The sequence below is a fragment of the Bacillus sp. 5w2 genome, assembly GCF_054353775.1.
On record NZ_JBTIWT010000001.1, the window covers coordinates 173,015 to 357,133 of the forward strand.

A 184,119-nucleotide genomic window follows, 5' to 3' on the forward strand; every position below is an offset into this window, starting at 1 on the left:
GTTAAAACGATATAACGATTTTCAGTTTTTAAAGACTTCCCAATAACGCCACCTAACATCCCTTTTGCATTTTCCATTCCTTTATTCCAAATTGTTTCTTGTTTATGTAAAAAATACTTTTCTTTTTCCACCTTTACATCACATATAGCAACTCTAACGAATGATCCTTCTGTAACAACGTCTTTCAAAGGCGTATCAGTAATATCATACAACGTTTGAAATAGTTCAATTTCACATGAAAGAAACGTATCCTCTTGATTACTATTTACATAAATGGTATCGTGAGCACCATTCATAAATGATTGATACGCACCCCTATCATTCCATAAAGTAAATACACACGCCTCATTTTCATTCCATCCACCGAATTGTCCATGAAAACCATCTAGGTGCTGTATATCACGCCATTTTTCTTGCGCACTTGAAAACAATTCCTTTTTCTCTTCTTCCACCTTACAGTAGATTGTTTTTAGTAGCATTTCTAATTCCCCCTTATGATATAATTTATCTTACTCTTACACCCTTTTGTTTACATAATATTTTTATAATCACCTAAATACTCTTTATACACATATAGAATTAATCATATTTATCCCTAAATCCATCAAACCATTTATCTGATTTTATTTCAAATAATTCAGAATACAAAAAGTTGTAATCCTTACCGAATTACAACTTTAGCTAATCTCCCTTATTCATCTTTTGCTCAAATAAATAATACGTAATTTCTCCCGGATAATGTAATACAGTTACCTTACGCTCCCCTTTTTTAAAAGTAACAGTATGCCCGTTTTCCCCTAAGTCTTCCCATCCACTTACCTTTTTAATAGGCATTACACTTATATATTTATAATCCTCTTCCTTATTATCGTTAATATGGATTGCTGACATTGGTACTGGAAAATCTTCAATTTTAGATTCTTTGTCCAGATATATGAGTACAAATAAGCCAACTAATAACATAGTCATTGAAATATTTGAAACTAGCTTTCTTCTATTCATTTTTACTAAAAACCCTCTTTTCTCACATATTACTTTCATCATTTTACTAATCTTAGTTATTTATGTATATAAAAAATATAATTAAAATTAATTACATACTATATTCTCTACCAACAATAATATTATTATTGTATATTATAATTAAAAGATATTTATTTTTGGAGGTATTACCCATTGAAAAAATTATTTTTTAATAAATGGACAATAGTTATTTCTATTTTTATTATTACCAGTACGATTTTCTACACAACTAAAGATAAAAATAATAACGAAAAAACTATCGCAGAAACAATTGATACAAAAACTTTTAAATCTAAATTACAACCAAAAATTGATGAATTAACTACAAATTATAATGAAATCATCGAAAAAAATTGGTTGCCTGCCTGGGAAGAGATTAACACGAACGGAGATTCAGTAGACAGAGATAAACTATTAGTTACAATGACTGCTGTTTCCAAGCAATATGAAAAAATTATACATGAAATAGATACTTTGAAAATTAATGAAAATATATCGGAAGTACAAATACAAGAACAACTAGTTTATTTCACAACAGAATTTAAGACTGCTTCTACATTTATGAAAAACGCAGCAGATTTAATTATAGACAGCGCAAATAACTCAACTCCATCCAATGAAACAATTGAAAATACTAAACATGTTTTAGGACTTGCAGATCAACACATTGTTCTCGCTTTATCTACTTTAAATGAAGTTGAAGATAAATTAGGACTTTCGAAAAAATAGAATTCTTTACTATTTTAAAATAAAAAATGATTGCATTTCACTAAATGTATATCTATAATGTTTTTATTGATTCTATACGCAATCAATGCGTATAAGTTATTAATTTTATAATTCGGATGAACCATTCAGGAGAAGATCTATTGATCTACCGACGGGGCAAAAAGTTGCTGAATCAACTTTGAAACTCTCAGGTCTTGGTTACAAGTAGAACTGCATGGGGACGAATCTCTGGAGAGACTCCCTCTCGCTTTCATATAGCGCGGAGGAAAACGAGCGCCGAAGGAGCAAATCCGCTATTTTAGCGGATAATCTCTCAGGTAAAAAGGACAGAGACAAGCGAAAGAAAATGCCGATTTGTATCGGTTTATTTTTCTATCCCTTGTTTCTCCAGAGACCATTTCATTTACTTGAAGTGGTTTTTATTTTTTCTAAATAAAGGAGAATACAGATGGAGACAGTAAGTAAAGTATTAGAACAAATCAATCACTATGTGTGGGGATTACCAACGTTGTTGTTACTCGTTGGTACTGGTATCATTCTCACAGTGCGTTTAAAAGGTTTACAGTTTAGTAAACTATTATACGCTCACAAACTAGCTTTTAAAAAATCAGAAGATACATCTTCCTCTGGAGATATTAGCCACTTCCAAGCACTTATGACAGCTATGGCGGCAACGATTGGTATGGGAAATATAGCTGGTGTTGCAACTGCTGTGACAATCGGTGGACCCGGTGCGATCTTTTGGATGTGGATTACTGCGTTGTTCGGGATGGCAACAAAGTATGCCGAAGCAATTCTTGCAGTGAAATACCGTGTTAGCAATGAAAATGGTGAATATTCAGGTGGACCAATGTACTATTTAGAACGTGGTTTAGGTAAGAAATGGCTTGCTGTTTTGTTTGCTATATTCGGTACAACCGCTTCTTTCGGTATCGGTAATATGGTGCAATCTAACTCAGTTGCAGAGGCAATGCGAATTAATTTCTCTTTCCCCCCTGCTTTAACTGGTATAGTAATGTCGTTTTTAATCGCCATTGTTATTTTAGGCGGTGTTAAAAAAATCGGGAAAGTGACAGGATATATCGTTCCTATTAAAGCTTTCTTTTATATCATTGCTGGTCTTATTATTATTTTCTATCACTACGATCAAATTCCAGAAGCATTTTCACTTATTTTTTCTGGTGCATTTAATGGTACTGCAGCTGCTGGTGGTTTTATCGGTGCAACAGTTGCATCAGCTATTCAAATTGGAATGGCGCGCGGTGTATTTGCGAACGAAGCTGGTTTAGGGAGTGCACCAATTGCCGCGGCGGCTGCAAAAACAGATTCACCTGCAAAGCAAGCTTTAGTTTCAATGACTGGTACTTTTCTAGATACGTTTATTGTATGTACCATTACAGGACTAGTATTAATTACTACAGGTGCATGGAAATCTGGTAAAACTGGCGTTGAAGCTACCACACTTGCGTTCCAATCTGTATTCGGTACTGCAGGTAGTATGATTCTCGGTATCGCGATTATATTATTCGCCTACTCTACTATTTTAGGGTGGTCGTATTACGGAGAGAAATGCGTGGCTTATTTATTTGGAGAAAGTGCTGTTAAATATTATAAAGCAATCTTTATCGTCATGATTGCTATTGGTGCGAATTTAAAATTAGGCATCGTATGGACATTCGCTGATATTGCAAATGGACTTATGGCGATTCCAAACTTAATTGGTCTAATTGGATTAAGCGGTATTGTTGTTGCTGAAACGAATCGCTTTTTACAAGCAGAGAAATTGAAAGAAAGTCATAAAAAACAGGCAAGTTAATCACTTTAAAAAGGAATGGCTCATTTAAAATAAGCCATTCTTTTTTTTCTCTATTTCAATTCCTTTCCCTTCTGAACCATATGTAAATACAGTACAAAATCCATCATAGTCGACGAATGACCAAGTTGACGAATCATTGCTGTTATATTTCCTCTATGATATGTACCATGATTTACGACGTGTTGCACTAATTCTAAAATTGAAGTATCTAGTGTCCCTGCATATGGATTCTTGATAACAAATACAGCATTCACGTCTTGTATTGTAATTAAAAAGTCTCTATATTGATTTGCCATGTTTTCAAACATTTTTTCTAATTCATGTAACGATTTAGTTTCGATTTGTTTTCGTAAATTTTCTCGGTCTTGTATTGCTTCATTCATACTTTTACCATGTAATATGTGTAGCCACACTTGATCTGTAATATAAATATGCGCAAAAGTATCCTTAATTGATGGAAATACACTCTGTATCTGTTCATTAAAAATAGTCTCATAGTTTGGTAATTCTTTTAGTCGATTGAATAAACGTATATTAGCCCAAGCATGATAATCCACCTGTTTTAACATGTACTCTTTCAATCGAAATCGCCTCCTTATTGTATGAAACGTATGGCTTGTTTCTTCATTTCCGATTCTCTATCAGCTTTTGCAATTCCTTTTTCTTCAATTTCACGTTTATTTATAGTTTTATACTTTACATAAGTAAAGAATTCTTTTCTAAATGGAAACGGTGTAATCCGAATTGTTTCCTCGTCCACCCATTCAGCTTGAATAGGTTTCTCCTCCTTACTATTAAACATTTCTGTTCCCTCAAAACCATCTTTAAACAAATCAATTTCATCTTTCTTTTCTACACCTGGTTTATTCATACAGACATATAAAGAAAGTTCATCGCAAAACTTTAATAATCTATAATGTTTATCGAACATCGTAAATTGTTCTTTTGTTAGCGTTGTCAATATTCTTTTTTGTCTTTCCAATTCCCCTGTATAAAATGACATCATCTCTTCATCTTCCTCATTTAATGGAAATGATAAAAAATGCTTACTACAAAGTAATGCTCCGTATGGATTTGAATCTTCAATTTCATTCAAACCAATCGTATAAAAGACAAAGCGTAATGAACTTGGACAATCCATAAATGTATATGGGACATTTTTAGCATCATTCAAAATTGGTACTTTATCAAGTTCTATCCAGCCTCTATCATGCTCATATATTGCATCAATTGTCTCTTTTAAGTATGTGTTATCTTCAAAAAAATCTTCTTTTATATGCTTCGAAATCTCTCCAGCTAAAAAACCATGATCATGTTGACGAATTAATATACTTTCTTTCTCATCCTTTTCACGAAAAATCATCCGTATACTCCCCCTCATCCTCATATTACAGCGTTTTCTATGCATCAATTCTTAATTAATCCCTAATTATTAGCAGGGATTCAGTTTCCTGCAACGAAATTAACATAACTATATAGCATTCTTTCTAACAATATAAATAGTTTTATCTTTACTATCCATTATACTAAATCATTCATTCCAAAAAAATTTTTTATGAGGTGAAAACATGAACAAAACAGAATTAATTAAAAATGTCGCACAATCAGCTGATATTTCTCAAAAAGATGCTTCTGCGGCTGTACAATCCGTTTTTGACACAATTGCTACTGCATTACAATCTGGCGATAAAGTTCAATTAATCGGATTTGGAACTTTTGAAGTGCGCGAAAGATCTGCTCGTACAGGGCGTAATCCCCAAACTGGCGAAGAAATCCAAATCGCTGCTGGTAAAGTTCCTGCATTTAAAGCAGGTAAAGAGTTAAAAGAAGCTGTGAAATAAACAAGAAACCAGCCATTTTAAAGGCTGGTTTCTTGTTTTAATTTAGTAATTCCTTTATATTCTCTGCATGATACACTTCACAAATATAAAATATACATTTGCAGTTACTTACAATTTGATATTTTCTTGTTGGATACACATTCGCCGAAACAGAGCATCCATCAAATAATTCAATAATATTTCCAGAAGGCTGATACCCTTCGTATAATACGTTTCTTCTTACTTCCATCTTTTCTATAAGTGTTTCAACTGGAATGTTTCCATTCTCTAATTCACTCTTAATTGTATTGGGTAAAAACGAAGTGTCCGCAAAAATTAGATTTTCAGATAACACTTTTCCTTTATAACTAACATGCGATACACGGTAAAGAAATGTTCCGTTTTTATCAAAGAAATTCTTTGCTTCTTTCGGGATGTACTGTCTATCAAGTACCTCTTGTTCGAGAACATCAAACTGAACTGTATCATTTAAAAGCTTTTCTAAAGCATGAATAGATGATGTATCTCCAGAAAATAAAATATTTTTAATTGCTTGTACATTATAAGTGAATTCATTTGTTCTATTTTCCGCCACTAACATGAGGAACACCTCTTCTATAAGATATTTTATTAAACTTATTTATAATTTAAAAGCGCTACTGCGTCTAACTGTGTGATTTCAGTTACTTCTTTACTAAATATTGCAATTGAAGCCATATAATCTACACTTGGCCTTATATCTTCCATCATTGTATTTTCTACTAATTCATGTCTATCCTTAAAAACCAACAAATTTGGAGGATCATTTGGAGCTGATACAGTAATATGCACTGGCGGAATCATTAATCCTTCACCTGTCGCTTTTAGTACTGCTTCTTTTCGAGTCCAATATGTTAAAAAACCTTCTATTCGCTTTTCATTAGATAATTTCATAACTTGTGCTATTTCAATCTCTTTTAATACGCCTTCTGCCATTTTCAGAACATCTACATTTGGATTCATTTGTTCCACATCAACACCAACAAGTGCTGACTTTGTAAATGCAACAACTACCCAATCCCCAGAATGTGAAACAGATAACTGCGGCATTCCTTCTGGTAGTTGTGGTCTGCCATGTTGCAACTTACATACTGGGCACATTCGATTAATCGGTACTTGAACTGGTGACATAGAAAGTATCTTTCCAAGAACTAATCTACTAATTACGCAGCCTATTATAAAACGGGCACGATCTGCCGAGTGGTGGTATGAATTTGCTTTCTCTCGTTCAACATCATTTAGTAAATTGTAATGCCATGATTGTAAATCCGAAATTCTTCCCCACCATATTTGACAATCATTCTCATTCAAAGTTGGTATAGAATCTACAACTTTCCTTTCAATCATGTATATTCTCCTTTATTCAACGAATATCAGTTGTTATTCATTGACAATTGCTTTCTGTTTTTTTGATACGGAAAACATTTTTTCTTTCTTTTTTGACATTACCTCTTTATCAGAAATACGTAAAGAAAATAATAATGCTACGAGTAAAAACATTGCTGATCCAATTAATGCCGCTTGATATGGTAAGAAATCTGACTGTGCATGATACTGTATTTCATTACTTCCAACCCCTGATAATATGCTAGCTAAAACAGCAACTCCTATCGCTGAGCCTAATCGATTTTGCACATTAAATATAGTAGTTGCTCTCCCCATAGAAGGTGGTGCAATATTGTTAAATGCAGAAAATTGAACTGCACCGACCGACTGACCTAAGAAAATACCGATGCCAAACAATAATGCCCGTATTTGCCAAGGGTTCGTATCGTGATTTACAAAACTTAATAAAACAAAGATAATCGCCGTACAAATTAACCCTATAGAAATTACCTTGCGAGCTCCTAATTTCTTATATGACCATGGCACAATCTGTGACGATATCATTAATCCAATTGCCTCCGGGAATGTCGTAAGACCTGATTCCAGTGCGGATACTCCTATTACATTTTGATACATAAGTGGAAAAACAAATAACATTCCTAGTAAACCAGCTGATGAAAACAATGAAATAAGACTCATTTTTCTAAAGACTGGTTCTTTTAATAAGCGTAAATCTAACATCGGTTGCTTTACTTTAAGTTCTACAATGATGAACAATGTAATGAATACAATCCCAGCTATCCCAGTACTTATAATCTCTGGAGAAATCCAACCTTTTGATGGACCTTGGCTAAGTGCATAGATCAGCATCGCAAATCCTGGTGCTGAAAGAACAAAACCGAGAGAATCAAAGCGACCAGCCGATTTTTCAATATGTTCTTTTAAAAATAGAAGACCGAATAGTAACGCTACAATTCCAAACGGTAAATTAATATAAAATGCCCAGCGCCAAGACATTTGATCTACAAAGAAACCTCCAATAATCGGTCCTACTGCCGGTGCGACAGCAATTGGCAACACAATAAACCGTGAAATTTTCGGCCTTTCCTCTGGTGAAAATGTTCGGAATAACATCGCCATCCCGACTGGTGTTAAAAGTCCCCCGCCAGCACCTTGAATGATACGAAAAATATTCAATGAAGTAATATCGTTCGCTATTCCACATAATGCAGACGCAGTTGTAAATACGAAAAGAGCGGTTAGAAATACTCTTTTCGTACCGAAGCGATCTCCTAACCAACCAGAAATCGGAAGGAAAACAGCTAAGCTAACTAAATAGCCAACATTAACCGTCCCCATTGCAGATGGAGGCACTTGTAATTCTTTACTTATCGTTTGTAGTGCTACATTCACAATTGTTGCATCCATCGCAGCCATAAACATCGCTGTTATATATACGATACTTACAACTACTTTTGGATTTATCTTTGCCTTCATTATCGTTTTCCTACTAATATTTTTTCGCCAGCTTGATTACTTTTTGGATTCAAATCTTTCCAGTTATTCTCAACATATTGTAAACAATCGTGCCTGCTAGCTTCTCCATGTACGACTTTCCAACCAATAGGTACATCAAGAAAGACAGGCCAGAGAGAATACTGGCCCTCCTCATTTTTTAATACTTTATATGTGCAATTATCATTTTCAAACGGATTTGTCATACTGTTCTTACCCCTTTCTTATTCTGCAAATATTTCGCTAATACTTGTCCAATTTCTGTAAGTGGTCCTGGTTGACATAAATCTTTATGTCTACAATCAATATCGTGTTGCACAATTTCCCCGTCTAAATAATTTAGCCATGTATTTGGAGAGATAGGATCAAACCAGTCTGGTATAACAGTAGATCTAAAGAATAAAATATCTCCGTTATAAACTTTCGGCACATATTTCCCTAACAACCCTACCGAATTTACATATGTTTCTTTTAAGTTCAAAATAGTCTCTTCTTCAAGACTTGCTAATGCACTTCCATCTTTACGAAGTATTTCTACTGCACTTTCCATCGTAAGTGGTTTACCATCCATGTTATCTGGATCGTATCCACCTAAAGCAAGTAATGCAATTAACGCTTCTTCTTCAGTAGGTGCTTCCGTATTCGGTAAAAAGTGCCCTGGATAAGAATCTAGCATAACGAGTAATTCTACTTCTTCCCCTTCATTTTGTAGTTGCGCTGCCATTGCATGCACAACATTTCCTCCAAGCGACCAACCGAGTAAACGATATGGTCCGTGAGGCTGTACTTCACGAACGTGTTTTAAATAATCCGCCGCCATCTCCTCTAAACTTTTTGGAAGTTCTTCATTTTTAGCGATACCACGTGCTTGTATACCGTAGATTGGATAATCTGTTCCTAAAGATTTCATAAGTCCTGCATAGCACCAACTTAACCCACCTGCTGGGTGTACACAAAATAGTGGTAATTGGTCTCCGCTTGTTCGTAATGGAAGCAACACATCAAGTGCACTTTGTCCATTTCCCACTTCAAGTCTTTCAGCAAGACCTGCAACAGTAGGTGCTGCAAATAAAGTTCCGATATTTAGTTCCACCCCAAGTGCTTCTTTCATGCGGCTCATAAGCTGCACTGCAAGAAGTGAATGGCCACCTAAATCAAAGAATCCATCATCAATTCCAATTTGCGGCACACTTAAAACTTCTGTAAACAAGTCACATAACATTTCTTCTTGCGGTGTTCTTGGTCCACGACTAGATGATGATGCGATAAATTCTGGAGCTGGCAATGCCTTTCTATCTAATTTACCGTTTGGAGTTAAAGGTAACTCATTTACTACTACAAAAGCATATGGAACCATGTAATCTGGTAAACTCCCCCCAGCATACCTACGCATTTCATTCGTATCAATCATTTCATTATTTGATGCGACGATATAAGAAACTAACCGTTTATCCCCTGGTTGATCTTCCCGTACAATAACAGCTACTTGTTCAACTTTAGGGTGTTTCATTATTACCGCTTCTATTTCCCCTAATTCAATTCGGAATCCACGAATTTTTATTTGGTGATCTGCACGTCCTATATAATCTAGCGTCCCATCTTTACGCCAGCGAGCTAAGTCTCCTGTACGATACATTCTTGTACCTGGCTTGCCAAATGGATCTGCGATAAATCGTTCAGCAGTTAAACCTGCTCTTCCTAAATATCCACGAGCAAGCCCTGCACCTGCAACATACATTTCTCCAACTACTCCAGGTGGCACCGGTTGTAAATAATTGTCTAACACATACACTTTAAGGTCAGGTATACTGCACCCAATTAAACTATTTGCCCGTAAAGAAACTATATTCTCGTCTAACTCAATATAACTAACATGTACTGTCGTCTCAGTAATACCATACATATTAATAAGCTTCGGTGCGTTATGAGGATGTCGACTATACCAATCTTCTAATCGACTTAGCTCAAGTGCTTCTCCTCCAAAAACAACATATCGTAAAGATAATTTTTGGCCAATCTCTTCATTTTCACGATCTGCTTGCATCAATTGATAGAACGCTGATGGAGTTTGGTTTAAAACAGTTACCTTTTCTGTAACAAGAAGTTGTAAAAATTCTTTCGGCGAGCGACTTACAGTATGTGGTACTACGACTAGACGACCTCCATATAATAAAGGCCCCCAAATTTCCCAAACCGAGAAATCAAATGCGTATGAATGGAACATCGTCCAAACATCGTCTGCGTCAAATTGGAACCAATGATCAGTTGCACCTAAAAGTCTTACTACGTTTTGATGAGGTATCATAACGCCTTTCGGTCTACCTGTTGAGCCTGACGTATAAATAACATACGCAATGTGTGAAGGCGATAATTGCCTCATGCGCTCCATTTCATCAATATTATCTTCACTATATTTCTCTATTTCTTTTATTACTTTCACATCATCAACTAAAATTTTCAGTTCCTCATTACATTCAATTTCCACATCTGAATTTGTTAAAACACATGATGGTTTCGCATCGTGGAGCATAAATGAAATACGCTCTGACGGGTAATCTGGATCTAACGGAAGGTATCCCGCACCAGCTTTTAGAACAGCTAGTAAGCTTACAACCATATTTAAAGATCTCGGCATCGCTAAAGCAACGAGTTGATCAGGACCGATTCCTTTTGCTATTAGCAATCGAGCTATTTTATTCGCTTTTTTATTCAACTCTTCATATGTTAACTTTTCATCTTCAAAGACGACAGCAATAGCATTTGAATTTATATGAGCCTGCTTTTCAAATAATTGTGATAATGTCATTTCTGGTGCAATTTGAAAACCACCATTCCACTTCTCTAACACTGTATTTCTCTCTGCTAAAGTTAATATTTCTAATCTACCAATTGATTGATCAGGATTTTCCGCTGCATCATCTAATAACAGAATGTATCGTTCTATTAATTTTTGCACCGTTTCCCGTTTATATAAATCAGTACTAAACTCTAACAATCCGTGTAAGCCGTCTGGAGTACCATCAACTCCGTTACTCTCGCTAATTTCAAATGTTAAATCAAATTTCGCAGAGCCAACGCTTTGAATTTCAAGATTCGCTTCTAGGTCTGGAACATCAAATGTCGCTTCAGGCGTATTTTGGAAAGCTAACATAACTTGAAACAGCGGATGACTATTTCGGGTACGTACTGGATTTAACACTTCAACGAGTCGTTCAAATGGAACATCTTGATTTTCGTAAGCTGCCAGATTTAACTGCTTCACTCTATTTAGTAATTCTTTAAAACTTGGATCTCCTGATGTATTTGTACGTAACACTAATGTATTTACAAATAAGCCAACTATATTTGATAGTGCATCATCGTTTCTTCCAGCAATCGGGCTCCCGATTGGTATATCAGTACCGGCACCTAATCTTGTAAATAGCGCACTAAGTCCTGCTTGCAACACCATAAACAAACTAACTCCGTTTTTCCGTGCAAGCTCTACTAACCTACTATGCATACCTGCATCTATATGAAAATGAATTGTTTCTCCGCGGTAACTCGTTTCAATTGGACGCTGGTAATCTGTAGGTAACTCCAGCTGATCTGGTAAACCTTCTAGCTCTTTCTTCCAAAAATCTAATTGTGTTGAAATGAGGCTCTCTTGTGTAGTTTCATCACCAAGCAATTGTTGTTGCCAAAGGGCATAATCTGCGTATTGAACTGGAAGTGTCTCCAGCTGAACTCTGTTACCTTGACATCGTGCTTTATACGCCGCTGCAAAATCTCTCGTTAACGGTTGTAACGACCAGCCATCCCCTACAATATGGTGTAATAGAATTAGTATTACATGTTCGTTTTCACTCACTGTAAAAAGTTGCAAACGAACTGCTGGTTCAACATCGAGGTTAAAGTTATATCTTACCGCCTCTACAAGTACAGTTTCTAATTGCGCTTTACTTGTATTTGTTATAATCATTTCTAAATTTAAATTTTCCATATCTAAAATTTTCTGATAGGAACTACCTAATACGTTAGGGAAAATTGTTCTAAGTGTTTCATGTTTCTCAACTACATCATAAAAGGCACCTTGCAATGCTTCCTCGTTCAAAATTCCATTCATACGAATAACTAGCGGAATATTATAAGTAGGGCTCGGACCTTCTAAGCAATTTAAGAACCATAACCTACGCTGTGCAAATGAAAGTGGAATCTCATTTGGTCTACTTACTTTCTTAATAGCTGGTCTTACACTTTTTGCTTGATCCAATTGTTTCGCTAGTTCAGCAACAGTTGGCAATTCGAATAGTTTTCCAATCCCTAATTCCACACTTAACGTTTCACGAATTCTTGCCATTAAACGAGATGCAAGAAGCGAATGACCACCCATTTCAAAGAAATTATCATCGATGCTAATGCGAGAAACACCAAGTATTTCTGCAAATAAATCACATAATATTTCTTCTTTCGGATTTCTAGCAACTCTATCCTTGTTCATTTCATTAAAATCAGGAGCAGGCAATTTCTTTCTATCAACCTTACCATTTGGCGTTAATTGTAATTCTTCTAGCACAACAAATGCTGATGGCACCATATAATTCGCTAAACTTTCTGAAACATAAGAACGAATTTCTGCAAGATCAATTTGTTCCTTTCCTTCGGCAACGATATACGCAATGATTCGTTTATCATTTGGGCGATCTTCTCGTACCATCACTACTGCTTGCTTAACATTTTCATGTCGTTGTAATACCATTTCAATTTCAGCTAATTCAATTCGGAAACCGCGAATTTTAATTTGATGATCTGCGCGGCTCACGTATTCTAGCACACCATCGTTACGCCATTTCACCAGATCACCTGTGCGGTACATACGCTTCCCTGGTTCTCCATATGGATTTGCAACAAACCGTTCAGCCGTTAACTCTGGTTTTCCTAAATATCCGTTCGCAAGCCCCTCCCCCGCAATATATAGTTCCCCAATCACTCCAGGTGGAACTGGTTGTAAACCTGCATCTAATACATACACGTCTGTATTCCAAATTGGTTTTCCAATAGGAGGTATACCACTTTCATCAATGTTCATGAAAGTAGACCAAATAGTCGTCTCGGTTGGTCCATATAAGTTTGTAATAGAGCAACCTAATTCTTTTAATGTATTTGCTAAATGGGCCGGAAGAGCTTCACCACCAACGAGCACATTTAGCCCTTGTAGCCGCTCTGGATATTCAGTTACTAACGCCTGCCAAAGCGTCGGTGTAGCTTGCATGATTGTCACTCTTTCTTCTTGTAACAATGCCGTTAAAGCAGAAGGTTCTTGAATTACCTCTTTTTGTGCAATTGTTAAACTTGAACCACTAATAAGAGGTAAATAAATTTCTAGAGCAGAAATATCAAACGCAAACGTTGTAACTGCTAATAAATGATCATTTTCATGTAATGAAAACATATCTTCCATGGCCAATAAAAAGTTACTTAAAGCTTTCATAGGAACAATTACACCTTTTGGATTTCCGGTTGATCCTGAAGTATAAATTGTATACGCAGGCTTTAAAAGTGATTCATCATTTCTAAATGGTAGATTCATATGAGAATATGCTTTTAACGCTAGTTCTGTTTCTTCACTATCTAATTCGATTTTTTTCATATCATTTTCTATAACTAAGGTTGATGAAACAGATGAATGTGTGATGATACAAACTGGTTTTGCATCATTTACTATATAATTTATTCGCTCCGCTGGATATTCTGGATCTATTGGTAAATACGCTGCACCTGCCTTTAAGACTGCTAGCATACTGACTACCATTTCTATTGACCTTGGAAATACTAAAGCTACAAACTGATTTGATCCTATTCCTTCTTCTACTAAATAGTGCGCCAGTTCATTCGCTCGTTCATTTAGCTCTTTATACGTAAGATCTTCACCGTTACAAGTAACCGCTATTTTATTTGGAGTCTTTTGTACTTGTTTTTCAAATAATATAGGTAGAGAGATGAATTTATCAGCTTCCTTCGTTTCATTCCATTCCAATAAAACTTTATGATTTTCTTCAGGAAGAGTAATGTTTATGCTTCCAATCGACGCGTCTTTTTGATAAACATTTATCATTAATTCTAATAAATTCATAAATCTCTCTTTATGCAACGCTAGTTCCGCGCCATTATATACTTCTGGATTCGCATCAAAATGAATCATTAGCTCATTTTGATCAAAACGTTTATATATATTTATTGATAAATCATCGACAGGTCCTGCTGATAAATTATGTGTAATACCACGATTTCCAGCAAAGTTAAGCCCATAATCAAAAGGCATAACATTCACTAACGGTCCAAATAATCTTTGGTTTTCACCTAATAACTTTAAGTCTCTTCTTAATTCCTCATGACGGTATTTATGATGACGACGTACATCTTGGATTTCTTTAGAAACTTGCTGTATTAATTCTGCAAGAGTTATATTTGGAGTTATAGTGAGACGAAGTGGTACTAAATTCATTACCATACTCGGTGTATGAATAGATACAGAACCTAGACGCCCCATCATCGGTAAACCTAAAACAATATCATTTGCACCTGTTAACTTATGCATATAAATACTTGTTACAGCTATAATAAATTCCGGCCAACTTGTTAACGAAATATTGATATCTTCTAGTAAATTTTTCGTACTAGAATTTGATAAATAAGCCGTTTCTCGTAAAAATCCATTTGATGTTCTCGGCGCTCGTTCTGCTAAACTTACAACTTCCGGTTCATCTGCAAACTTCTCTAACCAAAAAGTACAATCTTCCTGAAATTGTTTAGACTCACGATACTCCATATCTTCTTGTACAATTTTCGCAAGAGAACCAAATGGCTTTTCATTCTTTTTTGTCTCTTCTATAAGTGATGTATACTCATTGGCTACCTTTTGGCTAAGAAGTGAAAATCCATAGCCATCCATCACAATGTGATGGATGCGCTGATACCAAAAGAAACGATTATTTTCAATTTGAATAAGTGCTTCAGTAAATAATGTATCTTTTTTCAAATCGATTGGTATAGATAAATCATTTTTCATCCATACCTTAGCAGCTTCTTCAGGATTTTCTTCTTTACGAACGTCAATAAAATGCATATGAAACTTTGACGATTCCTCAATAACTTGCCATGGGCCAATTTCATCCTCTTCAAAACGAACATGTAGTGCTTCTGCTTCTGTTACAACATTTCGTACTGCTAATTCGAAAATTTCTTGATTAATATTTCCGCTTATTTCAACATATTCCCCAGTATTATAAATCGGATTCAGCGGATCTAATTGCTGTGCAAACCACATACCAGTTTGCGCAGATGATAACGAATGGCGAACCTTTTGACTATTAGGCATTCTTTACTACCCCTTTATTATGTAGTCTATATTAAAGTACATGCTCTGTTTGCGGAGATAATAAGCGGTACCAATCAACAACCGTTGGGCTCTCTGCTAAATCCGCAAAAGTGATTTCTTTTCCTTCGCGGCGCCATTTCTCTACTAAACTCATAATTCTGACCGAATCAAGTCCTCTATTTAATAAATCTTCATCAGTCTCAACACTCTCTACTGGTTCACGAAGTAATTGTGCAACTAGTTCATGTATTTGCTGTAAAGTGATTTCATCATTATCTTTTAAACTTTGTAACTCTGTTAACAAAATGTTAGTTGATGTCGTTACTGCACATCTATTAGATGCATACTCCAACGCTTGTTTATGATGTTCTAGTGAAAAATCAGCAACTGCATCTGCTACAAAGAACGGCTCTATACCATCCATAAACGCTTCACAAGCTGTTAATAGGCAGCCAATATGTGCATAAATACCGCAAATGATGAGTTGATCTCGTCCTTGTTCATTTAATATTTCTAGTAAATTTGTCTTTTTAAATGCACTATATCTCCATTTTGTTAAGAATATATCATCCTCATCTGGAGTAAGTTCATCAACAATTTTCTTTTTATCTGGTCCAGCAGGAATACCGTCACCCCAGAAGTCTTGCAATAACCCTCGCTGTTCTAACGTTTGTCCACCAGGTTGTGCTGTATAAACAACTGGAATACCAAGTTCCTTACATTTTTCTCTTATCACCTTAATATTTGAAATGAGTTCTACTTTCGGTGATTCTGTATCGCTGTATGCATCAAGAAAATATTCTTGCATGTCATGGATTAGAAGAACCGCACGTTTCGGATCTGGCGTCCAGTTCACTTTATTTTTTGGTAGTTCTGATTCAACTGGCATTTTGTATACTGAAATAGATGGAATAGCCATCTAATCACTTCCTTCCAATTTTTATATTATTTATCGTTTTACCGTAATAAGTTTTTCAGCAATAGCTTTACGTAATTCTTTTTTGCTTACCTTTCCAACACCTGTTTGTGGGAATGATTCAATAAATTCAATTCGATCTGGAATCTTATAAGCTGCTATACCACGTTCTCTTAAAAACATTTTCAATTCACTTACAGTTGGAGCTTGTCCGCGAGCTATTACAAATGCACAAGTACGTTCTCCTAAATAATCATCAGGCATTGATACAATTGCTACATCATGTACTGCATCATGTGCTAATAGATGATTTTCAACCTCTTCCGCAGCAACTTTCTCACCACCACGGTTAATTTGATCTTTATCTCTTCCTTCTACAATGATGTAACCTTGTTCATTTACTTTTACAAGATCACCTGTGCGATAAAATCCATCCTTTGTAAAGGATCTTGCATTATGCTCTTCTACTTTATAATAACCACGAATTGTATATGGCCCTCTTGTTAATAAACTACCTACTTCTCCAGGTTTTACATCGTTATCATTTTCATCAACGACCCTTACTTCATCAAATGTAGACATCGGTCTCCCTTGTGTATGAATAATAATTTCTTCAGGATCATTTAATCTTGTGTAATTTACTAATCCTTCTGCCATACCAAACACTTGTTGTAACGTACATCCAAATGTAGGTCGTATACGTTTTGCAACTTCAGCACTAAACTTCGCACCACCTACTTGAATCACTTCTAGGCTCGATAAATCGTTATTACGTGAAGAGGCAGCATCAAGCCATATCATTGCTAATGGCGGAACGAGGGCAGTAATCGTAACTTTTTCTTTTTCTATAAGTGCAAATGCCTCATCTGGACTACCGCCAGTTGCTAACACTACTTTTCCACCCGCATAGAAAGTTCCAAATGTCCCAGGAGAACTCATCGGGTAATTATGCGCTACTGGAAGAACGGCCATATAGACGCTATCTGTATTCAAATGACAAATTTCAGCGCTAACACGTAAACTATAAATATAGTCATCATGCGTTCTAGGAATTAATTTAGAAAGTCCTGTTGTCCCTCCTGATAATTGGAGAAACGCAACATCACTTGGCTGGACTTCTGGTAATGGAACGGGATCTATATACAGATCATTTATGTTCACAAACTCTTCTTCTTCTCCCACTACAATTACATGTTGTAAAGTTGGCACTTGCTCTTTCACTTCTCTTGCTAGTTTTCGATAATCAAAGCCGAGAGCCTTATCTGAAATAACGTAAGCACTCGCCTCACCAAACTCACAAAAATAACTAATTTCACTGCTTCGATGTGAAGGTAGCGCAAAAATAGGAAGTGCTCCAATTCGAAATAGCGCAAAACATATTTCGAAAAACTCGATAATGTTAGGTAACTGGATTACAACTCGATCTTCTTGCTTTATTCCTAAATTCAGTAAACCTGCAGCTAAACGATCTACCTTTTTATCAAGCTCACTATACGTTATTTGCGAATTACCGCTTACAACCGCGATTTGATCTCTATATTTTTCAGCACGCTCTTTTAACATCGAACCAAATGTTTCTCCAAGCCAACATCCTTCTTCTCGGTAACGATTTGCAAATTCTTTTGGCCATTCCGTATAACCTTCTAACATTCTTTCTTCCCCCTACTTTTCATTAAGTGAACTATCCTTTAACCCTAAAGCTTTCAACATTGTTTGAAATTTAGCAGAGGTTTCTGCTAACTCATCTTCAGGATTAGACTCAGCAACAACTCCAGCGCCTGCATATAAACGAAGTGTATGTTCTTGTACTTCAGCACAACGAATTGTAACAATCCATTCACCATCTCCATTTAAATCGCTCCATCCTAACATTCCTGTAAAGAATTCACGGTCAAATGGCTCAATTTTTTGAATAGCTTCTCTCGCTTCTTCCATCGGCGTTCCGCAAACTGCTGGCGTAGGATGAAGAGCAATTGCTAATTCCAAAGAAGTAGTATTTGGATCCTTTAGTTCACCTTTCACTTCAGTAGACAAATGCCACATCGCTTCACTATGAATAACGGATGGTTTTTCCGGAACATGTAATGTATGACAATACGGACGAAGCGCAGCAGCAACCGCTTCCACTACTACCGCATGTTCGTGTAAATCTTTTGGAGAAGAAAGTAATTCCTCTGCTCTTCTTTTATCTTCCACTGGATCATCACTACGAGGTCTTGAACCAGCTAACGGATTAGAAGTAACTTGCATACCATTACGTGAAACGAGTAATTCAGGGCTTGCTCCAATTAATGTCTTATTATTCTCATTTTCATCTTTCGGTAAATTCACAGCAAATGTATAACCATGCTTATTATGTTCTGCTAATTCTCGAAGAAGTTTTTGCTTATTAATCTGTTCAGAAGATTCAACATCTAACAATCTGGATAGAACGATTTTCTTTAAATCGCCGTCCTGGATTTTTTCAATTCCTTGCTTCACACCGTTCATATACACTTCAGGCTCTGGGACTGGCGTCATTTCGAATGTTAAGTTCTCATTTGTTTCAAGCTGATTTGTTGTATCCAATTGTAAATGCTCAGAAATTCTACTATATTCTGGGACGATAAGTTGAACTTCTTTTCTACGATCAAATGGCAAGGCACCTACAACGATAGGATTCGGATTTCCTGCTTGTTTTGCATTACGTAATACGGCTTGCACAAGCTCTGGAAAACTTTCAATTTCACGATGCTTTACTGTAGCAAACCCTCCTTCTGTCAATATCGTTCGAGTTGGTGAAGCGAAAAAGAAAGAAGATTCAGTCTTATAATCTTCTAATAATTTTTCTGACAGTTCCTTTACAGCCGTAAATTCATTCATAGTATAGTAGCCCCCTAAATTTTTTATTAAATTCCTAATGTAGCTCCGCCATCGACACATAAATTGTGCATGGTAATGTGGCTTGCTTTATCTGAAGCTAAAAACAATACCGCTTCGGCAACTTCTGAAGGCTGTGCAATTTTTTGTAACGGTATACCGAGTCTATATGTGCTTTGAGAACCAGCAATTATATTTTTTGCCCCATTCTCATCAGCCCATAGTAACCTTTGCATTTCAGTTTCAGTAGAACCTGGAGAAACTAAGTTACAGCGAATGTTGTACGCTGCAAGTTCTAATCCTAAACACTTCATAAACATCGTCGTTGCAGCTTTTGATGCAGCATACGCAGCCATCTCCATTCTCGGGGTATTTGCTGCATTTGACCCAACTGTAACAATTGCCCCTGACTTTCTTTGCATCATCTGTTTACTTACTGCTCGGGACATATAGAAAACTCCTGTAGAGTTTACCGAGAATGTTTTATTCCAATCTTCATCACTTAAAGAGTGAATCGCTCCCATACGTAAAACCCCTGCAACATTTACTAATATATCTATTGGTGCTATATCATTTTCAATGCGCTTTACTATATCTTCAACAGCAGCACTATCACTTACATCTAAACGAAATGTTTTCATACGTGTTTTATTTATTTCATTTTGTTTTAAGAGTACTTTTAACCCTTCTTCATTTTGATCAACCGCAATAACTGTAGCTCCTCTTTCTAAAAACATTTTTGCTACAACACTACCTATACCTTGGGCTGCACCTGTTACTAAAACCGTTTTCCCATCAAATTCCCCTAAGTTCATTTCCTCTATCCTTTCATTTGAAAATTAATCTAATTAAACAAATAATGATAATGATTATCATTATTGATGTAAAAAATAATACACTTACTAAACTAATTGGTCAAGTGTACTTTTCATCAAAATATTATTCATTGATAATGTTTTTCATTTAATATTCTTACACCGAAATGATAATCTTTCTCAATGAACTTGTCAACCTATTTTTATTTTTCAGATAAAATATTTTAATACTTCTTAATAAAATCACATTTAAACGCATTAAAAGTACTTACTTTATAAATAGAATTCAAAACCCTCTTTTTAATATTGCAGACGATAAACTGTAGATATCTTTATTTACAATGCTTTTTCAAAAATTCGAGTATATATTTTCTCAATATTTTTCTGAAAATATATCTTGCAAATACAAATGAATGTCTTCCTTATAATTTAAGATTTAATAAATGTTTCGAATATGATGTATCAATTCATTATATTCCAATATAATCCAAACGGATATTCTACTCTTTTTTTTCTCAAGAAGCTGCCAAAGGTTAAATAGTCTCGTTAACATAATTCAAAAAAGCACCCTATTTAACAGGATGCTTTTTCATAATCATAGTGTTATAGAAGATTTATATACTTATGCTACGCTGTGATACTCTTCTTCTTGTTCTATTTTCTGCTTAGGTGCTTGAATTAAAATTGCGATAATAAATGACACGACACATAATACGCCGATCACCATAAAGGTTGGTTTGAATCCACCTAGAAGTGCACCGATAAAGGAACCTGCAAGTGCTCCAAATCCAAATCCTTGATACACAATTCCGTAGTTCTTACTATGGTTTTTCATACCGAAGAAATCACCAACAATAGCTGGGAAAATAGTGATATTTCCACCAAAGCAAAACGCTACACTTGCTACACATACGAAGTAGATACCATAATTTAAATCTACGAAACTTAAAACCAAGACTGAAGTCGCCATAACAACAAAAGTACCAGTAACGATTTTTAAACGGCCGATTTTATCTGATAACGGTCCTAGAATAATACGACCTAATGTATTGAAGATTGCAACCATAGCCACCGCATTAGCTGCTGTCGCTGCGCTAAGCCCTACAAGTTGAACACCAATGTCTTTTACCATACCAATTAAGTATAAGCCACTCATACATGATGTAAATAACATAATAAATAATAAATATACTTGTTTTGTGCCTAACATTTCTTTCGTTGTATATTCTTGAGTTTTTGTTTCATGAACTGCTCCTTGATCTGCAGCTTGATGGATTAAACAAGCGCCAATTACAATCATAGCTGTAACAATTAAACCCCAGTATATAAATGCTTGCGATACACCAACTGATTCAATCAACTGTGCGTTTACGTATTTGAAGATTAAGCTACCCGAACCATATGCAGAGACAGAAATACCAGCAATTAAACCTTTACGCTCTGGAAACCACTTGATTAAATTTGATAGTGAAGTGATATATGCTGTACCATCTGCATACCCTACAACAACTCCTGCTAGTACATAAAGCAATAGTAATGAGGAAGCTTGTGAACTAAGAATTAATCCTAGTCCTAATGCTAGTCCAGCTATCATAATAAGTTTACGAAGTCCCCATTTTTCTTGTAATTTACTCGCAAATAAAGTTGAAAATGCTAAGGAAAGACTAGTAATTGAGAAAGTTATAGCAACTGCATTAAGACTCCAACCGTATTTACTAACTAAAGGCTGATTGAATAAACTCCATGTATATATCGTTCCAAGCCCCATTTGTACTATAACTGTGCCAAGGACAACAAGCCATGGATTAACATTTGATTTTTTCATACCTTTCCGCCTCCTCTTTCTATTTCAATGCTATTCGCTAAATTTTCTTTTTTTATGTTCATATTGACCACCTCTTTTGATTTAACACCTTCATTGTATAAGATGTTCCCGCTTATGTAAGCACTTACAAGGCAGAGCGTCAAAAACATGGAATCAGTTACAGAAAACGAAGGACGAAATACAAAAAGCTACTTATTAAATACATAAGTAGCTATTATAATGTTTTGCATCAATAGGACTTACAACTGTTTTATCATCTTCTTTTATAAAAATTATGTCTCATTCTATAGAATTTATAAATTGAGATATTTTAATTTTTTAGATACAAACAGAAAAATTTTTTGATAAATAAAACTAAATATTCACTAATATACCTATACGTGGTTTAATATATATAATAAAAAAACATTTCTATCTTTAATGAGGAGGTACTATGAAAGCAAACGTAGGGGATACTATACTTTTTCAACGAAATAATTTAAAGATTACGGGATCTGTACTAAAACTTTATACTGAATCGGTCTTAGTTGAAATTACAAATGTAAGCGGTGGTACTTTTGAATTTGATCGAACAATTGTAAATCATAAAAACTATAAAATTATGAATACGAATACATAAAGTTAAGTTTTAATCAGTCGCACCAACCGGGCGTTTACGGAATGCTCATGCGGAATAACACAACAAAAATAGCCCCTGCTCACCAGCAGCGGCTATTTTATATGAAAATACTTCATTAGTTTATATATCCTAAAACACTTACAATCTTACTCGCTTTTAAATTATTAATATGATAATAAATTTCTAAACCTCTTCTCTCAGCTCGTAACACTTTACCTTTCATTTTTGATAAATGTTGCGAAACAGTCGATTGTGGAATGTTTAGTAATTCTGTTAATTGTGTTACATTACAAGTTTTTCTCGTACTTAATTCATTTACAATTTGTAATCGAATTGGGTGCGCCATAATTTTTAAAATATCTACATCTTCTTCTGAAACTAAACTTTTTCTCATTTCACTCGTATATGTTGTCATAAGACATTCCCCTTTTATATGAATTCCTCTTATTTAGATCTATTTCCAAAATATTTAAAACTCCGATGTGAAACCTTTATATAAAAATAATAGAATTTTAAATTTTTAAAAACAGAACGAAATACAATTCACTTTATTTATTTGGTACATATACATAATACAATGTTAATATGTGCTCTATGTGAAGTTAGCATATATTTATAATGAAGATTTTTCAAACAATTCACATCTAACTATATACTTCCTCATAACACTATCCAGTGATTTTAACATATTTTAGGCGTTTGTATATACTATCTACAAAATAAATGTTGTTTAGGGGGATTTCAAATGCCAACAATGTTACAAGAAGAAGTTGAAGAAGCGCGCGAAACATATGTCAGTCGTATCATATTGGTCGGTGGATCAGCTTTATTTTTAGTAGGTGGTGTTATATCGGCCATTTCAGCCTTTAAAACTTATAATCGCTTGGAAAATACACCGCCTTCTACAGATAACTCATAGGTGAATTATCTAATTGCGAATAACAAATAAATGCCGCCTCTATAAAGAGGTGGCATTTATTTTACCTTAGGTTCTATACTAAAAAATCGCAAACAATGCTTTAAGTATGAATGACAATGGAACTTACTTCACCACAAACCGCGTCTGACTACACCCATCCTTCTGCTTCGTTACTTCTAATACAGCTGGCATTGCGTTTTTCAGCTCTTGAACGTGTGAAATGACACCGATAAAGCGGCCTGATTTTTGTAAGTCTATTAAGGCATCTACGGCTTTCGTTAATGATTCTTCATCTAATGAACCGAATCCTTCATCGATAAACATCGTTTCAATCGAAATACCGCCTTCATATGCTTGAATGACGTCTGCCATTCCAAGCGCTAAGCAAAGTGAGGCATTAAATTTCTCACCGCCAGATAATGTTTTTACATCGCGTGTTTGGCCAGTATATGCGTCGTATACATCTAATCCTAATCCACTTTGACGATTTCTCTTTTCTACTCGTTCACTTCGTTTTAAATAAAATTGTCCATTTGATAATTTACGTAATCGTTCGTTTGCAATTTGAACAATTTGTTCTAAATACTCAATTAGGATGTAACGTTCAAATGATATACGGCTTTCGTTATCACCTTTCATTACTTCATATAAGTCAACAAGTTCTTGGAAAGCTTTTTCTTCCTCATGAATTTGCTCATCAATACGTCTAATATTTTCATGTAAATCAGAAATATATGTTACAGCGTTTTGCGCACGTTGACGTTTTTCTTTAATGATATCGAGATTAATTTGTAATTCTGTTATGTGTTCACCTAACGCTGTAATATCCATATACTCTTTATCTTTTAATTCAGCATGTAACTCTTCAATTTGTTTTGCAAGTACTTCAAGAGATGAATAATAACTTTGAATTTCTTTTTGTAACATCTCCATCTCAGCATCATTTAATTTTGCTTCTTTATACGTGATTTGATCTGTAAATCCGCTTTGTTCAAGTTCTTTCATAAAGCGCGCAAAAGTATCTTCTTTCTTCAATTTTGCACTTTCAAATTGATTAAAAGCACCTTCCTGTTCTGCTTGAATACGTATATTTTCGTTTTGCCAATGTTGATACGCTTCCTGCACTTTCTTCCATTCGTCCTCCATTAATCTAAGTTCATGCATAGCTTGGTCAAATTGAACTTTCCAAGCTTGGACTGTTTGTAAGTTTTCAGGAATGTTTTTCTTATCATGTTCATATGACGTACGAAGCTGCATACACTCCATTTCTGTACGGTGCTGCTCTGTTTCTACCTCACGCTTCTTTTTCTGCAGTGCATCTACTTTTTCTTCTATGCTTTTTATTTTCACAGCTGTTTGCTTACGCGTTTCTTCACTTGCTTTTAACGTATTCACTTCAGTTGCTAATTGTTTTCCCTTTTGAACAAGCGCACTGTATGTTTCAACTAATTCTTCAGAGTGATAGCCTCGCTTCTTAACTTCTTCTATTACCTGTTCATATTGAAGATGATAGAAATTCCATTTCTCCTCTAATTGAACATGTAATTTTTCAGCAATATTCTTCTTGTCTCTTAAATCATTTAACTCTTTTTCATCAATCGCATCACTTTGCTCTGTAGCTTTTTTCGGATGGTTCGTGCTGCCACATACTGGACAAGATTCACCATCATGTAGATGAAGAGCTAATATACCAGCTTGTTCACTTAACCAGCGACGTTCCATACTTTCATATGCATTAACTGCCAATTGCATCTTATTATATGCTGCTTCTTTTTCTTGCTCGAATTTTTGTTTTTCTTGCCATACATCATATGCTTGCTTTAAAACTTTTGCATCTTCTCGCATATTCGTTAGTTCTTCTACTTTATCTACATATTGCTCAAGTGCTCGCTCTAATTGCTGTAATTCACCTGACATTAACTGTTTTTGGTTTGTATGCTCATCTAATTGTCGATCTAAGTTTTGCATACTTTCTTTTAATTTTCCTATTTGAATTTCTGCATTTTGTAAATTCAACTGTTTCTCAGCTAATGATGCAATAATCGGTTGTAACTCTTCTAATCTTTGAACAAGTTTTTTTGCATTTTCTCTCTCAGGTTCTTTATTCTTTACTGCTTCATATTTCTCCTGAGCAAGTTCAAAGTTATTCGTTATATTTTCTTTTTTGGCGATAATTTGTTTTAACAAACTTTCAGCTTTTTGCTCATTTTGCATTGCTTCTTCGTACCATTGTTCAAATGGTAATAAGCGCTTCGCTTGTTCCGCTCGTTTAAAAGATGTTTCTTTCATTTCAATAACTGTACGATTTTCTTGTAAAGTATTATATTTCTCATTCTTTTGTTGTAAATCTATAAATTTCTCATTTACAGACTTCGCTGCGTGAAAACGTGTTTCAGCATCCTTTAATTGCTTCGTTTGAACATCTTGTTCTACTTGTAATTGCTCAACCTCTGCCTTATACACAGCTGTTTCTTGTTCTAATGCTTCTACTACTTGATGCGTATTTACATGCTCTTGTTCCACTAATGTCTCTAATAATGCTCCATCTCGGATTGGTAATTTAAAAACATTACGAAAATATAGCTCTCGCTCTTTCTGTTTTTCTTGTAAGACGTCTTTCCATTGTTTTCGTTTTTGATCAAGTAACTCACGCATTAACTTATAACGATCTGTTTTAAAAATACGACGCAAAATTTCTTCTTTGTTTTCTGTCTCAGATGTTAATAGTTTTCGGAATTCCCCTTGTGGTAACATAACAATTTGGCTAAATTGATGTTTACTTAAACCAATTAAATCTTCTACTTTTTTATTTACATCCGTTACATGGAAACGATCAACAGCTGGAACCTTCTCTTCATCATTCACTTCATATAATTCTACAGCATGTCCCGTAATCGTCTTATTCCCTTGTTTTTTATGCCCAAGTTGTCGTTTTATTTCATAACGTTTCCCTTTTAACTGAAAGGTTAGTTCTACACTTGTATACGTATTATCATCAGCAAATTGACTGCGAAGCATGCTCGTGTCACTACGTTCTTCTCCGCTTGCCTCACCATATAACACATAACAAATCGCATCAAAAATCGTTGTCTTTCCAGCTCCAGTATTTCCAGAAATGGCGAAAATACGATGCTCTCCAAGATCATCAAAATCGATTACTTCTTTCTGTTTATACGGCCCAAATGCTGTCATTATTAGCTGAATCGGTCTCATCCTCGTTCACCTTCCCGTTCTTGCACTGCTTGTAATACTTCTACAAATAGACGTTCTTTCTCTTCTGATAAATCTAAGCCTTTCATCTCTTTATAAAAAGCTTTTAATAGTGATAAATCATCCGTTTTATGTCTTGAAACAGTTACTTCATTTGACTCCGTGAACTCTCGTCTTTGAATGGACCTTTCAACATGCATTGCATTTGGATATACAGAGCGTATTTTTTCCATTGGCTGCAAGACAGGATTTTCATCTAATAATTTTACAAACACGTAATCTTCACTTACTGGATGGTGTAATAATTCATCTATTTTCGCTTCTACTGTTCGCATTTTACGGCGTGGTGTAAGTAACCTTTTTTCAATTGTTACTTCTCCTTGCTCGTCCAGTTCTACAATATAATATCCTTTTTTATGTTTTTCTTCAGAAATAGAATAGGCAAGTGGTGAACCTGAATATCGAATTGTCTCATTACGTACGAAATGCGCTTGATGTAAATGTCCAAGCGCTGTGTAATGAAACTTATCAAAATAATGACTATTTACATATTCAGCACCACCAATTGAAAGTGGTCGTTCTGCATCACTTGTATTCTCCTCCGCTTCTCCCGCAGAAGTTACAAATGCATGACCAACAAATACATGTCTAGCTTCTTTATCCATCTTTTCAGAAAGCTCATTCATAAAAATACGCATCGCATCATCATGAGAACGTACGTCTTCGTTTTTCAATACATGTCTAACTATGCTTGGATCCGCATATGGAACGAGATGGAAGTGAACCTCGCCATATTCATCATTTAATATAATGGGCTCATATGGAAATTGAAACTGTCCCACAATAAATAATCCTTGTTTCTTCATTAAACTACTACCAAAATGAATACGATCAGGACTATCATGGTTACCTGCAACCGCAATAACTGGTGTTTGTAAATCAATCACTATTTTTTGCAGCACTTCATTTAATAAGTCTACTGCTTCCGTAGGTGGAATTGCTCGGTCGTATAAATCCCCTGCAATAATTACGGCATCTGGTTTTTCTTCTTCAACAGCTTGTACAAACTGATCTAATACAATCTTTTGATCTTCAGTCATATACACGCCATGAACAAGCTTTCCTAAATGCCAATCCGCTGTATGAAATAACTTCATGGTTTCCTGCTCCTTTTAATTTACTGATTTTAGTGATACGAGTTGATAGTTTATTGTAGTTTTTCCGTTTTCCCACTCTAACTTTTGTATCATTGCACTACCAATTCTTTCTTCATTTGATTTATATAAAGGTAATATTTCTTGAACTGTAAATAAGTGATAACCATCCAATTTTAATTGAAATATGTTTTCTTCTATATGTAATCTTACTTCTTTTTCATTTGAAATAATTTTTGTGTGCATCTCAAATTTCATGATAGATACAACCCCTTTTTCTAGTCTCTCTCTACATTATTAATAGTATATTGGCTATGCAAGATTGACAAGTAAATACACGGCAAAGTACATACTTTTCTATTTCTAAATGTTTTTATTTTTACATATAATACGGTATGTGAAATTTTATTCGTTACAAAAATAAAAATGCCTACTGCGACATCTTTATTTTTGTATAAAGTCTTTCATTACATAATATAAAACTGTAATGAAAACGATTGCTACAAAAAAGGAAAATACTGCGACAATGTACCCATCCTTATTTAATAGAATGCAAAAAGAAATAGATATGATAAAAATCGGAAATACAAGCCGTACTTTATCCTTCACTTCCTCTGTCGTATCTGTATGATGAAAATACTGAGTTATCCCTATCATTAAAGAAGACAAAATAATCACCGCCAATAGTAAAGGTCCTGTCATTCCGATTTCTCCTTTCTCTATTTCTAATGAAAAGCAATTTTTCTTTCATTATACTCACTTCAAATACTCTTTTCGAAGTGAGTATATACAATTTACACATATATAATAGCGTGTTTATCATGAAAAATTCAAATAATTACAATTACAGTAATGTTGTAATATTCATTTTCAACCTCAGAAATCCTGCAAATATAACTCGTCAAAATATGCATTGGGTAAATTAACATGTATCGCCAACTTTAGACAAAGTTTATAAAGGACATTTCAGTACGTATAAAGAATTAAGAATAAGAAGATATGTAAGGGAGGATGAATCATGACTGAACACGTTTTATTTTCTGTTAGTGAAAACGGCGTTGCATCAATTACTTTAAACCGTCCAAAAGCACTTAATTCTTTATCTTATGACATGTTACAACCAATTGGGCAAAAACTGAAAGAGTGGGAACATGATGAACGTATTGCGCTTATCGTATTAAAAGGAGCTGGTACAAAAGGTTTTTGTGCAGGCGGTGATATTAAAACACTTTATGAAGCACGTTCAAATGAAGTTGCATTGCAGCATGCGGAACGTTTTTTTGAAGAAGAGTATGAAATTGATACATATATTTATCAATATAAAAAACCGATTATCGCTTGTTTAGATGGAATTGTAATGGGTGGTGGTGTCGGTCTTACAAATGGTGCGAAATATCGAATTGTAACTGAGCGTACGAAATGGGCAATGCCAGAGATGAATATCGGCTTTTTCCCAGACGTCGGTGCTGCTTATTTCTTAAATAAAGCTCCAGGGTTTGCTGGCCGATATGTTGCTTTAACAGCAGCTATTTTAAAAGCTTCTGACGTATTATTTATAAACGCTGCTGATTACTTTATGACATCTGATTCATTACCAAATTTCCTTACTGAACTGGAAAGTATAAATTGGCATAAAGAAGATGATGTACATACTAATTTAAAAGAAGTCATTGGTACATTTGCAACTACTTCAAAATTAGAAAGCGAGCTTGCTCCTTCATTAGAAGAAATCAATTCACATTTTGCTTACGATTCAATTGAAGAAATCATCCATTCATTGGAGAAAGATCAAAGCTCCTTTGCTTTAAAAACGAAAGAAACACTATTATCAAAATCCCCTATTTCACTAAAAGTAACACTAAAACAGTTTATTGATGGACACGATAAGTCCGTTGAAGAATGTTTCGCTACCGACCTTGTACTTGCTAAGAATTTCATGAGACATGAGGATTTCTTTGAAGGCGTACGATCCGTTGTCGTTGATAAAGATCAAAATCCGAATTATAAATATAAGCAGTTAAGTGATGTTTCAGAAGAAGATGTAAATCGGTTCTTTAACTTACTTAACGCATAAAGTGAAACTTTAATAAGTGGGGGTTCATCGCACGCTTATTTTTATCCCTCACCAATCGCCCGTTCATACGGGATAAAATCTAGGCTATATAGTCGTGTAATTACACGACTATATAGCCTCTTTCCTATTTAATAATTTTTAATAAAATTTAATTTTATTAAATCGAAATATGTGCTACACTATTTTTAATAAAATATTCTAAAAATTAAAAAGGAGGAGCGACTATGATTGAAAATTTTTTTCTTTTCATCATTATGTCTATTTGTCTTATTATTTTACCCGGTCCTGATACTGCAATGGCCACGAAAAACACATTAGTTGCTGGTAAGATGGGTGGAGTGAAAACAGTATTCGGTACATGTGTTGCACTTTTAATTCATACTTTAGCAGCAGTGATCGGCCTTTCCGCACTTATTGTAAAGTCAGCTGTTTTATTTTCTATTTTCAAGTACGTTGGAGCCCTATATTTAATTTATATTGGTATTAAAGCCCTTTTAGCGGTGAGAAATAAAGAAGGCGTTGATACGAACGATATATCTTTGAATCATGAAAACGAGCATACTTCTTGTTTTCGCCAAGGGTTTCTTACGAATTTATTAAACCCTAAGATTGCAGTGTTCTTTTTAACTTTTTTACCGCAATTTTTAAACCCAAACCATAATACGTTTATCCAACTTCTCGTAATGGGCCTTACTTACCTCGTTTTAACAGTTATTTGGTTCGCTTTTTATATATTTTTAATTGATAAAATTAGTGCTTTTATGAAAAAACCGAAGACGCAACGTTATATTCAAGGGTTAACAGGAATCGTCTTAATTGGTTTTGGCATTAAACTAGCTTTTGAAAAAAGTAATTAACAAGAAGAAAAACACCACATCTTTAGAGTGGTGTTTTTCATTTAACAACTGATTTGTCTATCTACTCTTTATTAAAACCAGCGCTCAGTTACAACTTTTTTACGTGTATAGAATTGAACGCCATCTGTACCATTTGTACCTAAATCACCAAAGAATGAAGCTTTGTTTCCTGCAAATGCGAAGAATGCCATTGGTGCTGGAACGTTTACGTTTACACCGATCATACCAGCATCGATGTTATCACGGAATGTTTGTGCATGTTTACCATTTGACGTATAAATAACCGCACCATTTGCAAATTTAGATTGATTTGTTAGTTTAATACCTTCTTCTAGATCTTTAACTCTTACAATGCTTAATACTGGAGCAAAAATTTCATCTTGCCAAATTTTCATCTCCTGATTTACACCATCAAAGATTGTTGCCCCTACAAAGTAACCTTCTCCAACTTCTTCCTTAATTTTGCGGCCATCTACTAATAAAGTTGCTCCATCGGCTACACCGCTATTAATATAGCCTAATACACGCTCTTTATGAGATTCACGAATTAATGGTCCAACATAATTATCTTCGTGGAAACCGTCACCTACTTTTAGCTTCTTCGTCTCTGCTACTAGTACGTCGATGAATTCATCAGCAATTTCATCAACTACTGCTACTACTGAACATGCCATGCAGCGCTCTCCACTACTCGCAAATGCAGATCCAATTACACCTTGCACCGTTTTCTCAAGGTTGCAATCTGGCATAACAATCGCATGGTTTTTCGCACCAGCTAACGCTTGTACACGTTTCCCATGTTTCGTACCTGTTTCATATACATAACGAGCTACTGGCTCAGATCCAACGAACGAAACAGCTTGAATATCTTTACTTTCTAAAATGCTATTTACAACATCTTTTCCGCCTTGTACTAAATTTAATACCCCTTTTGGAAAACCAGCTTCATAGAATAACTCTACAAGTCGCTCTGCTAAAAGTGGCGTTCTTTCAGATGTTTTTAATACGAATGTATTACCACAAGCAATTGCAAGTGGGAACATCCATAATGGAATCATCATTGGGAAGTTAAACGGTGTAATACCAGCAACAACTCCAATTGGATAGCGCCAAATCGATCCATCGATGCCGCTAGCAATATTCGGTAGAGCTTGTCCCATCATTAAATTTGGTGCTGATGTTGCAAGTTCTACTGCTTCAATACCACGCTGCACTTCACCAGTTGCATCCGTTAATGTTTTACCATTTTCTAGCGTAATGATTTTTGCAAGCTCTTCTTTGTTTTCTTGTAAGAGCTGTAAATATTTATACAATTGTCTTGAACGATTCGGAACTGGTACTTTAGACCATGTTTCGTATGCTGCTTTTGCCGCTTCAACAGCTTTTTCAACATCTTCTTTCGGAGATAATGGAACGTAAGCGATAATTTTTCCAGTCGCCGGATTTGGAACTGCTTCTACTTCTGTACCAGTAGATTCTACCCACTCACCATTAATATGATTTTTCACTCGTTTAATTTCAGTTGTAATCATTATATTCTCTCCTTTTTTTATGGTGTATATAAGTCTATTATTTTTGATTAGAAATTAATTGTTCACTAACTTTCTTATATAAAGCAGCCATATCGTTTTCACCATATCCAGCTTCACTTGCTTCTTCATATACGTTTAATAGCATTTCACTTACTGGTAAGTGAAGTTCGCTTTCTTTAGCTAAATCAACTGCAAATCCTAAATCTTTCTTTAATAAATTCACCGTAAAGCCTGGGTCGTAGTTTTCAGATGCAATAAAACTTTTGTAATTGCGCTCATAAATTCTACTTTGACCGTAACTTACATTTAAAATATCAAACATTTTATCTAAATCCATATTGTTCTTTTTCGCTAATGTTAAAGCTTCACTCACACCAGCTGTATAGAAACCAATTAATAGATTGTTAATTAATTTAACAGTCGTACCACTATCAATTTGTTCACTAACGTGGAAAATATTCGCGCCTAACACTTCCATGATAGATTCAGTTTTATCATATACCTCTTTTGATCCACCAACCATAAACGTTAATGTACGGTTTTCGGCTCCAATTACCCCACCACTAACAGGTGCTGCTAAAAAGTCTACTTTCTTTTCCTTTGCAGCTTCCTCTAACTGTTTGTTTAACTGAGGAGATACAGTACTTGTATCAATTAACACTACATTCGAGTGACTATTTTCAAATAATCCGTCTTCCCCAAAATATACAGCTTCAACAGCGCGAGGTGAAGGTAAACTTGTAAAAATCACATCGCATGTTTCTGCTAGTTTTGAGATTGATAAGCCGATAATTCCTCCTTCTTTTTCAAAGGAAGCTTCAACCTCTTTGTTTAAGTCCACTCCATATACTGTGTAACTTGATTTAACTAAATTTTTAGACATCGGAAGACCCATGTTACCTAAACCGATAAAACCAATCTTTTTCATATCGCTTTCCTCCTATTTACACAATATACTTTCCGCGATTTATAATAGCTTTCGCAATTTCTCTCTTTTTTGTAAATACGTTCGTGTATAAAGGTACTAATAATTGACGAATTTCTGCTAAAATTACGTGTCTATCTTGTTCTTTTGTAACAGCCGCTGAAAGTATAGAAATCGCTGCATCTTCTACTTTACGGTAGCCTTCTTCACAAATAACGTCAGTTATCATTTGTTTCGTACGCTCTTTCTCTTCACCATTTTTACTAATTGCTTTACTCGTACGTAAAAATGCTGATTCCATGACGTACACGTCCGTTAACATATTTGATAATACACGTGAATATTCTTGCTCTTGGTCAATTTTTAACTCTGGAGTTTTAGAGAGCGTTTTCAAAGATTGTTTCAACAATTTTTTCGCTAATAAAATGTAACGTTGGTTTCTTTCTACATTTGCTACATCAACTTCTACTTCTACTTCAGTATCTTCTATTTGTTCCATTTGCTTTATTAACATTTTAGCAACTGTTAATCTATTAATTTCATTCGTACCTTCAAAAATACGACTAATTCTTGCATCACGATATAATCGTTCTACCTCGTACTCTTGCATATAACCGTAACCACCATGAATTTGTACAGCTTCATCTACGATATAACCAAGTGTTTCAGAAGCATTTACTTTATTCAGTGCACATTCAATTGCAAATTGAGACATTTTCTTCATAAGATCCTCATCACTCTCATGAATTGCTTCATCGATGACACCTGCTGTACGATAGGCTGCACTTTCTGCACCATATGTAGCAATAATCATATTTGCAATTTTCTCTTGAATCATCGTAAAGTCTACTAATTCTGTTTGGAACTGTTTTCGTTCTTTTCCATATTGAACCGACAAACCAATGGCTTGTTTTGCTGTTCCAATATTTCCAAAAGCAAGCTTTAGTCTAGCGAAGTTTAGAATATTAAGAGCTACATGATGCCCTTTTCCAACTTCCCCTAATACATTTTCAGCAGGGATGACAACATCTTCTAAAATAAGGGTAGCCGTTGAAGAACCTTTAATCCCCATTTTCTTTTCTTCTAGTCCAATGGATACACCTTCACATGTTCTTTCGACAATAAACGCTGTCATTCCTTTATTTGTCTTCGCAAAAACAACGTATACATCTGCCATATGAGCATTTGTAATCCACTGCTTCTCACCATTCAACTTCCAAGCAGTACCATCTTCATTTAATACTGCACTCGTTTTTGCACTTAAAGCATCAGAACCAGCATTTGGCTCAGTTAAAGCATAAGCCCCAATCCATTCTCCAGACGCAATTTTCGGCAAATATTTTTCTTTTTGTTCTTTCGTTCCGTAATATATGTAAGGCAATGTACCTACACCAGCGTGTATATTAAATGAAACGCTAAATGCACCAGCATATCCCATTTTTTCTGCTACAAGCCCTGAAACTGCCTTTCCTAACTCAAAACCACCGTACTCTTCTGGGACCTCGATACTTAATAATCCAAGTTCCCCAGCTTTCTCAAATAATTGACGAGAAACTTTATAGTTATGTTGTTCAATATTCTCCATTTGTGGAACAATTTCTTGTTTAACGAATTGTTCTGTCATTTTTGCGATTAAATCTTCATCTCCTGAAAAATCTTCTGGCGTAAAGAAAGTATGATTCACATCTTTATTAAGTGAAAAAAATTCATCCCATGGTAACTTCGTTTTCTCCATCTGAATCCCCCTATCATTTCGGCCTAACTTCCTACTACATATGCTCGTCTACGATGAGTGGAATATCTTATTTTTGAAAACAGAAGGCGATGAATTTTCACATCAAGCAGTTCGTTTTGCCAAAGATGTATTCTCATCGCCTTAGTTGTTTTATCTATTGATCCTCTGATAATACTGTTTTTGCAATTCCAGTATCTAATTCTTCAAAGTCATGATATGAAATTGTTTCATATAACTCACTTCTCGTTTGCATACTTGAAAGTGCATCTTTTTGAGAACCTGTTTCCTTAATTAAAGTAAACACATTCTCATATGCTTTCGCTGCAACACGAAGTGAAGTTACAGGATAAATAACCATTTGGAAGCCCATATTTGCAAATTCCTCTGCACTATAATACGGCGTTTTCCCAAACTCAGTCATATTCGCAAGTAAAGGCGCATTTACTTTACTATTAAATAGACGGAACTCTTCTTCTGATTGAAGCGCTTCAGGGAATATCGCATCTGCACCTGCTTTTACATAGGCGTTTGCTCTTTCGATCGCTTCATCTAAGCCTTCTACACCGCGAGCATCTGTACGTGCCACAATATATAAGCTTGGTGCAACTTCTTTAATCGCTTTAATCTTTTGAACTAATTCTTCTGTAGTAACAAGTTTCTTACCATTCAAATGTCCACATTTCTTTGGTAATTGCTGATCTTCAATTTGAACAGCTGCTACTTTCGCTTCCATCATTTCTACTGCAGTTCTCGCTACGTTTAGTACACCGCCAAATCCCGTATCAATATCAACAAGAACTGGTAAATCTGTAGCTCTTACTAGATCCCTTGCTCTCTCTGCTACTTCAGTAGACGTCACGATGCCTAAATCAGGTAGACCTTTACTTGCAGTATAAGCAGCTCCTGATAAATAAAGAGCTGAAAACCCTGTATTTCTCGCAACTAAAGCTGCCATTGCATCATGAGCACCTGGAATTTGCAAAATTTCATTTGCTTCTACTAAAACTCGGAAGCGATTCGCAAGCTCTTCTTGTGTTGACTGTTTATTCACAACCCAAGCCATTTTAAATTCCCCCTATTAGTTAATTAAGAATAGATCTACAAATTCGTTTACATTCATATTTTCTAGTTTTTCTTCATTTAAACAAACTTCATGAATTTGTTCTTGTTGCTTACTAGAATAATGACCTGCCATATTTGCAGTGAATTTTTGAACAACTTTTGGAATTGCTTCGTCTCTACGGAAACGGTGACCAAGTGGATATTCACATTCCACGTTTTCTGTTACAGTGCCATCTTTGAAATGAACTTGAACAGCGTTGGCGATTGAGCGCTTGTTCGGGTCAAGGTAATCTAAACTGTACTGTTTGTTTTCAACAACAACCATCTTATTACGTAATTCATCTACACGTGGATCATTTGCTACTGTATCCTCATAATCATCCGCAACGATATCTCCTTTTAATAAACCAATTGCCGTAATATATTGTAAGCAATGATCACGATCAGCTGGGTTATTTAATGGACCTTCTTTATCAATAATACGAATTGCTGATTCATGAGTTGTAATTGTAATACGATCAATTTCATCTAATCTTTCTTTAATTTCCGGATGTAATTTCACAGCACATTCTGCAGCTGTTTGCGCATGGAATTCTGCTGGATATGAAACTTTAAATAATACATTTTCCATTACATAAGACTCTAACGGTCTTGCTAACTTTAATTCTTGTTTATTGAATAATACATCTTGGAATCCCCAGCCTGGTGCAGATAATGCTGTTGGATAACCCATTTCACCTTTTAGAGCAGTCATTGCAAGATGAACACCGCGGCTTGTTGCATCACCTGCTGCCCATGATTTACGTGACCCAGTATTTGGAGCATGACGATATGTACGAAGACTAGAATTATCAATCCACGCATGTGATAATGCATTAAAGATTTCTTCACGTGTTCCGCCAAGCATTTTTGCAACTACAGCAGTTGTTGCTACTTTTACGTATAATACGTGATCAAGACCAACACGGTTCAAACTATTTTCTAAAGCAAGTACACCTTGAATTTCGTGTGCTTTAATCATCATTTCTAATACTTCACGTACTTTTAATGGTTCTTTTCCTTCTGAAATACGAACACGGCTAATATAATCTGCAACAGCTAAAATTCCGCCTAAGTTATCAGATGGATGTCCCCACTCTGCTGCAAGCCAAGTATCGTTATAGTCTAACCAACGGATCATACATCCGATATTAAATGCACCTTTCACTGGATCAAGTACATATGACGTACCTGGTACACGTGTACCATTTGGCACGATTGTTCCTGGTACAACTGGTCCTAGTAATTTCGTACACTCTGGATATTGAAGTGCTAAAATACCGCATCCAAGAGTATCAAGTAATACGTAACGAGCAGTACTGAATGCTTCTGCACTTGTTACCTCTTTATTTAATACATAATCCGTAATTTCTTCTAATAATGCATCTTTTTGTTTAATTTCATTTGTTTTAATCATGCTATTCTTCCCTTTCTGTCGAAAATTCGTTATTATTAATGATGGGTGTCGGTCAAACACCCATCTGGCGGGCGGCGCTAACAACTCCCCAGTTGTTCTTATTTACTAAGCACATGTCGCTCGCCAATATAATTTACACGTGGACGGAACAATCGATTGTTCGCATGTTGCTCAATTACGTGCGCACATAGTCCCACTGTTCTAGAGCTAAAGAAGATTGGTGTGTAAAGTTGAATTGGGATACCAAGCATCCAATATACTGGAGCTGCATAATAATCAAGGTTCGGATAAATTCCTTTTTCCTTCTCCATAATCTTTTCTCCAGCTTCACACATTTCATATAGTGTATAATCACCTTTTACATCACATAACTGCTTTAAAGCTTCCTTCATCATCAGTGCTCTTGGATCCATCTTCTTCATATACACTCGATGTCCAAACCCCATAATTTTTTCTTTGTTAAATAGTTTCTTCTGTAATAACTCTTCAAACTTCTCAACATTACCAGCTTCTAAAAGCATGTACATAACCGCTTCGTTTGCACCGCCGTGTAAGCTACCTTTTAAAGATGCAACTGCACCTGTTAAAGCACCATATAAGTCGGATTGCGTTGATGCAATAACGCGCGCTGTAAATGTAGAGTTTGGCATTTCATGCTCACTATATAATACAAGGGAACGATCAAAGATCTTCTCCTCAAGTTCAGTCGGTTTTTTACCTGTTAACATATAGAAGAAATTCGCACTATATGATAATTCCTTAAGAGGCTCGATTGGGTCTTCATTATTTAAAATATGATAGCTATTCGCTACAATATTTGGTACTTTACTCAATAATTTGTACCCGCGGCTTTTGTTTACTTCTAACGAGCGGTTTTCGATATCATTATCGTAACCAGCTAATGCAGACACACCTGTACGCAATCCATCCATCGGGTGCGTTTCTTTCGGTAATGCCTTTAATACGTTGAATACACCTTCTGGTACCGCGTATTCCTCTTTTAATTTCTTTTCAAGTGTTGCTTTTTCATCCTCATTCGGTAGATGTTCTTCCAATAAAAGGTGCACAATGTCTAAATACTCTTTTGTTTTTGAGAGTTCGATTAAATCATACCCTTGAATTACAATTTCACCTTTCACCGTGTCAAGAAACGAGATCTTCGTCTCCGCTGCCACTATACCATCTAATCCCGGGGAAAATTTTTCTTCAGCTTTCATCATTATTTCCTCCAATCCTAATAGATCTTCGTGCACATAACTGTAAGCCTTTACAATATTGTGAAACTACATTTCTATTTCAATGTATCAGAGTTTTTAGAAGATTTCAATTTATTTTATAATGATAAGTTTCCTATACTTTTACCGATGTAACAATACAATTTTTCAAAAATAACTTTCATATTTTATAAAGAAAGGACAGACTTCTTTTCGTTTTTATTAAAACAAAATATAAGGATACTCCAACAAATCCCGCAGAATATATCATTCTCCCTATTCTATTAAAAAAATAAAAAAAACGAGCTGTACACATGCACAACTCGTTTCTACATAATATTTATTTCACTATCTCATCAATATAATTCTTATATAAAACTTATTTATTTTCAAAAAAGTTATTATTTTACATAATTAAATTAAATTTCTTACGTTTCCTCGTGATAACCTACAACTAAATGATAGTTTTGAAAGTGCTAAAGATCATCAACATTCACAAAAAAATAGAATGTCTTCTTCCTCAACTGACACAATTTCCCCATCTGGTTTCCTAGAAACTATCACTAAAGAATATCCAGGCTGAATTGGACTATTATCATGCTATATTCGTAATTCTTCCTTAAACCATTGTAAATCGTCATGTTCAATTAAAATTTTCATCTTTGTTCCTCTTGTTTACCCAAATTCTTTTTTACCTAATCGCTGTTTTACAAAAATGACAAAAATAATGAAAGCGATTAGTCCTGAAATTGCACTACCTGCAAATAAAATACGGTAACCGAACATTTGCGAAACAACTCCAAGTAAAATCGCACCCAATCCAATCCCTAAATCAAATGCGGTAAAGAATGAAGCGTTAGCAACTCCTCTTTTACTCGGGTCAACAATTGTAAGCATCGCTGCTTGCAAAGCTGGTTGTGCTGAGCCAAATCCAATACCGTATAATATCGCCGCAATCATTACACCCGTCAAACCATTTGAAAGAGTTAATACAACGATAGCTAAAATAGTAATGCATAATGCTGGGAGTATGATGAATACTTCTCCAAATTTATCTAATAATTTCCCTGAAATTGGTCTTACAATTGTTAAAGCAACCGCATATACAAGAAAGAATGTCCCCGGATTCACATCAATTGACGATGCAAATAGCGGTAAAAACGTCGTAATCCCTCCATATGCAAATGATAAAAAGAAAACAACAATTGTAATGGATAATACGGATTTTTCAAACAGTTGCATTTTCCCTTTTTCTTTTTGTGGTGTGAATGACATTTTCGTCATGAACGATAATAGGACTGCCATAAAGGATAAAAGAGTTGCTAACAAGAATAGACCATGAAATGAATAATTTTGTACCACCGATAATCCAATCATCGGGCCGATTGCCATCGCAATTGTCATAGCCATCCCATACCATCCCATACCTTCGCCGCGGCGTGAATCTGGAATAATATCAGTAATCGCTGTTCCAACAGCTGTTGTAGAAACAGCCCATGTTACTCCGTGAATAACACGTAAAACAGCTAAAAGTATAATAGTAGATGCTAAATTATAAGCATACATCGTTAGCCCAAAAAAGATGAGTCCGAAAATAATAAAAGATCTTCTACCATATTGATCTAACATTCCTCCGATAATTGGTCGTATTACAACTGCTGCTATTGTAAACATCCCCATCATAAGTCCAACTTGTGATTCATTGCCACCTATCTCTTTAATAAAGAGCGGGAGTGTTGGAACAAGTAAATAAAATCCTGTAAATAAAAATAACATTGCGAAAGTCATTTGAATAAATGATTTCGTCCATAATCGTTCCATTAAAATTCCTCCATAAACACGTAAGTTATTGCAATTAACACTTCCATTTTACATTTTCCCGGTCACTTTTCCCTCCGTAAATAGACGTATCTTTTTATAATAAATGGTCTACAATCAATTTAAATTGGTCTTACAACTTTATACGTATACCTTAGCCTAAAGTCCTATCTATATGTACCTTTATCTGTGTGAAAAGAATATACTACTGTTATTATCACAACTTAGGAGTGATTATGTTATGTGGGTATCTTCAAGAGTAACTGCCGTAGTTCCTTCGACTCCTGGGATACACGTTCCCGCCACTCATACAGCTAGTTCCGATGTCGGTATTGAACTTCCCGCAACTTGGCAACAATATCAAATTCCCGGTCAAGTTACCCCCTCATTTTGGCATCATGGCGCACATCCAAGTAGTACTACCTTTTACAACCCCAGTTATACTCCATTGCCTCCGACTCAAGTCTTTTATCATTTTCCATCAATTTATTTTCAAAATTTCTATGGTACTTTTAACATTTAAATTTAAACGATAAAAAAGCACTTAAGATTGTAATGTTTACAAATCTTAAGTGCTTTTTTGTACTTTTTATAAAATTTTCTTATTGCCCATTATTAGCAGGGGCCTCTCCTGCATTCCCGCCAGTATCTGGTTGTGTCGTCGCTGGTGGAGTTGTATTACCTTGCCCCCCTCCATTATTTGCTGGAGGTGTCGTATTTCCTTGACCTCCTCCGTTATTTGCTGGAGGTGTCGTTCCTTGACCTCCTCCGTTATTTGCTGGAGGTGTCGTTCCTTGGCCTCCTCCGTTATTTGCTGGAGGTGTCGTTCCTTGGCCATTTCCGTTATTTTGTTCATTTTGTTTCTTTTGTTCTTCTTGTTTCTTTTGCTCTTCTAGTTTCTTTTGTTCTTCTTGCTTCTTAAGTTCATCTTGTTGCTTTTGTTCTTCTTGTTTTTTCAGTTCTTCTTGTTTCTTTAATTCTTCTTGCTTTTTCTCTTCTTCAGTTTTTTGCTGTTGATCTTGTTTTGGTTGTTCCGTTGTATCCGGTACGCTCGTATTTGGAGAAGAATCACGTTTTTCACCTTTTATACGTAACTCACTACCTTCTTGAATAACAGTACTTGGCATTTTAAAGCGTGATTTATCTGTAGCCATTTCACTCATCATTTCTTTAAAGATCAATTGTGCAATTTTCGTATTTTTACTACTAATATACTCGTCTTTACCATCTTTCATATACCCAGTCCATACTGCCATCGTATATTGTGGCGTATAACCTGCAAACCAACTATCACGAGTTGCACTTTCTGGAATATTAAATTTCGCTAATTGTTTTGAATCATAGTTTGTTGTACCCGTTTTACCAGCTACATCTAAAGAACTAATATTTGCCGCTGTACCAGTACCTGATGTCACCACTGAGCGAAGCATATCAGTAATCATATATGCTGTAGAGTCAGCTATAACTTGTTTTGGTTTTTGTCCAAAACTTTGTGACTTGCCGTCTGGATAAACTACTTTCTTAACAAAATGCGGTTTCGTATACTTTCCACTATTACCAAATGTCGCATAAGCACCCGCTATTTCAGTTGGTGATACTTCGTTTGTACCAATAGCTGTAGATTCTGCCGGCGCTTTATTAAATGTAATACCTAATTTCTCAGAGAATTCCTTCGATTTATTAAGTCCTACTTCTTTTGCAGTTTTAACTGCTGGAACGTTACGTGACATTTTTAACGCTTCACGCATAGTAATTGGACCTAAATGACTTCTGTCCGCATTTCGAAGTTCTTGTCCAGTTGAATATTTAAATGGAGAATCATCAATTTGATGATAAGTAGCCCATTTTAAGTATTCAATTGCAGGACCGTAATCAAAGATTGGCTTCATAGTTGAACCGGCTGCACGATCTAATTCAATCGCCATATTATGCCCTTTAAATACTGCTTTATTTTCACCACGACCACTGCCTATAGCACGAACCTCACCTGTTTTCGTATCCATAAATGTGAAAGCACCTTGGAATTTCTCATTTGGATAATCAATAATATTTGTATTTAAAATATTATCAGCCAACTTCTGTGCTTTTGGATCCAATGTTGTATGAATTTCTAAACCGTCAGATCCAATATTTACATCTGGTATTTCCTTTTCTACTTCTTTCACTACTGCATCCATAAATGCAGGATATGGCATCGCTTGTAGCTCAGCTGCACTCTTAATATTTTTATCCACTGGTACTTTCGATGCTTCTTCCATTTCTGCCTTTGTAATATAACCATGTCGGTTCATTAATTTTAGTACAACATCTCTTCTTTCTGTTGCCCTTTGAACATTTTCTGGTTTCGATGGATCATAGTTATTTGGTGCTTTCGGTAAACCTGCAAGCATCGCAACTTCTGGTAATGTTAAATCTTTCAATTCTTTACCATAGTAGTTTTGTGCTGCTGTTGCAATTCCATATGAACGATTTCCTAAATTAATTTTATTTAAATACATTTCTAAAATTTCATGTTTTGAATATTGTTGTTCTAGCTTATAAGCTAAATATATTTCCTGAACCTTACGTTTTGATGTTTTTTCCATCGATAAGAAGTAGTTTTTAATAACCTGCTGTGTTATCGTACTTCCACCTTGTGAACCGTAATCTCCTTTAAGACTTACCAAAACAGCACGGGCAGTACCTTTAAAGTCTACTCCGCTATGTTCGTAAAAACGTGCATCTTCTGTTGCTAAAAATGCATTTTCTACTAATTTAGGAATTTGATCATACGTAACATTCGTCCGTTTTTCTTTCCCGTATTCATATACCAAATCGCCATTTTTATCATAAATTTTTGAGGATAACGGATTAACAAGTTTTGCTTTCTCAAGTTTTGGTGCATCCTTAATCATTACGAAAAAGGTAGCAACCCCCCCCACTAAACCAATAATACCAAGTAATAAACAAGTAATTAAAAACTTGCGAAAGAATGATGTTTTACCTTTTGGTTTTTGTGTTTTAGAAGCTGGCTGTTTTTTCTTTTTAACTTGTCGTCGCTCCTCTCGAGAACGATAATTTTCTGACATGTTACTTTCTCCTGCCTTTCAATTCTCCCGTTGATTTACTTCAAAATATTGAGGTCACTTTCTAAAATAAATTTAATTCAGAAAGTATATTGACCTGGAGCATTCAATATTTTCCCAATTCACAGATTATAAATTTTAGAATACTTCTTATACAAAGTATTTTCACTTTTATTTTCCCTAATAATGCTGCCCCTTTAAGCATAGAATGTAAAAAGTGAATTTTTAATACCTCGTATAAATAATATACCTTTTTTTCAAATGGTCAATATTTTCTTATTTATAAATCAAAGGTGAAATAAAAATAGCACAACGATATGTACTTCGTGTGAACTTCCTTATAATTACGTATAACGAACATTTAATATATTGCATATAAGTATAATACCTCTTTAATTATAAGGATTTCAACACCACAACCTCAACATCTACAAGAAATTATTAAAAATGAAAAGTGAGGAGTTGCGCAATGATGGAACTATCTCCCGTGATTTCAAAAAATATAGTTGCTGTTGGCTATAATCCTTTTTCTATGATTTTACGCATCCAATTAAAGAATGGAATGTATGATTTCTTTGACGTGCCTGAAAACATTTACACCAGTCTATTAAACGCATACTCTAAAACTAATTATCACAATACTTATATTAAAAATTCTTTCCGCTACACTAAAATTTAAACTTCAACAGCATAAAAAAGAAAGGAGGTAGTCCCCCCTTTCTTTTTAAAATAAATTCACGACTCAGCTATCTTCTATTCCTCTTATTAATTTCATCATATGCTTGAATTTGTTTTTTTAAACGCCGATCTGCTTTTTTATCATGTACAACTAATATCGCATGTATAACCCCTGGAACCCAAAATATTAATGTTAATATGAAATTAATTATTGCTTGAACTAGTTTTCCACAAAATAATACGGCTACAGGTGGTAGAAGAATTGCCAATACATACATCATCTCTTGAAAACTCCTTTTTTGTATTTTTTATCTCTCTTCTTTTCATACACTAACAAAACCAATTATTTTTTGTCTTTCATAAATTTCAATTAAGCATGAAAAACTTTTCTACTCTTATATATATTCTATTCATATACCCAAAAACCTACTACTTCAATCTTACCACTTATGTAAAATTGAAATTTCCCTACCTTTATTAAACGAGCATTTTCATATTTTTATTTTTTCTAATCTTTCTTCTTTCTCTATTATAGTTAATCCAATCGCAGAAATAATAGTTCCTATTGCTTGTATCCAAATACCAATGAGAGCTATTATCCTCTCGTTCTTTTTATTAATCATATGATCTTCATTTTCTATTCCATTCTTCGATACATTAACAATACCTTGATACGCTTGAAGTCCAGCGCCTAAACTTTGCAGAGAATTGCCTAGTATTATAATTCTCTGTATTGCTTTCATCTCCAGCAAAGCTGCTTCTACTCCTAAAAAAGCTCCAATTGATTGTAAACTGTTTCCGACAATTATGAGAAAATCATTCTCTTTCAATTGTTCATTTATATTAAAATATGTTCCTATTACATTTGATATATTCCCTAATGCTAATAACTCAATGCCCATTTTATCAAGCATTTCACTTTTATTCTCCAAACAAATATTTTGATTTTCTTTTTCACCTTCATCTTCGGTATTATTACTCGCTATAATTTGTAATATATACCCGAGGGCTTGTAATGAGCTTCCTACAATTACAAGATCCGATTCAACTTTCTCTTCTCCGATAAACCCTCTTGTCGTCCCAATAGCCGCTGTAAGATTTCCTCCTACTTGAAACCATGCTCCTGTCACCTTTAAACCGCTTGGATTCATTCTGATCACCTATTTAGAAATTTTCTAGTGCTTTCGAAATACACAAATGGTATCCTTTATCCCATATTTATTTTCTATATGTAATTTTGTGCATTCTATAATGTATTAATCATATAAAAAAGCACCTTTAAGGTACTTTTTTATATATGGTGTGTGCACTAAAAATTTGCTAATTAAAAGATACTTATACAATTCAATATATATTTACATACAATCTGGACATGTCAATGAAGCTCCATTTTTATCTATTGTTATATTCAATATATATTGAATCGCATGATGTGACCAAATTTCAGGTGTGGGTGATTCTTTTACATACTGTGGTGCACATGAATACAGCATTGGGGTGCTAATACTTCCGCCCGGATCTAAAGCCACAACAGCCATACCATAGGGCAATTCAAGTGCCATAGATTTCGTGATACCTTCAATTGCAAACTTTGAGGCACAATATGGCGCAAGCTCAGCTTCCCCCTCTCTCCCCCAACTAGAACTCATATTAATAATAATTCCTTCTTTCCTAGCTACCATCGCTGGGACAAACGCTCTTATTACATTTACTACACCGTTTACGTTTACATTCATTATATTTTCGAATTCTCGAGCGGTTATTTTCCACAATTGTGCATTTTTATTAACAATCGATGCATTATTTATTAACAAATCAGGTGCTCTATGTCTGTTGAGTATATAATTTGCCCAACTACTTACTTGTTGAGAATCTGAAACATCAATTATTTGAAAATCATGTGTATTACCGTAATATTTTTTCAGTTCTTCAATTTTATCTTTTGAACGTCCACAGCCATATATATTCCATCCCAATTCATGAAATCGATCAACCATTGCACGGCCTAATCCTTGTGTCACTCCTGTAATAATTACAATCTTTCTAATGTCGTTTCGCGTCACGTACCTCTCCTCCTTTACAACATTGTACACTCTTCCTTTTCATTCAGCCATTTACTAAAGTATCAACTCATTTCATACTTTAGTAATAGTTTTTATATAAACAAAAAGAGTAACCATAACAGTTACTCTTTCTTATATATCAAAAAAATCATTATTTATTTCGTTATTGCTTTTAAATTTTAGCTTCTCTTTTCTGCATTTTAATAAAACTATATTTATGTTTACAGTGGGATTCATTCGAAAAAATTTCATACCATTTTTTCAACATAGAACAGTTCACCTCTATGTAAGAATCTTCATCTAGTCTTATTACATACTTTTATATAAATTCTCAATCTCATGTTGCAACTTTTGGAATTGTTCAAAATGCATAGTGATAGATTGACTGTTACCATAATCAACACTATGCTTCACAAATAAAACACCAGTATCATGAAAAATTGCTTCCAGTTCTTTTCTGATGGATACTTTCATTATATGTGCTGTTTTAATAGCCGATATAATTGCAATTTCATTAAACTTTAATTTTATTTCATTTGGACAAAATGCTTCTTCAATCAATATAACTTCATTGCTATAAATAAGTGCAACAAGATTACTTGATTTTGCATCTGTTAAATCTACTTTTTTTATAACATTATTCATTACATTTTGCCTCCTCTGATTTCGTATATATTAATTATACAATTGTTATTTTTAATTACTCAGCCTTACATAAATTTTAACATACTTTTATTGTGGGATTAAGCTACACTTCAAACGTTTTACTATTCCACAATTTTTGTTACATGAACCCTTTGGACTATAAGGCCATATAGTAGTGTTAACAAATGATTGTAAAGCGGGTGAAAACTATGCCCTCAATTGTAGGGAATTTAGTTGTACAAAATAGTAACGGTTCATTTAACTTAGGTGATTTCTACAACGTTTCTCCGAAAGAAAATACGAAGGCTTATAATGGATCCGGTGCTTCAAACGTTGGTTTTGTTGTTAACACTTTTAATGGCGTGAGCGCGACTAATACGTTTGATTCTGACCTTGCAGATCAAAACCAAGTGGGTACAGCCTAGTCTTATTTTTTCATCGTTCTGTTTAAGAATTTTAAATTTGTCCATACTATAATCAGGCTGTTACACAGCTATAGTACCCTATCTTTTTCTCCCTTTCCCTGGGGCTTAGCAGCTAGTATGAAGCTAGCTGCTTTTTCGTTTCATTTTTCTATTCCTCATCTAACATAACATAAAGGAAGCTAAAATTTAAATTTCAGCTTCCTTTATGTTATTTCAATAATATCCGAAGTATTAAATACGTAAGTTTTATAAAATGCGTCAGTACATATTACACTGTGCTTTAGCGGGTTTATATGCACAACTGTCATATAACTTGTAAGGATGTAGCCATCTTCAAAATATGTCACCAATATTTCTTTCTCAGACAATAATGACGTTAATAATTTATCAGAAATTCCCTCTTTTGCTTCGTTTGTTAAGAGCGGTTTTTGTACTTTAAATTTCTCTCCAATAACCTTTTGTATACTTAACAACTGTTCCGACATTACTGTAAATGGAACCCATTCTCTTTTTTCTTTTTGCACCTTTACATCATTCATTTCTGTATCTCCTTGATCATTTATCCACTCTATTTCACACACATTGTTCCTCAATTATTCATTATTAATTGCTAGGCTCATATTTTATCCCGCATTAACAGGTAGTGAAGCCCTTACCTCAAAATTCGCTATATGCGAGGACGGTAAGACGAAAATCAATTGCCCGTAAACGCTTAATTGGTGAAAACTAATAATTAGCGGAGGATGAACACCCTGCTAATTAAAGTTTCATTTTATTTCTAACTCTTATACTATCTATACCCACAGGAACATTCGTTCTAATTATACACGAACCTACGTTCTTTTGAAATGATTTATCCATCATTTATTTTTTCTTCATCGAATAAGCTTTTCACTTCTTATTTAATAGGACGTTCACCTATCAACTAAAAAAGCGACTTCATACAAAGTAAAGTCGCTTTTTCTAATATCGTATATTTCTATATTTATTTTTCTATCCTGACAAGTGTTCTTTCCGGAATACAAATTTCATCTATATTAATATGATTTATTTTTAATTTTAATTCTCCCACTCGTTCTTTATGTTCATCACCAACCCAACAACTGAATAATTCAAAATAATCCCCATCATTTAAATATCCTTCCATAATCGAGCATAAAGCTAATAGCTTTTTTTTAGCTTCTTTCTTCTCCCTTTCATTTTGCCACTCAACAAGTTCAATGCCCCAACTCGTTGAAACTTCATACGTGTAATTTGTTTGAAATTGAAACTCTTGTACAATTTCAAGCATACTTTCATCTGAAAAGCACGGTCCAAAAACAATTACATCATTAGAATCTGGATCCGTTAACGGAATTTCTACATTGCATCCTATATAACTTGCTAAACTCATTTTTACTCCTCCATATTCGTATAAAAAATACTTTATATAAACATTTATCTACTTAAATATAAAATTTCTGCCTAAACTAAAAGGTTTTAAATTTTTGATTTTATTAACCCATCTATAAATGAAAGCATACATTATGAAGAACGAACTCACAAAATTTCTATGAAAAGAGAGCAATTTAAACACTCTCTTTTCGTACATACTATATAAAACTGTTTAAAAATACATAATTGCCTCTTATTATTACATATATTTTGGTTGTACTATTATATGTAATTCCCTCTCTGTCACTGTTTTTTTGGGGTTACGAAAATACTCTAATTCATATTTTAATACTTCATACTCAACCATCCCGATCTTAATCCCTTTCGTTTCTTTTAAAATAACTAATAGGTTACTTATATCTTCATCATACGATTCAAAAATCTTCCCTCCACCTTCTCTTTGAAAAATTACTTTCACATTTTCTCCCCCTATATGAATTATTTATCAATTCAATAATTCATTTAAAAGTATTCATTCTTTCCCATGAAAATTCCATACTAAAAAGAACATCCATCTTAATAGAATGCTCTGCTTTTCACTTCCTATAGCGTCAATATATTCTCAATACTATTGTATGTATCACCGATGATTTTATGAGTATTTTAGATTAGTTTGTTCCAATTTGTTTATGGCTATTTCAGAATGAAATACCAGCCCTTTTCATTTGTATGAACAATGTTCTTGTTGCACATTCTTTCATGTACTTTCTATACTCTTTTATTTTCTCCATGACGCTCAGTATCATGCCATGGCTCCGATGTTTCTTTGATTTTTTATATTCGCTACGCCCTAATCCTTCTTCTTTTAAATCAATTACATACAATTGAGCATAATCCGGATTTACTAACGATAATGAAGCAAATATATTTTTAAAGAAGACCCTATTTCCTCCCTATTCAAATAGTGTTTTCACTTCCATTGCTCTTGCAATGTGATACATAATTTTTTCGACATTTTTCTACACAAATAGACATTTTTAGTGTATTCTATAGTAGAAGAATAATTAAAAGACTTATTCTTTGCTATTGAGAGAAGAGCCTGAGAGCCATATCAGGCTCTTCTTTGCTTATACACCATGTATCATTCTTCAAACTATGTTTATCCACTTCAATCAAATTAATCAATTAAAACATTATAATATCAACATTCTATGAAGTACTTATTATCCGCCTTAAAAAAACCATAATTTCCCATTGTAATTCTTAATATTTAAATGTAATATTGTATTGTCTTACTATCTATTTATAACTCACACACTAATTAGAAAAGGGAACCTATATAGGTTCCCTTTTCTAATTATAATTACAGTCATTATTTCTTTTCTAGAAATTCAAATGTATCTTTAAATTCTTTATCGTTAACCTTAATATTAGCATCTTTCAATAAATCATTGACTATTTGTTGTTTCCATTTACCTGTCGTATCTTGTAGTCTTTGCTGTTCTAAATCTTTACGAATTTTATCTTTCACTTCATCAAATGGCTTCAATTCTTTTTTATCCGTCACTTTAATAATATGGTAACCATAAGTTGTTTTTACCGGATCGCTTACTTGTCCTGCATCTAATTTATACACAGCTTCCTCAAATTCTTTCGCCGTTTGCCCTGGAGCAAAACCAGTTATTTCTCCGCCTTGTTCCTTTGAACCAGTATCCTCTGAGTATTGCTTCACTAAAGCCGCAAAATCTTCACCATTATTTACTTTCTCTTTCACTTCTTTAGCAGTCTTTTCATCTTTCACTAAAATGTGACTTACCTTCATTTCTGGTTTATAGTTATCTTTTACATCTTTTTCTGTGACAGTCGCTTTAATCGCTTTCTCAAATGCAATTTCTGGCTTCATTTTTTCTTTTAATTCATCTTCATTTTTTAACCCAACTCGCTCTAAAGTCGATTTGAAGTTGTCACCCATTTTATCTTTTGCTTCTTCTACTTGTTTTTTTGCTTCTTCATCTGAAACTTTATATTTATCTAGCAACGCCTTACTTAACACCATTTGATATAAAGTACTTTCCCCATATTTTTGTCTTAATTCTTTACTTAACTCTTTCTCTGTAACATTTCCTACTTTTGATGTTACTACGTTGTCTGAGGAACCACATGCAGATAATGCCAGTACTACGCATGAAATAATTGTTCCTAAAAATAGTTTTTTCTTTTTCAATTCAAAATACCTCACTTTTATTATTATACAAGAATAACTATACGATACACTTGTGTAAACAATGTGTTTTCCACATGTAATTCATTTCATTTGAAAAAACTATGTATCATGCTCTTTTTGTTCAAATATTAAAGGTCATCTTACTATGTATCAGTAATATGACCCTTTGCGTATTCCTAAAAACATTTTAGCTACTTATACATACTTAATCGTTACATGTTCTTCCAGTATCCAATTATTTTTTCCGATATCTACCGCATTCTTGGCTCTTCCCCACACACGAAAAGATTTTGATCCATCAATATTACCTTTATAATTTATACATTCAGGCTCTGCATAGTAATTTACTTCGTACCCAACAGGATATTTTGAGGATGCATAAAACCATTTCACATCAAAATATTTTTCATATACCCACTGCTTATCGTTCCCCAAGCAAATCATATCTTTATCGGCACCTCCCCAATAACCATGTAAGACTAAATATGGCGTTTTTTGAGTGATTGTACCTGTAAACTGCGGATTCGCAGGATTTTCATATAAGTTTATGCCATATCCATCTGGATATTTTGAAATCGCAATACCAATACCATTTGATTGCTGTGTATTCTCTTTGTTAGATTGAATAGATTGATTTACTTGATCTGAATCTATAAACCAAGAAAGCGACTTATTTCCTATTAATTGATTCAAATCACATTTCCCAATACCAGGAACATTTCCCGAATCAGTATATTGCCAAATATCGCACGGATATGCTGGCTTATTCCCTCCATAACGAGGTATCCATACAAAATCAGCTTCAATATTACGTGCTCCAAATGATACATACGTGTGATGCCCCACATATAGCCCTACTTTTTTTGCACCTAAACGGCGTAATTCATCTATAAAAGCTTGTGTCCCCCCTTGCATATCCATCATCGTTTGAACTTCTACGTCCACCACCCAAAATTTAGCAGATTTATCGCCACGACTCCAAAAATCTTGTGCCTCTTTCCTGGCATCAGCAATAGATATAAAACGGCAAAATGCATAATTACCAAATGGAATACTGCGTTTCTTCATTTCATTCACATAATTTTGATACATAAAATCTACCGTATTCGAGCCATCTTGAACTCTAGCAATAACTAAATCTAGCCAAGATGCTGCAATATCCCAATTAATAGTTCCATTCCATTTTGAAATATCTATAATATACCCCATTACAATTCCACTCCTTTTTATTATCATATTCAAAGATTGTTTTATTGAAAGCCCCTTATGCCTAATACTAGCTATCTATAATATAAATAAAGAAAATCTATATTGTTTTTCAAAATATACAGTCTTTTAATTAAGTTTCTACTAATTTTCCACATTCTGATCACACTATAAAACTCCATATCATTATCAACTCAACTAAATTTTCATATTATATTAATACGCCTTTATAATCTAAACGAAAAATCGCAGTATACAATACTGCATCTTAGGAGCTGATTTCATGAAAAAAAAACCTATCTTGTTCAAAGTTCCACCAAATTCAAAACTAAAAGTTACATTTTTCGGTCCTTGTAACGAGGTAATTACAAATGTGTCTATAATTAATCAACTTTCCACACCTAAATGTCAAACTATTACGCAATATCCAAACTATAAGAAATACGAAACTGAAGTGCGATCATTATCCAATTGTTAATCCGTTCCTATTCACAATCCTTACAATTTGGTTAGCTAAACGACTTCAATAATAGATTAAAATTACTCATTTCATGATATTCCATTGATAATCTATTGATTTTTTACACGTTTTTATGAACCGAGCATATATTAATGTATGGAGATTATCCACTCATAAAACCTATCTTTCTTTAGAGCGTACTTTTTATGTATGCTCTTTTTTTATTTATCCCTCATTCTATACATGTAAACCTGTTCACTTTTATATTTCATGAGTGGTAAACCCACCCACTGTTTATAAACAATCTAATCAATGTGTACTCAACAATACTTATTTATTTATTTATTTATTATACGTTCACTATAATCCTTGCATTTTCTTTCGATTTTTGAGAAATTGAAATGAGTTAATTTATTTTATTTTAATATCTTGATAAAAAGGTGAAATGTATGACTGTTGTACATATTAGGTGGTCTAAACTTTATAATTTATCTGAAATCAATCATTATGAAGAAGCTTTTTCAAAGGGGATATATGCAATTTATAGAGTGTATCGTGGAAAAGAAAAATTACTATACATTGGAAAAACAAAAAGAAGTTTTTCGAAGCGATTAAATGAACATTACAAAGATTGGATTCATGGAGCAAGAGGAATCCATGTAAGGTTAGGGATTTTAGAATTTCCTAATGGCGGTAAATATTCTGAACAAAAATTATCAGATGTAGAAGCACTTTTAATTTCTTGGCATACTCCACTAGAAAACACCCAATGTACGAATTACTATATAGGAAGAGAAAATTTAGAAGTTATCAGCTTTGGACAAAGGGGATTAATTGATAAAAAAATAACTACTCAGAACTATGAATGGGTATGAACTCAGATTATAAATTAGTTTAAAAGAGTTTGACGCTCCTACCCCTAAAGTCCGCTGTGGTTTTTGACGTATAACAAGGCAACATAAAGATCTATTCTTCGCCATTGAGAAAAGCGCTTGATCGCCATGTCATGCTCTTTTTCATTTAAACTGACCTCTGTTACATTTGTATATTGATTCAATCATCATCTAGCTACTAAATTGACCAACAATATATTAAAATTCTTTATATACTTAAGGAGGTCCATTTACCCATATATTTTAGAAAAACAATAATAATCCCCCACCATTTGGTGAAGGGGATTAACTAAAACTACAAAAAATGTTTTATTATCTTCATTATTCAGTTGGAGAAGGGAATCTTGCCGCTTCAAAGTGAACAGTATTCAAACCATTAACATTTTGTACAATTACGCCAGCAACACTACTCTCAGCAAAAACTTCAACTGAATCCCCTGCTTCTAATTGAAGAATAGAAGTTACTGAAACATCATTATTAAAAAATACCCCTGTCCCAAAGAAATCATTATCTATCGCTATTGCTGGATTTCCATTCACACGAATTTCAACTCTAGCTCTGTAATTTACATTAAAATCATTTGGAGAGAATGTTATATTTCCTAGTACACTATATACTCCTCTAGTCTTCGGAATAAAAATAGATGTTGCTGGATTATATTCGTTCGCTAGATCAAACTGTTCATTTTGAAATAATACTTTAACAGAAGTATTTTCCGGAACAAGTTGATTCATTGTATTAACAGCTCTAAATGCAGACGCTCTTACAAGCTTTTCTTTCTTATCATCACAACAATTCACTTTTACATACTTTCTATCACATTGACTATTTTTTCTAAAACAATCATGACTTTTCTTTTTATAACCTTGACAATACTTACAGTAATAGTATGGCGTAGTAAATCCCCCCTTAAATTTATGATTACATAATATGTAACATAGATTAGAATCGTTTGGACAAACTGATACTATTTTTAATAGAATAAAAAAACCCCTACCATTTCGGCAGGGATTATCCTTTATCTTCTGTATACTCGACTTTATTTAATTGGTGAAGGGAATCTTGCCGCTTCAAAATGTGAGCCGTCTTCCGAAGTGCTTAAAACTCCGTCTATGCTACTTTGTGCATACACCTCAACTTGGTCTCCTTCATCCAATTGAATGATCGTCGAAACACTTACTACATTTCCAAAGCTTATTGGACCGAAAAAGTCATTATCTATAGCTATTGCTGCGTTTCCATTCACACGAATTTCTACACGAGCTCTATAATTTAAACTAGAATTGTTTGGAAAAAAACCAATCGTTCCAATAATAGAGTAAACCCCTCTAGTCTTCGGAATAAAAATAGACGTTGCTGGATTATACTCATTTGCTAAATCAAATTGTTCATTTTGGAACAATACCTTTACAAAAGTATTGGCAGGAACCGTTTGATCCACCGTATTTCTAGCTCTAAATGCTGATGCCCTAATAAGCTTATCCTTGTTGTCATTACACTTACTAGTGTTCTTACAACAGCCATGCAGTTTCTTTTTATACTCTTTACAAGACATACTAGTTCCCCTTTCATGCTTATTACTACATATTATGTAAGAGGTATTCGTAATGTTTGGACGAGCTATTGCTTAAGCCCTATACTTACGCCCTATTTATATACACGTGAGCGAAAAACTTATCAACAACACCACAGCCTAGATGCATATTGCTCTCTATTCAAATTTGATAGGTTCTTCTCTTATCTATTTTACTTACTATACAAAAAAAAGAGCGAATCTACATCCGCTCCTTCCCTCATATTTACGGCGCAAAGCTTATCATCCAACCTAGCATAAATCCAAATACAGCAAATAGTAGCATAAAAACAAATAAACTACATGCCCACAATGCATATTTTCGACTTTTTCTTTTTGTGATCATGCCTACGACTGAACATAACAATCCAACTCCAACTATTTGCCGAAAACCTTCGTCTATAAATGTTTCTTGCATAAGCAATATAATGTTTAAATACAATAACGCTAGAAATGCAATAATTAATGAAATAATCCCCATCCACGTTTCCTTTTTATAACTATGATTCTTTCTTTTTTTTAAGAATGCCAATTCCATAATCTCGCTTCACCTACTTTCAAGTTTCTAACTTTTTCATGACTCATTAATTTTTCAACTTCTCCTTTAGGTCCAGTTACAACTGCTCCGTATGTTTTTACCCCATTTTTTTCAAGGAAAGAAATACGCTTTGACAACTCTAAAGTTTTCGCTCTAGATAGCTTCACCGCTAAATCTTCATGCTTCTGTAATGACTTTAACACATCAATAAATTGTTCTTCATGAGGTGAATCACTTGAAAAAGGACCACCTAGACTTGAAATTATATCTGCCGGAAAACCAATCGGTGCAACATACATACCCTCATCATTCTTTTGCTTCTCCTCTAGTCCTGTATTCACGGCATACCAAACAATATCAATAGTTGGAAACATGTTCGTTACCTCTTGTATACTTAATAATTCTCTAAAAGATACAAATGCTTCTACAACAGATTCTTGCGGAAGACCTTTTAATACCTGCGCTTCTTCGCTACTACTATAAGACACATTATAATTATTAGGGTGAGACAATACCTCGTTATCTACGTATGAGATTTCTGGAATTTTTTCATCTGTTGTATATTCACGGCTTACTTTCGTTGCTCTACTTAATAAATAATCTGTTTTCTCTTCTCCTATTCGAATATCTTTCTTTCCTACCCTTTTATACAAATCAAAATGCAATTGTAAACTAAGCGGTAACAACGTTTGCTCCATGTCCCTTTCTTTCATAAATACATTTGGTTCTGTTACACTTAACGTTTGATTTACTACATTCCGTATCTCCATCGCGTTTGTAGGTGCCAATGTATAATAAAAGAGTGTAGATATATATAAAATAGGTTGAATAAGTAATAACAAAGTAAATACAATCAAAACATTCGTAATACGCGCTCTTTTTTTACCTATTTTCAACACTTGCTCCTGTTTTCCATCAGGAAGAGAGGCTGGCCTTTGATGAAGAGCTTCTTGTAACAATTCTTTATAATCATCTTGTTCAGAATGAGGTTTATCATTTGTCATTTTGACTCTTTTCCTCCTTTAACAATTCTTTTAATCTCTTTCTCCCACGAAATATATGACTTTTATAAGTGTTTAACTTTAAATCTAATACAGAAGCACCCTCTTCGTACGTTAATTGATGTACGTCACATAATAAAATAGCTTGTGCCTCTATCACCGGTAAAGTATGAATAATCTGAATTAATTTTTCGTAACTATTTTTTGCGACTACATACTCTTCTGTAGATTCCCCTGCTTGTATTGTCTCTAATTCCTCCGTTCCTACAAACGTTACTTTTTTCTCTTTCCTTACAAAATCAATAAACGTATGATATGCCACTTTAAAAAGCCATGATTTTACCTTTTGGTTTTCATAGTCTTCTAGATAAAGATACGCCCGATAAAAAGTCTCCTGCATCAAGTCCTCCGCTACGTGATGACTGCGAGAAAGGGAAAATAAATACCGGTACACATCGTTTATATAAACTTTATATATTTCTTCAATCTCCATCCCCCTCCTCCTTTCATATATAACACGAATAAACAAATTAAAAAGTTGCATTATTTTCCCTTTTTATTTTTAAAAATATTTATACATTTTAATAACTATTTACAATTATAAACAAAATATAAGATGTTATGGCTGTAAATATCCTTCAAAATGGGAAAAATCGGTTAGGATGTTCTTAGTAAGTTAATAGTTATAAGACATTCGTCCTGTACGATATAACCGCAGATAGGACTTCATTGTTGCATCTAGGCCTGGTTCGCCTAAGTAAATGTTTATGTATCCTTTCATACAAAACAACTAACCATCATTTGTTATGATAAGATAATTCCTATTCTTTCTTTAATCGGTTTCTTCTCACAAAAAACTCAACTTGTAGTATGTACGGGGATTATCTCATGGATTATTTACAAATTATATGTGGGGACTATTTGACGCTTACATAAACACAATTTCATCCCCCTCAATTGTACCCGCCATTTGTAAGCAATAAGACTCACACCTCAAAATTCGGCACAGTTAGGTGGGAGCCGTGTTGCCCGATTGGTAAGAGCTAATAATCAGTTTGGAACCTGCTCCCAACTAATAAAAATTTTTCTTTATAGATTAAATACAGTTCCATATGGGATAGTAAGAAAAGAACTTCCATACGGTGTGATTTGATGTACTGGGTAAAAATACTCCATGGATGAATAATACGGCTGTATACCTTGTTGCTGCATTTGCATTTGTTGTTGCATTTGTAACGCTTGTTGAACAGCTTGAACTGTACTTTGTGCTCCGCTAAACGTTATTGATGTACCATATGCTGGTCGAATATCTGCTTGAGAAGCAAAATATGAATAAAACATTATTTTCAACCCACTTCCATATAAGTTATTACAAAATATATTATGATTCTTTATTTTAGGAAGTGCTAAAACCTAGTACATTAGCTTTTAGTAAGTTTTTCATTATAATTATTTCTTTTAATATCTTCAATTATTAAACGTAAATGAATTATTAAAGGAGATTATATAAAATTACAAAATGAATAATCTTAAATAAAATTCTATATGGAGCTGCATTAGATCTTAACTTAATTAAACTTAAAATTATCACCTTATCCACCCTTTACAATAATACTAGTCTCATAAGGACACATCCATTTTGTTGACATATACTTTTAAAAAACATTCCTGGATATTTCACATATAACTTATGCTCATAAACACTTAAATCTAGAAACAAATATTAATTATCAAAACATACTTACTATTTTCTTTTTTTAAAGGAGGTAATTATAAAATATAATAAAAACTCAAACGATCCGTGCGAAAAGTTCCAATTCCTCTGTTTTATTTCTATATCCCCTTGTGATCAAACTAATTGTTGTACACCTGTTTTTTTCTCATTTTCTCAGCAACAAGAATTATTGTCCCTAATTAACCAATTAAATCAAGCTATCTTTTCTTTTTTCACTACACCAAACCCAACAACGATACAAATACTCCAATCATCATTACAGGCGTTAAATGATTTATTAATTGCAGTACAACCAAATACTCCAAATAAAAGTTTAGTTATACGAACTATAACTCAATTAATCAATTCCTTGCCTACTGCATCACTTACTCAAATTTCTGCATTGTTTCAATTTTTATTCCAAAACTTATCTTCACTTATTAGTTGTTCAAATATATCAGACCCTCTTCTGCAGCAAACGTTCAACTTAATTTTGCAAGGAATATTGAATAGTTCGCTATTAAATATTATTGGAACACCGGGACCGACTGGACCTAGAGGAGCTCAAGGATCTCAAGGTGTGCAAGGGATTCAAGGACCAGAAGGGCTCGCAGGTGCAACTGGACCTCAAGGCGTGGAAGGAATTCAAAGGCCGGAGGGACCACCAGGACCGGAAGGACTCGAAGGGCCGACGGGACCGACGCGGCCAACCGGACCTGCATGTAATTTCCTTGTTTATGTTACAAACGCAGGAGTTATAGATGATCCTACCGATGATACAGTATCTGTAATTAACACCGGAACAAATACAGTTGTAGCTACAATTACTGTAGATAATGCACCTCTCGAAGTAACCGTTTCTCCAAATGGAACTCGCGCTTATGTTACTAATATTTTTTCTGATACCGTCTCCGTTATTGATACTTCTACAAATTCGGTTATCGCTACCATTCCTGTTGGAAGCGACCCGATTGGTGTAGCTGTTTCTCCAAATAACACAACTGTTTATGTTGGAAATCACGGTAATAATACGGTTTCTGTTATTAATGCTGCTACTAACACCGTCATTGATACAATTCCTGTTGGTAACGCTCCGCAAGGAATCACTATTTCTCCAAATGGAGCTTTTGCATATGTTGCAAACGAATTAAGCAACACAATTTCTGTTATTAATACTGCTACAAATACAGTTAGCGCTACGATTCCTGTTGGTATTCGCCCTAGGATAATCGTCTTTACACTAGATGGCACTCGTGCCTATGTCACAAATCAAAATAGCAATACGGTTTCTGTTATTGACACCGCTACTAATTCCGTTATTAATACAATTAACGTAGGTACTGAACCGGTCGGTATAGATATTACACCAGATGGCACTCGTATTTATGTTGTAAATAAAGTTAGCGATAATGTATCGGTAATAAACGTAGCAACAAATGCAGTAATCGATACAATTCCTGTTGCTTTATCCCCGGATCAAGTAACCATCATACCAGATGGCACTCGTGCCTATGTTACAAACCAAGCTAGTAATACTGTTTCTGTTATCAATACTGCTACAAATACGGTTATAGATACGGTACCAGTAGGTGTTGCTCCAACTGGTATAGCAACCGGAACTATTTTTTGTGCTCCTTAAAAACTTCATATTCATAGCAGACCCCTGTACGTGCTTCGTGTTAATCGCAATATACATATGGAGGGGATATTATTCGACTCATTACATTTTTCTTATGTATACTTCTATACATTTGTTTGTAAAATCCATTGTATTAAAAGAAGTAACCCAGTATCTTTACGAGCTTAAATAGAGTCACAAATTATCTATATCACGCTCTAATCTTATTTTCCTAACCTCCTATTCATCACCCCCTAAAATTTCACAAAATAAAAAAGCAGCTGTTAAGCTACTTTACATTCATTTTATCCCCAAGAGAAATGATAAATATATTCTCCCGCTACACTTTGATTAATCCCAATAATTCTAGCAAACCTCATTAAGTCCGCACCCTGAAGAAAATACATCGCAAGCATTACTGGTACTTGCGACCACATAAATTGATAAAACTCCTCGACTCTCTGGTTTGTTGAAACAATTAAATCATTTACAGGCCCTTGATTCCATACAGAAGTACTAACTGAACGAAACGGAAGATCTTTCCCATTAACCACTATTCGCGCTATACTTTGAGTTATGTCCACATCAATTCCCTCCATCATTACAAAAATCGGACCTGTGCATTTACTCCTTTCTTTATAAATATTCTTAACCTTCATAAATGTCTAAGGCAAACCTCTATTTTTGCTTATATTCAAATGAATTTATTTCACACAGTAAAATTTCAGTATTACTCTCCTCAACTTCCGTATCATTTAGATCATGTACACCCTTATTCAACTTTACAATTCGGTATACAAAATTACATATCTTATTATCTCAATATCACTTTATTTACTACAAGTTGATAAAAAAACATTCTAACCAATTGATAAATCAACGTTTGTAATTTAATTCCTTATTTTAAATCCCACCTTTTTATTTTTAAACACTATATCCGAATAATTACATTGGGATTTCTTGTTGTATACACATCTATCTTTTTCAGGTATTATATACGAGAAGAGTAAGGTAAGAGTTACTCTTTGCCATTTTAGGAAAGGTCCTGTTGGAAACAACAGGACCTTTTTTCGTGTTAGCAATACGCAATAAGAAACACAAAAGCCACGACACTCACGCACCTTGGCTAAATATATAAAATTAATTGGTATTTCCGGATCAACGTTACAGTAGCCTTTGTACATGAACATTGGTTTTTCTAGCATCTAGTGCACCTCCTTAAAAATGCAGGATTTCCCTTTTCAATATCGAATTAGTAATGTTTGGAAAGGGGGTGTAACATGGCGGAAATTAAGGTGGGACTTACACAATTTTTAGACTTCACACTGAAAAGTAGTGCAGCAAAAACAAATTTTGTAAAGAATCTAAAATCTCAACCTGAATATCACCCAGTTTTTGATTACTGGAAACAATTACGAGAAACTGTTATTAAATTTCATAAAAACGAACTACCTTTTGAATGTTTTGAAACATTAATACAAACTGTTGACCAGAAGAAAAAGCAAAACTATATTGATGTTATAAAGCAGTACAAAAAATTTATTAAAAACAAAGACGTCTCTTGGTTTGATCCAGGTAAATCACATTGGTTATCAGATAATTTAATCGTCCGCTCATCACCTGAACTTGGTTTGCTCATTAATGATGAGCCGCATCTTATTAAACTGTTTTTCAAAGGAAAAAAAGAACGAATTGATAAATATAATATCAACTCAACACTGACATTATTAAATGAATCAACATTTTCAAATGAATATAACGATGTGAATTATACAGTCCTTAACATCCAAAAGAACAGAATGTATACGAATAACTCTATTAATAATGATCATTTAATAGCTCTTGAATCAGAAGCTCACCAGCTTTGTTATTTATGGAATAAGATGTAAAGGGTATAGGCCTCTCTTTCAATGTCTTGTTCATGCGTAATTTGGGCACATTTTTCACAAACCCAATTCGTTTCGTTTAATTGAAGCTCACCTTCTTGTTTCTCAGAAACAATGCAGGGTGGGCGTTTTTTGAAAATAGTTTCTTTACCCATTTCAACATCCTAATTCCCCTCTCTGAAAAAATAATATAATGATTTCTTTCTACCACATCTACATTAACCGCCTGACTTCTTAACCACTGAATAATTCCTCAGATGTTCTTACAATCTCTTTCGCGTTCCACATCGTGTTTTTCTTTCACTCTATACAGTGCATCTTGTTACTCGCACTTCTTTCGCCCACATTACTTTATTTGATTGTGATTGTTGCTGGAACTCAGCTAACCCCGCCCTAATCTCTTCTCTCACAACTTCACGAATAAGTTCTTATAACGATTCCTCTAAATTCATACCTGCATCTCCTACATCATTTTTTAAATTTCCTGCTTGTTGTTCAATTCACTCATAAAATTTATGAGTAATGATCATCCACCGTTTACTTTCTCTAAGTGCCGGAAAGAGATTGCTTGTTTTATCCGACATTACATTACTGGCGCTTCATAAACATCTCCTACAAATATCTGAGGAAAAGAACGTTATAGCAATGGCTAACATGAATACAATTTGATTTACCCTACTTATAATAGTAAACTTACAATTTCAGAAGTTTGACACAGCTCATGAAAAAGCTTATAAAGAAAAGTGAGGTTCCTAATATTCGTTTCTAGGATTTAAGGTGTATATCCAAAAATCGCAAATGAATGATCAGGACATAAAAGAGTAGGATCACATTTGATACCTACTCACATGTTCTACCAAACCTACAAAAAAACAGTCGAAGATTTTGCAAACAATTTATTTCAAAAAACTAATGTTTGCAATTACGGATTTTGCATAAAAATACTAGCATATCCGTGTGACATTGAGAGGAGTCAAAAACATGAAAGAAATCAAATCTGAACAGGAATTCAAAGACATCATCGCAAGCGAGGAGCCAGTAGTTGTTAAGTTCTTTACTACATGGTGCCCAGATTGCGTGCGCATGGACAACTTTATCGGCGATGTAATGGAAGAGTTCAATAAGTTTGAATGGTATTCTATTAATAAAGATGAGTTCCCAAGTATCGCTGAAGAGTATCAAGTAATGGGTATTCCAAGCCTGCTTGTATATCAAAATGGCGAGAAGCTAGGCCACTTACATAGTGCTAACGCAAAAACTGAAGAGCAAGTTACTGAGTTTTTAGAAGCATACTAAGATAAAAACCCTCTGAAAAATATTTTTCAGAGGGTTTTTATCTTTTTTCACAATTATCTTTCGTAGTTGTTTCGTCATTTCTTCAGAAGTGTAGTATACAGTTTCTTCATGACCAATGTACATAATTACACTCCTTTTCCCTTCATCTCTGAGGTATAAATGTATACCTTTCGTATCACTATTTCCATATGTAATTAGTATATCGTATTGTGGTATTTCACCTCTTCTCTTTTGTTTTTTCATTTCATTTAACAGATTATTTGTTTGTCATCTATATTCATAAAATATTTGTCATTCAATCCACCATAGCCTTTTTAAAAGTAGCTATTGATAATTTTAAAATATGATACTCCTGCCTATTTTCATTGTTTGATGAATTGCATCCTGTAATTATAAGAATAATACATAGTAAGAAAAGTAAACGCTTCTTCATCCATCTAACCTCCTACCCTTACATTGTAAATAAACTCCAATTAAGTTCACACCTTAACTTTGCACTTTACAACATATTTTTCCTTCGCGAAACTTTGTTATCCACTTCTTAAAAAGCTATAAAACGTCAACAATGTTTGTATAGACCCACACGAGTTTCGTTTGGTACTCTATTTATAGAAAGAAATTCCTTGTAGAAAGGTGAGTGATTAAAATGGATACTCTTTCTCATAAAGAAGCTGATAAAGGTGCTATTGTCAGCATTATGGCCTACATATTTTTATCCTCTATGAAAATCATCATCAGTTATATTACCCTCTCTAGCGCATTACGTGCTGACGGTTTAAATAACTTAACGGATATCGGTGCTTCTTTAGCGATATTAATTGGTCTAAAAATCTCTCGTAAACCTCGTGACCCAGATCATCCATATGGACATTCACGTGCAGAACAAATTGCATCACTTGTTGCTTCTTTTATTATGGCAACGGTCGGATTAGAAGTTGTTATTAGTGCCATTCAATCTTTTTTTAATCCGAAACAAGCAGCGCCTAATGTTCTTGCAGCATGGGTAGCCTTATTTTCTGCTGTCGTTATGTACTGTGTGTATTTGTATACGAAAAAGATTGCAGCACGGACAAAAAGCAAATCATTAGAAGCCGCTGCAAAGGATAATTTATCAGATGCTCTCGTAAGTATTGGTACAGTAGTAGGTATTGTTGGTTCACAGTTCCAAATGCCTATTTTAGATCCTATAGCCGCTTTAGTTGTCGGCCTTATTATTTGTAAAACTGCATGGGAGATTTTCGTAGAAGCTTCTCATATGCTAACGGATGGAATTGATCCAGATAAGATGGAAGAGTATGCTGATGCTATTGAACATATTGGTGGCGTGGAAAACATCGTAGATATTCGCGCTCGTATGTATGGGAATCAAACGTACGTTGATATTACGATCGAGGTTGATGCTCGTATGGATGTTGGTGAAAGTCATTGTATTACTGACAACATCGAGGCTATGCTTCGGAAAAATTTTGGCATTTACCATGCACACATTCATGTTGAACCAATGGAAAAAGAACCTATTATGACATAGGTTCTTTTTTAATGAACGTTTTATGAAATATAACACATAAAACGAGCCAGCTACCGCCCGCTGCCCATCCCGCTAATATGTCAGATGGATAGTGAACGCCAAGATATATTCGGCTAACTGAAATAGATAATACAACAAAGCTCGCTATAAAAATAATCAACAATTTTTTATGCAATGTAATACGCTCTTCTGTAATCGTGACGTATGCAATAAAACCTAAAAAAGCAGTAGCATTCATCGTATGGCCGCTCGGAAAACTATATCCAGTTGCAGTAACAAGCTGCGTTACATCAGGTCTTGCTCGTTCGTACCATAGTTTAAGCATACTGTTTAAATAACGAGATCCATAATAATTAATTGTTAGAAGTAATGCACTAAGCAACTTTTTTCTAACGAGAAAATACATTACAAGAATAATGAGTAACGGAAAATATATTCTTTTGGAACCGATAAAAGACACCCAAGTAAAGTAGGCTGTCAAGTAGTCGTTTCGAAAACCTTGAATAAAATGCGCTACTATATTGTCAAATTTCTCAATACAAGCGGTATGATACGAAAGTGATAATACGACAAAACAAATGAGTAGCGTAAAACTTAACAAGTATAAATGTCGATATCGTTTCACATACATAACCTCACTATGCAAAAAAATGGAGCGGTTGTTTTAGTTTTCCTCTCAATTTCTTTTTTATGCATAGTTTATTAAAAAATATAATTGTTAATTTTTTCTTTCATCATTGGAATATCTTCATTCATTACTGTAAAGCGAATCACTTTCTCGTCAAGATCAAGCGCTTCTGCAAATAAACCTGCTAATCCACGAGATTTTCTGTCAACTTCCATAATAATCTCTAGGCGATCATATGCGCTTGGCAAGATTAATAATTCTAGTTCGTCTAATTTCCCATAATACTCTCCCGAAACAGGAACAAACTCAAATTCTTGTGCGAATGGAACTTGCTTACGTAATCGATACGGTAATTCTTCACATTCTATATGACGCGCTTTAAAACCTAATTGATTTACACTCTCTAACACACTATTTAATAGTGCATTTGGCAACACTTGAATGTAATCACGATCACTTGGATCTATACTGCGTTTAATATCAAGGCCTGTATGCACCCAAACTGTTTTCATTCCAAGTGTAAGCGGTGTTTCAACTGGCATTTTAAATGAAAATGGAATTTCTTTTTTTTCATTCGGCTCAACAGAAAAAGGTTCTGTTAAACGAACTCGCTCTAAATCATATGTTGCTGTTACTTTTTTATCATCCACTTCTCGTACATACGCTGTTGATAACGTTAAGTAAATGCTTTCAATTTGTTGGTTAACTGAACCACCAGTTATATGAACCTTCCCTTGTATCTCTTCTCCAACAATATACTCATCTTTTTCAAGAACTGTATCTACTTTTGTACTACCAATACCAACGCTTGCTAAAAACTTTTGAAACATGGAGCCTCCATCCTTTCTAAAGCAAAAGCTACATCTTTTTTTAAATCTTGTACATTCTCATAGTACGGTGTTTTTATTTGTAACATTCGCATAAGCATTTCACGGTTATAATTTTCCAAAGTTAATTCGTCATACCATGGTTTTTCATGTTTTTCATTAGATTCATAGCCTGCATATAATAAAAATAACGAGAAATGACCAAGCGCATAAAAATCGCTACGAAAGTGAACTTCTCGCATCAAAGCTTGTTCACCTTCATAAGTTGTAGCTCGTTCATCACCCTCACCCTTCAATTTAGCCAATCCAAAATCAATAATACTAATTTGGTTTTCTTTCATTAATATGTTTGGAATGCGTAAATCTCGGTGAATAATGCCTTCACTATGAAACACCGACACAATTTGTAATATTTTATATAAAACCAAAAAAACTTCACGTTCTGTATACACATGCCCATCTAAGAAAATATAATCTTCGAAATTTTTACCCGGCATATATTCCATCACAAAAAAGCTTTTTTTCTCCCATACAAAATGATCATATAACCTAGGAATTGCATGATGATTTAATGTTTGTAAAATCATTTTCTCTTGTTCAAATGATTTTCTACCAGACTCATATCTTTGTTTACTTTGTCTTAATTGTTTTAAGACTTTATATCTATTTATTTGTAAATCATTAACGACATATGTAACCCCATAACTACCCATTCCAATTACTGATTCAATTTTATAACGTTCTGCAACAATTGTATTTTTTCGCAGTGGTCTATCAAATAAAGCTAGTATACGACGCCATTTCATCAGCTACTTGAAAAGAAGCTACGGCTTTTACGTTTTCTTTTATAATGTTGATGCCCATAACCCGATGAACGTCGTTTATAATCGCTACTTGAATAAGAGCGCCCTCTATGGCGATAGTCACTACTCGAATACGAACGATATTTTTTCTTTCCTAATAAAGAATCAATAATTTTTTTGAACATCCCTTCACCTCTTGAGTAAAATTTTCTTTTAATTATACCAATAATTTCTGCCTATATTTGTGACAAGTTTGTAAAGAGTAAAAAACGACGAGTTAAGCCCGTCGTTACTTTCACTCATCTTCTTCATCAAAAACTTCATCAATCATACATTTCTCTAATAAATACTCGAATGTAATATCTGCGAGATCTTCAATTTCCTCTCGTTTTGGAACGTATCCTCTTTCAATTAGTTGCTCATAAAAAAACTCCGCAATCTCTTCCGTATCAATTACGACTTCAATTTCCTTCATGAGCATCACTCCTTTATTTCTGTTTTATGAAAAAATCTCAAAATTATGTATATGAGATTAGAAAAATAGTTTTTATTTTTTATAGGTCATATCATTTGGACGAGATGCATACGATGGTAGTACAAGCTATCAAAAAGGGGGAAATAATTATGGAATACCAATATGAGGTAGAACAAGAAGTAGGGCAAACAAAAGAAGAGTTCATGCATGAAGATCAATGGGCAGACTCTCTTATTAAATGGCTTTTTATTTTTTTAATAATTGTAGGCATACCTTATACTGCATATGTTGTTGTTCAATTCATTCTCTCTTTCTAGTTAACTATTTTTTCTCTGTCAATTTAACTAAATAATTATGAACAACATCCATAACAATTTTGTACTCTTCATCTTTAAATGTATCGAATAACAATTGATAATCGTTATAAATATCAAGTAATCCATCAATGATTTCTTGACGATTTGTCTTAACACTCACTTTTTTTGAGTTATTAATTGACTTTAATTTTCCTAAATCTAATTTATTCATGCCAGCTTTATCTTGTTTCATTTTCTTCAAAATTGCATTTGCCGTCTGAGCATTGGCAAGTAACGTTAAATCTGATTCATCCGCTTCTAACCATTCACCATCCGTAATTCGTGACAATTCATATATTGTATCTTCCCATGCGTCATTTTTATATCTCCATACTTCTGTACGAAAACCAACAATTCGAAAAACATCTTTATCATAACCTGTTACTTGCACGAGATCACCAAATGTGAAATTATAGTTTAATTCAATCCACTCAGTTTCACCTTTTTTCATATCTTGCTCTGAAACGTGCTGCAATGTTTGCTCTACGTAAAATCCATCGTGATTATTGACTTCGTATACGTAAACTCCATCTAAAACCTTCATATTTGTGATTTTACCAACGGTTCCATATAGCGTAATCACGACTATGTCCCCTACGTTGTATTTAGGTTGCTTTTTTCTTGCCATCTATATCTCTCCTTTTTTTGACGTCGTGATTTTGATAACAGTATATGCAACCTACATAAAAACGCTTATCACAGAAGCGTATATTCATAAATTTTTTCAATAAAAAATATCACCACATGAAAATTTATTTACAACGTAAAAAAAGCTAGCAAATAGACTAGCTTCACGTCAAAAATTTCATATAGTTTTTATCTCTCTTGTATGTATAAATCCCAAGCTTCATCAAATATAGACATACTTTCTAGCATTCCACTTAACTCTAAGTATGAACTAATTTCATCATAATCTTCAGATTGCTTCGGAAAGCTTAAATCATCATACATTGCCTCTGCTAAATTCGATATTTCATTACTAAATAAAGCTGCACGATGCTTCATCATATAGTGGTAAAATGTCTTTTTCAAAAATATTCCCTACCTTTCTAACTTGGGTACATTATACAAGGCACAAAAGAAAAAAACCAGCATAAAAGCTGGTTAAAAGTCGAAATAATTTCTTTTTAATAGACGTGGTCTTCCCATTAATTCTTCATATGTTAGTTGTTTTGGCAAGTCTTTCGTATAAATTAGAAACAATTGATCTTCTATTTCTTTTACTGTGTGGTCTGATTGATAATCCATACCACATGAGGAACAAGTAATGCATGGTGTCTCTTGGATTTCAATGGCTTTTGTACCATCTGGTAATTCCCAATATACAGTATTCAAGCTTTCTTTCGCTTCTGTACTGTCACACCACATACAATTCATACTGCATCACCCTCAGTTTTTTTGTCGTTTTCTTCTAATTTAGCCATTTGTGCTTGATATTTTTTATCTTTTAATTGGTCGCGCTTATCACGTTTATCTTTTAGTGATGCATGAGTGTCATTATCTTCATAGTCTTTACGACGGCTCATACGCTGTAAATCGTCTGGAACAAGGTTAAATTTCTTATCACTCATAAGACCTGCGATACCAACATCTGAACGTTTTTCTTCGTAGTTTGGATAGATTTCTTTAAAGTACCCTTCTGCTCTTCCTGGAATATAGCTCTCTGGCTCTGGATACGTTGTAATAACACCTTCAAAGTTACGAAGCACAACTTTATCTGCACTTTGTGAGATTAAATAGTTTGGCTGAAGCGCAATTTTGCCGCCTCCTCCTGGTGCATCTACAACGAATGTTGGAACCGCATAACCAGATGTATGACCGCGTAAACCTTCAATAATTTCAAGACCTTTAGATACTGGTGCACGGAAATGACCAATACCTTCAGATAAGTCACATTGATAAATGTAGTATGGACGTACACGGATTTTTACTAAGTCATGCATAAGTTTTTTCATAATCGGAACGCTGTCATTAATACCAGCTAAAATTACTGCTTGGTTTCCGATTGGAACACCAGCATTCGCTAGCATTTCACATGCTAGTTTCGATTCTTCTGTAATCTCAATAGAAGTGTTAAAGTGTGTATTCAACCATACTGGATGGTATTTTTTAATAATGTTACATAAGTTTTCTGTAATACGCTGCGGGAATACTACCGGTGCTCTCGTTCCGATACGAATAATCTCAACATGCGGAATCTCTCGTAAATTTTTTAATACATATTCTAAAATTTTATCGTTAATTAGAAGACCGTCACCACCAGAAATTAACACATCTCGTACTTGCGGTGTATCACGAATGTAACCAATTGCATCATCTAATTGTTTCTTTGGCACACCCATTCCAATTTGTCCACTAAAACGACGGCGTGTACAATAACGACAATACATAGAACATTGATTCGTTACTAAGAATAATACGCGGTCAGGATAACGATGTGTTAGCCCTGGAACTGGTGAATCTTCATCTTCATGAAGCGGATCTTCTAAATCATATTTTGTTTTATATAACTCTTCCGAGATCGGTACAGATTGCATCCGAATCGGACAGCGTGGGTCATCAGGATTCATTAGCCAAGCATAGTACGGTGTAATGTTTAACGGGATCGTTTTTGTTGAAATTTTAACGCCTTCTTCTTCTTCAGGTGTTAAATTAATCACTTTCTTTAAATCATCTAACGTTTTGATCGTATTCGTTAATTGCCAAACCCAATCATTCCATTGCTCTTCAGTAACATCCTTCCACAACTCGATATCCTTCCAGTGACGATTTGGTTTGTATACATCATGTAACATTGCTATTCCCCCTTTTTATACGCTCATCCTTTATATAAGCAATAGTTATGCCAACTTTACTTTTTTGATAAGTAAATGTACGGAGAACCCTATTATATAAGCGAAAAAATATTTTTAAGCACTTTATGAAATCCATACATACTATCATATTCATTACTTTTTATATATGTAAACGCTCTTTTATTGGTGCAAACACACAAAAACCGCCAATTATTCGGCGGTTTTGTCGTACTTACTCAGTTTATATTGAAGCGTTTGACGAGGGATACCTAACATTTTTGCAGCTTGTAATATATTCCCTTCCGTTTCAATTAACGCTTGATCTATTAATTCCTTTTCCGTTTGATGAAGTGCTTCTCTAAGTGGCAATATGCTCTTCTTCTTTGGAAGATTCTCTTTCCGAAATGTACGCGGTAAACAATTGGCTGTTAATGTATCCCCTTCTGCAATAATGACAGCATGTTCAATCGTATGTTTTAGCTCCCGAACATTTCCAGGCCATTGGTAAGCTTGTAGTCTTTCTTTCGCTTCCTGATCCATTTGAAGTACACCTTTTTTATAACTTTTATTATATTCTTTCAAAAAATAAGACGCTAATAATAGTACATCTTCAGTTCTTTCACGTAGCGGCGGAATATATAATGAAAAGACATTTAATCGATAATATAAATCAGTGCGAATTTTATTCTCTCTTAAACATATTTCTGGTGGCTGATTCATTGCGGTAATAACGCGAACGTCTACTTTTCTCGTCTTATTATCACCAATTCGACGAATAACACCATCCTCTAATACACGTAGCATTTTCGCTTGTAAATCGAGAGGCATTGAATTCAGTTCATCTAAAAACAATGTCCCACCATCTACAAGTTCAAATAATCCCGCTCGTTCAATTGCCCCAGTATAGCTACCTTTCGTCGTTCCGAACAATAAACTTTCTAATAGCGACTCTGGTAAAGCTGCGCAGTTTTGCGCAATAAATGGCTTATTCTTCCGTTTAGAAGCTTCATGAATCGCTTGTACAAATAACTCTTTCCCTGTTCCAGTTTCCCCATATATTAAAACATTTGCATCCGTTGGCGCTACTTTTTGTGCTAATTCTTTCGTCTGTTTAAACCGAGCATCATTCGTCACTATCGTCTCAAATGCAACATGTTTTTTGATTGCTTTTTTTCTAGATGATCGCTTTATTTTTGACTGCAAATCTACAATTGTATCTGTGAGTTTTTGAACTGTGGAATAATCCTTTGCAATTTCAACAGCACCAGCAATATTCCCATCTATAATAATAGGTAATGTCGTATTTACTGTACAAATGTCTTCCCCATTTAAATTTTGATAATGCTGAACTTGATGAACGATTGGTTTTTTTGTATCTAACACTTTCATTAACGTACTTGTTTCCCTAGATAAAGAAGGAAACGCTTCTAACAAATGTTTACCTAACACTTTTTCAATTTTTGATCCATCGTGTTTTGCAGCTACAGTATTATAGAAAATTGTAATACCATTTTCATCTACTGCGTGTATAGCCTCATCAATACTGCCCAAAATCGCTTCAATGACTTCTTGTGTCGAAACTGCTAGCAATGTCATCCCCCCTCTTGCCGAAAATCCAGCAATAACATGCCGGATTTTCAGCATACCTATGTGCGATTATAAGCATGACGATTCTGTTCTATTTTTATACCGTTCTATTTAGACAAATCTTTTGCCCATATATTCATATCTTCCAACTTATCAAAAATGTAGCAATTGTTCGCCAACCTTCCTGTATACGTATAACCTAACTGATGAAAGGCCGCATTCATTCCGAAAGAAAGCGATCGAGCAATTGTATAGGAGCAAAAAATGGATTTTTCTTGAAGTTCTTCTTCTAACTTGATGAGTAAACTTTTCATAAACCCATGTTTACGATATTCGGGTAAAGTAGCACAATTCGTTAATTCTGCATTTCCTTCCTTAATATTCATTTCTGCAGACGCTGTACTAATTATTTTCCCTTCAAATTCATATACGTAGTAAATGGTATCGTCTTCTTTCATCGTTTGTAATACATAACTCGCCTCATTTAAAGGAGTCGGATACACTTCAAATACTTTTCCAAAGACAGCTGCTAATTCGTACGCATCCTCTTCTGTCGCTTTTCTTAATAGAAATTTCTCTGGGACTATTTTTTCCTTTACTTCTTTTGCTCTTACACCGCTAAAAATGGTATCTTCCTCAGCCCAATGAATACTGTTTCGTCTTTCATCATTATTAAATTTTACGAAGAAGTATGCATCATGGCCTTGAAAATAATGTGGTATTGTTGCTTCTAATAAAAAACCGAAAGAGAGCCATGTTGAAACATGCTCTCCCTTTCCTTTAATAATACATTTAGTGAAAGAATGTTTCTCTGCTAATTCGTCAATTGTTTGGATAATCCTCTCAATATTTCCTGTGTAGTGGTCTACTCGAATACGTTTATTAAAATAGTCCAAAACGCCTTCTATTGTATAACCATTCGTCTGTTCTCTAAAAGATTCATAGTATTTCATTTTTTCACCTCACACCAATCTAGTAATGTACATGCAATAATTTTTGCGGCAGCTATCATTTTATCAACTTCTATATATTCATTTGGATAATGTGCTACTTTCGTCTCTCCTGGACCAAATACTATCGTTGGTACATTGGCGATTTGTGTAAATAAACCTCCATCAGTCCCCCACGGAGATGCTTCAATAATTGGTTTGTTCCCTTCGATTTCAACAAAGTTATGCTCGAGTGTTGTAATTAACTCATGATTTTCTTCTAGTTCTCCAGGAACCCATCTCGCTCCAAACCATTCTACTTCTACGGGATTTTCAACAAACCAATTGTCCACATCATTTAATTCAGCGATCCAATTCTCGAACTCTTCTTTTGCTGCCTCTATAGTCTCATTCGGCGCAATACCACATCTTCCTTCTAAAATTAATGAATCAGGAACAGAACTTGGCCAGCTCCCACCTTCAATTTTCCCAATATTAATTGGAATCGGAATCGGGATTTCTTTAAATAACGGGTCTGTAATTCGGTCATTTCTCTTCTCTTCCAATTTTCTCAAATGCTCTACAACAAACATGCTTTTTTCAATTGCACTTACTCCTTCATAACGTGTTCCACCGTGTGCTGCTTTCCCTTTCACATGTAGACGAAACCACATGGACCCTTGTTGTTTCGGGAAAAACTTCATATTTGTTGGTTCTGGAATAATGACACCATCTGCTTTATATCCTCGTAATATAGTCGCTAATGTTCCTGCCCCGCCGCTTTCTTCTTCAATTACACTTTGAAAATAGATATCTCCATTTAATTCAATACCAGATTCAATAATGGCTTCCATCGCAAGCATAAGTGCAACATTGCCACCTTTCATATCCGTTGTTCCACGACCATATATACGATTCCCTATCTTCTCACCACTATAAGGATGATGGTCCCACTGATTCACATCTCCTTCTGGTACAACATCAATATGCCCATTTAATATCATAGATTTTCCATCGCCGCTTCCTTTAAGGGTTGCCACAATATTCGGGCTATCTGAAAAACTTGTACGCGGTGATACAAAATAAGGATGATCTTTCATTTTAGAAAATGAAGGTTCCCAAATATCAAGATCTAAACCTAACTCACGTAATTTTTCAATCACAATTGCCTGCGCACCACTCTCATCACCAGATACGCTCTTTTCTTGAATTAATCGCTTTAAAAATTTTACGCTTTCCTCTTCATGACTCTCAATATAATCACAAACTTGTTTTTTTAATTGCTCCATATATTACATCTCCCCTCATTCAATTACTAGTAAGTTAGAGCCAATTTTAAAATCAGCTTCTGTATGTTGTTTTATATCTTCCACTGTGTATGGACTCATCAACTCTTGTAAAATGAGTCCACCCTGCGTCACTTCCATAACTGCCATATCGGTAATAATTAAATCTACACATCTCTTTGAAGTTAATGGTAATGTACACTCCGAAACAATTTTTGCATTTCCATATTTATCGACATGATTCATCACAACAACGACCCGCTTCGCTTTTTGTGCCAAATCCATTGCTCCCCCAATACCTGGAACGCGTTTTCCTGGAACAATCCAGTTTGCTAAATCACCATTCTCACTTACTTGTAATGAACCAAGAATCGTTATATCTAGTAAACCTTTTCGAATCATCCCAAACGCCATGCAACTATCAAAATAACTCGCTCCTGTAATAAGAGAAGTCGGTAAACCTGCTGCGTTACATAAGTTTTCGTCTTCATTCCCTTTACTTGGCGTTGGTCCCATACCTACAATTCCATTTTCCGCATGAAACATAACGTTTATATCGTCAGGCAAATGATTTGGTACAAGCGATGGTATACCAATACCTAAATTTACAATCATGCCATTTTGTATTTCTTTCGCCGCACGTCTAGCAATTTTATCTCTCACTTCTACGCCCATACCCATTTCCAATTCACTCCTTCCGACGGTACGATATAATTTACAAATACTCCTGGGACAACAATTTCTTCTGGATCTAAACTTCCAAGCGGAACGATTTCTTCTGCTTCTACAATCGTTATATCCCCGGCCATAGCAACGTGAGGATTCATGTTACGAGCACTCTTATCAAACACAAGGTTACCGAACGGATCCGCTTTCTTCGCATATACAATCGCAACCTCAGCCGTTAATGCTGTTTCAACTAAATATGTCTTACCATTCATTTCAACTGTACGTTTTCCCTCTTCTACAATCGTATCAACACCAACATCAACTAATACGCCACCAAGTCCTACACCACCAGCACGAATACGCTCTGCTAATGTTCCTTGGGGAGAAAACTCGATTTGTAACCTTCCTTCGTTTAGTTGTCTTCCTGCATTTGGATTTGAACCAATATGAGAAGTAATTAATGATTTTACTCTTTCATTCGTAACGAGACGACCGATTCCTACATCAGGAAATCCAGTGTCATTTCCTATTAAATTTAAATTTGTAACTCCTTTTTCTAATATCGCCTGTATTAAAGATGGAGGGGATCCAATCCCCCCAAACCCTCCAAACATTAATGTCATATCATCGTGGAACAAAGAAATTACTTCCTCTATCTCTTTTAATTTATCGAATGTATTCGTAATAGTTGTCATGCGATACTATGCCCTCCTTTTTGCATCATTTCTTCTACACTTTTTGCAAAAATTGAAAGTAATTCATCTAACTCGGAATATGTAGTTGTCATTGGCGGTGCCACAAGCAGTGCACTATCTTCTTTTCCTGCTTGCCCTGAAACAGCTTGGTATAAAAGAAGACCATTTTTAGCTGCAACCGAAATAAGTTCTGACGCCTTTGTAAACGGTTGCAACTCTACTCCGATCAGCAACCCTTTTCCGCGCACATCAGCAATGATTGTCGATTGTTGCTGAACTTTCTGTAATCCTTTTATTAAATACTCTCCCTTTTCTGCTGTTTTTTCAGGTAGATTATGTTTCTCCATATATTCAATAACAGCTAGAGCTGTTGCTGCAGATAATGGATTTGCACTTAACGTATGCCCACTCATAACAGAACGTGATCCGCGTAAAATCGGTTCCATAACACGGTCACTTACAATCGTCGCTGCCATCGGTGTATACCCAGCCCCTAAACCTTTACCAAGGGTCATAATATCCGGTTCTACACCCCAATGCTCCATCGCAAACCATGCGCCAGTACGACCAAGCCCAGTCATTACTTCATCAGCAATAAATAAAATATCGTAATGACTACAAATATCTTTAATGACTTTATAATATTCTTTCGGCGGAACGACTGCGCCTCCAGCTGCTCCAATAATCGGTTCAGCGATAAAAGCTGCAATATGTTCTGCACCAATTCTTTCAATTGATCTTTCTAGTTCAGTCGCACAAGCAAGCTGACAAGTTGGATATACCTTTTGCACCGGACATCTAAAACAATATGGAGCTGGAATAGTTGGATAATCTTCTAAAATTGACACGAAACGTTGTCTGCGCAGTGGATGCCCAGACATTGATAAGGCTCCCATCGTAATACCGTGATAACTCATCCATCGTGACATAATTTTATGCTTCCCTTGAATACCTCGCTCTTGAAAATGCTGAATTGCAATTTTCATAGCTGTTTCATTTGCTTCCGTACCACTATTCACAAAAAAGCTCCAGTTCAAATCTCCTACACTTAAATCACTTAATTTCTTCGCTAATTTTTCAGCTGGTTCACTCGTAAACTGTGATCTATAAACGAAAGCAATCTCCTCTGCTTGCTTTCTTATAACATCTGCAATCTCCTTTACGCCATGCCCAATACCTGCCGTAATTGCTCCTGACGAGCCATCAAAATATTTATTTCCGTTTTGATCATACAAATACACACCTTTTCCATGTGAAATCATTGGATACGGCTGACCAACAAGTGGTTTAATTAAGTAATCGCGCATAGCGCTCCCCCATTTCTCCAATTTGTATATATATATGAAGAAAATTGACGTTTCTTTCATAAAAAAGAACCCTCTGCGAAAGCAGTGAATTTATCAAAAAACTATTATAAAATATACAAATGAGTGCTAAATATAGTTTTGAAAACAGAAAATTCAGAACTTAAAACGAAGTCCAACCCTTATCTATACGCTCAAATAACCCTCCTTTATATAAAATAAACGCTTCACTAAATATTTTCCTAACATAATGCCAGCTTCCCTCAAATGCCGACATTGTGTAAACTTCGACGAAACTCCCTTTAAACTCCTTCCTATTATCTTACTTTACATTGCATATTTTCAAACAAATTTCGACAAGCGATTTTACTAAATGGATAACAATTATTTTTATAAACAAAAACATCTAACATATAGTTCCCTCCATTTCATGCAATAAAAAAAGAACCGATTAACCACATTAATCAGTTCGGCACGACGCTCTTTTATCGGTAAATACCGTCACTTGCTAACGTAAATAGTAAAAATAATATTACAAATGCAAAATTCATCCTACAGCCTATAGCACAAAATCGTCCATAACTTCATTCATAATTCCTTTCGGGATATCCCCATCCCAAGATTTCATTCCTTTCCTCATATTCAAACTACCTTTCCTTTATAATTTATGTAGGACAATTATCACTTTGTATGTGTATTTGCCCATAATTTAAAAAATCCCTAGTTTCCTAAGGATTTTGGGACATGTTTTCGATATGTCAATTGATGCGCTCTTAAGGTTTTTTATTTCAAAATACACATTGCCGATACATCATCACCCAATATAGTTGATATATTGCTGTGTCCTCTAGAAATTTATAACTCTCATTCACCTAAACTATACTTATCCATAAGCAATATTTTTTATTGATTTTCAACTTTTCTCCTTTAGAAAAACAATTTTTTGCGCATAACCTCTTTCTTGCTAAGCATATAGTTTTAATGATGACAAAGGAGGAATGTTCATGTCTCAATCTGAAATCGAAAAATATGGACAAGAAGCTGCACGTTACGAACAGCTCGCTCGTTACTATCAATTTAATAATCCAAAAAAATATGTAGACCTATATATGAAATATTACGATGCGCTTACGAAACTAGTACAGGCATATGAAAAAAGAGATTCACAAGAAGCTGCTTTACCGTCACACATAAGGTTTTTTCACTCTGCTTCAAATACACCTGCGGTTGACATTTTAGTAAACGGACAAAAGGTTATTAAAAATATTTCATTTAAACAATTCAGTCCCTATTTAACATTAGTACAAGGTAAATATCGTATAGATATCGTTCCTGTCGGAAAGGAAACTCCTATCTTTTCAGCTTTAGTACCGATAATGGGAAATCACACTTATACTTTTGCCGCAATAAATAGTGATAATCATCTACAATTACAACCTATGCTTGATAATACACATTTACCAGCTGGTCAAGCAAAAATACGCTTTGCACATTTTTCTCCAGATACCCCTGTTGTAAATGTAGATTTAAAAGGTGGAGATCATTTATTTGAAAATGTACTCTTTAAACAAATAACAGATTTTTTAGAAGTTAGCCCTGGTACTGCAGATATTGAGGTTTCACTTGCAGATAATCCAAGCATTTTGTTAACTATACCGAATTTCAAAGTCGAACCGAACATTATTTATACCATTACCATAGTAGGTTATTCGACTAAAGATCCTAAATTAGAAACCGTTATACTTACAAATTAAAACAGTCTACACCATTCATTTGGTGTAGACTGTTTATTTTTGAAATTCAATTTGAAATTCTGTCCACTCGTTATCTGAACGGCACATGATGGACCCATTATGTTTTTCTACAATTTGTTTACATACAAATAACCCAATACCAGTTCCTAACTTTTTAGTAGTTACAAATGGTTCAAAAATTGTTTCTACATTTTCAGCTGGAATCATTGGCCCATTATTTTTTATCACAATTCGGATCGATTGATCTTCTTCAAATACATCAATGACAATTTTTCGTTCTTCTTTCATTGATTCAAGAGCGTCAATTGAGTTCATTAATATATTTAAAACTACTTGTCTCACTTCACTCCGATAACCAACAAGCGGAATTGGATACGGCAAATTCTTTTCAATCGAAACATTTGCATTGACCAAACTCGGATATAAGAACTGTATAATATCTTGAAACAAGTCATTAAGCCAAAATCGTTCTGATTCATTCCACATTTCTTTTTTCGATACGAGTAAAAATTGCGAAATACGAAAATTTAATTGGTCTAATTCATGCGAAATAATATCTAAATACGATAAACTAGGATGATCTGCCTTTAATAATTTGACAAATCCCATAATGGAAGTAAGTGGGTTACGAAATTCATGTACAAAACTAGCTGACATTTGCCCTAAAATCGTCAGCCTTTCTTTATGTGTTTCGTTAATATATTGCTGTTTTTCCTCTAAATTTTTTGATATAATTTCCGAGTATTTTAAAACAGTATAATAAATTAATTTGTCAAAACAAGTATGTATTTGAGCCATAATTGGTTTCAATTCACGTGCGCTAACATCTAATTCACACATCGCTTCGAAAAGCTCATTTCTTCCCACATTTGCATTATAAACAAAATCACCAATATTCGCATCTGCTCCTGCACGTTCAATAGCAATTTTCTCGCATAATGGCTGAAGATAATCTATATCTTTTTCTTCCATAGTAAGTTCGATAATTAACTCTAATAAATCCTCTCCATTTTGAACTGCTTCTAGTTTAAATGGATCTTTATCGGAAATTATCATTTTGTTTTTCCAGTTCTCAACGAATTGGTGCCTGTTGTTTTTCAAGTGCGAGCAAAATACTTCTTTAATATCCTTATCGATTGGAAAAACCCCCATTCCCTCCATTTCCATGCGACGAACACCCTTTATATTTTGAATATTAACACAAAAAACGCGATTCGTTAATAGATTATTGTCACATTTTGTTAATATGTGTTGATAAAATTTTTATGACTTTATTATTTGTTTAGATTGATACTTACCATTTTCCTTCCTTTCATTCAAAGTTTTTTACATTTGATGAGACTTTTTTTGCATCCTGCTTCATTCTTTCGTACAATAGAAAATGAAAGGTGTGAAAAATATGGTAAATAAAAATGTGGAAGATTATCTCCAAGAAGGCATTTACGGCCAAAAGCAGAACAAACCAGAAGAACGTAATATGTATTTAACTACATTACGTGAGCGTGTAGAAATCGCTTTAACTATCGGTCAAGTAATGCAAAGTAATGTATATTCTGAAGTAGCTAGTAGCATGCGCTCTTCTCAATCATTACAAATATTCCTAAATGGTGGCATTGCTTACCCACATTTATCAAAATACATTAAATTAGCGAATGAAAAAAATGTTCCTTTCACAATTGTTCAAAATAAAGGTACAGAAACACCAATCGGTTTAGTATTATCTCATAGCACTGCTGTTGACAAAGAACAAATTTATGTAGAAGATGCTATTTTCAAACAAGAAATGAAGTAAAAGGTACACTTGATTAAATGAAATCGTTCTGAGAAACGTAAAACAATCAATAAAAAACGAGTATGGAATCGTAAACATTTCCTACTCGTTTTTTATTACAATGTTTAAGTTCTTTATACTTTATTTTTTAATACATACTAATTTCATTTCTGTCATTTCTTCTATTGCATATTTAATACCTTCACGTCCCGTTCCACTTTCTTTCACACCACCATAAGGCATATGATCTACCCTGAACGTTGGAATATCATTTATCATGACACCACCAACTTCTAACTCATCAATCGCACGCATTGCTTTGAACAAATTATTTGTAAATACTCCTGCTTGTAGACCGTAACGCGAATGATTTACTTTCTCTATTGCTTCATCAAATTCTTTAAATGTATTTACAGTCATGAGTGGACCAAATACTTCTTGGCACTGAACAGATACATGCTCTGGAACATTTGTTAATACAGTTGGTTCAAAAATCCTTGCATCACGTTTCTTACCACCGTATAAAACAGCTGCACCTTCCTTAATAGCTTCTTGCACCCACATTTCAATTCGCTCTACATCTTTTTTCGAAATTAAAGCCGATACATCCGTTTCTTCAAACAGTGGATCCCCAACAACAACTGTTTCCATCGCTTTCTTTAGCTTTGAAAGAAATTCATCCATTCTCTTTTCATGTACAAAAACACGCTGCACCGAAATGCAAACTTGTCCATTATTAACAAATGCTCCCCATTTTACACGCTCAATTATTTCATCTGTTAATTCTACATCTTCATCAATAATAACAGCAGCATTTGACCCTAGTTCTAACGTAACTCGCTTTAACCCAGCCTTTGCCTTAATTCCAATTCCAACTTTCGGACTTCCCGTAAAAGTAATGGAAGCAACATCATCATTTGTAACTATCGCCTCACCTACAGTTGAACCAGGACCAGAAATAATATTTAGAGCTCCTTTTGGTAATCCTGCCTCTTCAAACAATTCAACTAATGCATAAGACGATAATGGCGTTTGATCAGCTGGTTTTAACACAACTGTATTTCCGGCAGCAATTGCAGGGCCGACTTTATGTGCCACTAAATTTAATGGGAAATTAAATGGTGTAATTGCTCCTATAACCCCAATCGGTTTTCGTATTGTATACGCAATACGCCCATCTGCACCAGGTGCTGCATCGAGCGGTAGTGTCTCGCCGTATATACGCTTCGCTTCTTCCGCTGCAAATTTGTATGTCTGAACGGTACGATCTACTTCTCCCCTTGCAGCACGAATTGGTTTTGCAGCTTCTCTTGCAATAAGCTCTGCAAATTCTTCTCTTCTTTCATCCATTTTTTGTGCAACCTTCTCTAAAATAGTCGCACGATCATATGCAGATAATGTATTCATTTTTTTCATTGCATTTTTTGCAGCAGTAACAGCCTCTTGTACATCTGCTTCCGTTCCTTGTGCAATTTCCGCTAACGTTTCTTCAGAATATGGTGCGTATAATGGTTTATACGTATTTACAGACTTCCAATCTCCATTTATATATAAATGCTTTTTCATAATTCTTCTCCTTCCAAATATATGTATACAACAATACTTAACCTAGTGAAAGGTCCGACTTATGTCATTGTATCATAGCCCTTATGCTGCCAAAAACATTATGCTCAAAAAAACTCTGCCATCTAGCAGAGTCTATGAACTAATTTGTTCTTGTAATGAAATTTGTTTTTCGTCTTCTAATATAACAATTGATTCTACAGTTTTTGTAACTTCTAATCTCTTAATATAGTGTCCATCTAATTCTTTCACACAAAACGTATAATTTTCAATTTCAATGAAATCCTCTTCAGCAATTTCTATATTCTTCGTTAAAATCCAACCACCGATTGTATCCACACCATTATCATCAATCGTTAAACCTAATAACGTATTCACTTCACTAACAAGCACTTTTCCCTCTAGTATTGTTTTCGTTTCACTCACTTGTTGAATTTCTGGTTGTTCATCTGTATCAAACTCATCTTGAATATCTCCAACTATTTCTTCTAAAATGTCTTCAACAGTAACAAGTCCAGACGTACCACCATATTCATCAATCAATATAGCAATATGTGTTCTTTCTTTTTGCATTTTTAAAAATAAGTCGTGTATTGGGATAGAGTCGATAACTAAAATGATCGGCCTAATATATTGCTCTACTTTCTTGTTGCTAACCGCCTTATGCTGCACAAAATCTGTGAAAATATCCTTAAAGTTTACAAACCCTATTACGTGATCTTTGTCACCATCAACAACTGGATATCTCGTATATTTTTCTCGAGACATTTTTTGCAAAGCCTCTTCAGCAGGCATTTCTTTATTTATAATATGCATCTCAGTTCGGGGTACCATTATTTCTTTTGCTATACGATCATCAAATTCAAAGATTTTGTTTACATATTTATATTCAGACTGATTAATCTCTCCATTTTTGTAACTTTCAGAAACCAATAGCCGTAATTCTTCTTCTGAATGAACCTCATCGTGCCCTTTCGGTGGTTTCAGCCCTAGCAACTTCGTAATAATTCGGGCTGATCCATTTAGGATCCAAATAAATGGAAACGCCATACGATAAAAGAAAATTAACGGTTTAGCAACAAATAAACTCACTTGTTCAGCTTTTTGAATCGCGAATGTTTTTGGGGCCAATTCCCCTATTACAACATGTAAAAATGTAATAAACAAAAACACTAAAATTACAGCAAAAATATCTGCTAGTCGAGTAGAAATGTTCAAATTTACAAAAAGCGTGTCAAACATTTGCTTTAACGCAGGTTTACCAAACCACCCAATCCCCAGAGCTGTAACTGTTATTCCTAGCTGACAAGCAGATAAATATTCGTCTAAGTTTGTAATGACTGTTTTGACAGATGTTGCGCGATTATTTCCTTCCGCAATTAAATAGTCAATTCGTGAACTTCGCACTTTAACAATTGCAAATTCTGCTGCAACGAAAAATGCCGTCAAGGCAATTAAAACAATCACTATACTTATACTATATATGTCCAAATACTTTTCCTTACTTACATTGTAAGCAAGGAAGCCACCTCCTACTTAATTTTATTCAAGTGAAGTAAGCATTCTAATACTCTAACAAAATTCTACATTAGCAACCACCTTTTTATATATTATATGCATACATAAAAAAGATATTTATCATTATGATAATCTAATTCATTTCCTTCAGTCAAATAATTCTAAATCTTAAGATAAAACATTTTTATATACACGATATATTCTTCATAGCTTCATTTCGTGAAAAAACACTTTCTTTGCCGATTCCACACTTCTTTTGTCACACTAGAAGGGAACTTACTTCATAGATCGAAATCATTCAACAGGATATATATAGGAGGGATTATTTTGGAATATAAAACACCATTTATCGCAAAAAAATTAGGTGTTAGCCCAAAGGCTGTTGTCCGGATTGCACAACAATTAAATCTTACGATAGAAAAAAATAAATATGGTCACTTTATTTTTACACAAGATAATTTAGACCAAATGTTAGAATACCATCTTTCACAAATAGAGCAGTCTCAAAATTCTCACCCTACTCAAAAAACATCATCAAACGATGTTGAAGAATTAAAAACTCAAGTAAATACAATTGTTCAAAACATATCATCGCATGATTTTGAGCAATTAGTCGCTCAATTAAACACAATTACGAGAAGGTTAGATCGAATGGAAGAACAAATGCAAGACAAGGCAAATGATGTAGTTACGTACCAACTTTTACAACATCGCCGTGAAATGGAGGAAATGTTAGAGCGAATTCAAAAGCTAGAAGCTGATCTCAAGAAAGAAGAACCACTATATATTACTCCCGATACAAAACCAACATATGAACGTGAAAAGAAACCGAAGCGCCGCAAAATGATTTTTAGTATATTTGGATTATAATTTTTAGACCCTTATTAAAATAATAAGGGTCTTTTTCATGAAGAATGATTTCATTTTAAATTAGTATCGTCTTTATTATACATATTCATTTCGGTTTATTTGGTTAACATAATATTTTTACTGTATTCTGCGATTAATGCCTGTGCATGAGCATTCCCTTGAATTACATCTCGAAACTCTTTTAAAGAATACAAATGCGTAGCCCCTTTTCGAGCATGAATTCGTACTGGTACACCTTGTAAAGTATCATGAAACTGAAATGGATTATCTATCGGTTCAATTGGGAAACCGAGTGTTAACAAATACATATACATTCTTTTTGTAACTGCTGCAATATACCATTCTGCTTTCGTTTCTAATGCATGCATAAATAAAATAGCGGTTAGTCTTTTGAAGTGTCCTCTCCCACGAGACGTTTTCGCAATACTTAACTTGCCTATTTCATACACATTTTTCAAATCTTTCACTAAATCATTTTTAGAAAACGGATAGAAAAACTCAGAATTTGATTGTTCAGGTACCGTATACTTAATACATTCTACTGTACCAATATGATGTTCATCTTCTATTAATAAAAATCTTGATGGATTTAAATTACGTTCTACGAACATTAAGTTTCTTTCTTCACAAAAATCTCCCCATAGTTGCTCGAACCAAAAATGTTCTTCCTTTGTTTGAACACGCTGGAACATATTTACCCGCCTTTCACATCGCCGCTCTGTTTTTGATAACGCTTTCACTATCTATCATATAAGAACAAATCTTCGTATGCAACTAAAAATATTTACGACTTATTATATTCTGCAAAATGAATTAAATTCCACCTTAATCGCCTTTTATCCCTCATGTACCGTTCTTCTAACAACATATTTATATTACTTTCAAATTCAAATCGTATGAAGCTTCTTTCCATACTGCATATAATTCTTCTTAATCTAAAAGAAATCCTTTAGGAAAAGGATTTCTTTTACTTCTTCATGCTTTTTAACCACTTCCCAAAAATTTGTACCATTCCATTTTTTCCAGCTAATTTCGCTTCCCCTTGTTTCGTTTTATAAGGATATAATTGCAAGAACACACCACATCCAGACTCAATCTTTTTACTATGCATATGACTTCCTGGATATACACAAATGACTTCATAAATGGCCCTTCGATAATAGACTCGCTTTCCATCTTGTTCTTCTACATATTTTATAGACCAGTACTTATACATTTGCTCAGTTGCTTTCGTATTTCCAACGTGCTGAAAGATATTGTACATTGGGCTATACTTCACTTCAATAATAATAGAAGATTGATATACGTATTTCCCTTCTTCCTTTACATAACAGTCTAAGCGAATATCCGGCTTCTTCGTATCTTCTCCATTATAAAAATTACTCCCTTTACTTAATGCAATAAGAGGATGTGTTTCAATTAAATCATTAAATGCGACATGTATTCTAATATCATCTCGATGTAACACCACTGTCGTTCCATCTTGTAATCCATCTACATAAAAATGTTCTTGTATTTGTTCACGAATGGAATTTCTAGCCTCGAAACCAATTTGCTCTAACATTGAAATAACGATAAAAAAAGCGTAATATTCATACACTAAAAATGTTGGTTTATAAACAAATAGTAAAGATGGAGATTGATCTATAGATTGTGGAAGTAAATCTAAATGCTGTAGTAATTGTTGATGTGGTATCGGTAAATTATGTGAGTTCATGTTACCCGTTTCAGAAATTTCTCTCCAAAATGGCGAATGCATTAAAGTTTGAAAGTATTGTACACTTCCATGTACAAAATGTGATAATATTTTATATTCTTGTATCTTCATAGAACTCTTTCGTAAATCCGCCTCTTTTAGTAAATGTATATTTTTATATTTTTGTTTCTCTCTATCGGTCACTGATCCATTACGCTCAATTGTTTGTATAATCGTTTTTACAGCTTGAAATTCTTCTGATTTCTTCTTTTTTGCTCTTTCTAATATTTCAATTGTTTGACGCAAAAAACTTTCAGCTTCAAGTAAATAGTGATAAAATTGCATCGCTTTAAATTTAAGAAATGCATTTTCCTTACTATTTTTTTGCTCTATAAACTTACGATTATAATATTTTGCATACGATTTTCTTTCCGCCACTATGGTTCCTTTTCTCGTTGCCTTTCGCTCCTTTTCTTCCCATTTATATTCATGTATAAATTTTGAACTTGATTCTATTTTCTTAAAAATTTGCTTTATCTTTTTCATTTTTTGTGGCAATTTTCTAAGTAACACTAAATAAGAAGAATCTTCAATATCACTAAGTGCAGAGAAAGTCTTTTTATAATACCCTCTATCTAAAATCAACTCATTCAAAATTGACTTCACATAGTTTTGAATCATTTCAAATTGATCATCAAAAAAATTTTTTGGCACGACTTGAAAAGCCCCATAATACGTTGTATCTTCTATACGCACTTCAAAATGATATAGACCACAACGCCATGGATAAAAGAATTCCGTTTTTCCATGTTCATATATTAATACCTTTTGTTTTTTTTCATTTATTTCATATTTTGACTCTTTTATATTTTTCTGTCCCTCATATACTTTATTCCATATAAAAGTAATATCCATAGGACTTTCGTAATGGTAATGTAATCTGAGTGGTTTTAATTCTTGTACTTTATAAATACATTGAACTAATGCTGTAGTAGATGTACAAAGACGATTTAACAAAATATATTCCCCTTTTGCCTCTGTTCCAATGATTAACTTTAATACAAAAGGGAGCGTTTCTTTCGTATCAACGATTTCTGTTTCACATCGCCATTCATTTTGCATATCCATACAACTCCAGTTCTCTACGCTTTTCTCTTATACATGCTAAAGAATGTTCAAATGTAGATACTCTGTTTGCAAGTGGAGATTGCAAAAGAGGTACTAATGTCGCCCCCCTTTTTACCTCTTCAGAAAGTAAAGAGCCAATCATCATTTCAGTCCCTCTTATTTTCGTCAATACACGTTGCTTTATTTGTAAATCAAATCCTTCTTCTCTACTGATCATATAGGAATGATTATTTTGGAACGGTATATTTTGTAAGTAAGTAGCTATTGCGTTTGCACATCGAAAAGAAATTCCCTTTGACATATCGTGTGATGACAATAGAACATGCAGCTTATCTAATAGTTCTAACTCTTCTTCAGAAAACACCTCAATCATCGTTTTATTCCTGACCCAATTTATGCGAAATTCTCCTGCAGTTACTTTCAGAGGTGGTTGTAATACAACTTTCTCTTGTTCCATATACATCTCACAAAACGGAATCTTTTGTAAAGTAATTAAATTTGTCCGATCTAATAATCGATCTGAGAGCTCTTTCGTTGTTTCATCAAAATTTACAGTACCTACAAATATAATATTTTCTCCAATTTCAATTGTTGATGGAATTGGATTTTCTTTTTCTTGTACACCTTCATACAAATTTAAAATACGATTTTGCTTTTCAAGTTGAAGAACAGATAGAAATGGAGTAAACCAATGCTCAATATATGACATATTCATTTCATCAAAAACGATTATATACAGCTGATTTTGATTTTCTTTTGCCTTCATTAACGCCCTAACTAATTTTGTTTCACTTTCAATAAAAGTACCATTTGGGTGAAGGTAACCAAGTAAATCATGTGGTTCTTGGTACGATGGTGAAATCGGGATCCAAACCAATTCTTCCCCATACTGTAATCCAAGTGCTTCCGCATAAGCTTGCACAAAACGGGATTTCCCAGCGCCCGGTATACCCCCAAGAATCGTTAACATATTTGTTTTCGTGCTTATGTGAAAATTATAAATGTCCGTTTCATCCAAATATAGCCCTTTATTACGCACAAAACTTTTTACATACTGTAAAAATACGGATTCACGTTCATCCCACTCCCATTCATCCTTTTGCACTTTTATTTCCTCTACTTCTACAAGCTTACCTTCCTCAGTCATTCGTTTTTTTAATTGCTCATACACATGATTACTTACAAAATACAATTGATCTTCTACCGCTATTTCTACATGCTTCAACCAGTCATTAAGGTCTATATACTTACATTCCCGCTGCTGTTCAACATATGCGATTGAACTAATTGATGATGACTTTAAAGAAATATTTCCATATAACCTTCCATCATGCCACAATAATTCTGGAGGCTCAAAGTCTTTCGGATATTTTGGCATTAGAAATGACAAATAACCATTACTAAGTTTTCTTTCTAAAGCCTCTCCTTTTCTGTAATCGGAAACTTTAGGTACTGGAATCATTTTATAGCCATTTGCCATTTCTCGCGGTTCTTCTGTACAAATTAACTCCGCGTATATATGTCCTCTTTCATAATAAAGACGAAACATAACCAATTGCTTTTCTAATTTTCTTTTCTTTAATTCCGAAAAAATTTTTTCATTCTTTTTATTGCTACATAAACCTTCAAATACGTATGGTTCATTTTTTAATTGCTCTTGTAACGTGAATGGTATTGGCGATAGGCATTGTACAAAGAAATTCTCCCCATTCTTCTCTCTCTCTGCTTTTGTAAACTTTCCGATAAACCTCATATAGTACATTCGTTTTATAAAACTTGGCTGAAGAGCTTTATGTAATTTCACCTTCGTCACCTTCTTTTTTTCATACTATTCTTAGTGTATGAACGAAACGAAAAACTAGAAACAAAAAACCTGACGTTATCCGCCAGGTTCAAAATGAAAACGTATATTAATGAGATGGAAAAGCTTTTTTCTCTTGTAAAATGGCATTATGAGCAATTTTCATTTTAGCAAGTACATATCGTAATCGATCTTCAGCGTTTTCATCTTTATTTTGCTGTAATTCCGCCAAATTCTCTACAGCACTCGCTAAATTTTCAATCACTCCTCGTAGTTCAGGATGATGATTAAAAAAGGATTCTTGCACTAATACTTTCCTTACTTCACTCGCTAAATCAACAATTCTGGTTAACTGTTCTTTTTCTTCCATTTTCATCCCTCCTGAATATCTTATGTATTAAATATTCTCTAGACAAAGAAAAAAGCCCTTTATTTAAAAGGACTTTTACATTTTTATATTTCCAGTTAATAGCATATAAAGTGATGTGATAGCTGCGATAACAATTGCCCACATTACATATCTCTCAATACCTTTAAAACAACGATTTCCTTTTTCTTTTCTTGCATACATGTAAACAATAATCCCGATTCCATACACGATTGAAACAAGTAATAAATTTTTCAAACCTGCTGCATATAGAAGCCATACAGAATAAATAGAAGCAATTAAAGCTAACGAGCCGTTTTTTACTTTTGCATCTTTTAGTTCGTTTGTAATAACTAATTTGAATTGGAATAACGCTGATAATAAATATGGTACTAAAATTGATGTTGAAGCTATGAAATACATAATTTGATATGTTGATTCTGAAAACAGAACGATTATAAATATAATTTGGGCAACGCAATTTGAAATCCATAATGCCATATGTGGTGTTTGTTTTTTATTTGTTTTCGTAAAGACTTTCGGAAACACGCCATCTTTTCCTGCTACGTGGGAAATTTCAGAAACAAGTAAAAACCAGCCTATTAATGTACCTACAAGTGAAGCAACTAACCCAATGTTAATCGCAACTGCGCCCCATGTCCCAACAACATGTTCTAATACATGTCCCATTGATGGGGTTTCTAACACGGAAAGCTCTCCTCTTGTCATCGCTCCCATAGACAAGACAGAAATTAAAATATAAATAGACATTACTAAAATAAGTCCAAGTACTGTCGCTTTACCAACATCTCGGCTATTTTTCGCTCTACCAGATAATACAACCGCTCCTTCAACCCCAATGAAAACCCAAAGAGTTACAAGCATTGTATTTTTCACTTGACCAAGTATAGAGGAAACTGATATAGTTCCTTCTCCCCAAAAATCATGTGTAAACGTATCCCAGCGAAACGCTGTTACCATTACAACAATAAATAATACGATTGGAACTAATTTCCCTATCGTTGCAATCACATTCATAATAGATGCTTCACGAATTCCAAATAAAATTAGAAAATGAAGTGTCCATAATAAAAGTGACGCTCCAACAATAGACGCAACATTATTTCCACCTTTAAAAATGGGGAAGAAATAACCTAATGTACTAAACAGTAACATGATTGTTGCAACGTTTCCTAAAATTCCTGCTAGCCAATATCCCCAAGCACTGTTAAATCCGATATATTCTCCGAAACCAGCACGTGCATAACTATAAATTCCGCCCTCAAGCTCCGGTTTTTGTCTTGCTAACGTTTGATAAACGAGCGCGAGTGGAATCATTCCCATCGCTGTAATACACCAACCAATTATTATAGAGCCGCTATTCGCTCCTACTGCTAAATCATGCGGTAAACTAAAAACACCGCCACCAACCATCGTTCCGACTACTAATGCAATTAATGGAAAAAACCCTAACTTCTTTTCTATTTGTACCACCCCATCTGTCATTCTAGGTGTTATGTTCGTTCAACTATTAAAGTCACCTTTTTCTCTAATAGACGTTTCTCTTATATTTTTTCAGGAAAACATTACTTATTCTAAAAGAAAATGAAGAAAAATGGAATACTTTTTTGAAAAAATGTATAAGTATGCACAAAAAAACCGTTCATTTTGTAATGAACGGTCATTTCATACATATAAATTTGTATATTTCTTGTAAAATTAACGAAGTAAATTCTCTTTTTGTAAAAATTGTTTCGCAACTTCTTCACTACTTTTTCCATTCACATTTACTTCATAATTCATTTTTCGCATTTCTTCATCTGTAATCTTCCCAGATAATGTATTTAATACTTTTTCAAGTTCAGGATATTTCTGTAACGTCTCTTTTCTTAATAATGGTGCTCCTTGATAAGGCGGGAATAGTCCTTTATCATCTTTTAGTACTTTAAGCCCATACTGCTCAAGTTCACTATCAGTTGAATATGCATCGATTACGTTAACATCCCCTGATTGAATTGCACTATAACGTAGTTTCGGTTCCATCGTTTTCACATTTAAAAACTTATAGTTATATAATTTTTGCATTCCTTTATAACCGTCTTCACGATCAGCAAATTCTAATGTGAATCCTACTTTCGCATCCTGTGCAATTTTTCCTAAATCAGAAATTGTATTTATATTATTTTGATCTGCTATTTTTTTCGGCATAGCTAGTGCATATGTATTGTTATACTCCATCGGCTTCAACATAACCATATTATATTTCTTTTCCATTCCAATGCGAGCCTGCTCATATACTTCATCCCGATTTGTGCTTTTTGGCTCTTCTTTCACGAAAGTAGATAAAGCTGTTCCCGAAAACTCAGGGTATATATCTACTTCTCCTGATTTCAACGCTTCAAATACAAACGCTGTTTTTCCAAGACCTGGTTTTAATTCTACGTGTAAATCGGTATCTTGTTCAATAAGCTGCTTATACATTTGAATTAAAATTTCAGGTTCTGATCCAAGTTTTCCGGCAATAACAATATCTTTCTTTTGTGTATTCCAAAGAAATGGAGCGGCGACCATTACAAGAGCGATGCATATCGTCAATATAACACGCTTAGAAGAGCGTTTTGGTTGTTCAAGTATGCGAAGTACTACATCAAAGAATAAAGCGAGTAACGCGGCTGGTACGGCCCCTAAAATGATAAGCGCATGATCATTTCGATCGATACCAAGTAATATGAGTTTTCCGAGCCCACCAGCACCTATAAGAGCTGCTAATGTAGCTGTTCCAACAATTAATACCATCGCCGTACGAATACCGGCCATAATAATTGGTAAAGCAAGAGGAAGTTCTACCTTCCACAGTCTTCTCCAGCTATTCATCCCCATAGCTCTCGCTGCTTCGATTAAAGATTCATCTAACTCCCTTATTCCTGTATATGTGTTTCGTAAAATAGGTAATAGTGCATACACAACTAATGCAATAATGGCCGGAAGTTTTCCAATTCCTACTAACGGAATTAAAAGTCCGAGTAATGCAAGTGATGGGACAGTCTGCATAACTGCAGAAGTTCCTATTATAAACTCAGCCAGTCGTTCTTTTCTCGTTAATAAAATGCCAAGTGGCACCGCAATCATTACTGCAAAAAATAATGAAATAAGCGATATTTGTAAATGCTCACTTAATGCAGTTAGTAATTCTATTTTTCGTTCTTGGAACGTTTGTATAAAATCAGTCACTGTTTAGCCTCTTTCCTTCATTTGTTCAACAATGTAATTGACAATATGACGACTTGTTAAAGCTCCAACATATTGACCATTTTCTTCAACTGGAACGACTTCGTTAGCTCGTACACGAACTAATGCTTCTTGTAAAGAAGAATGTAATGAAAGTGCATCCCCTTCTACCCGCATACTTTCATCAAGTGGCAATACATCTTCTATACTTTTCCCCTCATACCAAGGTCGTCCACGATTTCCAATGAACTCTTCTACAAACTCATTTTTCGGATTGTGTATAATTCCTTCTGGTGTATCTAATTGAACAACTTTTCCTTCTTTCATAATACAAATGCGATCTCCGAGTGATAATGCTTCTTGCATATCGTGTGTTACGAATACAATTGTTTTTTGAATCTTCTTTTGTAATTGTACAATATCCTTCTGAAGCTGCTCTCTACTTAATGGATCTAACGCACTAAATGGTTCGTCCATAAGAACGATTTTCGGATTTGCGGCTAATGCCCGTACGACACCAATACGCTGCTTTTGCCCTCCTGATAATTCATCAGGCATACGATCGCGATATACGTCTGGAGCTAGCCCGACCATCTGTAGCAACTCATCGACACGCGCTTTTATTTTTTCTTTGCTCCACTTTCTCATTTCAGGAACAACTGCAATATTTTCAGCAATTGTCATATGTGGAAACAAAGCGATTTGCTGCAATACGTATCCTATATTCCAACGCAATTCGTTTATATTATATTGTTGAATATCTTTTCCATCGATTAAAATAGATCCCTCAGTCGTTTCAATTAAACGGTTAATCATTTTCATTGTCGTTGTTTTCCCGCAACCACTCGGACCAATGAGAACAAAAAATTCTCCCTTTTTAATTTCTAAATGCAATGAATCCACTGCTTTTGTGCCATCTTCATATGATTTTGACACTTGATTAAACTGAATCACAAATACAACTCCTTTATCATAGTTTCCTTTATTTTGATGGAATACGGCATTCATTTCAAATGATACGCTTTATAATTAAAAAAGAGCTCAAATTTGAGCTCTAACGGTCTAACAATATTGTTTTCATTATAGCGGCATATTCACGCACATACATTTTTCTCTTAGAGCGCATTGGTGTTTCAGCAGCTAGTGCCTCCATCTTTATTCCTAAACGCTTTGCAATTATTTTCGTTCTATATAAATGATACGTATTACTTACAATTACCGCATGTTTCACATCATATAAATCCTTACTAAACTTTAAATTTTCATACGTATTTGTAGATCGATCTTCTATTAAAATACGACTCTCATCTATACCATGTACCATTAAATAGTTTCTCATACTATGAGCTTCCGGTATATCTTCATCTTCTCCTTGGCCACCTGAAACAATTACTTTCGCTTCAGGATGGGAAACTAAATATTCCAACGCTACATCCAAACGGTTTTGAAGAGATAACGACGGTCTATCTCCAAATAACTTTGCGCCTAATATAAGAACGTATGGAGAGTGATTACTCAATTTTTCACGAGCAACTTTCTTCATTCGAAACGTCATATAAAGAATGTATAGTGGTGGTAATAATAAGATTATAAGCAAGATCCATTTGTTCATAAATAAATTTGCACTCCCTTTCTTTTTATTATATAGAAAAATAAAGGGAGACAGAAGTGTTTTTTAAACGATTGATTTATTAGAAACGTTCGTCCCTACTTTACGTTGTGAAAGTACATAATAAATAGCGATTCCTAATGAAAAGATCAATATACAGCTTAATACGTAAAAAGGAAGCATTACCCCAGCTTTAGATACACCAGCTGTAAACAGCATTAATAATACAATTCGTATTCCTGTACCAATTAATCGAAATAAGCTGTCTACACGTCCCATTACTTCGTTTGGAATTTCCTCCATCATCAATACATTTCTCGCCACTCTTGTACCCGCATTTCCAATCGCATGAAAAATCGCAAGTCCATATAACAACATTACGGAAGGTTCAATAATCATTACGGTAATTGAAATTACATAAATGAACATCGTCATAACAATTGAAACTTCTGTTTTCACATATTTCATTATGAGTGGAATACAGATCCCTGCAACAACCGCTCCGACACCGTACATCATGCCCTCTATTGCATATACAGAGGCATTGGCTTTGAGTATATCCGAAATATAAACTGGTATTAAATAATTTGCCATCATGACACCGATAAACGGCATATAAGTAGCAAGTAAGAACCAAAAGAGCTTAGAACGTTTTTTCATAAAGTGAATTCCTTCGAACAATTGCTTCTTAAATGCTACTTTCTTTTTTACTTCCTTTTTCTTTACGTATGGTATACATAAGAACAGGAAAAATGCTCCTACAAAAGTTAACATATCTACTAACAAAATCCACTTCAAAGACACAATTTCAATTAGGAAGCTCGCTGCTGCTCCTGAAATAACTTGTGTTAACTGTCCTTGTATTTCCATTGTCCCACTTAAACTTTTATAATGTTCAGCTTGAAAAATTTCTTGGTTAAATGCAAAAATTGTAGGATAAAATAACAGATAGTAAAAAGATCCTGCTATATAAATAAGAATATAGTGAATAGAATGATAGGATTGCCCAGCAAATCCCCATATAACCATTATTCCAATTACGGCTATCCCAATTCCTTCGTTACATAACAATAAAGATTTTCTTGAGAAGCGATCAATACTTTGCCCGATAAACGGCGTTAATAAAAACATAATTAGAGTTGAGATGATGGAAACATAGCCAAACGTTGTCTCCCCTCCACTTTCTTTAATTAACAACCATGGAATCGTTATCATTACAATTCCGGAACCAATAGCTGATAGACTATTGGCTCCCAGAATGAAATACAAGCGTGAATCTCTATACAGAGATGGCATATCACTCAACTCCTAGTTGTTTTTTCACCTCTTTATATACGCTCATATATGCTTTTAATTCTTTAACTAAATCATGAATTAATGGTTTTGCATCTTCTCCCAGTTCACCGTCTTGTACATGAAGTCCATCAAGCACAACTTGTTTTGGGATTGCATTTGCATATACCCCTCTAGCAACAGTGCGCATACTGTTTAATGCGTTAATTCCGCCTTTACCGCCACCAGCAACCGCAAGTAATGCGACCGGTTTATGAACAAATTCACTGCTACTTAAGTAATCTAACGAATTTTTCAATGCCCCACTCATTGCATTATGATATTCAGGTGTACATAATACTACCCCATCAGCAGCTTTCACTAACGCCTTTAATTTTTTTACCGCTTCTAATTCACGTTGTGATTCTTCTCCGTTATATAATGGTAACTCTTCTATCGCTAAATCATATAATTCCCCTTCAAATTGATCTGCAATATATTTTGCCACTACGCGAGTTCTACCGAATTTTCTTGGTGTACCGTTAATAACAACTAGTTTCATTATTATTTCTCCCCTTTGTTTTCAAGTTACATTTATATATTATCAGAAATTTCTATACAAAACACGATATAAAGAGGGAACTAGCTTGATAAAATAGTATGATAGACGAAAAAAAGAACTCATACGAAAGTATGAGTTCTTCACAATTACTTTTTCTCTCCTTTTGGACTCAGTATGCCTATACTACCTTTAGCTTCAAAATGGGTATACGCTTTTTCTGCTAATTTGATACGTTCTTCGGGTAAGGCTACATATTTCATTATATTGTCTATTATTTTTTCGTACGAAGTAAATACAATTCCTGGCCACTCTATCTCGTCTTCGGGATTACTATTTTCCGAAATAATAAACTTCTTATTTGCCACTGCATAAGAAACACGAGGTGTTTCAAGAATTCCTGATAAGTAAAAATGAATATTTAAAATAATTTTAGACCTAGCAATTAGCTCATTTCTAGCAATTCCCCAAGCATTATTTTTAAAAACAATATTTAAATTGGGTGCAACTGCTTTTAATTGATCCAAAATAGCTTGCCGCCTCGGATTAAGAGCACCTATAAACAGTATATCAATGTCTTCAGTAATCTCATCTTCAAATGCATCTTTTTTTATTTCTAAAGTTGGTGCATAGTTCATTCCTACATGTTTTATTTCTTTTCCTACTCCTTTTTGTTTTAACCATTCTATATTTTGTTTACTATAATCCCAAATTTCCTTATCTTTTAATAATATTAAATAAAGTGGGTGCACATAAGGGCTTCCTTCATATAGCTGTTCTAAGTTATAAATAATTGCATTTTTCGGAAGTAGATTCGGGTTATGTGCATACGTATGCGCTCCAAAAACAATTGTATTTTTTACATTTTCTAGTACTGTTTCTGATATGATTGCTGTATTTCCCTCCTGCTCTAATCGCCATTTCAAAGCTCGCGCGACATCTATGAAACTCCCATACGTCTTTGGGCATATAAACAGACAATAATCATATTCTTTATTCAAATATGCTTCCATTAATCTTAAATTATTTTTATATAAATCCACATCCGGATATTTAAGTAAAAGCTCATTTGCATGTTTTTTTGCTACTTTATATAATCCAGCATAATAAGCAGCAATGCACCTTCTTAATTCAATTTTTTGCCGATGCTCATCTGCTACGTCCATGTCTAAAAGAAGATTTGCGATACAATACGCTTTTAAATGATCACGATCATAATAGTAATCTAGTAGTGGCATCAATTCTTCATACGTATTTCCATGCACAGATTCACCTAGTTCAAGCGCCCATCGTATTAATTCCATGATTACTCCACTACTCCTTTAGCCGAAATTGTATTTAATAAAATTTCGCATTACTTTCTACCATATTTGCTATATGAAACGGTAACTCTTCTTTTTTCGATTCCAAATATTTTTGTGACACTGCACCTAAATGTTTTTTATGCGGTATATAAAAAGCACTTATAGAAATCTCATAGTCAAATAAGTAATCATACACATGATAATCTACAAATAGAAGATCATCTTTTGGAAAAGGAACTTCCTTCCCCTGCAAGGCATACATCAAAGCAATATTATTTTCGGATTTTAATCGATACATTCTTGCAAGTTGGTATAATGGCTCAGCCCTAGTTGGTCTATACTCCCACGCTTTTTGAAAATAAAGAACAGCTAATGCTGTATATTCCTCTTCTTGTTTCTTAGCATTTTCTTTTTCATCCGCTTCTGTTACTTCATATTGTTTATTTGCTGAACGGTTTGCTAATTGTTCATAACAAAATCCTATTCGCAATAACGAATAGAACACCTCTTCAACCCATCCCCCTGCTTCCACTCGTTTTTTATACCATTTAATAGAATCTTCAAATTGACTTAAATGAAAATAAGTTTGGGCTAAATAAAATAAATATCTTATATGCAAATCTGGCGTTGTTTCTGGATCATTTAATCCTTGTAACAACAGCCTCTCATCTCTCTCAAACTTATCAGCTTTACTACCACCATCCCCAGGATCGTTAACGACAAGCGTCTCTAGCCTTGCTACTCTTGCAATGTAGTTCGCATCAACTTTGGAACGATCTATATCCCAATACTCATGAGTAACACCTACTGATTTCCATGGTAAAGAAGCTTTTAAAAGGCGTGTAAGCCAATACTTAATATGAATATCATATTGCAATGTAAGATAATGGTCTTCCGTTAAACTACTCTTATCAAAATCAGGATCAACTTCTAATATCATATCCGCATCTAATATTAATAAATAATCTGCTTCTGGATATGTTTTTTGTGCCAATGAAACAGCTAAACTTCTGTTATAACCAAAGTTTTGAAATGGTTCATGATGAACTGTTCCAGGGATTTCATTTTCTTTACACCAATTTTCAATAATTTCAGGTGTATTATCAGTTGATCCAGTATCACAAATAGAAACAAAATCTACAATTGATTTTGTAGCATTTAAACACCTTTCCATAATTCTAGACTCGTTTTTAACAATCATACAAAGACATAACTTTTTTTCTTTCCCTACATTCTTCACTTGCTCATTTCCCATTTAACCACCTCATATTTTATTAACACGCTCTTTTCATATGTAACATCTTTTCTTAGCTACATTGATGACATAATCATCCTTTTACTATTTATGAAAACTTCATTTTATTTATTCTTATTTTTATGTTGGGACATCTTTCATGCCTCCCTTTATATTTGATACAATCAGCACAAATAAAAAATGATTGATTGCTATTTTTACACTATAAAAAAAAAAGAAACTTGCGTTTATACACAAGTTTCTTTTCAAAAATCATTTCCTATTTTTTCACAACTTCATGTCCACCGAACTGATTACGAAGAGCTGAAACTACTTTTCCGTGGAATGTATCATCTTCTTGAGAACGGTAACGCATAAATAATGACATCGCGATTACTGGTGCCGCCGCTTGAAGTTCAAGTGCCGTTTCAACAGTCCATTTCCCTTCTCCTGAAGAGTTCATTACCCCTTTAATGCCATCTAGTTTTGGATCATCTGCAAATGCCTTTTCAGTTAAGTCCATTAACCAACCGCGGATAACCGATCCGTTTGCCCATACTTTTGCAACATCTTCATAATTGAAGTCAAAATCACTTTTATCTAACACTTCAAAACCTTCAGCGATTGCTTGCATCATACCGTATTCAATACCGTTATGAACCATTTTTAAGAAATGACCACTTCCGACGCGGCCTGCATAAGAATATCCATTCTCTACTGCTAAATCTTTAAATAAAGGTTCTAATTGATCATAAATTTCTTTTTCTCCACCAACCATTAAGCAAGCACCGTATCTAGCTCCTTCTACACCGCCTGATGTACCGATATCTACGTAATGTAAACCAAAGCTTTTCGCTTCTTCAGCACGACGTAACGTATCTTTATAGAATGAATTTCCGCCTTCAATAACGATATCGCCTTCCTCTAATAATGGATATACATCTTTTAATACTGACTCAACAACTTCTCCCGCAGGTACCATTACCCAAATTGTACGAGGAGCTTCTAGTGCAGCAATCATTTCTTTTAATGTGTGACGAGCAGTAATCCCTAAAGCCCCTGCTTTTTCAACAAGTTCTTTATTTACGTCATATACAACTACTTCATGCTTGTCCTCATGTAAATGTTCTGCTAACGGGAATCCCATTTTTCCTAATCCAATTAAACCTAGTTTCATATTAATCAATCTCCCATTCTATACAAATATATTTAATAACGAAATTAGTCCAAGTGCTACAACAGATAATATTGTCTCCATTGCAGTCCATGTTAATAATGTTTCTTTCACAGTCATTCCGAAATATTCTTTAATCATCCAAAATCCAGAATCGTTTACATGTGATAAAATTAATGACCCTGCACCTGTTGCAAGTGCTAATAGTTCAACGTTTACACCTGGTGTACTTGCTGCAATTGGTGCTACAATACCAGCTGCTGTCATCATAGAAACTGTAGCAGATCCAGTCGCGACTCGGATAAGTGCCGCAATTCCCCAACCTAATAATATCGGTGAAATATGAGATTCTTTCGCCATTTCTGCGATTGTCGTTCCAATTCCAGAATCTAACAATACTTTATTGAATGCGCCGCCTGCACCAATAACTAACAGTATGTTCGCAATAGGTCCTAAGCAATCATTTGTAAATTGTAATACTTTATCTTTTGAAAAACCTTTTGCATAACCAAGACTAAAGAAAGAATATATCGTTGCAATTAATAATGCGACTATTGGATCTCCAATAAAGTGCAATACTTGTGCAAGTTGACTCGTTTTGCTTAACGCTACTTCCGCAATCGATGCACCTAGCATAAGAAATACTGGAAGTAAAATAGTAAACAATGTATTTCCGAAACTAGGCAGTTCCTTCTTCTTATCTCTTTCAATAAATTGTTCTGCTATATCTAACGGTACTTCTTTATGTATACGAGCACCGATCCATTTCCCATAAAGCGGACCTGAAATGATTGCAGTTGGAAGTCCGACAATTAATGCGTATAAAATTGTCTTCCCTACATCTGCTTTAAAAATACCTACCGCTGCCATCGCTGCTGGATGCGGTGGCACGAGTCCGTGTACAACGGATAGTCCTGCTACTAGCGGAATACCGATTGTAATAAGTGATACCCCAGTTTCTAACGCAATTGTAAATACTAATGGAATTAGTAGTACAAATCCAACTTGGAAAAACACCGGAATTCCTACTAAAAATGCAACGAACATCATTGCCCAGTGAACACGTTTCTTCCCAAAACGACCAATTAATGTGTTAGCAATTCGTTCAGCACCGCCAGATTCGGCCATCATTTTTCCAAGCATCGTTCCTAATGCTAAAACTATCGCTAAAAACCCCAACGTATTACCAAGCCCTAATTTAATAGAATCGATAATCCCTGGATCTTTTGGTGAAGTTCCAATCAATGGCATTCCCATTGCTAACCCTACACCAATTGCTGTTAAAATTAACGCGACAAATGGATGCCATTTTACTACCGTAATAAGTAAAAGTAGTATGACAACTGCCGCTAGTACGATTCCAACTACCATTTCTCCCAATCCCCCTATTGTTTACGTTGGAAAGCAGCTATACAATCAAATTCTTCTTTCAAGCGATTGTAAAGTCGTTCATACATATAAAACATTTCTAAATATATAGCCGTATTTTCTTTATTCGGTACATGATGATGAACAATATCAATCCAATCCTTTACCTCTTCAAGAGAATCAATTTTTCCTACAGCATATAAAGCAACTGCCGCTGCCCCAAGCGCAGATGCTTCATGGCTTTCAGGAACAAGCAATTCTTTACCCATCATATCGGATAACATTTGTCTCCAAAATGCAGATTTCGCAAACCCTCCTGAAACACGTATTTCAGTAAGTGGTCCTGTACAATCTCTGATTGCGAGCGCTACTGAATATACACTCATACAAACACCTTCCATGACTGCACGTATAAAATGTTCTCGTTTATGCTGAAGGTTTATTCCGAAGAATGTACCACGAGCATTTGCATTCCAGTAAGGTGCGCGTTCTCCAGATAGAAACGGTAAAAATAGCAATCCACCCGCTCCAGCCGGTACACTTTCCGCATACTTAATTAATAAATCATACGGATCAATTCCAAGCTTCCTTGCTACTTCTTGCTCTGGACTACCAAATTCATCACGTAACCATCTCAGTAAAATTCCGCCGTTATTCGTTGGTCCGCCGATCACCCAGTGCTCGTCTGTTAATGCATAACAAAATGTTCTTCCTTTTTCATCCGTATTAACACTTGATGAAATTGTTCGAACTGCACCACTTGTTCCAATCGTAATTGCAGCTGAGCCAGGCGATATTGCACCAACGCCTACATTTGCAAGAACACCATCACTTGCACCAATAACAACTGGCGTATCTTCACAAATACCCATATTTTGTGCTAATTCCGACTTCATACCCGATAAAATATATGTAGTTGGCACAGGTGTTGATAATTGTTCTGGTGACATATGTAACATCGTTAAAACATCTTCATCCCAGTTTAATGTTTCTAAATTAAATAACCCAGTTGCAGATGCTATCGAATAATCCACTACGTAACGTGAAAACAATTGATAAATAACATACTCTTTAATGGAAATAAATTTATAAGCGCTCGCATATAATTCTGGCTCTTCCTCTTTCATCCACAATAATTTAGAAAGCGGCGACATCGGATGAATTGGTGTACCCGTTCGTCTATATATTTCATGCCCATTCATATGTTGTAATAATTTTTCTGATTGTTTCGTACTTCGATTATCTGCCCAAATGATAGAACGCGTTAATGGTGCACCATTTTCATCTACAGCAATTAATGCGTGCATTGCAGTACTAATACCGATTGAAGAAATATCTTCAGGTGACACATTACCCTTTTTCATGGCAACGCTTACAGTTTTATATACAGCAGCACATATTACATCAGGATCTTGCTCAGCCCATCCGACATTCGGTTGAATAATTGGATAATCAACTGCATGTGACGCAACGACTTTTCCTTTTTCTGTGAACACAACCGTTTTTGTACTTGTGGTACCGATATCAATCCCGATTACTCTCCCCCTTGTTTCCATGCGAATCTTCCCTTCGTTTCTAGCAAAATATGATCTAGTAAACCGTTTACATGAATTAGTATATAAAATATTTTTTCTTTAATCAAGTTTTAAAAAGAAAATTTTTTTCATAACAAAAAATATATACCCTCATTCCATTTCACTTACATACTACATTTAACTTTTCCGTGTGGTAAAGTTGCGTTATATTCGTTACGCAACATACTCTTTTTCTTCCATTAACAATACATACCTAGTCCTTCCATACGTTCTACTCATTTGCATGAAAGAGCACTTAACATCACTATCAAGCTAAGAAAAATAACTACCTCCACAATGGGAATCTGTACATTTTGCTCTTTTTCTATTGTTTTAGGTTCACTCATTCTTTTATCTTGATGGACATAGAGCACAGGTCCCTAATATCAGTTTATTAACTTGTAAATATATGTTCCATACTATAAAATCTAATAGTATTTATATTTTTCAGAAAAATAAAACAAAATTTTAGACTTTATTGTATAATGTTGTAAAAAGATGTCGGAGGGATTTAATGTTACATAAAATATCTCAATTCACAATTAAGCTTTCATCAATTCTTTTATCACTCTTACTATTATTAAATTTACCTTATTTATTTATCACTCAACAAGGATTCACCTTTCAACCAATTTATTTTTTTAACCAGATCGTTACTATGTTAAAACAGGTTTTCTCACCTGAATCATTGTTGGTTATAGGATCAGACCCAAAGTTTGGTCACTTAAAAACAACACCATTATTTCCAACTGTTTTAGAACCTTATCTATATTCATTTACTGTATTATTTTTAGCCTTTTTGCTTGCGCTCTTTTTATCATCTAGCATGGCATTTTTTTATTTTTTAGCAAAAGATTATATAAAAAAATGGATAAACCGAATTGTGTTCATATTAGAAGCTGTCCCTGATATGATGATGATGATTTGTTTGCAAATATTTTTCATATGGGTACTTAAGAAATTCGGGGAAGCTCCTTTCACCATTATTTCTTTTAATGAAAATCGCGCTTATTTACTCCCTATTTTATCTTTAGCCGTCTTACCTACATTACAAATGTTTCGGATGATGGTGTTATACATAAAGGAAGAACATGGAAAACATTACGTAGAGGTTGCATATGGAAAAGGCCTTTCATCAAGTTATATACTATGCATTCATTTATTCAAAAATATATCTATCCACTTCTTCCACCATTTAAAAACGATTTTTGTTTTCTTACTTTCTAACTTATTCATTTTAGAATTTGTTTTTAATATGCAAGGTATTATTCAATTTTTATTTAAGAAGGCGTTTATTTCACCTCCCGCTGCATTTATCATACTTGTCATGATTATTTTACCGTTTTATGCTATTTTTCAAATGATCTCTCTCATGATGAATAGATGGCAAAAACAATTGAAAGGAGCAGCTTTATGAAATCTATTTGGAAATCAAAACGCTTTTTAATCGGCTTTACTTATTTATTCATACTTGTTTCAGCTAGTTTTATTTATAGTTGGTTCTTTAAAGATAACATCCCAAAACCTCCTCAGTTACTTTACAATGACAATAACGAATTACTTGGAAAGGCCCCCTTTCCACCATCGTTAATACCGCCTTTTGGATCTGATCGTTTTGGAGAGTCTGTTTTCTTACAAATTATAGAAGGAGCAAAATTCACTATCTTATTAGCTGTGGCAATTAGCTTCTTTCGAATTTTATTCGGAACATGTATAGGAATCCTCTTAAGTTTATATGCTCCAAAATTCAAGAGATTTTTCCAGGCATGCTCAGAAGTTTTTTACTATATTCCTACTTTATTTATCGCATTTATACTCATCACGCCCGTTAATATTGTAATCATATCAAATGCTGATAGATTAGATCCAAATATTTCATTTGCGTTTTATCAAGTACTCGTACTTATTTTCGTCGCTCTGCCTACACTTTCTTTATATATATCCTCAGAGGTTGATGAATTTATGAAACAAGATTATATTTTAAGTTCACAATTACTGGGTGCTAGCCGTTTTCATATTATCAAAAAACACTTACGAGTCTTATTACTTGACCGCTTATTTGTGTTATTTATGGAACATATCGTCCAAACTCTCATACTCGTTATCCATTTAGCGTTGCTTGATATTGTAATTGGTGGGATACAAATGCGTGAACTCTATGACGGAGTACTCAAACCTGTTTCTCTATCGAATGATTGGGCAGGCCTTATTGGATTAAATCGTTATGAAATGAATCTTTCATGGTGGATTATTTTTTATACTCTCGTTTCATTCTTTATTACGATTCTATTTATTAAGCTTATGACAATCGGGATTCAAGATGCACTGAAAGCAAGAGATTTGCAAACTGTAGCAATTCAATCCGTTCCAGATCAAAAGAAATTTGTTAAACATAAAGATTCTTTTTCGTTTGCAAATAAAATGAACCTTTAATCATGTCTCATTAATTAAGTATGAATTGGCATTGATATTTGTAGCATATAAAAAAGATGATCCCTATTGAATACAGGGATCATCTTTTTTATGGGGTCTAACTTTTTTACATGTACTTTGTTAGACTCATACTTTTTATATTTAAAATGAATTATTTGCAATCACAATTATGCTGTTTAAAATCAATTACCATACGTCCTTGAATTCTACCTTGTTCCATTTCTTCGAATACATTTTGTACTTTATCTAAAGAACAAGTTTGAACAACCGGCACTACTTTCCCTTCTGCACCGAACATAAATGCCTCTTCTAGATCCTTACGAGTACCGACTAGAGAACCAACCACTTCAATTCCGTCTAGTACAAGTCGCGGTATGTTTAAGTCCATAGTTTCTACTGGTAAACCTACTGCAACGACTTTACCACAAGCACGTACTGCATCAACTGCTGAGTTGAATGCTACTTTAGAAACAGCTGTTACTACAGCAGCATACGCACCACCAAACTCATCTTGAACAATCTTATCAGCAGGACCTTGAGAAATTGGATTGATAGTCATATCAGCACCAACCTCTTTTGCTAAGGCTAATTTGTCGTCATTAATATCTACTGCAATTACCTTTGCACCAAATACGTTTTTAGCATATTGGATAGCTAAGTTACCTAATCCACCACAACCATATATGACGATAGGTTGACCAGGTTTAATATCTGATACTTTTATTGCTTTATATGTAGTTACGCCCGCACATGTGATTGATGATGCTTGAGCAGGATCTAATCCTTCGGGTACTTTCACCGCATAGTCAGCTGTAACAATACATTGTTCAGCCATACCACCATCTACTGAATAACCAGCATTCTTAACTTCACGGCAAAATGTTTCTCTACCAGTTACGCAATATTCACAACGTCCACAAGATTGAAACATCCATGCAATACTTACACGGTCACCTATCTTTAGTGAAGTAACATCATCAGCAATTTTCGTCACAATACCTACACCCTCATGACCAAGAATACGGCCATCTGTGTTCCCAAAATCATGATTTGCAACGTGTAAATCAGTATGACAGACCCCACAATACTCTACATCTACTATCGCTTCTCCTGAGTGTAACGGACGTAATTCCTTTTCAATAACTTCAATGTTTGCTTTACTATTTTTATTTACTACTACTGCTTTCATATGTGATCTCCCCTTTAGTGTTTTAGAATTTTAATGAGTTCATCTCACAACTTCTACCTGCACTGTTTCGGCCAATTATTGCACCGAATTTAAGTGTTCAATCATCATTACATGTTCATCATAACATGTAATTTTAAAAGTCTATTGTTAAATATTGAACAATATTTGAATTATTAACCAAATATTCTCTTACTATATTTGAAGGGAAAACTGAAATTCCATCCATGTAAAGTATATATCATTAGACTATTGACCAATAAAAAAAGCCCTTCATTTGAAGAACTTTTCTTATATTCGCTTCATCGAAATCGTTTCACGTATACTTTGTAAATTTTTTAATGTTTCCTCCTGTCGTTGCAACGACAATCCTACATACAAAGTATCTAACAAACTTAACTGTGCTAATCTTGATGAACTTGCTTCTGTGCGGAATTCCGTCTCACGTGTTGAAGTATATAATGTAATATCAGCAAGTTGACTTAGTGCTGATTTTTGATAGCTCGTAATCGCAATAATGCGAACTCCCCTTGCTTTTGCTACTTCTAACGCTTCCAGTAATCCTTTATTGCTACCAGAATGAGAAATTGCAATAACCACTGCTTCTTTCGTAAGTAAACCCGCACCCATAATTTGAAAATGTGAATCTGTATGAGCGATACAAGAAATACCCGTTCTCATAAATTTATGATATGCATCCATCGCAATAATACCAGACCCACCATTTCCATAAAACTCAATACGGCTTGCATCTTGCAAGGCTTTTACAGCTTGCTCTAGTGCTGTATCATTTAACAAATGTAATGTATCTTGCAGTCCTGTAATATGCGAATGAAAAACTTTTTTAGCAACAGTTACCATACTATCTTCTGCAGATACTTCTTCATGAATATTTTGCATAGGAGTATGTACAATTTCACGAGCTAATGTAATCTTTAAATCTTGAAACCCTTGAAAACCAAGGTGCTTACATAAGCGGAATATCGTAGCTTCAGAACTATTCGTAACTTCAGCTAATTCTGTAATCGATTTATGTACAACATCTTGTGGATGTTTCAATATATGTTCAGCAATACTTCGCAATTTCGGTGATAAACCGTTTAACGAAGCTTGAATCTTTCCAATCCCACTTCTTGTACCTGGCATAACATATCTTCCCCTTCCATCGTAGTTTTATTGTACCTAATTATCGAAAGAAGAAAAACCTTTATTTGGCACTACTATAAATTGAAACTTTAATCAGTGAAAGTATTGTACATCTCCCACTAATTATAAGCCCGCAAATAGCTGGATACATTTTAAATACTCCTATGTATTTTGTCGTAACATGGTACATAATTATTCATACTTATTATTTCCCCCCATGTTTCACCGCATATAATGCAGCTTGCGTACGATCATCTACTTCCAATTTAGCTAAAACATTTGAAACATGTGTTTTTACAGTTTGTTCTGTAATATGAAGCTCTGCTGCAATTTCCTTATTACTTCGCCCTTTCGCAATTTCTCGAAGTACTTCTTGCTCTCTTTTCGTTAACATGGAAAAAGGGTTTTCTTTTTCTTTCTTGACTGCTGACCGTCCTAATAGTGCTGGTGTTACTTTCGGATGAAAATTCGCATTTCCTTGATGTACTGCAATGATAGACGCTACAAGTTGCTCAGGTTGTACTTCTTTTAATTGATAACCATCTGCACCAGCTTCCAGTGCTGGTAAAACATAATCTTGCTCTGAAAAACTGCTTAATATTAGTATCTTTATTGTTTCATCATATTGTTTTATCCGTTTTGTTGCTTCAATACCATCCATCTTCGGCATTGATAGATCCATTAATACTACATCTGGCCTTTCCGTTCGGACGAACGTTAATGCCTCTTCACCATTTTCTGCTTCCCCAACAATTTCAAATTCTTCTCTCGTTTTCAAAAAGAATACAAGTCCTCTTCGAACGATATGATGATCCTCAACTAGTAGTAATTTAACCTTCACCCTTCTTCTCCCCTTCAAACCGGCAATTGAATTTCTATTTTGGTCCCCTTTTTCGGCTTTGTTTTTATTTGAAACGATCCACCCATTAACTGAATACGTTCCTTCATATTTTTTAAGCCAAGCGCGGACTCTCTTACTTGCTCTTGTATAAATCCTATACCGTTATCCTCTATGTAAAAATACAATTGGTTATTTTCTATTTTTAAAAGAACATTTACCTTTTCACATGAAGCATGTTTTTTACAATTATGTATTGCTTCTTGACTAATACGCCATAATACTTCTTCTATTTCATCTCCAATTGAAACCATTCCATCAATTCGAACTTCCACGTGAATCCCTAACAACTTTCCGTAATTTTTAATTGCTTCTGCTAAACCTTTCTCTAATCCTTCCGGCCTTAATTGCCAAATCAAAAGTGTCATCTCTTGTAATGCTTCCTGTGATAATTCTCCAATATAACTTAACATTTCTTGCAAATCTTTATCTTTCGTCATATTTAGAGTACCTTTTGCTGTTAACATAATAGAAAATAACAATTGTTTTACTGAATCATGTAAATCACGAGCTAATCGATTTCGTTCTGCTACAACTACGTATTTACGTTCTTTTTCCACTAACTGAATACGTTGGATTGTCGTTCCTATTTGAAATGCAATTGATTCTAATAATGCTAATTCTTCCTCCGAAAAATATGTTTTTTGAGGCGAGGCCACATTTAAGAGACCAAACTTCTCCGATCCAGACCTAAGGGGAATTGTCGCATGATGCGTAACATCTTCAGTCTCCCCCCAATTACATTCAATCGCATCCTCTATTCGCTTACATTCAATAATATTCGTCGCTTTTTCCAATCTCCCATTCACAAAACGCTCTACACACCAGCAGTCTCCTTCACACATCGGCTTCTTCTCTTGCCACGTAAGAGCTGGTGGTAAGTTTTCGTCTACAAGCATACGGTGCTTTCCGCTTTCATCTATAAAAAAGATCCACCCTGTTTGTAAATTCATAACTTGTAACAATGTATGTAACACTTTTTCTAACATGTCTTGTAAGTCTGTTGCTTCATTTAATAATTCAGCAATTGCTTTTAATGCTTCTAAACGATGCATCTCTTTTTCTTCAAAGTTCATTTTCATCACCAACTATCATTATAACATTAAGAAATTTCTAAATTCTACAAATTAAAAAGAACTGAATTCCTTCAGCTCTTTTTTTCTATCAATCATTTTATTATTATGTTGAAAGCAGAATTTTCGTTAACCAACGGTTCTACTTTAGCTATCCGATAAAGATTGTCCACTATGGATATGCTGTAAACTTTCAGTAGTAACGACCATATTTGCTGCTGGCATTTGCACTTGATTCTTATGGAACATAGACATTAATTCAAACCTTACTTGTCTAGAAGTTTCAAAATAATCTTCTGGCTTTATCAAACCTGTAATACAAAATTCGTATCCAACATATTTTAGATTCGGGTTTAAGTCTGTAACACCAACATATTTAAACGGTTCAACAGCTTCATCATCTACTTTATAAAGACACTGAGCCAATTCTTCATTACAATTCACACAAACTTCTTCTAACAATTCCTTAACTCTTGTAGGATCTTCTTGATAACTTACCGTAATCCGTTCAATTACGCGCATCCATCCTTTATTAAAATTTTGTATCGTTCTAATCTCTCCATGTGGTATCGTAAGAAGTTTTCCTGACCATTCACGAATTTGCATAAAGCGAATACTAATTTCCTCAATCGTTCCTGAGTTTGTTCCGTTAAAAGTAACAAAATCGCCAACACGAAACTCTTTGTCCGCTAATCGCGCAAATCCCAATATAACATCTTTTAGCATTTGTTGTGCAGCAAAACCGATAACAACCCCCGCTATCCCTGCACCTGCAATGATACTTTTTATATCTACAAACTGGCTAATTAAATATATGATTAGACTGATGATAATGATATATCTAAAAATAGATCGAATCACACTTTGAATCGTTTGCTCTACCTCTTCATCAAAAAAGCTTGATTTCCTAAAAAACCAATCAATAATGCGGTTTATTACAAAAGAAATAATGATCAGAACTAAAGCAAATAGTAAAAATCTTAAAAGCAAAAACTCCCGTACATAATTAAAAAATTCTTCAGTATACGTTAATAAACTCATCTAACCACTTCCTTAACTAATGAAAATTTCATGCAAAACTGATTTATTGTATTATTTTTTGATTTCCTTAAAACTTGTTACACTTTCTTCTATAAATATACCCTTTTTCATTATTTAAAGGGAGCTGACAATTGAAAATTTATTAAATAAATTTATTTTAAGACCGCAATACTCACCTAAACAAAAAGGGAAATATTAACCCAACACCGAATAGTTCATTTGAAAATATTTTGACTCGCGGAGGTTACAAATAATGGGCTATATCGAAGAGCTAAGAGAAGTAATTGGATCAAGACCACTCAATTTAGCAGGAGTCGCTGTAGCTGTTTTCAATGAACAAGGACAAATATTACTACAACAAAGACGAAATGGGATTTGGGGTGTTCCTGGTGGTTTCGTTGAACTTGGCGAATCAACAGAAGAAGCTGGAAGACGAGAAGTACTTGAAGAAACAGGGATTGAAATAGGAACTTTACAATTAATAAACGTATTTTCTGGAAAAGAATTTTTTGTGAAATTACCGAACGGGGATGAATTTTACCCCATAACGATCGCATATCTTTGTAAAAACATTACAGGCGGTACATTAAAAGCCGATGGATTTGAATCATTACATGTACAATTTTTTAATTTAAATGGGTTACCAGAAAAAATTAGTCCGTTCCTAAAAAAACTAATCGAGCAAAACGTCGTCACAATTTAAACGTAAAAAGAGACCTTTTTAAAGGTCTCTTTTTTCACTTCACTTCTGCATGTAAGCATGACTTAAAATGTCCCAGTGCAAATTCATGTCCTTGCTCATTAAAAGAGGCAACTGCCTTTTCATAAACTACAATTTTAAATCCTTTATTATAAGCGTCTACTGCTGTGTGAAGAACACAAATATCAGTACAAACACCTACAAGATGAACTTCTTCTATTCTTCTTTCTCTTAACTTCATCTCTAAGTCTGTTCCTGCAAATGCACTATATCGTGTTTTATCCATATAATATACATTCTCAGCATTCTTATATGTTTCGTACACATCTTGTAATTCACCAAACAAATCTCTTCCATTTGTACCAGCTAAGTTATGAGGCGGGAATAACTTTGATTCTGGATGATATACATCGTTTTCTTCATGTTTATCGATCGCAAAGACAACGTAATCTCCATTCTTAATATATTGCTTCGTTATATCTACAATTTCCTTCTCAATTTCTTGTCCTGGTTTCCCGCATGTTAAAGCACCTTTTTCATCTACAAAATCATATGTATAATCAATATTAATAAGAGCTCGTTTCATAACTTCTATCTCCCCTTTTTCTGTTTCACAGTAAACAATAGAAAATTTGTTATTACGACATCGTATGTACTATTCGACATTTCAAATAAAATACCTACATTTTTCTTGTAAAACTTACCTTAATCCGAGTTTATCATATAATAGATATACAATGGTAAAACAAATAGCTCCTATTAACAATTCATGAATTAATTAAGCGTAATTTGAATGACTTCTTGGATCGTAAACCAAATTTTTTACAGTATTATACTAATTATGTAGAAACGAACACACCAATTCAAATCTTCAACCTCTTTCTCTGTCATAGTAGAAACAAATGATTTCTTCCTACTTAATCGTATTAGAAAACGAAACAAGTTATTCACTGTTACATCCTCTAGTCTAAACAAAAAAGCACACTACTTTTTGAGTAGTGTACTTTTTATTCTTCTTAAGACGCAGGTTTTGTTTCAAATGTTGCTTGATTAAAACTAATAACCTTTCCTTTCGGGTCATTATTTTCATACTGAACTGCAGTAATCGTATGACTACCTGTCTCAAGTGTCTTTTCTTTTAATTGTACTGTTGTCTGTGTTGTACTAGTGACTTGATGTTTATCTGCATACACTTGGTCTACAAATATAAATGTTTCTTTATCGTTCTGAAAATTAGAAAGCTCTAATTCAACTTGCTGAATTAAAGTATCTTTTTTGATGAATACAGCCGGTATATTACCATTCTCAGAAGTGCCATCTGGTGTAATGACTTTTACTTTTCCTTCTCCGACTGGCACTGCTCCTTCTGGAAATACAACTATATTCTCATTACTTGCGTTTACAACTTTTTCTTCCTGCTTTGGTTGTGTACCCTCTTTTTCCTGCGGAGCACCGCAACCAACTAATAACAATACAGACAATCCAGTGATTATGAATTTTTTCAAAATTCATCCCCCCTGTCATTTCATTATAATTTATTATACAAAAATAACTTTTAAATTTTAAGACAACTATTAACACTTTCATGAACAAATAGAATCTTGCTCACGATTAATGTATCATACTTTCCTTAATAGAACATTAATTTTTTTTATGAAATAAATAGTAATTCCCTCTTATCTATCATTTTAGCCCAACAGATGAATTACATACCTGTCCAAAATAAAAAGACATTGTTCATTCAATGTCTTTTTATTTTGGGCTTTAAAAAACAAATGTTGTAATCTCATCTACTTCTTTTCTTGGAAGTTTCTTGGGCTTATCTTTCGGAAAACCGAGTGAAATAACCATATTTATTTGTTTTTCAGGCTCAATTTGTAAATATTGTCGTAGTTCATCTTGAGCTAGCAATACCGGTCCTGTCATCGGACAAGTACCAAGCCCCTTCGCATGTGCAGCCAACATTAAGTTTTGTGCCGCTAAACAGCTACTCTTAATCCCTTCCTCTTCCCAAACTGAATCTGGAACAAAAGCAATTGGATCAAATATCTTTTCGCGAAACTTTGATTCATATGGTGTTGCCAAACATACGATTAATACTGGCGCCTCCGAGAAAGCTGTTGCATATGGTCCGAAAGAACGTGTAAGTAATTTCCCTGCTTTCTCTTCTCCATTTTCTGCCGCTTTTGCCGCAAATTTATGTAATGCATCCCATGTCATTTGTTCAATTTCTTTAATTTTCTCTCGATTCATAATGACTAAGAACTCCCATGTTTGTGAGTTCGTATCACTCGGTGCATAACGAGCACAATCAATAATTTCTTTTATATCACTAGTGGATACTTCTTGTTCTGTGAACTTTCTAACACTTCGTCTACCGTGAATTACTTCTTTAAAATCTTCATAATTCATACATTAAATCCCCTTTTTACAGCGTTTTCAAATCTTGTCCTATGCTTGAATTATATCATGAAAAAAAGCTGGAGGAATACCAGCTTTTTTCTTCAATATTAGTTCGTAACTTTAAACAAACTAATACTTTCTTCATATGCAACTTGAAGTTTCTTTGTAATCGGTCCTCTTTCGCCATTTCCAAATTGCTCGTCACCAATTTGAACGACTGGGAATATTTCAAGTGGTGTCGCTGTAAAGAAGCACTCATCAGCCTCATATACTTCTTGTAGTGAAAATTCTCGTTCTTCTACATCAATATGTAATTCATTCGCTAATGTAATAACGTAGTGACGTGTAATGCCGTGTAGAATGAAATTGTCAGCCGGATGTGTAGTCAATTTATTATTTTTCACCATAAAGAAATTTGAATGACACCCCTCAGTTACAATTCCATCTCGTACTAATATCGCTTCTTGATAACCTTGTTCGTTTATTTTATTTTTAATCATAATATTAGGTAGCAGGTTTAAAGATTTTATATGACAGAACTTCCAGCGTATATCCTCTTCAACAGTAACTTTGATTCCTTGTTCCATAGCAGCAATTGGTCTTGGAAACGAAACAATATTTGCAAAATATGTTGGTTGCATATTTGACTCATATACATGATTACGCGCTTGCGCACCTCTTGATATTTGCAAATATACATTCCCGTCTTCTTGAAATTGATTTTTTTCAATCATTTCATGTAACTCTTCCACTAACTCTTCCTTAGTAAACGGTGGAATTAGTTTTATTTCTTCCATAGAATTAAAGAATCGTTCTAAATGTAAATCTAATAAATGTGGTTTCCCATCATATAGTCTAAATACCTCGTATATACCATCACCAAATTGAAAGCCTCTCTCCTCTAATGGAATCATCGGCTGTTCTTCCTTCGTATTTACAATACTTCCGTTAAACAATATCCAATCCTTATGAATAGCTTTCATTGATTCCCACTCCTTTATTCCATGATTGATTTAATTGTACAACTTATCCACACTCAAAAGAAGGAATTTTCTGTATTTTAACAAATATAAAAGTGCACCACCTATTTAAAGTGATACACTCAGTTATTTATTTACTTCAGAAAATATTTTTCAATATCATCTAACATAAGGTTTGCAGCTACAATACCACCTGCTGTATTCCAAATCACTTCATCTACTTGGAATACTTTATTATCTTTAGAAGCCTGTAACTGCTTAAAGAGTGGATCTTCTGTCCATTCTTTCGCTAATGTATTTCCTTCATTATTCTTATCCGCATCTTTATCAGATGTGAAATAGAATAAATAATCCCCGTCCATATTTGGAATTTGCTCTTTTGTAATTCCTTTTATCGCAAATTCATCTTTATCTTGTAGTGGTGGTCGTTTAAATCCAATGTCATTTAATACAACGCCTGAGAATGAATTTTTTTGATAAATCCGAACATCACCTGGAACGAAGCGAATAATTGAAACTTTCGAGTTAACTTTATCACCTAATTGTTCTCTTATTCCTGCAATACGCTTTTTATAATCATTAAGAGCATTTTGCCCTTCTTTTTCTTTATTCAAAGCTTTTGTATACAGCGTAAAGTTTTCTTTCCAATCACCACGCAATGTTTCAGCATATACAGTTGGTGCGATTTCTTTTAATTGCTCGTATATTTTTTCGTGACGCATTTTATTTCCGATAATTAAATCTGGCTTAAGCTTCATTACTGCCTCTAAATTAATGTCACGCTCAGTTCCTACTACTTTCGTATTTTTTAACTCTTTCGCTAAATGAGGATACCATTCATCACCAGCTCGTGGTTTTGTAGTTCCAACTGGCGTTACTCCAACACTTAAAAGTGCCTCAGCACCCTCATTTGTTAAAACAACAACTCTTTTTGGCGTACCATTTACTGTCGTTTCTCCCATTGCATGTTTTATCGTATACGAATCTTTTGCCTTCGCCGATGTATCATTTTCTTTTTTCTCTTCTTTACTACACCCTGCAATTACAACCATAAGTATCATAATGCAAAACATAAATAGTTTTTTAGTATGTCCCATATGTCCTCCATAGATGAAATTGATTATCATTAACAAATAAAGATTAATGTATATCTCATACATTGTCAATATATATATCAGAAAACTTTTTCAATATATATAATTTATATCTCATCTTCATTCAAATTTTCACTGTACGTATCTGTCATCCTCATCTTTCTAATCGTAATATTCGAAAAATAAATGGACATAAGAAAGTAATTGTAATTCCAGTCAATACATAACGTAAATAATGCATATCAGGTATTACTTTTTTTAGTATAAACTGCATTATTAGCATGACACTAAGGCCTAATACTGTTTTTATCACTTGCATTTTTAAATTATTATTTTCATTAATTTTAATAAAATGATTTTCTAACATTATACCAATCGTAGAACCTGTTAAAACCCCTAGCAATTTAAAATTATCTATTTGGTCTGTCATAAAATACATAATGAGTGAAAATACCAATACTATTCGTTGTAACAATATAAATTTCCTATCACTTAATTTCACCGTTACTTTCGTATATAAATAAACAACTATGACACTAATTAAAACGGCACCTATTATATCACTGAGCCAATGTACACGTAAATACAGACGAGACGTAGTAACCAATATAATAAAAATAATTCCAATGATCCAAATGATTCTCTTTTTACATAAAATCATGAATGAGCCCCAAAATGTTGTCGCTAACTGGACGTGAGTACTTGGAAAAGAATAACCTGCGGCTGATTTTTCATATAAAGCTTGAATTCCGTCGTATGTATACGGTCGTGGGATTTTCATGAACTCTTTTACCACTAACCCCATATAGCCAGAGAAACAAAGCATAACAATCATATGAAATGCTTTTCTTTTAGAGACGCACCAATATAAAATCGAAATAATAATTAAATATAATGTCTCATTTGCAATACTAGATACAAGTTTAAAAAATGTTGTAAGTACACTTCCCTCCAAACTTGTCATCCATTCAAGAAATAACATATCAATATTAAACATACAAAAACGATACCTCCTAAAAAATTTCCTTCTGCTATTTGTCAGCACTTAATATAAACTAGTTGATTAACATTTCAAATTTATACACCCACTTACGTTACAGATTAAGAATATATAGTACCACATACTAAAAACAGATAATATGTTAAATCCTCTAATCATTTTTATAAATTTCAATGAAATTTTGAGCTTTATATACAAAGCCATTACAATTACAAACAAAAAACCGCCTTATGTAAGGCGGTTTTTATCATTTTGCTTTAACCAATTTAAAAGAAATATATACGATTGATAGTGAATATAACGTATGCAAAATAAAAGAAATAAAAGGGCTATTCCAGTGGTACTATACAGCAAACCAAACTTTAAGAAAATATTTAAAAGCGGAGGAAAGTTCGTTATGTTTTGTAATGTAATAAACATACAAAACAATAGGAAAAACACAGGAGCATATTGTAATTCATACGGCTTTCTCTTCTTATTCATTCTTTTTCGAATGAACATATGGATTAGCTCTGCTACTATAAAACATCCGCCAATTAATACAAGACCAGAAGTCATTGTCATACATCCACCTGCCTTATATTTATCTCGCATAACTACTCATCGTTATATTTTCTTCACATATATTCCGTCTTCCTCATTAAACCCAAAGCTCTCAATGAAAGATTTTGCTTGTTCTGTTAATTCCGTTTGTAATACCTTTATTTCTTTCACATTTCTTTCTTTCATCATCGTTTCAAATGTAAAATACGTATTTGTTCCATAACCATAACTTTGATAATCAAAGTGAATAATTAGCTGAGATAAAATCGCACTCTCCTCTTGAACACGATAATCTATTACACCAATATATGTATCATCGACTTTCACACAATACTGTACCTGTTCCTCACTTAAACTATGTGAGCGAAACATTTCTTTAACAACGCTTTCATTTTCTACAGTAACTTTCTCAAACGTAATCATATGTTGTCCATCCTTTTACTATTATTGTATCAATAATGCGTTCCATTTATGAAAAAAACCTTAAGACCATATGCGATCTTAAGGTTTTTCTTATTAAACTAAGCTATACGCACGTTTCGTTTCTTCGTGGAACTTATTCGTATCGTATTTATGCTCAACATAAATTTGATGCCATACCATAAACGCAAGTACAGTCCAAATTTTACGGCTATAATCGCCTTTATCTGCACAATGTGCTTCCAGTAAGTTTAATACATACTGTTTGTCGATTAAATGCTCTGTTTTACTCTCGTTTATAATATTGATAGCCCAATCATGCATTTCGTCTTTTAACCAGTGACGAATTGGTACTGGGAATCCAAGTTTTTTACGATCTAATACGTGATCCGGAACGATTCCGCGTGCTGCTTCACGTAAAATAGCTTTCGTAGTTCCGTTAGCAATCTTAAATTCAGTTGGAATTTTAGATGCAACATCGAATACTTCTTTATCTAAGAACGGTACACGAAGTTCTAATGAGTTTGCCATTGTCATTTTATCAGCTTTTAATAAAATGTCACCGCGTAACCATGTGAACATGTCAATGTACTGCATTTTACTTACATCATCATAATCTTTAATTTCGTTATACAATGGTTTCGTGATATCCATATAGTTAACACTTTCATTGTAATACTTCATTAATTCTGCTTTCTCTTCTTCACGGAAGATTTTCGCGTTTCCATAGTAACGCTCTTCAATTGGCGTACATCCACGCTCTAGGAAGCTCTTTCCTTTAAAGCCTTCTTTAAGAGCACCACTTAATGCTTTTAGAACGCTCTTACCTGGGCTAGGAATGTAAGAGAACATTTTTAGTGAGTTTGGCTCACGGTAAATGTTATAACCACCAAATAGCTCGTCTGCACCTTCACCTGAAAGAACAACTGTTACATGCTTACGTGCTTCTTTTGCAACGAAGTACAATGGTACAGCTGCTGGATCTGCTAAAGGATCATCCATATGCCAAATGATTTTTGGGAACTCATCCATAAACTCTTTCGCTGAAATGAATACGTTATGGTTTTTAACGCCTAATTTCTCAGCAGTTTCTTTCGCAACATCGACTTCACTGAAACCACGTTGCTCAAAACCAACAGAGAATGTTAAAAGATTTGGATTCATTTCTCTTGCGATAGAAGCGATGATAGATGAATCGATACCACCAGATAAGAATGAACCTACTGGTACATCACTGCGCATATGCACTTTTACTGAATCATATAACACATCACGAATTGCTTGGATATGCTCCTCTTTCGTTGCGCTTGAAGCATTGAAATAAGGTTTCCAGTAGCGATGAATTTCCATCTCTTTACCGATTTCTTTTACGAAATAATGACCTGGCTCGATTTTATTAACATCAATTGTTAATGTTTCTGGCTCTGGACCATATTGGTAAGTAAAGTAATGTTGTAGTGACGTTGGGTTAACGCCTTTATCTTCCATCACATGCATAATACTTTTCTTCTCAGATGCGAAGAATGTAGTATCACCTTGTTGTGCGATGTATAAAGGTTTAATACCGAAGTGGTCACGTGCACCGAAAAGTTTCTTCTCTTCACGATCCCAAATCATAAATGCAAACATACCACGAAGATAGTCTACACATTTTTCTTTCATATGTGCATATAAAGCAATGATAACTTCTGTATCAGATTGCGTTGCAAACGTTGCACCTTTTTCAAGTAACATTTCACGTAATTCTACATAGTTGTAAATTTCACCATTAAAAATAATTACATATCGATCATTTTCATAAGTTAGCGGCTGATGTCCTGCCTCTAAGTCAATGATACTTAAACGGCGGAAGCCAAATTGTACATGTTCATCACGAAAATATCCTTCGTCATCTGGACCTCTGTGGAAAATCATCGTGTTCATATTTTCAAATTGATGTTTTTCTGTTTCTGAAAACTCTCTAGGGTTTTCACATAAACATCCTACAAAACCACACATACTTCTTACCCTCTTTCAGTTTTCATTCTGTCTCTATACTACTATATCAACCCTATTTATACTAGCATAATCAACTGAATATGGCGACCAAAAACTATAAAAAAATCACTCCATTTCACATTTTTAACATTTTTTTATGAAAACATGAAAACTAGGCACTCACCTTTCTCCGCTTTTGTCATATGATATTGCAAATTGATTTCTAGGAGGGAATACCATGAGTGAAGAAAAAAAAGATTCTTCTCGCCCACCGGTTCGTAATTACTTAAAGCAAATTGATGATTTCTTCGAGCAAACACCACTTCGCAATGTAATCGCTGATTTAAATCATTTTTTCCAAAAAGGAAACCGTTTATTAACATTCCCTGTAGATTTATATGAAGTTGGTGAAGAACTCGTTGTTACAGCTGAACTACCAGGTATACAAAAAGAACAAATCCAAATTGAAATACAAAGTGAATACTTAAAAGTCTCTGTAAAAGAAGAGATACTTGAAGAGGAAGAAGAACAAACATCCCATAACTATTATCGCCGAGAACGTTCCATTTCAGAAGCATCAAGATTAATTAAGTTACCGTATTCAATTAATAAAAAAGCAGCGAAAGCTTCTTATCAAAACGGTGTATTAGAAATTCGCGCACCAAAACTTCCACAACAACATGACATTTTATCCATAGACTAATGCAAAAAAAATAAGGGTGCTATGCACCCTTATTTTTAATCCACTAATCGCTTCATATCACGTATAATATCTTCGTATGGCGTATTACTAATGCCGCTATACTTTTTCATTACTTTTCCGTTTTGATCAATTAAATAAAATGATGTACCATGCATAACTTGACCATTCTCAGGTTTATCTACAAGTGATTGGAAATTATCTTTTGAAAACTTTGTAATATCTTCTAACGAATAACCCGTTAATAAATTCCAGTTACTAGTATCCTCTGTGAACTTTTGAATGAAAGCCTTCAGATTTTCTGGCTTATCAAGGTCTGGATCTACACTAAAAGAAACAAACTGAACATCTAATTTCTCTTCTTTTGCCATCTTTTGCAGTTTTGCCATATTAGCAGTCATTGGCGGACAAACGGTTTGGCAATTTGTGAACATAAAATCTGCAACCCAAACTTTCCCTTTTAAATCTTTTGTACCAAATTGCTTTCCATCTTGATTTGTAAATTGGAAAGTTTCTAAATCCCAATTTAATGGTTTACGAAGCTTTGAACCTGATTCACTACATCCAGCAAGTACAAAGAGACAAAATACAACCATAAGACCAATTATTTTTTGATAACGCTTCATTTATAAACCTCTTTTCTCTATCCTAAATTTAAATAGGTTACGTTTATCATAACAAAAGTTAACACTACGAGAAAATTGTTTACTACATTTGTTCACGAAATCGTACGAATTTACGTATGTAACTTCTTTATTTCAAGCCAATTACTAGACAAAATATATTTTTTTACTATTATTTCTCTAAATAGAAGTTGCGAAACTAATTTTATTGTTACTTTTGTAAATACATCCCCCTGTTTTTTAACAATTCCTTAAACATTCATCCATGTTATACACTGTATTCCTTAACAACATTTCGGTACAATACAATTACAACGATTTTAAATGAGGTGATGTTCATGACAAAACGTTATGAAAACATGGATAATGTGAGCACAAAAAAATCAATTCGTTCCTTTTTACGTTGGCGTAAAGAACGAAAACAAAATAAAAAGGATTTTTCTTTTTTAGTAGAACAATCACCTGTTAAACAAAGTAAATTCCTACAAAACAACTTTGAAAAGACGACTGTAACTTGGATTGGTCATTCCACATTCCTTATCCAAACGAATGGGCTAAATATATTAACAGATCCAGTATGGGCTACTAAATTAAAATTAGTTCCAAGACTTACTGAACCAGGTCTTTCTATACAAGAATTACCTAAAATTGATATTGTCCTCATTTCACACGGTCATTATGATCATTTAGATTTTTCAACGCTTCGCCAGCTACATGATGATGTTCTATACCTTGTACCTATTGGACTAAAAAAATTATTTACTCGCAAAAAATTTACTCACGTAGAAGAGTATAATTGGTGGGGAAATACAACAATTAATGATGTTTCCTTTCACTTCGTACCTGCCCAGCACTGGACGAGAAGATCCTTATTTGATATGAATACATCTCACTGGGGTGGATGGATTATTCATAATGAAACGACTTCGGAAACTACTTATTTTTGTGGTGACAGTGGCTACTTCCAAGGTTTCAAAGAAATTGGCAAACGCTTTTCAATTGATATTGCTCTTATGCCAATTGGCGCTTATGAACCAGAATGGTTTATGAAAATATCTCACGTTTCACCTGAAGAAGCAGTGCAAGCATATTTAGATTTAAACGCTACGCATTTTATACCAATGCATTACGGGGCTTTTGCACTCGCCGATGAAACACCTCGCGAGGCAGTAACAAGGCTTCGAAATAATTGGAATTTACGTATGTTACCGTGGGAACAACTGCATGTACTCTTTTTAGGTCAAACTTTCACTTATAATAGCGTAACAAATGATAAGCAATTGAATAAAAAAATTGAAAGTTTACATGTATAACGTAACTACTTATTTTCTATATCTAACATATAATATAGAAAATCATAAAGTGAAACTTTAATCAGTGGGTGTTTTCTATGAATGAATATTTACAGACTCGCTATATCATTAGCGGGAGTGCCTGTATAGCCCTTCTTATTTCTTACTTTCTCTTCACATAAAGTGAAACTTTAATCAGTGGTGGCTTCATCCTCCACTGATTATTAGCCCACAAATAGAGTAATAAAAAAGCTACTTGAAATAAATTCCAAGTAGCTTTTTTATTACTCTGCTAAATACATAAATCCAATTGCACCCGGACCTGTATGAGTACTAATAATAGGCGTTGTATAGAAAATTTCTGATTGAGCAAACCCACTCACTTTTTCAACCGCCGCTTTTACACTTTCAGCTAAAGGAATTGCTTTCGCATGTGGAATTGCCACAGCTTTTACAACTTTTCCAGCTGTATCTTCCTCAAATAACTTAGCTAACGTTTTTACAATTTGGCCTTGGCTACGCACTTTCGTTACAGGGTTATAAACACCATCTTCAAGGCTAGCAATTGGCTTTATATTAAGCAGCGAACCGATAAACGCTTTTCCTTTACCAATACGCCCACCCTTCACTAAGTTTTCTAATGTATCTACGACTACATATAAACGAGTATTCTTTCTCACTTCATCTACACGTTTTAAAATTTCTTCTAGTGAGCGTCCTTCATTTGCCATTTTCGCAGCTTCAATTACTTGATAAGCTAAAGCATGTGTAATAAATTGAGAATCAACAACTGTTACTTTTGTATCGGTCATCGATGCAGCACTATTGGCGGTTGCCACAGTACCACTCATTCCACTTGTCATATGAATAGAAAGCACTTCACTTCCATCTTCGCCTAACTTGTCATACATTTCTACAAATGTACCCATTGCTGGTTGTGATGTTTTTGGTAGTTCCTCTGATTTAATCATTTCTTCAATAAATTCATCAGGTTGTAGATCAACGCGATCTAAATATGTTTGTCCATTTACAGAGATTGATAATGGTAGAACATGAATGTCATACTTCTCAATTACCTCTTGTGATAAATCTGCCGTTGAATCTGTTACAATTTTAATTTTTTGCATATTATATTCTTCCCTTTCCAATACGCTCTCCTTGTTATTATACTAGCATTCCCTGTGCTTTCAACAATTTCGAACAAATTTCACCAAATTAATTATATTTTTATACCTAAAATGAAAAAGACAGAGATCCTAACCCTGTCTCTACTCTATATCATGCATTTTTTTCAAGAGTATTTGTTTTATATACATTTAGATAATCATTCCACTTCAAACAATTTTGTAAATATTCACGGAAAGAATATGAAAATCTTGGGTGTTTTTGTTTTTGAATTTTTGCAATAAATAATTGAAGACGAGACTGAATTAGAAACGATAATGGATGCTGCGCCTGTAGGACAGGGATTTCAAATATTTTAATACAATCCCCTGTTGAATGAGTGAAATAAAAACTTTTCGTAATCACAATATCAATCCTCTTTTTCATTGGATTTTGAACTTTCTCTACTTTACGCTGTAACACGTGTTTAAAGTGGAGACTCCTATGAATACAACAGTAGTATCCTTAGACAATCCCTTTAATCCTTATAGTTAGAAGATGTATCTTCAATTCATCTCCACCTAATCCATCCCCCATCTTAAATATCCGTTAAGACAGGAATCTCGTTATCCGTAAATTACTTAATACATTCAGTATAAACTTATAAAAGCGCAAAGTTTGTCTAAATTTTGGAGATTCTATAATTTTTTTCTTCTATATATTGTATACGTTTATAGCTAGAGTATAACAAATAAATAAAAAAAGTGCCTTTATAACGAGGCACTTTTCGACTGAATTTCTTCTCTTTTCTTTTTGCGCTTACTAACAACCTTTGATAGAGCGATACTAATTTCATAAATACAAATAAGTGGTACAGCTACTAAACTGTGTGATAAAAAATCAGGCGGTGATATACACGATGCGATGATAATTAATGCTACATAAGCATATCTTCTTATTTTTATTAGAAATCCCGCCGTCAACAATCCAATACTTGTTAAAAACATTACAACTACAGGTAATTCAAAAATCACAGCAAATGGAACTGTTAAATTAAGAACAAAATGAAAATACTTTTCTGTCGTAAACATCGTATTAAACATTTCGTTACCTATCGTAGTTAAAAAATGAAATAAAAACGGCATTACAACGAAATATCCAAAACATAAACCAGCAATAAATAATATGGACAATACCGGTATATACATCACTGTCATCTTTTGTTCATTTGGATGTAAGCCCGGTTTTACAAATAACCAAATTTGTATAGCAGCAAAAGGAATTGTACAAACGATAGCAAATACTGTAGCAATCGAGAAAAAAATCCACAATACATCACTAGGTCCCAGAACTGTTAACTTCATCGGCAAATCTTTTACGAGCCAAAAATATATATCCTTCGTAAAAGTAAATCCAATAATTAAAAATAGTACAAATGATAAGACTGTATATATTACTCGTTTACGAAGCTCAACAATATGTTCTACTACGCTCATTTCTTGGTCTTCCATCTCGTTCACCACACTTTATTTATCCATTACAAGGAAAATCCATTACATTTTTTCCTTCTTTTCCTTCTCTTGAAATGCGTCATCTGTCAATTCTTTCGTTGATTTTTTAAACTCTTTTAACGTTTCCCCTAAAGCCTTTCCGATCTCCGGTAATTTTTTAGGCCCAAATAAAATGAGTACAGCTACTAAAATTAAAATTAACCCTGGAAAGCCAATATTTGAAAACATTTCTCCATCCCCTTTATTAGTAGATTCCTTGTCCTACTATTACATAATTTTATTTTGTCAAAAAAGTTTGAAAACGTCAACAAATCCATTGCCTTTTGTCAAAAAAATTAAAAAATATAATCAATTATACAAATTTCATTTTCTATTGCCCTTGTGTATGATATGGTAAGGGAAACGACATATTATTTTATCCCGTTTTAACGGGCAGTAAGAACCACCACCTCAAAATTCAGTGCAAGCAAAGAAGTTACGTGGGGGCTCAACTAATAATCAGTCGAGGATGAACCCGCCACTGATTAAAGTTTCACTTTATGATAGTAGAAAGGATTTGCATTATGACTAAAAAAATGACACGAATGACGCAATTTGTAAAAGAAGAAATTGCAAATGCAATTACACATGGTATCGGTGCCATTTTAAGCATCCCTGCCTTAATTATATTGATTATTCACGCCTCTAAGCATGGTACCGCATCTGCTGTAGTTGCATTTACGGTTTATGGTGTAAGCATGTTCTTACTGTACTTGTTTTCAACATTGCTACATAGCATTCACCATCCAAAAGTAGAAAAATTATTTACTATACTAGATCACTCAGCTATTTATTTATTAATCGCTGGCACATATACTCCTTTTTTACTTATTACGCTTCGTGGACCATTAGGCTGGACGTTACTCGCAATTATATGGACACTAGCAATCGGGGGGATCATCTTCAAAATTTTCTTTGTACGTCGTTTTATCAAGGCATCAACGTTATGTTATATCATAATGGGATGGCTCATTATCGTTGCTATTAAACCACTTTATGAAAACCTAACTGGACATGGTTTTTCACTACTTTTAGCAGGCGGAATTTTATATTCTGTAGGGGCTATATTCTTCCTTTGGGAAAAGTTACCTTTCAATCATGCCATTTGGCATCTTTTCGTATTAGGTGGTAGTGCGATGATGTTCTTCTGCGTACTCTTTTACGTCTTACCTACGGCATAATAAAAAAGGTTTCAGCTTAATGTAAGCTGAAACCTTTTTTTATTACTTATGTAATTGCGATGCGATAACATCCTGTGTATGCTTCGTTAATTCTTTAATATCCATATTCGCATACTCTTCAGGTGTAATCGGTTTAGAAATTATTACTGTTGCACGAGCTGGCTTCATACGGTTTCCATTCGCTTCAAACATTTTATATGTCCCATCTAATGTTACAGGTAAGATTGCTACACCAGATTTTACAGCAAGGTGAAAACTCCCAGCCTTAAACTCTCCAATTTCGCCACCCTTACTTCTCGTTCCTTCAGGGAAAATTACGATAGAATGCCCATTCTTCAATAGTTCAATACCATCTTTAATCGCTTGAAGTGATTGACGACGATCGCTACGATCCATAAATACACAATTCATAAGTTCCATCCAAGTTGGTACAACCGGGAACTTTTTAATCTCTGCCTTTGAAACGAATCCAATTGGTTTATTTAAATAACCTAGTAAAACAGGGATATCCATATTACTTTGATGATTACTTACAACTAGTACTGGCTTGTCTTTCGGAACATTTTCAAGTCCCTTTACCTCTACTGTGGAACCAGCTACACGTACCATTTTCTTACCAAACCAATTTGTCGTTTTATACACAGCATTATCTTTCTCTTGTGGCGACATCGTATTTACTTGTTTTTTCAGACGCCACATTCTCGGTGTAATCGCAATTACGATTAAAATTAAATAAAAGATTTTAAAAAACGTTTGAATCATACAGAACCCCCACCTATTATCATTCCGACCTTCATTATACTAGACAAACGAAGGAAAAAGAAGAAAAAATGTCCAAACAGCAAGTGTTTGGACATTTTTAAGTATTCTATATTAGAAACGTTTTGCTAATTCACGAGCATTAGCAATTGCTGCTTCTTTAATTTCTTGTGCTTTTTCAGGGTTTGCATTCATACCTTCAACTGCAATATATTCAGTATCATTTACACCGACAAATCCTAATACAGTTTTTAAGTGATTGCGTCCGAAGTCTACAGCTGCGTATGCTCCTTCAGAATATACGCCACCTGTTGCTTGAATGTGAAGTGCTTTTTTACCTTCTAATAAGCCAACTGGACCATTTTCAGTGTATTTGAATGTTTTACCTGCGATTGCTACGTTATCTAAGTATGCTTTTACTACTGGTGGGTAGCTAAAATTCCACATTGGAGTTACGAATACATAACGATCTGCATGCATAAATGTTTCTAAGTTTGTGTTCATTGCTGCAACTTTTTGTTGTTGAGCTTCAGTTAAAGTTTCAAAGCCTTCACCTGCTGCAAATTTACCCCAAGCAGCGAATACATCTGCATCGATTGCTGGTACTGTAGTGTTGAATAAATCAATTGTTACAACTTCGTCTTGTGGATGTTCGTTTTTATAAGCTTCGATGAAAGCTTCCCCTACTGCCATTCCGAAAGAACCTTCTGCTGAATTTGGATTTGCTGTAATAAATAGTACTTTTGTCATTGTATTCTCTCCCTTTTCTACACTTTATCTTTAATTTGAGATTTATAATTTGAAAGTAAATAACTTACCTTATGTAAGTATAATACAAAAAGTTGTGTTCGATGTCAATAAAAAATAGCTACTTTTTTTTCGTAAGTTAATGATTTATTTTGTTTCCTTAAAATTTAGTATACAGATATTAAGAATTCTTTCGTATAAAAAGGCTAGCTCTACAAATTATAGAGCTAGCCTTTTATTACATATTATTTTTGAAATACATGTTTTACTTTTTCAGCTGGAATATTACTTCCGCCTCTACCTTTTACATCTTCAATCATCATTGTAATGACCATATTTGGTGAATTTAAATCAAATGCAGCGAACCAGCCTAGTTCTTTTCCTTCGGCCTCTTTGGATACTTTTAATTCCGCTGTACCTGTTTTTCCAGCAAGTGTCATGCCATCAATTTTAGCAATTTTCCCAGTACCATCTGGATCATTAATTACTTTCGTCATAGCAGTTTTCAATATATCTTGATTTCCTTTAGAAATCACATTCTCTTTCCAAGCTTTTGGTTGTTTATCTGTTTTAATGATATACGGTGATGGAATCGTTCCATCGTTTACAATCGGCGCATACGTTAACGCTAAATGAAGAGGTGTCATTAACACTTGGCCTTGTCCGTATCCTGTATCTGCCATTTGAATATCATTTTTAATACCATCATTTGCGATTTTAGAAGCAGGGAATCCATATTCAATTGGCAGTTTCTCATCGAATCCGAATTTTTTCGCTTCACTCATAAATTTATCTTTCCCTATTTTCAAAGCTTCTTGTGCGAAATAAATATTATCCGAGTATTTCATTGCCTTATCAAAATCAATCGGGTTTGCATCTTTTACACGCGTTACATAATAATTACCCCAAGAAGAATCTTTCGTCCATTTCAATCCTTCAATTTTCAACTCTTCTTTCGGATCAATTGTTTTCGTTTCAAGACCGATTGCAGCTGTAATTGGTTTAAATACAGAACCTGGAACCGATAATTGTGTAAAACGATTCGTCATTGGTTTTTTTGGATCATTATTTACCGCATCACGTTGCGCTTTTGACGCTCCTCTTGTGAGAGTATTTGGGTTATAAGCTGGCGTGCTTACAAGTGCAAGTGTTTCTCCTGTCTTTGGATTGATTGCTGCACTTGAGCCTACCTCATTTTTCATTTCATTATAAATTTCGTCTTGAACAGCACTATCAATTGTTAAAGTTACATTTTCCCCATCAACAGCATCTGTTTTTGCTAAATTTTTAATTTCTTTTCCTTGTGCATCTTCTAAAAAGACACGGCCACCTTTTTTACCGCGCAGCTTTTCTTCCAGTACTTGCTCCAAACCTGCTTTACCTACTGGATCATCCGCTTGATAGCCTTTCTTTTGTAGCGTTTTTAAATCTTCAGCATTCACTTTTCCGATATAACCAGTAAGATGTGCTGCTGCTTCTCCTAATGGATATGAACGAACATTTACTGGTTTTGTTGCAACACCCGGTAAATCAATGTACGTATTTTGCGTTGCCCCTTCAGGCAATATTCCCATTGGTACAAGGTAATTTGGTTTTACCCATTTAGCTGCTAGTTTTTGATCAATTTCCTCAACAGACATATTTAGCAACTTCGCAACCGTTTCTTTCGTTTGCGGAGCTGTATCCCCTAGTTCTTCAGGAATCAATCCAATTTCAGAAGCTTTACCATTTACCGCAAGATATTTACCGTTACGGTCATATATTTCACCACGTTTTGGTTGCGTCGTTTGCATACGCACTTTACTATCTTTCGTCATACCTGGGAATATAAAATCAGGAGTCCAATCTATTTTCCAAGATTCTTTATCTCCATCTTTTTCTTTCACCATTTTTGCTTCATGGCCAAAAGTAATTTTACCACCAACTGTATCCATGCTTACTTTAAAAGGAACAGGACCTTCATCTTTTTTATCTTCTTTTACTTCCCCTGTTTCTACTTTTAAATCTTTCACTTCAATACCAGAATAAATCTTTTCATATTTCTCAGTGAATTCTTTCTTTGAAATATCTTTTTTTGCCTTTTCTGATAATTGATCATACATATCTGCAAATTTTTGTTTATTCCATGCTTTTGTATATGTATCAAACGCTTCTTGTGGTTTTTCTTCTTTACCGCATCCAACTAACATGAACGTTAAGCAAAGAAAAAGAATCCCCCATATCTTTCTCAATCGATTCTCCTCCTCTTTCTATAGGAATACTTTTGAAAATTTTAGCATTTTTACATGCTAGATTTCATTATAGCACTATTGAACATCATCTATAAACTTATATTAATGAATACAAATAAAAAGATTGATGTGAATACCACATCAATCCTTATTATTATTGTTGCTTCTCATATACATGATAATAGTACGTATACGGATTCTTTTCATCCGTTAAACCTTTTTCAACAAAAACTTCTTTCCAATTTGTCATATCCATTTCTGGGAAGAATGTATCTCCTTCAAATGCATGATGGATTTTTGTTATATATAACTTGTCTACATAAGGTAAAAAGAGATCATAAATTTGCGCCCCGCCAAAAATAAAGATCTCTTCTTCATTTTTGCATAGCTCAAACACTTCTTCTACAGAATGAGCAACTTCACAACCTTCAACTTGATACCCTTCATTGCGAGTTACAATAATATTACGTCTTCCAGGCAGTGGTCTACCAATCGCTTCATAGTTCTTTCTTCCCATAATAAGCGGATGACCCATCGTTGTTTTCTTTACGTATTGTAATTCACTTGGTAAACGCCAAGGTAAATTATTATCTTTACCAATTACTCTATTCTCGTCCATTGCGACCATAAATGAAACTATCATCTTTTCATCTCCTCTACAATTACACTGCAACTGGTGCTTTAATTGCTGGGTGTGGATCATATCCTTCAATCGTTAAATCTTCCATTTCAAAATCAAACACAGATTTCACATCTGGATTTAATGTAAGTTTCGGGAATGGACGTGGTTCACGTGCCAATTGCTTTTCTACTTGCTCAAAATGATTCGTATAAATGTGTGCATCTCCAATTGTATGAACAAATTCTCCCACTTCAAGTCCGCATTCATGTGCAATTAAATGTGTTAGTAGTGAGTAACTTGCAATGTTAAATGGAATTCCAAGGAATATATCTCCACTTCTTTGATATAGCTGACAAGAAAGTTTGCCATCCGCTACATAAAATTGGAATAGCGTATGACAAGGTGGTAATGCCATACTTGGTACATCTTCAGGGTTCCAAGCAGAAACAATTAGGCGACGTGAATCTGGCGTTTTCTTAATCATTTCAATTACATCTGTTAATTGATCAAGTGTCTCACCAGCTGTCGTTTTCCAAGCACGCCACTGCTTACCGTATACGTCTCCTAAATAACCATATTTATTTGAGAAATCATCATCTTCTAGAACGCTCTTTTTAAATAATTCCATTTGCTCATCGTACTGTACTTTAAATTCCTCATCTTGTTGTGAGCGAAGACCGAAATCTGTCATGTCAGGACCAGTATACTCGTCACTTTCTACCCAGCTCTTAAATGCCCATTCATTCCAAATGTTATTATTATGCTGCAATAAATAACGAATATTTGTATCACCTTTCATAAACCAAAGCAGTTCACTTGCTACAAGACGAAACGGCACTCTCTTTGTCGTTAATAAAGGAAAACCTTTACTTAGATCAAAACGCATTTGATATCCAAATACAGATACAGTGCCTGTCCCTGTACGATCTTCTTTCTTCGTACCGTGCTCCATTACGTGACGGCATAAATTTAAGTATTCATTTTCAGCATGTTTCATATGTAGTAAAACCTTCTTTCAATCGTGTATGAAATTTATCATAACATGAAAAATAGTAAATTTAATCATCCTAATCAATAAAAAATATTTCTATATTAACAGAATTCTACCCCTTTATATTTTTACAAAAGGTAAATTTATAATCGCCTGATCCTAAATCCTTTTCAATGTTATGTTCTGCTTTCCAATTCGTTTCGTCTATCCGCAATGTAGCGCTTGTATTTGGTGGTACAGAAATCTGTAGAAAGGCTTGTTCATTTTCTACACACCACTCAATCTTAATTTCTCCATAAGCTGTCTCACGTTTTACTCTAATCCATTCTAAATTCGAATCAAAATGCGGTTGTACATAAGAATGTTTATATGCAGGCTTTGTTTCATCCACTTCTAATCCAACAATATAACGATATATCCAGTCAACGATAGAGCCATATGCGTAATGATTGTAAGAATTCATACTATCATTCCAAAGTGTTCCATCCTCTTTCACGCCATCCCAGTGTTCCCAAATCGTTGTGGCCCCTTTTTTCACTTGGTATAACCATGATGGATAATCTTCATGAAATAGAAGCTTACAAGCAAGGTCATGGCGGTTAAACTTGCTTAATATTAAATTTAAATACGGTGTTCCTATAAAACCAGTAGTTAAATGATTTTTACTTTCTTTTAAAAGCTCAATTAACCGATTAAATACTTTCTCCTTCACATTATCTTTCACTAGTTCAAAAAGCAGTACTAAAATATGGGCTGTTTGGGTATTTGAAATTAACCTTCCATTCGGTGTAACGAATTCATTTTGAAACGCTTGAACAATATTTCCATGTAACTCTGCATAAAACTTAGCATCTGTATTTTCACCTAAAATCTCAGCAATTCTTCGTAAAAGCGATGTAGAATACGCATAAAAAGCCGTCGCAATAAAATATTTGTCTGTTCCGCCTTCAAATACATCTGGTTTCGTATCTAATGCAAGCCAATCTCCTAAATGGTAACCTGTATCCCATATATACTCATTCTCACCTTGTGAACGTATGTAATCTATATATTTTTTCATGCTTTCATATTGTTCTTTTAAAATCGATACATCTCCATAATGCAGATAGTGAACCCATGGACAAATAATTGTTGCATCACCCCAGCCTCCAGAAGTATCCAGATCAAAATCCACTCTTTTCCCAAACGCATCTGGTATAACTAAAGGCACAGCTCCGTTTTTATTTTGGTCTAGCGATAAATCTTGAAGCCATTTTTTAAAGAACAATTGGACATTCATAATTTGTGTAGCGGTCCCAATAAACATTTGTGCATCTCCGGTCCAACCAAGTCTATCATCTCGCTGCGGACAATCTGTTGGCACATCAAAGAAGTTCCCTCTTTGAGACCATTCTACATTATGGTGAAGTTGATTGATTAATGGATTGGACGTTTCAAATTCAGTTACTTTTTCCATATCCGTATGTAATACAATCCCTTCAAAATCTGCTATTTGAGGTGACTGAGTTAATCCACTTATTTTCACATATCTAAAACCTTGATAGGTAAAATGAGGTTCAAACGTTTCCTCCTCTTCTCCTTTTGCTATATACACTATTTTTTGTTTTGCCTTTCGGAGATTTCCATTATAAAAACTACCGTCTTTATTTAATATTTCAGCATGATGTAATTCTATTTTTTGTCCAATATAAACATGACGGACTGTAAAACGCACCCAGCCTACCATATTTTGTCCCATATCAATGAGCCATTCGTGATTAGGTAGGTTTGAAATAGAGATAGGTTTTATAATTTTCATTTTACGAATCGATTCGTTTTCTTGCGCAACAATTATTTGTTTAGAGTGCTCAATTACTTCAACATCTTCTAGCTCTTGACCACTTTTTTCTAGCCTAGCGTCATAAACTTCTCCTCCATAAATTTCCGAATACAATATGGGGCTTGGGGTTACCTTCCATGTTTCATCTGTTACAATTTTTTCTTTCGTTCCATCTTCATACGTTACATGTAATTGAGCAATTATTGCTCGCCTTCTCCCGTAATAATTACGTACATGATGCATTGTAATCGGCCCTTTATACCAGCCATTTCCTACCATTGCAGAAATATCATTTTGCCCAATCTTTAATACATGCGTTATATCATACGTTTGATACAATACCCTCTTATCATAACTTGTCCATCCCGGGGTAAAATAACAATCTCCAATACGCTCTCCATTTATAGAAGCCTCGTATAATCCTAAACTTGTGATATATAAACGTGCTTTTTTAACTAATTTTTTAATAGAAAAGCTTTTATGAAAAGACATAACCTGCGTTCGCTCTTTTTTCGCAGCAATCCAGTTTCCACACCAATTGTCTTTCCCTTGTAATCCAGTCTCCCAAAATGCTACTTCTGACCATGGCGACTCTTCTTCATGATTATCCCATGCCTTCACTCGGTAAAAATAGCGTGTTTCCTTACTATATGAAAACGAATTGATTGGTATATATAAACTTTGATCTGTTTCTACTTTCTGCGAATCAAATACTATAGTTTTAAACTCTCTATCCTTCGCAACCTGCAATTGATACGCAAGTTGTTTTACATTTCGGTTACCCGACTCGAGTTGCCAACTAATTTTAACAACTTTCGAATCTATACCTATCGGATTATTTTTATTATCACAAAGCAATTTCTTTATTGTTAGCACACTGCTTCACCATCTTTTCTAAATCTTAATTTAAATTAATTATAATGAAAATAAAATTCTAAATAAATAATAATTTCATTCATCCTTACAAAATTATTAACTTTCCATAATTAAAAAGGGTTTCATTTTCTATTACCGAAAGTATAGTGCGGTAGAACAAAAATTATATTTGGAGGTTAGAAGTATGTCTAAAATTGAAACTCCTGTTATGGCTTCTTTACAAACAACGGTTGAAAAAATGATGAAAGATTTAAATGTTCCCGGTGCTGCTGTGGCTGTTATAAAAGACGGCGAAGTTATTATTTCAGAAGGATTTGGCTATCGCAATCTAGAGACGAAAGAGGCTGTTACACCGAGTACTCGGTTTGCAATCGGTTCCTCAACGAAAGCTTTTGGCACACTTTCATTAAGTTTGTTAGCACAGCAAAAAAAGTTTAATTGGGATACTCCAGTCCAGTCTTATATACCTAACTTCGCTTTATCTGAACTACTTGCTTCTTCACAAACTACAGGACGAGATTTAGCTTCTCACCGTACTGGGGTCAGTCGCCATGATGCTCTTTGGTACAGCTCTTCTTTAACCCGAAAAGATATAGTAGAAAAAATAAAACATTTATCACTTGATGCACCGTTCCGCACAGCATTTCTATATAACAACTTAATGTATGCAACAATTAGCTATATTGTAGAAAACATTACAAATCAAACATGGGAGCAATACGCTACAGAACATATTTTAGAACCTTTAAATATGAGACATACAAACTTCTCTGTTACAGATTCACAAAATACAGATGATTATGCTTTACCTTACATCGAAAATGACGGTGAAATAAAAGAAGTTCCATTCCGTAACATCGATACAGTCGGCGCTGCTGGTTGTATTAATTCTACAATTGAAGATATGGCCAATTGGGTCCTTCTTCACTTAAACAAAGGAAAGTTTGGAGATCATGAATTAATTTCTCCTGAATTATTACAACAAATGTATACACCGCACAATTCAATTCCAGATCAACCAGTTTTATCACTTCCTGAATCTCCATTAAATAGTTACGGTCTTGGTTGGTTTATTAGCGCTTATCGTGGTAATAAGGTGATTCATCATGGCGGTAATATTGATGGATTTTCAGCGCTTGTTTCATTCATACCAACAGAAAACATAGGCCTTGTCATTTTAACGAATGCTGGAGGCACATTACTGCCTACTTATCTCGCTAATCAAATTTATGATGAACTACTTGAATTAGAATCTATTGATTGGCATAAACGTGCTGTAGAAGATACCGAAAAAATGAAAGAAATGATGAAAGAAGCAACTCAATCCATTCCTGAAAAAATTAAGGGGACCACACCTTCTCACCAATTAGAGGATTATACTGGTACTTTCGAACATCCTGCATACGGAACATTACAAGTATACAAGCGAGATGATTTATTATTTGTACAATTTATGGAGATGGACATTCCATTAGCGCATCATCATTACGATGTCTTCTCTGCAAAAGTTGACTTATTTCAAATGAAAATGAGTTTATTATTCGCTTATGAAATGAGTGTGAGTGGTGAATTTCCATTCCTTCAGTTACATGTGCCAGCTACGCTAAGTACTCAGCCACTTGCATTTAAAAAAATGAAATAAATTTTTAATAGAGGGATGATAACACTTCCCTCTATTTTTCATTAAAATTCACATCCAAATAAAGGATAATACGTAAAAGATACAGAATTCTATTATTCAACTAATTAAATTATTAGGAGGAAAAGCCTTGTACGCAGAAATTTTTAAAGAAGTTGTTTCAATTACTCATCACGATTATTCAGGTTGTATAGATAAGAAAGGATGGGACGATCCTACTACAGGGCTTTCTATTATAGATAAAGGCGAAGGAATGTCCGGAATTGGTATACAACCGCATATACATATCCCGTGGACTCCGAGACATATACAAGAAGATGTAGATTTAAATTTAGCATTACAACTGCTTCAAAAAGAAGAATGGTAAAAAATAAAGGTAGGTGCGAACCACACCTACCTTTTCTATTTCATATTAATCTTTTCTGGTTGAAACCAAATTGGCTTTAATAGCTCAAAATCTTTATGATCCTCTAAAACTATAGTAAGACGCTCTAACGTATCATCTAACATATGCGGTGCTGCTCGTAAAGACCAAACAACTGAAGAGAAAACTGTCATTCCAACGTATACTGCATATAGTTTCCAAAACTCCTCTGGTATTCTCCCATTAAAGTATCCTTCTATTTGTCCGATTGAATACGGAATACTAATGTCCCTTGCAAATAGCGCAATTTTTACGAAATCATGAAGTGGATCGCCCCAATCGTAGCCATTAAAATCAACCACTCCTACATATTTTCCATCCCGTACAATTATATTTTCTAAATGAAAATCATCGTGTTGAAATCGATTTGGGCGGTTTTGTAAATATATTTCATTTTCATCTATAAACTTAATGATTTTATCATCATTTTTTATTTTTATTTTTATTCCGCATGTTTTGTATGCCTCTACATATTTTTGATGTTTTTTCATGGCTCTTTCATACCATGGAAGTATAACATTAGGAGCTTCATATGTATGCATTTTTGCTAAATCTTTTCCTGCCTCTATACCAATTTCATATTGTTCTTTTGGTGAATACGTAGGCAATAGCTTCTTCGCATCTTCCCCTTCTAAATATGAAAAAATGCCATAGCATAAACCTTCTTCTACCAACAAACCCATTTCAATTGGTTTTTGTGCTTGCACACTACGTTTTTGCATTTCATTTAAAATTTGAAACTCTATTTTCTTTCTTTCATACTCTTTTATATCGCCTGTCCGCAATAAATATTTTTCATTATTCGCATTCGTAATTACATACTTCTTATCAGGTGAGAACCCTTTGGAAATTTCTTCAATATTCACTGCATCTTTTACTATTTGTATATTGTTTTGCCCTGCTGTAATTGTCTCCATGTATATTCCCCTTACATTTCTACATTTGGTGTATACGCTACTTCTATAATAAACCCATTCGGATCATAAAAATCAATCGTATAGTACTCATCTGAATAATGATTCATTTCAATCGGACCACGTATTACTTTCACTTTCGCACTAGAAAGAAACTCCGCTACCTCATCCACCACTTCTCTTTTAATAGCTTGGTAACAAATATGTCTAGGCCCTAACGTCCTTACGATTTCCTCGTCTACTTCTTTAAAATATATTTCGCTTTCTCCTGTACTATATGATACTTCATTCAACTTTCTCCATCCAATTATGGAAAACAACATATCGTAAAAAGAAATGGATGCCTCTAAATTTGCTACCCAAAATTCAATATGATGAATACCTGCTCGAAGTGTCTTCATATTAAGAATACGCCCCTTGTACTACTTGCACAATTTCCATCGGCGTATGAACCATAAAATCAGGTGCATCTTTTTTCACTGTTTCAATGACATCATATCCCCAAGATACCCAAATTACGTTCACCCCTGCCTTTTTACACGCTGCTACGTCTCGCTGTTCATCACCGACATATAACATATCTTTCTCTGTTATTTTTTTCGATTTTAAAAACCTTTTTATCATTTTATCTTTACCGAACAAATTTTTAGAACAATACACTTCTTGTATATTTTCTATATCATTATTGTGTAAAAATGCCCGAATATGCTCTTCCGAGTTTGATGAAATAACTGCAATTCCATAGCCTTTTTTATGCAGTTCATCTAATACTTCCTTCATCCCATGGAACAATATAAGATCTTTTATGGCGGGTTGATACAATTTATAAAACTCCAGCGCTAATATCGGTAATTTATACAGTGGTACATCGAGTTGTTTACATCTCTCTGGCATCGTTAATTTACGTAAATACTCAATTTCTTCATCCCTTACCATTTTATATCCGTGCTTTTCAGCAAGTTGATTATAAATTGGTACAAATATATTTTGTGAATCTACTAATGTGCCATCAAAGTCAAAAACAATATATTTTTGCATTCCCATACTCCCTTTGCTTCTTTTTCCTAAACCTATTTTATTCAACAACATATTCGTCTTACCCTTCTATCAACATAAAAAAAGAACAAGATTTTCTCTTGTTCTTTTTAAGAAAGCCATTTCGGCGGCACATTCGTATTCCAATAAATATTTCCTAATTCATGATGCCCATTGTATCCATCATCAAAACGATGATAATGGAAATTAAAATAATAACCATCTTGCGGTGGATGATCTCTTCTTACATGAAATCGAAGTAAATCATTTCCTGATTTCGTATCATAAACGTGAAAAATCTTTTCATTATTTCCACCAGCCGGTCTTTGAGAAATCGCTAATGATTGTAACGACTCCTCTGGTACATCATTTGCCAGTTCAGCAATTGCCTCTTCGATTTTCGGTAATATTACATCTTTAAACTCATCTTCAATTACTGGACCAATTTTAGTACCAAACTTTTGCATTGACTGCTTCTCTGCTTCCTGCATTGCATAAGTAATAAAAGTATCGGTGGTTAACCTGTCATTCGTTTCTTCATATGTATAGGACGTACTCTCCAAATTTTGTTGCCCAGCTGTGCTCGTAGGCTTGTCCGCAGCTTTGGCATTATCAAGCAATATGGAAGGAGGCGTCACTAAACCAAATGTAAATACGGTAATTAATGCGACTAAGGTTTTTCTAAACCAATTTGGCATTTATGTTCCCTCCCCTTTCACTCATTATATTTTATATAACGGTTGTTTCTTCTATTATACAAAATGATTGTAATTTTTGCACTTTACAATTTTGTTAACGTTCACATATTTTTCACTTGAATATGAAATTGTAAGATTTCATACAATATAAATACAACCACAATGAGGAGGCAACCAGATGACTTTAGATTTCATGTATTCCGCCGCAAGCATACTCGTTTTAGTATATTTTATTTATCAATGTGTGACAGATTAGAAAAAGAGCAGTTTTTCGGCTCTTTTTCTATGGTAAAAATACAATCCAACCAATCCATACTATAAAAATAATCCCGGCAATTACAGCTGGTAATAAATAAAAATGAGAAAATATAACTATTCCATATAAAAGTAGTACCGGAAATAATAAATAGCGATCTGCTTTCCATCTTAACAATAGTAATTTCCCTTCATCACAATATAAATGAAGAAACATTTTTTTCGTAAATTCATTCCAATAATCGCGCGCATAACGAGAAATTGCAACTAAAGCAAATACTAGAATAATAGCTGCAATCCACCTCGGACTCATAATAATACTTACAGTGCTTATACATACAATTTGAATATAAAATATTCGTGCACTACTTGTACGGAAAAATTCTTTTAAAAAGGATTCGACAATACGAGAATCCTTTTTCTTCCCTAAAAACTTTTTAGACCGCGGAAACATCCACGGTTTTTTATTCGAACTACTCGGTTTAGCCGCATGACCACCAACTTGCATAATTCCACTCGTCCAGCGCATACTTTCTTCTTTCTCTTTCTCAACTTCTTTAAAAAAGCAATTTTTATAATTTAATTTTTCATTTATCAATACGATAATTAGAAAAACTGCTAGACCGATACATAGTATAGAATAAAATGGATTTTTATAAATAAAAAATAGACTCACTCCAAAAAAGGATAGACTTATAGAAAACATTACATTTTTTATAATCCATAGTAGCCATCGTTTCCCCACACGTACATGAATAAATCTCGTTAATAACGACAACATAAATCGAAATACAGTAAAGAATAGCCAAAATAATACGACTTGTACCATCGTTACTCCAATACTTTTCAGCAACACTGGTAACATAGCAACTACTACCACTACATTCGTTATCGCTATTCGAATAAACGTATATGTCATACCATACTGGATTAACTTTTGCATGTTAGCGGGATACGAAATTAAAAATAAACTATCCGCTTGTTCAAAAAATGAGCGAACTCCTCTTGCATATGTAATCACATAAAATGCGAGTAGGCCTAACCCGAAATAAACTGTCTCTCCTATCGATAGTTCCTCCATCCATAGTGAACGATAATAAATCCCCATAAATATAAGTGCCGGAATAATAATATATAGCGCAACTGTCCAATCCGTTATAGAACGTATGGACTTCCATTTACGCCCCAGTTCATGGCGCAATCTTTTATAAAATTGTTGTTTAATCATGTTGTTCACGCCTTACAATTACATCAAAGCAGTCTAATAATGAACTCCCTGGCATTTCCGCTAACGTTTGGATTGCTTCTAAATGTCCATCTGCGACTAATGTACCTTGTGAAATGAGTAAAAATCTCTCACAAATTCTTTCAGCTGTATCTAATACGTGCGTACAAAGTAAGATCCCTGCCCCGCGTTCTTTTTCTTTATATAAATAACTTAAAAACTCTTTCGTAGCTACTGGATCTAAACCGATAAAAGGTTCATCAATGATATAAAAATCCGGTTCAGTTAAAAATGCCAAAATGAGCATCGATTTTTGTTTCATACCTTTTGAAAACTTTGATAAATACTCATGTTTATGTTTATCCATTCGAAATATATGTAATAACTCTTCCGCTTTCCTTTCCCAGCTTCCTACTTCGTTGTCGCGAGTAGCCATTAATAATTCAATATGTTCCCAGAGCGTCAAATAATCATAATATGTCGGATGTTCCGGCACGTATGCATAAGGATTTTTCTTTTCACCGAATGATATTTCACCATTTATATTTACAAGTAAACCGAGCATCGTTTTAATCGTCGTACTCTTCCCAGCTCCATTCGCACCAATAAGTGCAACTAATTCACCTTTTTCAATTGAAAAGGCAATATCATGAATTGTCTTTTCCCCTATATCATATCCGGCAGAGCGGATATTCACTTCTAACATACATTCCCCTTCTTTCCATTTCCAATACAATCAAGGAAAAGAATAACATATAACTATCTATATATCATTATAAAATATTTATTTTCGTTGCAGGAATAAATACTTTTTAACAGAATATTTAATGTTTGATTATATTTTATTGGAGTGAATAATATGTCTGTTCAAATTCGTGAAGCTACGATAGGCGATATAGATGCACTTTGTTCTTTAACATCAGAATTAAAGGGTTCCTCTATTTCCTATGAAGATATGAACAACCGATTGCAATTCGTACAAATGAGTCCGTTTGATTTCTTATATGTTTATGAGGAAGAAAAGACTATATTTGGATTACTTGGGTTTCGTATACGTGAAAATTTAGAAGATGTAACTCGTTATGGAGAAATTTCAATTATTAGTGTTGATTCTACAATACGGAGGAAAGGCATTGGACAAGTGTTAATGGATTATGCGGAGCAATTAGCAAAGACACATGATTGCATTGGCACATGGCTAGTCAGTGGAACAAAAAGATTAGAAGCACATCCTTTTTACAAAAAATTAGGATATGAAGTAAATGGATATCGATTTGTAAAACATTTTTAAACTACTTTTTAATGGAAAGGACTATAACTATGACAAACATCGAAGCAATTTTTATTGATCGTGACGGTACAATTGGCGGTGACACTACAATACATTACCCCGGATCTTTTACATTATTTCCTTTTACAAAAGCAGCCCTGCAAAAACTAAAATCTCGAAATATAAAAATTTTCTCTTTCACAAATCAGCCAGGTATCGCGGATGGGATAGCAACTGTAGCTGATTTTGCACAAGAATTAAAAGGTTTCGGCTTTGATGATATTTACGTATGTCCTCACAAACACGGTGATGGTTGTGAATGCCGTAAACCAAGTACAGGTATGCTGCTCCAAGCAGCTGAAAAACACGGGATTGATTTAACAAAGTGCGCTGTAATTGGTGATCGCTGGACCGATATCGTTGCAGGAGCAAAAGTGAATGCAACAACGATTTTAGTACGAACAGGCGCTGGATATGATGCTTTACATACGTACCGAGACAAATGGGCACATATTGAACCAAACTACATTGCAGAAAACTTTGAAGATGCTACAAATTGGGTTTTAAATCAACTATAATACAAATTAAAAAAGACGTTTTCACAATGAAAACGTCTTTTTTAATCTTATATTTTTTTAAAACGTTAATTCATAATGGAAATAACGATTATCTCTCAAATAACCATTTTCAGCGTATAATCGCTGTGCTGATAAATTATCAATCTCCGTTTGTAATTTTACACCTTTTGCACCATTTTCTAATGCAAATTCTTTAGCAGCTTCTAATAATTTTTTACCTGTTCCTGCTCCGCGCTTAGTGGCTTGTACAAACAGATCATTTAATATCCATAATTCTTTCATCGAAATAGAAGAAAATGATGGATATAATTGTGTGAATCCAATATATTCCCCGTCTTCAACTGCCACGAAAATAACGGATTCTTTTCTCTCCATTCGATTTCGCAAAAATACTTTTGCTCCTTCTATATCAGAATCTTGTCTATAAAACATACGATAGTTATTAAAAACTGATGCTAGTCCATCTAAATCTGCAATTGTTGCCTCATATATTCTCATTTTACTCCATTCCCCTTCCAATACTGTCTCATTATATCCGTTGCCCATTTAGGCTGTAGAATTTCTTCTTTCGGCATAAATTCTTTCATTATCGGCTTTATATCCAATATAGGGGTGCCATCAATAGCATCTAACCCTTCAACAATAATTGATTTTCCTTCTCTTTTGATTACCTTTACAATTGTTGCTCCTATGCGATTCGGACGGTTTTTCCCACGCTGTGCAAAAATCCCTACTTTAGGATAATCATGATTATTTCTAGGATGTCTAGCAACATATTGAATTTGTTCATCAATTACTTTGTGAAAATAAAAAACTACTTCAATATGAGAAAATTCTTCAATCCCTTGTATACTTTCCTCTGTATACATTTCCGTTAAAGTAATATAGGATCTTACATCTCCCCACTCATCATCTTTTATTTCCTTTCTTTCATTATGTACAAATGCGATTGGTTGAACTGAAAACATACGCATTCCCCCTTAAATGTAACCACTTACATTATAAAATATTTTCTGAATGTTTTCCACACACGCGAACTAGGTTACATAATATAATTATAATCTATTTTGTAAAGCAAAATGAACTGCTTCAACTGCATGTATATGAGTTGTGTCGAATATCGGAACTGATACGTCTTCCTGCTTTATTAATAATCCTATTTCTGTACAACCTAATATAATTCCTTGTGCCCCTTCTTGTACTAGCTCTTCTATAACTCTTTTATAATATTCTCTAGATTGAGGTGTTATCTTTCCTAAACACAATTCTGTATATATTACTTCGTTTATCTTATCCCTATCCTTTTTTGATGGAACCATTACTTCTATATGATTTTCCTCTATGCGTAACTTATAGAAATCTTGCTCCATTGTATATTTTGTTCCAAGTAAACCAACCGTTTGAATATCTTTCCTTTTAATCTCTTTCGCAGTTGCATCAGCAATATGTAAGACTGGAATATGAATATTCTCCTTTATTTTCTCAACTACTTTATGCATTGTATTTGTGCAAATAATTATAAAATCTGCTCCGCCCCTCTGTAACGAATATGCCGCATTCCCTAATACTTCTCCTGCTCCATTCCAATCCCCATTAGACTGGAATCGTTCAATCTCTTCAAAGTCCACACTATGAATCATACATTTTGCTGAATGTAATCCTCCTAATCTCTCTTTTATTTCTTCATTTATGATTCGATAATATTCAGAAGTTGATTCCCAACTCATACCACCAATTAAACCTATTGTTTTCATTAAATAACACCAACCTTATACTATTTTTTCAAGCCAATCACAACATTTTATTATGTACATTATACATAATAAAGCAAGACTTTACGTTTATAAATGTAAAGTCCTGCTTTAACTATTTCCAAGGAAATTTTATAAGAATATTCTGAAATTATTTTTTGAATGTTTTTGTAAAATCTTCATATTGATAATGAAAACATTCTCGATACAACTGTTTAATTTCATCATATGATGGCACACGTGGATTATTTGCTGGACTTCCACTTTCAATTGCATCTGATGCCATTTTAGAAATAGCTTTTTCAAATTCAACCTCACCAATTCCATATTCTTTTAAATTTGGAATCCGAAGATCAAAACAAAGTTTTTTTATTTCTCCCAGTGTGTAGTCGGCTACTTCTTCATCACAATAGGAATACAAATCTTCATTCAAACAACGTCCTATGTCTGCTAGTCTTTTTACTGCACTACCTTTTGTATATTCTAAAACTGTAGGTAATAGTATTGCATTCGATATACCATGTGGTACATGAAATAACGCTCCTACTGGCCTTGACATTCCATGAACTAACGTAACAGATGCATTTGAAAACGCGATTCCAGCTTGTAAGGAAGCAATCATCATCGCTTCTCTTGCCTCCATATTATCTCCATCTTCATATGCAATACGTAAATATTTCATAATACTTTCAATTGCTGAAAGAGCAAGTACATCTGTAAGTGATTGTGAAGCTTTAGAAATATATGCTTCAACTGCATGACATAATGCATCTATCCCTGTTGCTGCTGTAATATGTGGTGGTACCGAACGTGTTAAAATTGGGTCAATAATTGCTAGTTGCGGGGTAAAACTTGGATGCTTCATCATCATTTTTACATCTGTTCGCTTATTCGTAATTACTGCTACACTTGTAACTTCTGATCCAGTTCCAGAAGTTGTCGGAATTGCAATAAGTGGTAGCGGATCATTGTCTATTTCCATATCCTTTTGGACATAATCTTCCACTTCTCCACCATTTGTATATAACACCGCAACTGCTTTCGCAGCGTCAATACAACTTCCACCACCAATACCGATAATAAAATCACACTTTTCTTCTTTACAAAGAGATAACGCTTCTAACACGTGTATATTTGTAGGCTCAGCATTTACTTTATTATATGTAATAACAGTAATACCTTTCTCATTTAGTTGTTGTATACACCTCTCAACATATCCTAAATCCTCCATAATTGTATCAGTAACTATGAACGCTCTTTTTCCACACTTCTTGGATTGTTCCCCCAGCTTTTCAAGCGAATTTCTTCCATATAATACAGACTTCGGCATACGAAACTCAGCAACTTCTTGCAAGTACTCCACCCCTTCTTACCCTACTTAACGTTTTAGTTTATAAAATATCAACTATATAAATCTTTACGATTCATATAGTTCCTATTTTTAATAAATTCCTGTTACTGTATAGAATGCGATAACTAAAAATACAGCAACCGTTTTCAAAATTGTAATAGCAAATATATCTTTATATGACTGTTTATGTGTTAATCCTGTTACTGTAAGAATAGTAATAATAGCCCCGTTATGTGGTAATGTATCCATTCCTCCTGATGCCATTGATACGATACGGTGCATAACTTCTAATGGAATATCAAATTGATTGGCTGCTGCAATAAACTTATCTCCCATTGCACTTAAAACGATTCCCATTCCTCCTGATGCAGAGCCTGTAATACCGGCTAAAATATTCGTCGTGACTGCTCCATTCACTAGAGGATTTGTGAATGTGGCAGAGATGCCATCTCTCATAATCGCAAATCCTGGAAGTGCTGCGATGACACCACCGAATCCAAACTCAGCTCCTGTATTCATCGTTGCAAGTAGCGCTCCACCAATACTTGTATTCAACCCAGCTTGAAATCCTGTTACTACTCGTTTCCAATATAATAATAACGTTGTTACTATACCTATAATAAGTGCCAATTCTACTGACCAAATACCAACTACTGCACTTAATTCTACTTTTCCAAAAGCCTTCATACCAATGGCCGAAAAATCAAAACCGTTCGGATACCACTTCGGTATCATAATAGTAAAAACTTTATTCATTACACCAACTAAAATAAGTGGTATAAAAGCAATCACTTGCTGTGCTCTTGTAATTTCAATACTTTTAAGTAACGGCATATCTTTTTGTTCTACTTGTAAAGAAGCTGCCATTTCAGTATTCCCATCGTTAAAACCAAAATATCCTTCACCTGCTTCTTTTGCCTTCTTACGTCTACTCTCTAAATATAGTAACCCTAACGTAAGTACAAAAATTGCTCCTACAATACCAAGTATTGGTGCAGCATAAATGTCCGTTTTGAAAAATGTTGTAGGTATTACGTTTTGAATTTGTGGTGATCCAGGTAGCGCATCCATTGTAAACGTTACTGCTCCAAGAACGATTGTTCCAGGGATTAAACGCTTTGGAATATTCGCTTGTCGAAACAACTTAGCTGCGAACGGATATACAGCAAATACTACTACATACACACTAACACCACTATACGTTAAAATAGCTCCCATTAACACAATCGCTAATATCGTACGTTTTTCACCAACTAACTCTATAATTGTCTTTGCAATAGAGTCTGCAATCCCTGACATTTCTACTACTTTCCCAAATATTGCTCCAAGTAAAAACACAGGAAAATATAGTTTAATAAAACCTACCATTTTCTCCATAAAAATATTCGAAAAGAAAGGTAACACAAAACTAGGCTCTGTCAAAAATACTGCAAATAATGCAAAAATCGGTGCAAATAAAATAACAGAAAACCCTCTATATGCTACAAACATAAGTAAACTAAGTGCTAATAATATAATAACTAGCTCCAATTATACCCCCTCCTTTAAACAGAAAATTCAAATTTTTATAGATAAACTTCTACTACTAATCTTTTGATTCTGACATCCCTCCTCTTATTCATACAAATTTTTCATGCTAAAAATGTCTAATTATACATATTCGATTACATAAGAAAAATCCCTTTAAACAGAAACGATTTCATCGTCATACGTTATAAAGGGATTTTTAGTCTCTATGTTTACTGCTTTATCAAACTATTTTCTAAACAAAAATGATGTAGTTCTTTTACATCCTTTACTATATGAGTCGCACCAACTTCAGTCAATTCCGTTTCACTACCATAGCCATATAATTATCTTTTTTTCTGAAAAATTACTTTTCCTATGTCACATACTTTCAGTTACAAAAAAAGATACATATGGTAAAGTAAAAAAGTTATAATTATTTTAATAGAAACTGGTGAAACAAATGTCAATTACGTTAATTCTTATAATGGCCTTTACAATTATAATTCACGCAGTCGAAACAAGTTCTTATAGTATTCGATTAGCAGGAGTTCGTTTGAAAAAGATTGCCGTTGCTTTATCTGTTGTAGGGATGGTATTACTTATTTCAAGAACATCAAACTTACTACAAGCCTTTTTAATCGGTGGAATTGTCGATGAAGCAAAATTAGATTCTTCTATTAATTTAGAGCATATTATACGACTTGTACTATTATCTGCTTCTATCGGTACATTACTTGCGATTTTACTATATCCAACTTTGACCAAACTATTTGGATACGTCATTCAAAACTTTGAAACAGACGGTTCTTTCATTCGAATGATGAAAACGAATAACATTCAAAAATTAAAGTACACAAAAAGATATGTACGGTTTCCAAAGTTAGAAATGATTCATAGACTACGCATTGGTGGTATCCCAAAGCGTATTATGCTTATTAACATGTTTGCTACTGCAATTTATACAGCAGGGGTTCTTTCTGCCCTTTATGCCTCTTTTCTAAATCCAGATTACGCAACAAATGCAAGTACAGCTTCTGGCCTTGTGAATGGTTTTGCTACAATTTTATTAACAGTGTTACTCGATCCACGTATAGCACTTTTGACAGAACGCGCTTTACAATCAGAAAATGGCGCTGAATCTATGAGTAAAATGTATGGCTGGCTAATGATATCTAGACTTCTCGGTACTTTACTCGCACAACTGTTGTTCGTACCAGGTGCTTACTGGATTTTATGGATTATTGAACTGATGCATTAATTTACTAGAAAGGTGGATTTATCAATGAAGATACAAACAGAGCAAGATATCGTTCGCTTAATAGAAAACGACGAATGGATGATGAATGTATTACAAATGGCCAAATCACTAGAACTACCTGATTGGTGGATTTGTGCCGGATTTGTTCGTTCTAAAATTTGGGATACTTTACATAATTACGAAGCTAGAACGGCTATGCCTGATGTTGATGTGATTTATTATGATAGTCTACATAAAGACGAGATATACGAACAATCATTAGAAACGAAATTAATAAATATTGATGCTACTATCCCTTGGTCGGTAAAAAATCAAGCTCGTATGCATGTAGTAAATAATATGCCACCGTATTCTTCTTCTGTTGATGCTATTTCTAAATTTCCTGAAACAGCAACTGCTTTAGGAGTTACGCTTGACGAACTAAACAACGTCATATTAACGGCCCCATGCGGGATTGAAGATGTGCTCTCATTACAAGTGAAACCGACAGCTCATTTTCTTGAATCGAAAGAACGAATACATATGTACAAAAATAGAGTTAATAAAAAAAATTGGCAAGATAAATGGCCTAATATTACAATCACTCATCCAGAAATTTAAAATAGAGCGCTTCGCATTATACGAAGCGCTCCTTCTTTTTTAGTTCAAAAAATGAATGACTGTTTCAGCAAATCGATCAGCTTCCTCATAATGTGGTGTATGGCCACTCTCTTCGAATGTGATACACTTCCCATTTTGAGCATCTTTATTAAATGTTTCAATTTGTTTTTCACACGTTACTGCATCATGTTTTCCTACAATTAATAACATTGGATTTTGTACATCTTTTATTTTTGGTAAAAATGAAGTATGAAATGCTCCTTCTAATTTTAATCTATCAAAATGAATTTGAGAGCGATTTGAAAATACTTCCCACTCTTCATCACTATATAAACGATCGTCTGTCACATCTTCCTTATAATTGTAAATCTCCATTCTTTTTTCTTCTAATTTATCACTTAGTCTTATATAAGCTTCTAGCAACTCTTCTGAACTAGCATTGCTAGAAGAATAAGCAAGGGACTCTTCTGCTACTTCTTCTTTTCCATATTTTTTTAATAAATGCCCTGTCTTTTGTAACAAAGCTTTACTTGTTAATGCAAAATCAAAAGTTGGCCCTTCAAATATTATTCTCTGTATTGAACTTGGATATATCGACGCATATAACAATGCTACATATCCACCGAAAGAATGTCCAATTACAGACCACTTCTCAATGTGTAATACTTTTTTTAGTTCCTCACAGTCTTCAATCAAATCATTTAATCCAAAAGCTTCGTCCTCAGTAATTTCTTCTGAGCGACAAACACCTCTTTGATCAATCATAATTACATATAAAGAATCTTTTAAACGTTCCGCTTGATGAAATGAAAAATCATAGCAACTTTCTCCCGGTCCACCATGCAAGAATAAGACTGGTTTATCTTTAGGATTTCCATGCGTTTCAACGTATAGCTTTTTCCCTCTAATATTCATGTATTTCCCTGCTTCTATCAAATTCGCCTTTATAATCATCACCTCATTTTTTTACTGAATATTATAACATTTGACATTAAATAATTCCTATTACATTTAAAAAGACGATGATTATTGCAAGTGGCGCTACAAATCGAAGTAAAAACGCCCAACAAGTAAATACTTTCTTTCCATAATTTCCACCTACAAAAAACTCTGCTTCTTGCACCTTTTTTTCCATTTTGAATGAAACGAAAATACTAATAAATAGCGCTCCGAGTGGCATTAATATATTACTAGATAAAAAGTCTACTGCATCAAAAATATTTTTTCCAAAAATCGTAATATCACTCCATACTCCAAATGATAGTGCGGATGGTATACCCACTAAGAAAATGCTGAAACCGATCATCCATGATAATTTCGTTCTTCTTTCTTGTTCACCATTTGCTAATGCTGAAACAACTGTCTCTAATAGAGAAAATGCTGATGTTAATGTCGCAAATGTAAATAGTGCGAGAAATACTGTTAAGAAAAACCCACCGAATGGAATTTGACTAAATACTGATGGTAATACGATAAATAGTAATCCAGGCCCTTCTGTTGGCTCCATTCCTAATGAAAATACGGCCGGAAAAATAGCAAGACCTGCAAATAGTGAAACAAATAAATTCAATCCAACAATTGTTATTGCTGATTTTGGTAAACTTTCTTTTTTATTTAAATACGAACTATACGTAACCATAATCGAAATTCCTATGCTAATCGCAAAGAATGATTGGCCCATTGCGAACAAAATACTTTCTGAAGTAATCTTTGAGAAATCTGGTTGTAAGAAAAACTTCACACCTTGCATTGCATTATCAAGTGTTAACGAGCGAATAATAAGAGCGACAAATAAAACGAACAATGCTGGTAGCATATATTTACTTGCTTTTTCAATTCCATTTTGTACACCCTTTGATACAACCCAAATCGTAATGAACATAAAAGCAAAATGCCCCATAATCGCCCAAGCGGGATTTCCAATTGTTTCAGTAAATAACGAACCGTAATTTTGTCCCGGAGTTATAAGTTGTCCAGTTACTCCTCTGAATAAATAAATTAGTACCCATCCACCTACAACACTATAAAATGAAAGTAATATAAAACAAGTCCCAACCCCAAGACGTCCAATCCAATGCCATCCTGAATTTGGTGCGATACTTTTAAATGCTCCAACTGCTTGTTTCTGTGTACTGCGTCCAATCATAAATTCAGCTATAAGTAGTGGTAGTCCAATTAATACAGTAAATAATATAAAGATTAAAAAGAATGCTCCTCCCCCGCTCTTCCCGGCGATATAAGGAAACTTCCATATTGCACCTAGTCCAATTGCTGATCCTGCTGCAGCCATTATAAAACCTAATTTCGAAGTCCATTGCTCCGTCTGTTTCATCTTATTTTCCTCCTAATTAAATCATTTTATATAAATAATTAAATTTTATAAACCAATCCAAATAAACCCTCCATTTCTTTTTCTATAAAATAAAAAATGGCTCAGCATCTCTTTATATAAAGAGACGCTAAGCCATTTACTTAACGCGGTACCACCCTTATTGATTCCATTATGAATCCACCTTAGTAGTAATCGTTTGATTACAAACCTAATATCGAAGGTTAACCGTTAAGATTTACTAAGAATGTGATTCCGTTCCACCTTACTGCTCCTAGGCGAGTTCAGGATGTCATTTGACTATGTCACACCAACCCATAGCTCTCTGTACAAATATACGACCTTACTACTCCTATTCAACACATTTTAATATTTAGAATATATTTTCTTTTGAAATTAATATGAAGTATATCTGTTATATTTGTAACTGTCAAGGGATATATTAAAATTTGATGAGAAAGTGCGGAATTATATTAACGAAGAAATAAAAATCCGTTGTAATATGAAATAGTACAACGGATACATTTCCTCCCCCTATTATTAAGGGATAAGTCTTGTACAGTCCCTTGGAAAAGCACTCGCCTCTCGTACATTTGTTAATTCTAATAGTTTGTATACAACTCTCTCTAATCCAATTCCAAAACCGCCATGCGGAGGACAACCATATCGGAATGTATTTAAATAAGATTGAAATGTATGTGGATGTAATCCTTTTTCTTTAAAAGAGGCAAGTAACATATCATAATGATGAATTCGCTGTGCCCCTGATGTTATTTCTAATCCTTTATATAGTAAGTCGAACGAATCAGTAATTGCTGAATTCTCGTTATTCGGCATCGTATACATCGGTCTCGCTTCTTTCGGATAATGTGTAATGAAAACAAATTCACTATTATATGTTTCCTTCACATATTTCCCTAGTAACTTTTCACCTTCTGTATCTAAATCCCCAATTGGAGACTCTTTCCGGTACTTACTTTTCAAAATTTCTTGCGCCTCTAACAATGTGATTTTCGGTATTTCAGTAATGTCAGGTACTTCTATTTGTAATAGTTGTAGTTCTTTTTCACAGTTTTTTGCTACTTGTTGAAACATATATCGTAAAACATCCGTTTCTAATTGCATCACTTCATGAAAATCACGAATAAACCCAAGCTCTACATCTAATGATATATATTCATTTAAATGACGAGAAGAATTATGATGTTCCGCTCTGTAAACAGGTGCAACTTCAAAAACACGTTCTAACCCTCCAGCTACCATCATTTGTTTATAAAACTGTGGTGATTGCGCTAAATAAGCTTCTTTTTGGAAGTATGGAAGCTTAAAAACATTCGCTCCTCCTTCTGCCCCTTGCGAAACAATTTTCGGAGTAAATATACGTGTGAAATCGTTTCCTATAAGAAATTCACTAAAACTCTGAACGAGCGTAGATTTCACTTTAAATATCGCCGCGGTTCTCTCATGCCTTAATGATAATACCCGCTCATTCAGTAGTTGATCTAAGCCAACTTGTAACTTCTTTTTATTTATTTCAAATGGAAGTTGTTCTGCGCCATTTAATATTTTCACTTCTTGAGCAAGCACTTCAACCCCTAATTCTGTTTTCGAAGTCTCCACAATTTCACCAACTACTTGCACGACACTTTCGACATCTACTTTATATCCAGCTAACTCGTTTTCTAATACACATTGAATTACTCCTGTTCTATCCCGTAATAATAAAAAACTAACATTACCTAGATGACGAATCTTTTTTACCCACCCTTGAAGTAATACAACCTTTCCGCTTTGCTCCGTACATTCTTTTGTGAGTGAACGCTTCATTATTGAATTCATTACATTTCCCTCCAGTAATTTTATATTTATTTACGTTATTGTTGTCATCGTCATCATCCACGGTCACTCACCTCCTTTCAAAGAATACAAAAATCCGCCCCTATAAATAGGGACGGATTTTTCCGCGGTACCACCCAAATTGTCATAATGACCATCTTAGCCCTGATAACGGTAGGTACCGTTTGCTTTTACTAATTATCACGTTCAAAGCAACACTCACAGGTGTCTTTCCATTATGCGGTATCGCAATCTTCCCAGCAACCGATTGCTCTCTGTAGACCTTTGCATCATGTACTTTTCCTGATCATCACTTTTTATATTTACAGAGTATTCTATCTCTTCACTTTATAAAATGCAAGTAATTTTTAAATATATTTAAATTTTTCACATCCAGTTTTGTACAATCTCCTCTAAAGCCATTCCACGTGAGCCTTTTAATAATACGACATCCTTTTTTGTTATAACTTTTAAGACTTCCTCTGCTATTTTGGCTTTATTATCAAATGACTGTACTTTTCCTGTATGATAGTTCTTTCTTGCTTCTTCCACTACAGTTTCAGCTAACTCCCCATACGTAAATACATATTGAATGCTCTCTTCATTTAACATTTTACCAATTTCTCTATGATATGTTTCAGCTTTCTTCCCTAACTCCAACATATCCCCAATCACTATAATTTTTTTCTCATAGGCATTTAATTTCACTAACGTCTCAATTGCAGCCTTCATGGAAGAAGGACTAGCATTCCATGCATCGTTAATAATGGTGAAACCTGTTTTAGCAGTTAGAAACTGAAAACGCATATTAGTAATATTTATTTGCTGCATCGATTCTTGTATTTTTTCCGTAGAGACATTATAAAATCGTCCTACAGCTATTCCAATGATCGCATTTAAAATATTATGCTTTCCATGTAAAGGAACATCATACTGCACTTTTGTTGAACCATTTAATTTAAAGTGAACACCATATTCATCTAATTGTACATTATTGGGATACAAATCGTTTGTGTCTTTTTCACCAAACGATTTACATTTTATATCTAGCATATTATTATTTCGGGAAAGCAATGGCTCATCACCATTATATAAAAACAGTCCATCGTCTTTTAATCCTTCTACAATTTCCAATTTAGCCTTCGCAATCTCTTCTCCAGATCCAAGCGTTTCTAAATGAGACTGTCCAATCATTGTAATGATTGCTACATCTGGCTGTGCTATTCGTGATAGATTTCGAATTTGTCCTTTTTCACTCATTCCCATTTCAAGTATTAAAAACTCTGTATCTTGTTTCACTTCTAAAATCGTTAGTGGTAAACCAATTTGACTGTTTAAATTACCCTTCGTTTTATGCACTCTATAAGTTGAACTTAAAACGCCTCCTATTATATCTTTCACTGTTGTCTTTCCATTACTACCTGTAATACCGATTACTTTTACATTTATCTCTCTTCGATAAAATTGTGCCAATTGTTGCAAAGCAAACAAAGTGTCATCTACAAATATAATTGGAATCCCTTTTGGCGGAGTACCGTAAGACTTTTTCCATAAGGAAGCGATAGCTCCATTATCCATTGCCTCTTTCACATACTCATGCCCATCTTTCACCCTAATGATTGGAACGAATAAATTTCCTTCTTTAATGTTTTTGGAATCTATACAGACACCATGTATTTCTATATGATAAAACGATTCTTTTAGTCCTTCTCCATTTACTACTTCTTCAAGTTTTTTCAAATTCATTTGAATCAAAGTATCACCTTATTTCCATTTAATTACATATTATCTATTTTAATTACGCATATTAATAAAAATTTTACAGCGAGGTGTTTATATGAAAAAAGCGATTAGTTTCTTTCTTCTTTTGTTATGCCTAATTGTAGTAAATGAAACGTACGCCTATTCACCAAAATCTTTACCAATCTCCCAAAACTCTGATCAATGGCAAGTGAATATTGATGAACCCAAAAAAATAAGCAAAAATATGCTTCAAGCTAAAAAAGATGAATTTCAAACCTATCAATTTTCAGTAAAAAATGTTGGAAACAGTGAAGTATATAACGTACAAGTCGAAGTCTTTCGTAATGAACCAAATACGAAAACAAAACACGAACTCTTTTCACGAAAAGAAAGTCGTCTCGCAAGCGGGAAAACCGGATTTAAACATGCTAATTTCCCTGTTTCTACAAAAGCAAATGAGGTTGATGTAATCATTACTTGGCAAGAACACCCTTTCCGCTCCATGAGAAACGGTCAAAAAGTTGAGTCTAGAAAATTTAAAGAGCATTTTGTTTTTAAAGACGAGAAAAAATAAACGGATGCGGATAAATTCACATTATCATCCATATAGCTTATTTTACTAGTACCAGTACTTAAGCAAATGTAAAAAGTCGTGGCTTATAAAATGCCACGACTTTTTATATTAATTCGTACTAATTCCTCTCGCTGTCCAAATACGATCGATATCAGCAGCATGTTGTCCGCCATATAAAAGAGCATCCGCTTGCTTAATCGCTTTTGCACCATCACTGAATTTAGAGTTAGGTGTTAATGACCAATGTGATTGTAAAATAATTTTCGTTGCTACATCACGGCCAAAAGCTTGTGCCATTTCGTATTGGCCTTGTGCCCAAATTTCCCCATCATCGTGTACTTCATTCGTTATATCTCTTGGATACACTTTATTCGTATCTAATCGGCGTAAGCACGTTGGATCTGAACTAGAATAAGCAGTCGCATCCCATTCTCCAACACATGCTTTTCCATATCCTGTAGTCGATACTGCATCTTCATACGTAGCACCTAAGAAGTCGCCAAATCCTTCTCCCATCGCTCCGCCTTCTGCTGAACTACCAAAGCCAGGAACTTGGTTATCTTGAATCGAATGCCCGTATTCATGTGCGATAATACCAGCATCTTCTGCATCATCTACTCCGCCAGTACCGAAAGTTAAAGCTTTCGTTGACGGTGAATAGAATGAGTTATCAGCTGTCGTTCCATTCACATTTACTTTGATGGAACGATTATTAATATTTTTAAACCCTAGACTTTGAATGTAACGTTGCAATGTGTCGATATGATAATACGACATCACATCTTCAAAGCTATCATTTGCACGTGTATAGTTAAATTGTAAGTTTGTAGATTTCGTTTTTGCTTTTGAAGAAATCGTTACATACTCTCCAATTAAAAACCCTGTCCCATCTAAACCTTTTAACGTAACAGTTTTCAATTGATTCGTTAGTGCTGTTGAATCCGCATCATTATTATCTTTTAATCCTGTTTTACTACCACTAGATACGACCGGATTAGGTAAAAATACTTTTCCTGACCCTTCAGCTTTTCGGTTTATATCAACCTTTTTAATTAATTTTCCATTTTCTGCGTCAATAAATGTTTCCCATGCACCAAATGGATTATTAGAATGGACTACCACTTTATATACTGGACGAGCAATTCCCTCTTCAACAATATATCCGAATTCTTTCTCTGTAGGAGCCCATAAGTTTTGCTCACTTGCTTCTCCAACATACGCCATTGATTTTTGTATTGCATCTTTTTCACTAATTTTTGTCGTTACTTCCTTCACACCTTTGACCGATTGATAATCAGAAACAGCAAGTACTCCCTTTCCCTCTCCGTTAAGAGTAACTGTAATTTGTTTTGAAAATACAGGTGCACCATTCACAACTTGTTGGAACCTAACATATGAAGCTACTGACGTTTCTGTTGTAGAAATATATTGCAAGTCTGAAAGGTCTGTTTTCAATCCATACTGCGCAGCATTTTCTTTTAAATATTCAGTTGCTTTTTTCTGTGGCGAATAAGCCTCTAGCTTTACTTGCTGCTGTTTTTCCAATGCCGAAACCGTAGAAATTGTCCCCATTACTAACGGTACTGTCATTGCCATTGCCACCATTTTTTTATTAAACATAGAACCACTCCCCCTAATAAAGTAGCTCAACCTTATCCCATTACCACTAGGCAATCATTCCCCACAAAATGGGGGGATAAAAATTGAATCTACGAGTAATTCTCTCTAAACAATTCTATTACCTTTCCATTTAGGGTGAGTGAAATTTTCTCAATATTTATGTGTAAAGTAAAAACAATACTTTAGAAATAAATTTCTTAATTCATTCCTTACCCATGAAATTTTTCATATGACTGTGAAAAAAATAGGTTGTTTTTTACCTAACGGTAGGTTGAAAAAACCGATTATGAATGATACAATTTAAATAACCTTTTTTTAGGAGGATCGATTATGAGTAAAAGTGAAGAAACACTCTCTTCAATAATGGAAGCAAGTTATCGCCTTTTTGCAAAGTATGGTATTGCTAAAACAACTTATACGATGATTGCTGAGGAAGTTGGTATCGCAAAACCCTCTATATATTACTACTTTAAATCTAAAGATGCCTTAATTGAATGTATGTTTACTGAATTATGTAAAGCTATGCAGTTCTCTTTGTATTTTCATACGGAAGAGTTTACGAAAACAAATTTTATTGAAAAATGTATTGCAATTGGCCTTAAAATAATTGATGAACAGCGAAACGACCCTTATTTTAATCGTGTGTTGCAAGAATATGTATTACTATCTTCAAGAAACAATATGTACAAAGATCGATTACTTACTGTGCAAACAGAATATTTAAACGGCTTTGAAGTACTCCTAATAAAAGCAAATGAACTTCAATTAATTGAAAAAGAAAATCTAATTTCAAAAGCTCATATGTTAGCACTAGTGCTTGATAATATCGGGAATTTTATGATGATTGATGTAAATATAGATTATAAACAAATTTGGATTGAAGCTATAAATAGCATTTTTGAAAGAAGGGATTGAAGTGAATACAAAAAAGCGCATTATCGGCTTAGATTTTGCTAGAGCTTGGGCGATGTTTGGTATGTTACTTGTTAATTTCATGGTGATAACAGGTGCAGAAGGAAATGGTCCTCCATTTTTAATAACCTTCATGTCACTTTTTGAAGGTAGAGCTTCTGCCTTGTTTGTTATACTTGCAGGCATCGGTATAACTTTAATGACTAGGTCAGCTGTTGCTAGCAATGAAAAAATAAAAATTTCTAATAGCCGAAAGATCATATGGAAACGGTCACTATTCTTATTTATTTTAGGATTACTACTCTATATAATGGAGTGGACTGGGGATATATTACACTACTACGGTGTTTATCTTTTCGTCGCTGCATTCCTCATTACAGTACGTAAAAAACTATTACTTTTTCTTTCTATCATTATTTTATTAATCGCACAATATCTTCAGCTTACTTTCAATCCCTTCGAAGGCTGGGAAGGTCCAACTCCATTTATAAACTATGTAGACTTCTGGACAATACAAGGTTTTCTTCGCAATTTATTCTTTAATGGTTATCACCCTATTTTCCCTTGGTTTTCGTTCTTCTTAATCGGTATGATAATTGGCAGGCTAGATCTTCATAATAAAAAAATTAGAAAAGGATTACTCTTACTCGGTATTACAACCACAATACTGACAGAAATTTTATCAAAAGGGCTTACATACTTCTTTATTCCATACATCGGCAAAGAGGCAGCCACATTTTTGTTTAATACAGGACCCATCTTACCAAATGTATTATATATTTTATCTGCTACAGGATCCGCTATTGCTACATTAATCATTTGCCTCTATATTGCTGAAAAATATGAAATGAATTGGTTTGTTACTTCTATTATACAAACAGGCCAATTAACATTAACTCATTATGTAAGTCATGTATTTATCGGTATCGGGACATTAATTCTATTAAATAGAATGGAACATCAATCATTACTATTCGTTTTATTATTTGCTATTGCATTTTTCAGTTTCAGCATTTTAATTAGTGTTTTATGGAGAAAGAAATTTTCTAGAGGTCCTATCGAATGGATTATGAGGAAATTAGCCGGATAAATTCACATCATACAAAAAGGAAGTTGGAATCAATCCAACTTCCTTTTTCTTTAATGAGCTGCGCTTAATTTAATTCGGACTTTTGTCTCGCCTAAAGAAAGTTCATCATCTGCATTCGTTAAATGATCAAATGTAAATTGTTTAACGAGTAAGTTTTCTTCCAATAAATCTTTATGATTCGTTAACGTTCGCTGTAGTTCTTCCTCAGTATCAAGAATAACATCAACTCGTAAATTAACTGGTAAATTCAACTGCTTGCGATATTCTTGAACAGCGCGAATGAATTCACGCGCTACTCCTTCTTGTAACAATCCTTCCGTTACATTCGTATCTAACATAACTGTATATTTTCCGTTAGTTGTATTAGAGAATCCTGATTTCGCAAATTTCTCTACTAATACATCTTCAGCTGTTACAACTACTTCTTCTCCTGGTGCTACTTCGTAAACTGCTCTTTCCGTAGATACAAAGTTTTGCACTTCTTCTTGTGATAATTGTTTTAGCCAGCCATTTACTGCATTCACATTTTTTCCAAACTTCGGCCCAGCTGTTTTAAAATTCAACTTCAATTGATATGACGTGTATTTCGTTTCATCGAGTTCAACATGGAACGCCTTCACATTTAACTCATCCATAACGATATCACGATAAGATTCCCAATCCATATCATTTTCATTATGCTCAAGTAATACAAGTTCCGCTAACGGCTGTTTTACTTTTAAAGAATGCTGATTACGGTTACTTCTTCCAAGTTCAACAACTTGTAAAACTGCATCCATTTCTGCTTCTAATTTCGGCTGAAGTAGTGATTCATTTACAACTGGATAATCCTCTAAATGAACGCTACTTCCAGTTAAATTTAAATGAATATCTTCAGCGACAAACGGTGTAAATGGTGCAATCAATTTACTAATTGTCACAAGCACTTCATGAAGTGTCTCATACGCAGCTGCTTTTTCAGCATTCATACCAGATTCCCAGAAACGATTACGTGATCGCCTTACGTACCAGTTACTTACTTCATCTACAAGCGCCGCGATTTCACGAGCTGCATTCGTAAATTGATAATCATCAAGTGCTGTTCTTACTTTTTTCGTTGTGCTATGCAGCCTTGATAATACCCATTCATCCAATTTCGTCCGCTTTACATCATATGTTTCATTCGGTTTATACTCATCTAAATTTGCATATAAAACGTAGAAACTATACACATTGACTAATGTATCTATAAATTTAGATTTTGCTTCCAGTACTGTTCTTTCAGAAAAACGCTTCGCATTCCACGGAGCACTGTCAACGAGTAGCGCCCATCTTAAAGCATCTGCACCAAACTGATTTACTAAATCAACTGGATCTAGTGCATTCCCTTTACTTTTAGACATCTTCTGTCCTTCTTCATCTAGAACATGCCCTAGTGATAACACTCGTTTATAAGGCACTTTTCCTGTGTATAGTGCTGATACTGCTAATAAACTATAAAACCATCCGCGTGTTTGATCAATTCCTTCTGCAATAACATCCGCTGGAAACTGTTCTTCAAATAACTCTTTATTTTCAAATGGATAATGATATTGCGCAAACGGCATGGAACCACTATCAAACCAAACATCAATCACTTCTGGTGTACGATTCATTGTACTTCCGCATTTTTCGCAACAAACTTGCACTTCATCTACATACGGCTTATGCAATTCTAAATCTTCAGGTGTTTCTTTCGTACTATGCTTTCTTAAATCAGCAATGCTTTTCGGTGCGAATTGATGATCACAACTTTCACATTCCCATACATTTAATGGTGTTCCCCAATATCTATTTCGGCTAATGTTCCAGTCCACCATGTTTTCTAAAAACTTACCAAAGCGTCCATGTTTCATATGATCTGGATACCAAGTAACAGAATCGTTATTTTGTAAAAATGTATCCTTAATTGCAGTTGTTCGGATTAACCAACTCTCTCCTGCATAATAAAGGAGTGGTGAATCACAGCGCCAGCAATGTGGGTAGCTATGCTCATACTTTTCTTTATGATATAGTAAACCTTCCTTCGCTAAATAACGAACGATATCCACATCACAATCTTTTACAAATTTCCCTTTTAAAAATGGTACTGCTTCTGTATACTCACCTTTTTCATCTACAACATGTAAGAATGACAATCCTTCACTTTGAACGACTCTATAATCGTCCTCCCCATATGCTGGAGCAATATGAACGAGTCCTGTACCACTATCTGCCGTTACGAAATCTGCCGCGATAACGTGGTAGCCATTTGTAACTTCTTTCATTGGAAATGGTGCTGTATAAGATGTATTTACTAATTCTTCTCCTTTATGAACAGATAGTACTTCATAGTTTTCTTTTAATACATCTTGTACACGTTCTTTCGCAACAATGTATACATGACCTTCTTGTTTCGCTTTCACGTATTCCAAATTTGGATGTACAGCGAGCGCAACATTTGCCGGAAGTGTCCAAGGTGTTGTTGTCCAACCTAGGAAATATTCATTTTCACTATCTTTCACTTTAAATTTAACTGTTGCACTTAAATCTTTTACTGTTTTATACCCTTGTGCAACTTCGTGTGAACTAAGAGATGTTTGACAGCTTGGGCAATATGGAGAAACTCTGTGCCCTTTATACAATAGTCCTTTTTCATGAATCGTCCCTAAAATATGCCATACACTTTCGATATATGGATTCTCTAACGTAACGTATGGATCATCCATATCTACCCAATAACCGATGCTTTCAGTGAATTCACGCCACTGCTTCTCATATGTGAATATACTCTCTTTACACTTTTGAATAAACGGTTCAATGCCATACTCTTCGATTTCATGTTTACCTGAAATACCGAGTTGTTTCTCAACACCTAATTCTACAGGTAAACCGTGTGTATCCCATCCCGCTTTTCTTAAAACTTTATAACCAGCCATCGTTTTATATCTTGCTACTACATCTTTAATTGTCCGTCCAAGTGCATGCCCGACGTGTGGTAAACCGTTCGCCGTTGGTGGTCCTTCATAAAATACGAAAGACTGTGCGCCTTCTCGATTCTGAATTGATTGCTCGAAAATACTTTGCTCGTTCCACTGCTTACGAATACGTGTTTCTCTCCCTACAGCTGACTCTTTTACATCTACTTTTTTCATGTACAATCACTCCTTTGAATTTTTTAAAAAAGCACACAAAAAACCCGTCCCTATAAAGTAGGGACGGGCTTACCCGCGATACCACCCTAATTCTATTAGCTCTTCACTAATAGCACTTAGCAACGTACTATCATACGTGTTCTTTGTAACGGTAGACACCCGTCCGGGCTTACTTATTTCAGCCTCGGCTCCTCGGAGATGATTTTCAAATAACGTCTGCACACCGGTTTTCAGCAACATACCGGCTCTCTGGGGAACAGTTCATTATTTTACTCTTTCTCGTCTTCAGATTTGTATACTTTGTTAAAAGCTATTCTATGCCATTGGGCAATGAATTGTCAACTAATTCGAAATATATTTTTATTTATACCCTTTTTCGCTTTTCTTATACAATTACTTTTCAAATTCTCGCAATGCTGCTAAATTTTCTTTATCCTCGATAAGTTCAGCAAAAAATCCCGACTCATCCTCACGAAGGACAATTTCAAGTTCTTCCTTCGCCTCTTCATTTCTGTTTAACCGCGCTAAATAACAAGCACGATCATATCTTGCTAACAAATCACTCGCATCAATTATTAATACTTCATTTGTTATTTTTTCTGCCTTTAGTGTTTGGCCGGAACCATGATATGAAGATGCTAAAGAAAGAAGAATTGCTGTTTCATTTGGATGATGTATAGAAGCATTTTCTAACACATGAATTGCCTCTTCAAACCTTTCTTGACTTTGATATATTTCTCCTAAAGCAAGGAACGCTCTACTTACAAACGGTGTTTGCTCCGTTAATTGTAAGGTAATCTTCTCTGCTTTTCTTTCTTCACCTATTTTAAAGAATACTTGTGCTTGTAAAAGAAGTGTATCATAATCATCTGGTAACTCTCGAACCATCTGCTTCGTTAATTCCGAAGCATCCCGTAACATATCTTCTTCCTCACACGCTATGAAAAGATTTACAAGTTGCTTCGCTACATCATAATCCCATTTACTTTCTAACGATGTTTGCAATACGTCTATCGCCTCTTTATACATCGTCACATTCTCGTAAAATAGTGCAAATCGCTGCGCTGCCATACTATTTTTCGGATTTAACTTTAACGAAAGTTCATATAAATCAATGATTGTAGTAATAATCGAAATTTCTTTTGCACGGTTTTTCATATGATAAAAAGCTCTCGTAATTATGGATTTCTTCGGCTGTTCCTTTTGTTGACGTTCAATCCATCTTTCCGTAACTGCAGATGCAGCATACATAAATGCCATACTTCTTTCTGCCTTTTTCACTTTTAATGTATGAAGAAAATCTCGTATGTTAGACAATTTCTTATGTTGCTCTATCGCTTTTACATATACATCAAATATACGTTCATTATTTACATCTTTTTGTATCACTTTCATTGCAATTTCAATTGCTTTTGCATTTCTTTTTTTCACTAACACTTTTGCATAATGATTTAGAACTTCTGTATGCTCACCATCTAATTGTAGCGCCTCTTCAATCCATGCCTGTTCTTTATCTATTTCATCCATTGCTCCATACACATATGCGATCGCATCTAATCGCCATATTTCAGGTACTTCGTCCGCTAATTGTTCTAGTTCAGTCAACAATTCTTCCTGAAGATTCATTTCTACTGAAATCTGTGCCAAATATTCCATATTAATATGCAACGGCTCTTCTTTCATCGCCTGAACCATATGACTTTGTTCTTTAGAACGGTTTTCTTCTTTTTCGTATATTTCCGCAAGCTGTAAATGTACACCGACGAAATTCCCATCAAGCTCTAAACAAGTTTCATACGCTTGCTTTGCTTCTGTCAATTGCCCTAATGCCATAAGTGTTTCACCAATTCGGTAATAAGGTAATGCCGTTTCCTTTTGTTCTATTGCCTTATTATATCTTTTCATTGCTTGTCCGTACTGTCCAATAGATTCATATAAAATACCTGTATAACAACCGTATTCACTTACTTCATTTCTTTCTTTGTGTAAAGTTCTTAAGAATGCTATACCTCTTTGTACAAATACCGTTCCTTTAATTCGGTTCACATATTCATCTAACGCACTTGCTACATTGTATTCACTCTGCTTTATACCACTCTCTAACTTAGACAATGCTACTTTAAACCCTTCTTCATTTCCACCAAGTTCAACCTCAGCATCCCATAAAACCATTCCCGCATTCATAAGAAAATCTTGGCTCTTTTCAATTTGTTTTTCAATACCGAGAATATATTCTTTTGCTTCCTTGTATTGTTCTTTCGCCATATAAACTTGCGTAAGTCCGAAGTGAGAATAAACGTCATCATGATTTTCTTCTAAAGCACGCTTATACAATGTTTCTGCTTCTTCCAGACTATCATTTTGAAAATGATAGTCACCCAATTTTACGTATAGAGGTGCTTTATCGTCACAATTCTCAATACCCTTTAATAAAATTTCTTTCGTACTTTCCTCATCCTCCAAATCAGATTCGTATATTTCCGAAAGTTTCGTATAAATGTAAGATGCATTACTATCCAAATGAATCGCTATTTTAAGCCCTTTTACCGCTAAATATAATTTCCCTAAATGATGCGCACATCTCGCTCGCTCATACCATACATGTGCCTCATTTTTATACTCTCTTAACAAATCATTAAAGATTTCATACGCTTCTTCATATCTTTCTAAATCTATCAATATTAACCCGTGATTCGTTAAAGTGAATCTTTCAGGACTACGCTCTAAAGCTACTTGAGAAAACTGCAACGCCTTTTCCAATTGATCGATATACATATATGATAAAGCGAGAAAACTCCAAGCAATCGGCTGATCTGCGTCTAATTGTAAGGAGTAACGAAAACTGGAAATCGCCTCTATATAACTTTCCTGTTCAAAAGCATATCTTCCGTTTATTAAATGATATAAAGCACGATTATTTTTCTTCTCAACACTCGCGAGCATTTGCCCAGCTTTTTCTAATTCTTGAAGGCGAATAAAACACTGCGCACCATGCAATTTAACAAAATCTGAGTTCGGAAACCTCTCCGTTAACTTTTCAATACAAGATAAAATAAACTCGTTATCTACTTCCACATCTAAATGCTTAACCGTATATAGCCACGTATTCGGATTATCACTCGTCTCTTTTAAAAATTGTATTAAGTTATGAATCCCCTCTTTATCATGTTCATCTAAATGATCCGTAAGAGAAAAAACAGATTTAAAATAATGATTCTCTTCTTCATTTAAAAATGATAGTTTTTCCTTCTTTTCTTTCGGAACAAACGTAATCGCTAAACAGCCTGTATAACGATATTTTTCTTGTAGCTTACTATATTCCACAATAACTGGTTCTATAAAGTTCGGGTCTTGAACATAAAAAGCTTGTAACGTATCATCATATCCAGATAATACTTGCACATGTGAAGCATGCTCAATGTCTATACTTAATAAAACAGGAATCCCTTCATCCAGTAGTCTCTTATAATTTTCCTCATTCCCTTTAAAATAACGATATTCATAACCTAATTCTTCTAAATAAGAAACAGTATCTGAAAACTTCGATCCTGTCATATCAAAAATAAACTCTGCTATTTCATCTTGCGTACGTTTTTCTCCCCATAACTGCAACATCATTTCTAAACTTGTCGGAACACAGTAATTATCCTTTTGTACAATTGGAACTATCGGTAAGTGAACCTTTTTTCCATCTGGATTTTTTTCTAAATTATGATATAAAGACTCTTTTAAACTTTTTTCTTCTTTTAATAACTGTTGTAAATCTATAAGTTTATTCATTTTGTAAAGTGCTTCTGCATGTAAATGTACAAAATAAGTTTTATACGCATGATAAGGAAGCTGATTGTTTATGTTATCTATTACCGCTAACATCTCCTCATACTTCTCTAAATCTAATAAATATTTTACCTTTTCAAAATGAAAATATGGTACTTGCGGGAACTTTACAATTGCATCATCGATTAGCTGTAATGCACGTTTTTGTTCTCCTTGATTCGCATATAACTGTGATAATAAATAGGTCGATAACTCTTCACAATCTTTATGCTGCATGCCAGCTATAAATTGTTCTTCTGCTTTCTCCCATTCACCTGTATGCATATAGACGTAGCCCCATTTATCAAATACGGCACGTGCACTGTACTCCTCTGCCTTTTGCATATAGATTAGTGCTTCTTCATTTCGTTTCATTTCCAACAGACATCGTACTAACGTAAAATACGTTTTCGCTAAAAGATCAGCTTCTATTTCTTCTTTATTTACCTCTTCTAATGATTCTTTTAACAACTGTTCTACTTCAAGTATTTTCCGCTCATCAATTAACTCATCACAATATAAAGAGAGCGTTCTCATATTTGGGAATTTTTTGTAGGCGTAGCGAATGAGGAATGAACTGTATTGGTGCATAAGCCCTTCATCAGTAAGGCGAATTAATATATCAAACTCCTCATGTGAAGAAATATTAGCAAGCCACTTTTTCACATAAGATAAAGTATTCGTTTCTTTTATATATGAAATTTCTTTATTTATTTCCTGTAATCCATCTACAAATCTCTTGTCTTTCAAACAAGCATCTAACTGCTTAAAATCTAGCATGTATTCACCTCGAATATTTATTTGTACTGCTACTTGCTTAGATTCTACACATCATATAGTATGTATTCAACTAAAATCTCCTATAATGGATAGTATTATTTAATATTATTCGAATTTATAACAAAATATAGTAAAAATGATTGTTTTTCTCCATATTTTATTTAATTATATGGAATAACGTAACATGTGGATCTTATCTTTCGAAAGTTAAAATCAGTACATGAAATTATATCGGCGATAATTCAAATATATCAGCGATTTCCAAAATAAACGATATCCCTCGAAATATCGCTACCTTTTAACATACTTTGTCACCAAATGTAATTTTCATATTCGGAGCGTATACTAAAGAGGAATGTAAATGAAATGCTTTAAAAAATCGTAGTTCAGCTTCATATTGAGCTAACGCATCCTCATATGTTAACCCTCTAACCATTAAACGTTCTATAAATTGCTGTTTATCTCCTGGATTGCCCGCTATCCCCTCTTCTTTTAATGAATGATACAAATCGTTTTTATCATTGTGATGTATATTAGAGTCTAAAAAGTTCACTTTATCGCTCACTCTACACTCAATATTTTTCACACCTAATTCACTTAAATACATCGGTATTTTCATACCAATATTTCCATCTTGTCCACTTCTCTGCGTGTCACTTTCAAATAACTTCTGCAAAACGCCTAACCTAATAATTTCCGATTGGTTCTCTCCATCTAAAGAGTATGAAGACATATTTGATATCCAATGTGGTTCAAAACAGATTATTTTACCACCATCCTTAATTGACTGTATCATCTTTTCTAGCATCATTTTTGGTGAACTCATATGTAACAAAAAAGCATGACAGATTGCTATATCGTATTTATCGTTCAATTCAATTTCTGTAGCATCTCCTTCAAGAAATTCTGAATCATACGGAAGGAAACGAAACAACTCTCTCGCTTCAGTTAGTAATGTTTCTCCACTATCAATGCCTGTATACTTTGACCCTTCTGGAAGTAAAGGCATTAATATTAAGCCTAAATAACCATATCCACAACCATAATCAACGATATGTACTGGCTTAGTAACCTTCCACACAGTATTTATTAAAAAGCTTACATAATCATCATTGTAATATAGATCTCTCGTGTTTTTTAAATATGTTAATTTACTATTCCAATCGTACGTTTCCAAGTTTAACGCCTCCTTTTATATACAAAACTAAAGTTCTCTATACAATAGCCGTATTCCTACACCATTCTTAAAATTTCAAAGCAAAAAAGCTAGTGTATTTTTAAAGATACGCTAGCTTTTGATTTAGAAGAAAGGTAGATGATTAGAAGTTTAATTAGTACAATCACAATCTAAACAATCCGTACAGTCTACATCGCCACAATCTGATTTTCTCTTTCTTTTGTTTCTTTTAAGATAATAATACAGTAGCCCAATCAGTAGTGCGCAAATAACAAAAGCTATTATTGCTTCTGTATACTTGTTTTGAATTATAAAACCTATTCCACTTCCGCCTGAAATAAAAATTAGGATTAAGTAAACCCAGAACATTTATGTAAATACCTCCATTAATATATGCTTTAAGAAAGAATCCATATAATGCTAGATGAAATGAGTAATCCCATACCGCTTAATACACCGGTAGTTACTCTTAGCAAATTTGTGCTGCTTCTCCATTTCCACTTTTGGGTGAATCCATCAATAAGTAACGGAATTTGAGCAGAAAAGGATAGTATGATTGCTATAAGAAATGAAGGTGTCATATAAAAATAAATTGGAAACAGTAAAATACCGATAAGCATGCCTGTACAACGCGCACATAAAGGTATGTACTTTTGTAGTTTAAGGAAACTTCTTTCTGATCTTCTATGACAAGGAATTTGTAAAATAAAAGTTCGGATCAATATGAATCACCCTCTCTAAAAAGATTTTAATTGATTTTGCAAAAGAATTATATATCCAAATAAAAAAACAAACCAGGTTCATACCAAAACCGGTTTGCCAGTTTACTACTATTTTACATCTCCTCAGGAGCATCCACCCCAAGTAAACGTAACCCCTCTTTTAATACAACTGTCACAGCATACACTAATGCAAGTCTGCTGTCTTTCTCTTCACTCTCTTCCAATATACGTACATTTCTGTAATATTTATTGAACGATTGTGCTACATCTAATACGTATTTTGAAATAATAGATGGCTCATTTTTGTTGAAGGCCGCTTCAATTACTTGTGGGAATTTATTAAGTAATTTTACAACGCTCCAGCTATAATCATCTTTCAATGCAAACGTACACGTTTCAAATTCTACACTTTCTTTTCTTAAAATAGAGCAAGCACGTGCATGTGTGTACTGTACATACGGCCCTGTTTCACCTTCAAATTTCAGCATGTTTTCTAATGAGAATTCAATATTATGCATACGCTCATTTTTTAAATCGTGGAAGATAACTGCCCCTACACCAACTTGCTTTGCTACATCTTCTTTTTGTTTTAAGTTTGGATTTTTCTCTTCAATATTTTGTTTTGCAAGTTCGATTGCTTCCTCAAGTACTTCTTCGAGTAAAATAACTTTTCCTTTACGGGTCGACATTTTCTTACCATCTTTTAAAATGAACCCAAACGGTACATGTTCCATGCCGTCAACCCAAGTGTAGCCAAGCTTTTTTAATACAGTGAAAAATTGATTGAAGTGTAAACTTTGTTCTGGGCCAACTACATATAACGCTTTATCAAACCCAAATGTATTTTGACGATATAACGCTGCCGTTAAGTCACGCGTTGCGTAAATCGTCGCACCATCTGATTTTCTAATTAAGCAAGGCGGCATTCCCTCTTCTTCTAAATTAACGACTAACGCGCCTTCTGACTCTTCAAGCAAATCATGTTCTTCTAAAATTTCAATAAAATCTTCCATTAAATTATTATAAAAAGCTTCTCCTTGAAAATTAGTAAATTCAACACCAAGAAGTTCATAAATACGAGAAAATTCTTTTAAGGATTCGTGACGGAACCAATTCCAAAGCTCAACTGCCTCTTCATCACCTTCTTCTAATTTCTTAAACCAAGCGCGCCCTTCTGATTCTAGTTCTTCGTCGTCTTTTACCTCTTCATGGAATTGAACATATAACTTAAATAATTCACGGATTGGATCCTCTTTAACTACTGCTTCATTTCCCCATTTTTTATAAGCAGTAATTAACTTTCCAAACTGTGTTCCCCAATCCCCAATATAATTAATTCCTACAACTTCATAGCCGCATTTTTCAGCGATATGTTTCAGTGAATTTCCAATCATTGTAGAACGTAAATGCCCCATTGAAAAAGGCTTCGCGATATTAGGAGAGGAATAATCGATAACTACAGTCTTTTCACATCCTAAGTGATTTTGACCGTACTCTTCTTTCTCCGCTAAAATCGTTTTTAATACTGCATCACTTACAGTTTCACGATTAAAAAATACATTTACGTAAGGACCAACAGCCTCTACTTTCGTAAAAAATGGATCACTTAATTTCTCCGCAACTTCCTTTGCGATAATAGCTGGTGATTTTTTATATTGCTTCGCAAGTGAAAAACATGGAAACGCTGCATCTCCGAATTCATCTTGTTTCGGTGTTTCAATTAAATCTAAAATTTGTTTTTGCGTTAATCCATTCGTGAAAATATTGAATAAACTTTCCGCAAACTGCGTTTTGTAATCCATATTACAACCTCCTTATTTTTTAAAACACAAAAAACTCGTCTCTAAAAAAGAGACGAGTTTTAACCCGTGGTACCACCCTTGTTGTTCATTACGAACCACTTTCCCGTTTATAACGAGGACAGGGGGCCTCGGCTTACTCTACTATTCATTCAAGAAGCATCTCCGAAGTGCGCTTCATCTTTTTCTTCCGCACTAGGCTCACACCATCCCTAGCTCGCTTTCCTTCTAAAAAAGACTACTCTCTTCATCACAGATAGTATATTTAATTAATTATTGCTTATTATACATCTTTTCAAACAATTAGCAAGGGTCAATTACACCAAAGTGAAACTTCGCACTTTTTCTTTTGTATACGTGAAAATTGTGTTTTTCAAATCTAGAACTACGGAAATGATCTTTCAAAACGACACGCTTTCTCGCCACACGCTTCGCTTCCGCAATTGTTTCGTCAGTAATATCATGATACAAAGCGAAGTGTTTTAATCCTTTTATTCCATCTGATTCTATAACAGTTTCTTCAAACATTGGATCAAGGTACACGACATCATAACTATTATCTTCACATTGTTTTAAAAATGAGTAATGCTCCGTTTGCTTTACATTGATTCGTTGCATTGCTTCATCAATTTCAGAAACGGATGAAGACCATGTTTTCAAACCATTTCCCATGATGTAAGCCATATATTCATTGCCTTCAAGTCCTGTTACTTTTCCACTTTCACCAACAATATAACTAGCTACAATACTATCTGATGCCATACCGAGCGTACAATCTAGCACTGTCATTCCGCTCTCTAATTTAGCAGCTTGTACAAATGGATCGTGTTCTCCTCGCATTAACCTTTTCACACGAAACATCGCTGAGTTTGGATGAAAGAAAAACGACTCTTCCGTTCCTTTTGGATAAATGGCTAATCGGTTTTTGCCTACGACAAGTACATCTTGTTCATACTGCTCATGCAGTTTTTGTACTGGAATTTCATTACGTTTAACGAAAGAACGATTTAATTCTGCTGCTACCTTATTTGCATAATCTGTCATTTCTTTGCTGGTTCTTCCTGCTGTTGTTACGATCATTGTTTCACCTCTATATAAAGAAAAGAGGGAGATATACTCTCCCCCTTCTTTAGCAATTCTTTTCGAAAGCTTGTTCTAAGTTCGTAATAATTTCGTCCATAGTTGCACCTTCAATTTCATGACGGTGAATGAAGTGAACAACTTCTTTTCCTTTTAATAATGCCATAGATGGTGAAGATGGAGGAATTTCTCCGAAGTATTCACGCATTTTTGCAGTCGCATCTTTATCTTGACCTGCGAATACAGTTACAAGATGATCAGGTTGTTTTTCAGCACGAACAACTGCTTGACCTGCTGAAGGACGTGCTAAACCAGCTGCACAACCACAAACCGAGTTTACAACTACTAAAGTTGTACCTGATGCGTTTTCCATAAATTCTGTTACAGCTTCTTCTGTAGTTAACTCTTCAAACCCAGAACGCACTAATTCTTGACGCATTGGGATTACCATTTGACGCATGTATTCTTCATAAGCATTTGACATCTTGTAATCTCTCCTTCAACTTTCATTCCAAATTCATCATATCACGCTCTATTAATAGGTGCAAAAGAAAGATAACGATGATTTCATTTTTTTGTAGGGATTTCACATACCCCTTCACGGCAATGTCCAACTGGAACAAGTTTTCTATTGTTAGCGATATAATCGTATACTTTACTTCCAAATCCAAGTACAATAGATAGCTTTATAAAAGGAACGGCAAACCAATAAGATGGAACGGTCTTTGCTAATACATGTATGCTATGAATTCCGTCATACCATTTATTATTTTTTAAAATATACAACCTTTGTTCCATCTTCCTTTGTAGTTCTTGAGAAAGTTCATACTTCTCAACTACATCTTCATCTCGAAATGAAACAAAGTTCATCTTACCCTTTTTATCTAATTTTTTCGTACGTTCTGCAACCGCCGTACACATCGGACACCAACTATCATAGAAAACAATCATACATTATTCCCCTTTACGAGACTCCGTCATTTGTTTCCATACAGAACCTTTTGCTTCTTCTCCGCCCTCAATACGCTCTAATGCTAGACGAGCTTGCATTGCTACTTCAAACTCTGGATCATCTTGCGCTGCTTTTAATGCCGGAATCGCACTTTCATCTCCAAGTTCAAATAAGAACATCGCTGCACGCCAGCGTACTAATTTACTTGAATCTTTCAGAGATTTAATCATAACGAACATCGCTGCTGGATCACCTACGTCTGATAAGCAATCGCCCGCTGTACGGCGAACACTTACTGAACGATCTAATAACGCTTTATATAATAACGGCAATACTCCATCACCTTTTACCATACCTAAATACGCTGTTGCTAAACGGCGGATCGAAACTTTTTCATCATCTAACGCCATCTTCAACACTGGCATATCTTCTTCAGTAGGATCCATTTGTTCTAATGCCGCAAAACGGTTTTTCCAGTCAGCATCTTTCATCATCTCTTCTGTTACTTTATATGGCTCACGCTTTTGAATCGTTACTTCAACAGCACCTGCCTGGTTTAATAATTCTTTAACTGTTTCATTTACACGTTCTTCTGAATAAGCAGCAACAATCTCTTCTACTACTTCTTTCCCGATTTCTTCAAAATTACCGTAACGTGTACTTTGTTCCACCCATTTACGTTCTTTTACAACGTTTGGTGCAGACATTTGTACTTTCATAATTGATTCTTTAAAACGATCTGGTAAACCAACACGTTCTTCCGATGTTCCATCTGTTAACTTCACTTGCATTGGAATTGTAAAGAACATTTGAACAAACACTTTCACTTCTCCAAAATGAGCAAGTTGTTGTTCTTCACTTTCTTCCACTACTTCTTCGCCGAAAACAGCACGAACTTGTTGTAATAAAACTTTCCAGTCATACTTTGCATTTCGCTCCACCGCTAAAAAGTCGGCTACATGATATACACCTTTTATGCCTTCAATTTTCAAAATTTCTTGCACTTGCATTGGTGCTTGCTCTTTATTTTCATTTGTATAATTATTACGCGCTCCTGATGGTAATACTTCATTCAAAATAACTTTCATTGTATTTGGACTTGGCGTCGGTTCAATTGCTTTAATCTTCACGTAAAAAACTCTCCTTTATTGCATGTTCTTAGGTGTATTGTAACATGTTCCACCTTTCTAAACCTACTCGGATGCTTTATTTTGCTGATTTCTTTCCATCCTCACACTTTATCTTTCAACCTAATTGCCCAAAACCCATTGTTTAAAGTCCCCTCTTATTACGATGCGCCCTCCCGCCTTCTCTCCAAAAATGTAATGCTCTCAATTACAACTTCCGTTTTATATATTCTCTTACCTTGTTCATCCTCGTAATTACTCGTATGAATACGCCCGGTAATTCCAACAAGAGACCCCTTCGTACAATATTCAGTTACATTCTCAGCCGCTCTTCGCCAAACGACACAATTAATAAAATCTACTTGTTGCTCACCTAAACTATTTCGAAAACCTCTATTCACCGCAACACATACTCGTGCATAAGCGACGCCTTGCTTTGTGTAGTATAATTCTGGCTCCTTTGTCAATCTACCGATTAATACAACTCGATTCATCATAAGTTATACCACCTCACATATTTTTCTTCATTGTAAAGAAAAAGGTTTGAAGGGTAAAAAACGTAAAATAATATATTTTAAAGTGAAAAATATTATTTTATATCTTATAAAAACAAAAAAGAAACCTTACATATTTTAAACATGTAAGGTTTCAAAATTTATACTTCACTACATGATATGTAATATCCACCGCGAGCCATCTTTATTTCAACGCGGTACATTACATTTTCTAAGTAAAAAGTAATCGGTTTAACTTTACTCTCAAATTTTAGTTTTTCATTACATTCAGCCGCATATCCTTCTATTGCTGAAGTAATAACTTCTGCTGACGGATATGTTAAAGCTTCATCTAGTTCTATGAAAAAACTTTTAGAAAATAGTTTTTTCATAATCCCTTTCTTCTCTTTCATCATATGCCATCCCCTTCAATTCAAACTATCACCATCCATATTATACCATACCCTCAATTTATCCCGCATTAACGGGCAGTAAGAGCCCCACTGATCAAAATCTTTGAAAATAAAAAAATCCTGCATTTTTCATGCAGGATTTTTTTATTAGTCATTTTTCGTAAAGTAAGAAACAAAACGAAGAATTTCTAAGTATAACCAAACTAATGTAAGCATTAGTCCCATCGCAGTGTACCACTCCATATATTTCGGAGCTTGACTACGTACACCATTTTCGATTAAATCGAAATCTAGTAATAAGTTTAATGCAGCAACTACAATAACAACTGCACTAATAATAATACCGATTGTACCGCCTTGGTGAATGTATGGAACAGTCACACCAAACATGTTTAATAGAAATACGACTAAATACATAACCATAATTCCAAGTGTTGCTGCCATCACGCCTGTACGGAATTTATCCGTTACCTTTACTACGCGTGTTGCATATAACACTAACATTGCAAATAGAATTGAGATTGTTAGTAATACAGCATTTAAAACGATAGAATCGCCAAATTTCATTGTATAAACCGCTGAAATACTACCTAATACAACCCCTTCTACCGCTGCATAGATTGGTGCACCAAAAGGTGAAATACGCGGGAAGAACATAGACGCAAATGCGATGATTGCCGCAACGATTAAAGCACCAATTAATACAGGCATCTTCATCGTCCCCTGCATCATTTGTATGTATGAATAGACAGACGTTGCAAGTAGCAAGATAAGCATAATAAACGTTTTGCCTACTGTTCCGCCAATCGTCATCGTAGAAGCGCTTGCTCCCTCTTTACGGAATGCCTCTTTTTTCAACATTGGATTAGATGTTCTCATTTTTTCCCTCCTAAAATAGGTTCTACCAATAGTGTAAAGTTTTTCTCTTTACTTTTCAATATATGCAGCTTGTTTTTATTTTAATCCTTCAACGATGTCTGATAGTTCACTCCATCTTTCCATCGTTTTTTCTAGCTCTTCTTCTGTTTTCTGCTGTGCTTCAGATAATTCTTGTGCCTTTGTGAAGTCAGATCCAACTTTCGCAAGTTCTTCTCCAATTGACTCAATTTTCTCTTCTAGTTCGGCAATTGTATCTTCAATTGTTTCCCATTCACGCTGCTCATTGTATGAAAGTTTACGTTTACGTTGTTGTTTCGGAGCTTCTTCTACCACTTTTTTCTCTTTCTGCACTTCCGCTTTCTCAATAAGTTCTCTCGTTTTTTCCATTTCTAAATAATCCGTATAACTACCTAGAAATTCGCGCACTTCTCCTTCTCCTGCAAAGATGAACAACTCATCTACTACTTTATCTAAGAAGTAACGATCATGCGATACAGTTAAAACGACACCTGGAAAATCTTCTAAATAATCTTCTAACACTGTTAATGTTTGTGTATCTAAATCATTCGTAGGCTCATCCAGTAATAGTACGTTCGGTTCTCCCATTAATATACGTAATAAGTATAAACGTCTTCTCTCGCCACCAGATAGTTTACCAAGCGGTGTGCCATGTGAATGCGTCGGGAATAAGAAACGTTCTAGCATTTGAGATGCACCAATTACTTTTCCGTCTGTCGTATGAATAACTTCTGCAATCTCTTTAATGTATTCAATCATACGCTGATTTAAATTCATCTCTTCATTTTCTTGCGTATAATAAGCAACTTTTACAGTTTGTCCTACTTCAACTTCACCACTATCAGGAGCTAACTTGCCTGCAAGCATATTTAATAGAGAAGATTTCCCGCTTCCATTTGCCCCAATAATTCCGATACGATCGCCTGGTTTCACAATATGATTAAAATTATGTAGTACCGTCTTATCGCCAAATTTTTTCGTTACATCTTTTAACTCAAGTACTTTCTTTCCTAGACGACTTCCACTTAGTGCAATATCAACTGACTGTTTTGCAGCTGGGCCTTCTTGTCCCTTAAGCTCATCAAAACGCTGAATACGCGCCTTTTGTTTCGTAGAACGGGCTTTTGCACCACGGCGGATCCACGCTAGTTCACGACGATATAAGTTTTGACGTTTTGATTCTTGCGCAATTTCTTGCTCCTCACGCAAAGCTTTCGCTTCTAAAAACGTGCTATAGTTTCCTTCATAACTATATAGCTTTCCATTATCTAATTCGAAAATACGATTCGTTACACGATCTAAGAAATAACGATCATGGGTTACAAGTAATACAGCACCTGTATATCTTGCTAAATATTCTTCTAACCATTCCACTGTCTCATGGTCCAGATGGTTCGTAGGCTCGTCTAAAATTAATAGATCAGGTGTTTCAATAAAACATTGTGCCATTGCGATACGTTTTTTCTGTCCACCAGATAAATTCCCAACAATTGCAGTGAAATCTGTAATTCCTAATTTCGTTAATAACGATTTTGCATTCGCATTTGCTTCCCATGCACTCATCGCATCCATACGTTGCTGCACTGCAAATAATTGTTCCTGTACTTTTTCATTACTTGGATCTTTTTCGATATTTAATAACGATTGTTCATAATCACGAAGAAGACGAATTAAAGGTGTATCACCATGGAACACTTGCTCTAATACAGTAAGCTTTTCATCAAACTCTGGTTGCTGTGATAAATAACTAATTGTATACCCACGTGAATGCGTCATATCACCTGTATCAGGAATTTCTAACCCTGCAATAATTTTTAATAATGTCGATTTACCAGTACCGTTTACACCAATAATTCCGACACGTTGTCCTTCTGTAATACTACATGATAATCCATCAAATAACGGTTTTTCTCCGTATGATTTCGATAAGTTTTCCACAGTTAACATTTTCATATTTGTGCATTCCACTCTTTCATAAATTGTTCAATAAACTGTTCCATATAACGATGACGAACTTCAGCCTCTTGTTTTGCTGCGTTCGTGTTCATTAAGTCTTTTAGTTTCAAAAGTTTTTCATAAAAATGATTTAAAGATGGATCGTTATTTTTTCTATATTCATCTTTCGTCATCACTTCACGCGGAGGAATAGTTGGATCATACATTAATCTCCCTTTTGCTCCACCATACGCAAATGTGCGAGCTATTCCAATTGCTCCAAGAGCATCTAAGCGATCCGCATCTTGAACAATCTCCCCTTCAAGTGACTTCACTTTGCCACCATGACCACCCTTATAAGACATGTTGGCGATGATATGAAGAACATGTTTGCTTTCCTCTTCTTCCACATGTAACTCTTCTAACCAATCAGAAACTTTTTTCATTCCTGCTTCTTCACTCTCATTTAGCTTCTCATCTGCCACATCGTGAAGTAATGCTGCCATTTCAATTATAAAACGATTTCCCCCTTCTTGCTCGGATAAAGAAATCGCCAGTTTATGTACGCGCTCAATATGATACCAATCATGCCCACTCGCATCTTTTTCTAAAATATGTTTTACAAAAGTAATTGTTTTTTGAATCTTTTCTTGTTTTGTCATTTTATCTTCACCCAGTTACTTATTGTAACACGCCCGCATTTTTTCATCACATATTTTCTTGTCCGCCCATACACTAGGTGGTAGGCATCATCATGAAGGAGGAATAAGTATGTTCTATAATAATCAACCGCCCTACCCACAACAACCATTTTACCCTCAGGAACAAGAACAAAGGTATACAGAACAATATGAAGAACAAGAGCAACAATATGAACAAAATCCATACGCAACACCGCAATACCAAGAAGGTGATTATCCACAAAATCCATATGCAGCGCCGCAAAATCAGGGACAACAATATCAACATAATCCATATGTAGCACCACAAAATCAAGAACAACAATACCAACAAAACCCATACCCAACTCAGCCACAACAACCGCAATATCAACAACAAATGTATCAACCAAACTACGACGCACGTGTCTCACCACCTAAACCACCAACAATTGATCCAACGCAACCTCAAATTTTACCTCCTGGACCAACATTCGATATTACACAACCACAAATCTTACCACCTGGACCAATTACAGAACCGACACAACAACAAATTCAACAAGTTGTCGGTACACAGTTTTTACCTTTAAAGAAACCTGTACTAGATTTCGTAAAACCTTGGGTAGATTACGGTTTAAATGAGGCAAAACACACATCACACAAACACGCTTTAACAGAAGTTGCTGCAATTATGTTTTTAGTTGGGAAAGGATTCAACCCGACGATTGCACATTATATTGTAGAATCTTGGGAGAAGAATGAACAATTTTAGGATTGTTTATTTGATAAAATATAAAAAACACAAAAGTGCCAAACCCCTTATACCACAAGGGGTTTGGCACTTTTTAATATCTAGAACAAATTTTATTGAAATAATTATTTTTATAGATTTTCATATTTTTTTATATAGTACGTGAACAAAATGTGAGCAAATATGTGAACATATACAGTACAAAATCACACCTTTGTATACACATTTTTAGAAACATCTTACGTTTATCAAACAATAACCGAAAGACGTACCTGCAACCTCATCATATAAATAATAGATATTAAAAAGAGGACACTATAAGCGCCCTCTTCCTTAGGTTTTAAATATGTTCTCCATGATCCATAAACACTTCAATTGCTTCGTTTTGTGGTATGTCTTTTACATTAGTAAGACCAAAAGTAAAAACAGCGGATAACATCATCATTAATAAGATTGCTTTTTTCATTTTAGCGCCCTTCTTTCTATGCTCTTTTTGTCTGCATCTAAAGCGATGTGCAAATACTTGCTTGCTTTTCTGTGATTTTCTGAACCATAGAATATTTCACCTAAAAGAGAAGCATATTCTTTTACCCAATCATATAATTCTTCTTTTTCAAAATACGAAATACCTTCTATGACCACATTTTCTAATTCTTCTTGCCGTACATAGTTATGTACTGCTTTTAAAATTCGGAAATGATGACGATAACATAAGTCGCTAATCTTATAGCCATTCTCAATATATTCATTAGCGATATGACTATAACCTAACTTAAAATGTTCTCTTGCTAAAAGAAACATAGTTTTAGCGTTATTTTCTAATGAATCCTCTAAGTGTTTAATTGCTAACTCTGGCATGTTTTGACTTGCGTATAAAAGTCCTAAATTATGCTTAACCCGTTTAATAAGAAGTTCATCATTAGATTTTTGGAAGGTACCTAGTGCTGAAAGTAAATATTCCTCTGCACATTCGAATTCATTTAGTCGAATGTGTGCCATCCCTAAAGTATTTAGGCATGCTGCAGTTTTTAATTCATACCCTGGACTAATTGAAAATACTTCATTCGCCTTTGTAGCAAATTGAACTGCTAGGATCGGTTTTAATACGTGATAGTAATGGACTGCAAGCCAATAATTAAATTCAGCTTTTTCAATTTCATCATGCATGTACTCTAAAAACGTTTCAGCTTTTTCAAATTGCATTCTTGCTTCACTATGATTTGCTGTATTAATAGCGTAAATTGCTTTAAATAAATGATGATAGTACTCTAAAAATATTTCTGTAGACTCTGGTAAAGGCTCGATTTTGTCCAGAATATCTTTTGTACTATCCATATCCCGAATTAGCAGGTTATACCGTGCATTCAATAAAGCGTAGTAGACTAATATTGTTTGGTCTTCCTTAATATTATTGATTTTATTTGCAATATCTTCTTTTATTTTCTGAGACTGTAATACACGTTGTGAAATCATAGCTTGATACCAGTCGTTTAATAATTTTGTGATTTCTTCTTTAGAAATAATGTCAACACTCATCTACTTCTACCCCCTTTTGTTAAATGTTACCATGACATACTTGTTTGTATAAACAAGTTTTTGAATATTCTAACTTGAAAAACTTATTTTTGAATATTCATGTTAACAAAATGGTCCCTTTTTAAACCTCAAAAAGAACACACATTCTTTTATAGTGGAGTTAAAAAAACAAAAGTGAGGTATTACATCATGGAATATAACGGCTTTCCTGCAGTACGTGGAAGAGGTATGGTGTTAACAATAGTTAAATTTATGAGTGGATATAACGTATACAATGATTGATATTTCTCTTTTTTGTTTTTTTGTAGAAGCTATAATAATACTATAAATACTTAGTATTCATAGTATAGATAGATTGAAAAGGTATATCTTGCTCATGATAATTTTTTACGGTTCTCAAATATTAACTGGTTTGCAACATGCTCTCATTAGTTCAAATTGCATAAAATGTTATGGCGACTAATAGGAGGGAATATCAATGTATTATTCAGATTTTTACGATTGGAATAGGCAAAATCCAAAACTGATTAGTGATATTGAAAAAGCTATAAATGGAGAATTTAGTGCAATAAATTGTTATGCTAAACTAGCCAACATGGCTTCAAATCAGACAGAACAAAAACAAATTCTTGAGATTCGTAATGATGAAATAAAGCATTTTCAAAATTTTGTACAGATCTATATTAATTTAACTGGCCAACAACCTAAGCCACAAATAATTGAAGGGTGTCCTGATACGTATTTAAAAGGGTTAGAGTTTGCTATACAAGATGAGCAAAAAACTGTAGATTTTTATCTAGACATTGCAGATGAAACATCAGATGTATTTATTAAAGAGCTCCTTCGAAGAACGGCTGCAGATGAACAAAATCATGCAGTTTGGTTTCTGTATTATTTTTCAAAATTAAAGTAAGTAATAATTAAAAATCCGACTCATAAGAATAGAGTCGGATTTTTGAATAACAATTTTCCACATGCATCAATAATATACTTTTAGTTTTTCAAAATCTAAGTTTAACACCTATATAGAGGTGTTAAGAAAAACTATAGATACCACGCTATTTCCTCTTACATTCATGTTTCTTTTTATCTCTTGAGAAACTTGGCAACAGAACAGAGATTAATTCATCTACATGAACTATTTAATGCTATTAAAAATAATTTTTTTTACAATGATACATACTATCCTTATATAAATTTTTATAATACAACACGCAATCCCTAAAGGAGGAGCTACTTGTGTCTGAACATATAGAGATTATTTTGAGAACACTGTTATCTTTCTCGATTTTATTTATCGGAGCTAAAATATTAGGAAAGCAAATTATCGCTGAAATGAATACCTTTGATTTTATTGGCGCTATCTCTATCGGAAGTATTATTGCAAATTTGGCATTTAATTTAAATGTAAAAACTCATCATGCAGTCATCGCTTTTCTTATTTTAGTATTTATCATTCTAATGGTTAGCTATATATCCATGAAAAGTCGGATAGGCAGAAAAATATTTGCTGGAAATCCGACAGTCATTATGGAAAATGGGAAAATTCTAGAAAATAATATGCGGAAAATGCGCTATTCTCTAGATTATTTAAACCAACAATTAAGAGAGAATGGTATTTTTAACATTGAAGAAGTTCTTTATGTCATAGTTGAAACAAATGGTAAGATATCTGTTTTGAAAAAACCTGAATATCGTAATATCACAAAACAAGATTTGAATATACCGATAAAAAAAGAGTCTAAACTCCCCATCGAGCTAATTATGGATGGAGAAGTTATGACAGAAAACCTAAGGCAAAACAATCAGACAGAGTTAGGGTTACAATGTGAACTAAAAAAACGTAACCTTCGCTACAAAGATGTTACATATGCTGTACTTGCAGCAAATGGAAATATTTATATTGATACATATAAAGATAAAATTACTTCTCCAACGGACCAAGAATAGGTTATTTCTTCTAAAATATAGGTGAACATATCGTTGTAATTCTTCCGCAAATGTTTGTAGTTCATCTTGAACGATCCATAAGAAAATATCATCCTTTCTAATCTAGCTTGTTTAGAAAAAATAACATTTTTTTGATACTTGCGGGGTATTAAAGTTTCTTAAGTTAATGGACATGTAATGAGAACCTATCGCCATCAAGCTAAAATTTTATAATACCCCAGAATGAAAGTTTCTTGTCTTTTACGGTACCAAAGCTTATTTTTATTATTTTGGGGACAACTTGCTCTGTTAGCCTGCTGGACATGTGTCTGTATCCCTAATTGATTTCTTAAATTTATTGTTACACACCTTATTTTATACTTAGACATAATATATAACATTTCATTTAAGTATCTTAAAAGAGGTGAATTATTGTGATGAATTATTATCTTAACAGCAACAGAGTAATGGCTGGGAGCATTTCAATTCATTCAGCACAGCCGACAATACATGCAATGCAGCATGCATTGTTGCATGCAATGCAACAATGTTGTCCTGAAGCTATACATTATTATCATCCAACTATACAATACCACCCTATACAATATATACATCAAAGTATATATCCATATCCAGCTGGCTTTAGAACAACTCCATATGATTAAAACTCATCTTGTTTTTGGGTGTAAGTGCTGGGTTCATAAATATAGAAACCTTACCTATCAAATTTGGAAAAAGAGAAATAAAAACGTCCAATTATCTTGAAAACTCGACGAAACCTATATAAAAATCAAAGGAAAGTGGTGTTATTTATATCGTGCCATAGATAAAGATGGGCATGCATTGGATATTCAACTTCGTAAAAAACGGGATTATCAGTCTGACAATGCTTCTGTTTGGATATATTCCCCTTTGGTATACCAATCACGTACCCTGTCTAGAGTAATGGTATCAGTATGCTTAAAATTTATGGATTCATTGCAATTATCATGAAATTTTCACACCAGAACCGTCGATTCCTTAGGGTACAGGTAATCGACTTTTTTTAATCGTGTGGTAGATATTTTTAGTTGAAAAACTAATAATGAAAATATAATACAGCTTATGGCCCATTTTTATACGTATCTCGGCTGCCCCCTATAGGAAGCGGTATGTACATATATGTATGTACAATGATAAAGACATTCATATAGCTACGACACTCCCAAAAAAGTCTTGATAATATGGTAAAATGGAATCCTTGTATTATCAAGACCTAAATTGTAAAAACCATAAAAAATATGGGTTTCTACATATTATATATGACTAATATGTAGAAACCCTTTTACTTCTTGTTAAACAAAAATCACCTTTTTTGGAATCAGTAAACACATTGAACTGAAAAAATGAGGGTTTATCTGTATTTTTTATACATTTATAAAAATTCCATACATGTCTTATTATAAACAGACCGTTTTTTATGATAATGATGAGTTACTATTTACTGAAAATATTTTCTATTAGTCCATTTAATAAATGAACCGAATGAAAGGGTTACCATAACATATAGGAAAATTGGTGACACACTTCTACATAGACTAATGTAGAGGTGAAAGCTGTTTCCTCATCCAAGGAATGAGTTTATTTTGTTTGGAGGTAATAATATGTTCGATAAACCAAATGAGAAAAAAAAATGGGAGGGAATTCAGGCTGCGGCCTTTAATCCTAATCTAGTGGGGCCAACACTTCCAGCTATTCCTCCCTTTACTTTCCCAACAGGTCCTGTAGGACCAACAGGACTCACAGGACCAACAGGGCCCACAGGACCAACAGGACCGACAGGGCCCACAGGACCAACAGGACCAACAGGACTCACAGGACCGATAGGGCCCACAGGACCAACAGGACCGACAGGACTCACAGGACCGACAGGGCCCACAGGACCAACAGGACCCACAGGGCCCACAGGAC

General features: G+C 34.3%; 175 protein-coding genes, 7 pseudogenes, 1 riboswitch and 4 other annotated features (1 of these 187 running past the window's edge). Of the genes and pseudogenes, 42 read left to right on the plus strand and 140 right to left on the minus strand.

Annotation, left to right across the window (positions count from 1 at the left end):
• On the minus strand, window positions 1-479 hold the 5' portion of the coding sequence (locus tag ACXY7N_RS00845) for a YdbC family protein (RefSeq protein WP_016087951.1). The gene continues 142 nt to the left of window position 1, outside the view; the window shows 479 of its 621 coding nt (coding positions 1-479); the start codon lies at window positions 477-479; its stop codon lies beyond the left edge, outside the window.
• Window positions 480-681: 202 nt separating this feature from the next.
• Window positions 682-1,044, minus strand: coding sequence for a hypothetical protein (locus ACXY7N_RS00850; RefSeq protein ID WP_088084214.1), 363 nt, complete (start codon window positions 1,042-1,044; stop codon window positions 682-684).
• A gap of 132 nt (window positions 1,045-1,176) precedes the next feature.
• Here ACXY7N_RS00850 and ACXY7N_RS00855 point away from each other — a divergent pair, with 132 nt between their 5' ends.
• Together ACXY7N_RS00855 and ACXY7N_RS00860 are read left to right on the plus strand one after the other, a co-directional pair.
• Window positions 1,177-1,752, plus strand: a complete 576-nt coding sequence (locus ACXY7N_RS00855; RefSeq protein ID WP_016134440.1) for a hypothetical protein — start codon at window positions 1,177-1,179, stop codon at window positions 1,750-1,752.
• 218 nt (window positions 1,753-1,970) lie between these two features.
• A riboswitch (glycine riboswitch) is annotated at window positions 1,971-2,092 on the plus strand.
• 108 nt (window positions 2,093-2,200) lie between these two features.
• Window positions 2,201-3,568, plus strand: coding sequence for an alanine/glycine:cation symporter family protein (locus tag ACXY7N_RS00860; RefSeq protein ID WP_016087954.1), 1,368 nt, complete (start codon window positions 2,201-2,203; stop codon window positions 3,566-3,568).
• 50 nt (window positions 3,569-3,618) lie between these two features.
• On the opposite strand, the gene ACXY7N_RS00865 is transcribed toward ACXY7N_RS00860, so the two are convergent.
• Complete coding sequence (locus tag ACXY7N_RS00865; RefSeq protein WP_016087955.1) at window positions 3,619-4,149, minus strand: DinB family protein; 531 nt, start codon at window positions 4,147-4,149, stop codon at window positions 3,619-3,621.
• 14 nt (window positions 4,150-4,163) lie between these two features.
• On the minus strand, window positions 4,164-4,931 hold the full coding sequence (locus ACXY7N_RS00870) for a DUF3891 family protein (RefSeq protein ID WP_016134438.1): 768 nt from the start codon (window positions 4,929-4,931) through the stop codon (window positions 4,164-4,166).
• A 205-nt stretch (window positions 4,932-5,136) separates the two neighbouring features.
• Here ACXY7N_RS00870 and ACXY7N_RS00875 point away from each other — a divergent pair, with 205 nt between their 5' ends.
• A complete protein-coding gene (locus ACXY7N_RS00875; protein ID WP_001043907.1) occupies window positions 5,137-5,409 on the plus strand; it encodes an HU family DNA-binding protein in 273 nt (90 codons plus the stop codon).
• A gap of 37 nt (window positions 5,410-5,446) precedes the next feature.
• Here ACXY7N_RS00875 and ACXY7N_RS00880 read toward each other — a convergent pair whose 3' ends face one another.
• The 10 genes from ACXY7N_RS00880 to ACXY7N_RS00925 all read right to left on the minus strand — a co-directional run bounded on the left by ACXY7N_RS00880 (window position 5,447) and on the right by ACXY7N_RS00925 (window position 22,040).
• The gene (locus tag ACXY7N_RS00880) at window positions 5,447-5,989 is read right to left on the minus strand and encodes a chorismate pyruvate-lyase family protein (RefSeq protein WP_016134437.1); all 543 of its coding nucleotides are present in this window, start codon (window positions 5,987-5,989) and stop codon (window positions 5,447-5,449) included.
• A 35-nt stretch (window positions 5,990-6,024) separates the two neighbouring features.
• Window positions 6,025-6,774 carry a 4'-phosphopantetheinyl transferase Sfp gene (gene sfp / locus ACXY7N_RS00885; RefSeq protein WP_016134436.1) on the minus strand — a complete coding sequence of 250 codons (750 nt, stop codon included), beginning with the start codon at window positions 6,772-6,774 and terminating at the stop codon, window positions 6,025-6,027.
• A 33-nt stretch (window positions 6,775-6,807) separates the two neighbouring features.
• Window positions 6,808-8,250: an MDR family MFS transporter gene (locus ACXY7N_RS00890; protein WP_353811346.1), complete on the minus strand. Its 1,443-nt coding sequence runs from the start codon at window positions 8,248-8,250 to the stop codon at window positions 6,808-6,810.
• Window positions 8,250-8,474, minus strand: coding sequence for an MbtH family protein (locus ACXY7N_RS00895; protein WP_016087960.1), 225 nt, complete (start codon window positions 8,472-8,474; stop codon window positions 8,250-8,252). The genes ACXY7N_RS00890 and ACXY7N_RS00895 overlap by 1 nt, the downstream gene beginning before the upstream one ends.
• Window positions 8,471-15,625 carry an amino acid adenylation domain-containing protein gene (locus tag ACXY7N_RS00900; protein ID WP_088084217.1) on the minus strand — a complete coding sequence of 2,385 codons (7,155 nt, stop codon included), beginning with the start codon at window positions 15,623-15,625 and terminating at the stop codon, window positions 8,471-8,473. Before ACXY7N_RS00900 ends, ACXY7N_RS00895 begins: the two co-directional genes overlap by 4 nt.
• 31 nt (window positions 15,626-15,656) lie before the next feature.
• Window positions 15,657-16,544 (minus strand): isochorismatase, encoded by an 888-nt coding sequence (gene dhbB / locus ACXY7N_RS00905; RefSeq protein WP_088084218.1) that lies wholly within the window; start codon window positions 16,542-16,544, stop codon window positions 15,657-15,659.
• Between the two features lie 30 nt (window positions 16,545-16,574).
• A complete protein-coding gene (locus ACXY7N_RS00910; RefSeq protein ID WP_488592231.1) occupies window positions 16,575-18,191 on the minus strand; it encodes a (2,3-dihydroxybenzoyl)adenylate synthase in 1,617 nt (538 codons plus the stop codon).
• Window positions 18,192-18,203: 12 nt separating this feature from the next.
• A complete protein-coding gene (dhbC, locus tag ACXY7N_RS00915; protein ID WP_088084219.1) occupies window positions 18,204-19,403 on the minus strand; it encodes an isochorismate synthase DhbC in 1,200 nt (399 codons plus the stop codon).
• 26 nt (window positions 19,404-19,429) lie between these two features.
• Entirely contained in the window at window positions 19,430-20,215 is a 786-nt protein-coding gene (gene dhbA / locus ACXY7N_RS00920) for a 2,3-dihydro-2,3-dihydroxybenzoate dehydrogenase (RefSeq protein WP_088084220.1), read from the minus strand.
• Window positions 20,216-20,837: 622 nt separating this feature from the next.
• Window positions 20,838-22,040, minus strand: coding sequence for an L-lactate MFS transporter (locus tag ACXY7N_RS00925; RefSeq protein WP_016087966.1), 1,203 nt, complete (start codon window positions 22,038-22,040; stop codon window positions 20,838-20,840).
• A gap of 433 nt (window positions 22,041-22,473) precedes the next feature.
• Between ACXY7N_RS00925 and ACXY7N_RS00930 the strand changes: the two genes are divergently transcribed.
• Window positions 22,474-22,659 (plus strand): YkvS family protein, encoded by a 186-nt coding sequence (locus ACXY7N_RS00930; RefSeq protein WP_016087967.1) that lies wholly within the window; start codon window positions 22,474-22,476, stop codon window positions 22,657-22,659.
• 115 nt (window positions 22,660-22,774) lie between these two features.
• On the opposite strand, the gene ACXY7N_RS00935 is transcribed toward ACXY7N_RS00930, so the two are convergent.
• Window positions 22,775-23,074, minus strand: coding sequence for an ArsR/SmtB family transcription factor (locus tag ACXY7N_RS00935; RefSeq protein WP_000214798.1), 300 nt, complete (start codon window positions 23,072-23,074; stop codon window positions 22,775-22,777).
• 330 nt (window positions 23,075-23,404) lie between these two features.
• Here ACXY7N_RS00935 and ACXY7N_RS00940 point away from each other — a divergent pair, with 330 nt between their 5' ends.
• The gene (locus tag ACXY7N_RS00940) at window positions 23,405-23,578 is read left to right on the plus strand and encodes a hypothetical protein (RefSeq protein WP_001142748.1); all 174 of its coding nucleotides are present in this window, start codon (window positions 23,405-23,407) and stop codon (window positions 23,576-23,578) included.
• A gap of 123 nt (window positions 23,579-23,701) precedes the next feature.
• Here ACXY7N_RS00940 and ACXY7N_RS00945 read toward each other — a convergent pair whose 3' ends face one another.
• The 4 genes from ACXY7N_RS00945 to ACXY7N_RS00960 form a co-directional block, all read right to left on the minus strand.
• Entirely contained in the window at window positions 23,702-26,791 is a 3,090-nt protein-coding gene (locus ACXY7N_RS00945; RefSeq protein WP_088084221.1) for an AAA family ATPase, read from the minus strand.
• Complete coding sequence (locus ACXY7N_RS00950) at window positions 26,788-27,945, minus strand: exonuclease SbcCD subunit D (protein WP_488592232.1); 1,158 nt, start codon at window positions 27,943-27,945, stop codon at window positions 26,788-26,790. The genes ACXY7N_RS00945 and ACXY7N_RS00950 overlap by 4 nt, the downstream gene beginning before the upstream one ends.
• 15 nt (window positions 27,946-27,960) lie before the next feature.
• Window positions 27,961-28,200 (minus strand): DUF2584 family protein, encoded by a 240-nt coding sequence (locus ACXY7N_RS00955; protein ID WP_000667347.1) that lies wholly within the window; start codon window positions 28,198-28,200, stop codon window positions 27,961-27,963.
• Between the two features lie 186 nt (window positions 28,201-28,386).
• Window positions 28,387-28,644 (minus strand): hypothetical protein, encoded by a 258-nt coding sequence (locus ACXY7N_RS00960; protein WP_016134427.1) that lies wholly within the window; start codon window positions 28,642-28,644, stop codon window positions 28,387-28,389.
• A 316-nt stretch (window positions 28,645-28,960) separates the two neighbouring features.
• On the opposite strand from ACXY7N_RS00960, the gene ACXY7N_RS00965 reads away from it, so the two are divergent.
• Both ACXY7N_RS00965 and ACXY7N_RS00970 read left to right on the plus strand, forming a co-directional pair.
• Complete coding sequence (locus ACXY7N_RS00965; RefSeq protein ID WP_016134426.1) at window positions 28,961-30,016, plus strand: enoyl-CoA hydratase/isomerase family protein; 1,056 nt, start codon at window positions 28,961-28,963, stop codon at window positions 30,014-30,016.
• Between the two features lie 224 nt (window positions 30,017-30,240).
• Window positions 30,241-30,873 carry a LysE family translocator gene (locus ACXY7N_RS00970; RefSeq protein WP_488592233.1) on the plus strand — a complete coding sequence of 211 codons (633 nt, stop codon included), beginning with the start codon at window positions 30,241-30,243 and terminating at the stop codon, window positions 30,871-30,873.
• 71 nt (window positions 30,874-30,944) lie between these two features.
• Here the strand turns inward: ACXY7N_RS00970 and ACXY7N_RS00975 are convergent, their stop codons facing one another.
• The 8 genes and pseudogenes from ACXY7N_RS00975 to ACXY7N_RS01010 all read right to left on the minus strand — a co-directional run bounded on the left by ACXY7N_RS00975 (window position 30,945) and on the right by ACXY7N_RS01010 (window position 40,618).
• Window positions 30,945-32,405: a CoA-acylating methylmalonate-semialdehyde dehydrogenase gene (locus ACXY7N_RS00975; RefSeq protein WP_016134425.1), complete on the minus strand. Its 1,461-nt coding sequence runs from the start codon at window positions 32,403-32,405 to the stop codon at window positions 30,945-30,947.
• A gap of 37 nt (window positions 32,406-32,442) precedes the next feature.
• The gene (locus tag ACXY7N_RS00980) at window positions 32,443-33,333 is read right to left on the minus strand and encodes an NAD(P)-dependent oxidoreductase (protein ID WP_016087975.1); all 891 of its coding nucleotides are present in this window, start codon (window positions 33,331-33,333) and stop codon (window positions 32,443-32,445) included.
• Window positions 33,334-33,349: 16 nt separating this feature from the next.
• Entirely contained in the window at window positions 33,350-35,065 is a 1,716-nt protein-coding gene (locus ACXY7N_RS00985; protein ID WP_367888263.1) for an acyl-CoA dehydrogenase family protein, read from the minus strand.
• A gap of 154 nt (window positions 35,066-35,219) precedes the next feature.
• Window positions 35,220-36,128: a methylisocitrate lyase gene (prpB, locus tag ACXY7N_RS00990; RefSeq protein WP_016087977.1), complete on the minus strand. Its 909-nt coding sequence runs from the start codon at window positions 36,126-36,128 to the stop codon at window positions 35,220-35,222.
• A 15-nt stretch (window positions 36,129-36,143) separates the two neighbouring features.
• Window positions 36,144-37,583 carry a 2-methylcitrate dehydratase gene (gene prpD / locus ACXY7N_RS00995; RefSeq protein ID WP_016087978.1) on the minus strand — a complete coding sequence of 480 codons (1,440 nt, stop codon included), beginning with the start codon at window positions 37,581-37,583 and terminating at the stop codon, window positions 36,144-36,146.
• 98 nt (window positions 37,584-37,681) lie between these two features.
• The gene (gene mmgD / locus ACXY7N_RS01000; RefSeq protein WP_016134423.1) at window positions 37,682-38,803 is read right to left on the minus strand and encodes a citrate synthase; all 1,122 of its coding nucleotides are present in this window, start codon (window positions 38,801-38,803) and stop codon (window positions 37,682-37,684) included.
• A 470-nt stretch (window positions 38,804-39,273) separates the two neighbouring features.
• Window positions 39,274-39,457 (minus strand): annotated as a pseudogene (locus tag ACXY7N_RS01005) (HesB/YadR/YfhF family protein).
• Window positions 39,458-39,472: 15 nt separating this feature from the next.
• Window positions 39,473-40,618, minus strand: coding sequence for an MFS transporter (locus ACXY7N_RS01010; RefSeq protein WP_016087980.1), 1,146 nt, complete (start codon window positions 40,616-40,618; stop codon window positions 39,473-39,475).
• A gap of 238 nt (window positions 40,619-40,856) precedes the next feature.
• Between ACXY7N_RS01010 and ACXY7N_RS01015 the strand changes: the two genes are divergently transcribed.
• Window positions 40,857-41,138 (plus strand): hypothetical protein, encoded by a 282-nt coding sequence (locus tag ACXY7N_RS01015; RefSeq protein ID WP_016087981.1) that lies wholly within the window; start codon window positions 40,857-40,859, stop codon window positions 41,136-41,138.
• A 79-nt stretch (window positions 41,139-41,217) separates the two neighbouring features.
• Here the strand turns inward: ACXY7N_RS01015 and ACXY7N_RS01020 are convergent, their stop codons facing one another.
• Window positions 41,218-43,683, minus strand: a complete 2,466-nt coding sequence (locus ACXY7N_RS01020; RefSeq protein ID WP_016087982.1) for a transglycosylase domain-containing protein — start codon at window positions 43,681-43,683, stop codon at window positions 41,218-41,220.
• A gap of 466 nt (window positions 43,684-44,149) precedes the next feature.
• On the opposite strand from ACXY7N_RS01020, the gene ACXY7N_RS01025 reads away from it, so the two are divergent.
• Window positions 44,150-44,359, plus strand: coding sequence for a KTSC domain-containing protein (locus tag ACXY7N_RS01025; protein ID WP_488592234.1), 210 nt, complete (start codon window positions 44,150-44,152; stop codon window positions 44,357-44,359).
• A 67-nt stretch (window positions 44,360-44,426) separates the two neighbouring features.
• Here ACXY7N_RS01025 and ACXY7N_RS01030 read toward each other — a convergent pair whose 3' ends face one another.
• The 4 genes from ACXY7N_RS01030 to ACXY7N_RS01045 all read right to left on the minus strand — a co-directional run bounded on the left by ACXY7N_RS01030 (window position 44,427) and on the right by ACXY7N_RS01045 (window position 47,066).
• Entirely contained in the window at window positions 44,427-44,639 is a 213-nt protein-coding gene (locus ACXY7N_RS01030; protein ID WP_488592235.1) for a YqaE/Pmp3 family membrane protein, read from the minus strand.
• A gap of 210 nt (window positions 44,640-44,849) precedes the next feature.
• On the minus strand, window positions 44,850-45,509 hold the full coding sequence (locus tag ACXY7N_RS01035; RefSeq protein ID WP_016134419.1) for a DUF6944 family repetitive protein: 660 nt from the start codon (window positions 45,507-45,509) through the stop codon (window positions 44,850-44,852).
• Between the two features lie 204 nt (window positions 45,510-45,713).
• Window positions 45,714-46,421, minus strand: a complete 708-nt coding sequence (locus ACXY7N_RS01040) for an SDR family oxidoreductase (protein ID WP_016134418.1) — start codon at window positions 46,419-46,421, stop codon at window positions 45,714-45,716.
• Between the two features lie 309 nt (window positions 46,422-46,730).
• Entirely contained in the window at window positions 46,731-47,066 is a 336-nt protein-coding gene (locus ACXY7N_RS01045) for a hypothetical protein (RefSeq protein WP_016087987.1), read from the minus strand.
• A gap of 209 nt (window positions 47,067-47,275) precedes the next feature.
• Here ACXY7N_RS01045 and gerPF point away from each other — a divergent pair, with 209 nt between their 5' ends.
• Window positions 47,276-47,491: a spore germination protein GerPF gene (gene gerPF, locus ACXY7N_RS01050; protein WP_033659688.1), complete on the plus strand. Its 216-nt coding sequence runs from the start codon at window positions 47,276-47,278 to the stop codon at window positions 47,489-47,491.
• 203 nt (window positions 47,492-47,694) lie between these two features.
• Here gerPF and ACXY7N_RS01055 read toward each other — a convergent pair whose 3' ends face one another.
• From ACXY7N_RS01055 to ACXY7N_RS01075, 5 genes are all read right to left on the minus strand, one after another.
• Window positions 47,695-48,030 (minus strand): YolD-like family protein, encoded by a 336-nt coding sequence (locus tag ACXY7N_RS01055; RefSeq protein WP_033659687.1) that lies wholly within the window; start codon window positions 48,028-48,030, stop codon window positions 47,695-47,697.
• Window positions 48,031-48,476: 446 nt separating this feature from the next.
• The gene (locus tag ACXY7N_RS01060) at window positions 48,477-48,884 is read right to left on the minus strand and encodes a KH domain-containing protein (protein ID WP_016134416.1); all 408 of its coding nucleotides are present in this window, start codon (window positions 48,882-48,884) and stop codon (window positions 48,477-48,479) included.
• A 240-nt stretch (window positions 48,885-49,124) separates the two neighbouring features.
• Entirely contained in the window at window positions 49,125-49,343 is a 219-nt protein-coding gene (locus ACXY7N_RS01065; RefSeq protein ID WP_016087991.1) for a hypothetical protein, read from the minus strand.
• Window positions 49,344-50,237: 894 nt separating this feature from the next.
• The gene (locus tag ACXY7N_RS01070) at window positions 50,238-51,089 is read right to left on the minus strand and encodes a peptidylprolyl isomerase PrsA (RefSeq protein ID WP_016087992.1); all 852 of its coding nucleotides are present in this window, start codon (window positions 51,087-51,089) and stop codon (window positions 50,238-50,240) included.
• Between the two features lie 195 nt (window positions 51,090-51,284).
• A complete protein-coding gene (locus tag ACXY7N_RS01075; RefSeq protein ID WP_367888265.1) occupies window positions 51,285-52,298 on the minus strand; it encodes a glycoside hydrolase family 25 protein in 1,014 nt (337 codons plus the stop codon).
• 280 nt (window positions 52,299-52,578) lie between these two features.
• Here ACXY7N_RS01075 and ACXY7N_RS01080 point away from each other — a divergent pair, with 280 nt between their 5' ends.
• Both ACXY7N_RS01080 and ACXY7N_RS01085 read left to right on the plus strand, forming a co-directional pair.
• Entirely contained in the window at window positions 52,579-52,773 is a 195-nt protein-coding gene (locus ACXY7N_RS01080) for a hypothetical protein (RefSeq protein ID WP_016087994.1), read from the plus strand.
• A gap of 431 nt (window positions 52,774-53,204) precedes the next feature.
• Window positions 53,205-53,630 (plus strand): GIY-YIG nuclease family protein, encoded by a 426-nt coding sequence (locus ACXY7N_RS01085; protein WP_016134413.1) that lies wholly within the window; start codon window positions 53,205-53,207, stop codon window positions 53,628-53,630.
• A gap of 339 nt (window positions 53,631-53,969) precedes the next feature.
• Here the strand turns inward: ACXY7N_RS01085 and ACXY7N_RS01090 are convergent, their stop codons facing one another.
• The 6 genes from ACXY7N_RS01090 to ACXY7N_RS01115 form a co-directional block, all read right to left on the minus strand.
• Window positions 53,970-54,581 (minus strand): hypothetical protein, encoded by a 612-nt coding sequence (locus ACXY7N_RS01090; RefSeq protein WP_048894630.1) that lies wholly within the window; start codon window positions 54,579-54,581, stop codon window positions 53,970-53,972.
• A gap of 107 nt (window positions 54,582-54,688) precedes the next feature.
• Window positions 54,689-55,204, minus strand: coding sequence for a C1q-like domain-containing protein (locus ACXY7N_RS01095; RefSeq protein ID WP_016134411.1), 516 nt, complete (start codon window positions 55,202-55,204; stop codon window positions 54,689-54,691).
• 244 nt (window positions 55,205-55,448) lie between these two features.
• A complete protein-coding gene (locus tag ACXY7N_RS01100) occupies window positions 55,449-55,760 on the minus strand; it encodes a hypothetical protein (RefSeq protein ID WP_016134410.1) in 312 nt (103 codons plus the stop codon).
• Entirely contained in the window at window positions 55,742-56,764 is a 1,023-nt protein-coding gene (locus tag ACXY7N_RS01105; protein WP_016087999.1) for an anti-sigma factor, read from the minus strand. Before ACXY7N_RS01105 ends, ACXY7N_RS01100 begins: the two co-directional genes overlap by 19 nt.
• Window positions 56,754-57,254, minus strand: coding sequence for a sigma-70 family RNA polymerase sigma factor (locus ACXY7N_RS01110; RefSeq protein ID WP_088084230.1), 501 nt, complete (start codon window positions 57,252-57,254; stop codon window positions 56,754-56,756). Before ACXY7N_RS01110 ends, ACXY7N_RS01105 begins: the two co-directional genes overlap by 11 nt.
• Window positions 57,255-57,850: 596 nt before the next feature.
• The gene (locus tag ACXY7N_RS01115; protein ID WP_016088001.1) at window positions 57,851-58,102 is read right to left on the minus strand and encodes a DUF3947 family protein; all 252 of its coding nucleotides are present in this window, start codon (window positions 58,100-58,102) and stop codon (window positions 57,851-57,853) included.
• Window positions 58,103-58,533: 431 nt separating this feature from the next.
• On the opposite strand from ACXY7N_RS01115, the gene ACXY7N_RS01120 reads away from it, so the two are divergent.
• Entirely contained in the window at window positions 58,534-60,114 is a 1,581-nt protein-coding gene (locus ACXY7N_RS01120) for a YVTN family beta-propeller repeat protein (RefSeq protein ID WP_098986488.1), read from the plus strand.
• 284 nt (window positions 60,115-60,398) lie between these two features.
• Here the strand turns inward: ACXY7N_RS01120 and ACXY7N_RS01125 are convergent, their stop codons facing one another.
• The gene (locus tag ACXY7N_RS01125) at window positions 60,399-60,752 is read right to left on the minus strand and encodes a hypothetical protein (protein WP_033659685.1); all 354 of its coding nucleotides are present in this window, start codon (window positions 60,750-60,752) and stop codon (window positions 60,399-60,401) included.
• A 231-nt stretch (window positions 60,753-60,983) separates the two neighbouring features.
• On the minus strand, window positions 60,984-61,298 hold the full coding sequence (locus tag ACXY7N_RS01130; protein ID WP_098561037.1) for a hypothetical protein: 315 nt from the start codon (window positions 61,296-61,298) through the stop codon (window positions 60,984-60,986).
• A gap of 75 nt (window positions 61,299-61,373) precedes the next feature.
• Here ACXY7N_RS01130 and ACXY7N_RS01135 point away from each other — a divergent pair, with 75 nt between their 5' ends.
• The gene (locus ACXY7N_RS01135; RefSeq protein WP_016134405.1) at window positions 61,374-61,982 is read left to right on the plus strand and encodes a hypothetical protein; all 609 of its coding nucleotides are present in this window, start codon (window positions 61,374-61,376) and stop codon (window positions 61,980-61,982) included.
• 329 nt (window positions 61,983-62,311) lie between these two features.
• Here ACXY7N_RS01135 and ACXY7N_RS01140 read toward each other — a convergent pair.
• Window positions 62,312-62,401: pseudogene (locus ACXY7N_RS01140) on the minus strand (helix-turn-helix domain-containing protein); the annotation flags it as partial.
• A gap of 142 nt (window positions 62,402-62,543) precedes the next feature.
• Here ACXY7N_RS01140 and ACXY7N_RS01145 point away from each other — a divergent pair.
• Window positions 62,544-62,896, plus strand: a pseudogene (locus ACXY7N_RS01145) (site-specific integrase); the annotation flags it as partial.
• Between the two features lie 64 nt (window positions 62,897-62,960).
• Window positions 62,961-63,275: a thioredoxin family protein gene (locus ACXY7N_RS01150; protein WP_000658777.1), complete on the plus strand. Its 315-nt coding sequence runs from the start codon at window positions 62,961-62,963 to the stop codon at window positions 63,273-63,275.
• 295 nt (window positions 63,276-63,570) lie between these two features.
• Here ACXY7N_RS01150 and ACXY7N_RS01155 read toward each other — a convergent pair whose 3' ends face one another.
• A complete protein-coding gene (locus ACXY7N_RS01155; protein ID WP_016134402.1) occupies window positions 63,571-63,708 on the minus strand; it encodes a hypothetical protein in 138 nt (45 codons plus the stop codon).
• 213 nt (window positions 63,709-63,921) lie between these two features.
• Here ACXY7N_RS01155 and ACXY7N_RS01160 point away from each other — a divergent pair, with 213 nt between their 5' ends.
• Window positions 63,922-64,803 (plus strand): cation diffusion facilitator family transporter, encoded by an 882-nt coding sequence (locus ACXY7N_RS01160; protein ID WP_016134401.1) that lies wholly within the window; start codon window positions 63,922-63,924, stop codon window positions 64,801-64,803.
• On the opposite strand, the gene ACXY7N_RS01165 is transcribed toward ACXY7N_RS01160, so the two are convergent.
• The 5 genes from ACXY7N_RS01165 to ACXY7N_RS01185 form a co-directional block, all read right to left on the minus strand.
• Window positions 64,793-65,428 carry a phosphatase PAP2 family protein gene (locus ACXY7N_RS01165; RefSeq protein WP_016088009.1) on the minus strand — a complete coding sequence of 212 codons (636 nt, stop codon included), beginning with the start codon at window positions 65,426-65,428 and terminating at the stop codon, window positions 64,793-64,795. The two genes, ACXY7N_RS01160 and ACXY7N_RS01165, sit on opposite strands and share 11 nt — an antisense overlap.
• 77 nt (window positions 65,429-65,505) lie before the next feature.
• On the minus strand, window positions 65,506-66,261 hold the full coding sequence (locus ACXY7N_RS01170; RefSeq protein ID WP_016088010.1) for a sporulation protein: 756 nt from the start codon (window positions 66,259-66,261) through the stop codon (window positions 65,506-65,508).
• Window positions 66,243-67,064 (minus strand): serine/threonine protein kinase, encoded by an 822-nt coding sequence (locus tag ACXY7N_RS01175; protein WP_016134400.1) that lies wholly within the window; start codon window positions 67,062-67,064, stop codon window positions 66,243-66,245. Before ACXY7N_RS01175 ends, ACXY7N_RS01170 begins: the two co-directional genes overlap by 19 nt.
• Window positions 67,064-67,246 carry a hypothetical protein gene (locus ACXY7N_RS01180; protein ID WP_016088012.1) on the minus strand — a complete coding sequence of 61 codons (183 nt, stop codon included), beginning with the start codon at window positions 67,244-67,246 and terminating at the stop codon, window positions 67,064-67,066. The genes ACXY7N_RS01175 and ACXY7N_RS01180 overlap by 1 nt, the downstream gene beginning before the upstream one ends.
• A 110-nt stretch (window positions 67,247-67,356) precedes the next feature.
• Complete coding sequence (locus ACXY7N_RS01185) at window positions 67,357-67,536, minus strand: YozD family protein (protein WP_000658451.1); 180 nt, start codon at window positions 67,534-67,536, stop codon at window positions 67,357-67,359.
• Between the two features lie 149 nt (window positions 67,537-67,685).
• Between ACXY7N_RS01185 and ACXY7N_RS01190 the strand changes: the two genes are divergently transcribed.
• Window positions 67,686-67,853 (plus strand): DUF3930 family protein, encoded by a 168-nt coding sequence (locus ACXY7N_RS01190; RefSeq protein ID WP_000456535.1) that lies wholly within the window; start codon window positions 67,686-67,688, stop codon window positions 67,851-67,853.
• Between the two features lie 4 nt (window positions 67,854-67,857).
• On the opposite strand, the gene ACXY7N_RS01195 is transcribed toward ACXY7N_RS01190, so the two are convergent.
• The 10 genes from ACXY7N_RS01195 to ACXY7N_RS01240 form a co-directional block, all read right to left on the minus strand.
• On the minus strand, window positions 67,858-68,520 hold the full coding sequence (locus ACXY7N_RS01195; protein ID WP_000101496.1) for a hypothetical protein: 663 nt from the start codon (window positions 68,518-68,520) through the stop codon (window positions 67,858-67,860).
• Window positions 68,521-68,708: 188 nt separating this feature from the next.
• Window positions 68,709-68,924, minus strand: a complete 216-nt coding sequence (locus ACXY7N_RS01200; protein ID WP_000750725.1) for a YozE family protein — start codon at window positions 68,922-68,924, stop codon at window positions 68,709-68,711.
• Window positions 68,925-68,996: 72 nt separating this feature from the next.
• Entirely contained in the window at window positions 68,997-69,269 is a 273-nt protein-coding gene (locus ACXY7N_RS01205) for a YokU family protein (RefSeq protein WP_002119088.1), read from the minus strand.
• On the minus strand, window positions 69,266-70,687 hold the full coding sequence (gene kamA / locus ACXY7N_RS01210; RefSeq protein WP_016088014.1) for a lysine 2,3-aminomutase: 1,422 nt from the start codon (window positions 70,685-70,687) through the stop codon (window positions 69,266-69,268). Before kamA ends, ACXY7N_RS01205 begins: the two co-directional genes overlap by 4 nt.
• Window positions 70,688-70,897: 210 nt before the next feature.
• On the minus strand, window positions 70,898-72,283 hold the full coding sequence (gene rocR / locus ACXY7N_RS01215) for an arginine utilization transcriptional regulator RocR (RefSeq protein ID WP_080117995.1): 1,386 nt from the start codon (window positions 72,281-72,283) through the stop codon (window positions 70,898-70,900).
• A gap of 98 nt (window positions 72,284-72,381) precedes the next feature.
• Window positions 72,382-73,227, minus strand: a complete 846-nt coding sequence (gene ablB / locus ACXY7N_RS01220; protein WP_488592236.1) for a putative beta-lysine N-acetyltransferase — start codon at window positions 73,225-73,227, stop codon at window positions 72,382-72,384.
• Window positions 73,224-74,492 (minus strand): peptidase, encoded by a 1,269-nt coding sequence (locus tag ACXY7N_RS01225; RefSeq protein ID WP_016134396.1) that lies wholly within the window; start codon window positions 74,490-74,492, stop codon window positions 73,224-73,226. The genes ablB and ACXY7N_RS01225 overlap by 4 nt, the downstream gene beginning before the upstream one ends.
• Before the next feature lie 15 nt (window positions 74,493-74,507).
• A complete protein-coding gene (locus ACXY7N_RS01230; protein WP_016088018.1) occupies window positions 74,508-75,170 on the minus strand; it encodes a CoA transferase subunit B in 663 nt (220 codons plus the stop codon).
• Window positions 75,155-75,853 carry an acetate CoA-transferase subunit alpha gene (atoD, locus tag ACXY7N_RS01235; RefSeq protein WP_000208097.1) on the minus strand — a complete coding sequence of 233 codons (699 nt, stop codon included), beginning with the start codon at window positions 75,851-75,853 and terminating at the stop codon, window positions 75,155-75,157. Before atoD ends, ACXY7N_RS01230 begins: the two co-directional genes overlap by 16 nt.
• Window positions 75,850-77,160, minus strand: coding sequence for an aspartate aminotransferase family protein (locus tag ACXY7N_RS01240; protein ID WP_016088020.1), 1,311 nt, complete (start codon window positions 77,158-77,160; stop codon window positions 75,850-75,852). The genes atoD and ACXY7N_RS01240 overlap by 4 nt, the downstream gene beginning before the upstream one ends.
• Before the next feature lie 1,001 nt (window positions 77,161-78,161).
• Here ACXY7N_RS01240 and ACXY7N_RS01245 point away from each other — a divergent pair.
• Window positions 78,162-78,911, plus strand: coding sequence for a DUF4397 domain-containing protein (locus ACXY7N_RS01245; protein WP_016134394.1), 750 nt, complete (start codon window positions 78,162-78,164; stop codon window positions 78,909-78,911).
• Between the two features lie 33 nt (window positions 78,912-78,944).
• Here the strand turns inward: ACXY7N_RS01245 and ACXY7N_RS01250 are convergent, their stop codons facing one another.
• Window positions 78,945-80,078, minus strand: a complete 1,134-nt coding sequence (locus ACXY7N_RS01250; RefSeq protein ID WP_080117997.1) for a BA2291 family sporulation histidine kinase — start codon at window positions 80,076-80,078, stop codon at window positions 78,945-78,947.
• Window positions 80,079-80,310: 232 nt separating this feature from the next.
• Here ACXY7N_RS01250 and ACXY7N_RS01255 point away from each other — a divergent pair, with 232 nt between their 5' ends.
• The gene (locus ACXY7N_RS01255) at window positions 80,311-80,703 is read left to right on the plus strand and encodes a YueI family protein (protein ID WP_000247572.1); all 393 of its coding nucleotides are present in this window, start codon (window positions 80,311-80,313) and stop codon (window positions 80,701-80,703) included.
• A gap of 120 nt (window positions 80,704-80,823) precedes the next feature.
• Here ACXY7N_RS01255 and ACXY7N_RS01260 read toward each other — a convergent pair whose 3' ends face one another.
• Window positions 80,824-82,248: an aldehyde dehydrogenase family protein gene (locus ACXY7N_RS01260; protein WP_016088024.1), complete on the minus strand. Its 1,425-nt coding sequence runs from the start codon at window positions 82,246-82,248 to the stop codon at window positions 80,824-80,826.
• Between the two features lie 132 nt (window positions 82,249-82,380).
• Entirely contained in the window at window positions 82,381-83,736 is a 1,356-nt protein-coding gene (locus ACXY7N_RS01265) for a hemolysin family protein (protein WP_016088025.1), read from the minus strand.
• Window positions 83,737-84,090: 354 nt separating this feature from the next.
• Between ACXY7N_RS01265 and racA the strand changes: the two genes are divergently transcribed.
• Window positions 84,091-84,633 (plus strand): chromosome-anchoring protein RacA, encoded by a 543-nt coding sequence (gene racA, locus ACXY7N_RS01270; protein ID WP_016088026.1) that lies wholly within the window; start codon window positions 84,091-84,093, stop codon window positions 84,631-84,633.
• Between the two features lie 95 nt (window positions 84,634-84,728).
• Here racA and ACXY7N_RS01275 read toward each other — a convergent pair whose 3' ends face one another.
• The 15 genes from ACXY7N_RS01275 to gntK all read right to left on the minus strand — a co-directional run bounded on the left by ACXY7N_RS01275 (window position 84,729) and on the right by gntK (window position 102,929).
• On the minus strand, window positions 84,729-85,325 hold the full coding sequence (locus ACXY7N_RS01275) for a hypothetical protein (RefSeq protein WP_016088027.1): 597 nt from the start codon (window positions 85,323-85,325) through the stop codon (window positions 84,729-84,731).
• A 275-nt stretch (window positions 85,326-85,600) separates the two neighbouring features.
• Entirely contained in the window at window positions 85,601-87,451 is a 1,851-nt protein-coding gene (locus tag ACXY7N_RS01280; RefSeq protein ID WP_016088028.1) for a hypothetical protein, read from the minus strand.
• Window positions 87,441-89,261, minus strand: a complete 1,821-nt coding sequence (locus ACXY7N_RS01285; protein WP_016088029.1) for an AAA family ATPase — start codon at window positions 89,259-89,261, stop codon at window positions 87,441-87,443. The genes ACXY7N_RS01280 and ACXY7N_RS01285 overlap by 11 nt, the downstream gene beginning before the upstream one ends.
• Before the next feature lie 106 nt (window positions 89,262-89,367).
• The gene (locus ACXY7N_RS01290; RefSeq protein WP_016088030.1) at window positions 89,368-89,628 is read right to left on the minus strand and encodes a hypothetical protein; all 261 of its coding nucleotides are present in this window, start codon (window positions 89,626-89,628) and stop codon (window positions 89,368-89,370) included.
• Window positions 89,629-89,703: 75 nt separating this feature from the next.
• Window positions 89,704-91,131: a basic amino acid/polyamine antiporter gene (locus ACXY7N_RS01295; protein WP_000129472.1), complete on the minus strand. Its 1,428-nt coding sequence runs from the start codon at window positions 91,129-91,131 to the stop codon at window positions 89,704-89,706.
• A 213-nt stretch (window positions 91,132-91,344) separates the two neighbouring features.
• Window positions 91,345-92,856 carry an ABC transporter permease/substrate-binding protein gene (locus ACXY7N_RS01300; RefSeq protein WP_098485698.1) on the minus strand — a complete coding sequence of 504 codons (1,512 nt, stop codon included), beginning with the start codon at window positions 92,854-92,856 and terminating at the stop codon, window positions 91,345-91,347.
• A gap of 3 nt (window positions 92,857-92,859) precedes the next feature.
• Window positions 92,860-93,807 (minus strand): ABC transporter ATP-binding protein, encoded by a 948-nt coding sequence (locus ACXY7N_RS01305; protein ID WP_016088032.1) that lies wholly within the window; start codon window positions 93,805-93,807, stop codon window positions 92,860-92,862.
• Between the two features lie 100 nt (window positions 93,808-93,907).
• Entirely contained in the window at window positions 93,908-94,465 is a 558-nt protein-coding gene (locus tag ACXY7N_RS01310) for a YdcF family protein (protein ID WP_016088033.1), read from the minus strand.
• A gap of 63 nt (window positions 94,466-94,528) precedes the next feature.
• Window positions 94,529-95,758 (minus strand): MFS transporter, encoded by a 1,230-nt coding sequence (locus ACXY7N_RS01315; protein WP_098485697.1) that lies wholly within the window; start codon window positions 95,756-95,758, stop codon window positions 94,529-94,531.
• 1 nt (window position 95,759) lies between these two features.
• Window positions 95,760-96,296, minus strand: a complete 537-nt coding sequence (locus tag ACXY7N_RS01320) for an NADPH-dependent FMN reductase (protein WP_016088035.1) — start codon at window positions 96,294-96,296, stop codon at window positions 95,760-95,762.
• 146 nt (window positions 96,297-96,442) lie between these two features.
• Entirely contained in the window at window positions 96,443-97,597 is a 1,155-nt protein-coding gene (locus ACXY7N_RS01325; RefSeq protein WP_016088036.1) for a CgeB family protein, read from the minus strand.
• A 34-nt stretch (window positions 97,598-97,631) separates the two neighbouring features.
• Window positions 97,632-98,852 carry a tetratricopeptide repeat-containing glycosyltransferase gene (locus ACXY7N_RS01330; protein ID WP_016088037.1) on the minus strand — a complete coding sequence of 407 codons (1,221 nt, stop codon included), beginning with the start codon at window positions 98,850-98,852 and terminating at the stop codon, window positions 97,632-97,634.
• A gap of 259 nt (window positions 98,853-99,111) precedes the next feature.
• On the minus strand, window positions 99,112-100,008 hold the full coding sequence (gnd, locus tag ACXY7N_RS01335; protein ID WP_016088038.1) for a phosphogluconate dehydrogenase (NAD(+)-dependent, decarboxylating): 897 nt from the start codon (window positions 100,006-100,008) through the stop codon (window positions 99,112-99,114).
• An 18-nt stretch (window positions 100,009-100,026) separates the two neighbouring features.
• Window positions 100,027-101,376 carry a GntP family permease gene (locus ACXY7N_RS01340; protein ID WP_016088039.1) on the minus strand — a complete coding sequence of 450 codons (1,350 nt, stop codon included), beginning with the start codon at window positions 101,374-101,376 and terminating at the stop codon, window positions 100,027-100,029.
• Window positions 101,377-101,390: 14 nt separating this feature from the next.
• A complete protein-coding gene (gntK, locus tag ACXY7N_RS01345) occupies window positions 101,391-102,929 on the minus strand; it encodes a gluconokinase (RefSeq protein ID WP_016088040.1) in 1,539 nt (512 codons plus the stop codon).
• Window positions 102,930-103,461: 532 nt separating this feature from the next.
• On the opposite strand from gntK, the gene ACXY7N_RS01350 reads away from it, so the two are divergent.
• Window positions 103,462-104,364 carry an ABC transporter permease subunit gene (locus tag ACXY7N_RS01350; protein ID WP_016088041.1) on the plus strand — a complete coding sequence of 301 codons (903 nt, stop codon included), beginning with the start codon at window positions 103,462-103,464 and terminating at the stop codon, window positions 104,362-104,364.
• Window positions 104,361-105,380, plus strand: coding sequence for an ABC transporter permease (locus ACXY7N_RS01355; RefSeq protein WP_016088042.1), 1,020 nt, complete (start codon window positions 104,361-104,363; stop codon window positions 105,378-105,380). The genes ACXY7N_RS01350 and ACXY7N_RS01355 overlap by 4 nt, the downstream gene beginning before the upstream one ends.
• 151 nt (window positions 105,381-105,531) lie before the next feature.
• On the opposite strand, the gene adhP is transcribed toward ACXY7N_RS01355, so the two are convergent.
• From adhP to ACXY7N_RS01380, 5 genes are all read right to left on the minus strand, one after another.
• Window positions 105,532-106,569 carry an alcohol dehydrogenase AdhP gene (adhP, locus tag ACXY7N_RS01360; protein ID WP_016088043.1) on the minus strand — a complete coding sequence of 346 codons (1,038 nt, stop codon included), beginning with the start codon at window positions 106,567-106,569 and terminating at the stop codon, window positions 105,532-105,534.
• A gap of 288 nt (window positions 106,570-106,857) precedes the next feature.
• Window positions 106,858-107,712 (minus strand): MurR/RpiR family transcriptional regulator, encoded by an 855-nt coding sequence (locus ACXY7N_RS01365; RefSeq protein WP_016088044.1) that lies wholly within the window; start codon window positions 107,710-107,712, stop codon window positions 106,858-106,860.
• Window positions 107,713-107,917: 205 nt separating this feature from the next.
• Window positions 107,918-108,553, minus strand: coding sequence for a two-component system response regulator CasR (casR, locus tag ACXY7N_RS01370; RefSeq protein WP_016134379.1), 636 nt, complete (start codon window positions 108,551-108,553; stop codon window positions 107,918-107,920).
• A 14-nt stretch (window positions 108,554-108,567) separates the two neighbouring features.
• On the minus strand, window positions 108,568-109,686 hold the full coding sequence (locus ACXY7N_RS01375; protein ID WP_016088046.1) for a GAF domain-containing sensor histidine kinase: 1,119 nt from the start codon (window positions 109,684-109,686) through the stop codon (window positions 108,568-108,570).
• A gap of 144 nt (window positions 109,687-109,830) precedes the next feature.
• Entirely contained in the window at window positions 109,831-110,724 is an 894-nt protein-coding gene (locus ACXY7N_RS01380) for a mechanosensitive ion channel family protein (RefSeq protein WP_016088047.1), read from the minus strand.
• A 253-nt stretch (window positions 110,725-110,977) separates the two neighbouring features.
• Here ACXY7N_RS01380 and ACXY7N_RS01385 point away from each other — a divergent pair, with 253 nt between their 5' ends.
• Entirely contained in the window at window positions 110,978-111,427 is a 450-nt protein-coding gene (locus tag ACXY7N_RS01385; protein ID WP_016088048.1) for an NUDIX hydrolase, read from the plus strand.
• Between the two features lie 34 nt (window positions 111,428-111,461).
• Here the strand turns inward: ACXY7N_RS01385 and ACXY7N_RS01390 are convergent, their stop codons facing one another.
• The 10 genes and pseudogenes from ACXY7N_RS01390 to asnB form a co-directional block, all read right to left on the minus strand.
• The gene (locus ACXY7N_RS01390; RefSeq protein ID WP_488592237.1) at window positions 111,462-112,010 is read right to left on the minus strand and encodes a cysteine hydrolase family protein; all 549 of its coding nucleotides are present in this window, start codon (window positions 112,008-112,010) and stop codon (window positions 111,462-111,464) included.
• Window positions 112,011-112,124: 114 nt separating this feature from the next.
• A pseudogene (locus ACXY7N_RS01395) lies at window positions 112,125-112,315 on the minus strand (hypothetical protein).
• Between the two features lie 125 nt (window positions 112,316-112,440).
• Entirely contained in the window at window positions 112,441-112,929 is a 489-nt protein-coding gene (locus ACXY7N_RS01400; RefSeq protein ID WP_016088050.1) for a hypothetical protein, read from the minus strand.
• A gap of 259 nt (window positions 112,930-113,188) precedes the next feature.
• Window positions 113,189-113,836, minus strand: a complete 648-nt coding sequence (locus tag ACXY7N_RS01405) for a nitroreductase family protein (RefSeq protein WP_016088051.1) — start codon at window positions 113,834-113,836, stop codon at window positions 113,189-113,191.
• Between the two features lie 98 nt (window positions 113,837-113,934).
• The gene (gene dat / locus ACXY7N_RS01410) at window positions 113,935-114,810 is read right to left on the minus strand and encodes a D-amino-acid transaminase (protein WP_016088052.1); all 876 of its coding nucleotides are present in this window, start codon (window positions 114,808-114,810) and stop codon (window positions 113,935-113,937) included.
• Window positions 114,811-114,941: 131 nt separating this feature from the next.
• Window positions 114,942-115,904: an ABC transporter substrate-binding protein gene (locus tag ACXY7N_RS01415; RefSeq protein ID WP_016088053.1), complete on the minus strand. Its 963-nt coding sequence runs from the start codon at window positions 115,902-115,904 to the stop codon at window positions 114,942-114,944.
• 151 nt (window positions 115,905-116,055) lie between these two features.
• Window positions 116,056-116,898: a phosphatase PAP2 family protein gene (locus ACXY7N_RS01420; RefSeq protein WP_016088054.1), complete on the minus strand. Its 843-nt coding sequence runs from the start codon at window positions 116,896-116,898 to the stop codon at window positions 116,056-116,058.
• 231 nt (window positions 116,899-117,129) lie between these two features.
• Entirely contained in the window at window positions 117,130-117,459 is a 330-nt protein-coding gene (locus tag ACXY7N_RS01425; RefSeq protein ID WP_033659684.1) for a hypothetical protein, read from the minus strand.
• 48 nt (window positions 117,460-117,507) lie between these two features.
• Complete coding sequence (locus tag ACXY7N_RS01430; RefSeq protein ID WP_016088056.1) at window positions 117,508-117,867, minus strand: GNAT family N-acetyltransferase; 360 nt, start codon at window positions 117,865-117,867, stop codon at window positions 117,508-117,510.
• A gap of 93 nt (window positions 117,868-117,960) precedes the next feature.
• Window positions 117,961-119,862 carry an asparagine synthase (glutamine-hydrolyzing) gene (gene asnB, locus ACXY7N_RS01435; RefSeq protein ID WP_000333816.1) on the minus strand — a complete coding sequence of 634 codons (1,902 nt, stop codon included), beginning with the start codon at window positions 119,860-119,862 and terminating at the stop codon, window positions 117,961-117,963.
• A gap of 217 nt (window positions 119,863-120,079) precedes the next feature.
• Here asnB and ACXY7N_RS01440 point away from each other — a divergent pair, with 217 nt between their 5' ends.
• Entirely contained in the window at window positions 120,080-120,544 is a 465-nt protein-coding gene (locus ACXY7N_RS01440) for an Hsp20/alpha crystallin family protein (RefSeq protein ID WP_001288085.1), read from the plus strand.
• Between the two features lie 35 nt (window positions 120,545-120,579).
• Here the strand turns inward: ACXY7N_RS01440 and ACXY7N_RS01445 are convergent, their stop codons facing one another.
• Window positions 120,580-121,167 carry an SCO family protein gene (locus ACXY7N_RS01445; protein ID WP_016088057.1) on the minus strand — a complete coding sequence of 196 codons (588 nt, stop codon included), beginning with the start codon at window positions 121,165-121,167 and terminating at the stop codon, window positions 120,580-120,582.
• Between the two features lie 335 nt (window positions 121,168-121,502).
• Between ACXY7N_RS01445 and ACXY7N_RS01450 the strand changes: the two genes are divergently transcribed.
• Complete coding sequence (locus ACXY7N_RS01450) at window positions 121,503-122,477, plus strand: MBL fold metallo-hydrolase (RefSeq protein ID WP_016088058.1); 975 nt, start codon at window positions 121,503-121,505, stop codon at window positions 122,475-122,477.
• Window positions 122,478-122,740: 263 nt separating this feature from the next.
• Here ACXY7N_RS01450 and ACXY7N_RS01455 read toward each other — a convergent pair whose 3' ends face one another.
• The 4 genes from ACXY7N_RS01455 to ACXY7N_RS01470 all read right to left on the minus strand — a co-directional run bounded on the left by ACXY7N_RS01455 (window position 122,741) and on the right by ACXY7N_RS01470 (window position 125,299).
• Complete coding sequence (locus ACXY7N_RS01455) at window positions 122,741-123,583, minus strand: DegV family protein (RefSeq protein WP_033659830.1); 843 nt, start codon at window positions 123,581-123,583, stop codon at window positions 122,741-122,743.
• A gap of 151 nt (window positions 123,584-123,734) precedes the next feature.
• Window positions 123,735-123,986: a DUF2535 family protein gene (locus tag ACXY7N_RS01460; protein ID WP_000629012.1), complete on the minus strand. Its 252-nt coding sequence runs from the start codon at window positions 123,984-123,986 to the stop codon at window positions 123,735-123,737.
• Window positions 123,987-124,330: 344 nt separating this feature from the next.
• Window positions 124,331-125,071 carry a twin-arginine translocase subunit TatC gene (tatC, locus tag ACXY7N_RS01465; protein ID WP_033659683.1) on the minus strand — a complete coding sequence of 247 codons (741 nt, stop codon included), beginning with the start codon at window positions 125,069-125,071 and terminating at the stop codon, window positions 124,331-124,333.
• 42 nt (window positions 125,072-125,113) lie between these two features.
• On the minus strand, window positions 125,114-125,299 hold the full coding sequence (locus ACXY7N_RS01470) for a twin-arginine translocase TatA/TatE family subunit (RefSeq protein ID WP_000492443.1): 186 nt from the start codon (window positions 125,297-125,299) through the stop codon (window positions 125,114-125,116).
• A 335-nt stretch (window positions 125,300-125,634) separates the two neighbouring features.
• Between ACXY7N_RS01470 and trhA the strand changes: the two genes are divergently transcribed.
• Window positions 125,635-126,291 carry a PAQR family membrane homeostasis protein TrhA gene (gene trhA, locus ACXY7N_RS01475; RefSeq protein ID WP_016088061.1) on the plus strand — a complete coding sequence of 219 codons (657 nt, stop codon included), beginning with the start codon at window positions 125,635-125,637 and terminating at the stop codon, window positions 126,289-126,291.
• A gap of 42 nt (window positions 126,292-126,333) precedes the next feature.
• On the opposite strand, the gene ACXY7N_RS01480 is transcribed toward trhA, so the two are convergent.
• From ACXY7N_RS01480 to ACXY7N_RS01505, 6 genes are all read right to left on the minus strand, one after another.
• On the minus strand, window positions 126,334-127,053 hold the full coding sequence (locus tag ACXY7N_RS01480) for a lysophospholipid acyltransferase family protein (RefSeq protein WP_016088062.1): 720 nt from the start codon (window positions 127,051-127,053) through the stop codon (window positions 126,334-126,336).
• Between the two features lie 111 nt (window positions 127,054-127,164).
• Window positions 127,165-127,800 carry an FMN-dependent NADH-azoreductase gene (locus tag ACXY7N_RS01485; RefSeq protein ID WP_001991934.1) on the minus strand — a complete coding sequence of 212 codons (636 nt, stop codon included), beginning with the start codon at window positions 127,798-127,800 and terminating at the stop codon, window positions 127,165-127,167.
• 242 nt (window positions 127,801-128,042) lie between these two features.
• A complete protein-coding gene (gene pbpC, locus ACXY7N_RS01490) occupies window positions 128,043-130,028 on the minus strand; it encodes a penicillin-binding protein 3 (protein WP_016088063.1) in 1,986 nt (661 codons plus the stop codon).
• A 154-nt stretch (window positions 130,029-130,182) separates the two neighbouring features.
• A complete protein-coding gene (locus tag ACXY7N_RS01495) occupies window positions 130,183-130,671 on the minus strand; it encodes a dihydrofolate reductase (RefSeq protein WP_016088064.1) in 489 nt (162 codons plus the stop codon).
• A 19-nt stretch (window positions 130,672-130,690) separates the two neighbouring features.
• The gene (locus ACXY7N_RS01500; RefSeq protein ID WP_016088065.1) at window positions 130,691-131,647 is read right to left on the minus strand and encodes a thymidylate synthase; all 957 of its coding nucleotides are present in this window, start codon (window positions 131,645-131,647) and stop codon (window positions 130,691-130,693) included.
• Between the two features lie 106 nt (window positions 131,648-131,753).
• Window positions 131,754-134,336: an alpha-L-rhamnosidase gene (locus ACXY7N_RS01505; RefSeq protein WP_016088066.1), complete on the minus strand. Its 2,583-nt coding sequence runs from the start codon at window positions 134,334-134,336 to the stop codon at window positions 131,754-131,756.
• Window positions 134,337-134,520: 184 nt separating this feature from the next.
• On the opposite strand from ACXY7N_RS01505, the gene ACXY7N_RS01510 reads away from it, so the two are divergent.
• Both ACXY7N_RS01510 and ACXY7N_RS01515 read left to right on the plus strand, forming a co-directional pair.
• On the plus strand, window positions 134,521-135,978 hold the full coding sequence (locus tag ACXY7N_RS01510) for a serine hydrolase (protein ID WP_016088067.1): 1,458 nt from the start codon (window positions 134,521-134,523) through the stop codon (window positions 135,976-135,978).
• Between the two features lie 127 nt (window positions 135,979-136,105).
• Window positions 136,106-136,342 (plus strand): hypothetical protein, encoded by a 237-nt coding sequence (locus tag ACXY7N_RS01515; protein WP_016088068.1) that lies wholly within the window; start codon window positions 136,106-136,108, stop codon window positions 136,340-136,342.
• A gap of 35 nt (window positions 136,343-136,377) precedes the next feature.
• On the opposite strand, the gene ACXY7N_RS01520 is transcribed toward ACXY7N_RS01515, so the two are convergent.
• The 6 genes from ACXY7N_RS01520 to ACXY7N_RS01545 form a co-directional block, all read right to left on the minus strand.
• Window positions 136,378-137,316 carry an aminoglycoside phosphotransferase family protein gene (locus ACXY7N_RS01520; RefSeq protein WP_016088069.1) on the minus strand — a complete coding sequence of 313 codons (939 nt, stop codon included), beginning with the start codon at window positions 137,314-137,316 and terminating at the stop codon, window positions 136,378-136,380.
• An 11-nt stretch (window positions 137,317-137,327) separates the two neighbouring features.
• Window positions 137,328-137,714 (minus strand): VOC family protein, encoded by a 387-nt coding sequence (locus ACXY7N_RS01525; protein WP_016088070.1) that lies wholly within the window; start codon window positions 137,712-137,714, stop codon window positions 137,328-137,330.
• Between the two features lies 1 nt (window position 137,715).
• Window positions 137,716-138,351 carry an HAD family hydrolase gene (locus tag ACXY7N_RS01530; RefSeq protein WP_033659829.1) on the minus strand — a complete coding sequence of 212 codons (636 nt, stop codon included), beginning with the start codon at window positions 138,349-138,351 and terminating at the stop codon, window positions 137,716-137,718.
• Window positions 138,352-138,458: 107 nt separating this feature from the next.
• Window positions 138,459-139,046 carry a YpjP family protein gene (locus ACXY7N_RS01535; protein ID WP_016088072.1) on the minus strand — a complete coding sequence of 196 codons (588 nt, stop codon included), beginning with the start codon at window positions 139,044-139,046 and terminating at the stop codon, window positions 138,459-138,461.
• 283 nt (window positions 139,047-139,329) lie between these two features.
• Window positions 139,330-140,529, minus strand: coding sequence for an ABC transporter permease (locus tag ACXY7N_RS01540; protein WP_016088073.1), 1,200 nt, complete (start codon window positions 140,527-140,529; stop codon window positions 139,330-139,332).
• Window positions 140,522-141,232, minus strand: coding sequence for an ABC transporter ATP-binding protein (locus ACXY7N_RS01545; protein ID WP_016088074.1), 711 nt, complete (start codon window positions 141,230-141,232; stop codon window positions 140,522-140,524). Before ACXY7N_RS01545 ends, ACXY7N_RS01540 begins: the two co-directional genes overlap by 8 nt.
• 153 nt (window positions 141,233-141,385) lie before the next feature.
• Here ACXY7N_RS01545 and ACXY7N_RS01550 point away from each other — a divergent pair, with 153 nt between their 5' ends.
• A complete protein-coding gene (locus tag ACXY7N_RS01550) occupies window positions 141,386-141,817 on the plus strand; it encodes a GNAT family N-acetyltransferase (protein WP_016088075.1) in 432 nt (143 codons plus the stop codon).
• A gap of 29 nt (window positions 141,818-141,846) precedes the next feature.
• Entirely contained in the window at window positions 141,847-142,374 is a 528-nt protein-coding gene (locus ACXY7N_RS01555; protein ID WP_016088076.1) for an HAD-IIIA family hydrolase, read from the plus strand.
• A gap of 57 nt (window positions 142,375-142,431) precedes the next feature.
• Here ACXY7N_RS01555 and ACXY7N_RS01560 read toward each other — a convergent pair whose 3' ends face one another.
• The 6 genes and pseudogenes from ACXY7N_RS01560 to ACXY7N_RS01585 all read right to left on the minus strand — a co-directional run.
• On the minus strand, window positions 142,432-142,872 hold the full coding sequence (locus ACXY7N_RS01560; RefSeq protein WP_033659681.1) for a GNAT family N-acetyltransferase: 441 nt from the start codon (window positions 142,870-142,872) through the stop codon (window positions 142,432-142,434).
• A complete protein-coding gene (locus ACXY7N_RS01565; protein WP_016088078.1) occupies window positions 142,869-143,342 on the minus strand; it encodes an SAM-dependent methyltransferase in 474 nt (157 codons plus the stop codon). Before ACXY7N_RS01565 ends, ACXY7N_RS01560 begins: the two co-directional genes overlap by 4 nt.
• 87 nt (window positions 143,343-143,429) lie before the next feature.
• The gene (locus tag ACXY7N_RS01570; protein WP_016088079.1) at window positions 143,430-144,128 is read right to left on the minus strand and encodes an aspartate/glutamate racemase family protein; all 699 of its coding nucleotides are present in this window, start codon (window positions 144,126-144,128) and stop codon (window positions 143,430-143,432) included.
• Window positions 144,129-144,276: 148 nt separating this feature from the next.
• The gene (gene eutG / locus ACXY7N_RS01575) at window positions 144,277-145,479 is read right to left on the minus strand and encodes an alcohol dehydrogenase EutG (RefSeq protein ID WP_033659680.1); all 1,203 of its coding nucleotides are present in this window, start codon (window positions 145,477-145,479) and stop codon (window positions 144,277-144,279) included.
• Window positions 145,480-145,566: 87 nt separating this feature from the next.
• Window positions 145,567-147,006, minus strand: a complete 1,440-nt coding sequence (locus tag ACXY7N_RS01580; protein WP_016088081.1) for a GntP family permease — start codon at window positions 147,004-147,006, stop codon at window positions 145,567-145,569.
• Between the two features lie 209 nt (window positions 147,007-147,215).
• Window positions 147,216-147,329, minus strand: a pseudogene (locus ACXY7N_RS01585) (HAD family hydrolase); the annotation flags it as partial.
• 116 nt (window positions 147,330-147,445) lie between these two features.
• On the opposite strand from ACXY7N_RS01585, the gene ACXY7N_RS01590 reads away from it, so the two are divergent.
• Together ACXY7N_RS01590 and ACXY7N_RS01595 are read left to right on the plus strand one after the other, a co-directional pair.
• Window positions 147,446-148,243: a lipid II flippase Amj family protein gene (locus ACXY7N_RS01590; RefSeq protein WP_016088082.1), complete on the plus strand. Its 798-nt coding sequence runs from the start codon at window positions 147,446-147,448 to the stop codon at window positions 148,241-148,243.
• Between the two features lie 24 nt (window positions 148,244-148,267).
• Window positions 148,268-148,843: a nucleotidyltransferase family protein gene (locus ACXY7N_RS01595; RefSeq protein ID WP_016088083.1), complete on the plus strand. Its 576-nt coding sequence runs from the start codon at window positions 148,268-148,270 to the stop codon at window positions 148,841-148,843.
• 39 nt (window positions 148,844-148,882) lie between these two features.
• Here the strand turns inward: ACXY7N_RS01595 and ACXY7N_RS01600 are convergent, their stop codons facing one another.
• The 4 genes from ACXY7N_RS01600 to ACXY7N_RS01615 form a co-directional block, all read right to left on the minus strand.
• Window positions 148,883-149,797, minus strand: coding sequence for an alpha/beta fold hydrolase (locus ACXY7N_RS01600; RefSeq protein WP_080118001.1), 915 nt, complete (start codon window positions 149,795-149,797; stop codon window positions 148,883-148,885).
• A 37-nt stretch (window positions 149,798-149,834) separates the two neighbouring features.
• Window positions 149,835-151,175 (minus strand): sodium-dependent transporter, encoded by a 1,341-nt coding sequence (locus tag ACXY7N_RS01605; RefSeq protein ID WP_016134363.1) that lies wholly within the window; start codon window positions 151,173-151,175, stop codon window positions 149,835-149,837.
• A 117-nt stretch (window positions 151,176-151,292) separates the two neighbouring features.
• Window positions 151,293-151,541 (minus strand) — a binding site (T-box leader).
• 171 nt (window positions 151,542-151,712) lie between these two features.
• Complete coding sequence (gene aspS, locus ACXY7N_RS01610) at window positions 151,713-153,011, minus strand: aspartate--tRNA(Asn) ligase (protein ID WP_016134362.1); 1,299 nt, start codon at window positions 153,009-153,011, stop codon at window positions 151,713-151,715.
• A 105-nt stretch (window positions 153,012-153,116) separates the two neighbouring features.
• Window positions 153,117-153,328: a binding site (T-box leader), on the minus strand.
• Window positions 153,329-153,395: 67 nt separating this feature from the next.
• The gene (locus ACXY7N_RS01615; RefSeq protein ID WP_016134361.1) at window positions 153,396-154,763 is read right to left on the minus strand and encodes a UDP-N-acetylmuramoyl-tripeptide--D-alanyl-D-alanine ligase; all 1,368 of its coding nucleotides are present in this window, start codon (window positions 154,761-154,763) and stop codon (window positions 153,396-153,398) included.
• A gap of 82 nt (window positions 154,764-154,845) precedes the next feature.
• On the opposite strand from ACXY7N_RS01615, the gene ACXY7N_RS01620 reads away from it, so the two are divergent.
• Window positions 154,846-155,325 carry a hypothetical protein gene (locus tag ACXY7N_RS01620; RefSeq protein ID WP_016134360.1) on the plus strand — a complete coding sequence of 160 codons (480 nt, stop codon included), beginning with the start codon at window positions 154,846-154,848 and terminating at the stop codon, window positions 155,323-155,325.
• A 108-nt stretch (window positions 155,326-155,433) separates the two neighbouring features.
• Here ACXY7N_RS01620 and ACXY7N_RS01625 read toward each other — a convergent pair whose 3' ends face one another.
• Window positions 155,434-156,945 carry a M36 family metallopeptidase gene (locus tag ACXY7N_RS01625; RefSeq protein WP_098485690.1) on the minus strand — a complete coding sequence of 504 codons (1,512 nt, stop codon included), beginning with the start codon at window positions 156,943-156,945 and terminating at the stop codon, window positions 155,434-155,436.
• A 330-nt stretch (window positions 156,946-157,275) separates the two neighbouring features.
• Here ACXY7N_RS01625 and ACXY7N_RS01630 point away from each other — a divergent pair, with 330 nt between their 5' ends.
• Together ACXY7N_RS01630 and ACXY7N_RS01635 are read left to right on the plus strand one after the other, a co-directional pair.
• Window positions 157,276-157,860: a TetR/AcrR family transcriptional regulator gene (locus tag ACXY7N_RS01630; protein ID WP_016134358.1), complete on the plus strand. Its 585-nt coding sequence runs from the start codon at window positions 157,276-157,278 to the stop codon at window positions 157,858-157,860.
• 1 nt (window position 157,861) lies between these two features.
• Window positions 157,862-158,947: a DUF418 domain-containing protein gene (locus ACXY7N_RS01635; RefSeq protein ID WP_016134357.1), complete on the plus strand. Its 1,086-nt coding sequence runs from the start codon at window positions 157,862-157,864 to the stop codon at window positions 158,945-158,947.
• A 50-nt stretch (window positions 158,948-158,997) separates the two neighbouring features.
• Here ACXY7N_RS01635 and ileS read toward each other — a convergent pair whose 3' ends face one another.
• The 15 genes from ileS to ACXY7N_RS01710 form a co-directional block, all read right to left on the minus strand.
• Window positions 158,998-162,099 (minus strand): isoleucine--tRNA ligase, encoded by a 3,102-nt coding sequence (gene ileS / locus ACXY7N_RS01640; RefSeq protein ID WP_353811350.1) that lies wholly within the window; start codon window positions 162,097-162,099, stop codon window positions 158,998-159,000.
• A gap of 56 nt (window positions 162,100-162,155) precedes the next feature.
• Window positions 162,156-162,394 (minus strand) — a binding site (T-box leader).
• A 98-nt stretch (window positions 162,395-162,492) separates the two neighbouring features.
• Complete coding sequence (locus ACXY7N_RS01645) at window positions 162,493-166,695, minus strand: bacteriocin-processing peptidase family protein (protein WP_016134355.1); 4,203 nt, start codon at window positions 166,693-166,695, stop codon at window positions 162,493-162,495.
• A 298-nt stretch (window positions 166,696-166,993) separates the two neighbouring features.
• Window positions 166,994-167,872, minus strand: coding sequence for a class I SAM-dependent methyltransferase (locus ACXY7N_RS01650; protein ID WP_016134354.1), 879 nt, complete (start codon window positions 167,870-167,872; stop codon window positions 166,994-166,996).
• 150 nt (window positions 167,873-168,022) lie between these two features.
• A complete protein-coding gene (locus ACXY7N_RS01655; protein WP_016088096.1) occupies window positions 168,023-168,241 on the minus strand; it encodes a hypothetical protein in 219 nt (72 codons plus the stop codon).
• A 29-nt stretch (window positions 168,242-168,270) separates the two neighbouring features.
• Window positions 168,271-168,594: a DUF2085 domain-containing protein gene (locus ACXY7N_RS01660; RefSeq protein WP_016134353.1), complete on the minus strand. Its 324-nt coding sequence runs from the start codon at window positions 168,592-168,594 to the stop codon at window positions 168,271-168,273.
• A 113-nt stretch (window positions 168,595-168,707) separates the two neighbouring features.
• Window positions 168,708-170,396 (minus strand): arginine--tRNA ligase, encoded by a 1,689-nt coding sequence (gene argS, locus ACXY7N_RS01665; RefSeq protein WP_016134352.1) that lies wholly within the window; start codon window positions 170,394-170,396, stop codon window positions 168,708-168,710.
• 45 nt (window positions 170,397-170,441) lie between these two features.
• Window positions 170,442-170,656 (minus strand) — a binding site (T-box leader).
• Window positions 170,657-170,696: 40 nt separating this feature from the next.
• Window positions 170,697-171,473: a class I SAM-dependent methyltransferase gene (locus tag ACXY7N_RS01670; RefSeq protein WP_016134351.1), complete on the minus strand. Its 777-nt coding sequence runs from the start codon at window positions 171,471-171,473 to the stop codon at window positions 170,697-170,699.
• A 49-nt stretch (window positions 171,474-171,522) separates the two neighbouring features.
• A complete protein-coding gene (locus ACXY7N_RS01675) occupies window positions 171,523-171,957 on the minus strand; it encodes a BrxA/BrxB family bacilliredoxin (RefSeq protein WP_000063703.1) in 435 nt (144 codons plus the stop codon).
• Between the two features lie 83 nt (window positions 171,958-172,040).
• Entirely contained in the window at window positions 172,041-172,424 is a 384-nt protein-coding gene (locus ACXY7N_RS01680) for a thiol-disulfide oxidoreductase DCC family protein (RefSeq protein ID WP_016088100.1), read from the minus strand.
• 3 nt (window positions 172,425-172,427) lie between these two features.
• Window positions 172,428-173,555, minus strand: a complete 1,128-nt coding sequence (locus ACXY7N_RS01685; RefSeq protein ID WP_016134350.1) for a conserved virulence factor C family protein — start codon at window positions 173,553-173,555, stop codon at window positions 172,428-172,430.
• Window positions 173,556-173,713: 158 nt separating this feature from the next.
• Window positions 173,714-174,049, minus strand: a complete 336-nt coding sequence (locus tag ACXY7N_RS01690; RefSeq protein WP_016088102.1) for a single-stranded DNA-binding protein — start codon at window positions 174,047-174,049, stop codon at window positions 173,714-173,716.
• A gap of 158 nt (window positions 174,050-174,207) precedes the next feature.
• Window positions 174,208-174,462 carry a DUF4318 domain-containing protein gene (locus tag ACXY7N_RS01695; protein WP_016134349.1) on the minus strand — a complete coding sequence of 85 codons (255 nt, stop codon included), beginning with the start codon at window positions 174,460-174,462 and terminating at the stop codon, window positions 174,208-174,210.
• A 144-nt stretch (window positions 174,463-174,606) separates the two neighbouring features.
• Window positions 174,607-175,338: a Bax inhibitor-1/YccA family protein gene (locus tag ACXY7N_RS01700; RefSeq protein ID WP_116363093.1), complete on the minus strand. Its 732-nt coding sequence runs from the start codon at window positions 175,336-175,338 to the stop codon at window positions 174,607-174,609.
• A gap of 75 nt (window positions 175,339-175,413) precedes the next feature.
• Window positions 175,414-177,309, minus strand: coding sequence for an ABC-F family ATP-binding cassette domain-containing protein (locus tag ACXY7N_RS01705; protein WP_116363094.1), 1,896 nt, complete (start codon window positions 177,307-177,309; stop codon window positions 175,414-175,416).
• On the minus strand, window positions 177,306-177,953 hold the full coding sequence (locus tag ACXY7N_RS01710; protein WP_000165959.1) for an HD domain-containing protein: 648 nt from the start codon (window positions 177,951-177,953) through the stop codon (window positions 177,306-177,308). The genes ACXY7N_RS01705 and ACXY7N_RS01710 overlap by 4 nt, the downstream gene beginning before the upstream one ends.
• A 109-nt stretch (window positions 177,954-178,062) precedes the next feature.
• Here ACXY7N_RS01710 and ACXY7N_RS01715 point away from each other — a divergent pair, with 109 nt between their 5' ends.
• Window positions 178,063-178,725: a hypothetical protein gene (locus ACXY7N_RS01715; protein ID WP_016088105.1), complete on the plus strand. Its 663-nt coding sequence runs from the start codon at window positions 178,063-178,065 to the stop codon at window positions 178,723-178,725.
• Window positions 178,726-179,044: 319 nt separating this feature from the next.
• Here the strand turns inward: ACXY7N_RS01715 and ACXY7N_RS01720 are convergent, their stop codons facing one another.
• Together ACXY7N_RS01720 and ACXY7N_RS01725 are read right to left on the minus strand one after the other, a co-directional pair.
• On the minus strand, window positions 179,045-179,170 hold the full coding sequence (locus tag ACXY7N_RS01720; RefSeq protein ID WP_000709202.1) for a hypothetical protein: 126 nt from the start codon (window positions 179,168-179,170) through the stop codon (window positions 179,045-179,047).
• Window positions 179,167-180,240, minus strand: a complete 1,074-nt coding sequence (locus ACXY7N_RS01725; protein ID WP_488592238.1) for a response regulator aspartate phosphatase — start codon at window positions 180,238-180,240, stop codon at window positions 179,167-179,169. Before ACXY7N_RS01725 ends, ACXY7N_RS01720 begins: the two co-directional genes overlap by 4 nt.
• A 478-nt stretch (window positions 180,241-180,718) precedes the next feature.
• On the opposite strand from ACXY7N_RS01725, the gene ACXY7N_RS01730 reads away from it, so the two are divergent.
• The 5 genes and pseudogenes from ACXY7N_RS01730 to ACXY7N_RS01750 form a co-directional block, all read left to right on the plus strand.
• Window positions 180,719-181,153, plus strand: coding sequence for a ferritin-like domain-containing protein (locus tag ACXY7N_RS01730; protein ID WP_000291805.1), 435 nt, complete (start codon window positions 180,719-180,721; stop codon window positions 181,151-181,153).
• Between the two features lie 326 nt (window positions 181,154-181,479).
• Window positions 181,480-182,190 (plus strand): DUF421 domain-containing protein, encoded by a 711-nt coding sequence (locus ACXY7N_RS01735; RefSeq protein ID WP_001289206.1) that lies wholly within the window; start codon window positions 181,480-181,482, stop codon window positions 182,188-182,190.
• A gap of 416 nt (window positions 182,191-182,606) precedes the next feature.
• Window positions 182,607-182,834, plus strand: a complete 228-nt coding sequence (locus tag ACXY7N_RS01740) for a DUF3947 family protein (RefSeq protein WP_488592239.1) — start codon at window positions 182,607-182,609, stop codon at window positions 182,832-182,834.
• A gap of 28 nt (window positions 182,835-182,862) precedes the next feature.
• Window positions 182,863-183,051 (plus strand): annotated as a pseudogene (locus tag ACXY7N_RS01745) (DDE-type integrase/transposase/recombinase); the annotation flags it as partial.
• 761 nt (window positions 183,052-183,812) lie between these two features.
• Window positions 183,813-184,119 (plus strand): annotated as a pseudogene (locus ACXY7N_RS01750) (exosporium leader peptide-containing protein); the annotation flags it as partial.

What these genes read in the sequence shown, in the direction of transcription:
- ACXY7N_RS01680 (WP_016088100.1), bottom strand. Translation starts at nt 172,424, where the DNA reads ATGATTGTTTTCTATGATAGTTGGTGTCCGATGTGTACGGCGGTTGCA.
- ACXY7N_RS01595 (WP_016088083.1), top strand. Translation starts at nt 148,268, where the DNA reads ATGAAGATACAAACAGAGCAAGATATCGTTCGCTTAATAGAAAACGAC.
- ACXY7N_RS01405 (WP_016088051.1), bottom strand. Translation starts at nt 113,836, where the DNA reads ATGAATTATGAAGATTTTAAAGAAGTAATTCACGGTAGACGAAGTGTT.
- ACXY7N_RS01470 (WP_000492443.1), bottom strand. Translation starts at nt 125,299, where the DNA reads ATGTTTTCAAATATTGGCTTTCCAGGGTTAATTTTAATTTTAGTAGCT.
- ACXY7N_RS01690 (WP_016088102.1), bottom strand. Translation starts at nt 174,049, where the DNA reads ATGATGAATCGAGTTGTATTAATCGGTAGATTGACAAAGGAGCCAGAA.
- ACXY7N_RS01720 (WP_000709202.1), bottom strand. Translation starts at nt 179,170, where the DNA reads ATGAAAAAAGCAATCTTATTAATGATGATGTTATCCGCTGTTTTTACT.
- ACXY7N_RS01375 (WP_016088046.1), bottom strand. Translation starts at nt 109,686, where the DNA reads ATGAACTTTGAAGAAAAAGAGATGCATCGTTTAGAAGCATTAAAAGCA.
- ACXY7N_RS00965 (WP_016134426.1), top strand. Translation starts at nt 28,961, where the DNA reads ATGACTGAACACGTTTTATTTTCTGTTAGTGAAAACGGCGTTGCATCA.
- ACXY7N_RS01100 (WP_016134410.1), bottom strand. Translation starts at nt 55,760, where the DNA reads ATGGAATTGGCATTCTTAAAAAAAAGAAAGAATCATAGTTATAAAAAG.
- gnd (WP_016088038.1), bottom strand. Translation starts at nt 100,008, where the DNA reads ATGAAACTAGGTTTAATTGGATTAGGAAAAATGGGATTCCCGTTAGCA.
- ACXY7N_RS00910 (WP_488592231.1), bottom strand. Translation starts at nt 18,191, where the DNA reads ATGTTAGAAGGTTATACGGAATGGCCAAAAGAATTTGCAAATCGTTAC.
- ACXY7N_RS01150 (WP_000658777.1), top strand. Translation starts at nt 62,961, where the DNA reads ATGAAAGAAATCAAATCTGAACAGGAATTCAAAGACATCATCGCAAGC.
- ACXY7N_RS00875 (WP_001043907.1), top strand. Translation starts at nt 5,137, where the DNA reads ATGAACAAAACAGAATTAATTAAAAATGTCGCACAATCAGCTGATATT.
- prpD (WP_016087978.1), bottom strand. Translation starts at nt 37,583, where the DNA reads ATGATTAAAACAAATGAAATTAAACAAAAAGATGCATTATTAGAAGAA.
- ACXY7N_RS01055 (WP_033659687.1), bottom strand. Translation starts at nt 48,030, where the DNA reads ATGAATGATGTAAAGGTGCAAAAAGAAAAAAGAGAATGGGTTCCATTT.
- ACXY7N_RS01600 (WP_080118001.1), bottom strand. Translation starts at nt 149,797, where the DNA reads ATGATTATAAAGGCGAATTTGATAGAAGCAGGGAAATACATGAATATT.
- ACXY7N_RS01365 (WP_016088044.1), bottom strand. Translation starts at nt 107,712, where the DNA reads ATGCCAGGTACAAGAAGTGGGATTGGAAAGATTCAAGCTTCGTTAAAC.
- ACXY7N_RS01330 (WP_016088037.1), bottom strand. Translation starts at nt 98,852, where the DNA reads ATGGGAAATGAGCAAGTGAAGAATGTAGGGAAAGAAAAAAAGTTATGT.
- ACXY7N_RS01590 (WP_016088082.1), top strand. Translation starts at nt 147,446, where the DNA reads ATGTCAATTACGTTAATTCTTATAATGGCCTTTACAATTATAATTCAC.
- ACXY7N_RS01085 (WP_016134413.1), top strand. Translation starts at nt 53,205, where the DNA reads ATGACTGTTGTACATATTAGGTGGTCTAAACTTTATAATTTATCTGAA.
- ACXY7N_RS00900 (WP_088084217.1), bottom strand. Translation starts at nt 15,625, where the DNA reads ATGCCTAATAGTCAAAAGGTTCGCCATTCGTTATCATCTGCGCAAACT.
- ACXY7N_RS01250 (WP_080117997.1), bottom strand. Translation starts at nt 80,078, where the DNA reads ATGGAAATGGAGGGAATGGGGGTTTTTCCAATCGATAAGGATATTAAA.
- ACXY7N_RS01655 (WP_016088096.1), bottom strand. Translation starts at nt 168,241, where the DNA reads ATGTTCTGGGTTTACTTAATCCTAATTTTTATTTCAGGCGGAAGTGGA.
- ACXY7N_RS01530 (WP_033659829.1), bottom strand. Translation starts at nt 138,351, where the DNA reads ATGCAAAAATATATTGTTTTTGACTTTGATGGCACATTAGTAGATTCA.
- argS (WP_016134352.1), bottom strand. Translation starts at nt 170,396, where the DNA reads ATGGATTACAAAACGCAGTTTGCGGAAAGTTTATTCAATATTTTCACG.
- ACXY7N_RS01295 (WP_000129472.1), bottom strand. Translation starts at nt 91,131, where the DNA reads ATGACAGATGGGGTGGTACAAATAGAAAAGAAGTTAGGGTTTTTTCCA.
- atoD (WP_000208097.1), bottom strand. Translation starts at nt 75,853, where the DNA reads ATGACAACTATTACGAATACATTCGATAAATTAAAAGAGATAGAGGAA.
- ACXY7N_RS01075 (WP_367888265.1), bottom strand. Translation starts at nt 52,298, where the DNA reads ATGGGGTATATTATAGATATTTCAAAATGGAATGGAACTATTAATTGG.
- ACXY7N_RS01445 (WP_016088057.1), bottom strand. Translation starts at nt 121,167, where the DNA reads ATGAAGCGTTATCAAAAAATAATTGGTCTTATGGTTGTATTTTGTCTC.
- ACXY7N_RS01060 (WP_016134416.1), bottom strand. Translation starts at nt 48,884, where the DNA reads ATGAGTTTAGCAAGTTATATAGGATGCAATGTAGAAATTCCGTTAACG.
- ACXY7N_RS01105 (WP_016087999.1), bottom strand. Translation starts at nt 56,764, where the DNA reads ATGACAAATGATAAACCTCATTCTGAACAAGATGATTATAAAGAATTG.
- ACXY7N_RS01455 (WP_033659830.1), bottom strand. Translation starts at nt 123,583, where the DNA reads ATGCAAAAAATTAAAATTGTAACAGATTCAACGGCAGATTTATCACAA.
- ACXY7N_RS00950 (WP_488592232.1), bottom strand. Translation starts at nt 27,945, where the DNA reads ATGAAGTTATTTCATACAGCGGATTGGCATTTAGGAAAGCTTGTTCAT.
- ACXY7N_RS00935 (WP_000214798.1), bottom strand. Translation starts at nt 23,074, where the DNA reads ATGACAACATATACGAGTGAAATGAGAAAAAGTTTAGTTTCAGAAGAA.
- trhA (WP_016088061.1), top strand. Translation starts at nt 125,635, where the DNA reads ATGACTAAAAAAATGACACGAATGACGCAATTTGTAAAAGAAGAAATT.
- ACXY7N_RS01645 (WP_016134355.1), bottom strand. Translation starts at nt 166,695, where the DNA reads ATGCTAGATTTTAAGCAGTTAGATGCTTGTTTGAAAGACAAGAGATTT.
- ACXY7N_RS00930 (WP_016087967.1), top strand. Translation starts at nt 22,474, where the DNA reads ATGAAAGCAAACGTAGGGGATACTATACTTTTTCAACGAAATAATTTA.
- ACXY7N_RS01570 (WP_016088079.1), bottom strand. Translation starts at nt 144,128, where the DNA reads ATGAAAACAATAGGTTTAATTGGTGGTATGAGTTGGGAATCAACTTCT.
- ACXY7N_RS01560 (WP_033659681.1), bottom strand. Translation starts at nt 142,872, where the DNA reads ATGAGAATATATGAGGCAACAATTGCAGATTTAGATGGACTAGCATCA.
- ACXY7N_RS01205 (WP_002119088.1), bottom strand. Translation starts at nt 69,269, where the DNA reads ATGAATTGTATGTGGTGTGACAGTACAGAAGCGAAAGAAAGCTTGAAT.
- ACXY7N_RS00870 (WP_016134438.1), bottom strand. Translation starts at nt 4,931, where the DNA reads ATGATTTTTCGTGAAAAGGATGAGAAAGAAAGTATATTAATTCGTCAA.
- gerPF (WP_033659688.1), top strand. Translation starts at nt 47,276, where the DNA reads ATGCCCTCAATTGTAGGGAATTTAGTTGTACAAAATAGTAACGGTTCA.
- ACXY7N_RS01255 (WP_000247572.1), top strand. Translation starts at nt 80,311, where the DNA reads ATGGTAAATAAAAATGTGGAAGATTATCTCCAAGAAGGCATTTACGGC.
- ACXY7N_RS00985 (WP_367888263.1), bottom strand. Translation starts at nt 35,065, where the DNA reads ATGGAGAAAACGAAGTTACCATGGGATGAATTTTTTTCACTTAATAAA.
- ACXY7N_RS01525 (WP_016088070.1), bottom strand. Translation starts at nt 137,714, where the DNA reads ATGAAGACACTTCGAGCAGGTATTCATCATATTGAATTTTGGGTAGCA.
- ACXY7N_RS01240 (WP_016088020.1), bottom strand. Translation starts at nt 77,160, where the DNA reads ATGCGCGATTACTTAATTAAACCACTTGTTGGTCAGCCGTATCCAATG.
- ACXY7N_RS01080 (WP_016087994.1), top strand. Translation starts at nt 52,579, where the DNA reads ATGAAAAAAAAACCTATCTTGTTCAAAGTTCCACCAAATTCAAAACTA.
- ACXY7N_RS00980 (WP_016087975.1), bottom strand. Translation starts at nt 33,333, where the DNA reads ATGAAAAAGATTGGTTTTATCGGTTTAGGTAACATGGGTCTTCCGATG.
- ACXY7N_RS00880 (WP_016134437.1), bottom strand. Translation starts at nt 5,989, where the DNA reads ATGTTAGTGGCGGAAAATAGAACAAATGAATTCACTTATAATGTACAA.
- ACXY7N_RS01705 (WP_116363094.1), bottom strand. Translation starts at nt 177,309, where the DNA reads ATGAAAATGTTAACTGTGGAAAACTTATCGAAATCATACGGAGAAAAA.
- ACXY7N_RS01420 (WP_016088054.1), bottom strand. Translation starts at nt 116,898, where the DNA reads ATGTTTAATATTGATATGTTATTTCTTGAATGGATGACAAGTTTGGAG.
- ACXY7N_RS01485 (WP_001991934.1), bottom strand. Translation starts at nt 127,800, where the DNA reads ATGACAAAAGTACTATTTATTACAGCAAATCCAAATTCAGCAGAAGGT.
- gntK (WP_016088040.1), bottom strand. Translation starts at nt 102,929, where the DNA reads ATGGAAACAAGGGGGAGAGTAATCGGGATTGATATCGGTACCACAAGT.
- ACXY7N_RS01730 (WP_000291805.1), top strand. Translation starts at nt 180,719, where the DNA reads ATGTATTATTCAGATTTTTACGATTGGAATAGGCAAAATCCAAAACTG.
- kamA (WP_016088014.1), bottom strand. Translation starts at nt 70,687, where the DNA reads ATGTTACATGATGTATACAAACCAAATCGTCACTGGAAGGATATCGAG.
- ACXY7N_RS01430 (WP_016088056.1), bottom strand. Translation starts at nt 117,867, where the DNA reads ATGATTACGTTTGAGAAAGTTACTGTAGAAAATGAAAGCGTTGTTAAA.
- rocR (WP_080117995.1), bottom strand. Translation starts at nt 72,283, where the DNA reads ATGACATTGCTAGCAGTTTCGACACAAGAAGTCATTGAAGCGATTTTG.
- ileS (WP_353811350.1), bottom strand. Translation starts at nt 162,099, where the DNA reads ATGAAAAAAGTAGATGTAAAAGAGTCAGCTGTAGGGAGAGAAACACGT.
- aspS (WP_016134362.1), bottom strand. Translation starts at nt 153,011, where the DNA reads ATGAATTCAATAATGAAGCGTTCACTCACAAAAGAATGTACGGAGCAA.
- ACXY7N_RS01010 (WP_016087980.1), bottom strand. Translation starts at nt 40,618, where the DNA reads ATGGAACGATTATGGACGAAATCATTTATTCAAATGACTTTCGCAATG.
- ACXY7N_RS01025 (WP_488592234.1), top strand. Translation starts at nt 44,150, where the DNA reads ATGATGGAACTATCTCCCGTGATTTCAAAAAATATAGTTGCTGTTGGC.
- ACXY7N_RS01565 (WP_016088078.1), bottom strand. Translation starts at nt 143,342, where the DNA reads ATGTTTTCAGTTCAACCAATCGCATTTGTACATAATGAAAGAAAGGAA.
- ACXY7N_RS01715 (WP_016088105.1), top strand. Translation starts at nt 178,063, where the DNA reads ATGTTCTATAATAATCAACCGCCCTACCCACAACAACCATTTTACCCT.
- ACXY7N_RS01170 (WP_016088010.1), bottom strand. Translation starts at nt 66,261, where the DNA reads ATGTTTCAAAAGTTTTTAGCAAGCGTTGGTATTGGTAGTACAAAAGTA.
- ACXY7N_RS01230 (WP_016088018.1), bottom strand. Translation starts at nt 75,170, where the DNA reads ATGGGTATGGGCGTAGAAGTGAGAGATAAAATTGCTAGACGTGCGGCG.
- ACXY7N_RS01280 (WP_016088028.1), bottom strand. Translation starts at nt 87,451, where the DNA reads ATGCAAAATGAATGGCGATGTGAAACAGAAATCGTTGATACGAAAGAA.
- ACXY7N_RS01225 (WP_016134396.1), bottom strand. Translation starts at nt 74,492, where the DNA reads ATGGAGCAATTAAAAAAACAAGTTTGTGATTATATTGAGAGTCATGAA.
- ACXY7N_RS01035 (WP_016134419.1), bottom strand. Translation starts at nt 45,509, where the DNA reads ATGAATCCAAGCGGTTTAAAGGTGACAGGAGCATGGTTTCAAGTAGGA.
- ACXY7N_RS01555 (WP_016088076.1), top strand. Translation starts at nt 141,847, where the DNA reads ATGACAAACATCGAAGCAATTTTTATTGATCGTGACGGTACAATTGGC.
- ACXY7N_RS01695 (WP_016134349.1), bottom strand. Translation starts at nt 174,462, where the DNA reads ATGATGAAAGAGAAGAAAGGGATTATGAAAAAACTATTTTCTAAAAGT.
- ACXY7N_RS01245 (WP_016134394.1), top strand. Translation starts at nt 78,162, where the DNA reads ATGTCTCAATCTGAAATCGAAAAATATGGACAAGAAGCTGCACGTTAC.
- ACXY7N_RS01710 (WP_000165959.1), bottom strand. Translation starts at nt 177,953, where the DNA reads ATGACAAAACAAGAAAAGATTCAAAAAACAATTACTTTTGTAAAACAT.
- ACXY7N_RS01130 (WP_098561037.1), bottom strand. Translation starts at nt 61,298, where the DNA reads ATGCTAGAAAAACCAATGTTCATGTACAAAGGCTACTGTAACGTTGAT.
- ACXY7N_RS01195 (WP_000101496.1), bottom strand. Translation starts at nt 68,520, where the DNA reads ATGGCAAGAAAAAAGCAACCTAAATACAACGTAGGGGACATAGTCGTG.
- ACXY7N_RS01135 (WP_016134405.1), top strand. Translation starts at nt 61,374, where the DNA reads ATGGCGGAAATTAAGGTGGGACTTACACAATTTTTAGACTTCACACTG.
- ACXY7N_RS00895 (WP_016087960.1), bottom strand. Translation starts at nt 8,474, where the DNA reads ATGACAAATCCGTTTGAAAATGATAATTGCACATATAAAGTATTAAAA.
- prpB (WP_016087977.1), bottom strand. Translation starts at nt 36,128, where the DNA reads ATGGCTTGGGTTGTGAATAAACAGTCAACACAAGAAGAGCTTGCGAAT.
- ACXY7N_RS01740 (WP_488592239.1), top strand. Translation starts at nt 182,607, where the DNA reads ATGAATTATTATCTTAACAGCAACAGAGTAATGGCTGGGAGCATTTCA.
- ACXY7N_RS01415 (WP_016088053.1), bottom strand. Translation starts at nt 115,904, where the DNA reads ATGGGACATACTAAAAAACTATTTATGTTTTGCATTATGATACTTATG.
- ACXY7N_RS01605 (WP_016134363.1), bottom strand. Translation starts at nt 151,175, where the DNA reads ATGAAACAGACGGAGCAATGGACTTCGAAATTAGGTTTTATAATGGCT.
- ACXY7N_RS00940 (WP_001142748.1), top strand. Translation starts at nt 23,405, where the DNA reads ATGCCAACAATGTTACAAGAAGAAGTTGAAGAAGCGCGCGAAACATAT.
- ACXY7N_RS01625 (WP_098485690.1), bottom strand. Translation starts at nt 156,945, where the DNA reads ATGTTTAATAAAAAAATGGTGGCAATGGCAATGACAGTACCGTTAGTA.
- ACXY7N_RS00850 (WP_088084214.1), bottom strand. Translation starts at nt 1,044, where the DNA reads ATGATGAAAGTAATATGTGAGAAAAGAGGGTTTTTAGTAAAAATGAAT.
- tatC (WP_033659683.1), bottom strand. Translation starts at nt 125,071, where the DNA reads ATGGAAGACCAAGAAATGAGCGTAGTAGAACATATTGTTGAGCTTCGT.
- ACXY7N_RS01315 (WP_098485697.1), bottom strand. Translation starts at nt 95,758, where the DNA reads ATGCCATCTCTGTATAGAGATTCACGCTTGTATTTCATTCTGGGAGCC.
- ACXY7N_RS01015 (WP_016087981.1), top strand. Translation starts at nt 40,857, where the DNA reads ATGTGGGTATCTTCAAGAGTAACTGCCGTAGTTCCTTCGACTCCTGGG.
- dhbB (WP_088084218.1), bottom strand. Translation starts at nt 16,544, where the DNA reads ATGGCTATTCCATCTATTTCAGTATACAAAATGCCAGTTGAATCAGAA.
- ACXY7N_RS01320 (WP_016088035.1), bottom strand. Translation starts at nt 96,296, where the DNA reads ATGAAACTAGTTGTTATTAACGGTACACCAAGAAAATTCGGTAGAACT.
- ACXY7N_RS01620 (WP_016134360.1), top strand. Translation starts at nt 154,846, where the DNA reads ATGAAAAAAGCGATTAGTTTCTTTCTTCTTTTGTTATGCCTAATTGTA.
- ACXY7N_RS00945 (WP_088084221.1), bottom strand. Translation starts at nt 26,791, where the DNA reads ATGAGACCGATTCAGCTAATAATGACAGCATTTGGGCCGTATAAACAG.
- ACXY7N_RS00890 (WP_353811346.1), bottom strand. Translation starts at nt 8,250, where the DNA reads ATGAAGGCAAAGATAAATCCAAAAGTAGTTGTAAGTATCGTATATATA.
- ACXY7N_RS01045 (WP_016087987.1), bottom strand. Translation starts at nt 47,066, where the DNA reads ATGAATAATGTTATAAAAAAAGTAGATTTAACAGATGCAAAATCAAGT.
- ACXY7N_RS01495 (WP_016088064.1), bottom strand. Translation starts at nt 130,671, where the DNA reads ATGATAGTTTCATTTATGGTCGCAATGGACGAGAATAGAGTAATTGGT.
- sfp (WP_016134436.1), bottom strand. Translation starts at nt 6,774, where the DNA reads ATGATTGAAAGGAAAGTTGTAGATTCTATACCAACTTTGAATGAGAAT.
- ACXY7N_RS01630 (WP_016134358.1), top strand. Translation starts at nt 157,276, where the DNA reads ATGAGTAAAAGTGAAGAAACACTCTCTTCAATAATGGAAGCAAGTTAT.
- ACXY7N_RS01115 (WP_016088001.1), bottom strand. Translation starts at nt 58,102, where the DNA reads ATGTTTTATTCATATTTTGCTTCTCAAGCAGATATTCGACCAGCATAT.
- ACXY7N_RS01450 (WP_016088058.1), top strand. Translation starts at nt 121,503, where the DNA reads ATGACAAAACGTTATGAAAACATGGATAATGTGAGCACAAAAAAATCA.
- ACXY7N_RS01520 (WP_016088069.1), bottom strand. Translation starts at nt 137,316, where the DNA reads ATGGAGACAATTACAGCAGGGCAAAACAATATACAAATAGTAAAAGAT.
- ACXY7N_RS01110 (WP_088084230.1), bottom strand. Translation starts at nt 57,254, where the DNA reads ATGGAGATTGAAGAAATATATAAAGTTTATATAAACGATGTGTACCGG.
- ACXY7N_RS01180 (WP_016088012.1), bottom strand. Translation starts at nt 67,246, where the DNA reads ATGTTCAAAAAAATTATTGATTCTTTATTAGGAAAGAAAAAATATCGT.
- ACXY7N_RS01670 (WP_016134351.1), bottom strand. Translation starts at nt 171,473, where the DNA reads ATGATCGTAACAACAGCAGGAAGAACCAGCAAAGAAATGACAGATTAT.
- ACXY7N_RS00970 (WP_488592233.1), top strand. Translation starts at nt 30,241, where the DNA reads ATGATTGAAAATTTTTTTCTTTTCATCATTATGTCTATTTGTCTTATT.
- ACXY7N_RS01095 (WP_016134411.1), bottom strand. Translation starts at nt 55,204, where the DNA reads ATGTCTTGTAAAGAGTATAAAAAGAAACTGCATGGCTGTTGTAAGAAC.
- ACXY7N_RS01020 (WP_016087982.1), bottom strand. Translation starts at nt 43,683, where the DNA reads ATGTCAGAAAATTATCGTTCTCGAGAGGAGCGACGACAAGTTAAAAAG.
- ACXY7N_RS01160 (WP_016134401.1), top strand. Translation starts at nt 63,922, where the DNA reads ATGGATACTCTTTCTCATAAAGAAGCTGATAAAGGTGCTATTGTCAGC.
- ACXY7N_RS01510 (WP_016088067.1), top strand. Translation starts at nt 134,521, where the DNA reads ATGTCTAAAATTGAAACTCCTGTTATGGCTTCTTTACAAACAACGGTT.
- ACXY7N_RS01030 (WP_488592235.1), bottom strand. Translation starts at nt 44,639, where the DNA reads ATGATGTATGTATTGGCAATTCTTCTACCACCTGTAGCCGTATTATTT.
- ACXY7N_RS01480 (WP_016088062.1), bottom strand. Translation starts at nt 127,053, where the DNA reads ATGATTCAAACGTTTTTTAAAATCTTTTATTTAATTTTAATCGTAATT.
- ACXY7N_RS01350 (WP_016088041.1), top strand. Translation starts at nt 103,462, where the DNA reads ATGTTACATAAAATATCTCAATTCACAATTAAGCTTTCATCAATTCTT.
- ACXY7N_RS01185 (WP_000658451.1), bottom strand. Translation starts at nt 67,536, where the DNA reads ATGAAGGAAATTGAAGTCGTAATTGATACGGAAGAGATTGCGGAGTTT.
- ACXY7N_RS01675 (WP_000063703.1), bottom strand. Translation starts at nt 171,957, where the DNA reads ATGTCAAATGCTTATGAAGAATACATGCGTCAAATGGTAATCCCAATG.
- ACXY7N_RS01175 (WP_016134400.1), bottom strand. Translation starts at nt 67,064, where the DNA reads ATGAAATGGCGTCGTATACTAGCTTTATTTGATAGACCACTGCGAAAA.
- ACXY7N_RS00860 (WP_016087954.1), top strand. Translation starts at nt 2,201, where the DNA reads ATGGAGACAGTAAGTAAAGTATTAGAACAAATCAATCACTATGTGTGG.
- ACXY7N_RS00960 (WP_016134427.1), bottom strand. Translation starts at nt 28,644, where the DNA reads ATGACAGGACCTTTACTATTGGCGGTGATTATTTTGTCTTCTTTAATG.
- ACXY7N_RS01275 (WP_016088027.1), bottom strand. Translation starts at nt 85,325, where the DNA reads ATGTTCCAGCGTGTTCAAACAAAGGAAGAACATTTTTGGTTCGAGCAA.
- ACXY7N_RS01425 (WP_033659684.1), bottom strand. Translation starts at nt 117,459, where the DNA reads ATGACTTCTGGTCTTGTATTAATTGGCGGATGTTTTATAGTAGCAGAG.
- ACXY7N_RS01260 (WP_016088024.1), bottom strand. Translation starts at nt 82,248, where the DNA reads ATGAAAAAGCATTTATATATAAATGGAGATTGGAAGTCTGTAAATACG.
- ACXY7N_RS01385 (WP_016088048.1), top strand. Translation starts at nt 110,978, where the DNA reads ATGGGCTATATCGAAGAGCTAAGAGAAGTAATTGGATCAAGACCACTC.
- ACXY7N_RS01440 (WP_001288085.1), top strand. Translation starts at nt 120,080, where the DNA reads ATGAGTGAAGAAAAAAAAGATTCTTCTCGCCCACCGGTTCGTAATTAC.
- ACXY7N_RS01340 (WP_016088039.1), bottom strand. Translation starts at nt 101,376, where the DNA reads ATGGTAGTTGGAATCGTACTAGCGGCAGTTGTCATACTACTTTTACTT.
- dhbC (WP_088084219.1), bottom strand. Translation starts at nt 19,403, where the DNA reads ATGAATGAATTTACGGCTGTAAAGGAACTGTCAGAAAAATTATTAGAA.
- ACXY7N_RS01310 (WP_016088033.1), bottom strand. Translation starts at nt 94,465, where the DNA reads ATGAACAAATGGATCTTGCTTATAATCTTATTATTACCACCACTATAC.
- ACXY7N_RS01125 (WP_033659685.1), bottom strand. Translation starts at nt 60,752, where the DNA reads ATGAAGGTTAAGAATATTTATAAAGAAAGGAGTAAATGCACAGGTCCG.
- ACXY7N_RS01540 (WP_016088073.1), bottom strand. Translation starts at nt 140,529, where the DNA reads ATGATTAAACAACAATTTTATAAAAGATTGCGCCATGAACTGGGGCGT.
- ACXY7N_RS01700 (WP_116363093.1), bottom strand. Translation starts at nt 175,338, where the DNA reads ATGAGAACATCTAATCCAATGTTGAAAAAAGAGGCATTCCGTAAAGAG.
- ACXY7N_RS01550 (WP_016088075.1), top strand. Translation starts at nt 141,386, where the DNA reads ATGTCTGTTCAAATTCGTGAAGCTACGATAGGCGATATAGATGCACTT.
- ACXY7N_RS00975 (WP_016134425.1), bottom strand. Translation starts at nt 32,405, where the DNA reads ATGATTACAACTGAAATTAAACGAGTGAAAAATCATATTAATGGTGAG.
- asnB (WP_000333816.1), bottom strand. Translation starts at nt 119,862, where the DNA reads ATGTGTGGTTTTGTAGGATGTTTATGTGAAAACCCTAGAGAGTTTTCA.
- ACXY7N_RS01355 (WP_016088042.1), top strand. Translation starts at nt 104,361, where the DNA reads ATGAAATCTATTTGGAAATCAAAACGCTTTTTAATCGGCTTTACTTAT.
- dhbA (WP_088084220.1), bottom strand. Translation starts at nt 20,215, where the DNA reads ATGAACTTAGGGGAATTTGATGGGAAAACGGTTTTAGTAACAGGTGCA.
- ACXY7N_RS00925 (WP_016087966.1), bottom strand. Translation starts at nt 22,040, where the DNA reads ATGAAAAAATCAAATGTTAATCCATGGCTTGTTGTCCTTGGCACAGTT.
- ACXY7N_RS01155 (WP_016134402.1), bottom strand. Translation starts at nt 63,708, where the DNA reads ATGAAGAAGCGTTTACTTTTCTTACTATGTATTATTCTTATAATTACA.
- ACXY7N_RS01380 (WP_016088047.1), bottom strand. Translation starts at nt 110,724, where the DNA reads ATGAGTTTATTAACGTATACTGAAGAATTTTTTAATTATGTACGGGAG.
- ACXY7N_RS01535 (WP_016088072.1), bottom strand. Translation starts at nt 139,046, where the DNA reads ATGCCAAATTGGTTTAGAAAAACCTTAGTCGCATTAATTACCGTATTT.
- ACXY7N_RS00955 (WP_000667347.1), bottom strand. Translation starts at nt 28,200, where the DNA reads ATGAAATTTGAGATGCACACAAAAATTATTTCAAATGAAAAAGAAGTA.
- ACXY7N_RS01725 (WP_488592238.1), bottom strand. Translation starts at nt 180,240, where the DNA reads ATGAGTGTTGACATTATTTCTAAAGAAGAAATCACAAAATTATTAAAC.
- ACXY7N_RS01190 (WP_000456535.1), top strand. Translation starts at nt 67,686, where the DNA reads ATGGAATACCAATATGAGGTAGAACAAGAAGTAGGGCAAACAAAAGAA.
- ablB (WP_488592236.1), bottom strand. Translation starts at nt 73,227, where the DNA reads ATGAAATACTATGAATCTTTTAGAGAACAGACGAATGGTTATACAATA.
- ACXY7N_RS01390 (WP_488592237.1), bottom strand. Translation starts at nt 112,010, where the DNA reads ATGAAACGAGCTCTTATTAATATTGATTATACATATGATTTTGTAGAT.
- ACXY7N_RS01545 (WP_016088074.1), bottom strand. Translation starts at nt 141,232, where the DNA reads ATGTTAGAAGTGAATATCCGCTCTGCCGGATATGATATAGGGGAAAAG.
- ACXY7N_RS01290 (WP_016088030.1), bottom strand. Translation starts at nt 89,628, where the DNA reads ATGGAAGAAAAAGAACAGTTAACCAGAATTGTTGATTTAGCGAGTGAA.
- mmgD (WP_016134423.1), bottom strand. Translation starts at nt 38,803, where the DNA reads ATGATGAAAGCTGAAGAAAAATTTTCCCCGGGATTAGATGGTATAGTG.
- ACXY7N_RS01500 (WP_016088065.1), bottom strand. Translation starts at nt 131,647, where the DNA reads ATGAAACATGCTGAAAATGAATACTTAAATTTATGCCGTCACGTAATG.
- dat (WP_016088052.1), bottom strand. Translation starts at nt 114,810, where the DNA reads ATGAAAGCTATTCATAAGGATTGGATATTGTTTAACGGAAGTATTGTA.
- ACXY7N_RS01325 (WP_016088036.1), bottom strand. Translation starts at nt 97,597, where the DNA reads ATGGAATTAATACGATGGGCGCTTGAACTAGGTGAATCTGTGCATGGA.
- adhP (WP_016088043.1), bottom strand. Translation starts at nt 106,569, where the DNA reads ATGAAAGCAGTAGTAGTAAATAAAAATAGTAAAGCAAACATTGAAGTT.